The following is a 226,259-nucleotide window of genomic DNA, read 5'->3' as shown; positions in this document are numbered from 1 at the left end:
AGCCTGCGTTCGCGGCACTTTCTCTGCTTACAGCGCCCGCAGTGGTGAGCAGGCTGAAGAAACCCCTTGGCGGCGCCCCCACGCGCCGACGGGGTTGAGAAAGAGCACCACACATGGAAAGCTATTACCTCGACTGGGCCAACCTGCTGCTGCGCTGGGTCCACGTCATCACCGCCATTGCCTGGATCGGCGCCTCCTTCTACTTCGTGATGCTGGACAACAGTCTCGAAAAGCCGCAGGACCCCGAATCGCTCGACAAGGGCGTGGGCGGCGAGCAGTGGGCCGTGCACGGCGGCGGCTTCTACAACATGCAGAAGTACGCGCTGGCGCCCAAGAAGCTGCCGGACCACCTGCACTGGTCATATTGGGAGAGCTACAGCACCTGGCTCACGGGCTTTGCGCTCTTCACCATGTCGTACCTGTGGAACGCCAGCACGTACCTGATCGACAAGACCAAGATGGACTGGCAGCCCGGCGCCGCCATCGGCGTGGCGCTGGCTTTCTTCGTCGTGTTCTGGATGGTGTACGACGGCATCTGCCAGATCTTCGGCCGCCGCAAGAACGGCGACACCATCGTCGGCGTGCTGATCGCCGTCTTCATCGTGTTCGCGACCTGGCTTGCCTGCCAGTGGTTCGCGGGCCGCGCGGCCTTTCTGCTGGTGGGCGCCATGATGGCCACGACGATGAGCGGCAACGTGTTCTTCTGGATCATTCCGGGCCAGCGCAAGAACGTGCAGGCCCTGCGCGAAGGCCGGTCGGTCGATCCGGTGCACGGGCAGCGCGGCAAGCAGCGCAGCGTGCACAACACCTACTTCACGCTGCCGGTGCTGTTCGCGATGCTCAGCAACCACTACAGCTTTACCTACACGCACCAGTACAACTGGATCGTGCTGCTGCTGATCATGCTCGGCGGCGCGGCCATCCGTCAGTTCTTCGTGGTGCGGCACCGCTTCAAGCTCGGCAACGCGGGCAACCCGCTGCCCTATGCGCTGATCGGCATCGTGGTCCTGGGGCTCACCATCGTCTGGATGAAACCCGGACCGGTGGCCGCGCCCGCCGCCTCGGCGGCCGCACCGGCGGTGGCGTTCAAGGACGTGCAGAAGGTGCTCGAGCAGCGCTGCTTCATGTGCCATGGTGCGGCCGTGCAGATGAAGAACGTGCGCGTCGACACGCCCGACCAGGTGGCGGCGCATGCGCAGGCCATCTACCAGCAGGTGGTGGTGAGCAGGATCATGCCGATGAACAACTCGACCGGCATCACCGAAGAAGAGCGCGCACTGATCGGCCGGTGGTTCCAGGCCGGCGCCAAGACGAACTAGACGCAGGAATAGACCGCGATCAAGAGAGCGGGCCGCCGTTCGCCGCACAATCGCCGGATGGAGACAACGCAAGCCATGACCGCATCGACCTCGTCCATCGGGCCCGTGCCCGATCCGCGCGAAGCACCGCGCGCCTTTCTCGAGCACCTCTACCGCGTGGCGGTGGACCGCGCGCTGCCGCTGTCCACGCTGGGCGCCCACCTGCCGCCGCCGCCCAAGGGCCGCACGCTGGTGCTCGGCGCCGGCAAGGCCGGCGGCTCAATGGTGCAGGCGCTCGAAGCCCTCTGGCCGGCCGACGCGCCGCTGTCGGGCCTGGTCGTCACGCGCTACGACCACATTCCGGCTCGGCCCGAAGGCGTGCCGCAGCGCATCGAACTCGTCGAAGCCGCGCATCCGGTGCCCGATGCGGCTGGGCAGCAGGCCGCCGAGCGCATCCTCGCGTTGGCCCAGGGGCTGACGGCCGACGACCTCGTGCTGTGCCTGATCTCGGGCGGCGGCTCGTCGCTGCTGGTCTTGCCCGCCGAAGGCCTCACGCTGGCCGACAAGCAGCGCATCAACAAGCAGCTGCTCGACAGCGGTGCCGGCATCGGCGAGATGAACTGCGTGCGCAAGCACCTGTCGCGTATCAAGGGGGGCAGGCTGGCCGCGGCCTGCGCGCCGGCGCGCGTGGTGACGCTCACCATCAGCGACGTGCCGGGCGACGACGCGGCCGTTATTGCGAGCGGCCCCACGGTGCCGGATGCGACCACCTGCGCCGATGCACTCGCCATTCTTGACCGCTACGGCATCGAGGTGCCGGCGCCGGTGCGCGCGCAACTCGAAAGCGGCGCGCTCGAAACCCCGAAGCCGGGCGACGCCGTGTTCAAGGGCCATGAAGTCCACATGATCGCCACGCCGCAGCAATCACTAGAAGCAGCGGCAAGGGTGGCACGCGAGGCCGGCATCGAAGCGCACATCCTCAGCGACGAGATCGAAGGCGAATCGCGCGAAGTCGGCAAGGTGCATGCCGCATTGGCACGCGCCGTGTCGCACCGCGGCCAGCCATTTGCGCGGCCCTGCGTCATTCTTTCGGGCGGCGAAACCACCGTCACCATCCGCCCGCGCCAGCCCGGCCAGGCCAAGGGCCGCGGCGGCCGGGCCGGCGAGCTTTGCATGGGGCTGGCCGGCGCACTGATGGGCCAGCCGCAGGTGTGGGCGCTGGCCGCCGACACCGACGGCATCGACGGCGTGGAAGACAACGCTGGCGCCTTCGTAACGCCCGACACGCTGGCGCGCGCTGCCGCGGCCGGCAGGAAGCTGTCGGACCACCTCGACCGCAACGACGCGTATGGCTATTTCGACGCCATCGGCGACCTGTTCGTGACCGGGCCCACGAACACCAACGTCAACGACTTTCGCGCGCTCCTGATCCTGTAGCGACGGGAGGGGGGCCGGTTCCCCGGCTCCGGCGGGCTTTGTGAAGTCGGGTTAACCTATGCACCCGGCGGCGGCAAATTGCCGCCGCTGTCGCAAGGCGCACCTTTCGGGGTGCCGCGCCGCGCATCCAGATTTCCCCCTTTTTCACCATCATCCAGTCCTCGAAGGAAAAGTTCGCCATGACCGCCACCTACACCGACACCCGCCTGCTGATCGACAACGAATGGGTCGACGCCACCGGCGGCAAGACGCTGGACGTCGTGAACCCGGCCACCGGCAAGGCCATCGGCAAGGTGGCGCATGCCAGCATCGCCGACCTCGATCGCGCCCTGGCCGCCGCCCAGCGCGGCTTTGAAAAGTGGCGCAACACCCCCGCCAACGAGCGCGCCGCCGTGATGCGCCGCGCCGCCGGCCTGATCCGCGAACGCGCCCCGGAAATCGCCAAGCTGCTCACGCAGGAACAAGGCAAGCCGCTGGCCGAAGCCAAGGGCGAAACGCTGGCCGCGGCCGACATCATCGAATGGTTCGCCGACGAAGGCCGCCGCGTCTACGGCCGCATCGTCCCCTCGCGCAACCTGGCCGCGCAGCAACTGGTGATCAAGGAGCCGCTGGGCCCCGTCGCCGCGTTCACGCCGTGGAACTTCCCCATCAACCAGATCGTGCGCAAGCTCGGCGCGGCGCTGGCCACCGGCTGCTCGTTCCTGGTGAAGGCGCCCGAAGAAACCCCGGCATCCCCCGCCGCGCTGCTGCAGGCTTTCGTCGATGCCGGCATTCCGCCCGGCACCGTGGGCCTGGTGTTCGGCAACCCGGCCGAGATTTCGAACTACCTGATCTCGCACCCGATCATCCGCAAGGTCACCTTCACGGGCTCCACACCGGTCGGCAAGCAACTGGCTGCGCTGGCCGGCTCGCACATGAAGCGCGTCACCATGGAGCTGGGCGGCCACGCACCGGTCATCGTGGCCGAAGACGCCGACGTGGCGCTGGCCGTGAAGGCTGCGGGCGCCGCCAAGTTCCGCAACGCGGGCCAGGTCTGCATCTCGCCCACCCGCTTCCTGGTGCACAACAGCCTGCGCGAGGAGTTCGCGCGCACGCTGGTCAAGTACACCGAAGGCCTGAAGCTCGGCGACGGCCTGGCCGAAGGCACGACCCTCGGCCCGCTCGCCAATGCGCGCCGCCTCACGGCCATGGCCCACGTGCTGGACGATGCGCGCAAGAAGGGCGCCACCGTGGCCGCCGGCGGCGAGCGTATCGGCGACACGGGCAATTTCTTCGCGCCCACGGTGCTGACCGACGTGCCGCTCGATGCCGACGTGTTCAACAACGAGCCCTTCGGCCCCATCGCGGCGATCCGCGGCTTCGACACGCTCGAAGAAGCCATCGCCGAAGCCAACCGCCTGCCGTTCGGCCTGGCAGGCTACGCTTTCACCAAGTCGATCAAGAACGCGCACCTGTTGAGCCAGAAACTCGAACTCGGCATGCTGTGGATCAACCAGCCCGCCGCACCCTCGCCGGAAATGCCGTTCGGCGGCGTGAAGGATTCGGGCTACGGCTCCGAAGGCGGCCCCGAGGCGCTCGAGGCTTACCTGAACACCAAGGCTGTTTCGATCATGAGCGTCTGAGCGGCTCGTTCAGTCCGCTTGGTTTCTGGAAAGGCGGCATCGCTTCGGCGGTGCCGCTTTTTTTATGCCGTTGTTCAGGGCGGCGCTCCCGCCGACGGGGTACCTTTCTCCGCGAATGTCCCCCGGCCTGCGGCCTCCTCCTTTATTTCGCTGCGCAAGGCACCCCATCGACGGGATCGTTGCTCGGGGCGGTGTTTGATCGAGCGGAATAAGCACAGCGCCCAGTGGGCACAGGGCGCCGGGTGCTCCCCGCAGCGAAATAAAGGAGGAGCCGAAGGCGGGGGACATTCGCGGAGGGGAGTACCCGGTGGCCTGTGCACGCGCCCTGAACAAAAGACCCCTGAACAAAAGGAACAAGAACACTCGCTCGTCACTGCCACCCATACCGCCGCGCATACCAGCCCTTGACCGTTTGCGTCAGAGCGGCATAACCGGCCAGCATCGCCGCCAGCCACGGAAAGTAGGCCAGCGGAAGCGCCTGCAGCCGGAAGTAGTGCGCGAGCCGCCCCATCGGCAGCCAGATACCGGCCACGGCAATGGCAGCGCCCATCGCCAGCAGAGGCCAGGCCGCGCGGCTCTGCAGGAACGGGATCTTTCGCGTGCGGATCAGGTGCACGATCAGCGTCTGCGACAGCAGGCCTTCGATGAACCAGCCCGACTGGAACAAGGTCTGGTTCGCCACCGTGTTGGCTGAGAACGCGAACCACATCACGGCGTAGGTCATGATGTCGAACACCGAACTCAGCGGCCCGAAGAACACCATGAAGCGGCCCAGGTCGGCCGGGTTCCAGCTCTGCGGCTTGCGCAGGAACTCCGGGTCGACGTTGTCGAACGGAATCGCGATCTGCGACACGTCGTACAGCAGGTTCTGCACCAGCAGGTGCAGCGGCAACATCGGAAGAAAGGGCAGGAACGCGCTCGCCACCAGCACCGAGAACACGTTGCCGAAGTTCGAGCTCGCCGTGAGCTTGATGTACTTCAGCATGTTGGCGAACGTGCGACGGCCCTCGACCACGCCTTGCTCCAGCACCATCAGGCTCTTCTCCAGCAGGATGATGTCGGCCGACTCCTTGGCCACGTCCACCGCGCCGTCCACCGAGATGCCGATGTCCGCGGCGCGCAGCGCCGGTGCATCGTTGATGCCGTCGCCCATGAAGCCCACCACGTGCCCGTTGGCATGCAGCGCGTGCACGATGCGTTCCTTGTGCGCGGGCGTGAGCTTGGCGAACACCTGGTGTCGCTCGACCAGCGCGCGCAGTTCGTCATCGCGCAGGTCCTCGATCTCGCGGCCGAGCACGATATGGCCGGCTTCGATGCCCACGTCGCCGCAGACCTTGCGCGTGACCAGTTCGTTGTCGCCCGTCAGCACCTTCACCGCCACGCCGTGGTCAGCCAGCGCGCGCAACGCGGGGGCGGTGGATTCCTTCGGCGGATCGAGAAACGCCACGTACCCCAGCAGCGTGAGCCCTGATTCGTCGGCCACGCCGTAGGCGGGCTTGCGCGCTTCCGCCTTCAGCGCCTGGCTGGCCACCGCCACCACGCGCAGCCCCTGCGCGTTCAGCTCCGACGCCACGCGATGGATGCGCGCGAGCAGCTCGGCATCGAGCGCCAGCACCTCGGCGCCTCGCTCGACGAAAGTGCATACCGACAGGATCTCTTCCAGCGCACCCTTGCAGATCAGCAGGTGCTCGCTGCCGCCGTTCTCCACCACCACCGACATGCGGCGGCGAGAAAAGTCGAAGGGCACTTCATCGATCTTGCGCCAGGCCGTCTGCAGCGGCGTCCCGGGCTGCATCTCGGCGTGATTCAGCACGGCCTTGTCCAGAAGATTCTTCAGGCCCGTCTGGTGAAAGCTGTTCAGGTAGGCGAGCTGCAGCACGTGGTCCGACACTTCACCCCACGCGTTGGTGTGGCGCTCCAGCACGATGCGGTCCTGCGTCAGCGTGCCGGTCTTGTCGGTGCACAGCACGTCCATGGCGCCGAAGTTGTGAATGGCCTCGAGCCGCTTCACGATCACCTTCCGGCGCGACATCACCACTGCGCCCTTGGCGAGCGTCGCGGTCACGATCATCGGCAGCATCTCGGGCGTGAGGCCGACCGCGATCGACAGCGCGAACAGCGCCGCCTCCCACCAGTCGCCCTTGGCCACGCCGTTGATCACCAGCACCAGCGGCGCCATCACCAGCATGAAGCGGATCAGCACCCAGCTCACGCGGTTGATGCCGGCCTGGAACGCGCTGGTGCCGTTGTCGGCGGCCGTCACGCGCTGCGCGAGAGCACCGAAGAAGGTGCGGTCTCCGGTGTGCACGATGAGCGCGGTGGCGGTGCCGCTGATCACGTTGGTGCCCATGAAAAGCAGGTTCTCGCGCTCGAGGACACCGGCTTCAGGGCCGCCGCGGTCGATGGAGAACTTCTCCACGGGCATGGCTTCGCCGGTGAGGGCGGACTGGCTGATGAACAGATCCTTGGCACCCAGCAGGCGGCAGTCGGCCGGGATCATGTCGCCGGCCGAGAGCGCGATCACGTCGCCCGGCACCAGGTCGCGCATCGGTACTTCGACACGCCGCGCGCCCGCGGCTGCGTCGGGCTCGGGCCGCAGCACGGTAGCGGTGTTGCTCACCATCGCCTTGAGCCGCTCGGCTGCCTTGTTGGAGCGCGACTCCTGAAGAAAGCGCAGCACGGTCGACAGCACCACCATGCTGCCGATCACGAGTGTGGCCTTCATGTCCTCGGTCACGTACGAGGTCAGCGCCAGCACGGTCAGCAGCAGGTTGAACGGATTGCGGTAGCACTGCCACAGATGCGTCCACCACGGCAGCGGCTGCTCGTGGCGCACCTCGTTGCTGCCGAGGCGCTTGCGCAGCACCTGTGCCTGGGTTTCGCCAAGGCCCTGCGGCGAACTGTCGAGCCTTGAGAGCAGCTCGCCGGCATTGGTGTGGGATGCGGCGGCCAGTGCCTTGGCGATATCGGCCGGCATGGCGGCCGAGGCCACGCCCACCGGCTTGGAGCCCAGCAGCGTCTGCCAGCGCTCGAAATGATGCAGCATGCGGCGGCTGCGCAGAAAGCTCTCGAAAAAGGACTTCAGGACGTTCTTCACTTTTTTTCCTTCGCGGCGCGGGCCGCGAAGGGAAGAACCTCCCGCCTCCATCAATCAGGCGTGGGAATCCCCTTGCGGCGCAGTGCGCTGCATTTCGTTGTTATCGATCGGTCGGAACATGGGCGGCGCGCAGGGGCGCCAATGAGAAGCGGGTTCCATGAGGCCTCCTTGTTTCTTGGTTGCCTAGCGGTGCGGGGTGGGGCGACGCGTCAGCGTTGCGTGGTGCGGGAGGGTTGCTCGAGCAGCAGGAAGAAGCTGCGGATGCGCCGCGTGGTCCAGAGCGCGGCCGCGCGGTCCAGCATCTCGTTCTCGACGTCTTGCTTGGTGGCCGCGGCGCGCGCGGGCACGTGCGCCGACGGGCGAACGGATTCCTGCACCGGCTGCTGCTGTTGCTGCTGCTGACGAGATTGGATTTGACGCATGGCAAGGCTCCTTCGCGATGAAGGGCCTCGTGCACGGACACACGCAAGCTGACTGAATAAGTCAGTGACGGAGAACGACGGGATTCGGGAGGGGAGAACCGCTTTGCCTGAATGGCGAACGGGTCACGCTGCGTGCACGGCGGCCGCAGCGCAAAAGAGCCTGCGCTAGAGGGCCGGGTGTGTCACGCCTGCCGAGGCACGCGTCTTGTCACTGATCCAACTGGCACTGTCCACGCACGGGGCTCCGAAGTAAAGATGCAGGATTGTTGCACTGCGTCATGAGGGCCGTCAACCCTTTGGCTCGGCATTGCGCAGGGCTTTGGCGCGGTGCTCAACAAGACACCTCGCGATGGGCCGCGAAGCTCAGTAGCACTGGAACAGAACGCCAGATTCCGCAGGTGCCTTGCCGAGCCAGCGCGGCGTTGCGCGCTTGGCGCTGCAATAGTCGGCGGCCTGGGTGTAGCTGGGGGCACGCAAGGCCCCATCGCGGAACGGCACCACCTCGTTGGGGGGTGACGAGCAGCCGGTGGCAAGCAGGGCAAGGGGAAGAAGAGTGCGCCAGTTCATCGGTTCATTCTAAGACCGGGGCCTATTCGCAGAGCGCACGAATGGATGGCGGAATCGGCACCGCGCGGATGCCGCCGCCCTCGCGCTTCGCGGCAAAGATGCGCACCTCTTCGCATTCGAGGATCAGATCCTCGCCGCGCGCCACGCGGTAGGTCTGCACGAAGCTCTTGTCGCGCCACTCGGTGATGCGCACCGCAATCTGCAGCGTGTCGCCGTAGCTCGCGGCCTTGACGAAGCGCGTGTGCGTGTCGACCAGCGGCGTGCCGATGACGCCCAGCATCTGCGCCGTTTCTTCCCAGCGCGGCACGCCGCATTCTGCGAAGAAGTGGCGCGAGGCCGCATCGATCCAGCGAAAGAAGTTGGGAAACCAGACGATGCCGGCGGGGTCGCAGTCGCCGAACTCGACGCGTGCGGTGTAGATGATTTCCTTGCTGCTGCTCATGGGCTCATTTTCGTCGGCAATCGGTGCGCGAAGCGCGCGCTCAGTCCGCACTGATCTTGCGGTCGCGGATCACCGCACCGAAGCGCTGCGAATCGGCCGCGGCGCGCTGGTGGAACTCGGCCGGCGAGCCCGGCACCGCTTCGCCGCCGAGCGAGGCGATGCGCTCCTTCACGGCCGGCAGCGCAAGCGCGCGGTTGATCTGCGCATTCAGCTGCGCCACGACTTCCGGCGGCGTGCCCGCGGGCGCGTAGAAGCCGAACACGGTGTCGGCATCGAAGCCGCGCAAACCCGCTTCGTCGAGCGTGGGCACGTCCGGGAACTGAGGCGAGCGACGCGGACTTCCCACCGCCAGCAGCCGGAGCTTGCCGGCACGCACCTGCTGCAGGCCGATGCCGGGATCGAAGGCGTAGTCGATCTGGCCCGCCAGAAGGTCTTGAAGCGCGGGCGCGGCGCCGCGGTAGGGCACGTGCAGCGCGAAGACGCCAGCCTGGCTCTTGAACATTTCGCCTGCCAGGTGCGGCGAGCTGCCGTTGCCCGGCGAGCCGTACGAGAGCTTGCCCGGATTGGCCTTGAGGTAGGCGATGAACTCGCGCACGTTGGTGGGCGGCAGCGAGGGCTTGGTCACCAGGAACACCAGCACGCGCGCGGCCGCCGCCACGGGCACCAGATCCTTCGACGGGTCGAAGCTCATGCGCGCATACAGGTGCGGATTCACCGACACCATGCCGCCCGAACTCATGAGCAGCGTGTAGCCGTCGGCCGGCGCGCGCGCGGCCGCCTCGCCGCCGACGTTGCCGTTGGCGCCGGCGCGGTTTTCGATCACCACCGGTTGCTTGAGCGCCTCCTGCAGCGGCTGCGAGACTGCGCGCGCGATCTGGTCCGCGGCGCCGCCGGGCGGGAAGTTGACGATCACCTTGATCGGCTTGGAGGGCCAGGTGTCGGCATGGGTCTGTGCGTGCGTGCAGGCCAGCAGCGCGCAGGCGGCGGTGAACAGCAGGCGTCGTCGCCAGGGAAGGGCGTGGTGGGGCATGGGGTCGTGTCTCCTTGGTTGTTATGAATTCAGGATAGGGTGGTGGTGGGCGGCCGCTTCATCCAGCGTATCGGCTGAGCCTGCACCGGCCGCGGCGCGGCGCCGTGACTCACCAGCGCGGCATCGAGCGCCTTGCCGCCTTCGTCCGCCAGGGCCGCTTCGCGCGCCGCGGCAATCGCGTCGGCGCGCGTGGGCGCCGGCAGGGCCGCGCCGCCCGCGAGCTCGTCGATCATGTGCAGCAGGTTGTGCTTGCCGCGTTCGTTGGTGCTGCCGTAGCCCTTGATGAGCCGCCCGCACAGCGCCAACTCGCGGCCCAGCGTCCAGGCTTCGCGCGTGCCGCTCTCCACAGCCGCGAGCCAGCGTTCGATCAACGCCTGCTCCTCGGCAAAGCGCTGGCCGCGGCGGCGCAGCCATTTGAATGAAGACAGGAGCCGCAGCGACGCCATGCCGAACACCGAGTGGCTGCCCACCTTGAGCGGCAGCGCCCAGGGCTCCCTGCCTCCTGCCTGGCGCCGCCGGTCCCAGGCCTGCACGCGGCGTGCCAAGGCTGGCGGCAGCAGCGCGGCGAACTCGGCGGTGCCGGGCTTGAAGTGGTCGTAGACCTTCACGATGTCTTCGTCGGCCGCGCGCACCTCGTGCCGCACGCGTTGCGCACGACTGGCGCGGCCCTTGAGCGCGGCCACGCGCACGATGTCGTCGAAGGCCATCCACAGCGCGAGCCAGCGCGCGGTCTCGCGGGTGACGGCAAAGCCTTGTGCGCCTGCGGGATCGGCGGCGCGCTCGGCATCGAGCACCTTGGCCAGCCGCACGGCATAAAGCTCGGCGTAAGCGGCGTCCTGGTAGTCGAGCACGCGCGCATGGCCGAGCGCGAGCATGTCGTGCACGGCGGGCGGAAAGCGCCGCGCCAGGTCATCGGGCAGGGCGCGCGGCGGTGGCGGCGCATCGCTGGTGTCGCCGGCCATCACGCTGCTCACGAAGGCGGCCTGTGCGCGCGGCGCGTTCACCGCATCGAAGGCGGCGGCAAATCCGCGCAGGCTCGCGGCCGCTATCTTGCCCAGCTTTTGCGGCGCGCTCGCGTCGCCGCCGCGCACCACGTGCTCGTAGGCGGCGCGCGGGAACGGAAACAGGCCGCTGCCCGCAATGGCGCCGAGCATCACGGCGCTGACCACCGTGCCGGCCTCGCGCGCTACGGCGTTCATGTCGAACACATGGTGTTCGCGGCTGAAGGCCTTGACCACGTCGAGCAGTTGCTGCGCATCGGCGCGGCCGTCGCCGGGCTGCATGCGCTCGGCCGTGGTGAAGATGCGCGCCGACGAGCTGATGACCAGCGTGCGCATCGGCGCGCTCATGCCGTTGCCGATCTGCCGCGCGGTCTCGAGCAGCTCCGACGACACGATGGCGTCCAGCGCGCCAGGCACCGGGCTCAGGCTGAATACCGGACGCCTGCCGTCGAGCTGGGCGAGCGGCACCGGGAACACTTCGATGTAGTAGGTGGTGGCGCCGGTGCGCTGCGCCACGCCGGGAATCGACGTGCTCTGCGCGGCATAGCCGGCATGGCGGGCGATGTCGACCAGCCATTCGGTGAGCACGCCGCCGCCTTCGCCGCCAAGGGCGCAGACGAGGAGGGTGAGGGGACGGTTGCGTTCCATGTCGTCGCCCTTCATGCGGGTTGCAGGGCTCGCACGAACGCGCCGCGCAACGAATGCAGCAGGCGCTCGTGCCACTTCGGGTTCTGCACCACCTCGGCGCGATAGAAGCTCGGGCACAGCGTGGCCGCGTGCGCGTTCTCGCCGCACAGGCCGCAGCCCACGCAGCCGTCGATCACCGTGGCCACGGGATCGACCTTGAGCGGATCGGGGTTGTCCTTGAGCGTGAGCGTGGGGCAGCCCGAGAGGCGGATGCAGGCGTGGTCGCCGTTGCACACGTCTTCGTCCACTCCGTACTTCACGCGCACCACGCGCTCGCCTTTCTTCAAGAGGCTTGCAATCCAGGGCTTGATGCGGCGCTGGCGCTCGAGCTGGCATTCGCCTTCGGCAATCACCACCTTCAGGCCGTTGAAGTCGCTGGTGAGCGCTTCGGTCAGGGTCTTGCGCATGCGCTCCACGTCGTAGGTGGTCACGGTGCGCATCCATTTCACGCCCAGGCCGGTGAGCGTGGCCTCGATGGTCTGGTTCTTGTCGACCAGGCTCTGCTGCTTGTCGACGGCGCGCTCCTTCGTTTCGTCGTCGGGCGTCGAGATGATGTCCTGCGTGCCGGTGGCCGAGGTGTAGCCGTTCTTGAAGATCAGCAGCACCGCGTCGTCGTCGTTGAAGAGCGCGCTCTGCACGCCCGTGAGCAGGCCGTTGTGCCAGAAGCCGCCGTCGCCCATGATCGACAGCGTGCGGCGGTTCATCATCGGCGCCACGCCCGCGCGGCTTGCCAGGCTCATGCCGTAGCCGAGGATCGAGTGGCCCATCGAAAAGGGCTCGAAGGTGCCGAAGGCATGGCAGCCGATGTCGGCCGCGATGTGCACCGACCCGGTCTCCTGCTGCGCGAGCTTCAGCGCCGAGAACACCGGCCGTTCGGGGCAACCGATGCAGAAGCTCGGCGGCCGGTTGGGCAAGGGCACGGAGAGCTGGCGCGCCACCGCCTCGCGGCGTTCGCGGTTGCCGGCCAGCCAGGCCTTCGCGGACGACAAGGCTTCGCCGGCCTCGATGTACTTTGCCGCGAACGTGCCGATGCCGCCCGAGAGAACCTCGACGCCGTATTCGCCGGCTGCAGGCAGCATGTCCTTGCCGTGCAGCGGCGTCTGGATGTCGCGCCGGCGCAGCAGGGTGGCAATGTCCTGCTCGATGTATTCGGGCTGGCCTTCTTCCACCACCAGCACCGCGCGCTTGCCCACGCAGAAGGCGGCCACCTGTTCGGGCACCAGCGGGTAGGTCACGTTCAGCACCAGGATCGGAATGTCCGTTTCGCCGAACGCATCGGCGAGGCCCTGCTGCTGCAGGCTGCGGACGAGCGCGTTGTAGAGCCCGCCCTGCACCACGATGCCGAGGTCGGCATGGCTGCCGCCCGGGATCAACTCGTTGAGCCCGTGTTCGACGATGTAGCGCCGCGCCGCCGGAATGCGTTCGTCGCCCTTGAGTTTTTCGTGGCGAAAGGTGACGGGCGGATGCGCGAGCCGCATGTAGTCGAAGCCCGCGGGCTCGCTCATCAAGGCGCGGGTCGACACCGCGGGCGCGATGTTGTCCTTGCACTCGAAGCTGCCGCGCACGTGACAGGTGCGGATGCGCAGCTCCATGAGGCAGGGCATGTTCGAAGCCTCCGAGAGCCGAAAGCCGTGTTCGACCATGCGCACCATCACGCCCAGGTCGGGCCGCGGATCGAGCAGGCACATGCTCGACTTGAGCGCATAGGCATGCGTGCGCTCCTGGATCACGCTGGCGCCTTCGCCGTAGTCCTCGCCCACCACCACCAGCACGCCGCCGGTGACACCGGGCGACGACAGGTTGGAGAGCGCATCGGCCGCTACGTTGGTGCCGACGATTGACTTCCAGGTGACCGCGCCGCGCAGCGGATAGTGAATGGACGCGCCGAGCATCGCCGCGGCCGAGGCCTCGTTGGAGCAGGCTTCCACGTGCACGCCGAGTTCGTCCATGTAGGCCTTGCCCTGGACCATCACGTCGAGCAGGTGCGACACCGGCGCGCCCTGGTAGCCGCCCACATAGGCCACGCCGGATTGCAACAGGCCCTTGGTGATGGCGAGGATGCCCTCGCCGTGGAAGGTGTCGCCGGCGCCGAGGCGCAGCAACTCGACTTCCTTGCTGAATGAAACTTCCATCGTGTCTCTTTTCTTTTGGGGGTTGCGCAGTGTGGTCGCCGCGCCGCCATACATCAATAAAATAAGCAAGCTATGCGACATAAACGCCATGCATATTGAAAAGCTGGACCTCAACCTGCTGCGGCTCTTCGATGCGGTCTTCCGGGCCCGCAGCGTGAGCCGTGCGGCCGATGCCCTGGGGCTCACGCAGCCGGCGGCCAGCCACGGCCTCACGCGGCTGCGCCTCTTGCTGGGCGATGCGCTCTTCACGCGCACCCCCGGCGGCGTGGCGCCCACGCCGCGGGCCGAGCGGCTGGCGGTGCCGGTGCAGGCGGCGCTGGCCATGCTGCAGCAGGCGCTGGCGGAGCCCGAGCGCTTCGACCCGGCGACGTCGCGCAAGCTGTTTCGCATCCACATGAGCGACATCGGCGAGGGCCGCTTCCTGCCGGCGCTGATGGCGCGGCTGCGCGAGCTGGCGCCGAGCGTGCGGGTGGAGACCATGCCACTGGCCACCGGCGACATTGCCGCGGCGCTCGACAGCGGCCGGGTCGACTTCGCCTTCGGTTTCCTGCCCAAGGTGAAGGACACGCAGCGCGCCCAGTTGCTGAAAGACCGCTACATCGTGCTGCTGCGCAAGGGCCATCCCTTCGCCAAGCGGCGGCGCAGCGGGCAGGCGCTGCTCGAGGCATTGCAGGAGCTCGACTACGTGGCGGTGCGCACGCATGCCGACACGCTGCGCATCCTGCAGCTGCTGAACCTCGAAGACCGAGTGCGCCTCACGACCGAGCACTTCATGGTGTTGCCGGCCATCGTGCGTGCCACCGATCTTGCCGTGGTGATGCCGCGCAACATTGCGCGCGGCTTTGCCGAAGAGGGCGGCTACGCCATCGTCGAGCCGTCGTTTCCGCTGCGCGACTTCACCGTATCGCTGCACTGGAGCAAGCGCTTCGAGGCCGATCCGGCCAACCACTGGCTGCGCCAGGTGATCACGGCGCTGTTCTCGGAACGTCGAACTGGCGGCCCGTGAAGTCGACCTGCTCGCCCCGCAGATCGACCACGTCTATCCAAGTCCGAGCATTACGGCCTTCGCGATCCGAAGGCCACGGAGGTCGGCGGGCTATGTGGCCGGATTCTGGAAGCGAAAGTGGGAGCGAAAGGCGATCAGGAATGTCAACAAATATCAGCGCGCGAGATTCGTTTCGAAAGTGCCCATATTCCACGCTGCCAGTCCTAACCATGGCCCGGGACTTGCTCTCGCTCTTCAGGGTTTCTCCCTAGGTCGCATACCCGCGCCGACATACGCAATATGGTTCACGCGGTATGTGGGCCGGGGCGCAACCGGCTAACGTCCGGGCATGGCCGGGAAAACCGGTCACCCACGAGCCAAAAAGCATGAGTACAGAGCGCAACAACATCCAACCGATCCGCTTCTTCCATCGCGGCAAGATCGTCGACGTCAGCGGTGTCCATCCGACCCGATCGGTGCTCGACTGGCTGCGCGAGGACGCGCACTGCACCGGCACCAAGGAAGGCTGCAACGAGGGTGACTGCGGCGCCTGCACGGTCGTGATCGGAGAGCTGGCTACCGATGCCAATGCCCCCGGCGTCATCGGCGGCCTGCAGTTGCAGACGGTCAACGCCTGCATCCAGTTCTTGCCGACCCTGCATGGCAAGGCGCTCTTCACGGTCGAAGACCTCAAGGACCAGTGCCCCGCCAACGCGCCCGCCGCCACCGAAGTGCAGGGGCAGGACAAGCGTCCGCATCCCGTGCACCGGCTGCACCCGGTGCAGCAAGCCATGGTCGACTGCCATGGCTCGCAGTGCGGCTTCTGCACTCCCGGATTCGTGATGTCGCTGTGGTCCGCGTACGAGCACCACCAGGCCGAGGGCACCCAGCCTACGCGGCAGCAGCTGGCCGACGAGCTTTCCGGCAACCTGTGCCGCTGCACCGGCTACCGGCCGATTCTGGATGCGGGCCAGCGCATGTTCGACCTGCCGGCGGTGCGGCTCGATACAGAGCCCGTGGTGGCCGCGCTCACGGCATTGCGCGGCAACGACGGCTTCGACTACGCCGCGCCGCTCGGCGCCCGCGTCGACCATTTCCATGCCCCCAAGACACTGGCACAGCTTGCGGCGCTGCGCGAGCAGAAACCCGGTGCCCAACTGCTCTCGGGCTCGACCGACGTCGGCCTGTGGGTCAACAAGCAGTTTCGCGATCTGGGCGACATCATCTACGTGGGCGACGTGGCTGAAATGAAGACCATCGAAGTCCGCCAGAACGACACAGGCGGCGAGCTCTACATCGGCGCGGGCGCCTCGCTCGAATCGGCCTTCGAAGCCCTGGTGCAGCGCGTGCCCAGCCTGGAAGACGTGTGGCTGCGCTTTGCCTCTCCTCCCATCCGCCATGCCGGCACCATGGGCGGCAACGTGGCCAACGGTTCGCCCATCGGCGATTCGCCACCGGTGCTGATGTCGCTCGACGCCGAGATCGAACTGCGCCGCGGCAATGCCGTGCGCCGCATGCCGTTGCCCGATTTCTACATCGACTACATGAAGAACCAGCTGCAGCCCGGCGAGTTCGTGCAGGGGCTGGCGGTTCCGCTCGCGGCCATGCAGCGCCAGGTGCGCGCCTACAAGATCAGCAAACGCTTCGACTGCGACATCTCGGCACTGTGCGCCGGCTTTGCGGTCGAACTGGAGCCCGGCAGCGACACCGTCAAGGCCGTGCGCCTCGCCTTCGGTGGCATGGCCGCCATCGTGAAGCGCGCCGCCAACGCCGAGGCCGCGCTCGTCGGCAAGCCATGGACCCAGGCCAGCGTGAACGCCGCCAGGCTGGCGCTCGCGCAAGACTTCCAGCCGCTGTCGGATATGCGCGCCTCGGCCGGCTACCGCCTGCAAGTGGCGCAGAACCTGATCCAGCGGCTCTGGCTCGAAACCCGCACCGAAGGCGCGCTGTCGCTTGAAGAGACCAGCGTGTGGAGCGCGATGCCTCATTCAACGACGATCAAGGCCGACAAGGCCGCGGAAGGGGTCTGATCATGAACAAACCCATCGACGCCCGCCTGCTGCAGCCCTCCGAGGCCTTTGCCGACTACCTCAAGAACACCGCCGCCCGCATCGACCAGGGCGCCGAAACCCTGGCGCACGACCAGGGCGCGCGCGTCGGCATCAGCCGGCCGCACGAGTCGGCGCACCTGCACGTGGCCGGCGAAGCCACCTACATCGACGACATTCCCGAAATTGCCGGCACGCTGCATTGCGCGCTGGGCCTGTCGCCCGCGGCCAACGGGCGCGTGACGGCGCTGTCGCTCGATGCCATCCGCGCGATGCCGGGCGTAGTCTCGGTGCTTACCGCCGACGACATTCCGGGCAGCAACGATTGCGGCTCGATCGTGCATGACGACCCGATCCTGCTTTCGCTGAAGGACGGCGGCCAGATCCGCTACCTGGGCCAGCCGGTGTTCGCCGTGATCGCAGAAACGCGCGAGGCCGCGCGCCGTGCGGCCGCCAAGGCCAAGGACGTCATCGCCGTCGAGGCGCAGCCGCCCGTGCTCACGCCGCAGGACGCGCATGCGCGCGGCCAGTACGTGGTGCCGCCGATGCACATCGTGCGCAGCGGCGGCGCGGCCAACGAAGGCGACGAGGCCGCCGTGCGCGCCGCCATCGCCGCGGCGCCGCACCGCCACACCGCCACGCTCGACGTCGGCGGGCAGGAGCAGTTCTATCTCGAAGGCCAGATCAGCTACGCCATTCCGAAGGAGGGCGGCGCGCTGCACATCCATTGCTCCACGCAGCACCCGAGCGAGATGCAGCACCTGGTGGCGCACGCTCTGCACCTGCAGTCGAACGAGGTGCACGTCGAATGCCGGCGCATGGGCGGCGGCTTCGGCGGCAAGGAATCGCAGTCGGCGCTCTTTGCCTGCGTGGCCGCGGTGGCGGCCAGCAAGCTGCGCCGTCCGGTGAAGCTCAGGCTCGACCGCGACGACGACTTCATGATCACCGGCCGGCGCCACTGCTTCTGGTACGAGTACGAAGTGGGCTACGACGACGAGGGCCGCATCCTCGGTGCCGAGATCGTCATGGTCTCGCGTGCCGGCCACTCGGCCGACCTGTCGGGCCCGGTGATGACCCGGGCGCTGTGCCACTTCGACAACACCTACTGGCTGCCCAACGTGGCCATGCACGGCTACTCGGGCAAGACCAACACGCAGAGCAACACGGCCTTCCGCGGCTTTGGCGGCCCGCAGGGCGCCATCGCCATCGAGAACATCATGGACTCGGTCGCGCGCACACTGGGCCGCGATCCGCTCGACGTGCGGCGCATCAACTTCTACGGCAAGGCCGAGAACAACGTCACGCCGTACCGCCAGACCGTGACCGACAACATCGTGCACGAACTGGTGGCCGACCTCGAAGCCAGCAGCGACTACCGCGCGCGGCGCGAAGAGATCGCCGCCTTCAACACGAAGAGCACGGTGCTCAAACGCGGCCTGGCGCTGGCGCCGCTCAAGTTCGGCATCTCGTTCAACGTGAAGCACTTCAACCAGGCCGGCGCGCTGGTGCACGTGTACACCGACGGTTCGATCCTCGTGAACCACGGCGGTACCGAAATGGGTCAGGGCCTCAACACCAAGGTGGCGCAGGTGGTGGCGCATGAACTGGGCGTGAGCTTCGAGCGCGTGCGCGTCACTGCCACCGACACCACCAAGGTGGCCAACACCTCGGCCACGGCCGCATCGACCGGCGCCGACCTGAACGGCAAGGCCGCGCAGGATGCCGCACGCCAGATCCGCGAGCGCCTGGCCGAGAGCGCAGCAGAACGCCACGGCGGCAAGGCGAGCGAGGTGCGCTTTGCCAACGACAAGGTCGATGTCAACGGCCGCTCGCTGGCCTTCAGCACCGTGGTGGGTGAGGCGTATCTCGACCGCAAGCAGCTGTGGTCCGACGGCTTCTACGCCACGCCTGGCCTCAGCTGGGACAAGGACAAGATGCAGGGCCGCCCGTTCTACTACTACGCCTATGGCGCGGCGGTGAGCGAGGTGATCGTCGACACGCTCACCGGCGAATGGAAGCTCTTGCGCGCCGACATCCTGCACGACGCGGGCAAGTCGCTGAACCCGGCCGTGGACATCGGCCAGGTCGAAGGCGCCTTCATCCAGGGCATGGGCTGGCTCACCACCGAAGAGCTGGTGTGGCATCCGAAAAGCGGCATGCTCACCACGCACGCGCCCAGCACCTACAAGATTCCGACCGCCAACGACTGCCCGCCGGTGTTCAACGTGCGCCTGTTCGAAGGCCAGAACTTCGAGGACTCGATCCACCGCAGCAAGGCCGTCGGCGAGCCGCCGCTCCTGCTGCCGTTCTCGGTGTTCTTCGCGATCCGCGACGCGGTGTCGGCGGTCGGCGGCCACAGGGTCGATCCGCCGCTTCAGGCGCCGGCCACGAGCGAGTCGATTCTTCGCGCGATCACCGCCGTCCAGTCTGCATAGCCACTCGTAGACTTTGGCGCATGTCCAAAGTCCTCCCAATGCCCTACGTCCTGATCCCCTTCGCGAAACACCGCGGAACCGGCTTTGCCGCGCCGGGGTTGCGGACCACTGCCGTGGGGGAGCGCCATGCGTGACCAGGCCCTTTTCGACAAGATCGATCTTCATCTCATCCGGGTGCTTCACACCGTGCTGACCGACCGCAGCGTCTCGCGCGCCGCCATTCGCCTGGGCATGTACCAGCCGGCCGTTTCGGCCGCACTGAAGCGCCTGCGCGAGCTGTCGGGCGACCCTCTGCTGGTGCGCTCGGGCTCCGGCATGGTGCCGACCGATGCGGGGCTGCGGATGATCGAGCCCGCCGCCAGCATCCTGCGCGCGGCCGAGATGCTGTTCTCCGATGCGCGCGGCTTCGAGCCGCAGTCGGCGGCCACCACCTTTCGCATTGCCGCGAGCGACTACCTGGACCCGCTCTTCCTGCCGATGCTGGTGGCGCACGTGAAGCGCGAGGCACCGCTGTGCCAGATCGAGATCCACGCGCTCTCTCCCGACTCGGACTACCACGGCCATCTGGCGCTCGGGCAGGTCGACCTGGTGATCGGCAACTGGCAGAAGCCCCCGGAAGACCTGCACATGGCGCGGCTCTTTGGCGACGAGGTGGTGTCGCTGGTGAACCAGGACCATCCGGCGGTGCGCCGCGGCTGGGACCTGGAAACCTGGCTCGCGGCCGAGCACATTGCGCCCACGCCCATGCACCCCGGGGGGCGCGGCATCATCGACCAGATGCTCGACGAGCTCGGGCGGCAGCGCAACATCACGGCGCGCTGCGCGCACTTCAGCCTCATTCCCGACATGGTGGCCTCGAGCCTCCTGGTGCTGACCACCGGGCGCCAGTACTGCGAGCGCTTCGCGGCGCGGCTGCCGGTGAAGATTCTCGATTGCCCGGTGGCGCTGCCGCGCCTCATGTACTACCAGCTCTGGCACGAGCGCACCCATTCGTCGAGCTCCGCACGCTGGCTGCGCGAATGCATCAAGGGCGTGGCGGCATCGCTGCGGCCCGCGCCTTCGACGCACGTTGCGCGGGCTTCGCTGACTGAATTTCCCGATCCGCCCTGAAGCCTTCGGCCGCGCTGGCGGCGTGGCCGAAGCAACGATGAAGAACCGCCGCATAAAACAGCTGGAGACAAGCGACATGAACAGGTTTGAAGAGGTGCCCAAGGTCACCGATCCCCGTGCCTCGGGGAGCACCGAGGCCGCGCGCCCGCGCACCGCGCCGCAGAGCGCGAACTGGCTTGAACGCATGTTCAAGCTGACAGAGCACAACACCACGGTGCGCACCGAAGTCATCGCGGGGCTCACCACCTTCCTGACGATGGCCTACATCATCTTCGTGAACCCGTCGATCCTCGGCGACGCGGGCATGCCGAAGGGCTCGGTCTTCGTGGCCACCTGCCTGATCGCCGCGGTGGGCACGCTGATCATGGGCCTGTATGCCAACTACCCGATCGCCATGGCGCCGGGCATGGGGCTCAACGCCTACTTCGCCTACGTGGTGGTGCTGGGCATGGGCTACACATGGCAGGTGGCGCTGGGCGCGGTGTTCATCTCGGGCTGCCTGTTCCTCATCGTCACGGTCACGGGGTTGCGGGAGCTTTTCATACAAGGCATACCGCAGTCGCTGCGAACGGCGATCACCGTGGGCATCGGCATGTTCCTCGCGCTCATCGCGCTCAAGAGCGCGGGCGTGGTGGCGGCATCGCCGGCCACCTTTGTCACGCTGGGCGATTTGCATTCGGCGCCGGTGGTGCTGGCGACGCTGGGCTTCCTCGTCATTGTGGTGCTCGACCGGCTCAAGGTGCGCGGCGCCATCCTGATCGGCATCATGCTGGTGACCGTGCTGTCGTTCTTCTTCGGCGGCAACAAGTTTCAAGGCGTGTTCGACGCGCCGCCATCCATCGCGCCCACCTTCATGCAGCTTGACATCCTGGGCGCACTCAAGGGCGGCATCCTGAACGTGGTGCTGGTGTTCTTCCTGGTCGAGATGTTCGACGCGACCGGCACGCTGATGGGCGTGGCCAAGCGCGCCGGCCTGCTCGTGCCCGGCAAGATGGAGCGCATGAACAAGGCGCTCTTGGCCGACAGCGGCGCCATCTTCGCGGGCTCGCTGCTCGGTACCTCGAGCACCACCGCCTACGTGGAAAGCGCGGCCGGCGTGCAGGCCGGCGGGCGCACCGGCCTCACGGCCGTGGTGGTGGCGGCGCTCTTCCTCGCGTGCCTCATGATCTCGCCGCTGGCGGGCTCGGTGCCGGCCTATGCCACCGCACCGGCGCTGCTCTTCGTAGGCTGCCTGATGCTGCGCGATCTGGTCGATCTCGAATGGGAAGACACGACCGAAGTGATCCCGGCCGTCGTGACCGCGTTGGCCATGCCTTTCACCTATTCGATCGCCAACGGCCTGGCCTTCGGCTTCATCACCTACGCGGTGCTCAAGCTCTTCACCGGGCGGGCACGGGAAGTGCATGCAATGGTCTGGGTGATCGCGGCGATCTTCCTGTTCAAGTTTGCCTATGTAGGAGGACATTGAGCACGGCCGCGAGCGCCGATCGTCGCGGGCACGCTATTAGACTTGTAGCCATGTTTTCCGCTTGTTGCTGTTGAACGAGAAAACCCCACTGAACCCGGCATGACAACTCCCAGACTCCAGCTTGCGAACATCACCAAGCGCTACCCCGCGGTGGTGGCGAACAGCGACATTTCGCTGGCCGTCGCGCCCGGCGAGATTCACGCCGTGCTCGGCGAGAACGGCGCCGGCAAATCGACCCTGATGAAGATCATCTACGGCTCGGTCAAGCCCGATGAAGGCACGGTCACTTTCGATGGCCAGGCGGTGGCGCTGCGCAACCCGCAGCAGGCGAGGGCACTGGGCATCAGCATGGTGTTCCAGCACTTCAGCCTGTTCGACACGCTCACCGTGGCCGAGAACGTGTGGCTGGGCCTGGACAAGTCGCTGCAGCTGGCCGAAGTGGCGCGCAGCATCACGGCCAAGGCGAGCGAATACGGCCTGGACATCGATCCCTCGCGGCCGGTGCACACGCTGTCGGTGGGCGAGATGCAGCGGGTCGAGATCATCCGCGCGCTGCTCACCAACCCCAAGCTGCTGATCCTCGACGAACCGACCTCGGTGCTCACGCCGCAGGCGGTGATCAAGCTCTTCAGCGTGCTCAACAAGCTGGCTTCGGAAGGCTGCAGCATCCTCTACATCAGCCACAAGCTGCACGAGATTCGCGAGCTGTGCACGGCCTGCACGGTGCTGCGCGGCGGCAAGGTCACGGGCGTGTGCAATCCGCAGAACGAAAGCAACGAATCGCTCTCGCGCCTGATGATCGGCAGCGAGCCGCCGCCCTTGCAGCACCGGCCGGTGCATGCGGGCGCAGTGGCGCTGCGCGTCAACGCTCTCACGCTGGCGCGCGAAGACCAGTTCGGCGTCGACCTCGACGGCATCTCGTTCGAGGTGCGTGCCGGCGAGGTGGTCGGCATTGCGGGCGTGTCGGGCAATGGCCAGAAGGAACTGCTCTACACGCTCTCGGGCGAGGACGTGCGGGCCGAAGCGGCCATGGTGCAGGTGTTCGACAAGCCGGTTGGCCGGCTGCGGCCGCGCGCGCGGCGCGCCATGGGCCTGCACTTCGTGCCCGAGGAGCGGCTGGGCCGCGGCGCGGTGCCCACGCTGGGGCTCGCGCACAACCTGCTGCTCACGCGCAGCAACGCCGTGGGCAAGGGCGGGTGGATCCGCACGGCGATGCTCGAGAAGCATGCCAAGGCGATCATCACGCGCTTCAACGTCAAGGCCGGCGGGCCCGGCGCGGCGGCGCGTTCGCTCTCGGGCGGCAACCTGCAAAAGTACATCGTCGGCCGCGAGATCGACGCCAACCCCAAGCTCTTCATCGTCTCGCAGCCCACCTGGGGCGTGGACGTGGGCGCGGCCGCACTGATTCGCGGCGAGATCCTCGCGCTGCGCGACGCCGGCTGCGCGGTGCTGGTGGTCAGCGAGGAGCTCGACGAGCTGTTCGACATCAGCGACCGCCTGCACGTGATTGCCAAGGGCCGCCTGTCGCCCTCGATCGACCGTGCGGCCGCCACGCTGCCGCAGATCGGCGAATGGATGAGCGGTCTTTGGGAAGGACAGAAGAACAAGAAGGAGGCGGCCCATGCTTAAGCTCGAACCCCGTCCGGAGCTTTCGCGCTTCTGGACCTTTGCCTCGCCGATTCTTGCGCTGCTCATCACGGTGCTGATCGGCGTGGCGCTGTTCGCCGCGCTCGGCAAGGACCCGGTCAAGGGCCTGCTGGTGTTCTTCTACGAGCCCATCAAGAGCGGCTACGCGATCGGCGAGCTGACGATCAAGGCGACGCCGCTGCTCATCATCGCGCTCGGGCTGGCGGTGTGCTTCCGCTCCAACGTCTGGAACATCGGCGCCGAGGGCCAGTTCGTGTTCGGCGCCATCGCCGCGGGCGGTGTCGCGTTGCTGGCCGACAAGACCACCGGCTCGTGGATCGTGGTGGCCATCCTGGTCGCGGGCACGGTCGGCGGCATGGTGTGGGCCGGCATCGTGGCCTTCCTGCGCGACAGGTTCAATGCCAACGAAATTCTGGTGAGCCTGATGCTGGTGTACGTGGCCACGCTGCTGCTCGGCTACATGGTCTTCGGCCCCTGGAAGGATCCGCACGGCTACAACTTTCCGCAGTCCAAGACCTTCGAGGCGGTGACGCAGATCCCGCGGCTCTTCAAGGGTTCGCGCGTGAGCATCGGGCTGATCATCGCGCTGTTGGGCGTCGGCGCGCTCTGGGTGTTTTTGTTCCGCACGCGGGCGGGTTTCGCGCAGCAGGTCGGCGGGCTCGCACCCGCGGCCGCGCGCTATGCGGGCTTCTCGGCGCGGCGCGCCATCTGGATCGCGTTGCTCACTTCGGGCGGCGCGGCAGGCCTGGCCGGCGCGCTCGAAGTGGCGGGCCCGCTGGGCCAACTCACGCCGTACGTGCCGGCGGGCTACGGCTTTGCGGCCATCATCGTGGCCTTCGTCGGCCGGTTGCATCCGGTGGGCATGGTGTTCTCGGCCATCCTCATGAGCATGTTCTACATCGGCGGCGAGCTTGCGCAGTCGCGCCTCGGCCTGCCCAAGTCGCTCACAGGGGTGTTCCAGGGGCTGCTGCTCTTCACGCTGCTGGCCTGCGACACGCTCATCGCCTATCGCATCCGGGGCAAGGCGGCCCTCAAGGCACCCACGGCCGGAGGGGCGACGTCTTCGCTGCAGGCCAGCACGCCGATCACAGCGCCTGCTGCTGCGCGTTCGACCGAAGGAGCGCTCTAGGATGAAAACCCGTTCTTCAATTCGATGCGTTGCGCGTTCGGGGCCTTGTTCAGGGCACGACCACGCCGACGGCGTGCTCTGCTCCGCGAATGTCCCCCGGCCTTCGGCCTCCTCCTTTATTTCGCTGCGCAGAGCACCCCATCGACGTGGTCGTTGTTCAGAGCAGTGGTTGATCGAACGGAACAATCGCAGCGCCCAGTGTGCGCAGGGCGCCGGGTGCTCCCCGCAGCGAAATAAAGGAGGAGGCGAAGCCGGGGGACATTCGCGGAGGGGAGTACCCGGTGGCCTGTGCACGCGCCCTGAACAAGAGCATCAAACAATCAACCCGCAACGGAGCCACTGACATGGACAGCTACGCACTCCTGCTCGGCTCCACCCTGAGCGCCGGCACCGTGCTCGCGATTGCGGCACTGGGCCTGTTGATCAACGAGAAGGCCGGCATCGTCAACCTCGGGGCCGAGGGCATGATGCTCTGCGCCGCCATCGCAGGCTTTGCGACGGTGGTCACCACGCGCAACCCCTGGCTCGGCTTCCTGGCCGGCATGGCGGCGGGCGCGTTGCTTGCGGCCTTCTTCGGCGTGCTGGTGATCTGGCTCAATACCAACCAATACGCCACTGGCCTGGCGCTCAGCCTTTTCGGCGTCGGCTTCTCGGCGTTCCTGGGCATCAACTTCGTGCAGGCCAAGCTGCCCGAGAGCGTGTCTTACGCAGTGCCGGTGCTCAGCGACATTCCGCTCATCGGGCCGGCGCTCTTTCGCCATCACCCGATGGTCTATTTTGCTGTGGTGCTGACCGTCGGCCTCATCTGGTTTCTCTACCGCACACGCGCCGGGCTGGTGCTGCGTTCGGTCGGCGAATCGCCTGAGTCGGCGCATGCGCTCGGCTACCCGGTGCGGCGCATCCGCTTCCTCGCGGTGATCGTCGGCGGCGCGCTGTGCGGGCTGGCGGGCGCGTACCTGTCGACCGTCTATACGCCGCTGTGGGTCGAGGGCATGGTGGCGGGCCGCGGCTGGATCGCGCTGGCGCTCACCACCTTTGCCACCTGGCGGCCGATCCGCGTGTTGCTGGGCGCCTACCTGTTCGGCGGCGTCTCGATGCTCGGTTTTCATCTGCAGAGCAGCGGCGTCGACGTGCCGCCGCAGTTTCTCAGCATGCTGCAGTACATCGCGCCCATCGTCGTGTTGGCGCTGATTTCGCGGAATCCTGCCTTCATTCGCATCAACATGCCGGCCTCGATAGGAAAGCCGTTCTACCCCGGCTCATAATCTTGCTTCTCGATTTCCGCCAACCTGTCCTTTTTGAGGATTTTCGACAATGAATGATCTGAACAAGCGCTCCCTGCTCAAGCTGGCCGCCCTCACGGCGGTCGCTTCGGCGGCCCTGATCGGCTGCGGCAAGAAAGAGGAAGCCGCTGCACCGGCCGCGACCCCCGCACCGGCGCCGGCACCCACGGCCGCCGCACCGGCACCGGCTGCGCCGCTCAACATCGCATTCGCCTACATCGGCCCGGTCGGAGACGGCGGCTGGACCTTCGCGCACGACAACGGCCGCAAGGCGCTCGAGAAGGAATTCGGCGACAAGATCAAGACCACCTTCGTCGAGAGCGTGCCCGAGGGCGCCGACGCCGAGCGCGTGTTCCGCGACATGGTCGGCCAAGGCAACAAGCTGATCTTCGGTACCACCTTCGGCTACATGGAGCCGATGCTCAAGGTGGCCACCGACAGCAAGGACGTGAAGTTCGAGCATGCCACCGGCTACAAGACGGCCGAGAACATGCGCACCTACGACAGCCGCACCTATGAAGGCGCCTACATGGCCGGCGTCATCGCCGGTGCCATGACCAAGACCAACACGCTCGGCGTGGTGGGCTCGGTGCCCATCCCCGAGGTGCTGCGCAACATCAACAGCTTCACGCTCGGCGCGCAGTCGGTCAACCCGAAGATCACCACCAAGGTGGTGTGGGTGAATGAATGGTTCAGCCCGCCGAAGGAAACCGAAGCCGCCACCGCGCTCATCAACGGCGGCGCCGACGTGCTGTTCCAGAACACCGACTCGCCCGCCGTGCTCAAGACCGCACAGGAAAAAGGCAAGCGCGCCTTCGGCTGGGATTCCGACATGACGGCCTACGGCCCCAAGGCTCACCTGGCCTCGGCCACCATCAACTGGGCGCCGTACTACATCAAGGCCACCAAGGACGCGCTCGAAGGCAAGTGGGCCACCGGCCAGAGCTGGTGGGGCGTGAAGGAAGGTGCCATCGACATCGTCTCGGTCGCCGAAGATGTGCCGGCCGAAACCAAAGCCAAGGTCGAGGAAGTGAAAAAGGGCTTGAAGGACGGTAGCTTCGTGATCTGGAAGGGCCCGATCCTGGGCCAGGACGGCAAGGAAGTGGTCGCCAAGGATGCCGTGGCCGACGACAAGTTCCTGTCGGGCGTGAACTTCTACGTCAAGGGCGTGGAAGGCAAGGTGCCGGGCGACAAGAAGTAATCGCTGCGCGCATTGCGCACGTGTAAATAATGGGTCGCCCGCGGGCGACCCTTTTTTTTGAATGACCCATCTCGACGCATCCAATCTCGCGCTGATCGACGACTGCACCCAAGCCTCGATCCAACTCCTGGAACGCAACCTCACGCCGCATGGCATTCTGGCCGCCAGCCGGACCGAGGCGGCCGTGGCGCGACGCTACACGCGCATCTTCGGGCGCGATGCCGCCATCTGCGTGATGGCGATGTGCGGCAGCGGTGTGGCCGCGCTGGAGCAGGGCGCCGTGGCCAGCCTCGATGCGCTCGCGGCGCAGCAAGCGCCCAACGGGCAGATTCCCAAATACGTCGACCCCGAAGGGCAGGACGCCGACTTCTGGTACCTGGGCTGCATCGACGCCACGCTGTGGTGGCTGATTGCGGTGGACCACGTGCGGCGCCATGGCAAGGTCGGCGCCTCGCATTGGAGTGGCGAGGTGGAGCGCGCCATCGGCTGGCTGCTGGCGCAGGAGCACCAGCACTTCCGGCTCTTGCAGCAGAACGAAGCCAGCGACTGGGCCGACATCATGCCGCGCTCGGGCTACGTGCTGTACACCAACGCGCTCTGGTATGAGGTGAAGCGCCGCTTCGAGCTAGCCCACGCCGAAGCTACCGAGCATCACTTCAACCATCTCTTTCACCCTTACCAGCAGGACCTGCCCGAGTACCACCGCGCGCGGCTGCTGCGGCACTATGCGCGCCGCGGGCGAACGGATCCGGGCCTGTATCTCAGCTTCGTCAATCTTTCCTTTGTCGGCAACGAGGGGGACGTGTTCGGCAACGTGCTGGCCATACAGAGCGGCCTGGCCGATTCCGCGATGGCCAACCGCATCGTCAAGACCATTGCCGCGGCACGCGCGTGCGATCCGTACCCGGTGCGCGTGGTGCTGCATCCGCTGACGCGCGAGCATGAGCTGTGGCGTCCCTACATGGCACGCCACCAGCAGAACGTCGTGCACCAGTACCACAACGGCGGCATCTGGCCTTTCGTCGGCGGCTTCTGGGTCATGGCGCTCGCCCGCCTGGGCCTGCATGACATGGCCTGGCCCGAACTCGCGCGCCTTGCGCACGTGAACGAACTCGGCGGCTGGCGTTTCACCGAGTGGTTTCATGGCCGCACGCTGGCGCCGATGGGCATGGCGGGCCAGAGCTGGAATGCCGCGACCTTTCTGCTGGCCCGGCGTGCGCTGCTGGGCACTGCGGCGGCCTGGTGACGGTCAGGAAAAATTCCGAAAATCGCCTCAGGCCATCCGATCCAGCAGGCTGTACCAGGCCACTCCTCCAGCTACATAAAACCGCTGCAGGCCATGCAGCGGTATCGGCTGGATGGGCGTCACCGGATATGGAAAATCCGCCCCCGCATCGACGAGCCGCGCGGCCAGGTGCTTGCCCATGCTGGTGGCCAGTGCGATGCCGCGCCCGTTGTAGCCGAGCGCAATAGTCACTCCCGGCGCCGGCGTGTGCACGTGGGGCATGAAGTCGCGGGTGACCGCGATGCGGCCGGCCCAGCGGTACTCGTAGCGCAGCGGCCCTAGTTGGGGAAAAAGCAATTCGAGCGAGCGTTCCAGGTGCGCGAAGTCCGCCGGGCCGGACGGATCGGCAAAGTGGCCGCGGCCGCCCATCAGCAGGCGGCCCTCTGCGTCCTTGCGGAAGTACAGCAGCAGGCGTTGCGAGGTCGAGGCGGTTTCGCCGTGCGGCAGGATCGCGTCGGCGGCAGTGCCTTCGAGCGGTGTCGTGGCCACGATGAAGCTGTTGGCGGCGAGCACGGTGCGCGACAGCCCCGGCCACAACGGCCCCGTGTAGCCATTGGTGGCGAGCACCACCTGGTCGGCGATGACGGTGGCGCCGGTCGAGGTGCTGGCGTGCCATTGCGTGCCCCGGCGCTCCAGCGCGGTCACCTGTGTGCCGCCGTGCACCGCGGCCCCGAAGCCTTGCGCGGCCCGCACCAGGCCGTGGGTGTAGGCCAGGGGCTGGATGCCGCCGGCCCGGGGGTCGAGCCAGCCGCCTGCGAAGGCCTCGGTGCCCAGGCGTGCGCTGACGGCCGCGTGGTCGAGCATCTCGGTGTTCACGCCGCGCGTGGCCCATTGGGCGGCGCGTGCGTGCAGGCCCGCCACGTGCTTTGGCGAGTAGGCGACCTGCAGCCAGCCGTTGCGCACCGGCTGGCAGTCGATGCCGTGCCTCGCGATCAGGTCGAACACCACGTCGGCCGAGCGGGAGACGGCGTCGATCAACGGCGCCGCCCGCTCGACGCCGTAGATGCGGGCCAGGTCCTCGGGGTCATGCTTCAGCGTGGGGTTGACCTGCCCGCCGTTGCGCCCGGAGGCGCCCCAGCCGGGCTCGTGCGCCTCGAGCACGCAAACCTGCACACCCGCCTCGGCCAGGTGCAACGCGGTCGACAGGCCGGTGAAGCCGCCACCGACGACCAGTACGTCGACCCTGCGCGATTCGGTCAAGGGCGGCGTTGGCGGCGCGGGCGGCGCGGTGGCTGCCCACAGCGACGCGGGCAGCGCGTGCGCTGCGCTCATTGGGTAACCTCCGTGCTACGCACTGCGGTGCGAGCTTGCTTGGGGCGGCCCGGCGCGGCGCTCATGGCCGGACCTCGACAGGTGCCGCCGAGGGATGCAGCACGCGACGCAGGAAATCCTGTGTGCGCGGCTGGCGCGGCGCGCCCAGCACTTGCGCGGCCGGGCCTTCTTCCACGATGCTGCCGCTGTGCAGGAAGCACACGCGGTCGGCCACTTCGCGCGCGAAGCCCATCTCGTGCGTGACCACGATCATGGTCATGCCTTCGTCGGCCAGGGCGCGCATCACGCCGAGTACGTCGCCGACCAGTTCGGGATCGAGCGCCGATGTGGGTTCGTCGAACAGCATGGCTTCGGGCTTCATGGCCAGCGCGCGCGCAATGGCCACGCGCTGCTGCTGGCCGCCCGAGAGCTGGGCTGGATAGGCCTGCGCCTTTTCGGCAAGCCCCACCTTGGCAAGCAGCGCAAGCGCTTCCTCGCGCGCCTGCGCGGGCTTGTGGCCCAGCACGTAGACCGGGCCCTCCATCACGTTCTCCAGTACGGTGCGATGCGGGAACAGGTTGAAGCGCTGGAACACCATGCCCATGCGGCTGCGCAGCCGGTGAATGCTCTTGTCGTTGCGGTCGACGCGTTCGTCAAATGCGCGCACCTCTCCGCCTTCGTACGATTCCAGCCCGTTGATGCAGCGAAGCACCGTGGACTTGCCCGAACCCGAGGGGCCGATCAGGCACACCACCTCGCCGGCATCGACATGCAGGCTCACGCCCTGCAGCACGCGATGCGTACCGAAGCGCTTCTCCAGTCCGTCGACGCGGATCATGGGTGTTTCCTTCCGGCGCCGAAGCGCTTTTCGAGCCGCCGCAGCCCGTAGACCAGCGGCAGGCTCATCAGCAGGTAGAGCAGGGCGACCAGTGTGTAGACCGTCATGTTCTGGAACGTCGACGAAGCAATGAGCTGGCCGGCGCGCGTCATCTCGGCCACCGTGATGGTCGAGACGAGCGAGGAGTCCTTGAGCATCATCACCAGCGTGTTGCCGTACGGCGGCAGCGCGATGCGAAAGGCCTGGGGCAGGATCACGCGCCGCATGATCAGCGCCGAGCGCATGCCCATGGCCTGGGCGGCCTCGCGCTGGCCCGCGTCCACGGCCTCGATGCCGCCGCGGAAGTTCTCGGCCTGGTAGGCCGAGTAGGCAATGCCAAGGCCGATGACGCCGGCCTGGAAGGCCGTGAGCTGCACCCCGAACTCCGGCAGCACAAAGTAGATGTAGAAGAGCTGCACGATGATGGGCAGGCCCCGGATCAGGTTGATGATCACCGTGCCCGTCCACGAGAGCGCGCGCACCGGCGAGAGCTTCATCAATGCGAGCCCGAGGCCGAGCACGCTGCTGAGCAGGAACGAGAGCACGGTGACCTGCACCGTGACGACGGCGCCCTGCAGGAGGATCGGCAGGAAATCCTGCGCGTTCTGGAGGAAAGAAGCGGCCATGGGTGCGATGCGTCAGATGCCCCACTTCTGCACGATCCTGGCGAGCGTGCCGTCGGCCTTGATCGCGGCGATGGACTTGTTGAGGCGGGCCAGCGTCTCGGCATCCCCCTTGCGCACCACCAGGCACACGTCGCCCACGTTCACGGGCTTGTAGCTCTCGACCAGCTTCACGCCGGGAAAATTGTTCTGCCGCAGCTGGTAGGCAATGATGGGCTGGTCGCCCAGGCCGGCCTTGATGCGACCCAGCGAGAGGTCGCGCGTCATGTCGGCCACCGAGTCGTAGCTGCGCACCTCCTTGAAGATGCCTTTCTTGGTGAGCATGTCCAGGAACACGGTGCCGACCTGCGCGCCGACCACCTCGCCCTTGAGCTCGTCGAGCGAGACGTACGCGCGCGTGTCGTCGCTCTTCACGATCAGGCCCTCGCCATAGGAGTAGACCGGGTCGCTGAAGTCGACCACCTCCTGGCGCGCCGCCGTCTTCAGCATGGCGGCCGAGACGATGTCGATCTTGCGGGCGGTGAGCGAGGGGATGAGTGCCGAGAACACCGTCTGCTGCACGTTGACGCCGAAGCCGCCAGCCTTGCCGACGGCAGTGACGGTGTCGACCATCATCCCCTGGATGGTGTTGGTCTTCACATCCAGGAAGGTGAACGGTACGCCCGTGGCCGTGGCGCCCACGTTGTAAGTGGCGGGCGCGGCGCCCTGCGCGCCGGCCAGCGAGGCGGCGCCCGCGACACAGAGGCCCAGGGCAAAGCGGTGAAGGTGGCGAACGATGCGATTCATGGAAGCACTCCTCGAAGAAGGTGGAAAGAGCGAAAGGAGAAAAGGAAGAAATGGCTCGGCGGACGATGCAACATGCATGCCAATAATCGATTCTTTTGAATCTCATATCAATAAATAGAAACCATTAGGCGAGTTGATCGTATCGATATTCGATATTTCAGGCCGATATGGGTATACTCCGCAGCCATGGACGCCACACCCGAAGCCGCCCCCGGCGAAAGCCCCAGCCTGCTTTTCAACCAGTCGCTGGAGAAGGGCCTGGCCGTGCTGCAGGCCTTCAGCGCCCGCCGGCGCACCATGACGCTGGCCGACGTGGCTGCGGCCACCGACATCACCAAGAGTTCGGCGCAGCGCATGGTCTTCACGCTGGAAAAGCTGGGCTACGTGCGCAAGCACCCGCAGACGCGGCGTTACCAGCTCACGCCGCGGGTGATGGAAATCGGCTTCAACTACCTGGCGGCCAACCCGCTGATCGACGTTGCCAATCCGTTCCTGTCGGAACTGACCAAGGTCACCACGGAAACCTCCTGCCTGACCGAGCCCGACGGCCTCGACATGGTCTATGTCGCGCGCTTTGTCAGTGCGCAGTTCGTGCCGGTCCACATGCCGATCGGCAGCCGCATTCCCATGTATTGCACCGCTTCCGGGCGCGCCTACCTGAGCGCGCTGCCCGAGGATGAGGCGCGGGCGCTGATCGAGGCCTCCGACCGCGTGGCGCATACCGCCCACACCCGCACCGGTGTCGACCAGATCCTCGAGGCCTTGCGCCAGGCGAGGCTGCAGGGGTTTGCCACCAACGCCGAGGAACTGTTCCTCGGCGACATGACGATTGCGGCGCCCGTGGTGGGCAGCCAGGGCCGGCCCGTCGCGTCGGTGCACGTCGTGGCGCCGACCAGCCGCTGGACCATGGAGGAGGCCGTGCGCAAGCTGGCGCCAACGCTGCTGCTGTGCGCTCGCTCGCTCACCAGTTCGGCGCGCGGGATCGATTGAACGTATACGGTTTGGCGCATCCCGCACGGGGCGGGTGCGCTTATGCTGTGCGCAATCACAACGTCGACTTCCCACCATGACCGATTCCCGCCCCCTCTTCGACAAGAGCTTCGGCAAGATCTCCGCCGACCGCCTGCCCGAGCTGCTGCGCGCCATGCCCAAGGCCGAGCTGCACATGCACATCGAAGGCTCGCTGGAGCCCGAGCTGATCTTCGCGCTCGCGCAGCGCAACGGCGTGGCCATTCCGTATGCGAGCGTCGAAGACCTGCGCAAGGCCTACGCCTTCACCAACCTGCAGAGCTTCCTGGACATCTACTACGCCGGCGCCAGCGTGCTGCTGAAGGAGCAGGACTTCTACGACATGGCCTGGGCCTACCTGGAGCGCGCCGCGGCCGACAACGTGGTGCGCACCGAGATGTTCTTCGACCCGCAGACGCACACGGCGCGCGGCGTGCCGATGGAGGTCGTGGTCAACGGCCTGCACCGTGCGTGCGCCGATGCAGAGCCGAAGCTCGGCGTGAGCGCGGCGCTCATCCTGTGCTTCCTGCGCCACCTGAGTGAAGAAGAAGCCTTCGAAACGCTGGAGCAGGCGCTGCCCTTCCGCGACAAATTCATCGGCGTGGGGCTCGACTCGAGCGAGGTCGGCCATCCGCCCGAGAAGTTTGCGCGCGTGTTCGCGCGCTGCCGCGAGCTTGGCTTTCACCTCGTCGCGCACGCGGGCGAAGAGGGCCCGCCGGCTTACGTGTGGAGCGCGCTCGACGTGCTCAAGGTCGAGCGCGTTGACCACGGCGTGCAGAGCGCGAAAGATCCGGCGCTGATGAAGCGGCTCGCGCAAGACCGCATTCCGCTCACCGTGTGCCCGCTGTCGAACCTCAAGCTCTGCGTGTTTCCCGACCTGGCGCAGCACAACCTCGGCGCGCTGCTGGACGCGGGGCTGGTGGCCACCGTTAATTCGGACGACCCGGCCTACTTCGGCGGCTACATGAACCAGAACTTCACGCAGACCTTCGCGGCCACCGGGCTCGGCGTGCAGCAGGCGTGGCAGCTTGCGGCCAACAGCTTCGAAGGCAGCTTCATCGACGCGGCCGCCAAGCGCGCCTACGTCGACCGGCTCAACGCCGTCTTCGCAAGCTTCTGATCGGCAGCGCCGGGCCTGGGCACCAGCAACGGCATTGCCACCAGCGCGCATGCGCTGGCTGCGAGCCACACCAGCGGCCAGCCCTGCAGCGCGAGCAGGTGCGGGATGGAGAAGGGCGTGACAAAGCACACCAGGAACACGCTGGTGTTCGCCATGCCCAGTGCCGTGCCCGCGCGGGCCGCACCGGCCAGCGTGGCGAGTTCGGTGTAGGCCACGCCGTGCCATGCCGACACGCAGACACCGCTGGCCGCCAGCAGCGCCACCAGCGCAATGCGCAGTGTCGATGAGTCGACGGTGTGCGTGCCTGCGCCCAGTGCCAGCACCAGCAGCGCGAGCCCAGCGAACAGCAGCACGCTGAGTGCGCTGCAGGCGCGCAGGTAGGCAGGGCGGTTGCGCCGACGGTCGGTCCAGCGGCCGCTCCAGACGCGCATCACCATGGCGCCGACCTGCACGAACACCATCGTGGCCGTGATGGTTGCGAGGCCCGCATGGCCGAAGTCATGCAGGAACACCGTGCCGAAGGACAGCACCGCGAACTGCGGCGCGCAAAGAATGCCGATGCCGGCCACGATGCGCCAGACGCGCGCATCGCGCAGCGGGCCGCTGCCCTTCGGCGCGCCTGATGTCTCCGCGGCCTTGGCGCGCGGCGCAACCGGCGGCTCATGCACCCAGGCCCAGCTCATTGCCGCGCTCAGTGCGCACAGCAGCGCCAGCAAGCCGTAGAGCGCGGCAAAGCCGAAATGCAGCGCCACGAAGGGCAGCACCAGCGCGCCGATGCCGCCGCCCAATGGCACGGCCGTCTGCCGGATGCTCATCGCAAGCCCGCGCTCGCCCGCTTCGAACCACGTCATGACCGCGCGGCCGCTCGCGCCGTTGACACTGCCGCCGAGCAACCCGACGAGCAGCAGCCCGCCGCAAAGCCAGCCCAGACCCGGAATGTGCTGTGCGCTCGGCGCCGCCCAGAGCGCCATCGCCACCAGCGCGGCCGCGGTGGTGCCGAGGCCTGTGAGCAGTACCGGCCTGTCTCCCCAGCGGTCGGTCAAGAGGCCCCATGGCAGCTCGCTCACCGCGATGCCCAGGCCCATGAGGCCGAGCACCAGGCCCAGCGTGGCGTTGTCGAGCTGGTAGCCGGTGCGCATCAGCACCGCGGTCATTGGAATGCCGCTGAAGGCCACGGAGAAGGCCGCATTGGCGGCGACACCCGCGGCCAGCACTTTCCAGCGGTGGCGGCGTGGATACGAAGGGGAGGGGATCGAATGCGTCATGTCGAGGCGCAGTCTCCGCCGTTGCAAAGGTTTTGAAAATCAGAAAATAATGAGCTGATCGTTCGATAAAACAGGACGATCGAGGAAGGAAGAAATCCATGTCCCAGGTGATGTTCGATCTCGACGTGCTGCGCAGTTTTTCCACCGGCATCGCGCTTGGCAGCTATGCGCGGGCGGCCGACAAGCTGGGCCGCTCGACGTCGGCCGTGAGTGCGCAGCTCAAGAAACTCGAGGCACAGGCCGGCACCGTGCTGTTCCGCAAGGCCGGCCGCGGGCTGGAGCTCACCGATGCGGGCGAGACGCTGCTCGCCTATGCGCACCGCATGCTCGAACTCAACGAGGAAGCCGGCGCCGCGATGCGCGGTGCCGACCTGCAAGGCTGGGTTCGCCTCGGCCTGCAGGAAGACTTCGGCGAGACGCTGCTGCCTGCCGTGCTCGGCCGCTTTTCGCGCGCGCATCCCAAGGTGCGCATCGAGGCCTGCGTGGCGCGCAGCGCCGAACTGCGCGAGCGGCTCGAACTCCGGCAACTCGACCTTGCCCTGGTGTGGGACACCGGCGAGCAGATGACGCCGCACGGCGAGCGCGTGGCGCGCCTGCCGTTGCAATGGATCGGCCCACGGGCGCCCGATGCGCTCGACGCGGCGTGGTGGAAGGAGCGCGAGCGCCGGCCCGGCGCGCGCAAGAGCAAGGAGCCCCTGCCGCTGGTGTTGCTCGATGCACCGTGCCCGCTGCGCGAAATCGTCACCGCTGCGCTCGACCGTGCCGGCACGCCGTGGCGCCATGCGTTCACCAGCGCCAGCCTTGCCGCGCTATGGGCCGCCACATCGGCCGGCCTCGGGCTCTCGGTGCGCACGCCCTTCGGCCTGCCCGCGCACGTGCGCGCCATTGACCGCACGGCGGTCGGCCTTCCGGCGCTGCCGCAGATGTCGCTCATGCTCTATCGCGCACAGGCGGCGGCCGAGGCGCCGGTGGCCCGGCTGGCCACGCTGCTGCTCGAGGCGGTGCGACAGCATGTGCATGTGCAGGCGGACCCGGCGCACTAAAATCCGCACCCCGCAGCCGGGCGTCCCGGCCGGCTGCGGGTTTTTTGCTTTTCCGGGGCCATGTAGAGGACCACCATGTACAAAAACCTCGCGGGCCGCGCCGTTCTGGCGTGGATGGCCGCTTGCTTTTTATCTCCCGCCTTTTCGCAAACGCAGGCGCCGAAAGAGCCGCTGAAGATCGGCTTCGTCTACGTCGCGCCGGTGACCGACGCCGGCTGGGTGCGCCAGCACGAAGAAGGCCGCAAGGCCGTGGAAGCGGCGCTGGCCGGCAAGGTGAAGACCACCTTCGTCGAGAACGTGCCCGAAGGCGCCGACGCCGAGCGCGTGATTCGCGATCTTGCGCAGCAGGGCAACCGCCTGATCTTCACGCCGAGCTTCGGCTACATGGAGCCGACGCTCAAGGTGGCGCGCGACTTTCCCGATGTGAAGTTCGAATCGGTCACCGGCTACAAGGCCGCGGCCAATGTGGCAACCGCGAACGCGCGCTACTACGAGGGCCGCTATCTCGCGGGCATTGCGGCGGGCCGCATGACGAAGACGAACATTGCGGGCTATGTGGCGGGCTTTCCGATTCCCGAGGTGCTGCAGGGCATCAACGCGTTCACGCTCGGCATGCGCTCGGTGAATCCGAATGCCAAGGTGATCGTGGTGTGGCTCAACGAGTGGTTCGATCCGCCGAAGGAACGCGATGCCGCCATGGCGCTGTTCAACCAGAACGCCGACGTGGTCGCCTTCCACACCGGCTCCACCGCCGTGATGGCCGCGGCGCAGGAGCGCGGAAAGATGGCCGTCGCCTACCACTCCGACATGCGCAAGGTCGCGCCCGACGCGCAGATCGTCGCCGTCACGCACCAGTGGGGTGGCTACTACACGCAGCGCGCGCAGGCCCTGCTCGACGGAAGCTGGAAGAGCGGCAATGTCTGGGGCGGCGTGAAGGACGGAATGATCCGCGTCGGCGACTTCGGCAGCAAGGTGCCCAAGGCCGTGCAGCAAGAGGTGCTGGCGCGACAGCAGGACATTGCGTCGGGCAAGCTGCAGCCGTTCCGCGCGGTGGCCGGCGACGTGCGCGACAACGAAGGCCGTGTCGTCATTGCCAAGGGCGCGCAGCTGGACGACGAGCAGATCCTGAAGATGAACTGGCTCGCCGAAGGCGTGCAGGGGCGCGTCGGGCGATAGCTAGCCCAGTCTTTCGACGACCAGGTCGACAAAGGTGCGCAGCTTGGCGCTGGGACGGGCTTCGGGCAGTCGCATGATGTGCACCTGGCGCGTCGGCAGCTCCCAGTCGGGCAGCAGTTGAACCACCTGGCCCGAAGCCAGCGCGGGGCCGAGCAACGCATCGGCCTGCACGATCACACCCACGCCCGCCATCGCAGCTGCCAGCAACGCCTGCCCGTTGTTGGTGGAGTACGGGCCGCGGACCGCCACATGCACCGTCTCGCCGCCCTGCGTGAAGCGCCATGAATGGTTCGGGCCCCAGGCGGCAAAGCCCAGCAGCGGAAAGGCTTCGAGTTCCGACGGATGCCGGGGCCGGCCATGGCGCGCGACCCACGCCGGGCTTGCAACCGCGAACATGCGCGCCAATGCGAGCGGCCGGGCAATAAGCCGTTCGTCGACCGCCGCGCCCGATCGCACGCCGCAGTCGAAGCCCTCTTCGGCAAGATCGACCACGCGGTCGTTGAGACTCAGATCCACCTTCACCTGCGGATAGGCGGCGATGTACTCGGCAATGACGGGTGTGAGCCGATGCGCGCCATAGGCCACGGGCGCCGTCACGCGCAGCACGCCCTGCGGCATGGCCCGCAGCGATTCCGCCACGCCGTCGGCCGTGTGCACGCTCGCGAGCACGTCGCGGCAGCGCTCCAGGTAGGCGGCGCCGATCTCGGTCAGCGCGTGGCGCCGCGTGGTGCGTTCGAGCAGGCGGGCGCCAAGCTGCTCTTCGAGCGCGCGGATGTGCTTTCCCACCATCACGGCCGAAAGATCGAGCGCCTCGGCAGCGGCGGCAAAGCTCCCCGCGTCCACCGTTGCGACGAACACCTCCATGGCGCGCAGCTTGTCCATATTGAGAACCCATAGTTTCGAATTGCCGAACCAGATGGCAATTTATCAAACTATCGATTCGCAAAACAATGAGCCTTCTCATTCATTTTTAGCGAGGTTTGCATGAAGGTTCTTGTTGTGGGCGCGACCGGCGCCGTAGGCAGCGCGGTGGCGCAGGCGCTGGCCGAGCGCGGGCATGAGGTGGTCCGCGCGGGCCGCACGCGCGGCGACCGGCAGGTCGACATCACGAGCGATGCGAGCGTCGAAGCGCTGTATGCCGCGGTGGGGCGTGTCGATGCGATCGTGTCGGCGGCTGGGGGCCTGTTCTTCGGGCCGCTGGTCGAAATGCGGCCGGCCGATTTCAACATCGGCCTGCAGGACAAGCTGCTCGGCCAGGTGCGCCTCGCGCTGCTGGGCCAGCGCGTTCTGGCAGATGGCGGCTCGATCACGCTGACCACGGGCGTAGCGGCCGACGATCCGGTTCGCGGGGGAGCCAATGCGGCGGCCGTGAATGCGGCGGTCGAGGGTTTCGTGAAAGGCGCAGCAGTCGAGCTGACGCGGGGCCTGCGCATCAACGCGGTCAGCCCGACGCTGCTGACCGAATCGTTGGAAGCGTATGGCGCGCTCTTTCCGGGCGTCGAAACCGTACCGGCCGCGCGCGTGGCGCTGGCCTATGTGCGCAGCGTCGAAGGCCCATTGACGGGCCGCGTGTTTCGCGTGTGGCAATGAGCAGGCGCACGCGACTGGCGGGCGCGCTGCTCGCGCTCGCCACGGCGGTGGCAAGCGCCGCACCTCCCGCCGTACAGGTGCTGCCCGAGGACTGCGGCCGTGCCGCTCGCGTGCCCTTCGACATCCAGTCGCGCGCCTTGCCGCCGGATTGAAGTGGGGACGGCATATAGCACTCATACGCGCATGGAAATTGCGGCGCCCCGGGGCTGGTTTACCCTCCGCAGCAACGATGAAAAAAGCCTACCGCGCCTCCCTCCTGCGATTCGACGACGCCGGCCTGCCGGTTTTCGATGAAGACGGCCTGTTGGTCGTCGGCCCCGACAATGCCGGCCGCCAGCGCGTGCTCGATGCCGGCAGCCATGCCGCCGTGTCGCCGCGCCACCCCGATGCCGATGTGACGCATCTGCCCGGGCGCATCCTCGCGCCGGGCTTCGTGGACATGCACATCCACTTTCCGCAGACCGACATCATCGGCGCGCCGTCGCCCGGGCTCCTGCCCTGGCTCGAGAACTACACCTTCCCCGCGGAAGCAAAGTTTGCCGACCCGGCGCATTCGAACGAAGTGGCCGACGTGTTCTTCGACGAGTTGCTGCGCAATGGCGTGACCACCTCGCTCACCTTCGCGACTTCGCACGTCGCGTCGGTCGATGCCTTTTTCGAGGGCGCGCAGCGCCGGGGCCTGCGCATGATCAGCGGCAAGGTGCTGCAGGACCGCAACTCGCCCGACGGCGTGCGCGACCAGACCGAGCAGAGCCTCATCGACTCCGAGGCGCTGATCCGCAAGTGGCACAACGTCGATCGCCTGGGCTACGCCATCACCCCGCGCTTCGCGCCCGCGAGCACCGATGCCCAGATGCGCGGCGCAGGCGAGCTGGCCGCGAAGTACGCCGACACGTGGATCCAGTCGCATGTGGCGGAGAACCGTGACGAGGTGGCGTGGGTGCGCGAGCTCTATCCAAAAGCGCGTTCTTACCTCGACGTGTATGCCGGCTTCGGCCTCATGCGCGAACGCGCCGTGTACGCGCATTGCATCTACCTGGACGACACCGACCGCGCGCTGCTGCGCGACACGAAGACCGCCGCCGCCGTGAGCCCGACCAGCAACCTGTTTTTGGGCAGTGGCTTCTTCGACTTCGACGCGGCCGACCGCGTCGGCTACCCGTACGGCCTGGCCAGCGACGTGGGCGGCGGCACCAGCTTCAGCCCCTTCCACACGATGATGGCGGCCTACTACGTCGGCCGGGAGGGCCAGACCAAGACCGGCCTGAGCATCGCCCCTTCGCAACTCTGGTGGCGCCACACCGGCGGCGCGGCGCGCGCGCTGGGGCTCGAAGGCGTGGTCGGCAACCTGCAGCCCGGCTGCGAGGCCGACTTTCTGGTGCTCGATCCGGCGGCCACGCCGCTGCTGGCGCGCAAGACCGCGCTGGCAAGCAACCTCGAGGAACTGCTCTTCTCGATGATCGTGCTTGGCGACGACCGGCTGGTCGAGCGCACGGTGATTTCGCAGGCGGGCTGAGCGCTAGACGCGCCGTTCGCTCATGCCACAATCGCCGACCTAGCGGCGCCGCGCTGCCCCTTCGGGAAACACCGCGGAACCGGCTTTGCCGGGCCGCTGGTGTTGCCCCTTGAGGGGTTGGCGAAGCGACACGAAGTGCGCGAAGACTGGGGTGTTTTTAATGTCTATCAAGAGCGACAAATGGATTCGGCGCATGGCCGAAGAGACCGGCATGATCGAGCCCTTCGAGCCCGGCCAGGTGCGCGAGGCCGCCGGCCACAAGATCATCAGCTACGGCACCTCGAGCTACGGCTACGACATCCGTTGCGCGCCTGAATTCAAGGTTTTCACCAACATCCACAGCACCGTGGTCGACCCGAAGAACTTCGACGAGAAGAGCTTCGTCGACATGCACGGCGACTACTGCATCATTCCGCCCAACAGCTTTGCGCTGGCCCGCACGGTCGAGTACTTTCGCATCCCGCGCAACGTGCTCACCATCTGCCTTGGCAAGAGCACCTATGCGCGCTGCGGCATCATCGTCAACGTAACCCCGTTCGAGCCCGAATGGGAAGGCTACGTGACGCTCGAATTCAGCAACACCACGCCGCTGCCCGCCAAGATCTATGCGGGCGAGGGCTGCGCGCAGGTGCTGTTCTTCGAGAGCGACGAGGTCTGCGAGACCAGCTACAAGGACCGCGGCGGCAAGTACCAGGGCCAACGCGGCGTCACGCTTCCCAAGACCTGAGGTACCCCTCAGGGAGCCGGTTGCCGACGGCGTCCCCGCAGGCATGCAAATGCCTGTTTTGCTTACAAGGCATCGGCACGGACAAAGTACCATCCAGCGACGCTCCGGCACACTTCTGCAAGGCCGGCAAGGAGACCGCGATGAGATGGGAAGGCAACGAACAATCCGACAACGTCGAAGACCGCCGCAGCAGTGGCGGCGGTGGCGGTTTCATCGGCGGGCGAAGCATCGGCATCGGCACCATCGCCGTCGCGCTGGTCGCGGGCTGGATCTTCGGCATCAATCCGCTGACCGTGCTCAGCCTGTTGAGCGGCGGCGGTGGCGAACAGGTCCAGGTGCAGCAGCAACAGGGGCCCGCACCCAAGCCTCCGTCGAGCGACCGCGAGGCGGCCTTCGTCTCGACCGTGCTCAAGAACACCGAAGTGGTCTGGACGAATATCTTCCGGCAGAACGGCGGCGCCTACCAACCACCCCGGCTGGTGCTGTTCCGCGGCGCCACACCCACGGCCTGCGGCACTGGCCAGGCGGCGATGGGGCCGTTCTACTGCCCCGGCGACAAGAAGGTCTACATCGACCTCGGCTTCTACGACACGCTGAAGAACCAGCTCGGTGCGCCCGGCGAATTCGCGCAGGCCTACGTGATTGCGCACGAGGTCGGCCACCACGTGCAGGACGAGCTCGGCGTCACCGCCAAGGTGGACGGCATGCGCGGCCGCCTGAGCCAGTCGCAGAACAACGCGCTGAGCGTTCGCGTCGAGCTGCAGGCCGACTGCTTTGCCGGCATCTGGGCGCACCATTCGCAAGAGTCGAAGAAGTGGCTCGACCCGGGCGACATCGAGGCCGCGATGAACGCCGCGCAGAAGATCGGCGACGACGCATTGCAGCGTTCCGCGGGCCGCGCCGTGGTGCCCGACAGCTTCACCCACGGGTCCAGCGCGCAGCGCCAACGGTGGTTCGGCGCCGGCTATCAGAGCGGCGACGTCAAGTCGTGCGACACTTTCAATGCCCGCAATCTTTGAGCATCTGGTTCTGGAAGGCTGATGTTTGCTGGCTGGCTTGCTATTAATTAAATAGCAATGCCGGCGGCGCGGACGTTGTCACGCCGCCGTCACTGCCATTTTTTGCGGCAGTGCGACAATAGAGGGCTTAATGACAAGCTCCTTCTCCAATCTATCGCTGGCGGAACCGCTGGCGCGCGCCGTGGCCGAAATGGGCTACGAGACCATGACTCCCATCCAGGAGCAGGCCATTCCGGTCGTGCTTTCGGGGCAGGACGTGATGGGCGCAGCGCAGACCGGCACCGGCAAGACCGCGGCTTTTTCGCTGCCCTTGCTGCAGCGCATGCTCAAGCACGAGAACTCGTCCACGTCGCCCGCGCGGCACCCGGTGCGTGCACTGGTGTTGCTGCCCACGCGCGAACTGGCCGACCAGGTGGCCCAGCAGGTCAAGCTGTACGCCAAGTACACCAACCTGCGCAGCACCGTGGTGTTCGGCGGCATCGACATGAAGCCGCAGACCCTCGAGCTCAAGAAGGGCGTCGAAGTGCTGGTGGCCACGCCGGGCCGGCTGCTCGACCACATCGAAGCCAAGAACGCGGTGCTCAACCAGGTGGAGTACGTGGTGCTCGACGAGGCCGACCGCATGCTGGACATCGGCTTTCTGCCCGACCTGCAGCGCATCCTGAGCTACTTGCCCAAGCAGCGCACCACGCTGTTGTTCTCGGCCACCTTCTCGCCCGAGATCAAGCGGCTGGCTGGCAGCTACCTGCAGAACCCCGTCACCATCGAGGTGGCGCGGCCGAATGAAACGGCGTCCACCGTCGAGCAGCACTTCTACAGCGTGGCCGACGACGACAAGCGCCGTGCGCTCAAGCAGATCGTCAAGCAGCGCGGCATCACGCAGGCCTTCGTGTTCGTCAACAGCAAGCTCGGTTGCGCGCGCCTCGCACGCTCGCTGGAGCGCGACGGTCTGCGTACCACCGCACTGCATGGCGACAAGAGCCAGGACGAACGCCTGAAGGCGCTCGCCTCGTTCAAGGCCGGCGAAGTCGACCTGCTGGTGTGTACCGACGTTGCGGCCCGCGGCCTCGACATCAAGGACGTGCCGGCGGTCTTCAACTTCGACATTCCGTTCAACGCCGAAGACTACGTGCACCGCATCGGCCGCACCGGCCGCGCAGGCGCGTCGGGCCTGGCCGTGAGCTTTGCCAGCGGCGGCAACGATGCGCGCCTGGTGGCCGACATCGAGAAGCTGATCAAGAAGAAGATCGAGCTCGAACCCGTCGAGTTCGAGGAAGACAATCCTCGCGGCCGCATCAACGACGGCCGCCGCCATTGGCGCGAAGAAGGCGAGGCCGGCGACGCACGCGACGTGCTCGACCAGCCGCGCGAACGCAGCAGCATCGGCGCCGATGCGCGCCGCGGCGGCGGGCGACCGCACCGCGCGCCGTCAGCACCGCGCGATCCGTTTTTCGACAAGCCCTACGAACCGGGCCAGGCCGACGCCACCCCCGCCTGGGAAGCCGCCGCCAAGGCAGCACCCGCGCGCGGCATCTCAAGCAACATCAAGACCAAGCGCAAGGTCGCGGCCCTCTTCAAGAGCGCTGAAACGAATTGATCGAAAGCCCCTTTTTTGGGGCTTTGTCATTTTCGTGGAACACCGCGGAACCAGCTTTGCCGGGCCGGTGACCGGCCGCTGCAGGCCGCGCAGTCCGACGGTGGCGCAGCCCGCTGCCGCGCTCTCAGATCACGTTGAAATGGTGCGTGCCGTCGCGTCCCAGTTGCGCGACGAGGCCGTACTCCCAGTCGAGGTAGGCCTGCATGGCTTCCGGCGGCGCATCGGTGCCTTCGTAGGGCCGGCGGTAGCGGTCGGTGCGCGGCGTCGCGAGCCGAGTCTCGCCCGATTCGGCTTCGAGGCCCGCCGCAAACCACGCCGCGTTGCCGCCAGCCAGCACCAGCACTTCCACGTCGCTCTGGCCGCGCGCGTCGAGCAGTTGGCGCAGGTCTGCCGCGGCATAGCGTGCGAGCAGGCTGCTGCCGCAGGTCAGCACATAGCGCCGCGCCGGCGGAATGGCCGTGCCGACGGCCTCTGCCAGCTGCGCGCGAATGGCATACCAGGCGCCGGGAATGTGCCGCTTCACATAGTTGGCGCTGGTGGTCACGTCGATCACGGCCGTTGCTGCCGGCTGCTTCAGCAAGGCCGCGAGGTCATTGGGCGAGATCTCGCGAATGGCCACCGCGGCCAGCGGATAGGCGGGCGGCGGCGCCCCTTTTTCCGTGAAGGCCGAAGCGCCTGGCACTGCGTCCGGCACATAGACTTCCCACCCCATCTGCGCGAGCCACGACGCACTCATCGAAGCACGCACGCCATCGTCGTCAGCCAACACGATGCGCGCGCCGCGCACCGGCACCTGGTGATCGGTTTCCTGCACCAGCTGGCCGCCCGGCGCGCTCGCGAAGCCGGGCAGGTGGCCTGCCTCGTATTCCTCGGGCGTGCGCACGTCGAAGCGGTACACCGTGCGTCCCGGTGCTTCGAGCGTATGCAGCGCATCGAGCGCGATGCGGCGCACGCCGGCCTTGTCTGCCACGCGCCGCGCGTCGGCCTGCGCCTCTGCGCGGTGCGCATCGGACATGCTGGCCGGTGCCTTCCGGTCCGCGCCATGGTCGAGCACCTGTCCCGCGAGCTTCCAGCCGATGGTGCCGTTGCGCAGCGCCGCCACCGGATTCGGAATGCCCGCATTCACTAGCGATTGCGTGCCGATGATGCTGCGCGTTCGGCCCGCGCAATTGACGATCACCTGCGTGGCGGGATCGGGTGCCAGCTCTCGTACGCGCAGCACCAGTTCCGCGCCGGGCACGCTGGTGGCCGATGGAATGCTCATCGTGCGGTATTCGTCGAAGCGCCGTGCGTCCAGCACCACCACGTTGGCCTTGCCATCGATCAGCGCCTTCACCTCGGGTGCGGAAAGCGATGGCGTGTGGCGCTCGTGCTCGACCAGTTCGCCGAAGGACTTGCTTGGCACGTTCACGTCGCGGAACAACTCGCCCCCGGCCGCGCGCCAGCCTTCGAGGCCGCCTTCGAGCAGGTGCAGGTTCGTGTAGCCCAGTGACGCCAGCGTGCGCGCGGCCAGCGGCGCCAGGTCGGCGGCGCCATGCGCGCCGTACAGCACGATGAAGGTGTCCAGCCGCGGAATGCGTCGCCAGGCTTCGATCTCGATGCGCGAGAGCGGCAGGTTCGCGGCCCACAGCGGATGCTCCTGCGCGAAGGGGTCTTCCTCGCGCACGTCGAGCAGCGCGGTTTCTTCGCGCGCGAGCAGGCGCGCGCGCACGGCGGCAAAGGGCGCAAGGGGAAAGGCGGAGGCAGAGGCAGGGGTCGTCATGCGGAGGTCGTCGATCTCAGTTCGGCGGAGCGGTCCCACAGGTTGGGAGGAAGCGTGTTGGAGTAACCCGAGACAAAGGGCTTGCGTCCGCCCTCGGCCGGGTAAGTATGCCGCCGCACGGCGCCGATGTTGGCGCCGTACACGTGGATGCTGATCGACACGCGATCGGCATGCGCGTTGTGCACGCGGTGCAGGTCGCCCAAGGTCGGCGACACGGCTTCCACGTCGCCGGCGTCGAGCCGCACCGCGGCACCTTGCGGCCGTGCCAGGCCATCGGGCCCGAGGGCGTAGCCCTGGCTGTACTCCGCGCCGCGCAGCATGCCGATCAGCCCCCACACCGTGTGGTCGTGCACCGGCGTCGCTTGCCCCGGTCCCCAGACAAAGCTCACGACCGAAAAACGCTCGGTGCTGTCGGCGTGCAGCAGAAACTGCTGGTAGCGCGCCGGGTCGGGTTGGGCAAAGGCGTCGGGCAGCCAGTCGTCCTGCGCCACCAGCGCGCGAAGCAGTGTGCCGCCTTCGGAAAGAATGCGCGGCTCGTCCGGGCCGCCGTCGAGCAGGCGGCCGAATGCGCCGACGAACTCGCGCAGCGGCGCAATGCCAGAGACTCCGCTCACGCCGGACGTTTCCAGACCTGCGCGTCGGTGATGGCGCGCACGTCCACGCGCACCGGCAGGATGCCGTCGCGCGCCGACCGGTCGGCCACGGCCTGCAAGGCGACGATGTCGGCTTCGGACACCGGACGGCCGGTGACCGAGGCCCGCGCGGTGATGATCCGGGCCGATTCGATCGGCAGGCGCGTGAGCTGGCTGTAGGCTTGCGCATAGGCCTCGGGATTGGCCAGCGCCCATTCGCCGGCACGCGCCAGCCGGTCGAGAAACTGCACGATGGCCGCGCGCTTGGCCGGGTCGGCCAGCGAGGGCTCGCTCGCGGTGATGAAGCCCAGCGCCGTGTTGATGCCGCGCCCGTCGCGCAAGATGCGCCCGCCCTGCTGCAGCGCAATCGTGTAGTAGGGGTCGAAGACGGCCCAGGCATCGATCTGCTTCGAAGCGAAGGCCGCGGCCGCATCGGTCGGCAGCACGAACTTCACCGTGACCTCGTCGCGCCGCACGCCGGCTTCTTCGAGTGCGCCATACAGCTGGTACTGCGAGATGCTGCCGCGCGCGGACGACACGATCACCGTCTTGCCGCGCAGGTCGGCCACCTTCTGCAGCGGCGAATCGGGCTGCACCACGATGCCGAGTGCATCGGCCTTGCCCACGCGCGTGGCGACGATCTTGAGTGGCGTCCGGCCGACGGCCGCGGCCAGCACCGGCAGGTCACCGGCCACCGCCGTGTCGACCGCCGCGCTGCGTTGCGCTTCGAACAGCGGTGCCGCGCCCTGGAAGTTGGCCCAGCGGTAGGCGAAAGGCGCGCCTTCGAGCGCCTTCGAGGCTTCGAACAGCGCGCGCAGGCCGCCGGCCTGGTCGCCGAGCACCAGCGTCGTCTGCGGCTGCGCCCATGCGCGCAGCGGGCCGGCGGCCGTGAGCGAGAGTGCCGCGGCTTGCTTGAGCCAGCTGCGGCGCGAGGCCTTGGAGGCCTTGGAGAAGAGCAGGTCGGTCATGCGGTGGCTCCCGAGGGCAGCAATGCACGCGCGCCCGCTGCGACCAGGATCGCGTCGTTCTGAGGCGTGTGGATGCGGCTGCACAGCACGTCGCGGTAGTGCCGCTCCAGCGGGTTCTGCCGCGTGAGGCCGTGGTTGCCGCTCAGTTGCAGAGCCAGCTCGACCGCGCGGATCGCGTTGCTCGTCACGGTGTACTTGAGCAGGCCGCTTTCAGTGGCCGGCTGCGCGCGGCCTTCGTCCACGGCATGGGTGGCATCGTCGAGCAGCACGCGGTTGGTGCGCAGCAGGGCGGCGATTTCTCCCACGTGCTCCTGCACGCGCGGCAGGCTTGCGAGCGGCGCGCCCAGGCTGCCGGGCGCGCGCTGGTTCAAGAAGCCCGCGAGCCAGTCGCGCGCGGCCTGCGCCACCGCGTCGTAGAGGCTGCCGAGCAGCACCGTCATCCAGGCCTGCTGCGTGGCATGGGCGTCGATGTCGGTCTGGCTGCCGGCATCGGGCGCCCAGTCGGTCGGGGCACGCAGGTCGACCGCATGGTCGAGCTCGATCGCCACGTTCTCGAACACCACCTCGTGGCTGCCCGAGGCGCGCAGGCCCAGGTGGTCCCAGCTTGCGATCACGCGCACGCCGGGTGCATTGCGTGGCACCAGGAACACGCCGGTGCGCGGCGCGGGTTCGTCCGTGCGGCCCCACACGGCGAGCCACGAGAGGCCTTCGATGCCGGTCGTGTAGAGCTTGTGGCCGTCGATCTTCCAGCCGCCGCCTTCGCGGCGTGCGACCGTCGCGGGCAGCCCGCCGCGCGCGGGCGAGCCGAGCGCGGGCTCCACGCGCAGCGCGTTGATGAGTGCGCCGCGATCCACCGCGTCTCGCAACACGCGCTCGCGCAGATGCGGCGGCCAGCGGCTGTCGCTGCGTGCGAGCGCGTGGTGCTGCAGATAGGTCATCGTCAGGATCAGCGCGGTGGCCGGTTCGCCGCGCGCCACGGCCGCAATCACGCGCCGCGCCGTCGCCAGCGAGGCGCCCCCGCCGCCGTACGCCGCGGGCGCCACCAGGCCGATGAGGCCGTGCGACTGCAGCGCCTCGAAGTTCGGGCGCGGAAAGGCGCCGCTGCGGTCGTGGTCGCCCGCGGTGGCGGCGAACTGTGCCGACAGCCGCGCCAGCAATGCGGCGTCCACCGTGGCAGGGGCGGGATCTTCGGGCGTGGCCGGCGGGCGGCGCAAGGGGAGTGCACTCATGGTCCGGCACGTTAGCGGCGACCGGCCGCGACGAAAACGACGCATCCCGCATATGCAAACTCGTTTTTCTGCGTTCGCTTTCAGCGCCGGCCTCGGTACGGTCCGGGCCATGAAATCTGATTTATCAATGGACCGGCGCCGCCTGCTCCAGGCCGCCGCAGCGTGGAGCACGATCGCTGCGGCAGGCGGAACGCAGGCCGCAACGCCCGCACGCGATCTTTCGGGCGTGACCCTGCGCGTGGGCACCTACAAGGGGCTCTGGCGGCCGCTGCTGCAGGCTTCCGGCCAGGCCAACACGCCCTACAAGATCGACTGGCGCGAGCTCAACAACGGCGTGCTGCATATCGAAGCCATCAACGGCGACGCGCTCGACCTGGGTTCGGGCAGCGAGATACCGCCGGTGTTTGCGGCGCGCCAGAAGTCGAGCGTGAAGCTGGTGGCCGTGACGCACGAAGACCTGAACAACCAGGCCACGCTGGCGCGCAAGGATTCGCCGATCCGCAGCATTGCCGACTTCAAGGGCAAGCGCGTGGGCTATGTGCGCGCCACCACCTCGCACTACTACCTGGCCAAGCAACTGGCCGAGGCGGGGCTCTCGTTCAGCGACATCCAGGCCGTGAGCCTTACGCCCTCGGACGGCCTTTCGGCGTTTGCGCGCGGCGACCTCGACGCCTGGGCCATCTATGGCTACAACGGCCAGCTTGCGCGCACGCAGTACGGCGCGCGCACCATCAAGACCGGCGTGGGTTATCTCTCGGGCAACTTCCCCATCTACGCCAACCCGCGCGCGCTGGACGACGCGCTGCGCCGCGCGGCATTGAGCGACCTGCTGCAGCGCCTGCAGCGCGCCTTTGCATGGATCAACGGCAACTTCCTGGCGTATGCGCGCGCGCAATCGGGCGAGACGCGCGTACCTGTAGGCGACCTGGTCGAGCTCTTCAACGGCCGCAGCGGCGACTACAGCCTGGGCCCTGTCACCGACGCCGTGGTGCGCAGCCACCAGGAGGTGGCCGACACCTTTCTGAAGATCGGCGTGCTCGACGGCCCGGCCGACGTCAAGCCCTTGTGGGACCGCAGCTTCGAAAACGTACTGCGTCTGCCCGCCGCCTGAACAACCCCGCATTCAATCCTGAAAAAACACGAGGACACCATGAGCCAGAACGACGTTGAATTCATCGGCATGATCCAGGGCCAGAAGGTCTCGGAAATCCATGCCCCCAGGGGCCCGGCCATCGACCGCGACTATGTGCGTGCCTTTGCCCAGGCGCACGAGAACGCGGGCTTCGACCGCGTGCTGGTGCCGCACCATTCCACCGGGCCCGACGCCACGCTGACGGTGGCCTACGCGGCCTCGGTCACCGAGCGTATCCACTACATGCTTGCGCACCGCCCCGGCTTCGTTGCGCCCACGCTGGCCGCGCGGCAGTTCGCCTCGCTCGACCAGTTCAGTGGCGGCCGGCTCGGTGTGCACTACATCTCAGGCGGCTCCGACGATGAACAGCGGCGCGATGGCGACTGGCTCGACCATGACCAGCGCTATGCCCGCACCGACGAATACCTGGAGGTGCTGCACAAGGTGTGGACCGGCGAGAAGCCCTTCGACCACGAAGGCGCGCACTACCGCTTCCAGAATGCGTTCTCGGAAGTGAAGCCGGTGCAGACGCGCAACGGCAAGCCGCATGTGCCGGTGTATTTTGGCGGTGCGTCGGAAGCGGCGATTCCCGTGGCCGGCAAGTACGCCGACGTGTATGCGCTGTGGGGCGAATCGCTCGACCAGGCGCGCGAGCTCACGACCCGCGTGCGCGCCGAAGCCGCCAAGCATGGGCGCAGCGTGCGCTTCTCGGTGTCGTTCCGCCCGATCCTCGCGGAGACCGAAGACGCCGCATGGGCGCGCGCCGAACGCATCCTGGCCGAGACCAAGCGCCTGCGCGTGGTGCAGGGCTACAACCGCGGCGGCCCGCAGCAGAGCGAAGGCGCCAAGCGCCTGCTGGCCGCGGCGGAGAAGGGCTCACGGCTCGACAAGCGGCTGTGGACGGCCATTGCGCAGGAAATCGGCGGGCGGTCCAACAGCACCGCATTGGTCGGCACGCCCGAGCAGGTGGCCGATGCGCTGCTCGACTACTACGACCTGGGCGTGACCACGTTCCTGATTCGCGGCTTCGATCCGCTGGAGGACGCGACGGACTATGGGCGCGAGTTGATTCCGCGCACGCGCGAACTGGTGGCGCAGCGCGTGGCCTCGGTCCGCAAGGCCGCCTGAGTTAGGTCTTTCTCCCTCCCCCTCTGGGGGAGGGCAGGGGTGGGGGCTGACGGCCTTCGCGACGCCGCGGCCGTTCGAGCGCCGCCTGCCCCCATCCCAGCCTTCCCCCGGAGGGGGAAGGAGCAATAACCAATACCCAGGAAATTTTTCATGAGTGCCGTCCTTTCCATCGACCGCAACGCAGCCCAACCGCTCAAGCTCAACCCGAACCCGCAGCAGAAATACTGGTTCGATCCGATCCCGCCACGCACCAGCGTGCAGGCCGAACGCCGCCATCGGCAGGAGCGCCTCGCGGGCGCCTTCCGCCTGTTCGCACGCTTCGGTTTTGCCCAGGGCCTCGCGGGCCACATCACCGCGCGCGACCCGGAGCTGGCCGATCACTTCTGGGTCAATCCGCTGGGCATCCATTTCTCACGCATCAAGGTCTCCGATCTGCTGCTGGTCAATTCGAAGGGCGAAACTGTGATTGGCGACCGGCCGCTCAACAAGGCGGCCTTCGCCATCCACGCGGCAATCCACGAGCACAACCCGAAGATCGTTGCCGCCGCGCACACGCACTCGACCTACGGCAAGGCCTGGTCCACGCTGGGCCGCAAGCTCGACGCCCTTACGCAGGACAGCTGCGTGTTCCACGAAGACGTGGCGCTCTTCGACGACTTCACCGGCATGGTGGTCGACACCAGCGAGGGCGACCGCATCGCGCGCGCACTGGGCGACAGGAAGGGCGCGATTCTCAAGAACCACGGCATCCTGACCGCGGGCCCGACGGTGGAAGCTGCCGCCTGGTGGTATATCGCGCTGGACAACGCCTGCCACACGCAGTTGCTGGCCGAGGCCGCCGGCAAGCCGCAGCCCATCGACGAGGCGACGGCACGCCACACGCACAGCCAGATCGGCGGCCCGGAGGGGGCCATCCATTCTTTCGACAGCCTCTATGAAGGCTTGGTCGAAGCGGAGCCCGAACTGCTGCTCTAAAGAAAAACTACCGGAGTTCTCGATGACCGTATCTCTTTCACGCCGCGGTGTCCTGCGCGCGGGCGGCGCCGCCGCCGTGGTCGCCTCGGGCGGCCTGATCGCCTCGCAGGCGTTTTCGCAGCAGGCCCGCAAGCTCACCTTCGCATGGAACGCCGCCGCGTTCTGCCTCTCGCCCGTCGTCGTTGCGCAGGAGCGCGGCTACTTCGAGCGCAACGGACTCCAGGTGGACCTGATCAACTACACCGGCTCCACCGACCAGCTGCTGGAGTCGCTGGCCACAGCCAAGGCCGATGCGGCGGTGGGCATGATCCACCGCTGGCTCAAGCCGCTGGAGTCGGGCTTCGACGTGAAGATCGTCGGCAGCTCGCACGGCGGCTGCGTGCGGCTGGTGGGCGCCAAGGCGGCGGGTGCCACCAGCATCGCGAGCCTCAAGGGCAAGATCATCGGCGTATCGGACATCGCGAGCCCGGGCAAGAACTTCTTCTCGATCCTGCTGGCCAAGAACGGCGTCGATGCCGACAAGGACGTGACCTGGCGCCAGTACCCGGCTGACCTGCTCGACATCGCCGTGCAGAAGGGCGAGATCCACGCCATTGCCGATGGCGACCCGAACGTCTACCTGATCGAGAAGCGCAACAAGGGCGCCTTCGTGGAGATTGCGAGCAACCTCTCGGGCGAATACAAGGACAAGGTCTGCTGCATCGTCGGCGCGCGCGGCGAGCTCGTGCGCAAGGACAAGCCGACCGTGGCGGCGCTGGTGCGCGCCATTGCGCAAGCCTCCGACTACGTGGCCGAGAACCCGAACGAGTCGGCGAAGCTCTTTGCCAAGTATTCGCCCAAGGTGCCCGTGGAAGACCTGCGCGCGCTGCTCGGCACGCTCACGCACAGCCACCATCCGCTCGGCAAGAACCTGCGCGACGAGGTGGAGTTCTATGCGCGCGATTTCCGCGGCGTCGGCGTGCTCAAGAAGACCACCGATCCGGTGCGCTTTGCCGAGCACGTCTCTTTCGATCCGCTGGCATGAGCACGCCCGACCCCGCATTGGGCTTCGATTCCCTCCCCTTCCGGGGGAGGGCCAGGGTGGGGGCCGTGGCGCCCGCACGCGCACCGGCCACCGCTGCGTCACCGTTTCGAAAGCACCCAGCCGTTCCCCCATGGCGCAGCGGCTTTGCCGCCACCGTTGCATGGCTCGCACTCGGCCTCCTGACGATCTACTGGCCGAACCAGGCCGTGGGCTTCAGCGACTGGGCCTACACCGACGAGTTCGGCATCGCCGCAATCGTGGCGGGTGCGCTGCTGCTGGCCGTCGCATTGCTCGGGCCGCGTGCCGGCCGCGTCGCACGGGCGCTGCGGCCCGCCGGACCCTGGCTCGTCGCGCTGCCGCTGCTCTTCGCCGCCTGGGAGGTTGCGACCGCCAAGCTCGCATGGCTCCCCACGCCTTTCTTCGCGCCGCCGCAAAGCCTCGTCGAAACCTACGTCGACGATTGGCGCCGCCTTGGCGAGAGCCTGCTGCACTCGGCGCGGTTGCTCGCACACGGCTTCGTGCTGGGCGCGCTCGCGGGCTTTCTCACGGGCGTGACCATCGGCTGGTCGCGCATCGCGGGCTACTGGGTGCATCCGGTGCTGCGCTTCCTGGGGCCGGTGCCGGCTTCGGCGCTGCTGCCGCTGGCGTTCTTCTTCTTTCCGTCGAGCTATGCGGCCGCGGTGTTCCTGATTGCGCTGGCCACGGGCTTCCCGGTCGCGGTGCTCACCTGGTCCGGCGTGGCAGGCGTCAACCGCAACTACTACGACGTGGCGCGCACCATGGGCGCGAGCGAGCGTTTCCTGGTGCTGCGGGTGGCCATTCCGGCCGCCTTGCCGCAGGTGTTCGTGGGCCTCTTCATGGGTCTGGGTGCGGCGTTCTCGGTGCTGGTCACGGCCGAGATGATGGGCGTGAAGGCCGGGCTCGGCTTCTATCTTTCGTGGGCGCAGGGATGGGCTTCGTACTCGAACATGTACGCCGCACTGATCGTGATGGCCGTGCTGTGCTCGGGCCTGATCACGCTGCTCTTCAAGGTGCGCGACCGCGTGCTGTCGTGGCAGAAAGGAACCGTCAAATGGTAGCCGCCGCCGTTGTTGCCGAAACGGGCGTGCGCCAGGCTGGCGCGCACATCGACATCCGCGGCGTGAGCCACTGGTTCGATGTGCCGGCGGGGCCGCTGCAGGTGCTCGACGACATCGACCTCACGGTGAAGCCGGGCGAGTTCGTCGCGCTGCTGGGGCCGAGCGGCTGCGGCAAGTCGACCTTGCTGCGCCTGGTGGCCGGGCTCGAGCCCGCCACGGCCGGCCGCATCACGCAGGACGATGCGCCGATTACGCGGCCCGATCCGTCGCGCATCGTCGTGTTCCAGGACCCGACGCTCTACCCGTGGCGCAGCGTGTGGGACAACGTGGCGCTGGGCCTGCAGGCGCGCGGCGTGCTCAAGGCGCAGCGCGGGCGTGTCGACGAGGCCCTCAAGCTCGTGGGCCTCACCGACTTTGCAAAAGCCTTTCCGCACCAGCTCTCCGGCGGCATGGCGCAGCGCGTGGCATTGGCGCGCGCACTGGTCAACGATCCGCAGTTGCTGGTGCTCGACGAGCCGCTCGGCAAGCTCGATTCGCTCACGCGCATCGCGATGCAGAGCGAACTGGTCAACCTGTGGCAGCGCGCGGGCTTCTCGGCACTGCTGGTCACGCACGACGTGGAAGAGGCGCTGTTCCTCGCCAACCGCGTGATCGTGCTGAGCGACCGGCCGGCGCGCATCGCGGCGGAGATCGTGGTTGACCTGCCGTACCCGCGGCATCGCGGCCATGCGCGGCTCGCCGAGCTTCGCCACGAGGCGTTGCGGCACCTGGGGCTCGACGCCACGTGGTGACATGAACAGCACGCCGCAGGCCGATTGGCTCAACCTGCTGATCGGCCTGCTTCAGGGCGCCCAACTGCAGCTGCTGCGCGTGCTCGATGCGCTCGGGCTCGCGGCGCACGTGCATGGCCAGCCGGCCTGGCCGTGGGCGCGCCGGCTGTCGGGCGAGAACCTGCTGATCGACCTGGGGCAGGCGCGCAGCCTGGCGTGGACGCTGGTGTTCGTCGCCGTGGCGGTGCTCGTGTTGCTGCTCGCGCTGTTCTGGCGGCGTCCGCGCTTCTACTTTCTCGCGCTGGTGCCGATGCTGCTGATCGCAGCGCCCTGGCCCGAGTCGCACGTGGTGCTGGTGCCTGCGACGCCCACGAGTTTCCAGTCCTCGCCGAGCGGCTTCACGGCCGCCTCCATCGCCAGGGGCCGCGCGCTCTACGAACAGAACTGCGTGGCCTGCCACGGCGCGGACGGCAAGGGCGAAGGGCCGCTCGCGGCCTCGCTGGCGGTGTGGCCGCCGAACCTCAATGGCCCCTTGCTCTGGCGACGTGCCGACGGCGACTTGCTCTGGCGCATTCTTCATGGCACGCGCGATGCGCGGCAGGGCGGCCAACCCACCATGCCCGGCTTCGGCGAAAAGCTCGGCGAGACCGACGCCTGGGCCTTGATCGACTACATGAAGGCGCTGGGCGCGGGCCAGAGCCTGCGCGCGCTCGGCAGCTGGCCGCAGCCCATCGGCCTGCCCGACATGGCGGTGCGCTGCGGTTCGCAGCCGCCGCGCCGGCTCGCGAGTTGGCACGGACAGCGCGTGCGCATCGTGGCGGGCGATGCAATGCCAACCGAAGACCCGAGGCTCGTGACCGTGCGGTTGCTGCCGCCTTCGGGCGCTGTTGCAACAAGCGCAGATTGCGTGGCCGATTCGGCCGCCGCATGGGAAGCGCTGGCGCTGATCGCCGGCACCGATCCGCTGGCCGGCACGCAGCTGATTGCCGACCGCGACGGCTGGCTGCGCGCGCGCGCGGAGCCTGGCAAGGCCGGCTGGTCCGACGACGACCTGCTGTGCCGCAGCAGCGAACGCGCGGCGGAGCAGGGCGGCGCAGCTCTACCGGCCGACGGCCTGGGCGCGCTGATCGCGCGCATGGACGCCGAGCCCGTGCGCTTCGTCAAGGGCGGTTTCATCCACTGACTTTCTTTTTTCTTTCTTTCCTCGACCGAACACGGAGAACCCATGAACCCATTGCAACCCGGCCGCTCGCGCCGGCAGCTCCTCGCGCACGGCCTTGCCGCCGCCACGGCGGTGGCCTTGCCCGCTTTCTCATTGCAGGCCCGCGCACAGGGCCGCCCGGTGCTCAAGGCCGGCGACCAGAAGGGCGGGCTGCGCGCGCTGCTCGAAGCGGCAGGCGGACTCGAAGGCCTGGGCTACGACATCCAGTGGTCTGAATTTCCGGCGGCCGCACCGCTGGCCGAGGCGCTCAACGCAGCGGCGGTCGATTCCGGTCCCATCGGCGATGCGCCGCTGATCTTTGCGCTGGCCGCCGGCACGCGCGTCAAGGCCATCGGCGCGAACCGTTCAGATTCCTACGGCACGGCAGTGCTGGTGCGGCCCGACTCACCGCTCAAGACCGCCGCCGATCTCAAGGGCAAGAGCATCGCGACCAACCGCGGCTCCATCGGCCATTACGTCACGCTCAAGGCCATCACCGCGGCCGGCCTCAAGCCCGAGGAGGTGAACATCCGCTTTCTTGCGCCGGCCGACGCCAAGCTCGCGCTCACGCAAGGCTCGGTCGACGCGTGGGCCACCTGGGAGCCGTACACCGCGCTGGCCGAGGTCAGCCACCACGCGCGCGTGCTCGTCAGCGGGCGCGGGCTGCTGCCCGGGCTCAGCTACCTTGCGGCCACCGATGCGGCCATTGCCGCCAAGCGGCCGGTGCTGCAGGATTTTCTGCAGCGCGTGGTGAAGGCGCAGCTCTGGTCGTACCGCAACGTCGACGCCTACTCGGCCGCGCTCGCGCGCATCATCGGCATTCCGCCCGAGGCGGCCAAGCTGCAGTTCGAGCGCCGCCAGCAGAAGTGGGTGCCCATCGACGCGCAGGTCGTTGCCGACCAGCAGGGCACGGCGGACTTCTACCGCCAGGTCGGCCTCATCAAGCAACCGCTCGACGTGAAGGGCACCTTCGATACGGGCTTTGGCGTCGTGGCGCAGGGTTGATTGATCACGCGCGGCCTTCGGCTGGACCGCTTCCGCCTGCCGCGCACCTGAAGCCGTTCAGCCCGGCTGGCCGGGCTTTTGCGCCTGCTCGCACTTCACCTGGATCAGTTCGCGATCGTCCAGCGTGGCGCCGATGCGCACCGCGCTGAGGCAGCCGCCCCAGACGCAGCCCGTATCGGTGGAAAGCAGGTCGGGCCGCGAAAGCCAGCCCAGCGTGGACCAGTGGCCGAAGGCCACGGTGGCCTTCGCGGTCTTTCGGCCGGGCACGTCGAACCAGGGCATGAAGCCTTCGGGGCCGGGCCGCATGCCGTCCTTGCTCTCGAACTCCATCACCCCTTCGGCCGTGCAGAAGCGCATGCGCGTCAGCGCGTTCACGATGGCGCGCAGCCGCGCGCTGCCGGTGAGCGTGTCGCTCCACTGCGCCGGCTCGTTGCCGTACATGCCGAGCAAGAACTCGCCCAGCGCCGGGCCGCGCAGCACCGATTCGACCTCGGCCGCCAGCACCAGCGTGTCGCCCACCGTCCACTGCGGCAGCACGCCGGCGTGCACCATGAGCAGGTCGCCGCCGCCAATCTGCATGTGCAGCGCCATGTGCTGCTGGCGCACCCATTCGAGCATGGCTTCGCTGTCGGGCGCCTCCAGCAGGCCGGCCAGCGTGTCCTTGCGGCCGGACTTGCGCGCACCGTGCGCCACGCCCAGAAGATGCAGGTCGTGGTTGCCGAGCAGGCTCAGCGCCGAGGCGCCGAAGCCCTGCACGCGTCGCAGCACGGCGGCCGAGTCGGGCCCGCGGTTGACCAGGTCGCCGAGCAGGACGATGGTGTCGCGGCTGGGGGAGAAACCGATCTTGTCGAGCAGTTGCTGGAGGGCGGCGTCGCAGCCCTGGATGTCGCCGATCAAGTAAAGTGCCATGTCCTCATTTTCACCCCCCGTTCATGGATGTTCTCCTGCTGGCCTTGCTGACCACGCTCAACGCGTTGTTCGCGATGTCCGAAATGGCCCTTTCAACCAGCCGGCGCGCGCGCCTGGCAGCGCTGGCCGAGACAGGAGACTTGGGCGCGGAAGCCGCGCTCAAGCTGATGGAGGAGCCCACCCATTTCCTCTCGACCGTGCAGATCGGCATCACCTCGATCGGCATGCTCAGCGGTATCGTGGGAGAGGCCGCCTTCGCGGCGCCGCTCGCCGTGTGGATGGAGCACCTGGGCATGGGCCGCGGCACGGCCAGCGTGGCTTCCACCGCCGTGGTGGTGACCGGCATCACCTTCTTCACCATCATCTTCGGCGAGCTGGTGCCCAAGCGCATCGGCCAGCTCTATCCGGAGCCGGTGGCGCGCTGGGTGTCGCGCCCGATGCGGGGGCTCGCCAAAGGCGCCAAGCCCTTCGTGTGGCTGCTCGCGAGCGCCACGGCCGCGGTGCTGAAGCTGCTGCGCATCGACGCCAATGCCGCGCGCTCCATGACCGAGGAAGAAATTTCGGCCAGCCTCGAAGAGGGCGTGGATGCCGGCGTGATCGAGCAGCACGAACACCAGATGGTGCGCAACGTGTTCCACCTGGACGACCGCCGGCTGTCGTCGCTGATGGTCCCGCGCGCCGACATCGAATGGCTCGACGCCTCGGACACCGTGGCAGAGGCGCTGCAGAAAGTGGCGGATGCGGGTGCGCTCAACATCGTGCATTCGTGGTACCCCGTGTGCCGCAATTCGCTGGACGACGTGGTGGGCGTCATCAGCGTGGCGCACCTGCTGCGCCTGGGCACCGGCCATGACGGCGTGCTCGGCCAGGAGGCCGCGCCGGCCGTGTTCGTGCCCGAGACGCTCACCGGCATGGAGCTGCTCGAGCAGTTCCGCGAGCGTGGCGGCCGCCTCGTGTTCGTGGTCGACGAGTACGGCGTGGTGCAGGGCCTCATGACCCCGCGCGACATGCTCGAGGCCATCACCGGCGAACTGCAGGCCGGTACCCTGACCGACGCCTGGGCGCGCGAGCGGCCCGACGGCGTGTGGGAGCTCGACGGGCTGATGCCCGTCTCCGAATTGCGCGCGCGGCTCGGCATTCGCGAGCTGCCCGATGAAGAGCGCGGGCGCTACAACACCGTTGCGGGCTTGCTGATGGCTGTGTCGGGCCACCTGCCCGGGACCGGCGAGGTCATCGACTGCGCCGGCTGGCATTTCGAGATCGCCGCACTCGAGGGACGCCGCATCGACCGGGTGCTGGCCGCGCCCGACAAGACGGCGTCCAGGAACGACTAGGCCCGCCATGCTCTCACTGCTCGCCCTCAGCTGCCCGCAATGCTCGGCGCCGTTGCCGCGCGCCGCGCGCTGGCGCACCGTCAACTGCAACTATTGCGGCGCCACCATCACGCGTGGCGAGGAAACGGTCGAGCGCGAGAGTTTTCGCGCAGCGCTGCGCCGGGCGAATGCCGACCACGGCGACACCGGGCGCACGCTGCAATGGCGCGGCGCGCGCTACCGCGTGCTGGCACCGCTGGCCATCGGCGAGCACAGCGAAGTGCTGCTGGCCGAGCGGCTCGGTGCGCTGCCGGAGCGCGTCACGGTCAAGCTGGCACGCGAATCCGCGGACGGCGCCGTGCTGCTGCGCGAAGCCGCGGTGCTGCAGGGCTTGCAGTCGCTCGCCATGCCGGGCGCTTCGTATTTCACGCGCCGCCTGCCGCAGCCGGTGGGCACGGGCCTGGCCGAAGGGCTTGCAGACGGTGCCCGCCAGGCGCTGGTGCTGCGCCACCCGCCCGGTTTCTGGGGCAGCCTGCACAACGTGCAACAGGCCAACCCGCGGGGCATCGATGCGCGGCATGCCGTGTGGCTCTGGCGTCGCATGCTCGAAGTGCTGGCCTTCGTGCACGACGCGGGCTGGACCCATCGCGACCTGTCGCCCGCGCACTCACTCGTGCATCCGCGCGACCATGGCGTGCTGATCGTCGGCTGGTCGCGGGCGCAGCAGGCATCCGGGCCGGCCCATGCCGCCGCCGCGGCACGCGACCTGATGCAAAGCGCCTGGACCGTGCGCGCCGTGCTGCACGGCGGCAAGCCCGATGACAGCCCCGGTTTTGGCGACCGCACGCCCGCGCCGTTCGCCGCCTTGCTGCGCCGGTGCAGCGAAGACGCCGCCGAATGCCAGCGGCTGGGCGCGCGCGGCATCGAGCAGGCGTTGTCCGCCGCATCGCGCGAAGCCTTCGGCACGCCGCAGTTCGTTCATTTCGACCCGGCGCCCGGCGCCTGAAAACAACCATCGGAAAACAGAGGAGCACGCACCCATGGGCTACGGAAACTACTCGCACGCCGCTCACACGGCACTCATTGCCGACCGCGCCGCCAAGCCCGGCTCCGAGGTGTTCACCCAGACCGCCACGCACCCGCTGATGAATCCGCACGGGCTCAAGGTGCGCGAGTCGCGCGACAACGCCGACCACCCCAACTCGCTGGGCATTGCATTCGCGCTCGACGTCACGGGCTCGATGGGCGACATCCCGCAGATCCTCGCCCGCCGCGAGCTGCCCACCTTCATGAAGCTCCTGACCGATTGCGGCGTGGCCGATCCGCAGCTCATGTTCATGGCCATCGGCGACGCGAATTCCGACCAGGCTTCGCTGCAGGTGGGCCAGTTCGAATCGACCGCGCCGCTCATGGACCAGTGGCTGACCTGGAGTTATCTCGAAGGCGGGGGCGGGGGCAGCGGCGAAGAAAGCTACGAGCTGGCCTTCTACGTGATGGCGCAGCACACCGACATGGACTGCTGGGTGAAGCGCAAGAAGCGCGGCTACCTGTTCGTGACCGGCGACGAGCTGCCGTATCCCGCCGTCTCGCGCCGACAGGTCGAGGGACTCATCGGCGAAAAGCTCGACGAGGACATTCCGATCGAGGAAGTCATTGCTGCCGCGGCCGAAACCTGCCACCTGTTCTTCCTTATTCCCGACGCGCAGCGCCGCCGCCGCTGCGAGCCGCGCTGGCGCGAACTGCTCGGCGATCACGTGATCTGCATGGACTCGCCCGACGACGCCTGCGCGGTGGCTGCCGGCATCGTGGCGCTCACCGAGAAGGCCGTGCCTCATCTCGACGGGCTTGCCAAGGTGATGGCCGCCACCGGCATGGAGAAGCAGCGCGTCGCCGGTGTGCTGCATGCGCTCGACGGCTATGCCGCGCTGCTCGATCCCCAGGCACCGCGGCGCGCGCCGCCCGCCACCGTGGCCTCTGCACCGCGTTCCTCGTGGTGGAAGCGGCTCTTCGGTTGACGCCCGTGTGAGCTCGCCGGCACATCCGACGCGCTACGTCTCGCTGCTCGGCCTGGGCTTTGGCGACTGCGGCAAGGGCCGCTTCACCGACCACCTCTGCGGCGAGCTGCAGGCCCACACCGTGGTGCGCTTCAACGGCGGCGCGCAGGCCGGCCACAACGTGGTGCTGTCCGATGGCCGCCACCACACCTTTTCGCAGTTCGGCGCCGGCAGCTTTCACGCCGGGGTGGCGACCGTGCTCGCGAGCCCGATGGTGGTGCACCCGACCGCGCTGCGCGTCGAGGAAGAAGCGCTGCGCCGCGTGGGGGTGAACGACGCGTTCGCGCGGCTGCTGATCGATGCGCGCTGCCGCGTCACCACGCCGTTCCACCAGGCCGCGGGCCGCCTGCGCGAATGGGCGAGGGGAGCGGCGGCGCATGGCAGCTGCGGCGTGGGCGTCGGCGAAACGGTGCGGCAGGCGCTGGCCGCGCCCGGCACGGCCCTGCACTACGGCGACATGCGGCACCCCGTACGGGCACTCGAAAAGCTCGAAGCCCTGCGCATCGCGCTGCAGCGCGAGTTTGCAGAAGCGGCACCTCCCCATGCCGAGGCCGCGCAGGAACTGGCCCTGCTCGGCGACGCGACGCTTGCGCAGCGCTGGCTCGACGCGGCGGCGCCGTGCTTGCGCCTGTCGCCACCCGCGAGTGTCGACGCCATCGGCCAGCGCCTGGCGCGCCCCGGCACCGTGCTGTTCGAAGGCGCGCAGGGCGTGCTGCTCGACGAGTGGCGCGGCTTTCATCCGCACACCACCTGGAGCACCATCTCCACCGCCGCCGTCGAAGCCGTGCTGCGCGATGTCGGCATCGATGCGCCCGTGCAGCACCTGGGCGTGCTGCGCAGCTACATCACGCGCCACGGCCCCGGGCCGCTGCCCACGCACGACCGCGCGCTCGACGCGCGGCTGGCCGAACCGCACAACGCCGACGAAGGCTGGCAAGGCGCGTTTCGCCGCGGCCATCCCGATGCGATGCTGCTGCGCTATGCGCTCGCGGCGGCCGGTCCGCTGCATGGGCTGGTGGCAAGCCATCTCGATGCGGTGGAGGGCGCGGGCCTGCGCTGGTGCGCGAGCTATCGCACTGCCGACGGCGCCAGCCTCGCGTCGCTGCCATTGGCCGACGACGCGACGGACCTCGAGCAGCAGCACCGGTTGACGCAGTTGCTGCAAGGCGCGCAGCCGCTTTACGAGCCTGGCGGCATCGCCACCCCCGAGGCATGGATCGAAAGAGTCGAAGCCTTGAGCGGCCAGCGCGTGCGCTACGGCGCATTCGGGCCTGCGCGCGGCGCGGTGCGGTCCTTGCAACCACCCTCAAGCAGAATCAAAAACCATCACCACGATCGACAGCCCACATGAACCCGACCGAAGACATCTACACCGAGCCCAACGCCGATCCCGACACGCTCGCCAACCTCGGCCCGCTGCGCGCCATGGCCGGTATCTGGGAGGGCAGCCGCGGGGTGGACGTCAAGCCCAAGCGCGAAGGCCCGAAGACGCAGGTCTACGTCGAGCGCTACGAGCTGCAGCCGATCGATCCGCAGACCAACGGCCCCCAGCTGCTGTATGGCTTGCGCTACCACACCTACATCCACAAGCCCGGCCTCACCAAGATGTACCACGACCAGGTGGGCTACTGGCTCTGGGAGCCCGCCACCGAGACCGTGCTGCACACGCTGGCCATTCCGCGCGGACAGGTGGCCATGGCCAGCGGCCATGCCAAGGCCGGGGACACGCGCTTTAGCCTCAGCGCCGAGCGCGGCAGCCTGGTGAACGGCATCGTGTCCAACCCCTTCATCGAGCACGCCTTCACCACGCTGGCGTGGAACATCACCGTGACCATCAATGCCGACGGCACCTGGTCGTACGACCAGGACACGGTGATGCAGATCCAGGGACAGGCCGAGCCGTTCCATCACACCGACCGCAACACGCTGACGCGTGTCGGGGCGCCGGGGCTCAACCCCCTGGCGATGCCCGATGCGCCGGCAGCCGTGATTTCGCAGCCAAGGTAGTAGAGCCAGAGCCGGAGGCGCGCCTCACCAGCGCACCTTCAGGCCCACGCTGGCATTCAGCCCGCTCTTCACGCGCGCCCCGCCGCCCGAAGCCCACAGCTTGCCCACCTCCCCGTAGAGGCTCATGCCCGGCGTCAGCCGCAGCGTGGCGCCCGCGGCCAGCTCGGTGCTGGTGCCACCGGTGCGTGTGGCAATGTCGGTGAAGCCCGCCGGACCGATGAAGCGGGTGACGTCCGTGCCGCTGCTGCTGCGATAGAGGTTCAGCCGCGCATAGGGTTGGAGCGGGCCGGCGCCGGTGGTCATCTCGCCCTTGATGCGGACGCCGGCGCGCACCAGCCAGCCGCTGTGGCTGTCCTGCTGCACCAGGGCGCCGACGATGCTGGCATCGTCCAGGCTCACGCGCTGGTGCACCAGCTGCAGCTGGGGCTCGACGATCCAGTCCGGCGTGATGCGGAAGCCCTGGCCTACCTCGATGGAGGCCAGCAGGCTGTCGCCCTTGCCCGAACCGGCGGAGCCCAGCGCGGTCGATGCGGTGTAGCGGTGGCGCCCGGCCTGCAGCACGCCGTCCAGGTACAGGCCGCTGTCGTTCTTCCAGGTGGCGTAGGCGCCGAGGTACTGGCTTCGCAGCTCGTTGGAGCCGACCGCGTAGTTCGGCAGGCCGCGCGCGAAGCCGTTCACGTCCATGTGGCCTTCGAGCTCACCCACGTAGAGGCCCACGTGCCAACTGGGGTTGGCCCACAGGTCGGCGCCGGCCTGGAAGCCCGTGAGACGCCCTTCGCTGCGCGGGCTCACGGTGCCGGCTTGGCCGATGGTGCGGTCCATGCGGATGATGCGGGCCCAGGCCTGCCGGTAGCCTTGGCCGTTTGTTGCGGTGATGGCGCCGGCCGTATCGTCGCCGACTCGCTGATGCAGGTTGCCCACCATGGCCAGGTTGGCCTGGCGGAACTGCTCGGGCAGTGCGGCATACAGCGGCACTTCGACGCGGTAGGTGGGCACTGTCACGCCTCCTGCGGTCGATGGCGAGCCGCCGTCGTCGCTCAGCGGGTCGCCTTCCGTCGGCGGTGGCGCGGGGGGCGCGGGTGGTGCCGGAGGTGCAGGTGGGGCAGGTGGCGCTGGGGGCGCCGGCGGGGCCGGTGGTGGGGGAGGTGGCGGTGGTGGCGGCGGAGGAGGCGCGACGATGATGCCGGAGCGCAGATACCAGTTCTCGCCCGCGCCAGCGGCGTTGGCGGCGTGCAGGCGGTACTCGTAGGCACCGGCGTCCACATGGCCGCCCGTGAGGGTGAAGGCGCTGCGGGTGGTCTGAGCGGTGGTCGTCGCCCCGTTGATCGCAGTCACCACCTCGATGCCGCTGCCGGTGGTCAGCGCACCCAGGCCGCCCAGGTTGGTGACCTGAATGAAGGTCGAGCCGCTGGCAATGGCCGTGCAGCCGCTGAGGATCAACCGGTCGCTCAAGCTGCTGCTCGTGCCAAGGGCCGTGCCCAGACGCAGCGTGCCGCCGTTGCCCACCCAGGGGCCTTGCACCGTGAGGGTGGCGCCGGGCGCGCTGCTCAGCAGCGAGACGGTGCCGCCGTTGGCCATCGATGCGATGGTCTGGTTGTGGCCGGCCAGGTCGAGCGTGGCGCCCGGGGCGACCGTGTAGGCGCTGGCGCGGCTGAAGGTATTGGCCACGCCGGCGCGCAAGGTGCCCTCGGCGACGTTGGTGGCGCCCCTGTACGTGTTGGCTCCGCTGAGGGTCAGGGTGCCCGTGCCGTCTTTCACCAGGCCACCGCGGCCCGAGATCGGGCCCGACCAGCCCATGCCGTGGCCGTTGGTGTCGATAGTGCCCGTGCCGTCCAGCCGCAAGGCATTGGCCAGGCTCAGGCCATCGGCTCCAGCGATGATGCTGGCGGTGGCCCCACTGTCGATGGTGATGGCGCCCACGAGCGTCGAGCTCGCGTTCACGGTCAGGCTGCTGCTGCCGCCGGTGAACTTCACGGCCGAAGCACGCGTGACGCCGTTGCCGCCCAGGCCGCCCGCAATGGTGCCGTTGTTGGTGATGGCCAGGTTGGCACCCATCACGCCCTCACCACCGGCGCCGTTGGCACCGCTGGCGCCGCCGTTGCTGTTGGCCCCGCCGATGCCGCCGGTTCCACCGGCAATGGTGCCGCCGTTGATGAGCGTTGCGCCGGCCCCGGTGGACCGGAGCCCGATGCCACCGTCTCCGCCGCCGCCGGGCGCGCCGGTGCCGCCCGCACCTCCGCCGCCGGCACCGCCCGCGCCACCGGCGCCGCCGGTGATCTGGCCGGAGTTGTCGACGGTCACGGTGCTGCCAGCCAGCGTGACCCCGTGCCCGCCGGCACCGCCGCCGCCGCCCGCGGCGTTGAAGCGTGCCGGCAGCAGCTCGGAGCCGCCGGCTCCGCCGACGCCACCGGTGATGTTGCCGCTGTTGCCGAAGGTGAATCCCGGCGTCGTCGACCGCATGAAGAACCCGCTGCCTCCGCTGCCGCCGCCACCGCCTTGCGAATACGCGTCGCCACCCTTGCCGCCCGCGCCGCCCGTGGAGTTGCCGAAGGCGTGGTAGTCGCCCAGAGGGCCGACCAGCATGGAACCATAGCCTCCGGCGCCGCCGCCGCCGGCTGCCCAGAACCCATTGCCGCCCGCGCCGCCGCGGCCTCCCGTGAAGCTCCCGAAGGTGGCGGTGGTGCTGGAACTCATCGCCAGGCCGTAGTACCCGCCGCCGCCTCCGCCGCCATATCCGTTGCCGGCGCCGAAGCCGCCGGTATGCGATGCGCCCGCGGCGCCGTCGGCGCCCGGCGAGGCTCCCGCCGCACCACCCGCGCCCGCGGTGGCCCCAGCGAAGGAGCCGATGTCGGCGGCGGAACCCGCCGCCACGCCGGCGTCGGTCGACGATCCGCCGTTGCCCCCGCGCGCGCCCAGATTGACGTCGTTGAGGGCGCCGGCGCCGCCACCGCCGTCGCTGCCGCCGGCCCCGCCATGCAGTGCGGTGCTGACGGGCTGGCCGCCCGCGCCGCCGGCGGCCAGTGCCGCCGAGGCACTCAGGTAGAGCACCGCGATGGCAATGGCATGCAGGCTGACCAGCGCGGCCGTGCGCTGGCCGGTGCCGGTGCTGGCCGAGCGTGCGTGGCCGCGCGAAATTTCGGGTGCAGCCACCCAGGCGCCACGTGAGGGATTCCAGAGCGTCCGGAAGATTCTGTTCATGGTTTCACCTTTGCCGATCTGTTACGCCTTCAGGCCGCGCGCCGTGCTGCAAGCAGCAGGAGCAAACAAACGACCACCACAAGCGAAGCAAGCAGAGCGAACTCCATGAACGACATGCCCGCCTCGTCATGCAGCAGGTTCGTCAGGTTTCGTGGCTGCAGGTTGAGCGGTTCCATGCGTGTCTCCCAGTGACGGTGGCCGACCGGCGCCGCTCGGTCCCTGCATTGGGCCCAGGCACTTCGCCGATGGAGTCACTGTAGAAATTGCGCAGCCCGCGCACATGAGCGGTGCGCCCCTTCCCGGGCGAGACAAGCGCCCCGCCGCTATTGCAACGAGGCGTGACAAATCGCCTGTGTCCTACTGGCTCCGGCGCGCGCAGCCCCTAGGATTGGGGGATGAGCAAACTGATCCTTGCCTGCCTCGGCGTGGCCGCGTGGTGGGCCGCCGCCGCTGCAATGGCCGAACCCGTGAAGGTGCCCCTCGACAGCGACGAGAAGGGCACCATCTACGTGGCGCCCAACGTCAACTCCACCGAAACCTCGGCCTACACCAAGGGCGCCACAGTCGGCGTGCAGCGGCCCGACGGCAGCGGCACCTATATAGGCACCGACACCACCACGCCCCGGCCCACCTACTCGCTGGGCGCGAGCACGGGCGGCAACGTGTCGCTCACGGGCGGCGTGCTGTCAGATGGCAAGAACAACAACGGCGTGAAGGCCGGTGTGACCATCAAGTACTGAGAGCCGCGCCGCTCAGACGAAGGTGCCGTACACGATGAATCCGTCGTGGCTGGCAACCTTGTCGTAGAGCCTGCGCCCGGCCGCGTTGGTCACGTGCGTCTGCCAGTACAGGCGGTGCGCGCCCACGCCCTTCACGTGCGCGCACACACCCTCGATCAACTGGCGCCCCACGCCCTGGCCCCGCTCCGAAGGCAGCGTGAACAGATCCTGCAGGTAGCAGTTCGGCTCGATGCGCGTCGTGCTTCGATGAAAGAGGTAGTGCGTCAGGCCCACCAGCTGGCCGTCGCGCTCGGCCACCAGCGCATGCACCGGTTCGTAGGGATCGAAGAAGCGCTGCCAGGTGACCTGGGTGATCTCGTCGGGCAGCGCGGTGGGACCTTCGCGCTTGTAGAAGGCGTTGTAGCCGTCCCACAGCGGCTTCCATGCCGCGTAGTCGTCTCGCGTCGGAGGGCGAATCAGGAGAGAAGCAGAAGAAGAGGTCGTCATGCGTCGGTTGCGTGCACGTTGGAAAGCGTGCAATTGCAACACGACACGGCCCCGCCATGGGCAATCGTCATGACTGGCGCACCAGCCTGTCCGTTCGATCTGTCGGCGCGGTGGCTGGTGCGGTGGCCGGTGGGGTGGCCGCCGGAGCGGCGCTTGTTGGTGCCCTGGACAGGGCGCATGCCGCCGCTTCCACGCGTGGCATCGGCGGGAACACCGGCGGCTCGTTGGCCGGGCCCATCGACTGCTCGAGAAAGTCGAGCATCGTGCGCATGGCCGCGCTGTTGTGGCGGCGCTGCGAGTAGGCCGCATACAGCCAGTGGTCGTGCGGCATGTGCTCGCGCAGCACCGGCACCAGCGCGCCGCGCTCCAGGTGCGACTGCGCCAGCGGCTCCGGCACATAAGCCACGCCCGCGCCGCGCAGCGCCAGCTCGATGAGCGCAACCGCGTCGTTGGCCTCCATGCGGCTGTGCACCGGCACGTCGACGGCCTTGCCGTCGGTCTCGAAGGGCAGGTGGGTGGTGGGCTTGGCCGAATAGCTCAGCACGTCGTGGCGGGCCAGGTCTTCGGGCACCCGGGGAATGCCGCGCCGGGCCCAGTAGGTGGGGCTTGCGCAGACCACCATGTCGAACGGCACCAGCCGGCGCACGATCAGGTTCATGTCGTCGATGCGCCCGCCCGTCAGGTGAATGTCGATGCCTTCCTCGATCAGGTCGATCTCGCTGTTGGTGAACACCAGGCTCACGTACACGTCGGGATAGAGCTTGATGAATTCGGCGATCACGTCGGACAGCCAGCCGGCAATGAGCCCGTGCGGCGCGCTCATGCGCAGCCGCCCGCGCGGGTGCGAGGCATGGGCCTGCAGGTCGTTCAGCGTGGCCTCCGCCATGTTTACCAGCTCGGCGCTGCGGTCGAGCAGCACCTGGCCGGCATCCGTCAGGCTCAGCGAACGCGTGGAGCGGTTGAGCAGGCGCACGCCGCTGCGCTCTTCCAGCTCGGCCACGTAGCGGCTGACGGTGGCTTTCGACATGCCGAGCGAGATGGCTGCGCGGGAGAAGCTGCGCCGGAACGCCACTTCGCGGAATGTTTTGATGAGATCGAGGCCGTCCATGGTGTCTGCATTGTTCCAGTTTCCCGGAAAGGACCGCTGCCCTGGGGCTATAAAGACCGCGTCCGCGCCGGTGCGGATTAAAGTAGGCCATGGCCGATTCGCTGCTGCTGCTCACGCTGAACGCCGGGTCGTCGTCGATCAAGGTGGCGCTGTTCGATGCGAGCAGCGGCGACAACGGCGGCGCGCTGCCCGCCGCCCGATGGTCGGGCGAGGCCGATGGTCTGGGCGCGGGGCTCAAGGCACGGTTGCGCGTGCGCGACGCAGAAGGCCGCACGCTGCACGACGCCGCGCTGGAAGGTGACCAGCGGTCGCACCAGGGCGCCCTGGCCGCGCTGCTCGACTGGCATGTGCGGCAGGGCGACGGGGCGCGCATTGCCGCGGTCGGGCACCGCATCGTGCATGGCGGCGTGAACTTCGTCGAGCCCGTGCGCGTCGATGAAGCGGTATTGAACGAACTGGCAACGCTCGAGCCCCTCGCGCCCTTGCACCAGCCGCACAACCTTGCAGGCGTGCGCGCGGCGATGCACGCCTTTGGCGGCGTGCCGCAGGTGCTTTGCTTCGACACTGCCTTTCATGCGGCGCAGCCCGACGTGAACCGCCGCTTTGCGCTGCCGCGCGCGCTGCACGACGCGGGCGTGCGGCGCTACGGCTTTCATGGCCTGTCCTACGAATCGATCGTGGCGCAGTTCGCGCAACTCGCGCCGCAGCTCGCGCGGCAACGCGTGATCGTCGCGCACCTGGGCAACGGGGCTTCGATGTGCGCCATGGCGCAGGGCCGTTCGGTCGCGACGACGATGAGCTTTTCTCCGCTCGACGGCCTCACCATGGGCACGCGCTGCGGCCGGCTCGACGCGGCCGTCGTGCTGTACCTGATGCGCTCGCGAGGCATGTCGGCCGACGCGGTCGAGAAGCTGCTGTTCCGCGAATCAGGGCTGCTGGGGCTTTCAGGCGTGTCCAGCGACATGCGCGAACTCGAAGCCTCGAAGCTGCCCGCTGCCGCGGAAGCCATCACGCATTTTGTTGAGCAGGCGGTGCAGCACATGGGCAGCCTTGCTGCGGCGCTGCGCGGTGTCGATGCCATCGTGTTCACCGGCGGCATCGGCGAGAACGCCGCCGCGCTTCGCAAGCGCATTCTCGAAGAGTGCGGCTGGCTCGGTATCGATGTCGATGCGCGGGCCAATTCTGCGGGCGCCCTGCGGCTGACCACGCCGCAGAGCCGTGTCAGCGCCTGGGTGTTCAAGACTGATGAAGAGGCGGTGATTGCGCGGCACACGCGCTTCACGATGTAGGTTCGAGAACGACGTTCTTCGCAAGCCCTTCGTGAGGCCGTGTCTGCACCAGCCAGTTCGAAGCGACCAGCGCAAGAAGCGCGGCCGCCGCAGCGCAGCCGAACACGGATTGCAGGCCGTGCCCCAGCGCCGTCGTGACGGCGTCCGCCGCTCCACCCTGTGCCAGGGCGCCCACCGTGGCAAGCTCCTGCTTGACCAGGTGCGTGAGCAGCGCGGCCAGCAGTGCCACGCCCGCCGCGCCGCCAAGGCTGCGCAGCATGATGGGTGCCGCCGTGGCAATGCCCATGTGCTGCGCCGGCGACACGCGCTGCGCCACCACCGTGACGATGGGAAAGAGCAGCCCGAGCCCGAGTCCCAGGGGCAGCAGCGCGGCCGACAGCGCCAGGGCTTCACCGGGAAGCCAGCGCAGCGCGCCCACCATCAGGCCGAAGGACAGCAACATCAGCACGCAGGCCACACGCGCCACCGAGACGGCGGGCCTCTGCGCACGCAGCAGCTTGCCGCTGGTCACGGCCGCCACGGTGATGCCTGCCATCAAGGGCAGCAAGTGCCAGGCAGAACCGGTGGGCGACAGGTGCAGGCCGATCTGCAGATACTGCGGCAGGAACACCACGGCGGCGTAGAGCGCAACGCCGCTGGCCATCCCGATGAAGCTGACCGCCGCATAGGCCGGGCGGGCGAACAGCGACAGCGGCAGCAAGGGGTGCGCGGCGCGATGTTGCCGCCAGATGAAAGCCAGCGTGAACTTGGCCCCCAGCCCCAACAGAAGCCAAAGCGAAACGCGCTCGGGCAGGTTCAGATTGCCATGCTGGGTGGCGAGCAACAACAAGACAAGAGCAGCCGTGAGAAGCACCGCGCCGAGCCAGTCGATGCGCATGCGCTGTTGTCCCTCCGCAGCCGGTGCTTGGGCCGCCATCGGCTTCGATGGCAGGGTCGATGCCAGCACGCCCCAGGCCAGCGCGGCCGGCGGCACGTTCATCCAGAAAGCCCAATGCCACGACAGGTGCTCCACCAGCGCGCCACCCAGCAGCGGGCCGAACATGGTCGAGACCCCGTATGCCGCGCCGAGCAGCGCCTGGTAGCGACCGCGCTGGTCGGGCCCGAACAGGTCGGGAACCATCAGCATGGTGAGCGTCATGAGGCCTCCGCCGCCTGCGCCTTGCAGGGCGCGCGCAAGCACCAGTTGCTGTACATCCTGGCTCGCCCCGCAAGCCAGTGAACCGGCCAGGAACAAGCCGATGGCCAACAGCAGCATCGGCTTCTTGCCCAGCACATCCGCCAGGCGCCCGTACAGCGCAATGACCACCGTCGCGGCCAGCAGATAGGCCGAGAACACCCATGCCAGCGGCCAGCCTCCCTTGAGCTCGCGAGAAATGACGGGCAGCGCGGTGGACAGGATGGTCTGGTCGAGCGCCGCGAGGATCAGCGTCAGCACGAGCATGGCGAATGGCAGAAGGGGCGAAGACGTACGTGAAGCTTTCATGGAACCGTTTCGATCAAGGCAAGGGGCGCCAGTGTCGGAAGCGGCAATGATTTTGTACAGTGCAATGTATTGAACATATGATTTCGTATGGCGAACACATACGACCTCAACCTGTTGACCGCGCTCGATGCGTTGCTGTCCACCGGCAGCGTGACGGCGGCTGCCGCGCGAATGAACCTGAGCACGCCCGCCATGAGCCACACCCTGGCGCGCATCCGCGAGTCGTTTGGCGACCCGATCCTCGTGCGGGCCGGCCGCAAGCTCGTGCCGACGCCGCGCGCCCTGGCGTTGGCCGAGCCTGTGCGCGCCTTGCTCGCACAGGCGCAGGCATTGCGCGCACCTGCAGGCGCGGAAAGCCTGGTTGGCCTGCGACGTCGCTTCGTCGTGCGGGCGCCCGAAGGCATTGCGGTGGTGTTCGGGGCCAGCCTGTCGCAGGCGCTGGAGGCCGAGATGCCGCTGGCCTCGCTCCAGTTTCTCCCCGAAACCCATGCGGACCCCGGCGCATTGCGCGAAGGGCGTATCGACCTGGATGTGGGGAGCTTTCGAGGCACCGATCCCGAAACCGAAACCCAGGTGCTGTCGGAGCAAACACTGGTGGGCGCGGTACACGCCGGGCATCCGCTGCAGAAGGGCTTGAAGAAAACGCCCATGACGGCAGAGCGGTATGCAGCCGCGCGCCACGTCGGCGTCACGCCGCGCCAAGGCGAGCCTTCGCCGGTGGACACGGCCCTGGCCCAGTTGGGCTTGCAGCGCCAGGTGGCGTTGCTTGTGCCGAGCACCTTCTCGGCGCTGATCGCCGCCTCGCGTACCGATCTGGTGGCCAGTGTTCCCGAACGCACCGCACGGGGCATGGCCGCTTCGCTCGGCCTGGCGGTTTTCGAGTTGCCGGTTGCGGTGCAGTCCGAACCCCTGCGCATGGCCTGGCACCCGCGCCACCGCGCCGATCCGGCGCATCAATGGTTGCGCGAGCGCATCCGGCAGGTGCTCAATGACCGGCAATGGATCGTGCCTTCGGTCGCGTCGCTGACGGGGAGTGCGAAGAAGGGTGTGGTGTGAGCCCGCGTGCGGCTTCAGGCCTGGAAGTTCAACCGAAGCCCCGGTGTAGGCCAATCGTCGATGGCAATCAGCCGTCCGCTGCCCGACAGCGTGATGTAGGCCGTGCGCATGTCGCGCCCGCCAAAGCAGATGTTGGTGGTGTAGCGGTCGGGCAGCGGCACGTGCTCGCAGGTGCTGCCGTCGGGCGCGACGATGGTGATGCCGCCGTGCAGCAGCGTGGCCACGCACAGGTTGCCCAGCGCATCGGCCGCCATCGAGTCGAAGCGCTGGTAGTGCCCGCCCGGCGATGCGCACAGCATGCGGCCGCCGTGCGGTGAAGGCCAGCCCTCCTTGCGCACGCGCCCCGGTGCCGTGATGTCGAAGGCCCAGAGCCGCGCGCCTTCGGTTTCTGCGTAGTAGAGCGTGCAGCCGTCGGGCGACAGCGCGATGCCGTTGGGCGTCGTCACCGGCCGCGCAATGGCATGCGCGCCGCTGCCGTCGCTGTGGCCATAGAACACGCCGCCGCGGTCCATGTCGCGTTCGCGCGTCTTGCCCAGGTCGGTGAAGTAGAAGCCGCCTTGCGCGTCGAACACGATGTCGTTGGGCCCGCACAGCGCGCCGCCGTCGGCTGCGTCGTAGAGCCGCTCGGCGCCGCCCGTGGCCAGGTTCACGCGCTCGATGCGCCCGCCCGAATAGTCATCGGCCTGGCCCACCGGCCGGTGGCAGCCGTCGGCCTCGGTGTGCCAGCGAAAGCCGCCGTTGTTGCACACGTAGACCGCGCCATCGGGCCCCAGGGCCGCGCCGTTCGGCCCGCCGCCCAGGTCGGCCACCACCTGCACCAGGCTGTCGTGCCGCACGCGCGTGAGCGTGCCGCGGGCAATCTCGACCAGCAGCACGGAGCCGTCGTCCATGGCAACGGGCCCTTCGGGAAACTGCAGGCCGGTGGCGAGTTCGCGGATTTGCATCAACCAATCAATCGATCAATCAATCAATCGCCACTGCAACCGCTGCGCTCGAGCACCGGCAACAGCTGTGGGCCAAGCGATTTGAGCAGCTGAGTCGGCAGCGCGCTGGTGAAGCGGTAGCGCGCGGCATAGGGTTCGTTGACGTAGGCCATGACGGTGCCGAAGTAGCGATCGCCGATCATGAAGACGAAAGTGGCCGAGCGGCTGATCTTGCGCTCCGCCCGACCGCTGCCGTGGCCGTTGCGGTGGTCGCCCGTGCCGGTCTTGCCGCCAATTTCGATGATGCGGCCGTTCGCATCCACCAGAGAGCCCTTCAGGCGCCGCGCCGTGCCGTCCTGCACCACCTCGAAGAGCGCGCGCCGCACCGATGCGGCCACCTCGCTCGGCAGCACCCTTTCTGCGCTCGCGTTGCGTTGCTCAAGGCGCGTTTCATAAGGCGTTTCGCGCGCAAAGTGCAGGGCGCCGACACGTTGCGTCGGCCGCCGTACGCCGTCGTTGGCGATGATGCCCATCAGCTCGGCCAGGGCGCGCGGCCGGTCACCCGAGGCGCCGATGGCGCTGGCGTACGAAGGCGTCAGCGATTCGAACGGGTAGCCCAGCCGCTGCCACGAGCGATGGATTTCGGCGAAGGCGTCGATCTCGACCAGCTCGCGCAAGCGCTTGTCCTGCGCGCTCTTGTGGCGCGTCTTGAAGAGCCAGGCGTACACCTCCTGGCGTTCGCTCGCGCTGGCGTCCAGCACGTCGGTCAACGTGGCTCCGGGGTGGCTCTTCAAATAGCCGACGAGCCACAGTTCGAGCGGATGCACACGCGCCACGTAGCCGCGATCGGCAAGCGACAAGCCGGAGTAAGTGGTGCGCATTGCCCGCAATGCGCGAGGCGATGCGGCGCCGCGGCCCGTGCGCTGCACGAGCAGCTCTTCGAGCCGTGCATCGCTGGCATCGGGGTCGATGGTGAACAGCGCGCTGGCGATGCGCGGCGCCGACGGCCGGAGACTGCGCAGCAGCCGCGCCTCGGCGTCGGCAGGCTGCAGGCGCTGGTACTTGCGATAGAAGCGGATCAGGTAGGCCGAGCCTTCGCGGTCGGCAAAGCGCGCCAGCAGCTCGCGCCGGCGCGGATCGGAAGGGTCTTGCAGCATGCTCTCGGCATCCGACGCGCCGCCGAACATGCGGTGCCGCACCAGGTCGCGCATCAAGCGAATGAACACCAGGTTGATCGAGTGCTTGAAACCTTCGCGCACCGTCATGAATTCGTTGTTGCGCGAGCGCTCGAAATTCTCGAACTGGTGCAGGCCGCCGCCGGTGAAGAAGGCCTCGCCCGGGTTGGCCGAATACTTGCGCTCCATGGCCGCCTCGAGCATGGGCGTGAGACGGCGATCCTTGGTGCGCTGCAGGTATTGCCGCGCCCATGCGCCCAGCGGGTCGCGCGGGCTGGTTTTCAGAGCCGACAGTTGGGCCGGGCTCAGCTCGCCCCAGCGGCCGTGCAACTCGGCAACCAGCTCCAGGTAGCTCACCAGCGTGCGCAGCTTGGCGGTGGAGCCAAGGTCCAGCCGCGCGCCCTGGTTCACGTCAAAGGGCTGGTCGATGTTGTCGGCCTGAACGCGCAGCAGGTTGGCCTGCGCGCCGCGCTCGAACAGCGTGAAGCTGTAGATCAGCGGAGCAGGGTCGGCACCCGGGTCGAGCAGGTGGTGCCCGTACAACCCCGCCGACTTGGCCGCGGCGGGCGCCTGCAGGCTGGTGAGCACCCGCGCCGCGAGTGCCTGCGCCTGGCTGTCGAGGCTGGTTTCGGCCTCCATGTCGAGGCGCTCCAGGTCATACGCGCGCGGCACGTTGAGCAGGGTGGAGATGTGGGTGCGCAGCGCGGTCGCGGCCTTGCGCTGCACAAAGTCGGGCCGGGGCGTGGCCGGCAGTGGAGGCCGCAGGTGCAAGGGCACGGCCAGCGCCGCATCGCGCAGCACCGGAGAAATCAAGCCCGCCTCGGCCATCAGACGAAGGTAGCTGTCGGTCAGCCGCGACAGGCCCGTGCCGTCGCCCAGCAGATGCTGCGACGGGCGGCGCTGCGCAATCATCAGCGACAGGGCCTGCTTGAAGGCCTCGGCCTGGCGCTGGAGCGCCTCGGGCGTGGGCGCGGCCCCTTCGGCGTTGTCGACCAGCAGGCGGTTCACCTCGCTGAAATCGCGTCCGTACCAGGTCCACAGCCCGTCGCCCAGGCCGTGCACCTCGCCCATGCCCGGGCGCGCGGCCAGCGGCACGGTGTCGAGGTAGTCGACCACGATCTGGCGGCGCCGGGCCAGCGTGTCCTCGCCGTCCTGGTAGGCACGCACCGAGGCCGACGCCATCTGGCGCAGCTTTTCGCGGACCGACACGGTGCGGCCGTGCGGCGAATGGCGGTACTTCTCGATCTGGGTGGCCAGCGTGCTGCCACCCGTCGCCGACCGGCTGGGGCTGAGCACCCGCAGCGCCTGCTCGGCCGCGGCCTTGGCAAAGCGTTCCGGGTCGATGGCGGGGTTGCGCTGCGCCGGCTCCGCGTCGAGCAGGTGGCGGTCTTCCACGAACAGCAAGGCGCTGACCAGCAGCGGCGGCACCTCTTCGAAGCGCTCGTACGCACGGCTGGGCACCCGCGTGTGCAGCAGCGTCGTATTGCGGCAGTCGCGCACCGTCAGGCCGGCCTGGTTTTTCTCGCGGTACGGGATAAAAAGCCCGTGCTCCTGAAGCTCGAGCAGCCGCGGCGACATGCGCGCCTGGCGGGTGATGACGTAGCCCTCGGGCTGCAGGCGCTGGATGAAGGCGGGCAGATCGTGGTAGCCCATCCGCTCGTCATACGGCCCGGTCTGGGGAAAGCGGACGGCATCGCTGGCACCCGCCTCGACGGTGTAGCCCGCACCCTTGGCAAAGTCGCGCCACAGCGCCGATTGCCATCGGGAAGTCTTCAGCTCGTGGATCACCGCGTACGCGGCAAGCGCACCCAGCACGGCGAGCCCGCCGCCAATCCAGAAGACCTTTTTGAACCTTGTCATGCTGCCTCGCACAGTCTTGAAACGGGGGTTCGTCCATGGAGATGATGCGCTTTCCGCGGCGACTTGGCGCGTGCGCTTTGTGGTCTTCTGTTTCGGAGAACTACCTATGGTGGATTACCGCCACATTGGCATACAAGGTGTAGTTCTTTTGTTTCAGATGCGCAACGGGCGGGCTTTCTCGGCCCAACGCCTTGATGAGGCGTTCGCGACCGGCCTTGGCCAGCATTGGGGACGATCAGCAACCGGCCGGCCGTTGCAAATTCTTAAGCCGAATCCGTGACGATGATCACGATGTCGTAGGCGTAGAATGTACGCCAATGGCGTACTCTGTCGAGCATGCTCACCGTCGCTGAAACCCCAATCTTCCAAAAGCTATGGCCGAACTATTGGACAGAGGAAGAGCGAGGCGAGTTTGCGGCCTACATCTCCGCGAACCCTGATGCCGGAGATCCGGTCCAGAAGTCGGGCGGGGTGCGAAAGGTGCGCTGGAGCCGGGCCGGTTCGGGCAAGAGTGGCGGCGTGCGAGTTGTGTACTTCAACCGCAAGAAGCCCGGTGAGCTCGTCTTGTTGTTGATCTACGCCAAAGCGAACCTCGATTCGATCTCTGGCGAAACCCTGAAGGAGTTGCGTAATGCCGCAGAAAAAGCCAATGAGTGATGCCGAACTGGCCGCCTTCGAAGCGAGCCAGGACTTCGAGGCTTTGCTTGTGCAGTCGGCACGCGAAATGGGCGCCGGAAAGACGCGCAAGGTCTACACGCCGGTTGTTGCCGCGCGGGAGAATGCGGGTCTGTCGCAAGCAGGCTTTGCCGAACTGCTCGGCGTGTCAGTGCGTACGCTGCAGCAGTGGGAGCAAGGCCGCCGCGAACCGACCGGCGCAGCGAAGACGTTGATTGCTATTGCCGAGAAGATGCCTGAGGCACTTAGGGCGGTTGATCCGGATTACAAGGTGCCGCGACCAGTGCATGGCCGAACGAAGACCAAGCAGGTCAAGGCCTGAGCATCGGCAACCGGTAGTAGTGAACGGATCAGAAGCGCTTCGCTCTGAGCCTCATCAAGTCGGCTATCGATTGGACTGAGGTGACGTACGCGCGGGCGCTCTCAACACTCGGCTTGAACTTCTCGTGCACAGCTTCATTGCCAAGCGCCAACAACTCCTTAATGGTTCGCCTCATGCGTGCAGTGATGTAGCGCTCCTTCTCCAGCCGCTCGATCACCGCGTCCAACGGCATGATTAGGCCCGGGACTTGCCCAGTGGCTTTGACGAACTGTTCGTTCAAGATGCGTTCGAGGTATGAACGACCGAGGCTGAATCCTGCGCTTGGGTTCCCATAAAGCAGGAGGGCGTTCACTATCGGCTGCTCGTCCAACGTGGTGAACGGATCGTCTGCTTGTTCAACGTTGGGGAGCACGGGAAGTTCAGGAGTAGGTGCGATCAGTTCTTCAACTGCAATCTCTTTCGTCTCAGCAGCGACTGTTTCGAGCTTGCGGTTGAACTTCGCCTCCATGCCAAGACCCTTCCATTCTTCGAGCTTGTCGACGAGGGCGGTCAGTCTTTCCTTGAAGAAGATGACGATGAACACCACAACAGCGGGCCAAGCAAGAGCTTTAACAAGCTCGGCGATGAAGGTGAGAGCGTCCATCGGCGGAGTGTAACCATGGCAATTCGCCGATCAGACCGCCACGGCAGCGGCTTGACTTGAATCCATCGGCCTCTACGAAAGCCGAGGCGATTCAGAAGTACGACTTCTTCAACTGCAAAGAAAAAGCCTCCGCAAGGGAGGCTTTGAAGAAAGCGAAAATTCGCTCTCTGGTGATCTTGCTAGTACCTCGCTAGAGGTTAGTGATCGCTATCGCGTTTTACCGCTTAATTCTGGTGCCGGAGAGATGAATCGAACACCCGACCTTCTCATTACGAATGAGCTGCTCTACCGACTGAGCTACACCGGCTAAGCCCGCGATTATAGCAAGACCTTCAGGCCTTTTCGGCGTGGTACTGGGTCAAACGCTCGACTTCGTTACGCGAACCCAACATCACGCTCACTCGCTCATGCAGTTTGGTGGGCTGCAGGTCGAGGATGCGCTGCTTGCCGTTGGTGGCGGCGCCGCCGGCCTGCTCGACGAGCCAGCTCATGGGGTTGGCCTCGTACATCAGGCGCAGCTTGCCGGCCTTTTCGGGCTCGCGCTTGTCCCACGGGTACATGAAGACGCCGCCGCGCATCAGGATGCGGTGCACGTCGGCCACCATGCTGGCAATCCAGCGCATGTTGAAGTCCTTGCCGCGCGGGCCGTCCTTGCCGGCCAGGCATTCTTCGATGTAGCGCGTCATGGGCTCGTCCCAGTGGCGCATGTTGCTCATGTTGATGGCAAATTCTTTGGTGTCGGCCGGAATCTGGATGTCTTCCTGCGTGAGCACAAAGCTGCCTTGCTCGCGGTCGAGCGTGAACATGGCCACGCCGTTGCCCACGGTGAGCACCAGGGTGGTCTGCGGGCCGTAGATGCAGTAGCCGGCGGCCACTTGCTGGGTGCCGGGCTGCAGAAAGTCGGCTTCCTGCACGCCGGGGGTGTCGTCGGGCTTCTTCAGCACGCTGAAGATGGTGCCAATGCTCACGTTCACGTCGATGTTGCTGCTGCCGTCTAGCGGGTCGAACATGAGCAGGTATTCGCCCTGCGGGTAGCGGTTGGGCACCACGTAGATGCTGTCCATTTCCTCGCTGGCCATGGCCGCGAGGTGGCCGCCCCATTCGTTGGCCTCAATCAGCACTTCGTTGGCGATGATGTCCAGCTTCTTCTGGATCTCGCCCTGCACGTTCTCGCTTTCGGCGGTGCCGAGCACGCCGCCCAGCGCGCCCTTGTTGACGGCCTGGCTGATGCTCTTGCAGGCGCGGGCCACGACCTCGAGCAAGAGGCGCAGCTGGCCGGGAATGAGGCCGTCGGCGCGCTGCTGTTCGACGAGGTAGCGGGTGAGGGAGATCTTTTGTTGTTGAGCCATGTGCTTTGTATGTTCCTTGGTTAGTTACCGGCCAGGGCGCGGGTAACGACTTCGTGGGTGTCCTTGCTCAGGTCGGGCTTGGCGGCCACGCGGGCAATGGCTTCGCGCGCGGCGCTGCGGTAGGGCTCGGCCAGCTTGCTCCAGCGGTCGAGCGCGCGGGCAAGGCGGGCGGCCACCTGGGGGTTGATGGCGTCCAGCTCTATGACGCGCTCGCTCCAGAACACGTAGCCGGCGGCGTCGGGGCGGTGAAACGCGCCGGGGTTCGCGCTGCAATAGCTGAAGATCACGCTGCGGGCGCGGTTGGGGTTCTTGATGGAGAAGTCGGGGTGCTTCATCAGCTGCTTCACCAGCGGCAAGATGTCGCCGCCGCGGTCGGGCGCGCCCGCCTGCAGCGAGAACCACTTGTCGATGACCAGCGCTTCATCCTTGAAGATGGCGTGGAAGCGCGCGAGCGCCTGTGCGGCCAGGGTGTGGCCCGACGACACCAGCGCGTTGAGCGCGTTGAAGCGGTCGGTCATGTTGCCGGCGTCCTTGAAGCGCTGCAGCGTCTTGCCGGGCCACACGGTGTCGCCCGATGAGCGCCCCGCCAGGCACAAGAAGTTGAGCGCCATGCCCGCCAGCGCGCGGCGGCCCGACGAGGTGGGGTCGGGCGTGTAGGCGCCGGTGTCGTGGTTTTCTTCGTAGACCTGTTGCCAGTCGGAGAAGAGGGCGGTGGCCAGCTGGGCGCGCATGGCATCGCGCACCAGGTGCACGCGCTGCGGGTCCACCACGTCGAGCTGCTCGGCAATGTAGGTTTCCGAAGGCAGCGTGAGCACCAGCTCCTTGAAGGCGGCGTCGAGCTTGGGGTTGCGCAGCACGCTGCGCATGGCGTCAAGGTAGGCGTCGTTCAGCACCGGGGTGGTGTCGGTTGCAAGCGCCGCAATGCCCTGCAGCGCGGCGCGCAGGCCCAGGCGCTGGCCGGCTTCCCAGCGGTTGAACGGGTCGGGGTCGTTGGCCAGCAGGGTGAGCAGCTGGGCGTCGGTGTATTCAAAGTCAAGAATCACCGGCGCGCTGAAGCCGCGCAAGATGGAAGGCACGGGCTCGGCGTCCAGGCCCACAAAGGTGATCTGCTCGCCGGCGCGCGAGAGCACCAGCGTGCGGGTGCCGTGCGTGATCTGCTCTTCGCCCTCGATCTGCATCGGCAGTTCGCGCCCGCTGGCGTCGAGCAGGCCCATGTTCAGCGGAATGACGAAGGGTTCCTTGGTCGGCTGGCCGGGGGTGGGCGGGCAGCTTTGCACAATGCTCAGGGTGTAGCTGCGGTTCTGCGCGTCGTACACGCCGTGGGCGGCAAGGCGCGGCGTGCCGGCCTGGCTGTACCAGCGCTTGAACTGCGGCAGCAGGCGGGCCAGTTCCGAATCGGGGTTGGCGTCTGCAATGGCCTGCGCAAAATCGTCGCAGGTCACGGCCTGGCCGTCGTGGCGTTCGAAGTAAAGGGTAATGCCCTTTTCAAAGCCCTTGCGGCCGACCAGCGTCTGCATCATGCGCACTACCTCGGCACCCTTTTCATAGATGGTGACGGTGTAGAAGTTGCTGATCTCGATGTAGCTGTCGGGCCGCACCGGGTGGGCCATGGGGCCCGCGTCTTCAGGGAACTGGGCGGTGCGCAGCACGCGCACGTCTTCGATGCGCTTCACGGCGCGGGCCGAGGCATCGGCGCAAAGGTCCTGGCTGAACTCCTGGTCGCGGAAGACGGTGAGGCCTTCTTTCAGCGAGAGCTGGAACCAGTCGCGGCAGGTCACGCGGTCGCCGCTCCAGTTGTGAAAGTATTCATGGCCGACCACGCTTTCGATGTTGCTGTAGTCGGCGTCGGTGGCGGTGGCCTGGTTGGCCAGAACGTACTTCGTGTTGAAGATGTTCAGGCCCTTGTTCTCCATGGCGCCCATGTTGAAGTCGCTGGTGGCAACAATCATGAAGCGGTCCAGGTCCAGCGGCAGGCCAAAGCGCACTTCGTCCCACAGCACGGAGTTGACCAGCGAGTTCATCGCATGCTCGGTCTTGTCGAGGTCGCCCGCGCGCACGTACACCTGCAGCAAATGCTCCTTGCCGTTGCGCGCGGTAATGCGCTGCTCGCGCGCCACCAGCTTGCCGGCCACCAGCGCGAACAGGTAGCAGGGCTTCCTGAAGGGGTCGACCCACTTGGCAAAGTGGCGGCCTTCGGGCAGCTCGCCTTGCTCGACCAGGTTGCCGTTCGACAGCAGCACCGGGTAGGCGGCCTTGTTGGCGCGCAGGGTCACGGTGTACATCGCCATCACGTCCGGACGGTCGAGAAAATACGTGATGCGGCGGAAGCCTTCGGCCTCGCACTGCGTGAAGAAGGTGTCTTCGCTCACGAACAGGCCCATCAGCTTGGTGTTCTTGATGGGGCAGCAGGTGGTGAAGATCTCCAGCTCGAAGGCATCGGGCAACCCGTCGATCACGAGCTGGTCGCCTTCCATGCGGAAGGATGCGCCCTGGCCGTTGACCAGCACGCGCGCCAGGTTCAGCTCGTCGCCGTCCAGGCGCAGGGGCTGGGCCGGCGCGTCGGGGTTGCGGCGCAGTTGCATGCGGTTGAGCACGCGGGTCTTGGCGGGGTCCAGGTCGAAGGTCAGGTCGACGGTGTCGATCCAGAAGGCCGGAGCGGCATAGTCTTCGCGGCGAATGGCAATCGGTTGCCCTTGGGCGTCACGCTGCAGCAGCATCGAGTGTCTCCAGAAAGTTCGAATGGGCGAGTTCGTCGTAGTCGCGAACCGCGGCAATCACATGGGGGCCGGCAAGCTCGGCGGCGGAATGGGTGCTGCACACGGCCACGGCACGCATGCCGCCGCGGCGTGCGGCCTCGATACCGAAGGGCGCATCTTCAAACACGATGCAGCGCTCGGGCGCCACGCCAATGCGGCGCGCAGCCTCCAGAAAAATCTCGGGCGTGGGCTTGCCGGCAAAGCCTTCGTCCCCGCCCACAATGGCCAGCGGCAATGGGTCCATCTTCAGGCGCGACATCGCAAACTCGATGTTGTGCTTGTCGCCCGCCGTGCCCACGGCCACCTTCAGGCCGCGCACCACGGCGGCCTTGGCAAAGGCTGTGAAGCCGGCCACTTCGGTGAAGTTGTCGTGAAAGAGGGCACGGTAGATTTCTTCTTTCTCGTGCACCAGGGTTTGGCACTCGGCGTCGGAAAGCTCGCGCTCGAACAGCTCGCGCATGCACTCGGTGCCGGTGCGGCCCGTGGTGCGCGCAAGAATGTCGGTCACATCGAGCTTCAGCCCGTGGCGCGCCACAAATTCCACCCACGAGCGCGCATGCCAGGGCATGGAATCGATCATGGTGCCGTCCATGTCGAAGATGAAGGCTTCGACCTTGTCGTGGGTCAGGCTCATCGATTACACGCCTTGCTTCAGCGAGGCTTCGATGAACACGTCCAGGTCGCCGTCGAGCACCTTTTGCGTGGCCGAGACTTCGACGTTGGTGCGCAGGTCCTTGATGCGGCTGTTGTCCAGCACGTAGCTTCGAATCTGGTGGCCCCAGCCCACGTCGGTCTTGCTGTCTTCGAGCTTTTGCTGCTCTTCCTGGCGCTTGCGCATCTCGTGGTCGTACAGGCGCGAACGCAGGCGCTTCCACGCCACGTCGCGGTTGCTGTGCTGGCTGCGGCCGTCCTGGCACTGCACCACGATGCCGGTGGGGATGTGCGTCAAACGCACGGCCGAGTCGGTCTTGTTGATGTGCTGGCCGCCTGCGCCCGATGCGCGGAAGGTGTCGGTGCGCACGTCGGACGGGTTGATCTCGATCTCGATGGAGTCGTCGATTTCCGGATACACGAAGATCGAAGCAAAGCTGGTGTGGCGGCCGCCCGACGAGTCGAACGGTGACTTGCGCACCAGGCGGTGCACGCCGGTTTCGGTGCGCAAGAGGCCAAAGGCGTAGTCGCCTTCCACCTTGATGGTTGCGCCCTTGATGCCGGCGGTGTCGCCCGGTGTTTCGTCTTCGATCTGCGTCTTGAAGCCCTTGCGCTCGGCGTACTTCAGGTACTGGCGCAGCAGCATGCTGGCCCAGTCGCAGGCCTCGGTGCCGCCCGCGCCGGCCTGGATGTCGACAAAGGCGTTGAGCGGGTCGGCCGGGTTGTTGAACATCCGGCGGAATTCGAGCTGCTTGATGTCGGCTTCGAGCGCGGCGGCGTCATCGGCAATGGACTGCAAGCCGTCCATGTCGCCTTCTTCCTTCGACATCTCGTACAGCTCGGAGTTGTCTGACAGGCCGCTGGTGAGGCGGTCGAGCGTCACGACCACGTCGTCGAGCGATTTCTTCTCGCGGCCCAGCTCCTGGGCCTTCTTCGGGTCGTTCCAGACGTTGGGATCTTCGAGCGATGCGTTGACCGTCCTCAGACGTTCGGATTTGGCATCGTAGTCAAAGATACCTCCGTAAATCGGCCGTCCGGGCGCTCAGGTCCGCGAGGGTTGCGCCGATTTGGTTGATTTGTTCTGCGTCCATGGGGTGTCCTGACTGTGTTCGGGGGAAACCGGACATTTTCTCATGGACCGATGACCCGCCTGGGAAGGCCCCTGTATTGCTCCTTCCCCCTTTGGGGGAAGGCTGGGATGGGGGCGGCTCCCGTATTTGGCGTGGCTCACTCCAGAACCGCTGTTGCCGCCTCGGGGTACAGGTTGGGGAAGAGGATGCTCAGCGACTCGAGCGGAAAACCGATGTTCAGGTCCGAGCGATGGCTGTCGCTCTTCAGAAGTCCATCCTTGATGAATCGCGAGATCACTTTTCGGGCCGTGCGCTCTTCCAGCCCCGTCATCCGAATGAATTCGCCGCGCGAGACTGCGCCGACCGCGGCAATCGTATGCAGGGGGAGCAGCGCCTCCTCGCGGTATTCCGTCATGCCGCTTGTGGAACCGCGTACCAGCAAATAGGCGCGAATACGGTCTTTGAGCTTTGACAGGTCAAGCATCGAGGCCATGAAATTGACCTTGTCTTCGCACAATTCCAGAAAGTAGCGGCACCACTCCCAGAGCATTTTTTCGCTGAGGTTTCCGCGGCCGTCGAGGGCTCCTTGCCTTGCGCTGTCTGCGTTGTCCAGCATTTCGTAGTAACGATCTCGATGGCGAGCCAAGCCGCGGTTGACAGACCAGAGGCCGCCACTGATCAAGTGCAAGGCGCAATGGGTCTGAAGCCGGACCGCGCGCCCGTTGCCGTCTTCAAATGGATGCGTCCAGGCCATTCGGTGATGTGCGGCTGCGACGGTGTACAACACCGCATCGACACCCTTGAGGCTGCTGTAGACCTCGTCCATTCTCTTCAGGAATTGCGGGATCGATTGCCACGCCGGCGGCTGGTGCCGGCCCACCGCAACGTCATGCGTGCGAAGGGCTCCCGGAGTGATGATCCGGCCGTCGTCGGTGCGGCGATCTGGTTCGGGGAGTCGGCTGTAGAGGCTTTCATGCGCCTTTTTGAGGAAGCTGCTGCTCAACGTACCCGCTTCGGTGCCGACAATCTCTTCCAATTGCCGCTCGGCCTCGATGTGCGCCAGCGCGACACGCTGACGCTTGGCAACATCCGGCTGGTCGGAAAAGTCTTGCCTGAGCGCGCGCTCGATGTTCATGGGATGCGTGCTTTGTCCCTCGATGCGGTTCGAGTAGTACGAGTTCATCGACCGAACAATCTCACGCAGCGCTGCCCGGGCTTGCGGACTCGCGGAGCCTTTCAGTTGTGCTGACTTCTCGAATATCCGGCGCGTGACTTCGCTCAGTTCGCCGAGCTTTTGCGTTGGCAGCAACGGTTCGAACTGATGAGGCTGGTCGTAGACCAGCAAAGGCTTGGACTCTAGGGGCATGAATTCCGGTTGAAATTCTGCTCAGCTTATTGGAATAATCATTATTAATCAATGGGTTATAGGAATTAGATGGGGTCCTAGATTCCGGTTTGGATTCTGGTTCCTTGCCGCGAGACCGTAGCTGCGTCAGGGCACCAAAAGAAAAATGCCCCCTTGCGCGCGGCGCGGGCGCGCAGGGGGCAAGGGTCAACGTCGCGCGATCAGAACGCCGGAACCAGCGAGCCCTTGAACTGCGTCTCGATGAAGCTCTTCACCTCCGCCGACTGGTACGCCGCCACCAGGCGCTTGGCCCAGGGCTTGTCCTTGTCGGCGCGGCGCACGGCAATCAGGTTGGCATAAGGGCTCTTGGCCGATTCCTTGATGACCGCGTCCTTGTTGAGCGAAAGCCCGGCCTTCTCGGCGTAGTCGTTGTTGATGGCGGCAATGACCAGGTCGTCGAGCGAGCGCGGCAGTTGCGCGGCGTCGAGCGGCACGAGCTTGAGCTTCTTGGGGTTGCTCACCACGTCGAGCGGCGTGGCGGTGTTGTTCTTCACGGCCTCGGGTTTCAAGGTGATGAGGCCGGCCGACTGCAGCAGCAGCAGCGCGCGGTTGCCGTTCGACGGGTCGTTCTGGATACCGACCGAGGCGCCGTCGGGCAACTGCTCGATCGCCTTGATCTTGTGCGAGTAGAAGCCCAGCGGCGCGGTGATGGTCAGGCCCACGGGCACGATGTCGAAGCCGCGCGCCTTGTTCTGGTTGTCGAGAAAGGGCTGGTGCTGGAAGGCATTGGCGTCCAGGTCGCCCGAGGCCAGCGCCGCGTTGGGCAGCTGGTAGTCGTTGAACACCACCAGCTGGATGTTCAGGCCGTCTTTCGCGGCTACCTTCTTCACCACTTCGAACACCTGCTCGGCGCTGCCGACGGAGACGCCGACCTTGACGGTGTTCTTGTCTTGCGCGAGCGCGGCGCCGCTGCCGGCAAAAAGGGCAGCGGCCAGCGTTGCAAGGGCGAGGGTGCGGCGGCGGAAATTGGTGTGCATGTTGTGGCGCGAAATCAAAAAAATGAAGGCGCGAATGTGGCATTGCCCGGCGCACTTGGGAACGAACGAATGCGCATATCGATATGGCATCGCTCGACCATGCGTTCGCGGTCTTATGTGATTTATCGAATAAGCACGCGACGATTTGTTCGTTCCTTTTCGGCGCCTTTGTTTTCATACTCGGCCCCTTTTTGCGAACCTTCGCGGTCGGCTCCACGCCCGCCGCTGCCTTTTTTATGAGCAATCCTTCCTCCGGCGCGGGCCGCCGCGGCAACGCAGAGCCCGTGATCCGTCTTCAATCGGTGCAGAAATCATTTGCCCTGCCCAACGGCGAGGTGTTCGACGCCGTGCAGTCGCTCTCGCTCGACATCCACCAGGGCGACGTGTTCGGCCTGATCGGCAAGAGCGGCGCGGGCAAGTCGACGCTGCTGCGCCTCATCAACCTGCTGGAGCGGCCCGATGCGGGCAAGGTCTTCGTCGGCGGGCGCGACCTCACCACGCTCTCGCGCCGCGAGCTGCGCGACACGCGGCAGAACATCGGCATGATCTTCCAGCAGTTCAACTTGCTGCAGAACGCCACGGTGTTCGACAACGTGGCTTTCCCGCTGAAGATCCACGGCCGCCATTCCCGCGCCGAGATCGATGCGCGGGTGCGCGAATGCCTCGCCCTGGTGGGCCTGGCCGAGAAGATCGACACCTACCCGGCGCAGCTCTCGGGCGGCCAGAAGCAGCGCGTGGCCATTGCGCGCGCGCTGGCGCCGCGGCCGCAGGTGCTGCTGTGCGACGAGCCCACCTCGGCGCTCGACACCGAAACCACGCGCGCGCTGCTCGAAACGCTGCGCGACATCAACCAGAAGATCGGCGTGACGATCGTCATCGTGACGCACGAGCTCTCGGTGGTCGAGGTGCTGTGCCGCAACGTGGCCATTTTGGAGAAGGGCCGGCTGGTAGAGCAGTTCGCGGTCGATGCGCCGAGTGAAGATCGAAAGACGGCATTGGGCCGCGAGATCGACGAGCTGGTGCGGCGCCGCGAACGCGAGGCGCGCGAACCCATCGAGCCGCGCCCGCCGTCGTTGCAGCGCAGCCCAGAGGAGGTGGCCTATGTTTGAGAACATCGCGCCCATCCTCCCCGAGCTCTGGACCGCCACCGGCCAGACCTTCCTGATGCTGGCCATCGGCCTCTCGGCCGCGGTGCTCATCGGCGGGCCGCTGGGCATTCTGCTGTTCCTCTTGGGGCCGGGCCAGTCGCTCGAAAACAAGCCGGCGTTCCTGGTGCTCAACTGGATCGTGAACACCGTGCGCTCGTTTCCTTTCATCATCCTGCTGGTGGCGCTGGTGCCGTTCACGCGTGTGATTGCGGGCACCTCCATCGGGCCGCTGGCGGCCGCGGTGCCGCTGTCGTTCGCGGCCATTCCGTACTTTGCGCGGCTGGTCGACCAGTGCCTGCGCGAAGTGCCGCGCGGCGTGATCGAGGCGGCGCACGCCATGGGCGCGTCGGAGCTGCAGATCGTCTGGCGCGTGCTGGTGGTCGAGGCGCGCTCGGGCTTGGTGCTGGCGCTCACGGTGCTGGCGGTGAGCTTTCTCTCCTACTCGGCCATTGCCGGCGTGGTGGGCGGCGGCGGCATCGGCGACCTGGCCATCCGCTACGGCTACTACCGCTTCCAGACCGACGTGATGGTGCTCACCGTGGCGCTGCTCGTGGTGCTGGTACAGATCCTGCAATTCGTGGGCAACACCACGGCGCGCAGGCTGGACAAGCGTTGAATTTTTGTTCCCTTTCTTTTTTTGATCTCATGAAAACCGCACTGCTGCGCCGCTCCGTCCTCGCCCTGTCTCTGGTTGCCCTGTCGTTCGGCGGGCTTTCGCTGGCACAGGCGCAAGAAGCCAAGAAGAACCTCGTCATCGGCGGCACCGCCGGCTCCAACATCGACCAGCTCAAGGCCGGCATCGTGCCCATCCTGGAGAAGAAGGGCTACAAGGTGAAGCTGGTCGAATTCAACGACTACGTGCAGCCCAACCTCGCGCTCGCGCAGGGCTCGCTCGACGCCAACTTTTTCCAGCATCAGGTCTACCTGAAGAAGTTCTCGGCCGACCAGAAGCTCGACCTGGCCGAATTGGTGCAAGGCCCCATCGCGCCGCTGGGCGTGTACTCGACCAAGCGCAAGACGCTGGCCGAAGTGAAAGAGGGCGACCGCTTCACGCTGCCCAATGACCCGAGCAACCTGGCCCGCGCGCTGGTGCTGCTGGAGCAGAACAAGCTCATCACCATCAAGCCCGGCGTCGATCCGCTGCGCGCTTCTGAAAAAGACGTGGCCGAGAACCCGAAGAAGCTCAAGTTCATTCCACTTGAAGCCGCGCAGCTGCCGCGCTCGCTGGGCGACACCGAATACGCCATCGTCAACGGCAACTTCGCGATCTCGTCAGGCCTGAAGCTCAACGAGGCCGTGGCGCTCGAGAAGACGCCCGACCACTACCTCAATGTGGTGGCCGTGAAGAGCGCCGACAAGAACACTGCCTGGGCCAAGGACATTGTGGAGGCCTACCATTCGAAGGACTTCAAGGCCGTGGTCGACACCAAGTTCCAGGGCTATGCCAAGCCCAGTTTCCTGCAATAACTCTCAAGCAAAAGGACGCCCATGCCCGTGCTCGCTGTTTTCGACGCCGAAGGAAATTGGCGAGACACGCATGTGTGCGACGGCTGGATCAACGAGCACCTGGCTCGGCAGGGCGTGGCCTGGGGCCGCGAAGCCGCGCCGCAAGGGCAACAGGTGCTCGACCGCGCGGCGCTTGTCTACCTGCCCACGCAAGACGGCTATCTGGGTCTGCTGTTCGAAGCCGGGGAATGGGTGGCGCTGCCGGCCGGCAAGCCGCATTTCTTCGATGCCGGCGAGGCGGAGTCGTTCGATGGATTGCCCGCCGCGCTGCCGCTGTTCGAGGCCTTCGTCGAACAAGTGCTGTCCCTCACGGGCAACGACGCCGACGACGACGCGTGAAAGCAATACCCAGAGCCTTCTGACTTTCTCCCTCCCCTCCCGGGGGAGGGGAGGGGTGGGGGCACGACGGCGTTCAAAACAGGGCCGTCGCTGAATACGGGAGCCGCCCCCATCCCAGCCTTCCCCCAGAAGGGGAAGGAGCAATACCGAGGCCTTCTGACTTTCTCCTCTCCCTCCCGTGGGCTGGTTGAGGTGCCTGCGCCTCAGTGTTTCGCCTCGTTCTTGAGAAAGTCGACAAAAGCCCGCAGCGGCGCCGGCATGTGCGTGCGGCTCGGGTAATAGAGAAACGGGCCTGAGAAGCTCTGCCACCAGTCTTCGAGCACCGGTACCAGCGTGCCCCTGTCGAGCGACGGGCGCAGGTACTCGTCGAAGGTGTAGATGAGCCCAAGGCCCGATTCGGCCGCATGCAATTCGAGATCGATCATCGACGCCACCAGCGGCCCGCTCGGCGTGATGCGGACGGTCTTTCCCTTGCGCACGAAGCCCCAGGCCGCGAGCACGCCGCTCGCAAAGCGATGGCCGATGCAGGCGTGCTGCAGCAGGTCGGTCGGGTGCCTGGGCGTGCCGTGCGCCGCCAGGTAGCCCGGCGACGCGGCGGCCACGAAGCGCTGCACGCGGGGGCCGAGCGGCACTGCGATCATGTCCCTTGCAATGCTCTCGTCGTAGCGAATGCCGGCATCGAAACCGGCCGCGAGCACGTCGATGAAGGTGTCGTTGGTCGTCACCTCCAGCGTGATGCCGGGGTGCGCCGCCAGGAAGCGGGCGGCCAGCGGCGGCAGCACGCGCTGCGTCACGATCGTCGGCACGTTGAGCCGCAGCGTGCCGGTGGGGCTGTCGCGAAAGCTGTTGAGTGTGTCGAGCGCGCCCGAGATGTCGTCGAGCGCGGGCGCAATGCGCTCCAGCAGCCGCTGGCCGGCCTCGGTGGGCGTCACGCTGCGCGTGGTGCGGTTCAGGAGCCGCACGCCCAGCTGCGCCTCGAGCCGGCGCATGGCCTCGCTGAGCGAGGAGGGCGACACGCCGCGCAGCGCGGCGGCGCCGCGAAAGCTGCGTGCCCGCGTCACTGCCATGAAGGCGCCGAGGTCCGAAAGGTCAGGGTCGGTCATGAAAGCGGATTGTGCGGTTTTTTGCACAGCTCGTGCGGTGATGGGTGGATTATCGAACGAGGTGCTTTCTTCCAGACTACAGCCATGCCGCTCGCAACCGCATGCGGACCTCAACGAAAGGAAGCTGAAATGAACACACGTCAACTCGGGGCCGCGGGCCCGAAAGTCTCCGCCATCGGCCTCGGCTGCATGGGCATGTCGGCGCTGTACGGCCCCTCGGACCGTGCCGAAAGCATCGCCACCATTCATGCCGCCATGGACGCGGGCATCACGCTGCTCGACACCGGCGACTTCTACGGCAGCGGCCACAACGAAATGCTGATCGGCGAAGCGCTCAGGGGCCTCAAGGGCTCGCAGCGCGACGCGGCCCTGGTCAGCGTGAAGTTCGGTGCCCTGCGCGATCCGGCTGGTGGTTGGAGCGGCTACGACGCGCGGCCCGAGGCAATGAAGAACTTCCTGGTCTATTCGCTGCAGCGGCTGGGTGTGGACCACATCGATATTTACCGCCCGGCGCGGCTCGACCCGAACGTGCCGATCGAAGACACCGTGGGCGCCATTGCCGACATGGTGAAGGCCGGCTACGTGCGGCACATCGGGCTCTCGGAAGTGGGCTCGCACACTATTCGCAAGGCGGCGGCCGTGCACCCGATTGCCGACCTGCAGATCGAGTATTCGCTGATCTCGCGCGGCATCGAGGACGACATTCTTGCGACCTGCCGCGAGCTGGGCATCGGCATCACGGCCTACGGCGTGCTGTCGCGTGGGCTGATCAGCGGGCATTGGAAGAAAGAGGGCGCAGGTGCTGCGGACTTCCGTACGCACAGCCCGCGCTTCCAGGGCGAGAACGTCGAGCGCAACCTGGCGTTGGTCGATGCGCTGCGCAAGATCGCGGACGCCAAGGGCGTGACGGTCGCGCAGATTGCCATTGCATGGGTGGCGGCGCAGGGCGAGGACATCGTGCCGCTGGTGGGCGCGCGGCAGCGCACGCGGCTGGACGAAGCGCTGGGCTCGCTCGGCGTTGCCTTGAGCGCGGACGATCTCGCAGCCATCGAACGTGCAGTGCCGAAGGGCGCCGCGGCCGGTGAGCGCTACGCCGCCGCGCAGATGGCGCATCTGGACAGCGAGGCGAGCCACGCCTGATCGGTCAGCCGGGCATGGCGGCATTCTTTTTTGTAGGATGCGCCATGACCCAGCACATCGGAATCGTCGGATGCTCCGCCGAAGGCGCGGCGCTCTGCTACCAGACCATCTGCGTGGAGGGCGCCCAACTGCTGGGCCCGCATGCGCACCCCGAAGTCTCGATGCACACGCCCTCGCTCGCGGACTACATGGCGCACATCTACCGCAACGACTGGCGCGGCGTGGGCGAGGTGATGCTCGCGTCGGCCAACAAGCTCGCGAAGATCGGCGCGAGCTTTCTGGTCTGCCCCGACAACACCATTCACCAGGCGCTGCCCTTCATCGAGGCACGCTCGCCGCTGCCGTGGCTGCACATCGCGCAGTGCGTGGCCGACGAGGCCGTGCAGCGCGGTTTCCGGCGCCTGGCCATCACCGGCACGCGATGGCTGGTCGAGAGCGAGGTCTATCCCGAAAAGCTTTCGGCCAAGGGGCTCGAATACGTTCGGCCCACCGTGGAAGAACGCGAAGAGATCAACCGCATCATCATGGACGAGCTGGTCTGCGGTGTCTTCACGCCTGGTGCCGTCACCGCGTTCCGCCGCGTCATCCAGCGCATGAAGGACGAGGACGGCTGCGATGCGGTCGTGCTCGGCTGCACCGAGATTCCGCTCATCATGAACGACGTGAACTCGCCGCTGCCGACACTCGATTCGACGCGGCTCCTGGCACGCGCGGCGCTGCAGCGCACGGTGCAGGGCCGCGCCGGGGCTGAAGGCCCCTGAGGCTCAGCCCGCCAGGAACTGCTCGATCAGCCCGGCCACACGCTGCGGCTGGTCGTGGTGCAGCATGTGGCCCGCGTCGTCGAGCCGCTCGATGCGCACCGAAGGCACGGACTGGAGGCGCTGGTGGAACTCGTCCAGCGTGTAGCGGTTCTTCCACCAGCCGTGCAGGCTGTCGTCCGAGGCCTCGATCATCAGCGTGGGCGCCGAGATCCGCGCATAGAGCGCGAGGGTTTCATCGACGCGGAAGATGTTGGCGTTGATGATCTTGTGCGCGGGGTCGCCCAGGATCTGCCAGCGCTCGCTGCCGTCGGCCTGCGCGTGCGGTGCCGACCAGTGGCTGGCGAGCCAATTGGCCTTGTCGGGCGTGAGGCGCGGGTTGGTCTTCATGAGCCGGCGCGCCACGCCGTCCACGGCGGAGTAGCCGGCCAGCGCCATCTCGCCGCGGTGCAGGCGCTTGAGCTCGTCGATCCATTGGCCGTAGCGCGCGGGCGCTTCCTCGGGTTTGCGCGCCGGCATGCCGAAGCCTTCGAGGTTGACGAGACGGCGGATGCGCTCGGGCCTTGCACCCGCGTAGTGCATGGCGACGTTGCCGCCCATGCTGTGGCCGACCAGGTCGACCGGCCGCGCCGCATCGCCTTCGCCCGCGTAGTGGTCGAACAGCCATTCGAGATCGGCAAGGTAGTCGGGCAGCCAGTAGTTGTCGACCCCGCCGCCCTCGGTGAGGCCGAAGCCGCGCCAGTCGGGCGCGACGATGAAGCGCTCTTCGGCCAGCGCATCGACCACGAACTGCCAGGAGGCGGCCACGTCCATCCAGCCGTGCACCAGCACCAGCGGCGGCCGCGCGGCCGAGGGCTCGCCCCAGAGGCGCACGTGGTAGCTGAGGTTGCGCACGGGCACGAATTCGCTGCGCGAGGGACGAAGAGCTTGGTACATGGGCGTCGATGATAAGGAGCCCGGCGCCGGCGCGCAGTCCGGCACAGGACAGCTGGCGCCCGGCTTTTTGGCCCGTGGCCAGCGCATTGCCGGGGAGGGCGGTAGCATCCCGCGCATGAAAAAAATCCAACTCGGCCAGAGCGACCTGCACGTCACCCCGATCTGCCTGGGCACCATGACCTTCGGCGAACAGGTGGACGAACCCACTTCCCATGCCATCCTGAGCCGCTCGCTCGAGCGCGGCGTCGATTTCATCGACACGGCCGAGATGTACTCGGTGCCCACGCGGCAGGAGACCTTCAGCGTCACCGAAACCATCATCGGCAACTGGTTTGCGGCCAACCCCGGAGCGCGCCAGAAGATCACGCTCGCCACCAAGGTGGCCGGCCCGTCGCGCGGCATGCCCTGGGTGCGCGCAGGCAGCGGCATGACGCCCGAGGACATCGAGGCCTCGTGCAATGCGAGCCTGAGGCGCCTGAAGACCGACGTCATCGATCTGTACCAGATCCACTGGCCCGAGCGCCACGTGCCGGCCTTCGGCAGCATCTATTACGACCCCGCCAAGGAAAGCTCGAAGACGCCCATCCACGACCAGCTCGAGGCACTCGGCAAGCTGGTGAAGGCCGGCAAGGTGCGCGCCATCGGCCTCTCGAACGAGACGCCCTACGGCGTGCACGAGTTCGTGCGGCTGGCCGAGCAGCATGGCCTGCCGCGGGTGGCCACGGTGCAGAACGTCTACAACCTGGCGAGCCGCGGCCTGGAGAACGGGCTCGATGAGACCATGCATCGGCTGGGCGTGTCGCTGCTGGCGTATTCGCCGCTGGCCTTCGGCCTCTTGACCGGCAAGTACGACCAGAGCGGCATCGAGGGGCCGGAGGCGCCGAAGGGTGCGCGCATTTCGAGCTACGAGTCGGTGCGCAAGCAACGCTGGGGCCGCCCCGACGCGCTGAAGGCCGCGCGCCTTTACAACCAGCTCGCGCGCGACAACGGCCTGACGCCGGTGCAGCTCGCTCTAGGCTTCTGCTACACCAAGTGGCAGGTGGCAAGCACGATCATCGGCGTGACCACGCTGGCGCAGCTCGACGAAGACATCGACGCCTTCGGCATCACGCTCACTCCCGAGGTGCTGGCCGAGATCGACAGGATCCGGTGGGAGATCCGGGATCCGGCGGCGTGATCAAAAAAGCTCACGTTTCAGAAACCCCCGCCACGCAGCTGCTGCGCGCGAGCAAGGTCGCGTTCACCGAGCATCCTTACGAATACCTGGAGCACGGCGGCGCGCAGCACAGTGCCGAGGTGTTGGGCTTCGACCCTTTCACCGTCGTGAAGACGCTGGTGATGCAGGACCAGGACGCCAGGCCGCTCATCGTGCTGATGCACGGCAATCGCACCGTGTCGACCAAGAATCTGGCGCGGCAGATCGGCGCCAAATCGGTGGAGCCCTGCAAGCCCGAGGTGGCGCAGCGCCACAGCGGCTACATGGTGGGCGGCACCTCGCCCTTCGGCACGCGGCGCCAGATGCCGGTCTACATCGAGTCGACCATCCTCGAGCTGCCCAGGATCGCGATCAACGGCGGGCGGCGCGGCTACCTGGTGGGCATCGACCCGCAGGTGTGCGTCACCTTGCTGGCGGCCAAGCCAGTGCAGTGCGCGCTGGCAGAATAGCCGGCCCGCCGGCGTGAGACCGGCGGCAAGCCTCTCTGTCCGAATCAGCGAATAAGAACATCCATCCTTCGTGGAGCGCCGCCTTGAGCTTTCATCTGCCTTCCCTCCTGGCCATCGTGGCCTCGTACCTGATCGGCTCGCTGTCCTTCGCGGTCATCGTGAGCAAGTCGCTCGGCATGGCCGACCCGCGCAGCTACGGCAGCGGCAACCCGGGTGCGACCAACGTGCTGCGCTCGGGCAACAAGGGCGCGGCGCTGGCCACCTTGCTGCTCGATGCGCTCAAGGGCTGGCTGCCGGTGTTCCTGATCCGCCACTTTGGCGCGCAATGGGGGCTGGGCGAGGGCGTGGCCGCGCTGGCGGGCCTCGCGGCCTTCCTGGGCCATCTGTACCCGGTGTTCTTCGGCTTCCAGGGCGGCAAGGGCGTGGCCACCGCGGCGGGCGTGCTGGTGGGCATTGCGCCCTGGCTGGGGCTGGCCACCGGCGCTACCTGGCTGATCATTGCGGTGTTCTTCCGCTATTCGTCGCTGTCGTCGCTGGTGGCGGCCTTCTTTGCGCCGGCTTATTACCTTCTGGGCGGCAACATTGCATGGCCGCTCGACCGCACGGTGCTGATTGCGATCATCATCATGAGCCTGCTGCTGATCTGGCGGCACCGCGAAAACATCCGCCGGCTCGCGGCCGGCACGGAGTCGAAACTCGGCTCGAAGAAAAAGGCTTGAAGACCATGGCATCCATCACCCGCTACCACGTCGGCCCGCGCCTCTCTGAAACGGCCGTGCACAACGGCACCATCTACCTCGCGGGCCAGGTGCCCGACGACACCACGCAGGACATCCGCGGCCAGACCACGCAGGTGCTGGACATGGTCGACCGCCTGCTGGCCGAAGCGGGCAGCGACAAGTCGCGCATCCTCATGACGCAGATCTTTCTGGCCGACATCAACGACATCACGGCCATGAACGAGGTCTGGGATGCGTGGATTCCCGCCGGCAACACGCCGCCGCGCGCGACGGTGCAGGCCAAGATGGCCAATGCGGCCTACAAGATCGAGATCGTGGTCACGGCAGCGCAGGCCTGACGCCGGCGCTCAGTAGCGTTTTTCAAGGACCATCTGGTCCGCGTCGCGGCGCATCGAAAAGCGATTGATGAAGCTGTTGCCCAAGAGCACGAAGGGCATGGGCTGGGGCGAGACGATGGCGTCGATGTCGTACACCTCGACGTCGCCCACGCGCACCGACTGGAGCCGGAGCTTGTAGCCGCTGGCCACGCCGTTGGCGGTGCTCATCTGCACGCGCTGGCCCTTGCTGTAGTCCAGCCCGATGCGCTGCGCATCGGCGGCCGACATCGCGACCGACGTGGCGCCGGTGTCGAGCATGAAGGTGACGGGGCGGCCGTTGATGGCGCCTTGCGTCATGAAGTGGCCGCGGCTGTCGGCCGGCAGCACGATCCGGCTGCCGCCGCCCGTGCCCCCTCCGCCGCCAATGCTTACCGGCGTGTCCATGCGCAGGTTGAGGCGCTTGCCTTCGAGCTCGACCACTGCCAGTTCGGCCTGCAAAGACACGAGTTTGACGCCCTGGAAGGTCTCCCCGACGGCCACGGTCTTGGGCGGCGCGCCGTCCACGATCAGGATGGCCCGGCTGCCGATGGTGCCGGTCAGCATGACCGAGCTCGCTGCATGCGCGCCCGCAGCGGCAGCCAGCAGCTGCACCGCGACGACGAGGGATTTCATCCGCGGCTCAGTCGCGGAAGTTGTTGAACGACAGCGGCATGTCGGGCACGTCTTTCTTGATGAGTGCCATGGCGGCCTGCAGGTCGTCGCGCTTGGCGCCGGTGATGCGCACCGCGTCGCCCTGGATGGCGGCCTGCACCTTGAGCTTGCTGTCCTTGATGATGCGGGTGATCTTCTTGGCCTGCTCGGATTCGATGCCGCTCTTGACCTTGATGACCTGCTTGACCTTGTCCCCGCCGATTTTCTGAACGTCGCCCTTGTCGAGAAAGCGCACGTCGACGCTGCGCTTGGTGAGCTTGGCGCGAAGAATGTCTTCCACCTGGACGAGCTGGAACTCGGCATCGCCGATCATGGTGATTTCCTTGTCCTTGAGCTCGACGGCGGCGGCCGTGCCCTTGAAATCGAAACGCGTCGCGATTTCCTTGGCGGTGTTTTCGACCGCGTTCTTCACTTCGGGCAGATTCGGTTCGCAGACGGTATCGAAAGACGGCATTGGGCTCCTCCTGGATTCGCGGGTGCTGGATGCGACAATTCTCCCATGATCGTGGAGAACAACGTCCCGCTGCAGCCGTACAACAGCTTCGGCATCGTCGCGCGCGCGCAGAACCTGGTGCGCATCGCCAGCGAGGGGGACGTGGCCGAACTGCGGGCGGACCCCCGCTGGCGCGACGCGCCCCGTTTCGTACTGGGCGGGGGCAGCAACATCGTGCTCACGGGCGACGTGAAGCCGCTGGTGCTGAAGGTCGAGATCAAGGGCCTGCGGCTGGTCGAAGAAACCCCGCGCGCCTGGATCGTGGAGGCCGGCGCGGGTGAAGTCTGGCACGACGCCATCCAATGGATGCTCGCAAACGGCTACCCGGGGCTCGAGAACCTGGCGCTCATTCCGGGCACGGTGGGCGGCGCGCCGGTGCAGAACATCGGCGCCTACGGGGTCGAGCTGCAAGACCGTTTCGATTCGCTCGACGCCATCGACCTGGACTCCGGGCGCAGCTTCACGCTGGACGCCGCGCAATGCGCCTTCGGCTACCGCGACTCGGTGTTCAAGCACGTGCGCAGCGGGCCGAACGATTTCGGGCTCTCGGGCCGGGCGCTGATCACCCGCGTGCGCTTTCGCCTGCCCAAGCCGTGGAAGGCGGTGGTCGGCTACCTCGACCTCGAACGCAAGATGGAGGAGGCCGGCAACTTCACGCCCAGCGCCACCGACGTGTTCGACTGGGTCGTCGCCATTCGCCGCGCCAAGCTGCCCGACTGGCGGGTGCTCGGCAATGCCGGCAGCTTCTTCAAGAACCCGACCGTCACGCCGGAGCAGTGCGCCGACATCATCGCGCGCGACCCGAAGATCGTGCATTACCCCATGGCGGACGGCAGCATCAAGCTGGCGGCCGGCTGGCTCATCGACGCCTGCGGCTGGAAGGGCAAGTCGGTCGGCAATGCCGGCGTCTACGAAAAGCAGGCGCTGGTGCTGGTGAACCGGGGCGGGCTCGAAAACCCGGTGACGGGCGGCGAGGTGATGACGCTGGCCAAGGCCATCCAGACGAGCGTGTACGAGCGCTTCGGCATCCGGCTGGAGCCGGAGCCGGTGGTCGTCTGATGGACCTCGACTTCCTGCACCTGAACTACCGGCGGCGCATTGCCGCGCTGATCTGGGTTCGCCGCGCGGTGGTGGTCGGAGCGTTGGTCTCGGTGTTCTTCATCTTCCGCCATGGCGGCTGGCTGGTGCTGGTGCCATTGATTCTTGGCGCGTGGGCCCTGGCGGCCACGCTGGGCTTCATGGAAACCAGCCTGCGCCGCCAGTTCATCCGCGAGGCCCGGATGCCGCCGTTCCTACCAGAACTGGTGCAAGGCGGCCTTTGGCGGCATGCTTCACCACAGCCCGGCCGAAGTGCTGGGCAAGGACCCGAAGCGCAACGACGGCCTGCGCCGCAGCTGGTATTGGGCCTGCAAGGAAGAAAGCATCGATCCGCGCAAGCCGGCGCGCCTGCCGCTTTTGTTTGCGCTCGACGTGAAGTTCGGCATTCCGGGCGGCTTCGACTACGTGCCCGACTGCAAGGCCGTCGATCGGCACAACGGCTCCGGCGCCCATTGCGGCACCAGCTTTGGCGATTCGTCGTCATCGGATGGCGGCAGCTCCGGCGATGCCACCGGCTTCGGCGGCAGCGAATCGAGCGGCAGCGGTGACGGCGGCAGCGGGGGAGGGGATTCCTCCGGCGGTTGCGGTGGCGGGTGCGGAGGAGGCGGCGGCGACTGATCGATAGACAGGCACGCACGACGCACAAATGAAAACGGGCCCGCGAGGGCCCGTTTGTCATTGCAAGAAGCGCGTCGGCTTACTTGCTCTCGTCGTCGTTCGAGAGCCGCGGCACCGAGGTGCCCTGGCCCGGCGACAGCAGCCCGGTACGGGTGTAGATCGCGAGCTTCTCGCGCGTGTCGACGATGTCGAGATTGCGCATGGTCAGCTGGCCGATGCGGTCCAGCGGCGTGAACGCGCCGGCCACCTTTTCCATGCTCAGGCGCTCGGGCTGGTAGGTGAGGTTGGGCGAGACGGTGTTGAGAATCGAGTAGTCGTTGCCGCGGCGCAGCTCGACGGTCACTTCGCCGGTGATGGCGCGCGCCACCCAGCGCTGAGCCGTCTCGCGCAGCATGATGGCCTGCGGGTCGAACCAGCGGCCCTGGTAGAGCAGTCGGCCGAGCTTGCGGCCGTTGTCGCGGTACTGCTCGATGGTGTCCTCGTTGTGGATGCCGGTCACCAGGCGCTCGTAGGCGATGAACAGCAGCGCGAGGCCGGGCGCCTCGTAGATGCCGCGGCTCTTGGCCTCGATGATGCGGTTCTCGATCTGGTCGCTCATGCCCAGGCCGTGGCGGCCGCCGATGCGGTTGGCTTCCAGGATCAGGTCGACGAGGTTGGCGTGCTCGACGCCGTTGAGGGCCACCGGGCGGCCTTCCTCGAAGCGCACGCTGACGGTCTCGCGCTTGACCTCGACTTCGTCTTTCCAGAACGCAACGCCCATGATCGGCTGCACGATTTGCATGCCGCTGTCGAGGTTCTCCAGGTCCTTGGCCTCGTGCGTGGCGCCAAGCATGTTGGAGTCGGTGCTGTAGGCCTTCTCGGCCGACATCTTGTAGCCGAAGCCGGCTTTGGTCATGAATGCCGACATCTCGGCGCGGCCGCCGAGCTCGTCGATGAACAGCTGGTCGAGCCAGGGCTTGTAAATCTTGAGAGCAGGGTTGGTGAGCAAGCCGTAGCGGTAGAAGCGCTCGATGTCGTTGCCCTTGTAGGTGCTGCCGTCGCCCCAGATGTGGACGTCGTCTTCCTTCATGGCCGACACCAGCATGGTGCCCGTCACCGCGCGGCCGAGCGGCGTGGTGTTGAAGTAGGTGACGCCGGCGGTCGTGACGTGGAAGGCGCCGGCCTGCAGCGCGGCAATGCCTTCATTGGCGAGCTGCGCGCGGCAGTCGATCAGGCGGGCGTTCTCGGCGCCGTAGAGCATCGCCTTGCGCGGGATCTCGTCGTAGTCGGGCTCGTCGGGCTGGCCGAGGTTGGCGGTGTAGGCGTAGGGAATCGCGCCCTTCAGCTTCATCCAGTGCAGTGCCGCACTGGTGTCCAGGCCGCCCGAAAAGGCAATGCCGACCTTCTGGCCGGCGGGAACGTTTTGGAGAATGGTCGACATGCGGGTGTCCGGTTGGCGGTTCAGGGGTCAGCCGAAGTGGCAGATGTAGCTGTAGGGCTCGCCGGTCACCCGGATCTGGAAGCTCGAATTGCCCGGCACGTTGAACTTCTGTCCTGCGCCCGAGGCAATCCACTCGGTGGTTCCCGACAGTTGGTATTCGCAGCTGCCGGCGGTGCCTTCCATGATTTCAGGCGCGCCGGTCTTGAAAGTCAGGGTGGACGGCAGGATCACGCCGACCGATTTTTTCGTGCCGTCGGCCAACGTGAGGCTGTGGCTCACGCACTTGCCGTCGAAATACACATTGGCCTTGGTCGCCACTGCGGCGCTGTTGAGAGTGTCGGTAGTCGTCGTCATTGGAAGGCGCCGGCGCATGCGCGGTCGGCTTGTCGAGGACGCGCCACCGCGGCGGCGCACCCCTTGGGGGTTGGAAAAGTCCTCGATTTTAGGGCTTGGCCGGTATTGCCAGCCCGGCCGCCGTATCGCGCGGTTCAGCGCCAGTGGCGATAGCCGTATCCACGATAGCCGCCCCAGCCCCTGGAGTACCCCAGGTTCAGCGAAATGCCGACCGGCGGATAGACGTAGGGCTGCGGGTAGACGTAGGTCGGCTGCGCGTAGATGGGGGCCGGGTACACCGGCGCCGGCTGTGCGTAGATCGGCGCCGGCTGCGCATAGACCGGTGCCGGCGGCGCGTTGGAAACCACCACGCCGGGCTCGGGCACCACGTTGTCCCAGGCCGATCCGCCCGGTTGTGCGTATTGCGGGGGCTGCTGGTACTGGTACTGCTGCTGGCCGCTGTCGGCTTCGACCGGGTAAGGCTGCAACTGGGGCTGGGGCGCGACCGGTGCCGTCGTCACGCCGTAGGCGCCGGCCTGGATCGGGATGGTGGCGCCCGGCCGGCTGTTCATGCGCGTGGTGTATTGGCGGCCGCCGTACTCGTAGGTCACGTTGTAACTGGGGCTGCTGCCGGTGGTCTCGTAGACGGGGGTGGCGGAAATCACCCTCGCCCATGCTTCCTGGGCCTGGGCCACGCCGGCGGCGCCTGCCGTCAGCAGGCCGGCCACGGAAAGGCCCGAGAGGGCGCGAAAGACTTGTCGGTTCATGGTGTTCTCTCCTGCAGATCGGGGTTGGAGGCCGGCCGGCGAGACGGGTTCCGGGGTTTACACGGCATTCACAGCAGCCCAGGCTTCGGCGTCGAACCCTGTCGTAACGCCGGTTTTGGCCCCCCAGTTGACCACCGGCCGCTTGATGAGGCTGGGGTTGGCCAGCAATGCGGCGCGGGCGGAAACGGCATCGACCACCGCGTTGCGTTCGGCTTCGCCCAACTTGCGCCAGGTGGTGCCGCGGCGGTTGACCAAGGCCTCCCAGCCCGGCTTCTTGAGCCACTGGTCGAGCTCGGCTTCGGGCACGCCCTGCTTCTTGAAGTCATGGAAGGTGTAGGCGACGCCATGGTCGTCGAGCCAGGTGCGGGCGCGCTTGACGGTGTCGCAGTTCGGAATGCCGTAGAGGGTTGTCATGGATGCCAATGATGCCGATAAAACGTGGGGCGCCCCGCGCTTTCCGGGTCGGCGACAATGCCGGCCTCCATGGAAACCCTTAACGACTGGCTCGCGCGCGCCGAGCAACTCCATCCGAAGAACATCGAGCTCGGCCTCGAGCGCGCCAGAGAGATGGCGGCCCGCATGGGCCTGCGCTTCGACTGCCCGGTCATCACCGTGGCCGGCACCAATGGCAAGGGCTCGACCTGCGCCATGCTCGAATCGATCCTCACGCATGCGGGCTACCGCACGGCGGTTTTCACGTCGCCGCACCTGGTGCGCTTCGAGGAGCGGCTGCGGCTCTCGGGCGAAGCGGTCGATGCTTCGAAATTAATAGCAAACTTCGAGGCGGTAGAAGTGGCCCGGGGCGACATGCCCCTGACGTACTTCGAGTTCACCACCCTCGGCATCCTGCGCTGCATGATCGAAGAGAAGCCTGACGTGGCCATTCTCGAGGTCGGGCTCGGCGGCCGGCTCGACGCGGTCAACATCATCGACACCGATTGCGCGGTCATCACCAGCATCGACCTCGACCACATGGACTACCTCGGGTCCGACCGCGAGAGCATCGGCTTCGAGAAGGCCGGCATCCTGCGCCCGGGCAAGCCCGCCATCGTGAGCGACCCGATGCCGCCGCAAAGCGTGATCGACCACGCGGCGGCCATTGGCGCCGACCTCTGGCGCTTCGGGCACGACTTCAACGTCTCGGGCGACAAGCAGCAGTGGGGTTGGTCGGGCCGCGGCCGGCGCTACAGCGGGCTGGCCTATCCGGCCCTGCGCGGCGCCAACCAGCTGCTCAATGCCGCGGGCGTGCTTGCGGCGCTCGAAGCGCTGCGGCCGCAACTGCCCATCACCGCGCAGGCCGTGCGCACGGGGCTCGCCATGGTCGAGCTGCCCGGCCGCTTCCAGATCGTTCCGGGCGAGCCCGCGCTGGTGCTCGACGTGGCGCACAACGCCCATGCGGTCGCGGCGCTGGCCGAGAACCTCGACGCGATGGGCTTCTATCCCACCACGCACGGCGTGTTCGGCGTCATGGCCGACAAGGACCTGGCCCCGATCCTCGCGCGCATCGGCCCGATGATCGACCGCTGGTACTTCACCGATCTGCCGACGCCGCGCGCCGCCAAGGCCGGCGATCTGCTTGCGAGCTGGCAGGCGCAAAACAAGCGCGCCGACGCCTCCGCAAGCGTGCATTCCGGGCCGATGGAAGCGCTCCGCGCAGCCATCGAGCACGCAGACCCCGCTGATAGAATCGTGGTCTTCGGATCGTTCTTCACCGTGGGTGGCGTGCTGGAGCACGGCACTCCCCGGCTGCAAGCCAAACACCTGCTGCCCGGCGGCTGATCGCCGGCCCGTCCGCACCATCTGGCACCACCTCGCTGCACTCCTTCAGGGATCGAACTTCATGGCGTTTTTCAAGTTCCGCACGCGCGGCCCGCAAGGCAACGAAGGACGCGGCGCACCGGCTGCCGTCCCTGCGGAAAGTGTCGAAACCATGCGCCGCCGCGCGCGGCACCGGTTGGTGGGCGCGGCCGTTCTGGTGCTGCTTGGCGTCATCGGATTTCCGTTGCTGTTCGACACCCAGCCGCGTCCGGTCTCGGTCGACATTCCCATCGAGATTCCCGACCGCAACAAGGTCAAGCCATTGCCGGTGCCTGCAACGCCCGCGCCCGCCGCGCCCACCACCGGCGCGGCCGACAGCGGCGCCCGCGTGGCGGCGGCGCCCCCGTCCGCGTCGAGCGGCGGCATGATCACCGAGACCGCCGACGGCACCGAGATTCCACCCGGCAAGCCAGCCGCCAGCACGCCTCCGGCCGAAACCCGGCCCACGGCCGAAGCCAAGCCGGAACGCAAGCCCGAGCCAAAGCCGGAACACAAACCAGAACCCAAGCCCGAACCGAAGCCAAAGCCCGAGGCCAAGCCGGAAGCCAAACCCGAACCCAAGCCCGCGGCGCCCAAGCCGGCTGCGGCCGAGGACGGCAACCGCGCGCGCGCCCTGCTCGAAGGCAAGCCCTCCAACACCAGCACCACCAAGCCCGCCACCGAAGACGGCGGCCGCTTCGTTGTGCAGGTCGGTGCCTTTGCCGATGCCGACAAGGCGCGCGAAGTGCGGCAGAAGCTCGAGAAGGCGGGCCTCAAGACCTATGTGAACGTGGCCAAGACGTCCGACGGCGAGCAGCGCACGCGTGTGCGTGTCGGCCCGTTCAGCTCGCGCGCCGAGGCGGACAAGGCCGCGGAGAAGGTCAAGGGCTTGTCTTTGTCGGCCGCCATCCTCACGTTGTAGTAGCCATCGCCCGTTGCCGTGGCCCTGCTCGATTGGATCGCCGTCGCGCTCATCGTCGTGTCGATGCTGTTCGGCCTCTGGCGGGGCCTGGTGTTCGAAGTGATTTCGCTGGCGGGTTGGGTGGCTGCATTCATTGCCGCCCAGTGGCTGGCGTCGAGCGTGGCCGCATGGCTGCCCTTCGGCGACCCGCAGGCCACCTGGCGCTATCCGCTGGCCTTTGTGCTGGTGTTCGTGGCGGTGGCGTTCGGCGTGGGCCTGGTGGCGGCGCTGACGCGAAAGCTGATTGCGGCTGTCGGCCTCAGGCCGGTGGACCGGATATTGGGTGGGGCCTTCGGAGCGGCGCGGGGTGCGGTTGCACTGCTCGTTCTGGCGGTCATTGTTCATTTGCTGGCGTTGAGCGACAGTGCCTGGTGGCACGAATCGCGCAGCGCCATTGTTCTCGATGCGGCATTGCAGGGCCTGAAACCCGCGTTGCCTGAAAAGTTGGCAAGCTACCTGCCCTGAGAGGAATCGTTCATGTGTGGAATCGTCGGCGTTGTCAGCAACGCACCCGTCAATCAGCTGCTCTATGACGCCTTGCTGCTGCTGCAGCACCGCGGCCAGGACGCGGCCGGCATCGTCACCCTGCTTGAACGCAAGTTCTTCATGCACAAGGCCAAGGGCATGGTGCGCGACGTGTTCCGCACGCGCAACATGCGCGCGCTGCCTGGCAGCGTGGGTCTGGGCCAGGTGCGCTATCCGACGGCGGGCAACGCCTACAGCGAAGAAGAGGCGCAGCCCTTCTACGTCAACGCGCCCTTCGGCATCGTGCTGGTGCACAACGGCAACCTGACCAACGCGCATGCGCTGCGTTCGGAGCTGTTCTCCACCGACCACCGCCACACCAACACCGAGAGCGACTCCGAAGTGCTGCTCAACGTGCTTGCGCACGAGCTCGAGCGCGCATCGCGCGGCGTGCCACTGAACCCGGCCGAGGTGTTTGCCGCGGTCAAGAGCATGCACAAGCGCCTGCGCGGCTCGTATGCCGTGGTGGCGCTGATCGCCGGCCACGGCCTGCTTGCCTTCCGCGATCCGTACGGCATCCGTCCGCTGTCGATGGGCCGCAGCGCCGACGGCACCGTCATGGTGGCCAGCGAATCGGTCGCGCTCGAAGGCTCGGGCCATGTGTTCGAGCGCAACATCGATCCGGGCGAAGCCGTGTTCATCGACCTGCAGGGCAACGTGCACTCCATGCAGTGCGCCGAGGCGCCCACGCTCAACCCCTGCATCTTCGAATTCGTGTACCTGGCGCGTCCGGACTCGGTGCTCGACGGCATCTCGGTGTACCAGGCGCGGCTCAACCTGGGCGAGACGCTGGCCAAGCGCGTGGTGTCCACCGTGCCGCCGAACCAGATCGACGTGATCATCCCGATTCCCGAATCGAGCCGCCCGAGCGCCACGCAGCTCGCGCACCTGCTCGGCGTGCCCTACCGCGAGGGCTTCGTGAAGAACCGCTACGTGGGCCGGACCTTCATCATGCCGGGGCAGGGCGTGCGCAAGAAGTCGGTGCGCCAGAAGCTCAACGTGATTGCCAGCGAGTTCAAGGGCCGCAACGTGCTCCTGGTCGACGACTCGATCGTGCGTGGCACCACCAGCCGTGAAATCGTGCAGATGGCACGCGATGCCGGCGCACGCAAGGTCTACCTCGCCAGCGCCGCGCCGCCGGTGCGCTATCCCAACGTCTACGGCATCGACATGCCCACCAAGGACGAACTGGTGGCACACGACCGCACCGTCGAGCAGATCCGCGAGCTGATCGGTTGTGATGCACTCATCTATCAAGACGTCGATGCCATGAAGCGCGCCATCGGCTCGCTCAACCCCAAGCTCAACGGTTTCGATGCCTCCTGCTTCGACGGCGTGTACGTGACCGGCGACATCGACACCGAAGCGATCTCGCGCATGAACGGCAACCGTCCCCGCATCGAAGAGACCGAAGAAGATTCTTCGCGCCTCGCGCTTCCCAATCACAGCGAGTGAGAGCTGAATTGACTGCCGACGAACGAACCCTGCCGCCCGGACTGCATCGCGACACGCTCGCGCTGCGCACCGGCCTGGCGCCGAGCCAGCATGGCGAGCACTCCGAAGCGCTGTTCCTGACCAGCGGCTTCGTGCAGCCCGACGCCGAAACGTCGGCACGCCGCTTTGCCGGTACCGAAGCGGGCTTTACCTATTCGCGCACTTCCAATCCCACGGTCACCAGCTTCGAGCAGCGCCTTGCGGCAATGGAAGGCACCGAGGCCGCGATCGGCGCTTCCACCGGCATGGGCGCGATCCTCATGATGTGCATGGGCCTGCTGAAGGCGGGCGACCATGTGATCTGCTCGCGCTCGGTGTTCGGCTCCACGCTCAACCTGTTCGGCAAGGAGTTCGCCAAGTTCGGCGTCGAGACCACATTCGTCTCGCAGACCGACGTGGCTGAATGGCGCGCGGCCATGAAGCCCAACACCAAGCTGCTGTTCGCCGAAACGCCCACCAATCCGCTCACCGAGGTGTGCGACATCCGCGCGCTGGCCGACCTGGCGCACGGCGGCGGCGCGCTGCTCGCGGTGGACAACTGCTTTTGCACGCCCGCGCTGCAGCGCCCGGCCGAACTGGGCGCCGACCTCATCATTCATTCCGGTACCAAGTACCTCGACGGCCAGGGCCGCGTGATGGCCGGCGCGATCTGCGGTCCGTCGAAGCTCATCGTCGATGTGTTTGGCCCGGTGGTGCGCACCGCCGGCATGGCGCTGTCGCCGTTCAATGCATGGGTCGTGCTCAAGGGCCTCGAAACGCTCGGCATCCGCATGCAGGCGCAGTGCGCCAATGCGCTGGCCGTGGCCCAGTGGCTTGAAACGCAGCCCGGCATTGCGCGCGTCTACTACCCGGGCCTTGCCTCGCACGCGCAGCACGACCTGGCCATGCGCCAGCAGTCGGGGCAGGGCGGGGCGGTGGTGTCGTTCGACGTGGTCGGCAACGATCCCGAGACGGCGCGCGCCAATGCCTTCCACGTGATCAACAGCACGCGCGTGGTGAGCATTGCCACCAACCTGGGCGACACCAAGACCATCATCACCCACCCCGGCACCACGTCGCACGGCCGCCTGACCGAAGTGCAGCGCCAGGCCGCCGGCATCGGCCAGGGGCTCATTCGCGTCGCAGTCGGCCTCGAGTACATCGACGACATCAAGGCCGACTTGCTTCGCGGCCTTGGCACCCTGAAATTCTGATCGATTCCATGACCGGCAAAGTTCGCACCCGCATCGCTCCGTCTCCCACCGGCTTTCTTCACCTGGGCACGGCCCGCACCGCGCTCTACTCGTGGGCCTACGCACGCCACCATGGCGGAGAGTTCGTGCTGCGCATCGAGGACACCGACGTGGCCCGCTCCACGCAGGACTCGACCGACCAGATCCTTGCGTCGATGCACTGGCTCGGCCTCGACTACGACGAAGGCCCGATCTATCAAATGCAGCGCCTCGAGCGCTACCGCGAAGTCATTGCGCAAATGCTCGCGGCCGGCACGGCCTACTACTGCTACTGCACGCCGGCCGAGCTCGACGAAATGCGCGAAGCCCAGCGCGCCCGCGGCGAAAAGACCTTGTATGACCGCCGCTGGCGCCCCGAGCCCGGCAAGGTGCTGCCGCCCGTGCCCGAAGGCGTGCCGCCCGTGGTGCGTTTCTGCAACCCGCCCGAAGGCGACGTGACGTGGAACGACCTCGTCAAGGGCGAGATCACCATCAACAACCGCGAGATCGACGACCTCATCATCCTGCGGCCCGACGGTGTGCCCACCTACAACTTCGCCGTGGTGGTCGACGACTGGGACATGGCCATCACGCATGTGTTCCGCGGCGACGAGCACATCAACAACACGCCGTGGCAGATCAACATCTTTCGCGCGCTGGGCGCGCCGCTGCCTGCGTTCGGCCATGTGCCGGTGATCCTGGGCGACGACGGGCAGAAGCTCTCCAAGCGCCGCGGCGCCGTGAGCGTCACCGCCTATGAAGAGAACGGCTACCTGCCCGAAGCCATGCTCAACTATCTTGCGCGCCTCGGCTGGAGCCATGGCGACGACGAGCTCTTCACGCGCGAGCAGATGGTGAGCTGGTTCGACGGTTCGCACCTGTCGAAGAGCCCCGCCCAGTGGGACGCCGCCAAGCTGTCGTGGGTCAATGCGCAATACATCAAGGCCAAGCCTGATGATGAGCTCGCACCGCTCGTGGCCGCGCAGTTGAAGAAGCGCGGTATCGACGCCGACGATCGCCTCCCCGCGATCTGCGCGCTGTTCAAGGACCGTTGCGAGACCACGGTTGCATTGGCCGACTGGGCCGCAGCGTTCTATGCCGACGTGACCGTGAGCGAAGCCGATCGCGCGCAGCACATCACCGACGCGGTGAAGCCCGTCATCGCCACGCTGGCCGAAAAGCTCGCGAGCGTGAACTGGGAAAAAACTTCGATTGCTGCCGGCATCAAGGAAGTTTTGGCCGCACATTCTGTGAAAATGCCTGTGTTGGCCATGCCGGTTCGCGTCCTCGTGATGGGAACTGCGCAGACACCATCCCTCGATTCAGTGCTCGCAATTTTTTCTCGCGAAAAAGTCATCGAGCGTTTGAAAAGAGCCTGATTTTTCAGGCTATAATTTGAGGCTCGACACCCACACGGGGGTATAGCTCAGCTGGGAGAGCGCTTGCATGGCATGCAAGAGGTCATCGGTTCGATCCCGTTTACCTCCACCATCAAAGTGTCGAGAAGAGAAGAAGTGCTGATCGCAGCACGGTTCCTAAGGTTTTGACCCTATCGTCTAGAGGCCTAGGACACCACCCTTTCACGGTGGCTACCGGGGTTCGAATCCCCGTAGGGTCGCCAGTTTCGCGCAAGTGAAGCAGGCACAAGTCGTCAGCACTTGGCTCCGCAAGGAGTGAACGTTGTCTACCAGGAGTGGTAGTTCAGTTGGTTAGAATACCGGCCTGTCACGCCGGGGGTCGCGGGTTCGAGTCCCGTCCACTCCGCCAGTTCCGACAAGGGTTAGCAGATTAACGTCTGCTAACCCTTTTGTCTTTTCGGGGCTCGCATTCGAGCCCTGCCGCACTCACTCACTCCCCTTTGCGCTCTTCGATGCTGCGCGCGAGAAACTGCCAAAGCCGCTCGTCCTCGCTGAACGCCACGTTGAAGCGCAGCCACCCCGTGGGGCGCGGAATCACCAGAAACAACTGCCCCGGGCCGAGCATGATGCCCTCCATGGCGGCAATCCGCGACAGGTCCGCGGCATCGGTGATGTCCGGATGCCGCGCCCACAGGTACAAGCCCGCTGCGGGCTCATGAAAAATCTCGAAGCCCTGGGCTTCCAAGCGCCTTGCCACGTTCGAATGCGCCTGCGCGAGCCGTTCCCGCAGCGACTTCAGGTGCTTGCGCCAGCGCCCGTCGGTCACCGCGCCAAAGACCAGCCGCTCGGTGATGTCCGACGAGGTGAGCCCCGAGACCATCTTCAGCTGGGCCAGGTCTTCCATCAGCCCGGGCTGCGCCACCACATAGCCGACCCGCAGGTTCGGTGAGATGGTCTTGGAAAAACTGCCGACGTAGACCACCTGGCGCAACTGGCTGAGGCTCGCGAGCGAGGGTCGCGACGAGGCGTCCATGTCGGCGTAGATGTCGTTCTCGACCAACGCGAACTGATGCTCCTGCGCAAGCTGGAGCAGGCGCACGAGCTGCGGCATCGACGCCAGCGAGCACGTGGGGCTCTGCAGCCGCGGTTGCGTGAAGAAGGCCTTGGGCCGGTGCAGCGCTAGCAGCGCCTCCAGCGCGGGCAGGTCGTAGCCGGTGGGCGTGCGCGGCACGCCGATGATGTGCACGCCCAGAAAGCGCAGCATGAACATCAGGTTGGGATAGCCGGGATCGTCCACCAGCACCTCGTCGCCGGGCTTCAGCAACTGGCGCGCCACCAGGTCGAGCGCCTGGCTCGAGCCCTGGGTGAGCAGCACCTGGCCGGCCTCGACCGCGATCTGCCGCTCGCAGAGCGAATCGGCCACCGCCATGCGCAGCGCCATGTGCCCGAAGGGCAGACCGTAGCCGCCGATGTCGGTGCCGCCCGCGGCAAGGCTGCGCAGGCTGCGGCGCATGCCGTCCTCGAACAGCCAGTCGTGCGGCAGCCATCCGCAGCCCGGCTTGAGCGGCAGGTTGCGGTTCTCGAAGATCTGCCGCAGATACCAGCGCGCATCGAAGCGCGGGTCGGGTTGCGGCGCCGTCGAGCCGCTGCCGGGGGAGTTGTCGTCGCTTCGCCGCTTGACGAAGAAGCCGGCGTTGGCCCGCGACACCAAAAGGCCTTGCGCCACCAGCCGGTCGTAGGCCTCGACCACGGTGAAGACGCTGACGCCATGGGCCGCGGCAAAGGCCCGGATGGAGGGCAGCTTGCTGTCGGGCCTCAGTTTTTGGGCGCCGATCAGCCCGCGGAGTCCCTCCACGATCTGACTCACGAGCGGAGTCGGCTGTTCGGGGTGAAGAATGAGCATCGCGAGTATCCCGGCAGGCCGATCTGCACCATATTGAGGAAAGTATGTACAGGATACAAGACCAGCACAGTCCGCAAAATCATCGCATTCGTTGTACATGGTCGGCGCTGGAGCTGAAACCTAAAGTGCCTGCTTCTTCATTCAGGCACAGGTCGAATCCATGCAGCGCGAACCCCATCTCAGCAACGCCGCCCTCATGGCCCGCCGCAGCGCGGCAGTGGCACGCGGTGTAGGCCAGGCCCACGAAATTTTTGTCAGCCGCGCCGCCAACGCCGAGATGTGGGACGTCGAGGGCCGCCGCTACATCGACTTTGCCGGCGGCATCGCGGTCCTGAACACTGGCCACTGCCACCCGGAGATCAGCGCCGCCGTCAAGGCGCAGGTCGATCTCTATTCGCACACCTGCTTCCAGGTGATGGCGTACGAACCCTACGTGGAACTTGCCGAGCGCCTGAACGCGCTGGCGCCAGGCGAATTCGCAAAGAAATCGATCTTCCTGAGCACCGGCGCCGAGGCGGTCGAAAACGCGGTGAAGATTGCCCGCGCCTACACGCGCCGGCCGGGCGTCATTGCCTTTACGGGCGGTTACCACGGCCGAACGATGATGACGCTGGGCCTGACCGGCAAGGTCGCACCCTACAAAGTCGGCTTCGGCCCGTTCCCGGGCGAGGTGTTCCATGCGTTGTATCCGAATGCGCTGCACGGCGTGAGCGTGGACGACGCCTTGCACTCGGTCGAGCTGCTGTTCAAGAACGACATCGAGCCCGAGCGCGTGGCGGCCTTCATCCTGGAGCCGGTGCAGGGGGAGGGTGGCTTCTACGTGGCGCCCCACGACTTCGTCGAAGGCCTGCGCGCGCTGGCGGACCGCCACGGCATCCTCATCATTGCCGACGAAGTGCAGACCGGCGCCGGCCGCACCGGCACCTGGTTTGCCAGCGAGCAATGGCCCGTGGCGCCCGACCTGATCACCACCGCCAAGTCGATGGCGGGCGGTTTCCCGATCTCCGGCGTGGTGGGTCGCGCCGAGGTGATGGACGCTCCCGCGCCCGGCGGACTGGGCGGCACCTATGCCGGCAGCCCCATCGGCTGCGCCGCCGCGCTCGCGGTGCTCAAGGTGTTCGACGACGAGCAATTGCTGGCGCGCAGCCGGGCGCTGGGCGAGCGGCTCACGGGTGGCCTGCGCCGCATCGCGGCCAGCGAGCCCGCCATTGGCGACGTGCGCGGGCTCGGCGCCATGGTGGCCATCGAGCTGTTCGAAGAGGGCGACACCGCCCGGCCCGATGCCGCGCTGACCCGAAAGGTGGTGGCGGAAGCCGCGCGGCGCGGGTTAATCCTGCTGTCATGCGGCACCTACGGCAATGTAATTCGCGTGCTGGTGCCGCTGACGGCATCCGACTTGCTTGTGGACGAAGGCCTGGCGCTTCTCGCGGACAGCTTCGCCGCGCTGCGCTGAACGGTCCCTTTTCTTGAGCCCCTCCATGACGACAGCAGAACCCTTGGTGCGCTTCCAGCGCGTCCAGAAAACCTACGACGGTGAACACCTGGTGGTGCGCCAGCTCGACCTGGACATCCACCGCGGCGAGTTTCTCAGCCTGCTCGGGCCCTCGGGGTCGGGCAAGACCACCACGCTGATGATGCTGGCCGGCTTCGAGTCGCCCACCTCCGGCGAGATATTGCTCGAAGGCAAGCCGATCACCGGCACCCCGCCGCACAAGCGCCACTTCGGCATGGTGTTCCAGAACTATGCGCTGTTTCCGCACCTGAGCGTGGGCCAGAACGTGGCCTATCCGCTCACCGTGCGCAAGGTGTCCAAGGACGAGCAGCAGCGCCGCGTGCAGCGCGCGCTCGACATGGTGCAGCTGCGCGGCATGACCGACCGCCTGCCCGGCCAGCTCTCGGGCGGCCAACAGCAGCGCGTGGCGCTGGCGCGCGCGCTGGTGTTCGAGCCGCAACTGGTGCTCATGGACGAGCCGCTCGGCGCGCTCGACAAGCAACTGCGCGAGCACATGCAGATCGAGCTCAAGGACCTGCATCGCCAGCTCGGCGTGACCTTCGTCTACGTGACGCACGACCAGGGCGAGGCGCTCACCATGAGCGACCGGGTGGCTGTGTTCAACGAAGGCGTGATCCAGCAGCTGGACACCGTCGGCCGGCTCTACGAGACACCGTCCAACCGTTTCGTGGCCGGTTTCGTCGGCGACAACACCGTGCTCAAGGGGCAACTGAGCCGGGGCGGCAAGCATGCCGAAATGACGCTGCCCGATGGCCGCGTGCTGCACGGGCTCAACGTCAGCGGCGCGGCCGCGGGCGCTGCCGTCGAGGCCTGCATCCGCCCCGAGCGCGTGGTGCTGCACCACCGGCCGGAAGCGCAGGGCGCCAACATGCTCGCCGCCGTGGTGGCGCGCGTCATCTATTTCGGCGACCACCTGCGGCTGCTGTGCAGCGTGGGCGGCGGCCAGGCCGAGGCCACCGTGAAGCTGCCGCTGACCGGCGCGGGCGGCATCGCCACGCCGCAGGCCGGCGACTCGGTGGCGCTCGAATTTCCCGTTGCGCATGCGCGCATGTATGCCCTCTGAACCCAGTCCCGTTTCTCGTTTCCGTTCATCACCCAGGAAGATACCCGCCATGAAAAAGACTCTCCTTGCCTGCACCGTTGCGGCCAGCTTCGCACTGCCTGCCTTCGCGCAGCAGCAGCTCACCGTGGTCAACTTCGGTGGCGCCAACGCCAACGCGCAGAAGAAGGCCTACTACGAGCCCTACGAGAAGACCGGCACCAAGATCATTCCGGTCGAATACAACGGTGAGCAGGCCAAGATCAAGGCCATGGTCGAGACCAAGAAGGTCACCTGGGACGTGGTCGAGGTCGAATCGCCGGACGCCGCGCGCGGCTGCGACGAAGGCCTGTTCGAGAAGCTCGACTATTCGAAGATCGGCAACAAGGCCGACTTCCTGCCGGCCGCGGTCACCGATTGCGGCGTGGGCCTGTTCGTGTGGTCGACCGTCATGGCCTACAACGGCGAAAAGCTCAAGACCGCGCCCACCAGCTGGGCCGACTTCTGGGACGTGAAGAAGATCCCGGGCAAGCGCGGCATGCGCAAGGGCGCGCGCTACAACCTCGAGTTCGCGCTCATGGCCGATGGCGTGAAGCCGGCCGATGTCTACAAGGTGCTTGCCACCAAGGAAGGCGCCGACCGCGCGTTCAAGAAGCTCACCGAACTCAAGCCCAACATCCAGTGGTGGGAAGCAGGCGCACAGCCGCCGCAGTTCCTCGTGGCCGGCGACGTGGTGCTGACCACCGTGTACAACGGCCGCATCGACGCGGCCAACCGCGAAGGCCGCGACCTCAAGATCTACTGGCCGGGCGGCATCTACGACCTCGACTACCTGGTGATCCCGAAGGGCGCACCGAACAAGGAGGCTTCGCTGAAGTACATCCAGTTCGCGATGCAGCCGGCCAACCAGACGGTCTACGCCCAGAACATCGCCTACGGCCCCACCAACACCAAGGCCCTGGCTGCGCTCAGCCCCAAGGTGCTGGCCGACCTGCCGACCTCGGCGGCCAATGCCAAGGATGCGCTGCAGTTCAACGTCGGTTTCTGGGCTGACCAGGGCGAGGCGCTCGAGAAGCGCTTCGCATCCTGGGCCACGCAGTAAGCAGGCAAGAGGCCATGCAAGCGGCAATGTCTGTCCCCCCCGTCTTGGCAGAAGCGGCGCCGCCCGGCGAGCTCCGGCGTGCACTGGCGCGCGCCGAGTCGCGCCGCAAGTGGCGCGCCTTTGCGCTCACGGTGCCGCTGCTGGTCTTCCTGCTGCTGACGCTGCTGGTGCCCATCGTGGCCCTGTTGCAGCGCGCGGTCGAGAATCCCGAGGTGGCCAACGCGCTGCCGCGCACCGTGCGTGCGCTCGATGGCTGGGACCGCAAGGAGGCGCCCGCGCCCGCGGCCTATGCCGCCATCGCGGCCGACCTTGGCCAACTGCCCGACAGCTCCGATGCGGGCGCCCTGGCGCGCCGCCTCAACACTGAGATCGCGGGCGCCCGCTCGCTTGTGATGGGCGCCTTCAGGGCGCTGCCGATTGCTGGCACGCCGGAAGAAATCAAGACGCGCATGCTGGAGCTCGATCCGCGCTGGGGCGAGGCGCCGTTCTGGCAGGCCATCGCCAAGAACGGTTCGCGCTGGACGCCCGACTACCTGCTCGCCTCGGTCGACCTGCGGCGCGACGTCGCGGGCGAGGTGGAGCGCATGCCCGCCGACCAGCGCGCCTTTGCCGGCATCCTGCTGCGCACCTTCAACATCAGCGCCGTGGTCACCTTCTTCTGCCTGCTGCTGGCCTATCCGCTGGCCTGGTGGCTGTCGACGCTGCCGGCGCGCAAGGCCAACGTGCTGATGATCCTGGTGCTCGTGCCGTTCTGGACTTCCATCCTGGTGCGCGTGGCGGCGTGGATCGTGTTGCTGCAGTCCGAAGGCCTGGTCAACCGCGGCCTCATGGGCATCGGCCTCATCGATCATCCGCTGGCGCTGCTGTTCAACCGCACCGGCGTGATCATCGCCATGGTGCACATCCTGCTGCCCTTCATGATCCTGCCGCTCTACAGCGTCATGAAGAGCGTGCCGCCCACCTACCTGCGCGCCGCAGTCTCGCTGGGCAGCTCGCCGCTGGCGGCCTTCTTCCGGGTGTACGTGCCGCAGACCTATCCCGGCATCGGCGCCGGTGCGCTGCTGGTGTTCATCCTGGCCATCGGCTATTACGTGACGCCCGCGCTGCTCGGCGGCGCGGACGACCAGATGCTGAGCTACTACATCGCGCGCTACACCAACGTGGAAATCAACTGGGGCATGGCCTGTGCGCTGGGCGCCGTGCTGCTCGTCGCCACGCTGGTGCTGTATGCCGTGTACCGCCGCATCGGCAAGGCCGAGCTGAGCCTCGGCTGAACGGCAAGGAAGAAAGAAAAGCATGCTGAAGCTTCCCCAATTCCCTGCCTATGCCACCTTTGCCGACAAGCTCGGCTGGTGGCTGGTGCGCGCCGGCTGTGTCGCGGTGCTGGCCTTCTTGCTGGCACCCATCCTGGTGGTGATTCCGCTGTCGTTTTCCGACAGTTCCTTTTTGGCCTACCCGATCCCGGGCTGGTCGCTCAAGTGGTATCGCCACCTGTTCGAATCGCCCGAGTGGGCACGCGCGGCGCGCAACAGCTTCATAGTCGCGCCGGCCGCCACGGTGCTGGCCACCGTGCTGGGCACGCTGGCCGCGGTGGGCCTGTCGCGCACGAACTTCGCGTTCAAGGGCTTGCTCATGAGCGTGCTGATTTCGCCGATGGTGGTGCCCATCGTGGTGGTGGGTGTTGCCACGTACCTCTACTTCGCGCCCGTCGGGCTGGCCGACACCTACTTCGGCCTGATCGTGGTGCATGCGGCACTGGGCGCACCTTTTGTGCTGACCACGGTGCTCGCCACCCTGGCCGGCTTCAACCACAACCTGGTGCGCGCGTCGCTGAGCCTGGGCGAGACACCGTTCAGGACCTTCATGCGCATCACGCTGCCGGTCATTGCGCCGGGCGTGATCTCGGGTGCGCTGTTTGCCTTTGCCACGTCGTTCGACGAAGTGGTGGTCACGCTGTTCCTCGCAGGGCCCGACCAGGTGACCTTGCCGCGCCAGATGTTCACCGGCATTCGCGAGAACATCTCTCCCACCATCGCCGCGGTGGCGACCCTGCTCATCATCTTCACCACCACGCTGCTGCTCGTGCTCGAATGGCTGCGCGGCCGTCGGCGCTGAACCACCAGCACGCCATGCCCGCCACCAGACCCAACCAGCCGCTCGGCGGCAACGCGATGCCGCGCTTCGCCGGCCCCGGCACGATGATGCGGCTGCCCGTTGCAACGTCCGCAGAGGGGCTGGATGCGGCATTCATCGGCGTGCCGCTGGACATCGGCACCTCCAACCGCCCGGGCGCGCGTTTCGGGCCGCGCCAGATACGCGCCGAATCGGCATTGCTCAGGCCCTACAACATGGCGACCGGCGCGGCGCCGTTCGATCGGCTCAACGTGGCCGACCTGGGCGACGTGCCCATCAACACCTATTCGCTCGAAAAGTCGGTCGACATCATCTCGGCCTTCTACGACACCGTGCTGGCCGCCGGCTGTGCACCGCTCACACTGGGCGGCGACCACACCATTGCGCTGCCCATCCTGCGCGCTCTGGCGCGCCGGCATGGGCCGGTCGCGCTGGTGCATGTCGACGCGCATGCGGACGTGAACGACGACATGTTCGGCGAGCGCATCGCTCATGGCACGCCATTCCGCCGCGCCGTTGAAGAGGGCCTGCTGGCCTGCGACAAGGTCTGGCAGATCGGCCTGCGCGGCACCGGCTATGCGGCCGATGATTTCGACTGGCCGCGCGAACAGGGCTTCACCGTGGTGCAGGCCCACGAGGTCTGGTACCAGTCGCTGGCCCCGCTGATGGCAGAGGTGCGCGAGCGCATCGGCCCGACACATCCGGTCTACATCAGCTTCGACATCGACGGCATTGACCCCTCGTTCGCCGGTGGCACGGGCACGCCCGAGATCGGCGGCCTCACCGTGCCACAGGCACTGGAGATCGTGCGCGGCTGCCGCGGCCTGAACGTGGTGGGCGCCGACCTGGTGGAAGTCAGCCCACCCTACGACCCCAGCGGAAACACCGCGCTGCTCGGCGCCAATCTTCTCTACGAGATGCTTTGCGTGCTGCCCGGCGTGCCCTACCGCTGATGCATGCGGCTGGCTGTCGGCCAGCCTGATTTTCCCGAGACAACAGAACGCCATGACCATGAAGACATCCCCCCTCGCATTGCTGAACGACCCGACCCTGCTCAAGACCGATGCGCTGATCGCCGGCGAATGGGTCAAGGGCGCGAGCCGATTCGATGTGAACGACCCGGCCACGGGTCAGAAGCTGGCCGACGTCGCCAACCTCGTGCGCGCGGACGCGGCCCTGGCGATTGCTGCCGCCAACAAGGCGCTCGCGGCCTGGCGCGGCAAGACCGGCAAGGAGCGCAGCATCGTCTTGCGCAAGTGGTTCGACCTGCTGATCGCCAACACCGAAGACCTGGGCCGCCTGATGACCGCGGAGCAAGGCAAGCCCTTTGCCGAGGCCAAGGGCGAGGTGGCCTACGGCGCAAGCTTCATCGAATGGTTTGCCGAAGAAGCCAAGCGCGTGAACGGCGAGGTGCTGCCGCAGTTCGACAACAACCGGCGCCTGCTGGTGATGAAGCAGGCCATCGGCGTGTGCGCCGCCATCACGCCGTGGAATTTTCCGCTGGCCATGATCACGCGCAAGGTTGCGCCGGCATTGGCTGCGGGCTGCACGGTCGTCATCAAGCCGGCAGAGCTCACGCCGCTCACCGCACTGGCCGCGGCCGAGCTGGCGGTGCGCGCGGGCATTCCGCCCGGCGTGCTCAACGTGCTCACGGCCGACAGCCAGAACAGCATCGCGATCGGCAAGGAGCTGTGCGAGAGCGACGTCGTGCGCCACCTGAGCTTCACCGGCTCCACCGAAGTCGGCCGCATCTTGATGAGCCAGTGCGCGCCAACGGTCAAGAAGCTGTCGCTCGAGCTCGGCGGCAACGCGCCCTTCCTGGTGTTCGACGATGCTGACGTGGATTCGGCCGTCGAAGGCGCCATGGCCAGCAAATACCGCAACGCGGGCCAGACCTGCGTGTGCGCGAACCGGCTGTACGTGCAAGACGGCATCTACGACAGCTTCGTCGAAAAATTCGCGGCCAAGGTCAAGGCGCTCAAGGTCGGCAACGGTTTCGATGAAGGCGTGATGCAAGGCCCGCTGATCGAGGATGCGGCCATCGACAAGGTGCAGCGGCACGTCGACGATGCCGTCGCCAAGGGCGGCAAGGTGCTGGCGGGCGGACGCAAGATCGGCGGCCAGTTCTTCGAACCCACCGTGATCGCCGAGGCCACGCCCGACATGCTCTGCGCGCGCGAGGAAACCTTCGGCCCCTTTGCACCCGTGTTCCGCTTCAAGACCGAGCAGGACGCCATCGATGCGGCCAACAACACCGAGTTTGGGCTGGCCAGCTACTTCTACACCCGCGACGTGGGCCGCATCTTTCGCGTGGCCGAGGCGCTGGAGTACGGCATGGTCGGCATCAATGCCGGCGTGATCGCCACCGAGCACGTGCCCTTCGGCGGCGTCAAGCAGTCGGGCCTGGGCCGCGAGGGCTCGCACCACGGCATGGACGACTACGTCGAGATCAAGTACCTCTGCCTGGGCGACATCCAGAAATAACGGCGCCGCAAGTGCGCATTAGTCCGCGCTTGTTGGCCCGATTGCCTTTGAATCTGACAAATTCTCGCAAAACTCTCTCGCGCAAGGGGAGGGGACGGCAGTATTCGCTGCAAAGGAGCCCCTCATGAAAATCCGACCGATTGCCGCCTGCCTATTGACGCTTGCCACCTGTTGCACTGCGGCTTCCGCTCAAGACGTGGACCCCGGGGCGCTGGTGAAAGCCGCGCAAGCCACTGTCCAGCAAATCGACGAGGGGCGTGCCGCGGCCGTGTGGGATGGCATGTCCGCCGCGGTCAAGCAGCGCGTCTCGCGCAAGGACTTTGCAGAGGCCATCGCGCGCTCGCGCCAATCCCTGGGTACCCCGGGTGTTCGCTACTGGGTCACCGTCTCGCGCCAGCAGGCAGCAGGCAGCAGGCACGGCGTCCATTCCGGCAGGGATGTACAGCAGCGTCGAGTTCGAGTCGTTGGTGGGGGGAAGCAAGACCGTGCGCGAGCTGGTGTCGTTCCGCTTCGATGAGGACAACACCTGGCGTGCGAGCGGCTACACCGTGCGCAACGACGCCCGCTAGAGGTCTGCGCGGTTTCGACTCCCTCCCCCGCTTGCGGGAGAGGGCTGGGGTGAGGGTGCGGCCACCATCCTTCAGGCAAGGCTGCTCGCATCCGCCTCGACGGCCTCGAAACAATAGCCTTGGCCGTAGACGGCAGCGAGCCGGTAGCCGCTCTCCGGCCGCAGCCGGAGCGCCGTGCGCACGCGCGAGACGTGCGTGTCCAAAGAGCGCGACACCTGATCGGACCCCATCGGGCTGCTGATGCCCCAGATCGACTCCAGCAGATACCGCCGCGAGAGCACGCGCCCCATGTTGCGGAACAGCAGGAGCGCAAGGTTGTATTGCTTCTGCGTCAGCACCACCGGCGTACCGTCCACCTCCAGGCGCTGGCGCGCCGGAACGAAGTGGTAGCGGCCCCAGGTCTGGTCATCGGTCGGCTGTTGCGCGTAGGCGCGCCGCATCAGCGCCCGCACTCGCGCGGCGAGTTCACCCACCCGGATCGGGCTCACGATGATGTCGTCCGCGCCGGCGGCCAGCCCCTCCACGATGTCCTCTTCCTCATACCGCTGGGTCATCAGGAGTATCGGCACGCGGTCTTTCAGCGTGGTGCGGGCCCACCGCGCAAACTCCGGTCCCGTGGTGTCCGCCAATTGCCAGTCCAGCACCAGCAGATCGAAGGTTTCTCGCTGCAGCTCGCGCTGCAGTGCGCTGCCCCTGGTGAAAGCCTGGCAGTCATGCCCAAGGGATCGAAGAATGCTGGTGATGAGGGCAAGCTCCTCGCCATCGGCGTCCAGTACGGCAATTCGCATCACCTGCCCCTCGGGGATCCGACCGCTGTGGCTGCGAGCACCGCGCTGCCGCAGCCTCCCAGCGTCAGCCAGAACGTGCCCGCGAACTCGGCGCACCAGGCTTTCAACACATTGTTTTTCATCAAGGACCTCCGATCAGAATGGGTCGTCGAGCGGACCAGTGGGCACCCCACTGCGCGCTGAACCGTGATCCTGCTTGGAAGTCTTCGATGACGAGAGAATCTGGCGAGAGTTCGTCAGAATTGAGTGCAAAGGACATGGCCGGAGTGGCATTACTTCACACTGCAGCCGGGTAATTTGCCGCCGGCGCACCCGGTTGGAGGCCGATTCGAGCTATTCAGCCCCCGAGCCAGCGCGCCCTCTTGCGGGCAGGCCCTTCAAGTCACGTCGTCTGCCCGGCGATGAACTCGTAACCCACGTCCTGCCTGAGCGGCGGCGTCTTGCCGGCAAGTCTTGCGAGGATCTGTTCGGCGGCCAGTTCGCCGATGTGATGGCGCGGTGACTTGACTGTCGTCAGCCGCAGCGGCAGGGCTTCGCCGATTTCCAGTCCGTTGAATCCTGCCAGCGCCAGCCGGCCGGGAACATCGATGCCCGTGGCCATGCAGTGCATCAGCCCGCCCACGGCCATGTCGTCGTTCGAGAAATAAACGGCATCCAGGTCTGGATGCGACTGGAGCAGTTGCGCAAGGCCCGCGCGGCCCAGCAGCAGCGACGACGACTGGGGCGCCGTGAATTCACCCTGCAGTTGCAGCCCGCGTTCCGCAAGGCCCTGCTCGAAGCCTTCCTTGCGCTTGGCGCCGCGCAAGTCGCGGCTGAGGTCGCCCCCCACATAGCCGATCCGGCGCCGCCCCATGTCGGCAAAGAACCGCCCCGTGTCGCGGCCGGCCTCCCGGTTCGAGAAACCCACCGCCATGTCGATCGACTCGCCGTCGATGTCCATCAGTTCGACCACCGGGCTGCGCACCTCGCGCAGGATCTGCCGCGCGCGCGGCGTGTGTTCGAGGCCCGCCAGGATCCAGCCCGAGGGCCGCCAGGACTGCATGGCCGCAATGACCTCTTCCTCCTTCGCGAGGTCGTAGTCCGAGACGCCGATCACCGCCTGGTAGCCCGCCGCTCCAAGGCGCTCGTTGGCACCCCGCAGAACCTCCGGAAAAACGATGTTGCTCAGCGACGGGACGATCACCGCGATCAGCCGGCTCTTCGCCGTGGCCAGCGCGCCCGCCAGGCGGTTGGGTACGTAGCCCAGCGTGGCAATGGCGGCCTGCACCTTGGCTCGGGTCTGGTCGGAAACGTTGGCATGGTCGTGCAGCACCCGCGAAACAGTCATCCCGCTGACGCCCGCCAGGCGCGCCACTTCCTCCAGCGTGATGGAGGGCGTGGTTTCGGGTTGCTCGTTCATTTGTCGGTTGCTTTCTTGTTCTGTCGCCTGCGGCTGCGCGCAAGCCAAGCATAGCGGCCGGCCCGCGCACGCTACGTAAGCCAAAAGATTTCAATAGATGCAGGGTTTTCCCTAAGTTGTTTGCGCTAACAATAACAGAAGATAGCGACTGTTAGCGCAAACAACTGAATGTTAGCGTAAACAAAACAAATGTAGACCCAGATAACCAGGAGCCCTCATGAACACCTCGTCAGTCTCATTGACAACGCCGGCCGGGGAGGGCGACGTCCTCGCGGCCGAAACCGGCCACAGCTATTCAAAAGTGTTTTGGCGCATCGTCGTCATGAAAAAAGCCATCACCTCCTGGCTGCCCGGGCTCGCGCGTTGCGCCTGCCTCTTGCTGCTCCCATGCCTGCTGGCCCTGGGCGCCAACGCCGCCGATTTTCCCAAGCCCCGCGAGGGCCACTGGGTGGCGCGGGACTTCCGCTTCGAAAGCGGCGAGACGCTGCCCGAGCTGCGCCTGGCCTACACCACCGTGGGCGATCCGGCCGGCGAGCCCGTGCTCATCCTGCACGGCACCACCGGCTCCGCCGCCAGCCTGCTCACGCCTGATTTCGCCGGCGAGCTCTTCGGCCCCGGCCAGCCGCTGGACGCCGCAAAGCACTTCATCATCCTGCCCGACGCAATCGGTACCGGTGCCTCGTCCAAGCCCTCCGATGGGCTGCGCACCGCGTTTCCGCGCTACAACTACAACGACATGGTCGCGGCCCAGTATCGGCTGCTGACCGAGCACCTTGGCATCCGCCACCTGAGGCTGGTGCTGGGCAACTCCATGGGTGGCATGCAGACCTGGATCTGGGCCCAGAAGTACCCCGGCTTCATGGATGCCGCCACCCCCATGGCGTCGCTGCCCACCGAGATGTCCGGTCGCAACTGGATGATGCGGCGCCTCGTCATCGATTCCATCCGCGGCGATCCCGCCTGGAAGAACGGCCAGTACACCGAGCAGCCGCCCAGCCTGCGCTTTGCCTCCGTCTTCTTTGCCATTGGCACCAACGGAGGCGACCAGGGCCTGTTCAAGCTCGCGCCCTCGCGCGAAAAGGCCGATGCCGTGCTCGACCAGCGCCTGAAGGCGCCGTTTCGCGGCGACGCCAACGACCACCTCTACCAGTGGGAAGCCTCGCGCGACTACAACCCCGCGCCCGGCCTCGAGAAGATCGAAGCCGCGCTCCTGGCCATCAACTCGGCCGACGACGAGCGCAACCCGCCGGCCCTTGGCGTGCTGCAGCGCGAGATCCAGCGCGTCAAGAAGGGCAGCGCCCTCTTGATCCCCGCGAGCGCCGACACCGTGGGCCACGGCACCACCGCCCGGGCCAGGTTCTGGAAGCGCGAATTCGAGGCGTGGCTGCAGGCCGTGCCCCGCGCCCCGCGCTGAACAGAACAAAAAAAGCCAACTCCCCCAACCCCTCCAGGCCCACACCATCATGCGCATAGCTGTCCTTGAAGACGAGCCGGCCCAGATGAGCCATCTGGTCGACATGCTCGAGAACCATCTGCTCAACAAGGTCGACGAGCCCGTGTCATGCGTGCCGTTCTACAGCGGCGAAGCCTTGCGGGACGCCCTGCGTACCGAAAGCTTCGATCTGCTGGTGCTCGACTGGAACGTGCCCGACCTCGATGGCCTGCAGCTGCTGGCCTGGCTGCGCAGGCAGAGGGAAAGCACCGTTCCCGTCGTGATGTTGAGCGCGCGCAACTCCGAGCGAGACGCGGTGCGCGCGCTCGATGCCGGCGCCGACGACTACATCATCAAGCCCTTTCGCCCGCTCGAGCTGGCCGCGCGCCTGCGCCGCCTCGTGGCACCCGCGCAGTCCACGGCCAAGGGCGCGCAGGAGCGATTCGGCAGCTGGCTGTTCGATCGCAGCGTCTCGAGCGTGCAGTTTCAGCTGGCGGCCGGCGAGCACGCGCGATGGGTGTCGCTGAGCGACAGCGAGTTTCACATGGCGCTTGCGCTGTTTCGCAACCTTGGCAGGCCCGTCTCACGCGCCCACCTGCTGGAGCGCGTCGGCCGCGAGGGCGAACCAGCGAGCCGCGCGCTCGACAGCCAGATCTACCGGCTGCGCACCAAGCTGCGCCTGAACATCGAGAGCGGGCTTCGGCTCCACACCGTCTATGGCCAGGGCTATCGGCTGGAGTTTTGTGAGTACGGTGCGGCCGAACAGGAACGGGGCAGGGTGCAGGGGGTGTATGGCCAGCAGGCGGCTTGAGAGGCCAGTTTTCACTGATTCGTGGTGTTTCAGCGTTTGCTGAAATGCCCGCTTTGTCTGAAAAGCGTTTGGCCGGCCCCATGCGTGAACAAATTCGCGGAACCGCCCCGCCCGCGGATTCAATTCTCGCGAACTCTCGCAAGACGGCTTCGCCGCGCGGCCTTGGTGGGCAACATATTCAGCACTAAGTCTTACATCGCCGCGTGGCGCCGCAAAAAAAGCGCACACGCGCGGGGCTTGGTGCCAGCCCACAGGAGTCACACCATGTCAGCCAGCAATCAGCAGCCGCAGCAGCAGCAGCCGCTCCATCAACGCGTGGGAGTGCTCGATCCCGTGTTTCGCACCCGGGAGCACATGCGCCGCACCATCCGCGCGTTCGGCCATGCGCCCCTTGTCTTCGAAGACCTGCAGGAACTGCTGTTCATGCCCGCCGCCTCGCTCCGCTGCTCGGCCATGTGCATCGGCCTGCCGCGAAGGCGTGCCGATCTGACCAAGTGGATCAGCGGCGCAAGAAACGCCGTCGGCCCCGGCGTGCCGCTGCTCTTTCTCACGCGTGAGAATCTCTTGAAGCCGCTCCAGTCGCTCGGCTGCGACGAGCGCGACCTGATGGTTGCCGCGCCTTCGTCGTTCTCCGACGTCTACGTTGGCCTCGAAGACTGCATGACGCGGCACGCAATGCCCCCCACCGGCCCCGGCCTCACATGGGGCGACTATCGCTTCATGCCGTCCCTCAAAACCGTCCTGGTCGAGGGAGACGAAATCAGACTCTCCCCGCTCGAATTCGAGCTTGCGCTCGAGTTCTTTCACAACATCGACCAGGTGCTGACGCGCCAGTGGCTGACTGGCATGGCCTCGGGCCTCGCGCCCAGCGCGTCGGGCCGATGGCTCAACGCCTGCATTACGCGGCTGCGCGAAAAGCTCCACCTTGGCGGCGCTCGCGGCTGCGAATGGCGGCTTATTCACATTCGCGGACAAGGCTACAAGCTCAGCCGAAGCGGCCCTGTGGTCGCCAAAAAAGGCCGCAGGTACTGAAGACCTCGCAGGTACTTCAAAGCGGCACGCAAAACAGCCGCCATCCAAGCTCTCCCCCTCTTGAGCGAACGGCATCGAGCCGCCGCCGTCGCCCCTCGAACGGCAGCGCGCGCCTGCCTTCGGCAGGGCGCCATCCAGAAGGCCCTCGCAGCGCGGCGCAAAGCCTTTCGCAAGCTGTTCTGGTCGGTCAGATTCTTAAGCCGAACAGCCTAAATGTGTGCATTAAGTCCGCCTTTTTGAACACGATTTAGCTCAATTCTGACGGAATCTCGCGCAATTCTCACGGCCCCCTGGCCCCCTCGGCACGATCCATTTCGCACGCACAAGAGCACGCCGGGTCACCAAAGTTCCCGCCGCCGCCGCTGCTGTTTGCTCGTGGGGCCTCAAGCCCTTTCAGCTATCGATCCGCACGGAGAGGAAAGAGGAACCGCATGACAACAAGACACCAGATTCTGATGAGCAGCGCAGGCACCGCCAGGGCCTTTGCGCTGAATGGGCAACTGCAACAGCAACAGCAACAACAACGCCTGGGGGGAGCCTCTTTGGGCTTCACCGGCGCTTCTTCGATCAACGGCACCGCCAACTAACGCAAGGGGGCAGAGAATGAACAAGACATACCGGTCAATGTGGAATGCAGCCTTGGGCGCATTCGTCGCGGCTCCGGAAACGGCGCGCGCATGCGGCAAGAAGGCGGGCGGCAGCGTCGTCCAGGCGGAACCGTCGTCGATGGGCGGCCGCGATCATCAGCAACAGCAGGGCGAGGGCGGGGCGTCCAGAGCGGGCCGGCTGCTTGTCCGCGCGACCTGGGCGGCATTGGCCGTTTCCGCGGCGTTCACAGCGCCGGCGCAGGCCAATACGGAGATAGGTGGCGGCGGCAGCGTCGGTCCCGGCAACGGAACCGTGTCCATCGGGGCAGGAGAATGTGGCGCCTATGCAGGCTACACCTCGGTTTCAATCGGTTGCGGCGCGCAGTCATTCAACGCTGGCGCTGTCGCGATCGGGGCAAGCGCACTGGCTGTATATAGCCAATCCATCGCGATTGGTAACGGTGCTCAATCGTGGGGAGGCGCGGCCTTGTCCATCGGCGCGGGTTCTCAATCTCAAGATTCTGCGACCGCAGTGGGCTATCAAGCCGGCGCTGTCGGCAGCGGCTCCGTCGCAGTCGGGCGGTCGTCGTACGCTTATGGAGGTTCGTCTGTCGCAGTTGGCTACGGTGCCGCTGCAAACACCGCCGGGACAGCGGTCGGCCTGGCGGCCAACGCGGCCGGAAATGCGTCATCAGCCTTCGGCTTCCAGTCGCAGGCACAAGCAGAGGGTACGACGGCGATGGGTTATCTTGCCATTGCCTCTGGGTATCACGCGATTGCGTCCGGGTATTTTTCGACGGCGAGCGGTGCGAATTCTATTGCGTTCGGTGCCGGTGCTTTGGCGCAGGCCGAAAAGGCCGTCGCTTTGGGGAACGGGTCGTATTCAATCGGAGTTGGAAGCACGGCGCTGGGGTACGCATCCCAAGCAACCGGGAACGGTGCCATCGGCATTGGCAATAACGCGCAGGCTTCGGGTACTTCGGGCTCCATCGCGATTGGCGAGAACACCGTTTCCAGCGGTCCCGACGCCGTCGCCATCGGCACCGGTGCCAGCTCCACCGCCGCGGGGGTGAAGGGTGTTGCGCTGGGCAGCGGCTCGGTGGCCAACACAGCGCCCGGCGTGGCGGGCTACGTGCCCGTTGGCGCAAGCGCGGCACATACGGCGCGCATCATGGCTACGAACAGCACCCTGCTGGGCGCGGTCTCGGTGGGCGACGTGGGCAACTACCGCCAGATCGTCAACGTGGCAGCCGGCACGGAGGACAGCGACGCGGTCAACGTGGCCCAGCTGAACGGCGCTGTACAAGCCGCCATCGGCAATCCGGTGCATTACTACAGCGTCAATGACGATGGCGTGCAGCAGGCCAACTTCGACAACACCGGTGCAACCGGCGGCAACGCCATTGCCGTGGGCACCGGCGCGTCAGCCGCTGATGCTCGCGCCATCGCCGTGGGTCAGAATGCGTCGGCGTCGGCTGTGGATGCCATCGCAATGGGTGGCGGCGCGGTGTCCAGCGGTCAAGGTTCGACGGCAATCGGCGCCAATTCAAGCGCATCTGCCTCCCTAGCGTATGCGATTGGAAATGGTGCGATCGCATCGAGTGGCAATGCGTATGCGATTGGGAATGATGCAACGGCTTCTGGCCAGCAGTCGATTGCGGTGGGCGGTCTCTCCATTGCCTCCGGCTTCAATTCCGCCGCCTTTGGGACTTTTGCGGAAGGAACTGCCACCAATTCCACTGCGCTGGGTGTCAGTGCGCGCGCCAGCGGACACAGCGCCGTGGCGGCAGGCGCTTATGCAAATGCCTCCGGTGAACTTGCAGTAGCGGTTGGCATGGCGTCGGCTGTGGGTGAAAGCTCGGTCGCCATCGGTGCATTCGCCAACGCGGCTCAGCTGGGTGACGTCGCCATCGGCCTGGACGCAACCGCCACGGGCGTGGCGGGCACCGGCTCGGCCGTGTCCATCGGCAATGGCAACGTCGCAACCGGCGCGGGCGCGGTCGCCATTGGCGACCCCAACACCTCCACCGGCTCTGGCGCGGTCACCACGGGCCTGGACAACACGGCCACGGGCAACGGCGCCACCGCCATCGGCAACACCAACATGGTGGGCGGCGGTGGGCAGGCGGTCAGCACGCCGGGCACGGCGGCGCAGGGCGCTGTCGGCATCGGCTACCAGAACACGGTCGTGGGCCAGGGAGCCGTCGGCATCGGCGACCGCAACACGGTCACCGGCTCGGGTGCTGTCGCCTTGGGCCGCCAGAACACCGCGACGGGCGTGGGTTCAGTCGCAATCGGCCAGACGGCGAGCGCCACTGGCACTTCTTCGGTGGCGGTCGGCACGCTGGCCAGCGCATCGAGTGTGAATGCGGCAGCGTTTGGCCAGGGAGCAACGGCCAGCGTGAGCGACAGCCTTGCGCTGGGCTCCAATGCATCGGCGAGCGTGAATGCCGGCGACGTGGCGTTGGGCTCGGGCTCGACGACGGCTACGGTGGTGGGTACCCCCAGCGCCGTCATTGCCGGCACCACGTACAACTTCGCGGGCACGACACCGGCTTCGACGGTGTCGGTCGGCTCGCCGGGCTTTGAACGCACCATCACCAATGTGGCAGCGGGCCAGATCAGCGGCACCAGCACCGACGCCATCAACGGCAGCCAGCTGTTCGCGACCAACACGGCGATCGACGCGGTGAACGCGACGGCCAACCTGGGCTGGAACACGACGACGGCGGCCACGGGCACCGGCACGGTGAGCGGCACCAGCGTGGCCACCGTGGCGCCCGGCGCCACGGTGACGACGACGGCGGGCAACAACATTGCCATCACGCAGAGCGGCACGGACCTGACCGTTGCCACCAGCATGACGCCGACCTTCACCAGCGTGACGACCACCGACCTGACGGCCACGGGCACCACCACCATCGGGGGCAGCTTGACGGTGAACCCGGGCACCACGGTGAACATGGGCGGCAACACCATCACCAACGTGGCGGCAGGCGTCAACCCGACCGACGCAGCCAACGTGAGCCAGCTCACCACGCTGGCCAACACGCCGATGACCTTCACGGGCAACACCGGCACGGTGGACCGCAAGCTGGGCGAGACGCTCGCCATCACCGGCCTGGGCACCACGGCCGGCACCTACAGCGGCGCCAACCTGAAGAGCGCCGTGGTGGGCAACGAGGTGCAGCTGCAGATGACCGACACGCCGGTATTCACCAGCGTGACCACGGGCAACAGCCTGCTGGACACCAACGGCCTGACCATCACGGGCGGACCGAGCGTGACCACCACGGGCATCAATGCAGGGGGTCTGCCCATCACCAGCGTGGCACCCGGCGTGGCCGGTACGGACGCGGTGAACGTCAACCAGCTGACCACGGTGAGCAACGTGGCCAACCTGGGCTGGAACGTGACGACGGCGGCCACGGGCACCGGCACGGTGAGCGGCACCACGGTGCAGAACATCGCACCGGGCGCCACGGCCACCTACACGGCAGGCGACAACATCGCCCTCACGCAGAACGGTGCGGAAGTGCAGATCGCGACCTCCGACACGCCCACCTTCACCAGCGTGACCACCACCAACCTGACGGCCACCGGCCCGACGGTGCTCAGCGGCGGCACGACCATCAGCAACAGCCTGACGGTGAGCCCAGGCACCACGGTGAACATGGGCGGCAACACCATCACCAACGTGGCGGCGGGCGTCAACCCGACCGACGTGGCCAACGTGAGCCAGATCACCACGCTGGCCAACACGCCGATGACCTTCACGGGCAACACCGGCACGGTGGACCGCAAGCTGGGCGAGACGCTCGCCATCACCGGCCTGGGCACCACGGCCGGCACCTACAGCGGCGCCAACCTGAAGAGCGCCGTGGTGGGCAACGAGGTGCAGCTGCAGATGACCGACGCGCCGGTGTTCACCAGCGTGACGACCACCAACCTGACGGCCACCGGCCCGACGGTGCTCAGCGGCGGCACCACCATCGGCGGCAGCCTGACGCTGAACCCGGCCACCACGGTCGACATGGGCGGCAATGTCATCACCAACGTGGCACCCGGCGCGGCCGGTACCGACGCGGTGAACCTGAACCAGCTCAACGCGGTGAACGCCACCGCCAACCTGGGCTGGAACGTGACGACGGCGGCCACCGGCACGGGCACGGCCACGGGCACCACGGTGCAGAACATCGCGCCAGGGGGCACGGCCACCTACACGGCAGGCAACAACATCGCCATCACGCAGAACGGTGCGGAAGTGCAGATTGCCACCTCGGCAACGCCGACCTTCACCAGCGTGACCACCACCAACCTGACGGCCACCGGCCCGACCACGCTGACCGGCGGCACCACCATCGGCGGCAGCTTGACGGTGAATCCTGGCACCACGGTGAACATGGGCGGCAACACCATCACCAACGTGGCGGCGGGCGTCAACCCGACCGACGTGGCCAACGTGAGCCAGATCACCACGCTGGCCAACACGCCGATGACCTTCACCGGCAACACCGGCACGGTGGACCGCCTGCTGGGCGAGACCCTGGCCGTCACCGGCCTGGGCACCACGGCCGGCACCTACAGCGGCGCCAACCTGAAGAGCGCCGTGGTGGGCAACGAGGTGCAGCTGCAGATGACCGACACGCCGGTGTTCACGAGCGTGACCACGGGCAACAGCCTGCTGGACACCAACGGCCTGACCATCACGGGCGGGCCGAGCGTGACGACTGCGGGCATCAATGCCAACAACACCGTCATCACCAACGTGGCACCCGGCGTGGCTGGCACGGATGGGGTGAACGTGAACCAGCTCAATGCGGTGAACACCACCGCCAACCTGGGCTGGAACGTGACCACGGCAGCGACGGGTACCGGCACGGTGAGCGGCACCACGGTGCAGAACATTGCGCCGGGCGGCACGGCCACCTACACGGCGGGCAACAACGTCGCCATCACGCAGAACGGGGCGGAAGTGCAGATCGCGACCTCCGACACGCCCACCTTCACCAGCGTGACCACCACCAACCTGACGGCCACCGGCCCGACCACGCTGACCGGCGGCACCACCATCGGCGGCAGCTTGACGGTGAATCCTGGCACCACGGTGAACATGGGCGGCAACACCATCACCAACGTGGCGGCGGGCGTCAACCCGACCGACGTGGCCAACGTGAGCCAGATCACCACGCTGGCCAACACGCCGATGACCTTCACGGGCAACACCGGCACGGTGGACCGCAAGCTGGGCGAGACGCTCGCCATCACCGGCCTGGGCACCACGGCCGGCACCTACAGCGGCGCCAACCTGAAGAGCGCCGTGGTGGGCAACGAGGTGCAGCTGCAGATGACCGACACGCCGGTGTTCACGAGCGTGACCACGGGCAACAGCCTGCTGGACACCAACGGCCTGACCATCACGGGCGGGCCGAGCGTGACGACTGCGGGCCTCAACGCCAACAACACCGTCATCACCAGCGTTGCACCCGGCGTGGCCGGCACCGACGCGGTGAACGTGAACCAGCTGACCACGGTGAGCAACGTGGCCAACATGGGCTGGAACACGACGACGGCGGCCACTGGCACCGGTACGGTGAGCGGCACCAGCGTGGCCAACGTGGCGCCCGGCGCCACAGTGACGACGACGGCGGGCGACAACATTGCCATCACGCAGAACGGCACCAACCTGACCATTGCCACCAACCCGGATCTGGTGGCCACCAGCGTGACCACCGGCAACAGCGTGCTCAACACCAACGGCCTGACCATCACGGGCGGACCGAGCGTGACGACCGCGGGCATCGACGCCGCGGGCACCACCATCAGCAACGTGGCACCCGGCGCCTTGGGCACCGATGCGGTGAACCTGAACCAGCTCAATGCGGTGAGCACCGTGGCCAATGCGGGCTGGAACCTGCAGGCCGATGGCGACACGGCCACCAACGTGGCACCCGGCGGCACGGTGGAGTTCGTGAGCGGGCAGAACATTGCCCTGGTGCACAGCGGCAACACCATCACGGTGGCGACCACGCCGGATCTGGTGGCCGACAGCCTGACGATCAGCGGCGGGCCGACCATCAACAGCACCGGCATCACGATGAACGCCGGCAACACGCTGAACATGGGCGGCAACACCATCACCAACGTGGGCGCAGGTGTCAATCTGACCGATGCGGTGAACCTGAGCCAGTTGAACACGGCTACCTCCACGGCGGCCAACATGTGGATCACCGGTGCGCCGGCCACCTACGTGGCGCCCGTGGCCTCGGCTACCAACGCCACCGCGGTGGGCTCGGGCTCCACGGCCAGCGGCATCAACAGCGTGGCAGTGGGCACCGGTGCCACCGCAACCACGGCCAACAGCGTGGCCCTGGGCAACGACAGCACCACGGGCACCGCGACCGCGGTGACTGGCACGACGATCGGCGGCACCAGCTACACCTTTGCGGGCGCTGCGCCCACGGGCGTGGTGAGCGTGGGCAGCGCGGGTGCCGAGCGCCAGATCACCAACGTGGCGGCCGGGCAGCTGAACGCCACCAGCACCGATGCGGTGAACGGCAGCCAGCTCTACGCCACCAACACCGCCATCTCGAACCTGGGCACAACCGTCAACGCGGCAAGAACCCACTACTACAGCGTGAACGACGGCGGCGTGCAGCAGGCCAACTACAACAACGACGGTGCCACGGGTACGAACTCGCTGGCAAGCGGCGTGGGGGCCAGCGCCTCCGGCCCGGGCGGCGTGGCGGTGGGCCTCAACTCGGTGGCGACCGGGGGCAACAGCGTTGCGATCGGTGCGGCCTCGGTGGTCTCCAGCGTGGGCGGCGTGGCACTGGGCGCCGGCTCCACGGCGGACCGTCCGGGCATGAGCGGACGTCGCGAAGCCTTCTCGAACGTGTCGGTGTCTTCCACGCAGGGCGCGGTGTCGGTCGGCAGCTCGGGCAACGAGCGGCAGATCACCAACGTGGCCGGCGGTATCGAGGCGACCGACGCGGTGAACGTGCGGCAGTTGCAGGCGGTGAAGGACGGCGGCATCAACTACAGCACCAATGCGGACGGCACCACCAACTACAACCAGGTCATTCTGGGCAACGGGCAGGCACCCAACGGAACCGTCATCTCGAACGTGGCGCCTGGGGTCGTGGGCACCGATGCCGTGAACGTGAACCAGCTCAGCGGGGCAATCGGTGGCGTGAACAACCGCATCAACGCCTTGGGCGACCAGGTGAACAAGATAGGCCGCAATGCCTACGCCGGCGTGGCCGCCGCCATGGCCGTGCAGATGCCGGGCCAGTCGTTGCCGGGCAAGACGGTGATGCGCGTGGGCTACGGCGTCTTCAAGGGCGAGAGCGCCGTGGGTATCAGCTTCCGCCGCACCTCCGACAACAACGCCTGGAGCCTGACGGGCGGCGTGGGCATGAGCCGCGCCGGCGCGGCGGCCACGGTGGGTGCCGAGTGGGTCTTCGACTGATTCAAGGAACAACGATCATGGAAAAACAACTGCAACAACGCGCCACGGCGCTGGTGATGACGCTGGTCAGCCTGCCGCCCCTGCTTGCCCTTCTGTGCGTGCTCGTGCTGAGCGGGTGCGCCAGCCCGGGTTATCCCATCGCGCCGCAAGCCCAGGCAAGCGCCGCCAAGGAGATGCCGCCACCGCCAAAGGCCGAGGACTTTCCCAAGCTGGACGCGGCCAAGTGGAAGCAGGGCGCTTTCCCGAGCCTGGAGGCGCTGCGAATGATGCGCACGGGCATGGGCAAGGACCAGGTTCGCGACCTGCTCGGCTCGCCGCATTTCAGCGAGGGCCTGGCGGGTGTCAAGGAGTGGAACTACATCTTCCACTTTCGCACCGGGAAAGGCCCGGAGTTCACCACGTGCCAATACATGGTGCGCTACGACGGCGACAGGCTGACCCAGGGCATGTACTGGAAGGACCCGAACTGCGCAATGCTGCTCGATCCGCCGCAGGTCAAGCCCATTCCCGTGGCTGCGCCCGTGGTGACGCCGCCGCAGAAGGTAACGCTTGGCGCCGATGGCCTGTTCCGCTTTGGCGGCGGCAGCCTGAACGACCTGGCGCCCGAAGGCCGCGCCAAGATCGAGCGGCTGGCCGCCGACATCAAGCGCAACTTCAAGCGCGTGCATTCCATTGCAGTGACGGGCCATACCGACCGCCTGGGCAGCGCGGGCTCGAACGAAGCGCTGTCGCTGGCGCGGGCCAACACCGTGCGTGATCTGCTGGCACAACAGGGCATCGAGCGCAACGCCATCCGCACCGCGGGCATGGGTGCCCGGCAGCCGGTGGCGCAGTGCCCGGGCACCGCGAAGACCCCGGCGCTGGTGAGCTGCCTGCAGCCCAATCGCCGCGTCGACATCGAGGTGGCCGGCGAGCAGTAGGCAGTAGGTACGGAAAGTGCGGGGGCATCCATCGAATGCCACTTAGGCATCGAATGCCGCCCCCGCACTTCCAGCCTTAATGCACAATGTAACTTTAGTAATAAATAATATCTTCTTGGCATCCACGCCGGACCCCCATGCGTATTGCTGTCCTGGAAGACGAGCCCGCCCAGATGAGCCTTCTGGTCGACATGCTCGAGCATCGCTTGCTCATCATCGAGGAGCCGGTGTCGTGCGTGCCTTTCAGCAGTGGCGAAGCCTTGCGGGATGCGCTGCGCACCGAAAGCTTCGACTTGCTGGTGCTGGACTGGAACGTGCCCGACCTGAACGGTGTGGAGCTGCTGGCCTGGCTGCGCAAGCAGCGGGAAAGCACGGTTCCGGTGGTGATGCTGAGTTCGCGCCACTCCGAGCGCGACGTGGCAAGCGCCCTTGGCACGGGCGCCGACGACTACGTGGTGAAGCCCTTTCGCCCGCTGGAGCTGGCCGCGCGCATCCAGCGCCTTTTGAAGTCGAGGCATCTCGCGGCGGCAAGCGCGCTGGAGCGCTTTGGCAGCTGGGTGTTCGACCGTATCTCGTCGACCGTGCGTATTGGCGCGGCGGGTGCGGAGCCGGCGCGCCGCGTGGTGCTGAGCGACAGCGAGTTCCGCATGGCGCTGGCGCTGTTTCGCAACCTTGGCCGGCCGGTGTCGCGCGTGCATCTGCTGGAGTGCGTGGGGCGCGAGGGCGAAACGCCCGGCCGCGCGCTCGACAGCCAGATCTACCGGCTCCGAATCAAGCTGCGCCTGAACGTGGCGCACGGGCTTCAGTTGCACACGGTTTATGGGCACGGCTATCGCCTGGAGGCATCATCGAATGGCAATGAGCACACGGCCGGCGAGCCGGTCTAGGCAGGCATTGGCAAACAACAGACTCGCATTGCTTGCCGTGCTGTCGCTCACGGTGCTGTCAGGGGCTGCGCGGGCACAGCCCACGCACGTGGTGCGGCCCGGCGAAACGCTGTGGGACATCTCGCGCCAGCACATGAATACGCCGCTGCGCTGGCCCGAACTGCAACGCGGCAATGCCGTGCCGGTACCCGAGCATCTGAAACCTGGGCAGGTGCTGCTCCTCAGCGGCGGCACTGCTGCCGTCGCGGCGGTGGTGGAGCTGTCAGGCAGCGCATGGCTCAAAAGAGGCAACGATGCGCCGCGCGCGCTGGCGCAAGGCGCTGCGGTAAGGGCCAACGACGTGGTGGTGACCGATCGCGGCGCTTTCCTGAGCCTGGGGCTGGGCGATGGCAGCCGTCTGGTGATGCCTTCGAGCAGTGCGGTTCAGGTGCTGGTGGCCAATGGCCGCGTCACGCAGCTGCAGTTGCTGGACGGGCGCGTCGAGGCGCATGTCGAGAAGCAGCGCGGCCGTGAATTCGAGATTCGCAACCGCACGGCGGCACTGGGCGTGCGCGGCACGCACTTTCGCGCGCGCAACGAAGAAGGCGTGATCTCGGCGGAAGTTATCGAAGGAGAGGTGGCCGTGTCCAGCGCGAATCGGCCGGCCCTGCTGCTCGCTGCGGCACGCGGCGCCTTGCTGGAGGGCCCGGGTGCGCTGCAGGCGCAAACCTTGTTGCCACCGCCAGAGAACGCGCGCCAGGGGCAGGGGAGCACGCAGGCCGCGGTGGTGCCGGTGGCGGGCGCGGTCGGCTATCGCATGCAGTTGGCGCGCGATGAGCGCTTTCTGCAGTTGGCCTACGAGGAGCGTTCGCAGCAAGGCGAGTTTGCCTTGCCCGCGGATCTGCAGACCGGCTTCTACCACCTGCGGCTCACGGCTTTCGATGCACGGCAGCTCGAGGGCATGCCGGGCGACAGCATCGTCTATGTCGGCGTGCGTGCCGCCCCGGCCGGTGTGCGTCGCATGGACGACGGCCGCTACGAAATCAGCTGGCCGGCGCGACCGGGCCAGCGCTATGCCTTCGAGCTGGCGCGCACGCCGGCCTTTGCGCCTGCGCTGGTGAGCGAGCCGGTGCTGTATGGAGGCGGCGCGCTGGTGGGCCCGCTCGACGTGCCGGGTCGCTATCACTGGCGCAGCCGCGAGATCACGACGCCCGGCGCCGAGGCGGCGGTCTTCGAGGGCAGCTTCGACGTTCCCGCCCCGCCACCGACAAACCGCTGAACCGTGCGGCGCCGTTTCCGTGTCGAATGGCTGCTGATGATGGCGCTGCTGCCTCCGGCGCTGTGGTGGCTGCAGCGCTCGCCCGGCCTGGCGCAAATTGACCTCGCTGCTTACGACCATGTGATGAGCCGGGCGCGGGCCACCCCGTCGCCGGACATTCTGGTGGTGGGGATCGATCAACGCAGCATCAACGCGCTGGGCCCCTGGCCCTGGCCGCGCAGCGTGCATGCGCGGCTGCTGGAGCGGCTTGCACCCATGGAGCCCAAGGGCGTGCTGCTCGACCTGTTCCTGGACATGCCGTCGGAAGACCCGGAGGAAGACCGTTTGCTGGCGCAGGCCATGACGCGGGTTCCGGTGTATTTGCCGCTGAGCTATACGGGGCAGCTCGATGGGGCACTTGACGATACACCCGGCTTTCGGGAGCCCTTGCCAGAGTTTGCGCGCCGCGCCAAGGCGCTCGGCCACGTCAACATCACACGCGATGCCGATGGCGTTGCACGCCGGATGTTCTTGCGCGAAGGCCTGCGCGGGCATCTGCACGACTATCTGGGCTGGATTCTGGCGAGCGGCCATCCGGCAAGCGATGTTGTCATCGCGCCCTCCAGGCAGCGCGCGGACGGCTGGCAGATGCAAGGCGAGTTCGGTATTCCGCTGGCGGGGCCTGTGGGCAGCTGGCGCACTGTGCCCTTTGTGAGCGTGCTGCGAGGCGATGTGCCGTCGGAGCTTCTGCGCCACAAGGTAATCCTGATCGGAGCGGTGGGCAGTTCACGGCTGGAAGACGAATTGCCGGTGACCGGCGCCGGAGCGATGACCTCGCTTCCAAGCATCGAGCTGCATGCCAATGCGATCGACGCCCTGCGCCAGGGAACCACAGTGCGCTTTGCCGACGGAGCATGGCTGGCGGCGTGGATCGCCGTTCCCATCTGGCTGGCGCTGGCGCTCTTTCGCCGATTTGCCCGCAAGGCGTGGACCGTGGCGCTTGCGCTGATCACGGTGTGCGTGGGGTTCAGCCTTGGCATGTTCGCGGCGGCGCACCTGTGGCTGCCGCCCTCGGCGCCGGTGCTGGGCATCGTCGTGGGCTACATGCTGTGGAGCTGGCGGCGGCTGGACGCGCTGTTTCGCTTTTTCGACCAGCGCGCCGCGGCGCTCAACGCGGTGCCCAGCGGTGCCTTCGACCCGGAGCGCCGGGCGCCCGTGCAGGCCTGGGACGACGTGCATGCCCATGCCCTCATGCTCGACGACGCCATCGACCGCGTCGGGCAGATCCGCACGCTGCTCAGCACGAGCCTGTGGCAGATGCCCGTGGCGCTGCTCGTGTGCCGCGGCGACGGCACGATCACCACCAGCAATGCCGCCGCTCGTGCGCTGCTGAGCGCGCAGGCGGCCGGGAGCGACGAAGCGGATGATCCGCTGCGAGGCCGCGCCGTGGTGGACATGCTTGCGGATACCCGGTGCGACGGGCTGACCGACCCTCTCGGCGCCGGCGCCAAGGAGTGGGCGGAAGGCATCGACGTGGAGCGCACGACGCTCGATGGGAAGGTATTGCGCGTTCGGGCCGCAACGCTGCACCAGCAGGACTCCGTCTCCACGCGCTGGCTGGTGGTATTGCACGACCTCACGGCCGAGCGGCGCGCCGAGCAGGAGCGCGAGCAGTGGCTGAGCTTCATGTCGCACGACATGCGCACGCCGCAGGTCAACATCCTGAGCCTGCTCGATCTGCGCGCCCACGGTGCCGACTGGCTCGAACAGCCGCTGTTGACGGAGAGCCTGCGCCGCGAGGCCGAGAGGTCGCTGCGGCTCGCCGACGACTTCGTCGATCTCCTGAAGGCCCGCATGCACAGCTATCGGTTCGTGGAGATGCCGGCAGGGGCCATTGCGCTGGACGCTGTCGACCAGGTGTGGGCCCACGCGGCGCAGCGCGGCGTCAAGCTCTCTGCCGAGGTGCCGACGGAAGAAGACGTCGAGCTGTGGACGGATGCACCGCTGCTCACGCGCGCCGTGGTCAACCTGCTGAACAACGCCATCCGCTACAGCCCTTCGGGCGCGTCGATCCGGCTTTGCGTGTCGGCGGGCGGCGAGGCAGCGCCGCACCGGGTGTTGATTGCCGTGTCCGATGAAGGCGCGGGCATGTCGCCGGAGGTCATGGAGGCATTGCTGCACCAGGACACGGAAGGCGTGATGCCGGCCCTGGACGGCGACATGGATGCCACGGCATCGAGCGGGTTTGCCGCGCGTTCGCATGGCGTGGGCCTGGCCATCGTGCGCGCCGTGGTCGATCGCCACGGCGGACGCCTCGACGGCCACAGCGCCCCCGGCGTGGGCACCACCTTCGTGATGGACTTGCCGCGCCACTTTCCCGCCGACCGAACCTGAGCCTGGCGGGGTTTCAGTCGCGCGACCATTGGGTTGGTCATCTGAAACCAAAGTACTCTGACCTGATAACTAAATCACACTTCCCTGCGTCAATTCGTCTCAATTCTCGCTAAACCTCGCAAGAGATCACCTCGCTCGTTTGTCGCCCGACACCATCGCGTTTGTCAGGCCTACGAAAGTTCTACGGCGGTATTGCCGGGACAAGGTCAACCCAGACCCCAACAGACGAGGTGAACATGCAGAGAACATATTGGTCAATTTCACGCACAACCCGCGGCAAGTTGCCGCCCCTCGGCCGCTGCGCGGTGGGTACTGCACTGCTGTTGCTGTCCGCATCCGCCGCGCAGGCGCAGGTCAAGATCGGTGACAACCCCATCACCATCAATCCGGGTTCCCTGCTGGAACTCGAAAGTACCAACCGCGGCGCTCTACTCCCCCGCATCGCGCTGACCGATCGCAACACCTGGGGCCTGAACGGCAACCAGCCAGTCGAAGGCATGGTGGTCTACAACAGCACCGCGACGACGGGCGTCAACGGCCTGCAGGCAGGCTTGGCGGTGTGGAAGAACGGCCAATGGATCAGCGTGGACGAGACGCCGTACTTCCACACCAACTCCAACCTGGTCGGCAATTCGACCTTGGCGAATTCGGGTGCCACTGGTGCCAACTCCATCGCTGTTGGCCCCAATGCGGTGGCCTCCGCCGCCAACACGTTGGCGGTGGGCATGGGCGCCACAGCAGCTACTACAAGCAGTGTTGCCCTGGGCGTCAATGCCAATGCGAGCAATGGTGGCATGGTGGCTATAGGCGCTGGCGCCCAGTCCCTTGCCCAGAACACGATCGCCATTGGCGGAACGGCGAGCGCCCGGCTGGGCATCGCCATTGGCTTTGCGTCCAACTCTGCCGGTAACGGTGCCGTCGCCATCGGCGATGCAACGACTTCCAGTGCGTTCTCCACGGTGGCACTTGGCCAGAGTGCAGTGGCCACGAATGACTACGCCGTCAGCATTGGGCGCCGGGCGAATGCGAGCAACGTACGAGCCACTTCCCTCGGCGCCAACTCGGTGGCATCGGGCATCGCGGCAACATCCGTCGGGTCGATGGCTACGGCCACCGGCAACTATTCAACGGCAACCGGCGGCCGGGTCTACATGCTCAACGGTGCTCCGCTGGACACCACCTATACCCCAAACGCGACCTTTGCGACTGCGCCCGACAGCTTCGTAGACACACAGGCAACGGGTGTACTGGCGACGGCCAATGGGTCAGGTGCGAGAGCCACTGCGGACCAGAGCTTGGCGCTGGGTGCGTTGAGCCAGGCGAGCCAGGCCGGCGCAGTGGCATTGGGCGCGGGTTCCATTTCCGACCGTGCGATAGCCCCCACAACGGGCACCATTCCAGCCGGCAACTCCGTCATCACCTACAACACCACCGACAGGACGCTCCTTGGTGCGGTTTCCGTCGGCAATGCCACCAGCTACCGCCAGATCACCAATGTGGCCGATGGGACGGAGGCGCAGGATGCCGTCACGATCCGGCAGTTGTCCAGCGCGCTGCAATCCTTTGCCGTCACCCCCACCCTGTATTTCCACGCGAACTCCAGCGCCGCGGATTCGCTGGCCATCGGCGCGGAGTCGGTGGCTGTGGGTCCTCAGACGGTGGTCAATGGCAATAACGGCGTGGGCATCGGCAACGGCGCCGTGGTGCAGCAGAGCGCGACCGGCGGCATTGCCATCGGACAGGCTGCCACGTCGCACATGGCGGACTCCATTGCGTTGGGCACTCAGTCTTCGGCCGCCGCCGTTCAGGGCGTGGCCATCGGTGCGGGAACCAGCGTCACACAAGCCGGGGGTGTCGCCCTCGGCGCCGGAGCGATCGCTTCAACAGCCGCAGGCGTGGCAGGCTATGTTCCGCCTAGCGCCACGGACTCGCAGCGTATAGCCATCGGAGCAACCACCAGCACGCTCGCGGCGGTGTCGGTCGGCGACGCGGCCAACGGCCAGTACCGCCAGATCACGGGTGTGGCAGCCGGCACGGCCGACAGCGACGCCGCCAACGTGAGCCAGCTGAAGGCCGTGCAGGGCGCGGTGGCCGTGATCGACCAGTCGACGGTCAAGTACGACACCAATGCCGACGGCACGACCAACTACAACAGCGTGACCATGGGCGGCAACAACTCGACCGGCCCGGTGACGATCAGCAACGTGGCGCCCGGAGTTGCCGGCACCGATGCGGTCAACGTGAACCAGTTGAACAGCGGCATCGCCGCGGCAACCGCGTACACCGACGCGCGGGTGAACGGCCTGCAGAACAGCATCGAACGCAATACCAAGATGCTGTCGGGCGGCATCGCCGCATCGGCCGCCATGGCGGTGGTCACGCCTGTCGAGCCGGGCCGCTATCACGTGAGCGGCGCGGTCGCCGGCTACAACGGCCAGGCCGGGATAGGCATCAACCTGCTCAAGCGTTCCGACAATGGACAGACCACTTTGCATGGAGGCATCGGCTGGGGCTCTGGCGGGGGCAAGGCGATCGTTCGCGTTGGTTTCGGTTTTTCGTTCGATTGATCGAACAGTCAGGAGCAATCGCATGAAACAAGCAATTCAATTCTTCGTGTCGGCTGTTGTGCTGGCAGTCACCGTCGGCTGCGCATCGACAACCGGCTCTCCGGCTGCCCCGGCCGAGCATTCGGTGAACTTTCCCGACATGGGCAGGGCCTGGCTCAAGAACGGCACGTTCGTCGACGTCGAGCAGCTGCGCCGCATCGGTCCTGGCATGAGCAAGAACCAGGTTCGCGAACTCATCAGCTATCCGCATTTCAGCGAGGGCCTGTTCGGTCCGCGCGAGTGGAACTACATCTTCAACTTTCGCACGGGCAAGGGACACGAGTTCATCACCTGCCAGTACATGGTGCATTTCGACAAGGACATGAAAAGCCAGGACTTCCACTGGAAGGGCGCGGACTGCGAGGCGATGTTGAAGCCGCCTGCTCCTGTGGCAATGGCGCCCGCACCCGCGCCCGCTCCCGTCATGCCAAAGCGCGTCACCTTGAGCGCGGATGCCCTTTTCGCGTTCGACCGGTCGAACACCGGTGACATGCTGCCCAAGGGTCGCGCCGAACTCGATGAGCTTGCCCGGGCCCTGCATCGGCAAGGGGTGGAAGTTCAAAGCCTGCAGATCACCGGCCACGCAGATCGGCTTGGCAGTCAGGCCTACAACCAGGAGCTGGCGCTTCGCCGTGCAAGCACGGTACGCGACTACCTGAAGGCAGCGGGTCTTCGGGTGCCCATGCAGGTCGGCTCGAGCGGTGCACGCGAGCCCGTGACCATCAATTGCAAGGGCACGGTCCGCACGCCCGAATTGATTGCATGCCTGCAGCCGGATCGCCGGGTGGTGGTGGACATCACTGGCCAGGCGCCATCGAAGTGATGCACGGCAAACAAGAAATTCTTCTGCAGAGAGCAATAAATCACAGGCTGATTGCACCATTGTTTTTTGGCGAACGCGTGGCGGCTACGCTTGCCGCTTCATGGCCGCATCGGCCTATTCAAGGGAGTAGATAAATGAGTTTGCTGTGGTTTCTCGTTGTGGGTCTGGTTGCTGGCTGGCTGGCCGGCATGCTCGTCAAGGGCGGCGGCTTCGGCCTCATCGGCGATCTTGTCGTTGGTGTGCTCGGCGCTGTCTTCGGAGGCTTCATGTTCAGCACGTTCGGCGTCTCCAGTGGCGGCGGTCTGGTCGGCAGCCTCGTCGTGGCAACCGCGGGCGCCATCGTGCTGCTGATCATCGTTCGCCTCGTCAAGCGCGCATAGCGCGGGCGCTGCGCAACTCAATCGGAGGACCTATGAAAATCAAACTGGCTTCGCTGGCAATGGCCGCGGTGCTCGTCGCGGGTTGCGCGACCGAGCAAGGAACCCATACGGCTGTGGGCACAGGCGCAGGTGCTGTCGTCGGTGCGGGTGTGGGCAATCTGATGGGCCACAACAAGAAGAGCACGGCCATCGGTGCGGCAGTCGGTGCCGCGGTGGGCGCGGGCGTGGGCTACAACTGGGGAGCGATCCGCAACAAGTTGTCCGGCCAGACGGCAGGCACTGGCACGCAGATCACCGAGCAGCCGGACGGCTCGCTGAAGGTCAATATTCCCAGCCAGGTGACTTTCGATAGCGACAGCGCCACCATCAAGCCTTCGTTTCGAAGCGTGCTCGACGGCGTAGCCCAAACCATCTCCCAAGAGCCTGGCATCAACGCCCAAGTGGTCGGGCATACCGACAGCACTGGCAACCCGGACCACAACATGACGCTGTCGCAGCGTCGGGCACAAAGCGTGGGAAGCTATCTGGCAGACCGCGGCGTAGCCAAAACACGCCTCTCTGCCGAGGGACGAGGCCAGACCCAGCAAGTGGCAAGCAATGCGACGGAAGAGGGACGCATGCAGAACCGGCGTGTCGAAATCTTCTTGAAGCCAGTGGCGCGATAAATCACAGCCAGGTCACGCGGTGCGGTTGACGCCGCACCAGCGTGCCATGAACACCGCCAGCACGGCGGTCACCTGCATCAGGCTGTCAATGGAAACCCACTCGTCGATGCCGTGGATGCTGGAGCCCGTGGGGCCGTAGCAAACGGCAGGGGTCTGTCCATAGATGTTGAAGAACTTCGCGTCGGTGGTGCCCGTGAAGGCTCCGGGCTCCAGCGGCTCGCCGACGATGTCCTGGTAGCACTTAGAGAGCTCGGTCACGATCGGCGAATCGAGGTCGAGATCGAAGCCGTCGGCCTGGAAGCCTTCGTAGATCAGCCTGTAGCTGAGGCTCTCGCGGGCCGGATGCGCGGCATAGGCCGAAGCCAGCGCGGCTTCGACCTCGGCCTTGGCCCGGGCCACGTTCATGTCAGGATAAAAGCCGATGCGTATGTCGCTGCGGCAGGCCGAGGGCACCGACGATGCCCATTCGCCGCCCTGGATCTTTCCCAGATTGAAGTTGACCGGATGGGCGTGGTGCGCATAGCTGCGGTAGCGGTTGGCAGGCTCGTTCCAGCGCTGCTCGAGCTTCTTGAGTTCCGAAAAAAGATAGAGCGAAAAATCGATGGCGCCCACACCAGTCTGGGCTACCGAGGCATGCACCGGCTTGCCCAGCACTTCGAGCGCGAACCACAGCACGCCCATCTGGCAGGTCATCACGCCACCGAGCGGCTCCGGAATGATGGCCGCGTCGGCGCGGTAACCCTCGACCAGGCAGGCGAGCGCGCCGTTGCCTGTGCACTCTTCTTCCACCACCGACTGGAAGTACACCGGCGATGCCGGCGCCAGTCCCAGTGACTGCAGCGCCGCATAGGCCATGGTGTAGGCGGCAATGCCCGCCTTCATGTCGGCCGAGCCACGGCCGTAGAGCCGGTCTCCCTCGATCGTCGGCTCAAAAGGCGGATGCTTCCAGAGCACTTCGGCACCGGTCGGCACCACGTCGATGTGGCCGTTGAAGATCAGCGAGCGTCCCTTCTGCGGCCCGTCGGGCTGATGAATGCCGACGACGTTGGTGCGCCCCTGGTAGGGAACGATGGAGGGAGAGTAGCCCGGATGCTGCCGGATCTTTTGTTCGTCGATCTCGAACTGGTGGACGCGCAGACCCAGGCTCGCGAAGGTTTCGGCCATGAAGGCCTGCGCGCCTTGTTCATGCCCCAGCAGCGAAGGGTGCGCGACGAGCTCTTCGAGCATTCGAACCGCCCGCCCGCGCAACGCATGGGCGGCCTCCACGATGGCGGCTTCGCTGATCGGGGCTTCAGTGGAATGGGGCATGGCGTCCAGAGCGCGGGCTCAGGCAGTTGAGAGAGAGGGGCTCATTCTTCCATCCTGCAGGGCCGCGCGCCGCGGCGGCGCCTAGAAGTCCAGCTTGGCGCTCAGGCTGAAGGTGCGCGGGTCGCCGGGCTTGATGTAGTTGTCGTACTGGTATTCCCAGTAGCGCCTGTTCGTGAGGTTGTTCACCGCCACGCGGAACGTGGTGTCATGGCCGTTGATGCGCGTGGCGTAGCTCGCACCGATGTTGGCGATGGCGTAGCCCGGAAGCCTCAGCTGGTTGGACGCATTCAGCATGGTGCTGCCGGTGTACTTGGCGTCGGCCGAGAGCTTGAGGCCCGGCACCTGCGGCACCGCATAAGACACCTGCGCCGTGGCCACGAAATTGGGCGCGCCCGCCACGCGGTTGCCGATGTTGTCGCTGCCGCGCCTGTACGAAGCGTCGAGGAACATCAGGTTGGCGCCGACTTGCCACTGCGATCCCAGGCGCGTGGAGGCGCCCAGTTCCAGGCCCTGGTAGATCGACTGGCCGTCCTGCACCAGCGCGTTGGCGCTGTCGGCGTATTCGGCACCGCGCTCGATGCGGAACAGCGCGGCCGTGGCGCTCCAGCGCTCGCGGCCGGTCTTGATGCCCAACTCGTACTGCTTGCTCTTGAGCGGCTTGAGCAGCTCGCCGTTGTTCGCGTAAAGGCTGCTGACGGAGCTGCCTTGTTCGAGCGATTCGACATAGCTCGTGTAGAGCGTGGTGTCGGCCGCGGGCTTGAACATCAGCGCCAGCGTCGGCGTCACCACGCCTTTCTTGGCGTACTCCGAAGTCTTGATGCCGTCGGTGCCGTAGCCGCTCTGTTCGTAGTTGGTGCTGCGCAGGCCTGCCAGCACCGACCAGCGGTCCGACAGCTTCAAGGTGTCGCTCGCGAAGATCGCGCGCTGCGTGATGTCGCTGTTGCGGTAGAGCGTGAGGTCGGTCGTGCTGGCGTAGGCATTGGTGTTCTGCCCGAAGATGCTGCCGGTGCCGATCCACTGGTAGATGCTGTTGCTGCTGTAGTCGTTCACCTGCTTTTGCCACGACGCGCCGAGCGTCAGCTGGTGCTCGATCGACCCCGTGCGCAGCTTGCCCTCGGCCATGGCCTGCCACTGGTCGAAGCGATGGCCTTCGCGCGTGTCGGAGCGGTAGTCGTCGTAGTTGCCGCTGGCATCCTGCAGATAAAGAATGCCTTCGTTGCGGCTGCGCTTGGAGGTGCTGTGGCTGTAGCTGGTGCTAAGGGTCCAGTCGGGTGTCAGCTTGTACTGGAGCCCGGTCGAGTAGAGCTGCAGATCGGTGGTGAGGTGCTGCCCCGGGCCCAGGAGCCGCTGATCGTCGCCGCGCACGGCGGTGGGCAGGCGGCTGCCCGTATAGGCGCTGGTGGAGATCGATGGGGTCTGGTCGGTGGACTTGCGCTTCTGGTACAGCGCGTCGAAGTTCCAGGTCAGGTCGCGCGCCAGCCTGGCGTCGAGCGCCAGCGACACCGAATCGCGGCGGATGCCGCCGTCGTTGAAGGTCTTGCCTTCTTCATGCGTGGCGTTGAGCCGGTAGCCGAACCGGTCGTCGGGGCCAAAGCGTCCGCCCAGGTCGACATGCTCGCTCCACACGCTGTTCGACTTGTAGCCCACGTCGATGCTTCGCACCGGCTGGTCCGTCGGCCTTTTGGTCACGTAGTTGACGATGCCACCCGGCGATCCGAAGCCGTACATGAAGCCGGTCGATCCCTTGAGCAGTTCGATCTGCTCGAAGTGCTCGTAGGGCAGGGTGATGGCGTAGCTCAGAAAGGGCTTGCCGTCCATCCGGTAGCCGTTCTGCCAGTCCAGCGGCAGGCCCCGCACGGTGATGTAGCTGGCCCAGCTGCTGTAGGCGCCGCTGTTGTCCGACACCGACGCGTCGAGCGCGAACACGTCGCCCAGCTTGGACACCTGGCGCTCCGCCAGGTCTTCGCTCTTGACCACCGTGGTGGAGAAGGGCGTCTCGAGCTGGCTGCGTGCGCCGAGGGCGCCGCTGCTCACCTTGGCGCCGAGATGCTGAGGCGTTTCTTCCGCGGCAGTGGCGGTGACCGTTGGCAGGGCGGCCGCCTTGTCGGTGGCTTCCTGGGCATAGGCGCGGCTGCCTTGCGCGGCGGCGCACAGCACCAGCAGCGTGGCGCCGGTGCCGAGGCTGAGGGTTGTTTTCCGGAAAGGAGGGAGGCAGGAGGTTCCTGGTGCAGGGCGGGCGCCGGCGGGGGGCGTGCCCTTGAGTCTTGAGGTCGACAACACGTGCTATCTCTAAAAGTAAATAGCAATCATTATCAATTAAGAATTGAGAGAGATCTTGCAGAACTTTCGGTTTGCCCGGTTTTTGCCCGCAAGTCAGCAGTGCGGCGCCGCGCTCGGCGTCGCCTGCCGCGTTCAGCCCAGCGCGACGGCTTCGACCTCGACCTTGAAGCCGAAGTGCAGCGGCCCCGTGGGCACGATGGCGCGTGAGGGCCGGGCATCGCCGGCCCACTCGGCATAGATCGCATTGAAGGCGGGCCAGTTTTCGATGGCATCGAGATAGACGCGCACCTGCACCAGCCGATCGATGCCGCTCCCCGCCGCCAGCAGGGCCGCCTTCACGTTGTCGAGCACCTGGCGCGTCTGCTGCTCGAAGGAGGCCTCGGCCAGCCGGGTGCCATCGGCCGTGATGGGCAATTGCCCGGAGACGAAAACGAAGCCGTTCGCCACGGTGGCGTGGCTGTAGTGCCCGCCCGGTTTGGCAAGGCCCGCCGGTGCAATGGGTTGAATACTTGTGCTCATGGTTTCTCTTACCAGCCGTGCAGCCGGCTCCAGGTGGCCAGCGTTCCGTCTTGCGCGAGCGCGTGGTACTCGGGAAACTGCGCGCCCGTGGCGCAGGCGTGGTTGGGCAGGATGCGAAGCTGCGTGCCGATCGGAAAGCGCGCCGCAATATCGGGGTCGGGCGTGCCTTCGCGCGAGAGGATGCCGTGCTCCTGGTTGGCGCCGCTCAGCACGTAGCCGTCGAGCACCGCTCCGTCGATGCCGCAGACCTGGCCGTAGCCGTAATCGCGCTTCTGTTTCTGCGTGCCGCGGTCGCGGCTCATCGCCATCCAGCCCGCATCGACGATGGCCCATCCCTTGTCGGCCTGGTGGCCGATGACCGTGGTCAGCACGCTGAGCGCGATGTCCGACGTGTCGCAGACGCCGATGTTCTTCATCACCAGGTCGAACAGCACGTAGACGCCGGCGCGCACCTCGGTCACGCCGTCCAGTTGCTCTGCCGACAGCGCGGTGGGTGTGGAGCCGACGCTGACCACGGGGCAGGGCAGGCCGGCCGCGCGCAGGCGCTCGGCCGCGTGCACGCAGCCTGCGCGTTCCTGCTCCGCCATGGCGGCCAGCGCTTCGGGTGTATCGAGGTCATAGCTGGAGCCCGCGTGCGTGAGCACGCCGCCGAGCCGCATGCCGGCCGCATGCAAGGTGCGTGCGACCTCGAGCAGCGCCGCTTCGTCGGGCTTGATGCCGGAGCGGTGGCCGTCGGTGTCGATCTCGATCCAGACTTCGAACGCCTCTCCATGCGCGCGGCCGAACTCGGCGATGACGGCGGCCGAGGCCGCGCTGTCGGTGATGATCTTCAGGTCGCAGCCCTTGCGCCGCAAGGCAAGCGCCTGCGGCAGACGATGCTGCGCCATGCCGACGGCGTACAGGATGTCCGTGATGCCGTCGGCAAAGAATTGCTCGGCTTCCTTGAGCGTGGAAACGGTGATGCCCTGTGCGCCCGCGGCAAGCTGCGCGCGCACGACCGGCGTGCACTTGGTGGTCTTCACGTGCGGGCGAAAGCGCTTGGAGAGCGCGTTCATGCGCGCCTGCATGCGATCGATGTTGTGCTGCATGCGCGGCAGGTCGACGAGGGCGGCCGGCGTGTCGAGCGCCATGAGGTGCGATGGTGTGTGCATGCGCCGTACTGTAGAGATTCGAGCGGTTTGCGTGGTTTAGTGAAACTGCATCAATCGTTAAGCACAGCTGAATGTTGGTGCCCACGCGCCAGGGGCCGCACGGCGCGCGCGCAGGCTCTCCCCCGGCTCTTCGAGGAGTCGCTCGGGAAGCTGCCGGCACTGCAGCGCTCAGGCAAGCACCGTTCTGCGTCGGCCCGTGGCCGGGCGGAGTTCTTCGAGGGCGCGACTTCGCGTAGGCCGATTTCGCAAGCCGGTTCTCAAAGGACTTTCCGGAACTAGCATGGGTCGAACAGGTCGCCGAGCGGCGTGAGTGAAAGCACTCGGCTTTTTGTCGTTTACTTGCAAAGGAGAGAGCGCCATGCGATCCATTCATTTCCGCAGCCTTGCTCTCGCGTGTGCCGTCGCAGTCGGTGGCATCGCGGTCGTGGGCTGCACCACCACTCGGCCCCAGGACCAGGCCAGCAGCGCATCGTCGCGCGCTTCGATCGATGCCCAGGTCGATGCCGCGTTGTCCAAGCTGTACGACTCCGCCAGGGGCTCGCGCGAACTGGTTGCATCGTCGAAGGGCGTGCTGGTGTTTCCCGCCGTGGTCGGGGCCAGCATGGGCATAGGCGCCGAGTACGGCCGCGGCGCGCTGCGCGCGGGTGGACGCACGCAGGCCTACTACAGCACCACTGCGGGCTCGATCGGCTTCCAGGCTGGCGCGCAGTCGAAAGCTGTGATCTACGTGTTCACCACGCAGGCTGCGCTCGACAAGTTCCGCAGCAGCAAGGGCTGGACGGCCGGCGCCGATGCCACGGTGGCCGCCGCAACCTTTGGCGCCAACGGCAGCATCGACACCAACACGATCCAGCAGCCCGTGGTCGGCTTCGTGCTGACCAATGTCGGCCTCGAAGCCGGCGTCTCGATCTCGGGCGCGAAGATCAGCGAGATCCGGCTGTAGCCGCCAATCGAACTGGCCGGCGGGTCAGTTCACGAGCTGCGCTTCCAGCTCGGCGACCTGCCTGCGCAGGGCGTCGTTCTCGGCCGTCAGTTCGGCCACGCGCTGCTCCAGCAACTGGACGGCGTCGGCCTGCTTTGCGGGCTGATCGGCCGGATTCGATTCAGCGGATTCGGCCGACGACTCTTCGCGGGGCTTTCGCCTGGCTTCGCGAACGCGCTTGGCGGCCTGCTTGAGTTCATCCTTGCCCGCGTTGGCCGCGAAGACCTGCTCTTCGGCGGGCAGGCTGGCCACGGCCGCGGCCGTGTTGATGGAGATCACGCCGGACTTCACGGCCGCCACCAGTTCGGGCGCGGCCTGCTTCTGGATCTTCTCGATCATCACCACCTGGTTGCTGCTCAGGCGCGCGGCGCGGGCAATGGCTTCGCGGCTGCTCAGAGGCGCGGGCGGGGGCAGGGCAGGGGCGTTGTCCGCGGATGGTCCGGCTGCGGGCGGGTCGGCATCGAATGGCGCGTCGTTGTCGTCCGATGGCGCCGTGTCGGCCAATGCGCGTGCGCGGCGCTCGTCGACGATGTCCTTCTTTCGGAGCGCGAGCACGCCGCGCAAGAAATCGGAAATGCTGCGCCGGCCCAGGTGCTGGTCGATCATCCAGAGGTGCACGTCCTCGATCGTCTTGAAGCGTGTGTTCTGCACCGTCTGGAACGGCAGGCCGTGCTTCTGGCAGATGCCGTAGCGGTTGTGGCCGTCCACCAGCACGTCGCCCCACAGCACCAGCGCGTCGCGGCAGCCTTCGGTGAGGATGCTGCGTTCCAGCGCCTCATGCTCCTCCGGAGTCAATGGATCGATATAGGCTTTGAGTTCTTCGTTGACGACGATGTTCATGGGCAAGGGAGGGAGCGGGAAAGGGAGCGGGGAAGGGGGCGGAATTCTAGATGCGCGCGCGTCGCCATCATCTTTCTGTCATGCGGCCGCCCCACCATCGGCGAACGTTTGGTTGCTTGAATTCCTCACGCCGGCTGTCTCGCTTTGGCGTGCTCAAACGTCTACTGGGTATGGAGCATGAAGGGGTTGGGAAATGGGGCTTTTTTGTATCCACAAGTAGTAATAATTCTCATTTGTATTGAGCACTTCAGGAGTACCGCCTTCATGTTCACAGGTCTGCACCTTTGCCGACATTCTTCCGGGCGGCCTCTGCCCCGCTTCGCATGATGAGAGAACCCATCGACGTGGCGCTGCATCTGTCCGAACCCACGCTCGCGGAAGTCTTCATCGCGAACCGTCCGCAGCTGCTGCGCGTGGCGCGAAGAATCGTCCGCACCGCGGAGCTTGCCGACGATGTGATGCAGGACGCGTACCTCAAGATTGCCGACGGCCCCTGCGTGCGCAAGGCCGACCGGCCCATCGGCTATTGCTGCCAGGTCGTGCGCAATGTGGCGCTCGACTGCTGCCGTCGCCACACGGTCGAGGCCAGCTACCGCACCTTTGATATCGACGTCGAGACACTGGACGTGGCCGGCCCTCCGGCGCCGGACCGCCTGATGCGCGAGCGCCAGGCGATCCATGCGATCGACAAGGTGCTGGCGGCGTTGCCCGCGCGAACGCGGCTGGTGTTCGAGCTCTACCGGCTCGAAGGCCTCACGCAGCGCGAGATTGCGCTGCGCCTGGGTTGCGCACTCGGCTTGGTGAACGGGCTCATCGCCGAAGCGGCGCAAGCCATCAAGGAATGCGGCCGCCTGCTTGTGGATGATTGAGCGCGGCTGCACGCGTGCGGGATTGGTGTAAGGTGAAAGCCTTAGCGCTGGCGCATCGTGCGGCCGCGCAATGCCACACACCCTTCACGCATGACACAAGAACAGGACGACCCTATCTGGAGCGCCGCATGGCAATGGGTGCAGCGCGAGTACGACCGCGAGAACTTCGATGCGGCCGCGCGCGACGAGATGACGGCCTGGCTCGTTGCCGATCCCGCGCATCGCAAGGCCTACGACAAGGCAGCCCGCCTGTGGCTGTTGGCCGGCCTGGTGCCGCCTTCCAGCGCGGAGTGAACAGATCCCGTCCTGAAACGTCTTGTTGAGCAGGAGCGAAGAGATGGCCCACCGGGCCTCTGGCTCGCTCTTTCTGTTCAACCGCATAAGGACGTATCCATGTCGACGAGCTGCTTCGATCGCGAAGACGAGACCTTCATTGTTCTGGTCAACCACGAAGACCAGTATTCCATCTGGCCCCACTGGAAGGCCGTGCCCAAGGGTTGGACCGCGGTCGACGGCGTGAAGGGCGACAAGAAGACTGTGCTCGCCCACGTCGAAGAGGCGTGGACCGACATGCGGCCCCGCTCGCTGCGCGAGTGGATGGCGCAGCAGGAAAAAAATCCGACGAACACGCAAGCCGCGGCCGGTTGACGCGCGTGGAGACGAGCGTCTCGCTGCTGTGCCTGCCGTGCGCGGGCGCCAGCGCCACGATGTACCTGCGCTGGCGCCGCCTGCTGCCGCGCTGGATTCGCGTCGTGCCCGTGGAACTGCCGGGCCGCGGCGGCCGGCTGGCCGAAAGCCCGGTTCAGGATTTCGACAGCCTCGTGGCGCAGCTCTGCGTGGAGCAGGCCGAGGCCATGCGCGGCGAGTTCGCGATCTTCGGCCACAGCATGGGTGCATTGCTTGCTTACGGCATGACGTGCCGATTGCGGTCGATGGGGCGTGCATTGCCTGTTGCCCTGCTTGCTTCGGGCAGCGCCGCGCCGTCTCGGCGTGATCCCGATCGCTTCGCGGACAAGACCGACGACGCTTCGCTGATCGCCGACTTGCGCAAGCAGGGTGGAACGCCGGAAGAAGTGTTTGCAAGCGCCGAGTTGATGCGCATCACGCTCGACGTGCTCGGCGCCGACTACCGCGTTTGCGAAGGCTTTCGACACGCGGGCGAGGCGCCGCTGCCGATGCCGGTGCACGTCTTCGCGGGGCGCGACGATGAGATCGAAGCCGAGCGCATCTACGCGTGGTCGGCCGAGGCGGGTGGTGCCTTTTCGCTCGACTGGTTCAGCGGCGGGCACTTCTTCCTCCGCCAGCAGGAAACGGCATTTCTGGCGGCGCTCTCGCAGCGCCTCGGAAAGGTCGTCGCACGGGATCGCCATGCATCTCACGCCCTGGCCTGATCCGCTGCCCGCGGGCATCGAGGTGTATCGCCTCGACTTCGACCTGACCGTTGAGGCACCGGCGGCGCGGCGGGTGCTGACGCCCGACGAGCTTGCAAAGGCCGACAGGTTTGCAAGAACCGCCGACCGCGTGCGCTTCACCGCGACACGTGCCGCGCTTCGCAATCTGCTTGCATCGCGCGTGGGCTGCGAGCCCGCCGAGGTGCCGCTTGTGGCGAGCCCGCACGGCAAGCCGCTCATCGAGCGTGCAGGCGGTGGCGCGCCGCAGTTCAACGTCTCGCACTCCGGGTCGCATGCACTCATCGCGCTGGGCGATGCACGGAGCGTGACCGAGATCGGCATCGACATCGAAGCGTGCAAGGCCGATGTCGACGTCGAGGCCATCTCCTCGCTGGCATTCACCGCCCGCGAATGCGGCGAAGTGCGCGATGCCGCCAATCGCCTGCATGCGCTCTACACCCGCTGGGTGGGCAAGGAAGCGGTGCTCAAAGCCATCGGCGTCGGCGTGGCCGGGCACCTGAAGTCGATCGGCATCCGGCCCGGCACGAACGGGCGCTTCGCCCTCGAATGCGCCGTTCCCGAATGGACGAATTTTCAAGCCGTGGCGCTCAGGGCGCCCACCGGCTACGCAGCCGCGCTCGCTTGGCGCGCAAAGGAAGAAACGACATGACCGAGATGCCGCAAAAGGCAAACCTGCAGCCGAAGAATTTTGTCGCCCATCTGCGCGCGCTGGCACGCACGCGGACTGACGACATCTGGCTCACCGTGGCCGGCACGGTGAACGGTGAATACCACGAAGACCCGATCAGCTACGGCGTCTTCGAGCGCCGCGTGCGCGCCCTTGCGGCCCGGTTGCAGCAGCAGTTTGCCAAGGGGGAGCGCGCGCTCATCATGCTCGACAACGGCGACCACTATGCGGTCTGCATGCTGGCCTGCTTCTACAGCGGCGTGATCGCGGTGCCGGTGTTCCCGCCCGAGTCCATGCGGCCGCAGCACCTGGCGCGGCTCACTGGCATTGCCACCGATTCAGAGGCGCACTGCGTGCTGACCTCCGCCGCCATTTCGCGCGCGATGAATGCGGGCGCGGGCCAGTTCGGAGGCGCCGAGATCATCGCCGTCGATGCGGTGGATGCGGCGCTTGCCGATGAATGGACGCCGTTCGATCCCACCGACGACGACATCGCGTTCCTGCAGTACACCTCGGGTTCGACCTCTGCGCCCAAGGGCGTGATGGTGACGCACGGCAACCTGGTCGCCAACGAAGCGGCCATGACGCACGGCATGGGCGTGAGGCCCGAAGACAAGTTCGTCTGCTGGGCGCCGCTCTATCACGACATGGGCCTGATCGGCGGGCTGCTGCTGCCGCTCTACAACAGCATTCCGCTGGTGCTCACTTCGCCGGGCTACTTTCTCGAGCGCCCGGTGCGCTGGCTCGAGCTGATCTCGCGCCATCGTGCCACCCACAGCGGCGGGCCCGATTTTTCCTTCCGCCTCTGTCTCGAGCGAGTGAACGATGCGCGGCTGGCGCAGCTTGACCTGTCGAGCTGGCGCGTGGCCTACACGGGCGCGGAGCCCGTGCGCGAAGACACCGAAACCGAATTCATCGCGCGCTTTGCTGCCGCGGGCTTCGACGCGCGAGCCGCCTACCCCTGCTACGGCCTGGCCGAGGGCACCCTGTTCGTCACCGGCGGCATGCGCGGCGACGGCATGACGGCGCGCACCTTCTCCACCGACGGCCTGGCCCGCGGCACCGGCACGCCGGCCGACGAGGGCACGATGCTGGTCGGCTGCGGCGTCGCGGCCCCAGGGCATCGGGTCGAGATCGTCGACGTCGAGTCGCTGCTGCCGGCGGCATCCGGAAAGATCGGTGAAATCTGGACCTGCGGCCCGAGCATCTGCCTCGGCTACTGGGGCAAGGAGCGCGAGACCCGCGAGACCTTCGTCCTGCGCGACGGCCAGCGCTGGCTGCGAACCGGCGACCTCGGCTTCATGCACGAAGGCCAGCTCTACGTCACGGGGCGGATCAAGGACCTGATCATCGTCCGCGGCCACAACATCTACCCGCAGGACATCGAGCGGCTCATCGAGGCCGAGGTCGACGCGGTGCGCAAGAGCCGTGTGGCGGTCTTTGCGGTGCAGGGTGCCGGCGGCGAAGGCATCGGCGTCGCGGCCGAGGTGTCGCGCAGCATGCAGAAGCTGGTGCCGCCGGAGGTGCTGGTCGATGCGCTCGGCGCCGCCGTGAGCGAGATGTTCGGCGAGCCGCTGTCGGTCGTGCTGCTGCTCAACCCCGGCGGCCTCCCCAAGACGACCAGCGGCAAGCTGCAGCGCAGCGCCTGCCGCGCAGGCTGGATCGACGGGACTGCCGACGCGTATGCGATCTACCAGCACGGTGCCTTCGTGCGGGGCGGGCCCAGCGAGGCAGCGCCCGAGGCGCCGCTGGACGAGGTCGAGCAGGTCCTCGCCGACATCTGGCGCGAGGTCTGGAAACATGGCGACGACGACCGCGCGCTGGCTCGCGATGCCCACTTCTTCAACCGTGGTGGCAGTTCCCTTACGGCCACGCAGGCGGCCGCGCGCATCTCGGCGCATTGGCAGATCGACTTTCCGGCGCGGATGCTGTTCGAGCAGCCGCGCCTGCAGGCTTGCGCAGCGGCCATCCGGCAACTGCAGGCGCAAGGCGTGCGCCCGCAGCGTGCACCGATTCCCGTGCTCTCGGCAGAGCGCCGGCTGTTGCCGATGCCGCTCTCCCACGCGCAGGAGCGCCAGTGGTTTCTCTGGCGGGTCGATCCGCACAGTGCGGCCTATCACATGAGTGGCGCGCTTCGACTCACGGGAGCGTTGAACGCAGATGCCTTGCGCGCCGCGCTCGATGGCCTCGTCACGCGCCACGAATCGCTGCGCACGGTATTCAGCGCTGCCGCCGATGGCCATGCGGAGCAATGGGTCAAGCCCTCGGGCTCCGTGCCGCTGGCGATGATCGACTTGCGCGGGGAGCGCGAGGAGCAACTGACAGAAGCAACACGGCGCCTCAAGGCCGAGCCCTTCGATCTGACGCAGGGTCCGCTGTTGCGTGCCGCGCTGATCCGCACCGCCGACGAGACCCATGTGCTCGCCGTGGTGATGCACCACATCATTTCCGACGGCGCCTCGATGCAGTTGCTGATCGACGAACTGGCCGCCGGCTACGCCGCACATCTGGGTGGAGAAGCCAGGCGACTGCCTGCGCCGCGCATCCAGTACGCCGACTACGCGCTCTGGCAGCGCGAGTGGCTTGCGGCCGGCGAGGGCGAGCGGCAGCTGGCCTGGTGGCGCGCGCACCTCGGTGACACGCACGCAGCGCTGGATTTGCGCACCGACCATCCGCGCAAGGCACAGGCCGGCTACAGCGCCGCGCGCCATGCCTTCGAGCTGCCTGCCAACCTGCTCGACAAGCTGCGCGGCATGGCGGACACCCAGGGCGCGACGCTCTTCATGGCGCTGCTCGCAGGCTTCCAGTCGCTGCTGCACCGCCACACGGGGCAGGAAGACATACGCATCGGCGCGCCGATTGCCAACCGCAACCGCGTGGAGGTCGAGGGCGTGGTCGGGCTCTTCGTCAACACCCTGGTGCTGCGCAACCCGATCCACGGCCGCCTGAGTGCATCGCGTGTACTGGCGCAGGCGCGCGAGGCGGTGCTGGGCGCGCAGGCGAACCAGGACCTGCCTTTCGAGCAGTTGGTGCAGGCACTGCAACCCGAACGCAGCCTGAGCCGCACGCCCCTGTTCCAGGTCATGTTCAACCATCTGTTCGAGGACTACCGCGCATTCGCGCAGCTGCCCGGTATCGCGGCACAGGACCACGCACTGCCCGATCTCGCGGCGCAGTTCGAGCTCACGCTCGAAGCGCGCGAGAGGCCCGACGGCCATCTGTCGCTCGCGGTGATCTATGCGGCCGAGCTGTTCGAGCAGGACACCATCGAGCGGATGGCCGGCCACTACGTCGCCATCCTGCAGGCGCTGGCCGATCGTCCTGACCAGCCGGTGGGCGACATCGAACTCCTCGGCGCATCCGAGCAGGCGCAACTCACTGCATGGAGCGTGAACGCGCAGCGGGAGCCGCAGCACGAGCCCGTGCATCGCCTGATCGAGCGGCAGGCCCGGCTGCAGCCGAATGCCACCGCGCTGCTCTTCGGCGACGAGGAACTGAGCTTCAGCGAACTCAACCGCCGCGCCAACCGCCTGGCCCACCGCCTGATCGCCCTGGGCGTCAAGCCCGATGCACTGGTGGGCATCGCGATGGAGCGCTCGGTCGAACTGGTGGTGGCCATCCTCGGCATCCTCAAGGCCGGCGGCGCCTACCTGCCGTTGGACCCGGACTACCCCGCCGAGCGCCTGGCCTACATGGTGCAGGACAGTGGCCTTCAGCTGCTGCTGGCCCACCGCGCCACGCGCGCCTGCCTGCACGACCGCAGCCGCCTGACCACGCTGGAAATCGACAGCCTCGACTTCGGCAACGAGCCCGACGCCGATCCCCAGGTCGCGTTGCACGGCGAGAACCTCGCCTACGTGATCTACACCTCGGGCTCCACCGGCCAGCCCAAGGGCGCCGCCATCCGGCACGACGCGCTGCACAGCTGCATGGCCTGGATGCAGCGCACCTACGGCCTCACCCGCGACGACACCGTGCTGCACAAGGCCCCGTTCGGCTTCGACGTCTCGGTGTGGGAGCTGTTCTGGCCAATGACCGCGGGCGTGCGGCTGGTGGTGGCCAACCCTGGCGACCACCGCGACCCGGCCCGGCTGGTCGACCTCATCCAGCGCCACCAGGTCACCACCCTCAACTTCGTGCCCTCCATGCTGCAGGCCTTTCTTGCGCACGAAGGCATCGACGCCAGCACGCGGCTGCGCCACATCATCTGTGGCGGCGAGGCGATGCCGGCCGAAACGCAGAAGGAGACGCTGCAACGCCTGCGCGGTGCCACGCTGCAGAACCTCTACGGCCCGACCGAAACCACGATCCACGTCACGCGCTGGACCTGCCGCCTGTATCCCGATGACAGTGGCCAGAGTCTCGTGCCCATCGGCCAGCCGATCAGCCACACCAGCGCCCATGTGCTGGATGCCGAGCTGAACCGGGTGCCCCCGGGGGTCGCGGGCGAGCTGTACCTGGGCGGCGTGAGCCTGGCCCGCGGCTACCTGAACCGGCCGGGCCTGAGCGCCGAGCGCTTCGTGGCCGATCCGTTCGACGGCAAGGGAGGCAGGCTGTATCGCACCGGCGACCTGGTGCGCTGGAACACCGAGGGCCAGATCGAGTACCTGGGCCGCATCGACCACCAGGTGAAGATCCGCGGCCTGCGCATCGAGTTGGGCGAGATCGAGGCGCAACTGCTCGCGCAGCCCGAAGTGCGCGAGGCGGTAGTGGTGGCGAAGGACGGTCCGGCCGGCGCACGCCTGGTGGCCTACCTTGCGGCGCATGCGGGCCAGGCCATCGACACTGCGGTGCTGAAGGAACGTCTGGCACAGGTGCTGCCCGACTACATGGTGCCGCGCGCCTTCGCCGTGCTCGACGGCCTGCCGCTGAACGCCAATGGCAAGGTGGACCGCAAGGCGCTGCCGGAGCTCGTCTTCGCCAGCGAGCTTGCCTACGAAACACCGCAGGGCCACGTGGCGCAGACGGTGGCCGCGGTGTGGGCCGAGGTGCTGCAGGTCGAACAGGTCGGGCAGCACGACAACTTCTTCGATCTCGGCGGCCACTCGCTGCTGCTGATCCGCGCGCACCGCCTGCTGGAAGACCGGCTGCAGGCCACGATCCCCGTGGTCAACCTCTTCAAGTACCCCACCATCGAATCGCTGGCCCAGTGGATCGAGCAGGCGCCGGCCGGTGCCGCGTCGTCTGCCGCAGCTGGCGACGACCGGGCATTGCGCCAGCGCGCCGCCATGCTTCAACGCCGCAAGACAGCAGAGAGAGTCAACTGATGTCCAACTCCCAAGAGTTCTCCGAACCGACCGGCATCGAGATCGCCATCGTCGGCATGGCCGGGCGCTTTCCCGGCGCCGATGACGTGGACGCTTTCTGGCGCAACGTGCGTGATGGCGTGGAGTCGGTCTCGCGCTTCACCGACGACGAACTGCGCGCGCGCGGCGTGCCGCAGAGCTTGCTGGACGATCCCGAGTACGTGAAGGCCGGCGTGACGTTCGACGGCTTCGACCAGTTCGACGCCGGCTTCTTCGGCTACACGCCGCGCGAGGCCGAGACCCTCGATCCGCAGCAGCGCGTCTTCCTGGAGTGCGCCTGGGCTTCGCTCGAACACGCCGGCTGCGACGTCGCGCGCTGGCCCGGCAAGGTCGGCGTCTATGCGGGCGAGGGCACCAACCTGTACCTGATCCGCAACCTGCTGCCATCCTTCGGCCTCGGCGCGGAGAGCGGCATTGCCGACCTGCTCGGGCTGATGAACGGCAACTCCGGCGGCTCGCTGTGCACCCGCGTCGCCTACAAGCTCGACCTGCGCGGCCCCGCGGTCACCGTGCAGACGGCATGCTCGACGTCGCTGGTCGCGGTGCACACCGCGTGCCAGGCGCTGCTGGGCCACGACTGCGACATGGCCCTGGCGGGCGGCGTGTGGCTCAACCTGCTGCAAGAGGGCGGCTATCGCTACCAGGCCGGCGCCATCCTGTCGCCCGACGGTCATTGCCGCGCCTTCGACGCCAAGGCCGCGGGCACGCTCATCGGCAGCGGCGCCGGCGTGGTCGTGCTCAAGCGCCTGGACGATGCGCTGCGCGACGGCGACGCCATCCATGCGGTGATCAAGGGCTCGGCCGCCAACAACGACGGTGCCGCCAAGGTGGGCTTCACCGCGCCCAGCGTGGATGGGCAGGCCGAAGTCATCCGCGCGGCGCAGCTCATCGCGGGCGTGGCGGCGGACACCATCGGCTACGTGGAGGCGCACGGCACCGGCACCACGCTCGGCGACCCGATCGAGATCGCCGCGCTGACCCAGGCCTTTCGCGCCGATACCGAGCGGCGCGGCTTCTGCGCCATCGGCTCCGTGAAGACCAACATCGGCCACCTCGACGCGGCCGCCGGCGTGGCGGGGCTCATCAAGGCGACGATGGCGCTCAAGCACCGCGTGCTGCCGCCAAGCCTGCATTTCGAACAGCCCAATCCGCAGATCGATTTCGCGGCGAGCCCGTTCTATGTGAATACCGAAGCGCGCGCGTGGGCCGAGGGGCGCATGCCGCGGCGTGCGGGCGTGAGCTCTTTCGGCATCGGCGGCACCAACGTGCACGTCGTGCTCGAAGAAGCACCGGCCGTTGCAAATGCGGCGACGGCGCCGGGATGGCAGGTCTTGCCCGTCTCGGCCAAGAGCGAAGCTGCCTTGGCGCAAGGGCGCACACAGCTCGCGGCGCATCTGCAGGCACGGCCCGCACAGCCGCTGCAAGACGTGGCCCACACGCTGCAAACCGGGCGCCGCGCCTTTGCATGGCGCAGCGCCGTGGTGGCGAACGATCCGGAGATGGCCGCACAGATGTTGTCGGCTCCCGCCGCCGCACCGCGCAAGGCACCGCTCTCAGCGCCCGAGGTGGTCTTTCTGTTTCCGGGCAGCGGCAGCCAGCATGCCTTCATGGGCGCGGCGCTCTACCGCGAACGCGCCGTGTTCCGCGAGGCGCTCGATCGCTGCATCGCCTTGCTGCGCGCGCAAAGCGGCATCGACCTGCACCCGCTGCTGTTTCCAGCCGCCGGCGAAGAGGCGCTGGCGAACGAGCGCCTGTTCCACATCGAGGTCGCGCAGCCGGCGCTCTTTGCTGTCGAGTATGCGATGGCGCAATGGTGGCTGCACAGCAGTGTGAAGCCCGCGCTGATGATGGGTCACAGCCTCGGCGAATACGTCGCCGCCTGCGTGGCGGGCGTCTTTTCGCTGGAAGACGCGCTACGCATCGTCGCGCAGCGCGCGCGCCTCGTGCAGGCGCTGCCGGCCGGCGCGATGCTCGCGGTGCCGCTGCCTGAATCCGAGCTCGCGCCTTTCCTTGCGGCAGGCTGCGACCTCGCGGCGGTGAACGGCGAGCAGCTCTGCGTGCTGGCCGGCACGCCCGAAGCCATCGCGCATGCCGAGGAAGCATTGCGCGCGCGCCAGCATCTGCCGCGTCGCCTGCATGTCGCCGTGGCCTTCCATTCGCGGCTGGTCGATCCGGCGGTGGCCGCGCTGGAGCAACTGGTCGCTTCGGTGCCGCGTCACGCGCCGCGCATTCCTTTCATTTCGAACCTGACCGGTGAACCGATCACCGCGCAGGAGGCGACCAGCCCCGCGTACTGGGGCCGGCACTTGCGCAATACCGTGCGCTTCGCCGATGGGCTGCGCCACATCTTCAGCAAGCCCGGGCGCGTGGTGCTCGAAGTCGGCCCCGGCGAGATGCTGACAGGGCTGGCGCGACAGCATCCGGGCAGCAGCTCAGCCGCCGGCCTGTGGGCCAGCCAGGCGCATGCACAGCAGACCGCGCGCAACAGCCAGCAGTTGGCGAATGCCGTCGCGGGCCTGTGGACCGCCGGCATCGACATCGACTGGACCGCATGCCACGAAGGCGGCGAGAGGCGCCGCGTGCCGCTGCCCACCTATGCCTTCCAGCGCCAGCGCTTCTGGGTCGAGGCCGGGGCCGCCGTACGGCCCTCGTCGCCGGCTGCGGCCGCCGATCTTTTCTATGCGCCGAACTGGCAGCGAAGCACGCCGTTGTTGCCGCCCGCCGCAGAGCAAGCCGACCGCACGGGCTGCACGCTGATCCTGGGCGACGCCGATAGCTTCACCGACCGCTTGGCCCGCACGCTGCGGGATCGCGGCGAACAGGTGGTGCTGGCACTGCGAGGCTCGCGCTTTGCGCGCACTGCGCCGCGGCAATACACGATTCGACAAGGCGAACGCGCCGACCACGAAGCCCTGCTGCGGGAAGTGGAAGCCGAAGCGGGCGCTGTCCATCGGATTCATCATCTGTGGAGCCTCGACGGCGGCCGGTCCGCGCCGCCGCCGCATGCAGGCGTCTTCGAAGCCGGTTACTTCAGCCTGCTCGCGCTCGTGCATGCGCTCGACGCCTTGGGTGGATCGGGCCGCGCGCCAATGGCGCTGACCATCGTCACCGACGGCCTCGAGGACGTTTCAGGCACCGAGGTGCTGGCACCCGAGAAGGCAACGCTGCTCGGCATCGCCAAGGTCGTGGGCCAGGAATATCCGTCGATCGCCTGCCGCGTCGTCGACGTGGTGCTGCCCGCGCCGGAAAGCGCGGCGGAAAGCGACCTGGCACGCCGGGTCGCCGACGAGGCCGCATCCGCACACGATGATTTCGTGGTCGCCTACCGCGGGCCGCATCGCTGGACCAAGAACTACGAGCCATTGCCGATGCAACGCGCCACGCAGCGGCTCCGCGAGGGCGGCGTGTACCTCATCACCGGCGGCATGGGCGGCGTCGGCCTGGCGCTGGCGCGGCATCTGAGCCGCGCATGGAAGGCCCGGCTGGTGCTGCTCGGCCGCACGCCATTGCCTGCGCGCGTCGACTGGGAGCGCATCGCCGCCTCGACCGACGAACCCGCGGCATTGCGCCGCAAGCTGCGCCAACTGATCGAACTCGAAACCGCCGGCGCGCAAGTGCTCACGGTGACGGCGGACGTGACCGACCCCGCCCAGCTGCGCGAAGCCCTGGCGGCGGCGCATGCGCGCTTCGGCGCGGTCAACGGCGTGGTCCACGCTGTGATGGACCCGGGGCTCGGCATGATCGTGCAGCGCACCTGGGCTCAGGTGGAGGCAGCCTTCGCGCCCAAGGTGGCGGGCACGCGCGCATTGCTCGACGCACTGCGCGGCGAGCCGTTGGACTTCGTGCTCTTCTGTTCCTCCATCGCCACGCTCGTCGGCGGCCTGAGCCGCAGCGACTATGCCGCCGCCAATGCCTTTCTCGATGCACTGGCAACGGCCCACCGCCGCACGTCGGCGCTGCCGGTGTTCTCGGTGAACTGGGACGCCTGGCGCGACGTCGGCGCCGCGGCCGACATGAACCTGCCCGAAGGCGTCGGCCTCGACGAGCGCACCGGCGTGCTCGCCTTCGAGCGCATCGTCAACGGCCCCGACCTGCCTCAGACGGTGGTTTCCGTGTCGCCGCTGGCGCCGCGCCTGCGCCCGCTCGGCAATCTGCTCGACGCGGTGGAAGCCCAAGACACCGCGCCGTCGGCCGAAGCCCGCACCAGCCATGCACGTCCCGCGCTGCCCACACCGTATGCCGCACCCGAAGGCGAACTGGAAGAAGGGCTGGCCGCGCTGTGGACCGAAGCCCTCGGCATCGCGCCCGTGGGCGCACACGACAACCTGTTCGAGCTGGGCGGCGATTCGCTGCTGGCCATCCGCCTGCTGTCCCGTGTGCGCAAGGCCTACGGCGTAGAGCTGCAACCGGCCGATTTCTTCAAGGCACCGACGGTGGCCGAGCTGGCCGCGTTGGTCGAGCTGCGGCTGATCGAGGAGATCGAGCGCGAAGCCCCGGCCACCGACGACCCGCATCCGCCAGCGGATCGCATCACTGCGAGTTTTTCATCATGAGCGAAACATCCCCTCTTTCCGAACGGCGCGCGAAGCTGTCGCCCGAGCAGCTGAGCCTGCTGCAGCGCCGCTTGAAACCGGGCGGCAACGCGGCGCCCGCGCGCGAGGCCATCGTGCGCAGCCACATCGACGGCCCCGTGCCCGTGTCCTTCGCGCAGCAGGGCCAGTGGTTCCTGTGGCAGCTGAACCCTGCGAACACGGCTTACCACGTTGGTGGTGGACTTGGTTTTTCGGGGCCGCTCGATGTAACGGCGCTGCAGGATGCGATGCAGTCGCTCGCCAGGCGCCATGAAGCCTTGCGCACCGTGTTCGGCCCCGGCCCCGAAGGCCTGCCGGAGCAGCGCGTCCAGGCGGAAGTCCGCATCGACATTCCCTTCGTCGATCTCAGCGTGCTCGATGCGGCCGCGCGCGAATCCCGCTACGGCGACGCGGTGGACCAGGTCTGCCGCACCGCCTTCGACCTGACGGCCGGCCCCTTGCTGCGCTGCGCCTTGCTCAAGATGGCCGATGGCGAGCACCAGTTGCTGCTCATGATGCACCACATCATTTCCGATGCATGGTCGGTCGAGCTCATGCTGGACGAGCTCGCGCAGGCTTATGCCGCGCGAACGCAGGGCGCACAGAGCGCGCAGCCGGGGCCGGAGATCGGCTATGTCGACTTCACGCTGTGGCAGCGCAAGTGGCTTGCCGACGGCGAAGGCGAGCGGCAGCTCGGCTACTGGCGCGAGCGTCTCGGTGGCAGCCAGCCGGTGCTCTCCCTGACTACCGACCAGCCGCGTTCCGCCGAGGCCCACTACAGCGCGGCGCAGCATTCGCTCGACATTCCCATGGGTCTTGCGCAGGAACTGAAGCAGCTGTCGCGTGCGCAGGGCGGCACCTTGTTCATGACGCTGCTCGCGGCCTTCCATGCCCTGCTGTTCCGCTACACCGGCCAGAACGAGATTCGCGTCGGCGTGCCTGTTGCGGGCCGCAGTCGTCCGGAAACCGCGGGCGTCATCGGCATCTTCATCAACACGCTCGTGCTCGATGCGCGCCTGCACGCGCAGACGAGCCTGGCCGAATTGCTCGCGCAAGTCCGCGACACCGCCATCGAGGCCCAGGCGCACCAGGACCTGCCGTTCGAACGCCTCGTGCAGACGCTGCGCGCGGAGCACGGGCACGCGGCCGCGCCGCTGTTCCAGGTGATGTTCAACCACCTGGGGCAGGGCGACCGCCCGCTGCGCGGCTGGCCCGGTCTGCAGGTGCGGCGCATCGATCTGGAGGAGCGCGCGGCGCCCTTCGAGCTGACGCTGGAAACCATCGAACGCGAAGACGGCGGCATCCGGGCCAACTTCCGCTATGCGGCCGAGCTGTTCGAGCCGGAGACTGTCGAACGCATGGCCGGCCACTACAAGCGCGTGCTCGAAGCGCTGGTGAAACTGCCGGTTTCGAAGCTCGGCGAACTGGATCTGTTGGGCGATGCGGAGCGCGCCCGGCTCGCGCAATGGGGCGTCAACACCCATCGCCGCGGCGAAGCGCAATGCGTGCATCGCCTGATCGAGCAACAGGCGGCCGAGTGTCCGAATGCCACTGCGCTGATCTTCGACGCGGAAGTCTTGAGCTACGGCGAACTCGACCGCCGGGCCAACCAATTGGCGCATCGCCTGATCGAGCAGGGTGTGCGCCCCGAGGTGAAGGTCGGCGTCGCGCTGGAGCGCAGCATCGAGCTGGTGGTCGGCCTCTTGGCCATTCTGAAGGCGGGCGGCGCTTATGTGCCGCTCGACCCGGAATACCCCGCGGACCGCATCGCCTACATGGTGGAAGACAGCGGGCTCGCGCTGGTGTTGACGCAGGAGCGCCTCAAGGAACGCCTGCCGCTGCAGACCGGCGTGCCGATGCTCACGCTCGACACGCTGGACCTCGGCGGCTATCTGGAAAGCAACCCGGCGGTGGCGCTCGACAGCGAGAACCTCGCCTACGTGATCTACACCTCGGGTTCGACCGGCAAGCCCAAGGGCGCAGCCAACCGACATGGTTCGCTCTACAACCGCCTGGTGTGGATGCAGCAGTCTTACAAGCTCGGCGAGGCGGACACCGTGCTGCAGAAGACGCCGTTCAGCTTCGACGTGTCGGTGTGGGAGTTCTTCTGGCCGCTGATGTTCGGCGCCCGGCTGGCCGTGGCCAACCCCGGCGACCACCGAGAACCGGCGCACCTTGCGCAGCTGATCCGCACGCATCAAGTGAGCACGCTGCACTTCGTGCCCTCGATGCTCCAGGCCTTTCTGGCGCACCCGGGCATCGAGGCGTGCACCAGCCTGCGGCGGATCGTCTGCAGCGGCGAGGCACTGCCGGCCGAAGCGCAGAACGAGGTGTTCAGGCGGCTGCCGCAGGCCGCGCTCTACAACCTGTATGGCCCCACCGAGGCGGCCATCGACGTGACGCACTGGAGCTGCCGCGACGACGGACGCACGCAGGTGCCGATCGGGCGGCCGATCGACGACACGCAAACCTATGTGCTCGACGCCGAGCTGAACCTGATGCCGCCGGGCGCCGCGGGCGAGCTATACCTGGGCGGTGCGGGGCTCGCGCGGGGCTACGTGCAGCGCGCGGCGTTGACCGCCGAGCGCTTCGTGGCCGATCCGTTCGACGGCGACGGCGACGGCGGTGGCAGGCTGTACCGCACCGGCGACCTGGTGCGCTGGAACAGCGAAGGCCAGCTCGACTACCTGGGCCGCATCGATCACCAGGTGAAGATCCGCGGCTTTCGCATCGAGCTGGGCGAGATCGAGGCGCAGCTGCTCGCGCAGCCCGAAGTGCGCGAGGCCGTCGTCGTTGCGAGCCAGGGCGCGGGCGGCGCGCGGCTCGTGGCCTATGTTTCGGCGCAGGCCGGTGAGGCCATCGACACCGCGCGCCTGCGCGAACGCCTCGGCCGGGCGCTGCCCGACTACATGGTGCCCAGTCTCTTCATGGTGCTGGAGACTCTGCCGCTGAACGCCAACGGCAAGGTCGACCGCAAGGCGCTGCCCGAACCCGAGCGCGCGAACGCCCAGGCCTACGAGGCGCCGCAGGGCGCCGTGGAAGAAGCGCTTGCTGCGGTGTGGGCCGAGGTGCTCGGCGTGCCGGGCGTGGGCCGCCACGACAACTTCTTCGAGCTCGGCGGGCATTCGCTCATGTCCGTGCAGGTGGTCGCGCGGGTGCAGGGCGCGATGCACGCGGACCTGACCGTCAGCGACATTTTCAGGCAGCCGGTTCTCTTGGACATGGCCCGACTCATTGCAGGTGCCGGCGAAAGGAAACCCGTGGCCCAGTCTCTCTCCGACATCGACGCCTTCATGGACAGCCTGGAGATCGCTTGATGGAATTCACGGCAGCCACCCATGACCAGATCGGCAAGCGCTTCTCGCGCCTGAACCCGGCGCAGCGCCGGGCGGTGTACCAGAAGATCCGCGCCGAAGGGCTGACGATCGGGCAGTTTCCGATTCTCCAACGCGACGAGGCGGCGCGCGTCGCCTGCCCGCCCTCGTATGCCCAGATGCGCCAGTGGTTCCTCTGGCAGCTGGAGCCGGGCAGTTCGGCGTATCACATCTCGGGTGCGCTCCGGCTTGAGGGCGCGCTGAACCGCGATGCGCTGCAGGTCAGTTTCGACGCCCTGGTCGAACGCCATGAGTCGCTGCGCACGGTGTTCCGCGCGAACGCCGAAGGCCTGGTCGAGCAGGTGGTGCAGCAGCGCGCGGGGCTGGACATTCCGCTCATCGACCTTGGCGCGCTCGCGGATGGAGAGCGCGATGCGCGGGCGCAGCAAGAAGCCCGGCGCATCGCCGAGACGCCCTTCGACCTGACGGCCGATCCGCTGCTCCGGGTGGCGCTGATCCGGCTTGAGGAAAACGCGCACCTGCTCGTGGTCGTGATGCATCACATCGTGTCCGACGGCTGGTCGCTGCAGATCCTCGTGGACGAGTTCACGGCGCACTACCGCGCGCGGGCCAACGGGCAGCCGTCGCGGCTTGCGCCTTTGCCCATTCAGTACGCCGACTACGCCGTCTGGCAGCGGCACTGGCTGGAGGCCGGCGAGAAAGAGCGGCAACTCGGCTACTGGAAGGCGCACCTCGGCACCGAACACCCGGTGCTGCAATTGCCGACGGACCGCCCGCGGCGCACCGATGGCCGATACCGCGCCGCCCGCCATGACGTGGCCCTGCCGCAGAAGGTGGTGGATGCACTGCACAAGCGCGCGCAGGCCCAGGGCGCCACGCTCTTCATGGTGCTGCTCACGGGGCTGCAGGTGCTGCTGCACCGCCACACCGCGCAGCAGGACATCCGCATCGGCGTGCCGGTTGCCAACCGCCATCGCGTGGAGGCCGAAAAGGTCATCGGCTTCTTCGTCAACACCCAGGTCCTGCGCAACGTGCTGACCAGCCGCACCAGCCTGCTGCAGGCGCTGGAAGCCACGCGCGATGCGGCGCTGGGCGCGCAGTCGCACCAGGACCTGCCTTTCGAACAGCTGGTGGAGGCCCTGCAGCCCGAGCGCAGCCTTGGCACGGCGCCGTTGTTCCAGGTGATGTTCAACCACCAGCGGCGCGACCATCGCGCGCTGCAGAACCTGCCCGGCCTGACCTTGCAGGACCACGAGCTGGGCGGGCAGGCCGCGCAGTTCGAACTCACGCTGAGCATCATCGAAGACGCCCAGGGCCATGTGCAGGCCAGCTTTCACTATGCAGAGGAGCTGTTCGACGCGGAGACCATGGCGCAGATGGCGGGGCACTACCTGGCGGTGCTGGGCGCGCTGGCCGACAGTCCGGCGCAGGCGGTCGGCGACGTCGACCTGCTTGCGCCCGCCGAGAAAGAACGGCTCGCGCAATGGGGCGTCAACGCCCCGGACGAGCAGGGCAGCGAGCCCGTGCATCGCCTGATGGAGCGGCAGGCGCACGAGCGCCCCGAGGCCACGGCGCTGCTGTTTGGCGACGAGACGTTGACTTACGCCGAACTCGACCGCCGCGCCAACCGCCTGGCCCATCGGCTGATCGCGCTCGGCGTGAGGCCGGACACGCGCGTCGGCATCGCGGTGGAGCGGTCTTTCGACGTGGTGGTCGGCCTGCTCGGCATCCTGAAGGCCGGCGGCGCCTACGTGCCGCTGGACCCGGAGTACCCCGCGGACCGGCTGGCCTACATGGTTGCGGACAGCGGCATCGACCTGCTCGTGACGCAAAGCCACGTGAAGGCGCGCATCCCCTGCGGCGACCACGTGCGCGTGCTGCAGCTCGACACGCTGGACCTGTCCGCCGAGCCAGTGCATTCGCCCCACGTTCCGGTGCATGGCGACAACCTGGCCTACATCATCTACACCTCGGGCTCGACCGGCATGCCCAAGGGCGTGATGGTGTCGCACGGACCCTTTGCCGCACATTGCGTGGAAACGGCCGTGCTGTACGAGATGGGGCCGCACTCCTGCGAGCTGCACTTTCTCTCGTTCTCCTTCGACGGTGCGCACGAACGCCTCTTCACGGCCCTGTGCTGCGGCGCCTCGCTGCTGCTGCGCGATGCATCGCTGTGGACCGCCGAGCAGACGCTGGACGCGATGACGCGCCACCGCGTGACCAATGCCGGCTTTCCTCCGGCCTACCTGCGGCAGCTCGCAGACTGGGCACGCGACACCGGCCGTTGCCCGCCGGTGCAGCTGTATTCGTTCGGCGGCGAAGCGATGTCGCGCGAAGGCTTCGACGCGGTGCGCCGCCATCTGAAGCCCCAGCTGCTGATCAACGGCTACGGCCCTACCGAAGCGGTGGTTACGCCGATGCTGTGGAAGGTCGATGGCGCGGCGAGTTTCGAAGAAGGCTACGCGCCCATCGGCCGGCCCGTGGGCGACCGCAGCGCGCGCGTGCTCGATGCCGACCTCAACCTCGTGCCGCGCAACGTCGCGGGCGAGCTGTACCTCGGCGGCGCCGGTCTGGCGCGCGGCTACCTGCGCCGCGCCGCGCTCACGGCCGAGCGTTTCGTGGCGGATCCCTTCGACGCGGACGGCGGGCGGTTGTACCGGACGGGCGACTGGGTGCGCTGGCGCGACGACGGCCAGCTCGAATACCTGGGTCGCATCGACCACCAGGTGAAGGTCCGCGGGTTCCGCATCGAGCTGGGCGAGATCGAGGCCCAGCTGCTGGCCCAGCCTGAAGTGCGTGAAGCCGTGGTGATCGCTCGCCACGGGCCGGCCGGCGCACGGCTTGCAGCCTATGTGTCGCTGAAGGCGGGGCAATCCGTCGATGTGGCGGCACTGAAGGATCGGCTCGCTCGGGCGCTGCCCGACTACATGGTGCCTTCGGCCATCGTGGTGCTCGGCGCGCTACCGCTGAGCCCGAACGGCAAGGTCGACCGGCAGGCCCTGCCGGAGCCCGAACTCCTGCAGGACGAGAAGGCGTACGAAGCGCCGCAGGGCGAGGCCGAACAGGCCATCGCGAAGGTCTGGACCGGCGTGCTCGGCCTGGAACGCGTAGGCCGGAACGACAACTTCTTCGAACTGGGTGGCGATTCCATCCTGAGCCTGCAGATCGTGGCGCGGCTGCGCCTCGCGGGCTGGAAGGTGAGCCCCAAGCAGATCTTCGAGCGCCAGACCGTGGCCCAGCTCGCGGGCGCGGCCGAACCGGTGGGCGATGCGAAGCGCACGGCTGCCGGCGATGCCGAGGGCGAGGCGCCGCTGCTGCCGTTCCAGCATGCCTTCTTCGAAATGCAGATGCCGGTGCGCAACCACTGGAACCAGGCGGTGCTGCTGAAGTGCCGCGAGCCTTTGCAGCTGCCGGCCTTCGGGCAGGCATTGCAGGCCGTGGTGCGGCACCACGACAGCCTGGGCCTGCGCTACAGCCAGGATGACCAAGGCACATGGCACCAGCACTACACCGCGATGCCGGACAGCGAACTCGCCGAACTGCTGTGGGTGCGCAAGGCCCGCGATGCGGCGCAGCTTGAAGCGCTCTGCGACGAAGCGCAGCGCAGTCTCGATCTTGCGCGCGGACCGCTGCTGCGCGCGCTCGCGGTCGAACTGCCGGGCGGCGAATCGCGGCTGCTGCTGGCCATTCACCACATGGTTGTCGATGGCGTGTCGTGGCGCATCCTGCTGGAAGACCTGCAGGACGCCTACCGCCACCGCCTTGCGGGGCAGCCCATCGTGCTGCCCGCCAAGAGCAGCAGCTACAAGGATTGGACCGTCGCACTGCAGGGCTACGCCCAGCGCCATGCCGAAGGGATCGGCCATTGGCAAGCGCTGGCGGACGTGCCCGCGAGCCTGCCGTGTGCCCACCCCGACGCATCGAACACCGTCGCCGACCAGCAGACCGTCGAGCTTCGGCTGGACAAGGCGACGACGCAGGCGCTGCTGAAGGACGCACCCGCGGCCTATCGCACGCAGGCCAACGACCTGCTGTTGACCGCGCTGGGCCGTGCGCTGTGCGCATGGGCGGGCCACGCCAAGGTGCTGGTCGATCTGGAGGGGCATGGCCGCGAAGACCTGTTCGACCACATCGACCTGTCGCGCACCGTGGGCTGGTTCACCACGTTGTTCCCGGTCGCGCTCGATCCGCTGGGAGAACCGAGCGAAGCCATCAAGCGCGTGAAGGAAAGCCTGCGCCGCATTCCCGACAAGGGGCTGGGACACGGTGTGCTCAAGCACCTCGTCAGCGCTGCGCAGCAACAGGCGCTGCGCGCGTTGCCCCGTGCACAGGTGGTCTTCAACTACCTCGGCCAGTTCGACGCCGGTTTCGACGAGCGTGCGCAATGGGTGCTGGCCCAGGAACCGAGCGGTGCGCCGGTGGATGCAGGCGCACCGCTGACGCACGAGTTCGCGGTCAACGGCCAGGTCCACGAAGGCGTGCTCGAACTGCGCGTGAGCTACAGCCAGGCGCGCCACGACCGCGGTGCAGTGGAAGGCTGGGTGCAGCGCTTCCAGCAGGAGCTCGAAGCGCTGGTGGCGCATTGCACCAGCGGCGCAGAGGGCGTGACGCCGTCGGACTTTCCGCTGGCGCGCATCGGCCCGCAGCAGCTCGATGCCTTGCCGGTTCCGGCAGCGAACCTGGCGGACCTGTACCCGCTTTCGCCGATGCAGGCCGGCATGCTGTTCCACAGCCTGTATGCGCCTGGAGGCAGCGCCTACGTGAACCAGTTGCGCGTCGACATCGACGGGCTCGACGTCGCGCGCTTCAAGGCCGCATGGCGCGCGCTGCTGGAGCGGCACGAGGTGCTGCGCACCGGTTTCCTGGTGGGTGAGCCCGCCCTCCAATGGGTGGCCCGGAAGATCGAGTTGCCGATGGCCGAGCACGACTGGCGGAACCGTGGCGACGTGGCCCGCGCGCTCGATGACCTGGCGCAGGCACAGCTCGCGCAAGGCTTCGATCTGGCCCAGCCGCCGCTGATGCGGCTCGTGCTGGTGCATACGCCAGGCGGCAAGCACCACTTCGTCTGGACCATGCACCACCTGCTGCTGGACGGCTGGAGCACCTCGCAGCTGATGGGCGAGATGCTGCGGCACTATGCCGGCGAAGCTCTTGCATCCCAGGGCGGACGCTACGCGGACTACATCGCGTGGCTGCAGCAGCGCGACGGCGAGGCCGACGAGCGCTACTGGCGCGAACAGCTGGGCGGCGTCGAAGGCCCCACATGGCTCGCCAACACCCTGCCCAAGCCGCGCGATGCGCAGGCAGGTCATGGCGGCATGCAGCGCTTTGAGATTGGAGCGCAGCGCACGCGCGCGCTGATGGAAGCGGCGAAGCGCGAACGCGTGACCCTCAACACGCTGGTGCAGGCCGCATGGGCCTTGCTGCTGGCGCGCCACACGGGGCAGCGCACGGTGAGCTTCGGCGCCACCGTGGCGGGCAGGCCGATCGAGCTGCCCGGTGCGCAGCAGATGCTGGGCCTTTTCATCAACACGCTGCCGGTGATCGCCACGCTGCAGCCGGCGCAGCGCGTGGGCGATTGGCTGCGCGCGCTGCAGGCCCGGAACCTCGGTGCGCAGGCGCACGAGCACACGCCGCTCTACGAGATTCAGCGTTGGGCGGGGCAGGGCGGCCAAGACCTGTTCGACAGCATCGTGGTGTTCGAGAACTATCCGCTGGACCAGGCGCTGACGCGGGGCGCGCCGGACCGGTTGCGCTTCGGCGAGGTATGGAACCGCGAAGAGACGAACTACCCGATGACGCTGTCGGTGAACCAGGGCGAGACGCTGGTGCTGAGCTACAGCCATGCACGCAGCCAGTTCGATGAAGCGATGGTTCGGACGCTGGCCGACCGGATGGAGACGCTGCTCGAAGCGCTTGCGCATGCACCAGGTGCGCGGGTGGGCGATATCGGCCTGCAGGATGAAAACGATTCATCACAACTCGAATCAGTGAAAGACCTGCACGCCGGCGACACCGAGTTGCCCGTGCATCGCTGGTTCGAACGGCAGGCCGCACTGCATGCGAATGCAACGGCGGTGGTCTTCGGCAATGAAAGCCTGAGCTACGCCGAACTCGACGCGCGCGCCAACCGGCTCGCGCACCGGCTGATCAGCCTTGGCGTGGGGCCGGAGGTGAAGGTGGGCATCGCGGTGGAACGCTCCATCGAGATGGTGGTGGGCCTGCTCGGCATCCTGAAGGCCGGTGGTGCCTACGTGCCGCTCGACCCCGAGTACCCCGCCGATCGCCTGGCCTACATGATCGCGGACAGCGGCATCCGCCTGCTGCTGACGCAAAGCCATGTGACGCCGAAGCTTCCGCTGCAGGACGACGTGCGCGTGCTGGCGCTCGACACGGCCGACCTGAGCGCGGAGCCCTCGCATGCGCCCGAGGTGGCGGTGCATGCCGACCACCTGGTCTACGTCATCTACACCTCGGGCTCCACCGGCCGCCCCAAGGGAACGCAGCTGACCCACCGCAACGTGACGCGGCTGCTCGACTCGACGCAGCCCTGGTTCGGCTTCGGTGCGCAGGACGTGTGGACGAACTTCCACTCCTATGCCTTCGATTTCTCGGTGTGGGAAATCTTCGGTGCACTGTGCACCGGCGGCAAGCTGGTGGTCGTGCCGTTCTGGGTCAGCCGTTCGCCCGGCGATTTCGTGGCGCTGCTGCGCGAGCAGCGAGTCACCGTGCTGAACCAGACGCCATCGGCCTTCCGTCAATTGATGCACAGCGCGGCGCTGGCCGCGGGCGACCGCCTGCCGCTGCGCTGCGTGATCTTCGGCGGCGAGGCGCTCGAACCCGAGAGCCTGCGCCCATGGATCGATCGCTTCGGCGACCAGCAGCCGCAGCTGGTCAACATGTACGGCATCACCGAAACGACGGTGCACGTGACCTACCGGCCGATCGTGCGCGCCGACCTCGACGAACAGAGCAGCCCGGTGGGCGCCTGCATTCCGGACCTCGGCCTGTGGGTGCTCGACAGCGACCTCAATCCGCTGCCCGTTGGCGTGGCGGGCGAGCTTCATGTCTCGGGCGCGGGCCTGGCGCGTGGCTACCTGAACCGGGCCGGCCTGAGCGCGGAGCGCTTCGTCGCCGCCCCCTTCGGCACGGTGGGTGGGCGGCTCTATCGCACCGGCGACCTCGTGCGCTGGCGCGGCGACGGCCAGCTCGACTACCTCGGGCGCATCGACCACCAGGTGAAGATTCGCGGCTTCCGCATCGAGCTTGGCGAGATCGAGGCGCAGCTGCTTGCGCAGCCCGAGGTGCGCGAAGCGGTCGTGCTGGCGAAGGAGGGTGCGGGCGGTACGCGGCTCGTGGCCTATGTGTCCGCGCGGGCGGGGCAGACGGCGGATGCCGTGGTGCTGCGCGAGCGGCTGCTGCAGAAGCTGCCGGACTACATGGTGCCGGCGGCCTTGATGGTGCTCGATGCCGTGCCCTTGAATTCGAACGGCAAGGTCGACCGCAAGGCGCTGCCCGACCCGGAGCTGGCGAGCGGCAGTGCGTATGCGCCGCCCGTTGGAGAGGTGGAGGGCGCGCTCGCCGCCATCTGGGCCGAGGTGCTCGAGGTGGAGCGCGTCGGGCGCAACGACAACTTCTTCGAGCTGGGCGGCCACTCGCTGAGCCTCTTGGCCGTGCAGACCAAGGTGCAGAAGCAGTTCGCGGTGCAGCTGCCGCTCAAGCGCTATTTTGAAAACCCGACGCTGGCCGCCATGGCCGGCGTCGTGCAGGACGAGGTGGGCACAGCGGCGGCGGGAGGGTCCGAAGACCTCGCGCAGATGGCCGCGCTGCTCGACCTTCTGGAGGATTGATGGAGATCGACAAGCACAGCATTGCGGATCGCTTTGCGCGCCTGCCCCCGGAAAAGCAGAAGGCGTTTCTCGGCCTGCTGCAAAAGCAGGGCGTGGACTTTGCCAAGCTGCCCATCGTGGCCCTGCCGGCCGGAACCCGGGCCGAGCTTTCCTATGCGCAGATGCGCCAGTGGTTTCTTTGGCAACTGGACCCGAAGAGCACGGCGTACCACATCTCCGGTGCGCTGAAGCTGCACGGGACGCTGGACGTCGAGGCGCTGAAGACAAGTTTTGCCGCGCTGCTCGAACGCCATGCCTCGCTGCGCACGGTGTTCCAGCCGGATGCACAGGGGCTGTGCGAACAGATCGTGCGGGACCATGTCGATCTCGAGATTCCGGTGATCGATCTGGTCGGTGCGCAGGGCGATGTGGAAGCGCATGCGCGCGAAGAAGCCCGCCGCCTGAGCGCGACGCCCTTCGATCTCACGACGGGTCCGCTGATGCGGGTCGGCGTGATCCGGCTCGCGCCGCAGGTGCACGTGCTCGTGCTGGTGATGCATCACATCATTGCCGACGGCGCCTCGCTGCATCTTCTGGTGGGCGAGTTCGTCGCGCAGTACCGTGCGCGAGTGCACGGCGAAGGGTTGGAGCTGCCGCCGCTGCCGATTCGCTACGCGGACTACGCGGCATGGCAACGCAACTGGCTGGAGGCGGGCGAGAAAGATACGCAGCTCGCCTACTGGACCGAACGCCTCGGCACCGGCAACCCGGTGCTGCAACTGGCAACGGACCACAGCCGGCGGCCGAGTGGGCACTACACGGCAGCGAGGCACGGCGTCGATCTTGCGCTGGAGCTGGTGCAGGGCCTCCACAAGCGCGCACGCGCCCAGGGCGCGACGCTCTTCACGGTGCTGCTGGCGGCGTTCCAGGCGCTGCTGCATCGATACACCGGGCAGCAGGACATCCGCGTCGGCGTGTCGGTGGCCAGCCGCCATCGGGCGGAGACGGAGGGCGTCATCGGGCTCTTCGTCAACACGCAGGTCATGCGCAGCGCGGTCGAAAGCCGCATGAGTCTGGCCAAAGTGCTGGCGCAGGCGAAGGAGGCCGCGATGGGCGCGCAGGCGCACCAGGATCTTCCGTTCGAACAACTGGTGGAGGCGCTGCAGCCCGAGCGCAGCCTGAGCGTGAGCCCGCTGTTCCAGGTGATGTTCAGCCACGAGCGGACCGACTCCCGCACGCTGAAGCAGTTGCCCGGCCTTGAACTGGAAGAGTATCCACTCGCGGCGCCGGTGGCTCAGTTCGAACTGGTGTTGAGCACCAGCGAGGATGCGGACGGGCGGCTGCACACAAGCTTCATCTATGCCTCGGAGCTGTTCGAGCCCGCCACCATCGAACGCATGACCGCGCACTACGTCGCGATGCTCGGTGCGCTGGCCGGCGACGACGGGCACGCGGTGGGCGACGTCGAGCTGATGGACGCGCCCGAGCAGGCGCAACTCACTGCATGGAGCGTGAACACGCAGCGCGAGCCAGGGGCCGAGCCCGTGCACCGCCTGATCGAGCGGCAGGCCCGACTGCAGCCGGACTCCACCGCGCTGCTCTTCGGCGACGAGGAACTGAGCTTTAGCGAACTCAACCGCCGCGCCAACCGCCTGGCCCACCGCTTGATCGCGCTCGGCGTCAAGCCCGACACGCTGGTGGGCATCGCGATGGAGCGCTCGGTCGAACTGGTGGTGGCCATCCTCGGCGTGCTCAAGGCCGGCGGCGCCTACCTGCCGCTGGACCCGGAATACCCGTCCGAACGCCTGGCCTACATGGTGCAGGACAGCGGCCTTCAGCTGCTGCTGGCCCACCGCGCCACGCGCGCCTGCCTGCACGACCGCAGCCGCCTGACCACGCTGGAAATCGACAGCCTCGACTTCGGCAACGAGCCCGATGCCGATCCGCAAGTCCCACTGCACGGCGAGAACCTCGCCTACGTGATCTACACCTCGGGCTCCACCGGCCAGCCCAAGGGCGCCGCCATCCGCCACCATGCCCTGCACAGCTGCATGGCCTGGATGCAGCGCACCTACGGCCTCACCCGCGACGACACCGTGCTGCACAAGGCCCCGTTCGGCTTCGACGTGTCGGTGTGGGAGCTGTTCTGGCCGATGACCGCGGGCGCGCGGCTGGTGGTGGCCAACCCTGGCGACCACCGCGACCCGGCCCGGCTGGTGGACCTCATCCAGCGCCACCAGGTCACCACCCTCAACTTCGTGCCCTCGATGCTGCAGGCCTTCCTTGCGCACGAAGGCATCGAGGCCAGCACGCGGCTGCGCCACATCATCTGCGGCGGCGAGGCGATGCCGGCCGAGACGCAGAAAGAGACACTGCAGCGCCTCAGTGGTGCGACGCTGCAGAACCTCTACGGGCCGACCGAGACCACCATCCACGTCACGCGCTGGACCTGCCGGGATGATGGCCAGAGCCTCGTGCCCATCGGCCAGCCGATCAGCCACACCAGCGCCCATGTGCTGGATGCCGAGCTGAACCGGGTGCCCCCGGGGGTCGCGGGCGAGCTGTACCTGGGCGGCGTGAGCCTGGCCCGCGGCTACCTGAACCGGCCGGGCCTGAGCGCCGAGCGCTTCGTGGCCGATCCGTTCGACCACCAAGGCGGCCGGCTCTACCGCACCGGCGATCTGGTGCGCTGGAATGCCGAGGGGCAGATCGAGTACCTGGGCCGCATCGACCACCAGGTGAAGATCCGCGGCCTGCGCATCGAACTGGGCGAGATCGAGGCGCAACTGCTCGCGCAGCCCGAGGTGCGAGAAGCCGTCGTCGTGGCGAAGGACGGCCCGGCGGGCGCACGGCTGGTGGCCTACATCGCGGCGCATGCGGGCCAGGCCATCGACACCGCGGTGCTCAAGGAGCGCCTTGCCCAGGTGCTGCCCGACTACATGGTGCCGCGCGCCTTCGCCGTGCTCGACGGCCTGCCGCTGAACGCCAATGGCAAGGTGGATCGCAAGGCGCTGCCGGAGCCGGAAGGGCTGGGCAGCGAACGCGCCCACGAGGCACCAGAAGGCGATGTCGAAGAGGCATTGGCCGGAATCTGGCGCGAGGTGCTGGGCGTGGCGCGCGTGGGGCGCAACGACAACTTCTTCGAGCTGGGCGGCGATTCCCTCCTGAGCCTCAAGCTGATCGCGCTCGTCCGCAAGCAGCTGCCCGGCGGCAGCCACCTGAGCCTGGCCGATGTGATGCAGGCCGGCAACCTTCGCGAGCTGGCCGCGCGCGTGCAACAACGGGCCGACAGCGCGAACGATGCGGTGTGCCTGCATGCGGGCGGTGCGGGCGTGCCGCTGTTCTGCCTTCCGGGCCTGATCGTCAACTCGCGCGAGTTCCAGCCGCTGGCGCGCGCGGTGCAGGGCGACCGGCCGGTGTATGCCTTCGTGAGCCACGTCTACACGCGCAAGCGCTGGCGCGGCTTTGCCATTCGCGAGCTTGCGGCCGAATATGCGGACTTCATCGTCGCAACCGCCACCGGCGGCCGCTGCGCACTGCTGGGCTGGTCGCTGGGCGGCGACCTGGCTTTCGAGGTGGCGCGGCAGCTGCAGGGGCGCATCGAGATCGTGTTCTTCGGCGCGGTCGATGTGTTCGAGTCGGAGCCGATGGTTCCGGCGGGCACGTTGGCGCCGGCGCAGCGCCTGCAGGCCGACGAGGTGCTGGCCGCATGGCTTGCCAAGTCGGACATGGCGGCGCAATGGAAAGAGCTGTTCGCCCGCATGACCGAGGCCGAGCAGACCTGGGTGGCCGAGCAACTGCTGGCTCCCGCCTGGGTGTCGCCGCTCGACGGTGCGGGCGACGAGGCCTACGAGTACCTGCTGTGGGCCACGCTCGACAGCCGCGTGCAGTCGGCGCGCTACCAGGAGGCCAGGACGGACTTGCCGGTGCAGGTGTTCCATGCCGAGCGCTCGCTGGAGGCGCCGGGTGCCCTGCGCCGCTGGCCCGACCGCGCGCGCGTGCTCTCGACCGAGGTGGTTGCGCGCACCGGGCACCTGGACATCATCCGCGACGCGCAGTTCGGCGCCACCGTGAAGCGCCGCCTGCTGGCGCTCGATCCCGCCTAGCGCGGCAACGCCGCGGCCTCACGCAAAAAAAAGGCCGGATGCCCGCGAGGGCATCCGGCCTTTGCTCTGGAGCGCCGGGCTTACCAGCGATAGGTGGCCGTCGCCACCGCCGTGCGCTGCGTGCCCAGGTAGCAATAGCCGTAGGCGCAGTTGGCGATGTAGGTCTTGTTGGTCAGGTTGCGCAGGTTCAGTGCCAGAGTCCAGCGGTCGATGTCGTAGCCGATCATGGCGTCGAGCAGCGTGTACGACGGCACCTTGGCCGGCGCCACGATTTCCCCGTCGCCATGGGTCGAGCCGTTGAAGCGCGCACCCACGCCCACCTTCAGGCCGTTGCTGAAGCGGTAGTCCGCCCACACCGACAGGCGATTGCGCGGCACCGACGTTGCCTGCTTGCCGATTTCCGCGACCCTGCTGCTGGCCGTGACGATGGCGCGCGGCGTGTAGGCATAGGAGGCCGTGAGATTCAGGCGCGGCATGAGTTCGGTGGTGGCCTCGAGTTCGAGGCCGCGCACCGAGATCTCGCCGGTCTGCTTCGGCATGAACGTCGCGTCGTAGGTGATGTAGTTCTTGCGGCGCAGGTCGAAGATGGCCGCGCTGTAGAGCGACTTGCCGCCCGGCGGCTGGTAGCGGATGCCGGCCTCGTACTGGCGGCCGCTTTCCGGCTTGAAGGGCGTCTTCGTCGTCGGATCGATGGCGCCGGTCGGCGCGAACGATTCCGCGTAGCTCAGGTAGGGTGCCAGGCCGTTCGGTGCCAGGTAGACCAGGCCCGCGCGCTTGGTGAACTTGTTCTCGGAAATGCGTTGCGTCGTGCCGTCGAACCGGCTGTAGGCGCTGCTCTGGGCCGTGTCGTAGCGGCCGCCGAGCGTGAGCGACCAGCGGTCGCCCCACTTGATCTGGTCCTGCAGGTAGATGCCGGTCTGCGCCAGGCGGCTCACGCCGTTGACGTAGGGGCTGGGGGTGTCGATGGCGCTGCCGTACACGGGTGCGTAGATGTCGAGCAGCGGCGCGCCGGAGACGCTGCTGTAGGTGTACTGGTCGATGCGGGTGCGCTGGTAGTCCAGGCCCAACAGCACCTTGTGCTGCCAGTCGCCCGAACGCAGGTCGGCCTGCAACTGGTTGTCCATGGTGAGGGACGTCGTGCTTTCCTGGCTGCCGAAGACGCCGCGGTTCAGGTACTGGTAGTTGATCGGGTTCACCGCATTGGCGGCGTCCATGGTGGCGAAGCTCGGCGACTGCAGGGTCCGGTAGTCGACCTCGAGCTTGCCGTAGCGCAGCTTCTGACGCACGGTGAAGGTGTCGTTGAAGCGATGCTCGAGCTGGTAGCCGATCATCTTCTGGTCTTGGTTGAAGTGATCGAAGCTCGGGTCGGCGACGTTCAGGTCGCTGGGAATGAAGGTGCCGATGCGCGTCGGCGTCAGCGAACCCTCGACGGGGCGGATGCGGCTGTAGGCGCCCGCGCGGTTCTTCTGGTACTGGGCCAGCAGCGTGAAGGTGGTGTCGCTCGATGGCTTCCAGGTGATCGAAGGCGCGATGTAGGTGCGGTCGTCGCGCGAGCTGCCGCCGGGCAGCTGGGCATCGCGCAGCACGCCGGTGATGCGGTAGAGCACCTTGCCTTCCGCATCGAGCGCGCCCGAGAAGTCGCCGGCCACCTGGCGGCGGGCATCGTTGCCGTACTGCAGCTGGATTTCGCGCAGGGGTTCCGCCGTGGGCAGCTTGCTCGCGATGTTGACCACGCCGCCCGGGCTTGCCATGCCGTAGAGCACCGAGGCCGGTCCGCGCAGTACTTCGATGCGCTCGGTGCCGTAGTTCTCGGTCTTCCAGACGCCCCAGGTGCCGTTGTTGCGCAGCGGCATGCCGTCCAGGTAGAAGCCCGGCGCATAGCCGTCGAAGCCGCGGATCGTGATCCAGTCGTAGCGCGAATCGGCGCCGAAGGGCGCGATGCTGACGCCGGGCGTGTAGCCGAGCGCCTCCTTGACGTTGGTGGCGCCGATGGCGTCCATGCGGTCGGCCGTGATGACCGAGATCGACTGCGGCGTCTCCACGATCGGCGTGTCGGTCTTGCTGCCGGCCATGCTGCGCTTGGCGAGGTAGCCGTTGACGTGGCCGGTGGCGGATTCTTCCGTGGTGGCGTTCACGGTGATCGCGGGCAGGCTCGGGTCGGCGGCACGCGGCTGCTGTCCCGTGGCTTGCGCCGAGGCGCTCACGCTGCAAAGTGAAAAGGCTGTGCCGAAAGCCGCGGCAAGCGCGGTATTCAACAGACGTTGACGGGGCAGGGGACGCATAAGGTTGATGACTCCAGGGTGCTTGAATACGACGTGTTCACGTTTCGGCGCCCAAGGCGGCCGATTCCGGCGCCTTGGTGCTTCCATACATGAGACGTTTGACTTAAAAAAAAGGAGACAGCGGGCTGTCTCCTTTCTTTTTGCCTACCCTCCCCGGGGGCAGCTCTTGCCTACGCGCGGACCGGCTGGCGCTCGCGGAGGGCGCTGTTTGCGGCATTGGCCGCCGTCGGCGTGCCCGCTGGAATCGTCTTGAGCAGCGCATTGCCGATCTCGCCCGTGCGCACCGAGGTGACCGACAGCAGCGTGTCGCTCAGCCCGTGCGAGGACTCGCAGGCGCCCTGCAGGAAGATGGCGGGATGGAAGTCCGGCGTGCTGCCCAGGCGGTAGTGGCGATCGACCGAGAAATCTCCCAGGTACGGAGCGAGCGGCGTCAGCAGCGCCTTGTGCTGTTCGCGCGCATACCCGGTGGCCAGCACCACGGCGTCGTAGCGCGAGGTGCTGTCGCGGCCGGTGTCCTGGTCCGACAGGGTGAGGTGGACGCCGTCGACCGTGGCATGCACGCCGCGGATCTCGTGCCGGCGCAGGAAGCGCATGCGGTTCTCGCCGCGCACCTTCTGTTCGTAGAACATCTTGAAGATCTGCTGGATCAGGTCGAGGTCGGCCACCGCGTAGTTGGTGTGGCCGAACTCGTCGATCAGCGCGGCGCGCTCGTCCTCGGCCTGGCTGTAGATGTAGTCGGTGAACTCGACGTTGAACACCTCGTTCACGAAGGGGCTGTCGTCGGACGGACGGATCGAGCGGGCCCGCATGATCAGGTCGACCTGCGGCGCGTGCGGCCGGCCCTGCAGGTCCATGAAGATCTCGGCCGCGCTCTGGCCGGCGCCGACGATGGCGATTCTTGCGGCATCGGGCAGGCGGGCCATGTCCCGCAGGTAGCTGCTCGAATGGAACACGCGCGGGTCGTCCCTGAGCGGCCCGAAGCCCTCCGGAATGTTGGGCATGCCGCCGATGCTGACGACCAGGTTGCGTGTGAGCCGCTCGGTCACGTGGCCGGCGCCGTCGCGAGAGCGCACGCGCAGCAATGAGACTTCGCCGCCATGCGTTTCTTTTTCGGGCAGCACCTCGAAGACTTCCTCGCCGTAGACGCAGGCATCCTCGAACTGGGCCGCGGCCCAGCCCAGGTAGTCGTTGAACTCGTGGCGGCTGGGGAAGAAGGTCTTCAGGTTGATGAAGTCCTGCAGGCGCTTCTTCTCGTGCAGGTAGTTGATGAAGGTGAAGCGGCTGGTCGGGTTGCGCAGCGTCGCCAGGTCCTTCATGAACGAGATCTGCATGTGCGCCTGGTCCAGCATCATGTCCTTGTGCCAGGCGAAGCCGGCCTGCTTCTCGATGAACATCGCATCGACGCGGCGGCCGTCGCGGCGTTTCTCGTCCAGCGCAATGGCCAGCGCGATGTTCGAAGGGCCGAAGCCGATGCCGATGAGGTCGTGAATCACCATGGCGGTTTTTCCTTTACGCAGAGTGTTGGGCAGGCGTGGCGGCGCCGTCGCTGCGGGGCAGCCACAGGGCGTCGGTGAAATAGCGTTCGCGCAGCATCACCACGAGCAGCGCGCGCTTGTGCGGCAGGTCGAACTCCTTCACCTTGGCGTAGCCGGACTTGTCGAGGTTTCGGATCTGCTGCAGGTGGTCGATGCGCGGCTCGCCCACGGCACGCTGGGTGCGCGGGTCGCACAAAAAGATGTAGTGCGAGATCGAGGTGAGCCATGCGGTGGCGAAGGCCTTGCCGCGGAATGCGGGCTCGCCGATCAGCACGTGCCAGCCGCGGTCGTGGTCGGCCACGTCGTAGAAGGGCGCGATGCGGCTCTCCTTGGCCCAGTACATCTCGAAGTAGCCGAAGGGCTCGTCGTCGAGGCAGGCGATCATCGAATACATGTGCGGGTCGCGGTCGATGGCCGAAAGGTACTGGCGGTGCTTGTCGAGGTCGCCTTCTTCCTCCCAGATCACGGCCACGTCGGGGTCGTTCATCCAGCGGTTGAACATCGCGAGGTCGGCCTCGAAGTCGAAGCTGCGAAACGAAAAGGTCTTGCCGAGCCACGGAATGAAGCGCTGGTAGAGCACGCCGCGCGGCTTGGGCGGGCGCACGGGGTGGCGCTTGCCGTTGCTCAGCGCGTACTGCAGCGCCATGGGCGCATGCACGGTGGGCAGCCACAGCGAGGGCTGCTGCCACAGCATGTCGCGGCAGGCGAGGGCCTTGCCGCCTTCGGCCGGCAGCAGCACGCCGGCCTGAATGAGCACCGCGGCCGGTTGGCTCGGGGCGACCGTGAGGCTCTTGCTCGTCGGTTGGTATTCGAACGCGCCTTCGAGCGCCGCCAGCAGATGGGACGTGGAGGCATCGCTGCCGTCCACCCAGTCGAGCGTGCTGCCCTGGCCGACTTTCCAGAGCGAGCGCGTGCTGTCCTGCGTGTTGCGCACGCTGAGCATCTCGCCCTCGCGCGTGATCGCGTGCGGCATGCCGTCCGCATAGGAAACATGGGGGGTGGACGTCATGCGATTCTTTCGGTGAGCGGTTGCCGCTGCTCTGCAAGCAGGGCCAGGCCCTCGTGCAGGGCGGGGAAGAGGCTGTGGTTGAAGTTGTTCCAGCGCAGCTCGAGGATGGTGTCCTCGGGGTCGATGGTGGTGCGCAGCGCGTCGTGGATCACCTCGCCGGAGTCGATGCCGTTGTCGACGTAGTGCAGCGAGGCGCCCGTTTTGAACAGCGGCGCGACGGCCACGCTTTCCATCGTTGCCCAGTTGACGATCTTGCGGCCCTGCGCGCCGTGCAGCGCATCGAGCGTGGCGTAGGCGCCGCGGCGTTCGTAGGGAGACTCGATGCGGGTGATGCCCGGATGGATGTTGACGATCCTGCGGTGGAACGGTGCGCCGGGCCGCACCAGCTCGTCCAGGATCACCAGCAGCCCGTCGAGCACGACGATGTCGGCCTGCAGCGTCAGCAGCTTGTCGAGCAGCGTGCGCTCGAAGCGGTTCTTGCCGGCCACGCGGTCGGCCGCATCGAGCGGCAGACGCCGGTATTCGGAGGGCACCGAATGGAAGATGTCGGTGAGCGTCTTGCCCTGCGTCTTGAGCCCGCCCGGAAAGATCCATTTCTTGCCGGGCTGGCACGAGAAGCCGTAATCCTGCAGCGCGGCCTGGTCGCGCGGCGAGCGCGGGTCGTCGTCGATGACGATGCCTTCGAGCGAATAGGCATCGCCCAGCGGGGTTTCGTCGAGCGCCCTGGCCAGGTACTCGAGCGGGGACGCCATGTAGCGCTGCTCCCCCTTGTACGCAATGTGCTGGCCGGCCTTGTCGGCCGCGGCGTTTCTCAGAGACAGGATGTAGACGAGCTTGGCCTTGGACATAGGTGTGGAATGGATGGATAGATGGAAGACGGAATGGCCCGCAATCTGTTCACCCGAGGCCGCGATGCGCCGGCGCCAGCGGGCATGCGTTGCAGTGGTGCTCGTGCGGCAGCAGGTAGTTGAGGCAGCACTCCCGGTGCAGCTTGACGGGCGCATTGCGCTGGCGGCCGTGCAGCGGGTTGGTGCGAAGATCGCGCGGCCATATCGCGCTGTGCAGCAGCAGTTGCCGATCCTCTGCGATCGACGGCGCGCCGCCTGTTGCGGCCAGCGCCACGTCGAACACCGGTTCCATGAGCCGCACGGTGTTGCTCCAGAGAATCTTGGGCGCGAGCCGCGTGAGGCCGCAAAGGGCCGCAAAGAGTGGGGCGAGGTGCTGCCACAGCAGCGGTTCATAGCGCTCCGCGGCATCGGCCCCTGGTTGCGGCCGGCCCAAATGCCGGATATGAAAGCCGACCGGGCCGCCGTGCGCATCCAGCCGCACCCAGGTGTGTTCCGCCGCAATGGGAAACACATGCCGCAGCATGCTGGCCGCGGCCATCACCGGGGGCAGCAGCATCGCGATGTATTCGAGGCTCCACGCGGATGCGACGGGGCGCCAATCGGCGCCGCTGACACCTCGGTAGCGCGCATTGCGTTGCAGCACGTCGGCAAGCAGCGCGGGGGATTGCGCGAGTTCAGCCACGCGCACCGCACCGGCGGGCACCGTGTCCGCGCATTGCAGCTTCTCGCCATGCACGGCCAGTTCGCCCTGGAACAAGGGCTCCAGCAGCGGGATCATGGGTCGGCGTTCGGCGGGGTCATCCTTTCAAGACGGATTCGCGCGGCCGCTGTTCATCCGGCGCCGCGCTGAACATTGCCGCGTCTGGGCCGTCTAGGCAGTAGGTGGCACGAAGCCATTGGAGCCGTGCCACAGAGGCATGGTCGTTCCCCAGCTGTCGCCCCCGGGCGGAAAGAGCCTTTGCATGACAACTACCACCACAGGCAACGGCGCCGAAATCGGGCGCCTGCTGAAACCATTTCTTCCATGGATCGTGCTGTCCGCGGTCACGGGCGTCGGCGCCGGTGCCGCCACGGTCGCGCTGCTCGGCACCATCAACCGGGTGCTGAACCAGCCGGGCGGTCTGGCGGGTGGGCTGCTTCTGACCTTCATCGGCCTGTGCGGCGTGGCGCTGTTCGGGCGCATGGCGTCGGACGTGTCGACCAACTTCGTCGGCCAGCGCCTGGTGGCCCAGGTGCGAAAGAGCCTGGCGCAGAAGATTCTCGCGGCACCCATCGATGCGCTGGAGCGCTATCGCACGCACCGCCTGATGCCGGTGCTCTCGCAAGATGTGGACATGATCAGCGACGTGGCCTTCGCGCTGTCGGGAATGCTGATCTCGCTCGCCGTGGCGCTGGGTTGCCTCGGCTACCTCGCGTATCTTTCGCCGCCGCTGTTCGGGCTGATGCTGGTGGCGCTGGTGATCGGCATCACGGCGCAGTTGATGGCGCAGATCCGCGGCGAAGCCGGCTTCTGGAAGGCGCGCGAGCAGGAAGACCAGTTGCACAAGGCCTACCGCGCCATCAGCGAAGGCGCGAAGGAGCTGCGCATGCACCGCACGCGCCGCACGCGCATGTTCTCCGGCCAGATCGAGCGCATCGTCGACACCATCCGCGTCGTCAACGGGCGTGCGATCAACACCTATGTGATCGCAACGGCCTTCGGCTCGGCGCTGTTCTTCCTGCTGATCGCGCTGATCCTGGGCTGGGCCGCGTTCCAGCCGACCGAGCCCGCGGTGCTCAGTGGCTTCGTGCTGGTGCTGCTGTTCCTCAAGGGGCCGCTGGATCAGATCGCGCTGCTGCTGCCCGGCGTGGGCCGCGCCAAGGTCGCGTTCCAGCGCATCGGCGACCTGTCGGCGCGCTTTGCCACGCCGGAGCCCCACCTGCACCTGGAGCGCGCGTCCAACGGCGTGATCCTGAAGAACGAGATCGGCATGCGCGGCGTGCGCTATGCCTTCGATGCGCCCGAGGGCGGCGAGGCCTTCACGCTGGGGCCGATCGATTTGAAGCTGCGCCGCGGCGAGATGGTGTTCGTAGTGGGCGACAACGGCTCCGGCAAGACCACGCTGATCAAGCTGCTGCTGGGCCTCTATGCGCCGCAGGCGGGCGAAGTGCTGATCGACGATTCGGTCGTGAAGCCCGAGGGCCGCGACGACTACCGCCAGCTCTTCACCACGGTGTTCTCGGACTTCTACCTGTTCGAAGATCTGGTGGCGGGCGAAGAGAGCGAGGGCGGTGCGGGCATGGAGGTGCTGCCCGAAACGGCCCTGCCTTATCTCGAACGGCTGGAGATCGCCCACAAGGTGAGCCTGAAGAACGGCGCGTTCAGCACCACCGACCTCTCGACCGGCCAGCGCAAGCGGCTGGCGCTGGTGCACGCGTACCTCGAAGGCCGCCCGGTTCTGGTGTTCGACGAGTGGGCCGCCGACCAGGACCCGACCTTCCGCCACCTCTTCTACACCGAGCTCTTGCCCGAGCTGCGCGCCAAGGGACACCTGCTGGTGGTGATCTCGCACGACGACCGCTACTTTCACCTGGCCGACCGCGTCATCACGATGCATGCGGGCAAGATCGCGGAAGACAGGGTGCGTGAATCGTGCGAAAGCCTCGCCGCGTGAAGGAGGGGAATGGAAGACAAGACCCACAAGAGCCGGCCGCCCGATCGCCCTGCCTTCAACATTGCGTGGACGCTCTTCTGCACGCTGCATGACGAGCCGTCGCCCGAGCGGGCAGAGCAACTCGTGCGCTGGCTCGGCGTCGATCCGGGGAACATCTGCGCGCTGGACGACGTGCTGACCCTCTGGGCGCTGACCGGCGCCGCACTCATGAAGCCTGCGCTGGAGGAGGCGCGGCATGAAGAGAAGCGCCTGCAGTGAAGGGTTGCCGCGCTACTTCCGCAAGTCGCGCAGCTCGGCTGCGATGCCGCCAAGGGCATCCCAGCGCCGCCGCGCTTCCAGCGCGGCGGCCGCATGTTCGGCCGACCTGCTGCGCCACCGGGCCAAGGCCAGGCGCGCGGCAACCGCGGCGTCGTGCGGTGCGCTTTCGCTCTCGACAATCAGCGCGAGCGCGCGTTCGATGAGCTTTTCGTCCGGCGCGCTTGCCACGATGCGCCGCTCAGGCGAAGTCTTCGGCCAGCTTCGCGTCGAAGCCCGTGCGGTTGGAGACGGTCGTCTGTTCGATCAATTCCGAGCGAAGCCGGGCGAACACGCGCGAGCAGTCGATGGCCGCGCGCAGCAAATGCTTGGCCACGGCCATCTCGGTGATGTTCAGTTGCTGGGCGATCTCGGCGCGCGTGTGTCCGTAGGCGCGAAACAGCAGGAACACTTCGCGCCGGCGGGGTGGCAGCGTCTCCAGCGTCTCGACCACGCGTGCCAGCACCTGCTGCTGCGACGCGATGAATTCGCAGGACGGCACCGTCTGGCGCGAGCCGACGCTGAAATGCGTGCTGACCCAGTCCTGCGCCACCTTGCGCCGGCGGGCGTCGTCCACGCACAGGTTGCGCGCCACGCGAAACAGCAGAGCGCGCGGCGACTCGATGCCGCCGCCCGGCGTTCCGTCCGATGCCGCATCGATGCGGATGTCGTCGTTCATCTTGAGCGCGTGCGCATACACCCGCTCGAAGCTCGACTGCGCGATGTCCGCCGCGTAGTGGGGGTCCCGCAGGTCGCGCGTCAGCTGGCGGCGCAAGTCCGCATAGTGAGCCACAAGTTCCTGGACGAGGTCGCGCATCCGATCGCCTTCTCGCAAGTTTTCGCAGTGGTGATTCCCGGGCCGGTCACCGGCGCAATCTGCGGGATGACTCGGAACATTGAATAAGAATTATTCTTATTGAAGTGTAACCTTAACCGCGCCTGAAGGAGGCGGGAAAGGGTGCGGGAAGCACCAGCACGTGCCCTGAAAAAGACACTCGGCCGGAAAATGAGTAGTTCTGTTTTCGGCTGGGCGGCGGCGTCTTCCAGCCGAAGAAGTTCGGCCGGAGATCAGCCCCGCTTGGGGATGCCCAGGCCCTTCACGACGGCGGGCCGCGCCACGAAGGCTTCGAGCGTGCGCGCCACGTTCTTGAAGTTGTTGAAGCCCACCAGGTCGCCCGCTTCGTAGAAGCCGATCAGGTTGCGCACCCACGGGAAGATGGCGATGTCGGCGATGGTGTAGCTGTCGCCCGTCACCCAGTTGCGGCCTTCGAGTTGCTTGTCGAGCACGCCCAGCAGCCGCTTCGCTTCGGCGACGTAGCGGTCGCGCGGACGCTTGTCCTCGTAGTCCTTGCCGGCAAACTTGTTGAAGAAGCCGAGCTGGCCGAACATCGGGCCGATGCCGCCCATCTGGAACATCAGCCACTGGATGGTTTCGTAGCGGCCCGCGGCATCCTGCGGAATGAAGCGGCCGGTCTTGTCGGCCAGGTAGAGAAGAATGGCGCCCGACTCGAACAGCGCGAGCGGCTTGCCGCCGGGCCCATCGGGATCGAGGATGGCGGGAATCTTGTTGTTCGGGCTGAGCGACAGAAACTCCGGCGACATCTGGTCGTGGGTCTCGAAGCTCACCAGGTGCGGCTCGTAGGGCAGGCCGGTTTCTTCCAGCATGATCGACACCTTCACCCCGTTGGGCGTGGGCAGCGAATACAGCTGCAGCCGGTCAGGGTGGAGTGCGGGCCATTTCTGGGTGATGGGGAAGCGGGACAGGTCGGTCATGGGCGGTTCATGAAAAGCGGAGTTGGGGCGCCGCGCCCGCCGATCTTCAGATGCCGAGCCAGGTCATCAAGGCTGTCTCGGCTTCGGGCGAGGGTGCGACGAAGCCAGTGTAGGTCGATGTGGCGAGTGCGCGCTTGCCGGCATCGCTTTGTGCCAGCCCCAGCAGGGCTTCGCGCGCGGCGCTTGCCGTGGCGGCATCGAGCTTGCGCGACGCCACCCATTGCTTGATGGGAACCGCGCGCGACTCCGCGCACACGTTGCCGCCGCCGTCCTTCCAGGTCTTGATCACGCCCGATGCCGCGGTGGCGCCATAGGCCGCAAAGCCGTTCTGCACATAGAACGGAACCGCGTCCTGGTAGCGCGTGTTGGTGAGCTTGAGCGCGGCCGGCTGCAGGCCGTGCTCGCGCAGCATGGCCCGCGTGATCACCGAGGTGATCGAATCCGCGTCGGGCATCACCAGGCCCTTGCCGGCAATGCCCTTCCAGTCGGAAATGGGCTGCGGCTCCTTGCACAGCAGCGACACCTTGTATGCGGTGAAGCCGCTGGTCCAGGCCAGTGCCTGGTAGCGGCCGCTCTTGACTGCCTCGAGCGCCACGTGGGCCGGGTGGATGAACGCGATGTCGACCTGCTGCTCCTTCAGGGCTTCGCGCGCACCGTTGTACGTTATGAACACCTTGATGGTCACGGGCTGCTTCAGCGCCTTGCTCAGCACCTCGGCAATGGGCTCGAAGCGCGGCGCGATCTGGCTTTCGGTGACGTGGTAGCTCACGCCTTCCGTCACACCGATGACCAGCGCGTGGGCCGGTGCGCCCGCGGCGAGCAGCAGCGCCGCCGAGGCGGCAAGGCCAAGCGCGTGCGGCTTCCGGGTGCGGCGCGCACTGGCGGCGCACCCATCGAGTTTGTCGGAGCGGGGTGGGGCTGGGATGTACATCAAAAGATCATAGGGGGCCATGGCGCGGCCGCCGATGATCGCAAGCACCTATGCGCACCGCTCCCGGCGCATGGCAGGGCCGCCGTGCCGCCAGAGATTCAGAACCTTGCCTTGATGAAGGCCGACGGCCCGTTCAACTTGACCTTGACGCGGGTTTCCGCCGTACTGGTTTCACGCGCCATGTCGATGTGGGTGGCGCCATAGGCCAGCACCACGCCGACGTTCTTCACCGGAAACCACTCCACGCCGGCGGAGGCGTTGTAGATGCTGCCGTGGAAGCGGCCACCGCCCTTGCGAACGCCGGAGAAATCGGCAAAAAGGCGCAAGTCGGGACTGATGGCATGCCGCACGCCGACCTCGAGCAGTGGCGCAACGGCGTTGTCGCTCGAGTCTTCGTTCAATGTGCGAATGCGTCCGTTCACCGCGACGTTGGCGTTGGTGGCGACGCCGATGTTGTAGTAGGCCGCGCCCGCACCCAGGCCGAACACCGTGTTGCCCGAACCGAGCCACCACTTGTACGAGAGCTTCGCGAAGTCGAGCTTCACGTTGAGGTTGGCGTTGCCCACCGCGCTGACCGTGCCGAAGCCGCCGAAGGATTCGTTGCCCCCGGCCTGGCCGAAGTAGTCGCGTTTGTAGCGGTAGTAGTCGAACGAGAGGCCGTGGCTGTCGCCGATCAGCAGGTCGGCCGTGACGCGCGGCATGGTCACGCGGCCGGGCTCGAGGTCGCGCGTGCGCAGCGCACCGTACGGCGAGCTGACTGTCGCATTGAATTTAGGATCGGCGCTATAGGCTCCCACCGAAAAGCTGAAACGATCGAGCGCGGGCGATGGTTCGGCGAAGGCCAATGCGGGCGCAAAGAGAAACCCGACACCGGCCAGTGCGCCCAGCTTCGTCAACCGTGCGGGGCTGGCGAGCGGGCGGGAGCGGAGCAACAGCATGAGGAGGTCCTTAAGAGAGAAGAGAGAGGACAAAAAAGCCTCGGGCTCGACACGCAATTTTTATGCGCGCAAAGCGCCAGGCGGCGGCTCCCTTTTGATGACCGACAAGTTATAGCGCAGCTTTAAAACGCCCATGCGTCGATTTGCCGCTTCGCGTGTAAGACGATGTTGAAGCATGCGTTGGCAAGCCTGAAAAAGTATTCAAGCTAAGCTTTGAAGATGCGCAAACATCTTTCCGCGACCACCGGTCCGCAGCGTCTTCTCTATGCCGGCGTGGCGGGCATCGTGGTTGCGGCCATCCCGTGGCCGCTCGACGGCATGGCACGCGGACTTGCGGGCTGGTGCACCAACTGCGTGGTGTTTCTCGTGCTCACGTGGTGGCTGGCCGATACTTTCGATGCACAGCAAACCCGCAAGCGCGCGCAGTCGCTCGATCAACCCAACGTGGTGATATTGGTGTCGATGCTGGTGGTCATTGGTGCGAGCGTGGTGGCCATTGCGATGCTGCTTCAGCAGGTCAAGCTGATGAGCGGCCCCGCACGCACGGGGCATATTGCGCTGGGGCTGGTGGCGCTTGTGGGCTCGTGGCTCATGATGCACACGATCTACGCCTTTCATTACGCGCACCGCTACTACATCGACCAGCGCGACGGCTCGCCCGACGGCGGGCTGGATTTTCCGGGCAAGCAGGAGCCGGACTATTTCGACTTTCTCTACTACGCCTACGTGGTCGGCATGACCACGCAGGTGTCCGACGTGCAGGCCACTTCGCGGGAGATGCGCCGCATCACGCTGGTGCACAGCGTGCTGGCCTTCGCCTTCAACATGCTGGTGCTCGCGCTGTCCGTCAACGTGGTCGCGGGGGCGATGTAGCGGCCGGCGAGCCCGCGCCGGGCCAGAGCTTCACGAGGCCGGTGGACAGCGCCACGCCGCAGACGATGACGGCCGCGCAGATCAGCATCCATTGCGTGATGTTCTCGCCAAGGAACACCGCGCCGTAGAACACCGCGAACACCGGCACCAGGAAGGTCACGGTCAGTGCGCGCGCCGGCCCCGCATTGGCAATGAGCCGGAAGAAGAGGATGTACGCGAGGCCCGTGCACGCCACGCCCAGCGCCAGCAGCGCCAGCCATGCGCGCACGCTGGGCATCTGCGTGGGCCAGAACCACAGCGCGGGCAGCGCGAGGAACAGCGTGGCGCCGATCTGGCTGCCGGTGGCGGTGGCCAATGCGGGCACACCGCCCAGGTAGCGCCGCGTGGCGCTGGCCGCCACGCCGTAGCTCGCGCATGCGCCCAGGCAGGCCAGCACGGCCCACAGCGCGGCGTTGCCGCCCGCATCGGCGTGCAGGCCCGCACTGCGGCTTGCCAGCATGGCCACGCCCGCAAAGCCGATGACGAGGCCGACGATGCGCGAGCCGTCGGGCCGGTCGCGAAACCAGGCCCATGCCACCAGCGCGCCGAACATCGGCACCGTGGCGTTGATCACCGCCGCCAGGCCACTATTGATGGTCAGGAGCGCGAAGCAGAAGAGCGCGAACGGAATGCCGGAATTCAGCACGCCGATGGCCATCGACGCCTTCCAGTGCTGCCCCAGAGCAGCGCCGTGCCCGCGCAGGAACAGGAGCGGCAGCAAGAACAGCGTGGCCACCGCCACGCGCACCGCGGCCGCCGGCAAGGCGCCGAACTCGGCCGCGCCGATGCGCATGAAGAGAAAGGATGCGCCCCAGAGGGCGCCCAGCAGCACGAGGTCTAGGAGCCACGCTTTGGGCTTGGTCGAAGGCGTGGTGGCGGGAGTGTTGTCTTTCGTTGTCGTGTTCATACGTTCTCGATGGTGCGCATTGCCTTGGAGGCTGGCTCTACTTCGATTCCAGTTCCAGGAGCGCGGTCTTGCGATGAAGCCCGCCAGCGTAACCGGTCAGCGACCCGTCGGCGCCCAGCACGCGGTGGCAGGGCACGATCACGCTGATCGGGTTGCGCCCCACGGCCGCGCCCACCGCGCGCACCGCGGCCGGGTTGCCCACGTTGGCGCTCAGCGCTCCGTAGGTCATGGTCTTGCCCGACGGTATGGCGAGCAGCGCCTGCCACACGCTCTGCTGGAACGCGGTGCCGTGCGAGAGGTCGAGCTTCACGTCGAAGGTGTCGCGCTTGCCGGCGAAGTAATCGCGCAGCTGTGCGCCGGCCTCGACCAGCGCGGGATGGTCGTCGCGGGTCTCCCAGCCCGTGGTGTCGGGCCAGTGGCGTTGCTGGTCGAACCAGACGCCCGCCAGGCCTTCGTCGGTGGCCGCCATCGTGATGCCGCCGAGCGGCGTTTCGATGTGCGATGTGTAGATGACTTTGCTCTTGAACTTCATGACATTTCAGGCGGAGGCGCCTGCCGTTGTGAGGTTGTTGAAAGATGGCTCTGCGGCGGACGAGGCCGCGGCCACGGTGGGCGACGGCGCATGCCACGCACGCAGCACCGCATAGCTGCGCCAGGGCCGCCACGCCTGCGATGCCTCGCTGGCCGCGCGCGCGGTGGTCACGCCCAGTGCCTTCTGCAGCGCGACGTCGCCCGCGGGAAACGCGTCGGGCCAGCGCAGCGCGCGCATCGCGATGTATTGCGCCGTCCAGGCACCGATGCCGGGGAGCTCCTGCAGCGCGGCAATGGTCGAGGGCACGTCGGCACCCGCATGCAATGCCAGCTTGCCGGAGGCGACCTCGCGGGCAATCGCCTGCAATGCCGCCTGCCGCTGTCGCACGATGCCGAGCTGCCCGAGCGCATCGCCGCTTGCCGCGGCGAGTACGGCGGGCGTGGGAAACAACCGGTCCAGGCCGTCGATGGGCGTGGCCATGGGCTCGCCGAATGCCTCGACCAGCCGCGAGCCCAGCGTGCGCGCCGCGGCCACCGTGATCTGCTGGCCCAGCACCGCGCGCACCGCAAGCTCGAAGCCATCGACCGTGCCGGGCACGCGCAGCCCGTCGCCATGCGGAAAGGACTCGTGCAGCGCGGCGTTGATGGCCATCGGTTCGGCGTCGAGGTCGAGCATGGCGCGTGCGCGGCTGATCACGATCGGCAGCACCGCGGCCAGCGAATCGCTCACCGAGAGCAGCATCTGCTCGCGCTCCATGTCGAAGCGCAGCTGCAGCCAGCCGGAGTGCGTCTGTCCGCCTTGCTGCACGCGCAGCGTGCGGGCCAGGCGAACGAAGGTGGGCGTGCTGCCCTTGGTGGGCGTCTTGCCGTCGGCCGTGCTTGCCACCTCGACACCACGCAGTGCGCGCCGTGCAAAGAAGCCGAGCATCGCGTCCGCGTCATACGGTGGGCGAAAGCCCAGGCGTACTTCGATGGCCTTGCCTTCGCCGCCTTCTGCACCGCCGGCGCGCCGCAGCGCACTGGGGTTGAGGCCGTAGTGCTCCACGAAGGCCGCGTTGAAGCGGCGCACGCTCGCAAAGCCGCTGGCCAGTGCGACCTGCGTCATCGGCAGCCGCGTGTCGGCAATCAATTGCTTGGCGGCCAGCAGGCGCCGCGTCTGCAAATATTGCAAGGGGGACACGCCGAACTGCGCTTCGAAGATGCGCCGCAGATGCCGGTCGCTCACGCCGAGCCGCGCCGCGATCTGCGCTGCGCCGGGACCTTCTTCGGCCCAGGCATCGGGTTCGTCGATGAGCCGCGCGGCCTGCAATGCAAGGATGCGCGAGGCGTCTTCGGTCGACCAGCTTGCCGCGCGGGGCGCCAGTTCGGGACGGCAGCGCAGGCAAGGGCGAAAGCCCTCGGCCTCGGCCTGTGCCGCATGGCGAAAGAACCTGCAGTTCTCGCGCCGCGGCAGCTTCACTCGGCAGACCGGCCGGCAATAGATGCCGGTAGAGGTCACCGCGGTGAAGAATGAGCCGTCGAAGCGCGCGTCGTGCGTCTTCATCGCCAGGTAGCAGGCGTCGCTCTCGAGCGCTTCGGTGGAGGCATGAGGGGTAGGCATGGGCAAATGATACGGTTTCGAGTCGTTTCAACTGGCCGTTTTCGGACATGTGGGCACCGGAACGCTTGCCTACAATGGCCCGGTCTCCAGAACCAACAGGGAATGCCACTTCATGCAACTCAGCGCATCGATTTTCAAGGCCTATGACATCCGGGGCGTGGTGCCCGTCACGCTCGATGCAGAGGTCGCGGAAGCGCTCGGCCGGGCTTTCGGCAGCGCCGCCCGTGCGGCCGGTGAAAAGACCGTGGCCGTGGGCCGCGACGGCCGCCTGTCCGGCCCCGCGCTCGTCGAGGCATTGATCAGCGGCCTGGTCGCCACCGGCGTCGAGGTGATCGACGTGGGGGCGGTGACCACGCCCATGCTCTACTTTGCGGCCCACACGCTGTGCTCGAGCGGCATCCAGGTCACGGGCAGCCACAACCCCAAGGACTACAACGGCTTCAAGATGGTGCTGGCGGGGCGCGCCATCTACGGCGACGAGATCCAGGGTCTGCGCAAGGTGATGGAAGAAGGCACCGCGAAGCTTGCACCCGGCGGCAGCGTGCGCAAGGTCGACGTGACCGAGGCCTACACGCAGCGCATCGTCGGCGACATCAAGCTGGCGCGTCCGCTCAAGATCGTGGTCGATTCGGGCAACGGCATTGCGGGCGCCACGGCACCGGCCATCTTCCGCGCCATCGGCTGCGAGGTGACCGAGCTGTTCAGCGAGGTCGACGGCGACTTTCCCAACCACCACCCCGATCCGAGCAAGCTCGAGAACCTCAAGGACCTGATGGCTGCGCTGGCCACGGGCGATGCCGAACTGGGCCTGGCCTTCGACGGCGACGGCGACCGCCTGGGCATCGTCACGAAAGACGGCCAGAACATCTTTCCCGACCGTCAGATGCAGCTCTTTGCGCAGGACGTGCTCTCGCGCGTGCCCGGCGGCACCATCGTGTACGACGTCAAGTGCTCGCAGCGCCTGGCGCCGGCCATCGAGGCCGCGGGTGGCAAGCCGATGATCTTCAAGACCGGCCATTCGCTCATCAAGGCCAAGATGAAGGAAATCGATTCGCCGCTCGGCGGCGAGATGAGCGGCCACATCTTCTTCAAGGAGCGCTGGTACGGCTTCGACGACGGCACCTATGCGGGCTGCCGCCTGCTCGAGATATTGAGCAAGACGCCGAACGCGAGCGACACGCTCAACGCACTGCCCACGAGCTTCTCGACACCTGAACTCAACGTGAAGTGCGCCGAAGGCGAACCGCACGCGGTGGTCGACAAGCTGGTTGCCGGCGCGAGCTTTGCGGCACCCGCCGTGGTCTCGACCATCGATGGCCTGCGCGTCGACTGGCCGGACGGCTTCGGGCTCATTCGCGCTTCCAACACCACGCCGGTGCTGGTGCTGCGCTTCGAGGGCCAGACCGATGCGGCCCTGAAGCGCATCGAAGCCGAAATGCTCGCACTCCTTCGAACCGTCAAAGCCGACGCGACGCTGGCCGAAGCGTCGCACTGAGCCCCGTGCGTTCGCTGCTGCTGCGCCTCTACGGCGCCTTCACCACCGCCGTGCAACCGCTGGTTCGCCGCAAGCTGCGGCGCCGCGCGGAAGCCGAGCCCGGCTACGCCGTGGCCGTCGAGGAGCGCTTCGGCCACTACGACGATGCCATCACCGGCGAAGGCCAGTGCTGGGTGCACGCGGTTTCGCTCGGCGAAACGCGCGCGGCCGCCATCTTGATTGCGGAGTTGCGGCGGCAGTATCCGGGCATCCCGATCCTGCTCACGCATGGCACCGCCACGGGCCGCGAAGAGGGCGCCAAGCTGCTCGAACCCGGCGATACGCAGGTCTGGCAGCCGTGGGACACGCCGGGTGCCGTGGCGCGGTTTCTCGACCGCTTCCAGCCGCGCATCGGCGTGCTGATGGAAACCGAAGTCTGGCCCGAGATGGCCGCGGCCTGCGCCGAGCGCCGCATTCCGCTGGTGCTGGCCAATGCGCGCCTCAACGAAAAATCGCTGGCCGCGGCCGAACGCCTCGGCTGGCTCGCACGGCCCGCGTACTCGGCGCTCGCTGCCGTTTGGGCGCAGACCGAAGCCGATGCGCACCGGCTGGTGTCGCTCGGCGCCAAGGTGGCCGGCATCTATGGCAACCTCAAGTTCGACGCCTCGCCCGATGCGCGCCAGCTCTCCACCGCCGTGGCGTTGCGCGAGCGCCTGCCGCGGCCGATGGTGGTGCTCGCGAGCTCGCGCGACGGCGAGGAGCGCATGCTGCTCGACGTGCTCAAGCGCTTTGGCGCCACCTCGCCCGTGCCGCCCGAGCAGGGCGCCGTTCGTTCGATTGCCAAGCGCGTGCACGACGTGCAATGGATGATCGTGCCGCGCCATCCGCAGCGCTTCGATGAAGTGGCCGCGCTGATCGAATCGCAGGGCTTTGCGGTGGCACGCCGCAGCGCCGCGGGCGAGCCGGCCGACGCCGAGATCTGGCTCGGCGATTCGCTCGGCGAAATGGCCCTTTACTACGGCCTGGCCGATGTCGCGCTGCTCGGCGGAAGCTTCGAGCCGCTGGGCGGACAGAACCTCATCGAGCCCGCCGCATGCGGTTGCCCGGTGGTCATGGGTCCATCGACCTTCAACTTTGCCGAGGCGGCGCAGCTGTCGCTCGCGGCCGGTGCCTCCCTGCGCGTCGAGAACATGGAGCAGGCCGTGACCGCGGCGCTCAAGCTGGTCGAGAACCCCGAGCGCCGCGCCTTCATGGCGGAGGCCGCATTGGCTTTCTCGTCGTCCAACCGCGGCGCGGCCGAACGTACGGCGACGGCGGTGCTGGCCATTGCGCAGGCCGCGGACCCCGTGGTGACCGAAGCCGCGCCCCTCGAAGAAGAGTCGAGGGCGGAGCCCACGCTCGAATAATCTCGCCCCTGTGCCTGGGGCGAGCCAGATCCCTAGCGAACCGGCGGGTTCAGGATGACGGGCGGCGGCGGTGCCGAAGGCATGACCGGTGCCGGCGGGTTGAATGGCGGCACCGGCACCGGCGGCACGACCGGAATGCTGGGTGGCGTGACCGGCACGGCCTGCGGGCGCTCGCCGGCCGATGGCACTGGCGCAGGCGTGCTCCCGTTCTTCGCCAGCGTCGCATTGATCGCGTTCATGTCTTCAACGGTGAGTGTGCCGTTGGCCTGGCGCAGCTTCAGGTTGCCCAGCAGCACGTTGTAGCGCGCCTGCGCGAGATCGCGCTTGGTCTGGAACAGCTGGCTTTGCGAATTGAGCACGTCGATGTTGATGCGCACGCCCACCTGGTAGCCGAGCCGGTTGGCATCGAGCGCGCTCTGGCTCGAGGCCTCGGCCGCTTCGAGTGCCTTCACCTGGCCCGCGCCCGACACCAGCCCGAGGTAGGCCGCGCGCGTGGCCTGCGCCACGCTGCGGCGGGTGCCGTCGAGCACGCTGCGCGACTGGTCTTCGAGCGCGAGCGTTTCCTTGATGCGGTTCTCGGTGGCAAAGCCCGCGAACAGCGGCAGGTTGAACACCACGCCCACGGAGGCGGCGTTGATGCGCGTGCCCACGGTGCTGGTGGCGGTTCCCTGGGGGTTGCGCGTGATGTTGTAGCCCAGGTTGGCATCGAGCGTGGGCTTGTGGCCGGCCTCGGCCTTGCGTATTTCCAGGCCCGCCACGTCCAGGCCGAGCCGCGCCTGGCGGATGGCGGGATGCACTTCATCGGCCTGCGCGACCCAGGCTTCGATGTTGGCCGGCATGGCGGTGGGCAGCACCACGGGCTGGGACAGCGGCACCGGCACGCTGCCGGGGCGGCCGACCAGCTGGTCGAGCACCACCTTCTTCACCTGCAGGTCGTTCTCGGCTGCAATCTCCTGCGCAATGACGAGGTCGTAGCGGGCCTGCGCTTCGCGCGCGTCGGTGATGGTGGAAGTGCCGACCTCGAAGTTGCGCTTGGCCGATGCAAGCTGCTCGGCCACGGCCACCTTCTGCGCCCGCACCAGCGTCAGGCTGTCCTGGCTCGCGAGCACGTCGAAGTACGCCTGGCTCACGCGGACGATCAGGTCCTGCTCGGCCGTGGTGAGCACCGCCTCGGCGATCTCGGCCTGGCGCTTGCCCTGCTCGTAGGTGGCCCAGTTGGCGGGCCGGTAGAGCGGCTGCGTGGCGTTGACGCCGACGTTCTGCGTGGTGAAGTCGCGCGGCGTCGTCGTTCCGCGGCCGGCGCCGGTGAGGGTGTCGATGTCCAGGTTGTTGCGCGTTGCGCCGGCCGTGAGCCCCACGGCCGGAAGGATGCCGGCCTTGGCCTGCGCGGCACGCGCCACGGTCGCGTCGTACTGCGCGCGGGCGCCCTGGTAGGTTGCGTCGAAGCCGCGTGCGGAATCGTAGAGTTCGTTCAGTGTCTGGCCTTGGGCCGGCAGTGCGAGCAGGGTGGCAAAGAGACTTGCGAGCGCTGCGGAGAGAGGCAAAAGCCTGGGCCTGGAAGGCATTGAACGTCCTTGAAGAAAGAATCAGTAGCGCGGCACGGCGGGGTCGTGCTGTGCGGACCAGGCGTCGATGCCGCCGGCCACGTTGGCCAATTCGGCAAAGCCGTTCTGGCTCAGGAACGCCGCCACGCGCTGGCTGCGCGCGCCGTGATGGCACAGGCATGCAATGCGCTGGCCTTCGCCGAGCTCCGAAATGCGCGCCGGAATCTCGTTCATCGGGATCGCGACCAGCGTGAAACCCTGGGGGGCGACGCTCGCGGTCTGCAGCTCCCAGGGTTCGCGCACGTCGAGCAGCACGGGCGCCGCACCGGGGTTCTGCGCATACCAGGCGGCCAGGTCGGCGGGGCGGACTTGATCGATCATGCGGTGGTCCCGTTCAGAACGAGAAGCGCGAAGGCTCGGGGAAATTGAGCAGCCGCGGTGCCACGGTGTCCCACGGCTGGATGGTGTCCCACTTGCTTTCGCTGCTGCGGGTGACGAAGTGGGCGCGCATCATCGGTTCGTCGCCCACGATGGCGGCGAGCCGGCCGCCCACCTTGAGCGAGCCGAGCAGGTTCTGCGGAATGCGCGCCACGGAGCCGCTGAGCACGATCACGTCGAAGCTCGGGCCGCTCGGCAGCGGCACGGCGCCGTCGGCATTGCGCACTTCGACATTGGCCACGCCGTTCTGGCGCAGCGTTTCGGCCGCGCGGGCGGCCAGCACGGGATCGATCTCCAGCGACAGCACCTGGGCTGCGCGATGGGCGAGCAGAGCGGCCATGAAGCCCGATCCGGTGCCGATCTCGAGCACCGACTCGTGCTTTTGCACGTGCAGGTCCTGCAGCATGCGCGCCTCGACCTTGGGCGAGAGCATCACCTGGCCGGGAACGGAGCCGTCGGCCAGCGGAAGCTCCATGTCGAAGAAGGACAGCGCGCGATGCTCGGGCGGCGCGTAGTCTTCGCGCCGAATGCTGGCGAGGAGGTCGAGAATTTCCAGGTCGAGCACATCCCAGGGCCGGATCTGCTGCTCGATCATGTTGAAGCGCAAGCGCTCGAGGGTGGGGGTCGGGTTCATTGGGGGCTTTTCCTTGTGGGGCTCAGGACAAACCTTCAATTTTAGGTTGCCCGGCCCCGGCCCGCGGGATGCCTGCGATGCATTTGCTTGTCATGCTGCTGCTCCGGGCCGCCGTGTGAGGCCGTACAGCACTGTCTCGGCCTGCGTCGCAAGGAATTTTTCAGGGTCGAGCGCGGCTTCCCCGTCGACGCAGATCATGGCCGAGTGCTTCCACAGCATGAGGAAGATCATGGGCGCAAGCACGGCGTAGATGGCATGGTCGACGTCGACCGGCGCGAATTCGCCGCGGTCGATGCCGCGCTGCAGGATGCGCCGCAGCAGCGTGTGGCCGGGACGGACCACCTCCTGGCGGTAGAACTCGGCCAATTCGGGAAAATTGGCGCCTTCGCTCATCATGAGCTTGGTCAGGCCCGAAGCCTTGGTCATGCCGACCCGCTCCCACCAGATGCGCATGCAATAGCGCAGCATGTCGGCCGTGGTGCCCTCGAAGGCCTCGAACTCGTCGTTCCATTCGGAGAACCGGCCGCTGAGGTTCTCGACCACCACGGCCTTGAAGAGCTCTTCCTTGCTCGGAAAATAAAGGAAGAGGGTGCCCTTGGAGACCCCCGCGCGGGCCGCGACTTCCTCCGAGCGGGTGGCGGCAAAGCCTTTTTCGACGAACAGGTCGAGCGCAGCAGCCAGGAGTTCGCCGGGACGCGCCTCCTTGCGGCGCTCGCGTTTGGAGCGCACCGGGCAGAGCTTGTCGGCAAGGAAGCGGGGCGTGGGCATGAGATTAATGACTGACGGGTTAGTAATGTAGTGACCGGCATCCGGGCCGTCAAGCCGCGACAATATCGGGTTCGCCTTTTTCCCACCTGCCGGAGCAGCCCATGACTTCCTCACCGTCGCCAACCGAAACCATCGTGCTGGGCGGGGGCTGCTTCTGGTGCACCGAGGCCGTTTTCGACCGCGTGCAGGGCGTGGTGGACGTCGAATCGGGCTATTGCAACGGCCAGACCGTGAACCCGAGCTACGAGCAGGTCTGCACCGGCCGCACCGGGCATGCGGAAGTGGTGAAGGTCGAATTCGACCCCGCCGTCATCAGCCTGCGCGAAATTCTCGAGATCTTTTTCGTGGTGCACGACCCCACGACCCTGAACCGGCAGGGCAACGACGCCGGCACGCAATACCGCAGCGGCATCTACGTGACGACCGACGCGCAGAAGCAGGTGGCCCAAGAGGTCATCCGCGAGATCGAGGCGAGCAAGACCTATGGCTCGCCGATCGTGACCGAGGTGGCGCCGCTCGCCAACTACTCGACCGCCGAGGCCTACCACCAGGATTATTTCCTGAACAACCCGAACCAGGGCTACTGCGCCTTCGTGGTCGGCCCCAAGGTCGAGAAGTTCCAGAAGACCTTCGCGTCCCGCGTCAAGGCTTGATCGTTCACCAAGGCCCTGCTTTCCGTGCACATCGCCCTCAGCCCAATGCCGAACCGGTCGATCCTGTCGACCCGGGCGATCGCCATCGCGCTGGTGGTTGCGCTGTGGTTCGCGGGCACGCTGGGGCTCATGCACCGGTCGCTGCACGTGCCCGGCCTGGCGCACGCCCATGCAACGGCCCAGGCCACTGCCCAGGCCGTTCATGCGGAGGGCGCGCAGGAGCATGCGACCCGCGGCGGCATCGTCGGCCTGTTCGGCGACCACTCCGATGCCGAATGCCGGCTGTACGACCAGCTGTCGCACGGCTCGGGCGCGTTGGGCGTCCCCACGGTGGCGCTGCCGGTGCTGCTGCCGTCGGCCATTTTTGCCTATCTGCAGGGCGAAGCCATCGCCCGCTGGGTTGCGCTGTTCGACGCGCGCGGCCCGCCTTCCACTCGCTGAATCTTCCCTGTGTTCCGGTTGCTGCACCCGCCTTTGCGGGTAGCGGCAGATCGTCCCTTGATTCAACGAGTGCTCATTCATGATTCCCAATTTCCGTCGCAACGCCATCGGCGCTGCCGTTCTTTCGCTCGCTTCTTTTGCGAGCATGGCCCAGGCCCAGTCGACTCCGCAGGCGCAACCCGCCGAGGCGGCCGCAGCCACTCTTCCGGAGATCGCCGTCACCGGCAATCCGCTGGGCGCCAGCGAACTGATCGCGCCCACCACCACGCTGTCGGGCGACAAACTGTTGATGCGCTCCGAATCGACGCTGGGCGAAACGCTCAACAACCTGCCCGGCGTGAGCAGCAGCTACTTCGGCCCGAACGCGAGCCGGCCGATCATCCGTGGCCTCGACGGCGACCGCATCCGCATCCTGCAGAACGGCGGCGGCGCGCCCGATGCTTCGGCGCTGAGCTACGACCATGCCGTGCCGGTGGACGCGCTGGTCACCGACCGCATTGAAGTGCTGCGCGGGCCTTCGGCGCTGCAGTACGGCGGCAGCGCGGTGGGCGGCGTGGTCAACGTGATCGACAACCGCATTCCCACCGAGCCCATCAACGGCTTCGGCGGCCGCGCCGACCTGGGCTTTTCGACCGGCAGCAAGGAGAAGAACGGCGGCGTGGTGCTGGAGGGCGGCAACGACCGCTTCGCGCTGCACGTCGACGCGTTCAACCGCGACGCCAAGGATGTCTCGGTGCCCATCGACCTGGAATGCAGCAAGCCGGGGCGTCCCTGGCTGGCGCGCAAGATCTGCAACTCGGCCAACGAGGCGCACGGCGGCGCGGTGGGCGGCACGCTGTTCTTCGACCAGGGCTTTATCGGCGCCTCGGCCAGCACCTACCGCAGCAACTACGGCACCGTGGCCGAAGACGACGTGACCATCGGCATGAAGTCCGACCGCTATGCGATCGAAGGCGAGTGGCGGCCGGGCGGCATCATCAGCAGCGTTCACGTCAAGGCCAGCCACACCAACTACCGCCACGCCGAATTCGAAGGCGGCGAGGCCGGCACCACGTTCTCGAACATGAGCAACGACCTGCGCATCGAAGCCCGCCACCGCAAGATCGGCAACTTCGAAGGCCTGGTCGGCTTTGCGAGCGAAAGCAACCGCTTTGCCGCCGATGGCGAGGAGGCCTTTGCGCCGCACAGCCGCACGCGCTCCAACGCGCTGTTCATGTATGAAGAACTCGGCACGTCATGGGGCCGGTTGAGCTTTGGCGCGCGCACCGAGAAAGTCCGCGTCACGTCGCTGGGCTACCCCGACGATCCGACGGTGACGCGCTTTGCCATTGGCGAGCGCACGTTCAACCCGCACAGTGCGGCCATCGGCGCGCTGGTCAACCTGACGCCGCAGTGGCAGCTCACCTCGAACCTCGCCTACACCGAGCGGGCACCGAAGGACTACGAGCTGCTCGCCAACGGGCCGCACGTGGCAACGGCCGCCTGGGAGGTCGGCAATCCGGACCTGCAGAAAGAAAAGTCGACCGGCTTCGATGTCGGCGCGCAATGGAAGTCGGGCGCCAACACGGCCCGCGTCAACGCTTACGTCACGCGCTTTCGCAATTACATCGGCCTGACGGCTTCGGGCCGCACGCTCGATGAAGAAGGCCAGGTGGTCACCGACCCTGCGGCGACCGATACGCTAGCCGAGTACCTCTACAGCGGCGCGCGCGCGCGCTTCACCGGCATCGAGGCCAGCGGCAACCTGCGCCTCCTGGGCACCGAAGGCTTCGCACGCATGGCCGATGCCTCGACGCTCGACCTGGAATGGCGCGGCGACGTGGTGCGTGCGAAGAACCTCGACACCGGCGAGCCGCTGCCGCGCATCGCGCCGTTCCGCGCGGGCGCGACGCTGGCGTATGGCAACGGCCCATGGAGCGCGCGCTTCGGCTTCGACTACAACGCGGCGCAGCGCCACGTGCCGAGCGTCGGCGCGCGAGAGACCGATGCCTACACGCTGTGGAACGCCTCGATTTCCTACCGCATGAAGGTGCAACGCGCCAACCTCACCTGGTATGCGCGCGTCGACAACATCACGAACAAGCTGGCCTACAGCCCGACCTCGATCCTGACGACGACGGTGTACCCGAACGCGCCGCTGCCGGGGCGTTCGCTGAAGGTGGGCCTGCGCGTGACGTTCTAAGTCACCGGTACCGCTTCTTCCTTCCGCCTTCGCGAGCGGGAGGAAGGGGCAGGCAAGAGGCTATCCTCGGCGGGTGAATTCGTTCGTCATCTCTTCGCTGCTGCCCGTCGTTTTTCTCATTGCCGCGGGCTACCTGGCCGGCCGGCGCCGCTGGATCGGCGGCAACGCCGTCAAGGATCTTTCCAACCTGATCTTCCTCTTGCTGGCGCCCGCGCTGCTGTTTCGCGCCATGAGCACGGTGCACGTGCAAGAGCTGAGCCTGAAGCCGGTGGCGGCTTACTTCACTGCCTCGGGCCTGCTGTTCGCGGCTACGCTGGCGCTGCGAGGCTTCAACCGCACGGCGGCCGTCATTGCGCTGGCCAACACCTACAGCAACACCGTGATGATCGGCATCGTGCTGGTCGGCCTCGCCTATGGCGAGCAGGGCATGGTGGTGCTGCTCACGCTGATCTCGCTGCACTCGCTGGTGCTTCTGACCAGCGCCACGGTGGTGCTGGAGCTTGCAGTGGCGCGCGAGCATGCGGCGGAGAGCGGCCAGGCGAAGCGCCCCATGGCGCGCACCGTGCTGCGCGCGCTGCGCAACGCCATCATCCACCCGGTGCCGCTGCCGATCATCGCGGGGCTGCTGTTCGCGCAGACGGGGCTCACGATGCCCGAATCCATCGACAAGCCGATCATGCTGCTCGGGCAGGCCTTCGGCCCGGTGGCGCTCGTGATGGTGGGCATCACGCTTGCGCTGACGCCCATCGGCCGGCACTGGCGCGGCGCCATGGTGCAGTCGCTGGTGAAGAACCTGCTGCATCCGCTGCTGGTGGCCGGCATCGGCTGGCTGCTGGGCGTGCGCGGCATTCCGCTCACCGTGATGGTGGTGGCGGCGGCGCTGCCCATCGGCGCCAACGTCTTTCTCTTTTCGCAGCGCTACCGCACGGCCGAAGACTTGGTCACGGCCAGCGTCGCGATGTCGACGGTGCTCGCGCTGGCCACGCTGACCCTGGTCATGACCCTGGTGCAGTGGCTTCCCTGAATTTTTCATAAGTCTTTAGCGCTACCGAGGCGCCGACCGCGTGCGCGGCGGGCGCCTATGCCGTTCGGCAGGGTGGCCGTTTGGCGAGATGGCGAGCGGCGGCTGCCGCTCTACATTTGCCCGCTGATGATTTACCAGGCGCGGTCTTCGCCGTTTTCCGTCATGGCGCCGATCGCGATGGTGATCGCGCTGTGCAGTGCTGCCTTGCCGGCGGCGGCCGACACCGATACCAAGCCGTGCCGCACGCCCTGCCTTTCGGCCGCCGTGCCGCGCGAGTCGGCCCCAGTCCCGCCCGCAGCGGCGAAGCCAGCGGAGGCGGAGCCCAAGCCCGCACCTGCCGCGGCAACGCGGCCGAATGCCAGGCCGAAGCCGCAGGCTGTTGCCGTGGCAGTGCAGCCGCCGCCCCCGCCTGCACCGGAGGTAGAGAAAGCCGCTGCCGCCAAGCGGCCGCCGCTCTCCAGGCGCTGCAGCGAAATCAACATGCGCGCGGCGATCGGCGAGCCGCTTTCGGACGAAGACATGAAGATATTGAGGAGTCAATGCTGATGATGACGAACACCACCCGACCCCTTCGCACGGCGTTGCGCGTGCTGGCCCTGTGCATCGCCGTGCTTGCCGCTGCGTGCGCGCATCGTCCGGCCCCGGGCAATGCCATGCCCTTCGAGCAGGCCGTCAACCAGGCGGTGGACGATCTGATCGTGCAGACCCAGAAGCTGCCGGCCTTCCTGGCCAAGGTGGAGTCGACGATCAAGCAGAGCCGCATCGTGATCGACCCGCTGCTCGAGGGCTCGAGCGGCCAGCAGACCGAAGTCACGCGCGTGGCCGAGCAGCGCATCGTCCAGCGCATGCAGTCGCAGTTCAAGCAGTTCACCGTCACGCCGTTCAACAATGCCGAGATCGAGCGCGCGCAGTACGTGCTCAACGGCACGCTGGTGCGCGACAAGGACGCGGCCGACGGGCGCTATCGCCTGAACCTGGCGCTGACCGAAATCAAGAGCGGCGTGGTCATTGCGCAATCGGTGGCGCGCATCAGCGATGCAACGCTCGACACGCGGCCGACGGCGTTCTTTCGCGACAGCCCCGTGAACGGCAAGGACCGCGGCGTGGAAGGCTACATTCGCACCGCCGAAACACAGCCGGGCCAGGCGGCCGACGCGCTGTACCTGGAACGCCTGCCCACGTCGACGGTGCTGCAGGAAGCCACCGCGGCCTACGAGGCCGGCCGCATGAGCGAAGCGCTCAGCCGCTACGAAGCCGCCTCGCGCCGGTCCGATGGCCAGCAGCTGCGCATCTACAGCGGCCTGTATCTCACGCAGGCCCAACTCGGCCGCAGCGCGGACGCGGAGAAGACCTTCGGCACCCTCGCGCGACTGGGGCTGGAAACCAACAACCTGAGCGTGAAGTTCCTGTTCAAGCCCGGCTCGACCGACTTCCTGGCCGACCCGAAGATCAGCGCCGCCTACCCGATGTGGCTGCGGCAGATCGCGCGCCAGGCCGCGCAGATCGATTCATGTGTGGTGGTCACGGGCCACACGAGCCGCACCGGTTCGGAATCGGTCAACGAGCGCCTGTCGCTGCAGCGCGCGGTCAGCGTGAAGAGCCGTTTGGTGGGCGAGGCGCCGCCGCTGTCGAAGAAACTGCGCGAATCCGGCATGGGGTTCCGCGAGAACATCGTGGGCACGGGGGCCGACGACGCAAGCGATGCGCTCGACCGCCGCGTCGAGTTCAAAGTAGTGGGTTGCGAGGCTTGACGAAAATTCAGGGCGCGAGGCGTTCACGCACCCACGCGGCGTCTTCGAGCCGGTAGCGCAGCCGGTCGTGCAGCCGGCTCTTGCGGCCCTGCCAGAACTCCCAGCGATCCGGCACGAGGCGATAGCCGCCCCAGTGCGGCGGGCGCGGCGGCGAGAGCAGGTGCCTGGCGGCCGCCACGGCCGCGTTCTTGACCAGCACGTCGCGGCCGCTGATCACTTCGCTCTGCGGACTGGCCCAGGCGCCGATGCGTGAATCGAGCGGGCGGCTCGCAAAGTAGGCGTCGCTTTCCTCGGCGCTGGTCTTTTCCACGCGGCCCTCGATGCGCACCACGCGCTCGAGCTCGACCCAGTGGAACTGCAAGGCCGCATACGGATTGCCCGAGAGCTCGCGGCCCTTGCGGCTTTCATAGTTGGTGTACCAGACGATCCCGCGCGCGTCGCAGCCCTTGATGAGCACGATGCGGCTCGAAGGCCGCAGGTCGCTGGCCACGGTGCACAGGGTCATCGCGTTGGGCTCGGGCACCTGGGCGTCGATGGCTTCGCCGAGCCAGCGCTCGAATTGCTTCAGCGGGTCGTCGGCGCTGTGGGTTTCGCCGAGTTCGGCGCGCTCGTAGCTCTTGCGCAGCGCGGCCAACGTTTCGTTGGTGGGAGAAGAAGTCATGGCGGCATTGTTGCGCATGCACCACCGCCCGGCATTCCGGTCATTCCGCGGACATACTCGGCGCATGGCGGCAAAGGCGAATTCCCCCTTGGTGATCGTGCTGGCCTCGGGCCGCGGCGAGCGTTTCATCGCAGCCGGCGGCACCGGCTCCAAGCTGCAGGCGCCGCTCGCCGGCAAGCCGCTGCTCGAGCGCACGCTCGACGCCGTGCGCGCCAGCGACCTGCCATGGCGTCTCGAAGACGCCGGGCATCCGGGCATGGGCGATTCGATTGCCGCTGCGGTGCGCGCCACGCCCGATGCCGCGGGCTGGCTGATCCTGCCGGGCGACCTGCCGCTGGTGCGCCCCGAGACACTGCGCGTGGTGGCCGCGGCGCTCACAGGCCGTATCTGCGCGGCGCAGCCGCAATACAGGGGCGAGCGCGGGCATCCGGTCGGCTTCGGGCCGGGATGCCGGGCCCAGCTCGCGGCGCTGCGGGGAAACTTCGGCGCGGCATCGGTGCTGAAGGCGATGCGCGCCATCGATGCGGTGGCCGACCTGATGGTCGACGACGTCGGCATCGTGACCGACATCGACACGCCCGAGGCGCTGGCGCTCGCCGAGGCCCTGTGGCGGGAGCGCTCGGCGGGCGCTGGCTAGCCGTTCAGCGCCGCGCGATCACCGCGCAGGCGGTGCGCGGGCCGGAGTTGCCGGCCGGCTGGGTCGTGAAATCGTCGCGGTCGCGGTGCACCACGAGCGCGCGGCCCACCACGTTGTTGGCTGCGCCCTCGGTCAGCGAGATGCTGTGGTCGTCGACGCTGAAGCGTGCCACGCCGCTGGCGTCGGCCACCAGGCTCGGCAGTTCGCCGGCATGGCTGCCCGGTGCACCGAACTTGCCGTGCGTGCCGCCGGTGGGGTTGAAGTGGCCGCCAGACGCGTTGCCGTTGTCGCCGCAGTCGCCCTTTTCGTGGATGTGGAAACCGTGCTCGCTGCCCGGGGCCAGGCCGCGCACTTCGCCGGCCACGCGCACGCCGTGGTCCAGGGCGGTGAAGGTCACCGTGCCGCGCGTCGGGTTGGGCGAGATCGCCGCAGTCGGCATCAGCTCGGCGGCCGCGCGCGGCTTGCCGCCCATCATGCCGCCGCAGGCGGAGAGCAGGGCGCCGGCGAGAAGAGCGGTGCCGGTGGCGACGAAAAGGCGATGGTTCATGGTTTTTCCTTTTTGGAAGATGGGTTCGGAGACCCCGGAACATATACCGGACCCGGCGGCATACCGCAATCGGCGGCTGCCCCGGACAGCTTTTCTTGCCGCGCCTTCTGCGCCTCTTGCGCCTGCTGCTCTTGCTCCTGCTTCTCGTGCGCCAGCGCGACCAGCCGCGCCAGGGCCGCGTCGTGGATCGAATGCCGGCGCAGCTCCAGCAGGGTCTGGCGCGCGTAGTCGAGCGAGCTGCCGTAGCGGCCGACCGCGTGGGTGAAGATGTGGCGGTAGCGGTCGTCGCTGAGCTCGCCGGTGAAGTTGGGGCTGCGCCTCGACAGGGTGAAGGCCAGTGCGCGCACCGGACCCTCGGGCGTGTTGCAATTCAGCCACCTCGGGTCGTACACGCCGGTCGGCATCTCGCGCAGCCAGAGCCTGCGAAGCGTTTCGAGGCCGTGGGCCGAAGGCACCCGGAACACCATGCCGCGGCAGCTGCCGCCCGACAGCAGGCCGAAGACCAGGCCCGGCGTCTGGACGCTGCCGCGGTTGATGCGGCTCCACATCTTCAACGCCCGGTGCCAGCCGTGCACCCAGGCGGGCCGCCGCTCGACAAAGTCGAACTCGGGGCGCCAGATGAGCGAGCCGTAGCCGAAGAGCCACAAGTCTTCGCGGCCACCCCAATCGGCAATGGCCTGTTCGAGCATGGGCTGCGGGTCGCGCAACGGCCTGGGCATGGGGTCCAGCCCTGGCGGCCCCGGGTCTGGCGCAGGGCCCGAGGGGGCGGCGCCTACAATTTCGTGATCATGGTTCACCGCACCATTATTTACCGACCTCTTTCCTACGGAGTACGCCCCCTCATGAGTGACGACGACAGCCAGCAAAATTTCATCCTCGGATTTCTCCTGGCATTGATTGCGCTGGTGATCTTCTTCGTCGTGGGTATCGCGGTCTGGCACAAGGGGCATGCGGCGGCGCCGGCCACTGCCAAGCCTGCTGTGGCAGCTGCCGCAGCGGCTGCACCCGCAGCGCCCGCCCCCACCACCACGGTGGCCGAAGTGACCGAGACGGTGACGGTCGTGATTCCCGATGGCGCGAGCATCCGCGTGGCCAACGGCGTGGTGAACTTCTATTTCGCCACCGGCAGTGCCGATCTCGCACCCGGGGCGGCCGAGGCGCTGGCGGCCGTCATCAAGGGCGTGGAGAGCGGCCGCAAGGCGGTGGTCTCCGGCTTTCATGACACCACGGGCGATGCGGCCACCAACGAGCAGCTTGCCAAGAAACGCGCCGACACGGTCCGCGACGTGCTGGTAGGCCTGGGCGTGCCGGCCAGCAAGGTCGACCTGCAGAAGCCCGCGGTCACCGCGGGGTCGGGCAACAACGCCGAGGCGCGCCGCGTCGAGGTCAAGCTGGTCGACTGACGAGCCTCCCTCGTGCCGCTTGATTGGCGCAAACGGTAAATCCGTATCGCCGCGGTGGTGGATTTCCATCGGCCTCGTTCACGCTGTCTTGGTACTATTGACTTCCGAGTCGAAGGTCGCGAAAGCGACAGTGCCGACATGCCGGCCACGCGACCGAACACATCCCCATGAGCACACATCCCACCGTCCTTGACGTTACCGATCGCATTCGCGAACGCAGCCGGGGGCCGCGCAGCGCGTACCTCGAGCGCCTGACCGAAATCCGCAACCGCGACCGGGGTTCCGACCGCATGGGCTGCGCCAACGTGGCGCACGCCGTGGCCGGCATCCCGGCCAATGACAAGTTCAAGGTGGTGACCGAGCGCGCGCCCAACATCGGCATCGTCACCGCCTATAACGACATGCTCTCGGCCCATGCGCCGTACCAGGGCTACCCGGACATCATCAAGCAGGAGGCGCGCAGCCTCGGCGCCACCGCGCAGGTGGCCGGCGGCGTGCCGGCCATGTGCGACGGCGTGACGCAGGGCACGCCCGGCATGGAGCTGAGCCTCTTCAGCCGCGACGTGATCGCCATGAGCACCGCGGTGGCGCTCACGCACGACATGTTCGACGGCGCGCTGCTCCTGGGCGTGTGCGACAAGATCGTGCCGGGCCTCCTGATCGGCGCGCTGCACTTCGGGCACCTGCCGACGGTGTTCGTGCCCGCCGGCCCCATGCCCTCGGGCCTGTCGAACGGCGAAAAGTCCAAGGTGCGCGAGCAGGCGGCACAAGGCCTGGTGGGCCGGCAGGGCCTGCTCGACGCCGAGATGGCGGCCTATCACACGGTCGGCACCTGCACCTTCTACGGCACCGCCAACAGCAACCAGATGCTGCTCGAGGCCATGGGCCTGCACGTGCCCGGCACCGCCTTCATCCAGCCCGGCGACGCGATGCGCGAAACGCTCACGCGCGAGGCCGTCCGCACGGTGCTCAGCCGCGCCAGCGAGGCAAAATTCAATTGCCCTCCCATCGGCGAGATGGTCGACGAGCGCTGCATCGTCAACGCCATGGTGGCGTTGCTCGCCACCGGCGGTTCCACCAACCACCTGATCCACTGGGTGGCCGTGGCGCGTTCCGCGGGCATCGTGATCGACTGGGACGACTTCTCCCGCCTTTCCGACGTGATTCCGCTGCTGACGCGCGTCTACCCCAACGGCAGCGCCGACGTGAACGCCTTCCAGGCCGCGGGCGGTCCGGGCTTCGTGATCGGCGAATTGCTCGACGCCGGCCTGATGCATGCCGACGTGCTGACCGTGCGAGCCGGCGGCATCCGCGAATTTTCGAATGTGCCGTCCCTGGTGGACGACAACAAGCGCCTGGTCTGGAATTCCGCCGCTCCGTCGAAGGACGAAGCCGTCGCGCGGCCCGTCCAGAGCCCCTTCAGCGCTACCGGCGGCCTCAAGCTGCTCAACGGCAACCTGGGGCGCAGCGTGATCAAGGTGTCTTCGGTGCCGGACGACCGCCACGTGATCGAGGCGCCCGCGCGCGTGTTCGATTCGCAGGCCGCGCTGCACCAGGCCTTCACAGCCGGCGAGCTCGAGCGCGACGTGGTGTGCGTGGTGCGCTGGCAGGGCCCGCAGGCCAACGGCATGCCCGAGCTGCACAAGCTCACGCCGCCGCTCTCGGTGCTGCAGGGCAAGGGATTCCGCGTGGCGCTGGTCACCGACGGCCGCATGAGCGGCGCCTCGGGCAAGGTGCCGGCCGCCATCCATGTCTCGCCCGAAGCCGCCGCGGGCGGGCCGCTCGCCAAGGTGCGCGACGGCGACGTGATCCGCCTCGATGCCGTGGCGGGTACGCTGGCCGTGCTGGTGCCCGACGACGAATGGGCCGAGCGCGAGACCGCCACGCTCCCCGAGGCAAAGCGCATCGCGGACGGCCACGGCCTCGGCCGCGAACTGTTCGCCGGCATGCGGCGCAATGCATTGACTGCTGAAGAAGGAGCCTGCTCATGGCTGTAGAAAACAACAAACTCACCGCGCTCGACGTCATGCGCGATGCACCGGTCATCCCGGTCATCGTGCTGCACGACGTGAAACATGCCGTTCCGCTGGCGCGCGCGCTGGTGGCTGGCGGCATCCGCATGCTCGAAGTCACGCTGCGCACGCCGCAGGCGCTGGAATGCATCGAAGCCATTGCGCGGGACGTGCCCGATGCCGTGGCCGGCGCGGGCACCATCCGCAGCGCCGCCGATGCGCAGGCCTCGGCGCTCGCTGGCGCCAGGTTCGGCGTGAGCCCGGGCTACACGCGCGCGGTCGGCAAGGCCTGCCATGACCTCGGCCTGCCGCTGCTGCCGGGCGTGGCCACCGGCAGCGAGATCATGATGGCGCAGGAAGACGGCTACACCGAGCTCAAGTTCTTCCCGGCGCTGCAGGCGGGCGGCCTGCCCATGCTCAAGGCGTGGCAAGGGCCGTTCGGCGATGTCACCTTCTGCCCCACCGGCGGCATCCACGCGGGCAATGCGGCCGAGTTTCTCGCGCTCTCCAACGTGGCGTGCGTGGGCGGCTCCTGGATCGTGCCGACCGACGCGATCCAGGGCGGCAACTGGGCGCTGATCGAGCAACTGGCACGCGCGGCGAGCCAGCTGCCGCGCTGACCATGCGCGCGGATTTCGACGCGAGCGACCTGAAGGTCATCGCGTTCGACGTTTTCGGCACGGTGGTCGACTGGCACAGCGGCATTGCCGCCGAGGCCGAGCTTGCGTTGCCGGGCGTGGACGGCGCAACCTTTGCGCTGGCTTGGCGCGCGGGCTACCAGCCGGCCATGAAGGCGGTGATGGAACGCATTGCGGCAGGCGAGGGCGGCTTCACGCTGCTCGACGAGCTGCACCTCAGCATGCTCGAACAGGTGCTGCACGATTTCGGCATGGCCGAGCGGCTCGACACCGCCGCCAAGCGCCACCTGAGCCGCGCCTGGCACCGGCTGCCGGCCTGGCCCGATGCGGTCGAAGGGCTCACGCGCCTGAAAAAGAAGTTCACCATCTGCACGCTCTCCAACGGCAACATCGGCCTGCTCACCGAAATGGCCAAACGGGCCGGCCTGCCCTGGGATTGCGTGCTGTCGGCCGAGGTGTTCAAGGCCTACAAGCCCGACCCGCGCACCTATCTGGGCGTGGCGGGTGTGTTCGACGCAACGCCCGGGCAGGTCATGCTGGCTGCGGCGCACCACGACGACCTGGCCGCGGCGCGCGTGTGCGGCCTCAAGACCGCCTACATCGAGCGGCCCCGCGAATTCGGCCGCGCCCAGCCGAAAGACGTTTCGCCCAATCCCGAGAACAACCTGCACGCACGCGACATCAACCAGTTGGCCGACCTGCTGGGCTGCTGATGAGCGCGAGGATCACCGCGCTCTGGCCGCGCCCAGGGACTTCGCGGACTTGATCATCCCGCGCATCATCTGAGTGAGCGGGAATTCCACGAACCTGTAGACCATGTGCGAAGCCCAGAACGAGGCGACACAGACCGCGGCCGAAATGGCGAGAATTTGAGACGGTGAGGCGAGGCCGAGCGACTTCACCGCGATGGGAATGGCCACCAGGATGAACGGGTGGAAAAGATACAGGGAGTAGGAGCTGTCGCCAATGGCCAGGATCGTGCGGGCCTTGCCCCAGAGCGATCCGAGCAAGATGATTCCGACGAATATCATTGCGGAGGGGATCGCCAGTGCAAACCCTCTGAGCTCGCTGCTGCCGAAGCCTCGCGCAATTGCCAGGTAGGCAAGAAAAGCCCCGGCGGCGGTCAAGACAATCGACAAAGGAATGCTCTGCCGGAGCAGTCCCTTCTTGAATGCGACGCCAATGGCGACTCCGAACGCGAACTCTACAAACAATGAGAAATTCATTACCTTGTAGTCGATTCCGGAGAGTAGTCCAATGAACGATGCGGCGGCCAGTACCAGGCACGCGATGTAGGCGTTCTTTGGCTTTGCCACCGGAAGCGCGACCAGCGCCCACAGCCCGTAGAAGATGATTTCGTAGGTCAGCGTCCAGCCGTTGTTGACCAGGTACGGCGCGGAGGTCGGCCACAAAAAGAACGACGCGGCGACGTCCGTCGCTTCTTTCGCATTGCTGTTGATCAGCTTGGGCGCAATGATAAAAATGAGCAGCGCCAGCAGCGAGAGCCCCCAGTAAAGCGGAAAGACTCTCACGATCCGCTTTTCCATGAACTCCACGTGCGTCATCGTCTTGTTGGCGGTGACAAAGTAGATGATGAAGCCGCTGATCATGAAGAACACGTCCACCCCGATGATCCCGAAATCGAACAGGGGAATCGTGCCGCCAGACAGCGCATGTGCCTTTTGCGCCGCGTGATGGATGACGACCAGCAGAGCGGCAATGCCTCGTCCGGCCTGGATGGATTCGACGTACTGGGGCTGATCGACCGCAATGGATTGGGACTTCACGAGGCGCGATCCTGAGAAAGGGTGCCAACAAGGGCCGCTGGGGCCGCGGTGGGTGCGGCAGCTGGGGCGGCTGCTTGCTGCCTGCGCCTCAGGAGCTTGTCCTGGGCCAGTTCGCCTTTCTGCACCAGCGCCAGGGCGGAAAAAACGAGCGGGCTGACGATGGCGAAGTGCCGCGCAAATGAACCGAAATCAGGCTCGAACACGCCCTCGATAATGAGAAAAGACAGCGGTGCCAGCGCGACCTTGCTGGCCTGGATCAAGTTCTTATTGTCCGATTTCACGCCCTTGACGATGGCCTTCACCATCCATATGAAGGTGAAAGGCATGATCGAAATGAACGCCAGCTGGCTGATCGATCCAAAACGCAATAGCTCGAGGGGAAACGCCAGCCTGAAGAAGGTGATCGTTGCGTTGAGTGCCTGGAGCATGGCATTGTCGGAAGCAATAACGGCATCGATGACCGTCCGCGACCCTTCGGCGCCTACCTCTCGGTTCTCGTTGACCGCGGCCCGGGCAAAGTCCAGTGTTGCGCCCAATGCGATCTGGAACGTCAGTGAGAGCGCGATGTAAATCAAGACGATGAAGACGAACAACCGGAATACGGTGAGCTGATTTCTTATCAGTCTCAATCCGAGCCAGGTGGCGCTGACCAGCAGCCAGTATTTTCTGACCACCCAGCCGTAGATCGTCGAAGACAGGATCCACGTGAGACCGAACCAGCTTTGTTGTGCCGCCATGATCGAAAGGAGCACGACGCAGGCGGAGAGCATGTCCTTTGAAAGGACCGACAGGAAAATGGCCCTGATGAAACCCCATCCAAGCGATACGAGAAAGACGCCAAGGGATATCCGGCTGAATTGAAATATCGGGATCAGGGTGAGCGTGACGCTCAGCAGGGCACCCGCGATCGGGGCTGTCTTGGCACTCAGCCCCGCCGATTCCAGCAGGAACGCGCTGCAGGCGTAGGAGTTTCTTTCCTCCACCGAAGTCGAGGCAATCTGGCACGAGTCGGCTCCGAAGAAACTCAGCAGCGTTTCTTCGTCCGGGAAATTCTGTGCCGCCGTGTCGTGGTACGCAAACGGAATAGCTCCCACAATCAAAGCGGCAAATAAAAATATGATGAGCGATATTGCCGGATCAATGGCTTTGCCGCGAATGCTGAGAATGGTCAATTTCTGGCCGCTCGGTAGAAGCGCATATGTAGAAAATAGTTCAAAGGCACGCCGCCGGACGCTTCATCCGAATGGACGGCCTTGCCGAACTGTAAAGGTGCTTGATTGCGATTTGAGGTAACGGCGCGTGGGGCATTTAGCGCCACCGGCGTACCCAGAGAAAATACCAGCAAAGAATATGCCGATCGCCTGCGAAAAGGTGATCATTTGTATCTTCAATTCGCCGCACCTTCATTTTAAACGGCCCCCTCCCTGGGGCCGCTTTGTCCGGGCGAGGAGGCGGCCGCAGGCCGCAGCGGCCGGCTAGGAGGCGCGCAGGGCGTCGGCGCCGGACCCGGGCGTGCCCTGGGCCTTCGATTTGTCTTGTATCAACTCGACCTTGTAGCCATCGGGATCGGTCACGAAGGCGATCACCGTGGTGCCGCCTTTCACGGGCCCGGCTTCGCGCGTGACCTTGCCGCCGGCGGCCTTGATCTTCTCGCAGGCTGCATAGGCGTCAGGCACGCCAAGCGCGATGTGGCCGTAGGCGGTGCCGAGCTCGTAGCTTTCGGTGCCCCAGTTGTAGGTGAGCTCGATCTCGGCCTGGTCGGGGTTGCCGTTGCCGTAGCCGAGGAAGGCGAGGCTGTATTTGTACTCGGGGTTCTCCGAGATACGCAGCAGGTTCATGCCCAGCACCTGGGTGTAGAAGTCGATCGAACGCTGGAGGTTGCCGACGCGCAGCATGGTGTGGAGGAGTCGCATCTCGTGGTGTCTGTCGTGGTGGGAAAGAAGGCCGATTTTCGTTATTGCGCGAGCTCGAGCAAGTGCGCCTCGTGCTTGCGCAGAAACTCGCGCAGGTGCTGCGGATACTCCGGCACCACGGCGCTCTGTACGCTGGGCCGTGCCGCCAGCGCGCGCCGCCATGCGTCCACCTTCGGCAAGGCATCGAAGATGTGCGAGTTGCGGATCTCGTCGAACACTTCGAAGTAGCGAAAGATCGGTGCGAAGACAGCGTCCACCAGGCTGAAGTGGACGCCCGCGAAGAAGGGCCCCGCGCCCAGCGCGACTTCGATGCGCTCGAACTTGGCGGCCAGCGCTAGGCGTTTCTGTTCGAACACTTCCGCGTCGCGCGTGGTTTCATAGCCCCACAGGTCGCCGAGGATGGCCGAGCCAAATTCCATCCACGCACGGTGCTCGGCGCGGGTGAGCGGATCTTCGGGATGCAGGCGCGGCCCTGGCTGCGTTTCTTCGAGGTACTCGCAGATCACGTTGCTCTCGAACAGCACCGCTTCGCTGCGGTCGGGCCGCGCCAACCGCAGCAGCGGCACCTTGCCGAGCGGCGAGATCGCGACGAACCAATCGGGCTTGTTGGCAAGGTCGATCACGACGCGTTCGAACGGCACGTTCTTCTCGGCCAGGGCGATGGCCGCGCGCTGTACATAAGGGCACAGCAGGTGACTGACGAGGGTGAGTGGCTTGGACATGGCGATTGCGTTTGCTGAAGAAAAAGTGAAGGGAGTGCGCCGCGATTCTTGCGGCCTCGAACAACCTTTTCCCGAAAAGCCCATTCGCCAAATGGGCGCCTTGTGCTATTGAGCGGTATCCAGCCAGTGCGTGATCCGGCCCCCGTGCATCACCCCGACACGGTCGGCCATGGCATGGGCCTCGGCCTCGTTGTGGGTGACCAGGATGGCGGTCTGGCCGGCGCGCTTGAGGATGCCGCGTACCTCCGCCGTCAGGCGCTCGCGCGTGCCGCCGTCGAGGTTCGAAAACGGCTCGTCGAGCAACAGCAGCGCGGGCGACGGTGCCAGCGCGCGGGCCAGCGCAATGCGCTGCTGCTGGCCGCCCGACAACTCGTGCGGAAAGCGCTCGCCGGCATCGGCCAGGCCGACCAGCGCCAGCATTTCGGCCACGCGCGCCCGCTGCAGCGCACGGCTCGAATGGCGCAATCCGAAGGCCACGTTCTGGCCCGCCGACAGATGAGGAAACAGCGCGTATTCCTGGAACATCATGCCCACGCGCCGTTGCTCGGGCGGCAGGTGCACGTCTGTCGAAGAGAGCAGCACGTCGCCAAGCCGGATGGTGCCGGCGCGCAGCGGCTCGAAGCCCGCAATCGCGCGCAGCACCGTGGTCTTGCCGCACCCCGAAGGCCCGAAGAGGCATGCGATTTCACCCGCGGGCAGCGAGAGTGAGAAGTCGCTCACCACGGTGTGCAGGCCGCGCGGTGTTTCGTAGGCGAGCTGGATCGATTCGATGGAAAGAGGGGAACTCATGTCTTGTCCGGACCGGGCAGGGCCGATGGCGTGCCCAGTTGATTGCGCGCCAGCAGCATCACCGGCAGCAGGCCCACCGCGACGATGGCGAGTGCGGCAATGGCGCCTTCTTCATACGTGCCGCGGGCGGCCTCGGCATAGAGCCAGGTGGCCAGGGTGTCGAAATTGGCGGGCCGCAGCAGCAACGTGGCGGGCAGCTCCTTCATGGCGTCGACAAAGACCAGCAGCGCGCCGGTCGCAATCGCGGGCTGCAGAAGCGGCAGATGCACGCGCCGCAGCGTGCCGCCGCTGGTCTCGCCCAGCAGCCGCGAGGCCTGTTCGATGGCGGGCGGAATGCGCGCCAGCCCGGCTTCGATACCGCCGACCGGCATGGCGAGGAAACGGATCGCGCAGGCGATCACCAGCACGATGCCCGCACCCATGAGCGGCAGGCCCTGCAGGCCGAGCAGATTGGCCAGCGCCGCGTCGAACGCAAGCGCCGGCGTGAGCAGCCCGATGGCGAGCACCGTACCCGGCACCGCATAGCCCAGCGTGGCCGCGCGTGCCTGCCAGCGCGCGCGGTTGGGGCGCGAGCCCTGGCTGCGCGCCGCCCATGCGACCACCAATCCCGCGGCCACCGCCACCAGCGTCACGCCGGCGGCCAGGGCCAGCGTGTTGCCGAGGCTTGCGAGCAGGCCGTGCGATACGCCGCCGCCCTGGTGCAGCCGCTTGGCGCTCTCCCAGACCAGGTAGAGGGCCGGCGCCACGAAGCCGATCAGCACCGGCAGCGTGGCGATGGCGGTGGCGAGCCATGCGGCACCGCCGTGCAGGCGGCGCGGCTGCATGGCGCGCATGCGCTGCGCCGAACCGAAGCGCTGGTGCTGGCGGCCATTGCGTTCGAGCCAGACCAGCGCGACCACGACGAACAGCATGGCGCAGGCGATCTGCGCCGCGCCGGCCAGGTCGGAGCGTGTGATCCAAGTGGTGTAGACCGCGACCGTGAGCGTATTGATGCCCAGGAATTCCGAGGCGCCGATGTCGTTCAGCGTCTCGAGCAGCGCGAGGCTGAGGCCCACGGCAAGCGCCGGCCGTGCCAGCGGCAGCGCCACGCGAAAGAACGCGCCGCGCCGGCTTTCGCCCAAGGTGCGGGCGGCCTCCATCAGGTGCGCGGGCTGCGTCATGAACATGGCGCGCGCGGTCATGTAGACGTAGGGGTAGAGCACGAAGCCGAGCACGAAGATCGCGCCCGGCATCGAGCGCAGGTCGGGCAGGCGGAACTGTCGCGGGCTGTCGAAGCCCAGTGCCCAGCGGATCGCGCCCTGCACCGGGCCGATCGGGTGCAGCAGATCGAGGTAGGCAAAAGCGACGATGTAGGTCGGCATTGCGAGCGGCAGCAGCAGGGCCCAGTGCAGCACGCGCCGGCCCGGAAAGTCGCAGGCCGTGACCAGCCAGGCGCAGCCGGTGCCGATCACCAGCACCAGCGTTCCGACGCCCGCCAGCAGCACGGCCGTGTTGAGCGCGGCCCGCGGCAGCACGTGCGCGAACAGCGGCCCCCAGTGCCCCACGCCGGAGCCGAACGCCAGCCACGCCAGCGTGAGCACCGGCGCAAGCACGCCGACCGCGATCGCGAACGAGGCCGAGCGCCAGAGCGGGCCTGCCGCGTGCAGGCCCGGCAAATGGCGCCGCGCGATCAGCATTCAGGCACCGGGGACGCGTGCCCGGCCATGTCGATCACTGATCGAAGCCGACCTTGTCGACCAGGGCGCTGGCCTGCTTGCGGTACTTGGCAATCTCGGTGAGCGGCAGCGGATCGACCTTCAGCTCGCCGATGGTCTCGCCGATGATCGGGTCGAGCGCCACGCCCTTGCGCACCGGGTACTCGTAGTTGGCTTGCGCATAGAGAGACTGCGCCGGCTCCGACACCAGGAACTCGAGCAGCTTGACCGCATTGGCACGCTGCGGCGCGTTCTTGGCCACGGCCGCGCCGCTGATGTTGACGTGGGTGCCGCCGCTCTTGGCGCTGGCGAAGGTCGGGCGAACGACCTTGATCGCATCGCCCCACTTGCGCGCGTCGGTGCCTTCCTTGGAGCTCTTCATCTGGCCGACGTAGTAGGAATTGGCCAGGCCGACGTCGCAGATGCCACCGAGGATGTCGCGCGCCACGTCGCGGTCGCCGCCCGTGGCCTTGCGGGCCAGGTTGGCCTTGACGCCGCGCAGCCATTGTTCGGTCTTGGCCTCGCCGTCGTGCGCGATCATTGCCGCGACCAGCGCCGTGTTGTAGGGATGCTGGCCGGCGCGGATGCAGACCTTGCCCTTCCACTTCGGATTGGCCAGGTCTTCATAGCGGAAGCTGGTGAGCGGCTGGTTCTTGTCGGCGTAGAGCACGCGCGCGCGCAGCGAGAGCGCAAACCACTGCCCGTCGGTGCCGCGCAGGTTGGCGGGCACGGCCGATTCGAGCGCGGCCGACTTCACCGGCTGCGTCACGCCGCCATCGACCAGGTCCATCAGGTTGCCGATGTCCACCGTCATCAGCACGTCGGCTGGAGAGCGCGCGCCCTCGGCCTTGACGCGCTCCAGCAGGCCGTCCTTCACGAACACGGTGTTGACCTTGATGTTGCTCTGCGTGCTGAAGGCCGAGATCAGCGGCTGGATCAACGCGGGCTCGCGCGTCGTGTAGAGCGTGAGTTCGTCGTTGGCGGCATAGGCGGGCAGGGCGGCAGCGGCCAGCCAGGCGGCGGAGACGCCGATCAGTGCGCGGGCGGCGCGGCCTTGGACGCCGAAGCGGTCGGTCATGAAGGATCCTCCAGGTGCAGAGACGTGTTTTGAAAAAGCATCGCAGCCACGCGGCTGACGATGAGAATCATTATCACTGCCCTTTGGGTGGTTTTTTACGTCCTTGCACTTACACGGTGAAGGAATTCCGAACGACGGGATCGACGCTCAATCCACCCAGCGGCAAACCTGCTCCAGCGGCGCGCGCGCCGTACGGAAGCGATTGGCCGGATGCGAGGGGTCCTCGTAGCCGAATGCGATGCCGCACACCACCTGGCGGTCGTCCGGAATCTCGAACCAGCGATGCAGGAATTTCGAGCGGGAGGCCACGGCCGCCTGGGCGATGCTGGCCACGCCGAAGCTGCGGGCCGCCAGCACGAAGTTGTTGACGTAGGCGCCGCAGTCCACCGCGCCATACGTGCCGAGCAGCGCTTCTGTGGTGACGAGGGCCAGGTGCGGCGCGCCGAAGAACCTGAAGTTCTCCCGCGCCTGCCTTTCCGAAGCCTCGCGGTCGCCGCGCGCGATGCCGACGCTCTCGTACAGCTGGAACCCGCATTCGCGGCGGCGTTCGCGGTACACGCCGCGGTAGTCGGCGGGCGGCGCAATGTCGAACTGGGCATCGACCGCGGCTTCGTCCGAGTCGAAGGCCTGGCGCAGGCGCTCGGTGGCCGCGGCGCTGCTCACGATCACCTGCCATGGCTGCGAGTTGCACCACGACGCGGTGCGCTGCGCCAGCTGCAGGATGGCATCGATCGTTTGGCGCGGCACCGGATCGGCAAGGTAGCCCCGGCAGCTGTAGCGCTGGTCGAGAAGGGCCTTGAACGCCGGTGCGAGCGAGGGGTCGTGGGGAGTGGAAGACATGGCGGTGGCGGCTCAGCGTGGTGCGGGAACCTCGAACACCAGGCAAGTGGTGGTGGCGTGCGCGTACAGCGTGCCGTCGGGCCCGAAGAGCCGCGCCTCGGCGGTGGCAAGCTGCCGGCCGCAATGGATCACCTTGCCCTCGGCGCGAACCCGCTGTACCTTGGGCGTGAGGCCCTTCACGTAGTTCACGCTCAGCTCGGCGGTCGTGTAGGCGCGCCCCACCGGCATCATGGTGTGGACCGAGCAGCCCAGCGCGGAATCGAGCAAGGTGGCAACCCAGCCGCCGTGGATGGTGCCCAGGGGATTCAGGTGCTGCGCAAGCGGCCTGCCCTGGAATACGGCCCGGCCCGGGCTGACTTCCAGCAGGGCGAAGTCGAGGGTCTTGGCGATGGCGGCGTAGGGGATTTCGGCGCGCAGCATCGCTTCCATCGTTTCCAGCCCGGTCTTGCCGGCGATCTGCTCGGGGCGTGCCAGGCCAGGGCCCGGCCCCGCGTCCAGGCGTTGGACGACCTCGGCCTCCTGGGCGATCCAGGCGTCGATGGCATGGGGCTCGATCATGGAAAAAACTCCTTGATAGTTGTATGTACAATTATTGTAGCTACAATGAATGGCATGATCACCGCTCTGAAGCCTCTGCTGAGGCCCCAAGGATGTACCAATTTCCGCCTGCGCCGGCTCTCCAGGCTGGCGTCGCGCCTCTATGACACGCACGTCGCGCCCAGCGGGCTCAAGACCACGCAGTATTCACTGCTCTCGCATGTGCTGCATTTCGGGCCGCTGCGCCCGGTCGACCTGGCGCGCGAGATGAACGTCGACGCCTCCACGCTCACGCGCAATCTCAAGCCTCTGCTGGCGGCGGGCTTCCTCGTGCAGACCGAGGGCCCCGATGCGCGCAGCCGCATGCTGGCGATCACCGATGCAGGCCGCGAGAAGCGAGCCGAGGCGCAGCGCCTCTGGCACGGCGCGCAGCTGGCGCTCAACGACATCCTCGGCACGGAGCGCGTGCTGGCGCTGCATGCCCTTCTCGACGAGAGCCTGGAACTCCTGCAGCGCGCAGGGCTGGGCGATGGACAGCCGGAAGACCAAACAGGAGCCCGCGATGAATGAAACCTCTCTGCGGCGCCATGCGCTCTGGCTCGTGCTGCTGGCGGCCGCGGGCGCCTTCGCGCTCACGATGGGGGTGCGACAGACGATGGGCCTGTTCCTCTCGGCACTCAACACCTCGACCGCGCTCGGCATCGGCAGCATCAGCCTGGCGTTCGCATTCGGACAGCTCTGGTGGGGCCTCACGCAGCCCTTCGCGGGCGCCGTGGCCGACCGCATCGGCACCGGCCGCGTGGTGTTCCTCGGCGTGCTGCTGGTCGCCGTCGGCACCCTGATCACGCCGCTGATGACGAGCACGGCCGGCCTGATCTTCGCGATCGGCGTGCTGGCGGCCGGTGGCGCTGGCATGGCGGGTCCGTCGGTGCTGATGGCCGCGACCACGCGCCTGGTGCCGGCCGAGAAACGCGGCCTGGCCACCGGCATGGTCAACGCCGGCGGCTCCTTCGGACAGTTCGCGATGGCGCCGATCGCCGTCGGCCTGACGGCAGCCGTGGGCTGGGCCGGCGCCATGCAGTGGCTCGGCGTGCTGGTGCTGCTGGCGTTGCCGGCCGCATGGGTACTCAAGGGCAATTCGAACGCGATGGCTGCGGCCTCGGCGGCCGCATCGGGCACGAAGCCGCTGAGTGCGCGCCAGGCCATCGGCCAGGCGCTCGCGACACCGAGCTACCGCTACCTGAGCCTGGGCTTCCTGGTCTGCGGCTTCCACGTCGCCTTCCTCGCCACGCACCTGCCCGGTGTCGTCGCGGCCTGCGGGCTGCCGGCCGAAGTCGGCGGCTGGGCGCTCGCGATGATCGGGCTCTTCAACATCGTCGGCAGCCTTGCGATGGGCTGGGCGGTGGGGCGCTGGCGCATGAAGTCGCTGCTGTCTCTGGTCTATGCCACGCGCGGCATCGCCGTGCTGGTCTTCCTGCTGGCGCCGAAGACGACCGTGGTCATGCTGGTGTTCGCCGCCGTGATGGGCGTGACCTTCCTGTCGACCGTGCCGCCGACCGCCGGCCTCGTCGCCAAGATGTTCGGGCCGGCCAACATGGCGATGCTGTTCGGCATCGTGATGCTGGCGCACCAGGTCGGCGGCTTCCTGGGCGCGTACCTGGGCGGCTACGTTTTCCAGGCCACGGGCAACTACGACATCGTCTGGTACATCGACATCGCGCTCGCCGCGGGCGCGGCGCTGGTGCACCTGCCGATCCGCGAAGCGCGGCTGGCGCGCGCGAACCTGGCGGCGGCATGAGCCGTCAGGCCGCTCCCAAGGCGAATACCGCAGCGCCTAGCGCGGAGGTTACCCAGTGAGCCGAGACCTCGATCCGCGCACGCGCATGCTGCTGGAGGCGCCGATCGTGGCGACCCTGCTGCGCATGGCCGCGCCCAACGTGCTCGTGATGCTGGCGCAGGCCTCCGTCGGGCTCATCGAAACCTACTTCGTCGGCAAGCTGGGCACCCATGCGCTTGCCGGCATGGCACTGGTGTTCCCCATCGTCATGCTGATGCAGATGACTTCGGCGGGCGCCATGGGCGGCGGCATTGCCTCGTCGATCGCCCGTGCGCTGGGCGCGCGCCGCCGCGGCGATGCCGATGCGCTGGTGTGGCATGCGGTGGTCATCGCGATCGGCTTTGGCCTGTGCTTTTCCCTCGCGCTGCTGGCCGGCGGGCGATGGCTCTACGCGATCATGGGCGGCACCGGCGAAGCGCTCGACGCGGCCCTGACGTATTCGAACTGGGTGTTCGCGGGCGCGGTGCTGGTGTGGCTCTTCAATTCGCTCTCGGCCATCATCCGCGGCACCGGCAACATGGCGGTGCCGGCGAACGTGACGGTGGTGGGCGTGCTGTTTCTCATTCCCGCATCGCCGCTTTTGATCTTCGGCTGGGGACCGCTGCCGGGCATGGGCATTGCGGGCGGCGCGATGGCGCTGCTGCTGTACTACCTGCTGGGGTCAATCGCGCTCATCGTCTACCTGCGGTCGCCGCGCAGCCTGCTGCGTCCCACGCTCGCCGCGCTGAAGCTGCGCTGGCCGCTGTTCCGCGACATCCTGCGCGTCGGCCTGGTAGCCGCGGTCGCGACCGTGGCCACCAATCTGTCGATCGGCATTGCCACCGCATTGACCGGCCATTTCGGCTCGGGCGCATTGGCCGGCTACGGCACCGCGTCGAGGCTCGAATACCTGCTGGTGCCGCTGGTGTTCGGGCTGGGCGCACCGCTGGTCGCGATGGTCGGTACCTGCATGGGCGCCGGCCAGCGTGAACGCGCGCTGCGCGCCACCTGGGCCGGTGCGGCCATCGCATTCGTGCTCACCGAAAGCATTGGCCTGGCGGCCGCGCTGTTTCCGCGGCCCTGGCTGCTGCTGTTCGGCAGCGACCCCGCCATGCTCGACACCGGCGCGCACTATCTGCGCCTGGTGGGGCCGTTCTATGGCTTCTTCGGTGTCGGGCTGGTGCTGTATTTCGCCTCGCAAGGGGCAGGGCGCCTGCTGTGGCCGGTGATCGGCAACCTCACGCGTCTTTCCGTGGCGGGCATTGGCGGTTGGCTCGCCTTTCGCTGGGGCGGCGGGCTGACCGGCGTCTTTGCGGCGCAGGGCGTGGCGCTGGCGGTGTACGGCGTGGTCATCGCGGCGGCGATTGCCGGCGGTGCATGGTTCGGCCGCGTGGGCTGGCCGCGCACCACCGCCGGGCTATTGCGGCGCGTGGCGCAAGCCTGAACCAGACACAAAGCCTGCCGACAATTCGCCCGGCTGTGCGGCGGCATGTGCCGCCGCACAGGCCCGGGCCTCGTGCTCTGCTGGAAAATCAGTAGCGGTACGGATTCTCGGGCCGGCGGTCGTAGCGGTTGGGTACGCCGTCCCCGTCATAGTCCCTGCGGCCGTAGCGACGCTCTTCCCAGTGGCGATGCCGATGCTCGTAGCGGTGATGGTCGCTGTAGCGCGGGCCGTAGTAGTGGTGCGGCGGGGGTGGCGGCGCGTAGTAGTGATGGCGCGGCGGCGGCGGGGGTGCGGGCACCACATACACCTGGGTCTGGATGAAGCGGCCGCCGGTCTGTGCCTGGGCCGTTGCGCTGAGTGCCGCCAGCGACAGCAGGGCCGCGGCGCCGAATGCGAGAGTGAGCTTTTTCATGGCAACTCCAATGGAGTGGTTGGAAGCCCTATCGTCGTGGCTCCATGTGAACGCTGTGTAAGGCTTGGGCGAAATCGGGTGAAGACCTGTAAGCCGGTGCGCGGCCATTGCAAGACACGACAGCCATCCTAGGCGCCCCAATTCCGACGCGAAACCGGCCGAACGGACGTCAGCCGTGTGGCGGGGGCGGCAGCATGCGCCGAAGCGCCTCGAAGAACAGGTCGGATTGCTCGCGTTCGCCCTGGATCTGCACAGCGGCAAGTGCGGCCAGCTTCGCATCGACCGGAACCAGCGGTCGCCCGGTCGATTGCGCGATCACCTGGTGCAGGCTGGCGCGTTCCAGATAGTAGAGATCGTCGTAGGCATGTGCAATGGTGCCGCCCGCCACGATCACGCCGTGATTGGCCAGGAAAGCCACGTCCTTTCCTTCCATGGCGCGCGCGATGCGTTCACCCTCGGCATCGTCGAGCGCCAGGCCGTTGTAGACCGCGTCGATCGCAATGCGGTTCATGTAGCGCATTGCGTTCTGGCTCAGCGTGGGATCGAGGGCGCGATCGGCCGTGAGCGTGAGCGCGGTGGCGTAGGGCATGTGGCAGTGCAGCACGACCGCGTGGCCGGTCAGCCGGTGCACCGCGCCATGGATGAACAGCGCGGTCGGTTCCACCCGGTGGCGGCCGGCAAGCACTTCGCCGTGCACGTCGATCAGCACGATGTCGTCGGGGCCGATTTCGCTC

The 226,259-nt window shown here is 67.2% G+C and carries 190 protein-coding genes, 4 tRNA genes and 3 pseudogenes (1 of these 197 cut by a window edge); 114 read left to right on the top strand and 83 right to left on the bottom strand.

The features are described 5' to 3' along the window. Nucleotides 1–113: 113 nt before the first annotated feature. The 3 genes from ACJ7Z0_RS09410 to ACJ7Z0_RS09400 all read left to right on the top strand — a co-directional run bounded on the left by ACJ7Z0_RS09410 (nucleotide 114) and on the right by ACJ7Z0_RS09400 (nucleotide 4,357). Nucleotides 114–1,319, top strand: a complete 1,206-nt coding sequence (locus ACJ7Z0_RS09410; RefSeq protein WP_434789630.1) for a urate hydroxylase PuuD — start codon at nucleotides 114–116, stop codon at nucleotides 1,317–1,319. 75 nt (nucleotides 1,320–1,394) lie between these two features. After that, nucleotides 1,395–2,735, top strand: coding sequence for a glycerate kinase type-2 family protein (locus ACJ7Z0_RS09405; RefSeq protein WP_434789629.1), 1,341 nt, complete (start codon nucleotides 1,395–1,397; stop codon nucleotides 2,733–2,735). A gap of 179 nt (nucleotides 2,736–2,914) precedes the next feature. Further along, nucleotides 2,915–4,357: an NAD-dependent succinate-semialdehyde dehydrogenase gene (locus ACJ7Z0_RS09400; protein WP_307573501.1), complete on the top strand. Its 1,443-nt coding sequence runs from the start codon at nucleotides 2,915–2,917 to the stop codon at nucleotides 4,355–4,357. Nucleotides 4,358–4,727: 370 nt separating this feature from the next. Here ACJ7Z0_RS09400 and mgtA read toward each other — a convergent pair whose 3' ends face one another. The 7 genes from mgtA to ACJ7Z0_RS09365 all read right to left on the bottom strand — a co-directional run bounded on the left by mgtA (nucleotide 4,728) and on the right by ACJ7Z0_RS09365 (nucleotide 13,735). Continuing rightward, nucleotides 4,728–7,454 carry a magnesium-translocating P-type ATPase gene (mgtA, locus tag ACJ7Z0_RS09395; protein WP_434789628.1) on the bottom strand — a complete coding sequence of 909 codons (2,727 nt, stop codon included), beginning with the start codon at nucleotides 7,452–7,454 and terminating at the stop codon, nucleotides 4,728–4,730. A gap of 209 nt (nucleotides 7,455–7,663) precedes the next feature. Continuing rightward, nucleotides 7,664–7,876 (bottom strand): hypothetical protein, encoded by a 213-nt coding sequence (locus ACJ7Z0_RS09390; RefSeq protein WP_434789627.1) that lies wholly within the window; start codon nucleotides 7,874–7,876, stop codon nucleotides 7,664–7,666. A gap of 363 nt (nucleotides 7,877–8,239) precedes the next feature. Then, nucleotides 8,240–8,443, bottom strand: a complete 204-nt coding sequence (locus tag ACJ7Z0_RS09385; RefSeq protein WP_434789626.1) for a hypothetical protein — start codon at nucleotides 8,441–8,443, stop codon at nucleotides 8,240–8,242. A gap of 22 nt (nucleotides 8,444–8,465) precedes the next feature. Further along, nucleotides 8,466–8,885: an acyl-CoA thioesterase gene (locus ACJ7Z0_RS09380; RefSeq protein ID WP_434789625.1), complete on the bottom strand. Its 420-nt coding sequence runs from the start codon at nucleotides 8,883–8,885 to the stop codon at nucleotides 8,466–8,468. A gap of 40 nt (nucleotides 8,886–8,925) precedes the next feature. Beyond that, complete coding sequence (locus ACJ7Z0_RS09375) at nucleotides 8,926–9,915, bottom strand: Bug family tripartite tricarboxylate transporter substrate binding protein (protein WP_434789624.1); 990 nt, start codon at nucleotides 9,913–9,915, stop codon at nucleotides 8,926–8,928. Nucleotides 9,916–9,944: 29 nt separating this feature from the next. After that, complete coding sequence (locus ACJ7Z0_RS09370; RefSeq protein ID WP_434792637.1) at nucleotides 9,945–11,564, bottom strand: indolepyruvate oxidoreductase subunit beta family protein; 1,620 nt, start codon at nucleotides 11,562–11,564, stop codon at nucleotides 9,945–9,947. A gap of 11 nt (nucleotides 11,565–11,575) precedes the next feature. Continuing rightward, nucleotides 11,576–13,735 carry a thiamine pyrophosphate-dependent enzyme gene (locus tag ACJ7Z0_RS09365; RefSeq protein ID WP_434789623.1) on the bottom strand — a complete coding sequence of 720 codons (2,160 nt, stop codon included), beginning with the start codon at nucleotides 13,733–13,735 and terminating at the stop codon, nucleotides 11,576–11,578. 88 nt (nucleotides 13,736–13,823) lie between these two features. Between ACJ7Z0_RS09365 and ACJ7Z0_RS09360 the strand changes: the two genes are divergently transcribed. The 10 genes from ACJ7Z0_RS09360 to ACJ7Z0_RS09315 all read left to right on the top strand — a co-directional run bounded on the left by ACJ7Z0_RS09360 (nucleotide 13,824) and on the right by ACJ7Z0_RS09315 (nucleotide 28,287). Further along, nucleotides 13,824–14,741 (top strand): LysR family transcriptional regulator, encoded by a 918-nt coding sequence (locus ACJ7Z0_RS09360; RefSeq protein ID WP_434789622.1) that lies wholly within the window; start codon nucleotides 13,824–13,826, stop codon nucleotides 14,739–14,741. A gap of 365 nt (nucleotides 14,742–15,106) precedes the next feature. Next, a complete protein-coding gene (gene xdhA, locus ACJ7Z0_RS09355) occupies nucleotides 15,107–16,750 on the top strand; it encodes a xanthine dehydrogenase small subunit (protein ID WP_434789621.1) in 1,644 nt (547 codons plus the stop codon). Between the two features lie 2 nt (nucleotides 16,751–16,752). After that, the gene (gene xdhB / locus ACJ7Z0_RS09350) at nucleotides 16,753–19,203 is read left to right on the top strand and encodes a xanthine dehydrogenase molybdopterin binding subunit (RefSeq protein WP_434789620.1); all 2,451 of its coding nucleotides are present in this window, start codon (nucleotides 16,753–16,755) and stop codon (nucleotides 19,201–19,203) included. A gap of 126 nt (nucleotides 19,204–19,329) precedes the next feature. Further along, nucleotides 19,330–20,313 (top strand): LysR family transcriptional regulator, encoded by a 984-nt coding sequence (locus ACJ7Z0_RS09345; RefSeq protein ID WP_431128891.1) that lies wholly within the window; start codon nucleotides 19,330–19,332, stop codon nucleotides 20,311–20,313. Nucleotides 20,314–20,389: 76 nt separating this feature from the next. Then, nucleotides 20,390–21,781 carry an NCS2 family permease gene (locus ACJ7Z0_RS09340; RefSeq protein ID WP_431128894.1) on the top strand — a complete coding sequence of 464 codons (1,392 nt, stop codon included), beginning with the start codon at nucleotides 20,390–20,392 and terminating at the stop codon, nucleotides 21,779–21,781. A gap of 99 nt (nucleotides 21,782–21,880) precedes the next feature. Continuing rightward, on the top strand, nucleotides 21,881–23,410 hold the full coding sequence (locus ACJ7Z0_RS09335; protein ID WP_434789619.1) for an ABC transporter ATP-binding protein: 1,530 nt from the start codon (nucleotides 21,881–21,883) through the stop codon (nucleotides 23,408–23,410). Next, the gene (locus tag ACJ7Z0_RS09330; protein ID WP_434789618.1) at nucleotides 23,403–24,557 is read left to right on the top strand and encodes an ABC transporter permease; all 1,155 of its coding nucleotides are present in this window, start codon (nucleotides 23,403–23,405) and stop codon (nucleotides 24,555–24,557) included. Before ACJ7Z0_RS09335 ends, ACJ7Z0_RS09330 begins: the two co-directional genes overlap by 8 nt. Nucleotides 24,558–24,901: 344 nt before the next feature. Then, nucleotides 24,902–25,822 carry an ABC transporter permease gene (locus tag ACJ7Z0_RS09325; protein WP_431128903.1) on the top strand — a complete coding sequence of 307 codons (921 nt, stop codon included), beginning with the start codon at nucleotides 24,902–24,904 and terminating at the stop codon, nucleotides 25,820–25,822. 49 nt (nucleotides 25,823–25,871) lie between these two features. After that, entirely contained in the window at nucleotides 25,872–27,041 is a 1,170-nt protein-coding gene (locus tag ACJ7Z0_RS09320; RefSeq protein WP_434789617.1) for a BMP family ABC transporter substrate-binding protein, read from the top strand. 61 nt (nucleotides 27,042–27,102) lie between these two features. Then, nucleotides 27,103–28,287: an amylo-alpha-1,6-glucosidase gene (locus ACJ7Z0_RS09315; protein WP_434789616.1), complete on the top strand. Its 1,185-nt coding sequence runs from the start codon at nucleotides 27,103–27,105 to the stop codon at nucleotides 28,285–28,287. A 27-nt stretch (nucleotides 28,288–28,314) separates the two neighbouring features. Here ACJ7Z0_RS09315 and ACJ7Z0_RS09310 read toward each other — a convergent pair whose 3' ends face one another. The 4 genes from ACJ7Z0_RS09310 to ACJ7Z0_RS09295 form a co-directional block, all read right to left on the bottom strand. After that, nucleotides 28,315–29,598: an NAD(P)/FAD-dependent oxidoreductase gene (locus tag ACJ7Z0_RS09310; protein WP_434789615.1), complete on the bottom strand. Its 1,284-nt coding sequence runs from the start codon at nucleotides 29,596–29,598 to the stop codon at nucleotides 28,315–28,317. 61 nt (nucleotides 29,599–29,659) lie between these two features. Beyond that, nucleotides 29,660–30,415 (bottom strand): amino acid ABC transporter ATP-binding protein, encoded by a 756-nt coding sequence (locus ACJ7Z0_RS09305; RefSeq protein ID WP_434789614.1) that lies wholly within the window; start codon nucleotides 30,413–30,415, stop codon nucleotides 29,660–29,662. Further along, entirely contained in the window at nucleotides 30,412–31,080 is a 669-nt protein-coding gene (gene ehuD / locus ACJ7Z0_RS09300; RefSeq protein WP_434789613.1) for an ectoine/hydroxyectoine ABC transporter permease subunit EhuD, read from the bottom strand. Before ehuD ends, ACJ7Z0_RS09305 begins: the two co-directional genes overlap by 4 nt. Nucleotides 31,081–31,092: 12 nt before the next feature. Beyond that, entirely contained in the window at nucleotides 31,093–31,863 is a 771-nt protein-coding gene (locus ACJ7Z0_RS09295; protein ID WP_369655121.1) for an ABC transporter substrate-binding protein, read from the bottom strand. 186 nt (nucleotides 31,864–32,049) lie between these two features. Here ACJ7Z0_RS09295 and ACJ7Z0_RS09290 point away from each other — a divergent pair, with 186 nt between their 5' ends. Both ACJ7Z0_RS09290 and ACJ7Z0_RS09285 read left to right on the top strand, forming a co-directional pair. Beyond that, complete coding sequence (locus ACJ7Z0_RS09290) at nucleotides 32,050–32,853, top strand: IclR family transcriptional regulator (RefSeq protein WP_434789612.1); 804 nt, start codon at nucleotides 32,050–32,052, stop codon at nucleotides 32,851–32,853. Between the two features lie 76 nt (nucleotides 32,854–32,929). Beyond that, nucleotides 32,930–33,991, top strand: a complete 1,062-nt coding sequence (locus ACJ7Z0_RS09285; RefSeq protein WP_434789611.1) for an adenosine deaminase — start codon at nucleotides 32,930–32,932, stop codon at nucleotides 33,989–33,991. Here ACJ7Z0_RS09285 and ACJ7Z0_RS09280 read toward each other — a convergent pair. Further along, a complete protein-coding gene (locus ACJ7Z0_RS09280; protein WP_434789610.1) occupies nucleotides 33,952–35,256 on the bottom strand; it encodes an MFS transporter in 1,305 nt (434 codons plus the stop codon). The two genes, ACJ7Z0_RS09285 and ACJ7Z0_RS09280, sit on opposite strands and share 40 nt — an antisense overlap. A 98-nt stretch (nucleotides 35,257–35,354) precedes the next feature. Here ACJ7Z0_RS09280 and ACJ7Z0_RS09275 point away from each other — a divergent pair, with 98 nt between their 5' ends. Next, entirely contained in the window at nucleotides 35,355–36,299 is a 945-nt protein-coding gene (locus tag ACJ7Z0_RS09275) for a LysR substrate-binding domain-containing protein (RefSeq protein WP_434789609.1), read from the top strand. Nucleotides 36,300–36,374: 75 nt separating this feature from the next. After that, a complete protein-coding gene (locus ACJ7Z0_RS09270; protein ID WP_434789608.1) occupies nucleotides 36,375–37,475 on the top strand; it encodes a BMP family ABC transporter substrate-binding protein in 1,101 nt (366 codons plus the stop codon). Here ACJ7Z0_RS09270 and ACJ7Z0_RS09265 read toward each other — a convergent pair whose 3' ends face one another. Continuing rightward, on the bottom strand, nucleotides 37,476–38,357 hold the full coding sequence (locus tag ACJ7Z0_RS09265) for a LysR family transcriptional regulator (RefSeq protein WP_434789607.1): 882 nt from the start codon (nucleotides 38,355–38,357) through the stop codon (nucleotides 37,476–37,478). A 102-nt stretch (nucleotides 38,358–38,459) separates the two neighbouring features. On the opposite strand from ACJ7Z0_RS09265, the gene ACJ7Z0_RS09260 reads away from it, so the two are divergent. From ACJ7Z0_RS09260 to ACJ7Z0_RS09235, 6 genes are all read left to right on the top strand, one after another. Further along, nucleotides 38,460–39,065: a short chain dehydrogenase gene (locus ACJ7Z0_RS09260; protein ID WP_434789606.1), complete on the top strand. Its 606-nt coding sequence runs from the start codon at nucleotides 38,460–38,462 to the stop codon at nucleotides 39,063–39,065. Beyond that, nucleotides 39,062–39,217 carry a hypothetical protein gene (locus tag ACJ7Z0_RS09255; RefSeq protein ID WP_434789605.1) on the top strand — a complete coding sequence of 52 codons (156 nt, stop codon included), beginning with the start codon at nucleotides 39,062–39,064 and terminating at the stop codon, nucleotides 39,215–39,217. Before ACJ7Z0_RS09260 ends, ACJ7Z0_RS09255 begins: the two co-directional genes overlap by 4 nt. A 77-nt stretch (nucleotides 39,218–39,294) precedes the next feature. Beyond that, the gene (gene guaD, locus ACJ7Z0_RS09250) at nucleotides 39,295–40,581 is read left to right on the top strand and encodes a guanine deaminase (RefSeq protein WP_434789604.1); all 1,287 of its coding nucleotides are present in this window, start codon (nucleotides 39,295–39,297) and stop codon (nucleotides 40,579–40,581) included. 160 nt (nucleotides 40,582–40,741) lie between these two features. After that, entirely contained in the window at nucleotides 40,742–41,308 is a 567-nt protein-coding gene (gene dcd, locus ACJ7Z0_RS09245) for a dCTP deaminase (protein ID WP_434789603.1), read from the top strand. Between the two features lie 140 nt (nucleotides 41,309–41,448). Next, nucleotides 41,449–42,327 carry a KPN_02809 family neutral zinc metallopeptidase gene (gene ypfJ / locus ACJ7Z0_RS09240; protein ID WP_434789602.1) on the top strand — a complete coding sequence of 293 codons (879 nt, stop codon included), beginning with the start codon at nucleotides 41,449–41,451 and terminating at the stop codon, nucleotides 42,325–42,327. Nucleotides 42,328–42,457: 130 nt separating this feature from the next. Next, on the top strand, nucleotides 42,458–43,924 hold the full coding sequence (locus ACJ7Z0_RS09235) for a DEAD/DEAH box helicase (protein WP_434789601.1): 1,467 nt from the start codon (nucleotides 42,458–42,460) through the stop codon (nucleotides 43,922–43,924). Between the two features lie 124 nt (nucleotides 43,925–44,048). On the opposite strand, the gene ACJ7Z0_RS09230 is transcribed toward ACJ7Z0_RS09235, so the two are convergent. From ACJ7Z0_RS09230 to ACJ7Z0_RS09215, 4 genes are read right to left on the bottom strand one after another with little or no spacing between them, the layout of a single operon-like run. Further along, the gene (locus tag ACJ7Z0_RS09230) at nucleotides 44,049–45,686 is read right to left on the bottom strand and encodes a rhodanese-related sulfurtransferase (protein WP_434789600.1); all 1,638 of its coding nucleotides are present in this window, start codon (nucleotides 45,684–45,686) and stop codon (nucleotides 44,049–44,051) included. Further along, nucleotides 45,683–46,300, bottom strand: a complete 618-nt coding sequence (locus ACJ7Z0_RS09225; protein WP_434789599.1) for a cysteine dioxygenase family protein — start codon at nucleotides 46,298–46,300, stop codon at nucleotides 45,683–45,685. Before ACJ7Z0_RS09225 ends, ACJ7Z0_RS09230 begins: the two co-directional genes overlap by 4 nt. Beyond that, nucleotides 46,297–47,286, bottom strand: a complete 990-nt coding sequence (locus ACJ7Z0_RS09220; RefSeq protein ID WP_434789598.1) for an ABC transporter substrate-binding protein — start codon at nucleotides 47,284–47,286, stop codon at nucleotides 46,297–46,299. Before ACJ7Z0_RS09220 ends, ACJ7Z0_RS09225 begins: the two co-directional genes overlap by 4 nt. Next, nucleotides 47,283–48,515, bottom strand: a complete 1,233-nt coding sequence (locus ACJ7Z0_RS09215; RefSeq protein ID WP_434789597.1) for an acyl-CoA dehydrogenase family protein — start codon at nucleotides 48,513–48,515, stop codon at nucleotides 47,283–47,285. Before ACJ7Z0_RS09215 ends, ACJ7Z0_RS09220 begins: the two co-directional genes overlap by 4 nt. A 109-nt stretch (nucleotides 48,516–48,624) precedes the next feature. Between ACJ7Z0_RS09215 and ACJ7Z0_RS09210 the strand changes: the two genes are divergently transcribed. The 8 genes from ACJ7Z0_RS09210 (at nucleotide 48,625) to ACJ7Z0_RS09175 (ending at nucleotide 56,829) form a co-directional block, all read left to right on the top strand. Then, entirely contained in the window at nucleotides 48,625–49,626 is a 1,002-nt protein-coding gene (locus ACJ7Z0_RS09210; protein ID WP_434789596.1) for an ABC transporter substrate-binding protein, read from the top strand. 39 nt (nucleotides 49,627–49,665) lie between these two features. Next, nucleotides 49,666–50,775, top strand: coding sequence for an LLM class flavin-dependent oxidoreductase (locus tag ACJ7Z0_RS09205; RefSeq protein ID WP_434789595.1), 1,110 nt, complete (start codon nucleotides 49,666–49,668; stop codon nucleotides 50,773–50,775). Between the two features lie 150 nt (nucleotides 50,776–50,925). Then, on the top strand, nucleotides 50,926–51,750 hold the full coding sequence (locus ACJ7Z0_RS09200; RefSeq protein ID WP_434789594.1) for a class II aldolase/adducin family protein: 825 nt from the start codon (nucleotides 50,926–50,928) through the stop codon (nucleotides 51,748–51,750). Nucleotides 51,751–51,772: 22 nt separating this feature from the next. Beyond that, on the top strand, nucleotides 51,773–52,774 hold the full coding sequence (locus ACJ7Z0_RS09195; RefSeq protein ID WP_434789593.1) for an ABC transporter substrate-binding protein: 1,002 nt from the start codon (nucleotides 51,773–51,775) through the stop codon (nucleotides 52,772–52,774). Beyond that, nucleotides 52,771–53,853: an ABC transporter permease gene (locus ACJ7Z0_RS09190; RefSeq protein ID WP_434789592.1), complete on the top strand. Its 1,083-nt coding sequence runs from the start codon at nucleotides 52,771–52,773 to the stop codon at nucleotides 53,851–53,853. Before ACJ7Z0_RS09195 ends, ACJ7Z0_RS09190 begins: the two co-directional genes overlap by 4 nt. Further along, complete coding sequence (locus ACJ7Z0_RS09185) at nucleotides 53,847–54,644, top strand: ABC transporter ATP-binding protein (RefSeq protein WP_434789591.1); 798 nt, start codon at nucleotides 53,847–53,849, stop codon at nucleotides 54,642–54,644. The genes ACJ7Z0_RS09190 and ACJ7Z0_RS09185 overlap by 7 nt, the downstream gene beginning before the upstream one ends. 1 nt (nucleotide 54,645) lies before the next feature. Next, a complete protein-coding gene (locus ACJ7Z0_RS09180; protein ID WP_434789590.1) occupies nucleotides 54,646–55,806 on the top strand; it encodes a c-type cytochrome in 1,161 nt (386 codons plus the stop codon). A 42-nt stretch (nucleotides 55,807–55,848) separates the two neighbouring features. Then, on the top strand, nucleotides 55,849–56,829 hold the full coding sequence (locus tag ACJ7Z0_RS09175; RefSeq protein WP_434789589.1) for an ABC transporter substrate-binding protein: 981 nt from the start codon (nucleotides 55,849–55,851) through the stop codon (nucleotides 56,827–56,829). A 57-nt stretch (nucleotides 56,830–56,886) separates the two neighbouring features. Here ACJ7Z0_RS09175 and ACJ7Z0_RS09170 read toward each other — a convergent pair whose 3' ends face one another. Continuing rightward, nucleotides 56,887–57,738, bottom strand: coding sequence for a symmetrical bis(5'-nucleosyl)-tetraphosphatase (locus ACJ7Z0_RS09170; protein WP_434789588.1), 852 nt, complete (start codon nucleotides 57,736–57,738; stop codon nucleotides 56,887–56,889). A gap of 23 nt (nucleotides 57,739–57,761) precedes the next feature. Between ACJ7Z0_RS09170 and ACJ7Z0_RS09165 the strand changes: the two genes are divergently transcribed. Genes ACJ7Z0_RS09165 through ACJ7Z0_RS09145 form a run of 5 tightly spaced genes read left to right on the top strand, consistent with a single transcriptional unit; the run spans nucleotide 57,762 to nucleotide 63,112 of the window. Next, nucleotides 57,762–59,072, top strand: a complete 1,311-nt coding sequence (locus ACJ7Z0_RS09165; RefSeq protein ID WP_434789587.1) for a hemolysin family protein — start codon at nucleotides 57,762–57,764, stop codon at nucleotides 59,070–59,072. A gap of 7 nt (nucleotides 59,073–59,079) precedes the next feature. Next, entirely contained in the window at nucleotides 59,080–60,057 is a 978-nt protein-coding gene (locus ACJ7Z0_RS09160; protein ID WP_434789586.1) for a serine/threonine-protein kinase, read from the top strand. 34 nt (nucleotides 60,058–60,091) lie between these two features. Beyond that, nucleotides 60,092–61,066 carry a VWA domain-containing protein gene (locus tag ACJ7Z0_RS09155; RefSeq protein ID WP_434789585.1) on the top strand — a complete coding sequence of 325 codons (975 nt, stop codon included), beginning with the start codon at nucleotides 60,092–60,094 and terminating at the stop codon, nucleotides 61,064–61,066. A gap of 7 nt (nucleotides 61,067–61,073) precedes the next feature. Continuing rightward, the gene (locus tag ACJ7Z0_RS09150) at nucleotides 61,074–62,456 is read left to right on the top strand and encodes an adenylosuccinate synthetase (RefSeq protein WP_434789584.1); all 1,383 of its coding nucleotides are present in this window, start codon (nucleotides 61,074–61,076) and stop codon (nucleotides 62,454–62,456) included. Continuing rightward, the gene (locus ACJ7Z0_RS09145; protein ID WP_434789583.1) at nucleotides 62,453–63,112 is read left to right on the top strand and encodes an FABP family protein; all 660 of its coding nucleotides are present in this window, start codon (nucleotides 62,453–62,455) and stop codon (nucleotides 63,110–63,112) included. The genes ACJ7Z0_RS09150 and ACJ7Z0_RS09145 overlap by 4 nt, the downstream gene beginning before the upstream one ends. 24 nt (nucleotides 63,113–63,136) lie before the next feature. Here the strand turns inward: ACJ7Z0_RS09145 and ACJ7Z0_RS09140 are convergent, their stop codons facing one another. Both ACJ7Z0_RS09140 and ACJ7Z0_RS09135 read right to left on the bottom strand, forming a co-directional pair. Continuing rightward, nucleotides 63,137–66,310 (bottom strand): autotransporter outer membrane beta-barrel domain-containing protein, encoded by a 3,174-nt coding sequence (locus ACJ7Z0_RS09140; RefSeq protein ID WP_434789582.1) that lies wholly within the window; start codon nucleotides 66,308–66,310, stop codon nucleotides 63,137–63,139. 29 nt (nucleotides 66,311–66,339) lie between these two features. Beyond that, the gene (locus ACJ7Z0_RS09135; protein WP_434789581.1) at nucleotides 66,340–66,486 is read right to left on the bottom strand and encodes a hypothetical protein; all 147 of its coding nucleotides are present in this window, start codon (nucleotides 66,484–66,486) and stop codon (nucleotides 66,340–66,342) included. A 219-nt stretch (nucleotides 66,487–66,705) separates the two neighbouring features. Between ACJ7Z0_RS09135 and ACJ7Z0_RS09130 the strand changes: the two genes are divergently transcribed. Continuing rightward, a complete protein-coding gene (locus ACJ7Z0_RS09130; RefSeq protein WP_434789580.1) occupies nucleotides 66,706–67,050 on the top strand; it encodes a hypothetical protein in 345 nt (114 codons plus the stop codon). Between the two features lie 12 nt (nucleotides 67,051–67,062). Here the strand turns inward: ACJ7Z0_RS09130 and ACJ7Z0_RS09125 are convergent, their stop codons facing one another. Together ACJ7Z0_RS09125 and ACJ7Z0_RS09120 are read right to left on the bottom strand one after the other, a co-directional pair. Next, the gene (locus tag ACJ7Z0_RS09125; RefSeq protein ID WP_434789579.1) at nucleotides 67,063–67,536 is read right to left on the bottom strand and encodes a GNAT family N-acetyltransferase; all 474 of its coding nucleotides are present in this window, start codon (nucleotides 67,534–67,536) and stop codon (nucleotides 67,063–67,065) included. A gap of 67 nt (nucleotides 67,537–67,603) precedes the next feature. Beyond that, nucleotides 67,604–68,644, bottom strand: coding sequence for a LysR family transcriptional regulator (locus tag ACJ7Z0_RS09120; protein WP_434789578.1), 1,041 nt, complete (start codon nucleotides 68,642–68,644; stop codon nucleotides 67,604–67,606). A gap of 89 nt (nucleotides 68,645–68,733) precedes the next feature. On the opposite strand from ACJ7Z0_RS09120, the gene ACJ7Z0_RS09115 reads away from it, so the two are divergent. Further along, nucleotides 68,734–69,933 carry an acetate/propionate family kinase gene (locus ACJ7Z0_RS09115; protein WP_434789577.1) on the top strand — a complete coding sequence of 400 codons (1,200 nt, stop codon included), beginning with the start codon at nucleotides 68,734–68,736 and terminating at the stop codon, nucleotides 69,931–69,933. On the opposite strand, the gene ACJ7Z0_RS09110 is transcribed toward ACJ7Z0_RS09115, so the two are convergent. Beyond that, nucleotides 69,923–71,416 carry an MFS transporter gene (locus ACJ7Z0_RS09110; RefSeq protein WP_434789576.1) on the bottom strand — a complete coding sequence of 498 codons (1,494 nt, stop codon included), beginning with the start codon at nucleotides 71,414–71,416 and terminating at the stop codon, nucleotides 69,923–69,925. The two genes, ACJ7Z0_RS09115 and ACJ7Z0_RS09110, sit on opposite strands and share 11 nt — an antisense overlap. A gap of 87 nt (nucleotides 71,417–71,503) precedes the next feature. On the opposite strand from ACJ7Z0_RS09110, the gene ACJ7Z0_RS09105 reads away from it, so the two are divergent. After that, nucleotides 71,504–72,472: a LysR family transcriptional regulator gene (locus ACJ7Z0_RS09105; protein ID WP_434789575.1), complete on the top strand. Its 969-nt coding sequence runs from the start codon at nucleotides 71,504–71,506 to the stop codon at nucleotides 72,470–72,472. A 14-nt stretch (nucleotides 72,473–72,486) separates the two neighbouring features. Here ACJ7Z0_RS09105 and ACJ7Z0_RS09100 read toward each other — a convergent pair whose 3' ends face one another. Further along, nucleotides 72,487–73,416 (bottom strand): SMP-30/gluconolactonase/LRE family protein, encoded by a 930-nt coding sequence (locus ACJ7Z0_RS09100; RefSeq protein WP_434789574.1) that lies wholly within the window; start codon nucleotides 73,414–73,416, stop codon nucleotides 72,487–72,489. A gap of 23 nt (nucleotides 73,417–73,439) precedes the next feature. Then, on the bottom strand, nucleotides 73,440–76,430 hold the full coding sequence (locus tag ACJ7Z0_RS09095; protein WP_434789573.1) for a transglycosylase domain-containing protein: 2,991 nt from the start codon (nucleotides 76,428–76,430) through the stop codon (nucleotides 73,440–73,442). A 336-nt stretch (nucleotides 76,431–76,766) separates the two neighbouring features. On the opposite strand from ACJ7Z0_RS09095, the gene ACJ7Z0_RS09090 reads away from it, so the two are divergent. Both ACJ7Z0_RS09090 and ACJ7Z0_RS09085 read left to right on the top strand, forming a co-directional pair. Continuing rightward, entirely contained in the window at nucleotides 76,767–77,087 is a 321-nt protein-coding gene (locus ACJ7Z0_RS09090; protein WP_434789572.1) for a type II toxin-antitoxin system RelE/ParE family toxin, read from the top strand. Beyond that, entirely contained in the window at nucleotides 77,062–77,427 is a 366-nt protein-coding gene (locus ACJ7Z0_RS09085) for a helix-turn-helix domain-containing protein (protein WP_434789571.1), read from the top strand. Before ACJ7Z0_RS09090 ends, ACJ7Z0_RS09085 begins: the two co-directional genes overlap by 26 nt. Before the next feature lie 28 nt (nucleotides 77,428–77,455). Here ACJ7Z0_RS09085 and ACJ7Z0_RS09080 read toward each other — a convergent pair whose 3' ends face one another. From ACJ7Z0_RS09080 to ACJ7Z0_RS09045, 8 genes are all read right to left on the bottom strand, one after another. After that, the gene (locus tag ACJ7Z0_RS09080) at nucleotides 77,456–78,070 is read right to left on the bottom strand and encodes a DUF4145 domain-containing protein (RefSeq protein WP_434789570.1); all 615 of its coding nucleotides are present in this window, start codon (nucleotides 78,068–78,070) and stop codon (nucleotides 77,456–77,458) included. 231 nt (nucleotides 78,071–78,301) lie between these two features. Continuing rightward, nucleotides 78,302–78,377 (bottom strand) — tRNA-Thr (locus tag ACJ7Z0_RS09075). 25 nt (nucleotides 78,378–78,402) lie between these two features. Continuing rightward, entirely contained in the window at nucleotides 78,403–79,419 is a 1,017-nt protein-coding gene (locus tag ACJ7Z0_RS09070) for a class 1 fructose-bisphosphatase (RefSeq protein ID WP_434789569.1), read from the bottom strand. Between the two features lie 20 nt (nucleotides 79,420–79,439). Beyond that, entirely contained in the window at nucleotides 79,440–82,136 is a 2,697-nt protein-coding gene (pepN, locus tag ACJ7Z0_RS09065; protein WP_434789568.1) for an aminopeptidase N, read from the bottom strand. Continuing rightward, nucleotides 82,120–82,809: an HAD family hydrolase gene (locus ACJ7Z0_RS09060; protein ID WP_434789567.1), complete on the bottom strand. Its 690-nt coding sequence runs from the start codon at nucleotides 82,807–82,809 to the stop codon at nucleotides 82,120–82,122. Before ACJ7Z0_RS09060 ends, pepN begins: the two co-directional genes overlap by 17 nt. 3 nt (nucleotides 82,810–82,812) lie before the next feature. After that, nucleotides 82,813–83,917, bottom strand: a protein-coding gene (gene prfB, locus ACJ7Z0_RS09055; RefSeq protein WP_307579388.1) for a peptide chain release factor 2 whose coding sequence is annotated in 2 segments (ribosomal slippage) — nucleotides 82,813–83,835 and nucleotides 83,837–83,917 — 1,104 coding nt in all. Because the reading frame shifts where the segments join, the coding sequence is not laid out codon by codon here. Between the two features lie 136 nt (nucleotides 83,918–84,053). Then, on the bottom strand, nucleotides 84,054–85,241 hold the full coding sequence (locus ACJ7Z0_RS09050; RefSeq protein WP_434789566.1) for a Fic family protein: 1,188 nt from the start codon (nucleotides 85,239–85,241) through the stop codon (nucleotides 84,054–84,056). Nucleotides 85,242–85,462: 221 nt separating this feature from the next. Next, entirely contained in the window at nucleotides 85,463–86,278 is an 816-nt protein-coding gene (locus ACJ7Z0_RS09045; protein ID WP_434789565.1) for a MetQ/NlpA family ABC transporter substrate-binding protein, read from the bottom strand. 236 nt (nucleotides 86,279–86,514) lie between these two features. Between ACJ7Z0_RS09045 and ACJ7Z0_RS09040 the strand changes: the two genes are divergently transcribed. From ACJ7Z0_RS09040 to ACJ7Z0_RS09025, 4 genes are read left to right on the top strand one after another with little or no spacing between them, the layout of a single operon-like run. Next, nucleotides 86,515–87,387 (top strand): methionine ABC transporter ATP-binding protein, encoded by an 873-nt coding sequence (locus ACJ7Z0_RS09040; protein WP_434789564.1) that lies wholly within the window; start codon nucleotides 86,515–86,517, stop codon nucleotides 87,385–87,387. Next, nucleotides 87,380–88,042 (top strand): methionine ABC transporter permease, encoded by a 663-nt coding sequence (locus tag ACJ7Z0_RS09035; protein ID WP_055803217.1) that lies wholly within the window; start codon nucleotides 87,380–87,382, stop codon nucleotides 88,040–88,042. Before ACJ7Z0_RS09040 ends, ACJ7Z0_RS09035 begins: the two co-directional genes overlap by 8 nt. A gap of 29 nt (nucleotides 88,043–88,071) precedes the next feature. Then, a complete protein-coding gene (locus tag ACJ7Z0_RS09030; protein WP_434789563.1) occupies nucleotides 88,072–88,893 on the top strand; it encodes a MetQ/NlpA family ABC transporter substrate-binding protein in 822 nt (273 codons plus the stop codon). A 21-nt stretch (nucleotides 88,894–88,914) separates the two neighbouring features. Beyond that, the gene (locus tag ACJ7Z0_RS09025) at nucleotides 88,915–89,271 is read left to right on the top strand and encodes a cupin domain-containing protein (protein ID WP_434789562.1); all 357 of its coding nucleotides are present in this window, start codon (nucleotides 88,915–88,917) and stop codon (nucleotides 89,269–89,271) included. Between the two features lie 203 nt (nucleotides 89,272–89,474). Here ACJ7Z0_RS09025 and ACJ7Z0_RS09020 read toward each other — a convergent pair whose 3' ends face one another. Beyond that, the gene (locus tag ACJ7Z0_RS09020) at nucleotides 89,475–90,374 is read right to left on the bottom strand and encodes a LysR family transcriptional regulator (RefSeq protein WP_434789561.1); all 900 of its coding nucleotides are present in this window, start codon (nucleotides 90,372–90,374) and stop codon (nucleotides 89,475–89,477) included. Between the two features lie 129 nt (nucleotides 90,375–90,503). Here ACJ7Z0_RS09020 and ACJ7Z0_RS09015 point away from each other — a divergent pair, with 129 nt between their 5' ends. Beyond that, nucleotides 90,504–91,514 (top strand): aldo/keto reductase, encoded by a 1,011-nt coding sequence (locus ACJ7Z0_RS09015; RefSeq protein WP_434789560.1) that lies wholly within the window; start codon nucleotides 90,504–90,506, stop codon nucleotides 91,512–91,514. Between the two features lie 44 nt (nucleotides 91,515–91,558). Next, nucleotides 91,559–92,275: an aspartate/glutamate racemase family protein gene (locus ACJ7Z0_RS09010; RefSeq protein WP_434789559.1), complete on the top strand. Its 717-nt coding sequence runs from the start codon at nucleotides 91,559–91,561 to the stop codon at nucleotides 92,273–92,275. A 3-nt stretch (nucleotides 92,276–92,278) separates the two neighbouring features. Here the strand turns inward: ACJ7Z0_RS09010 and ACJ7Z0_RS09005 are convergent, their stop codons facing one another. After that, nucleotides 92,279–93,208: an alpha/beta fold hydrolase gene (locus tag ACJ7Z0_RS09005; RefSeq protein ID WP_434789558.1), complete on the bottom strand. Its 930-nt coding sequence runs from the start codon at nucleotides 93,206–93,208 to the stop codon at nucleotides 92,279–92,281. A 115-nt stretch (nucleotides 93,209–93,323) separates the two neighbouring features. On the opposite strand from ACJ7Z0_RS09005, the gene ACJ7Z0_RS09000 reads away from it, so the two are divergent. The 4 genes from ACJ7Z0_RS09000 to ACJ7Z0_RS08985 all read left to right on the top strand — a co-directional run bounded on the left by ACJ7Z0_RS09000 (nucleotide 93,324) and on the right by ACJ7Z0_RS08985 (nucleotide 95,951). Next, nucleotides 93,324–94,385, top strand: a complete 1,062-nt coding sequence (locus ACJ7Z0_RS09000) for an aldo/keto reductase (protein ID WP_434789557.1) — start codon at nucleotides 93,324–93,326, stop codon at nucleotides 94,383–94,385. Then, nucleotides 94,382–94,873 carry an aminoacyl-tRNA deacylase gene (locus ACJ7Z0_RS08995; RefSeq protein ID WP_434789556.1) on the top strand — a complete coding sequence of 164 codons (492 nt, stop codon included), beginning with the start codon at nucleotides 94,382–94,384 and terminating at the stop codon, nucleotides 94,871–94,873. Before ACJ7Z0_RS09000 ends, ACJ7Z0_RS08995 begins: the two co-directional genes overlap by 4 nt. Nucleotides 94,874–94,956: 83 nt before the next feature. Next, complete coding sequence (gene plsY, locus ACJ7Z0_RS08990) at nucleotides 94,957–95,592, top strand: glycerol-3-phosphate 1-O-acyltransferase PlsY (RefSeq protein WP_093015637.1); 636 nt, start codon at nucleotides 94,957–94,959, stop codon at nucleotides 95,590–95,592. 5 nt (nucleotides 95,593–95,597) lie between these two features. Continuing rightward, the gene (locus ACJ7Z0_RS08985; protein WP_431129091.1) at nucleotides 95,598–95,951 is read left to right on the top strand and encodes a RidA family protein; all 354 of its coding nucleotides are present in this window, start codon (nucleotides 95,598–95,600) and stop codon (nucleotides 95,949–95,951) included. Between the two features lie 9 nt (nucleotides 95,952–95,960). On the opposite strand, the gene ACJ7Z0_RS08980 is transcribed toward ACJ7Z0_RS08985, so the two are convergent. Both ACJ7Z0_RS08980 and ACJ7Z0_RS08975 read right to left on the bottom strand, forming a co-directional pair. Next, nucleotides 95,961–96,602, bottom strand: a complete 642-nt coding sequence (locus tag ACJ7Z0_RS08980) for a retropepsin-like aspartic protease family protein (RefSeq protein WP_434789555.1) — start codon at nucleotides 96,600–96,602, stop codon at nucleotides 95,961–95,963. A gap of 7 nt (nucleotides 96,603–96,609) precedes the next feature. Next, a complete protein-coding gene (locus tag ACJ7Z0_RS08975; RefSeq protein ID WP_015866547.1) occupies nucleotides 96,610–97,095 on the bottom strand; it encodes a YajQ family cyclic di-GMP-binding protein in 486 nt (161 codons plus the stop codon). A 45-nt stretch (nucleotides 97,096–97,140) separates the two neighbouring features. Here ACJ7Z0_RS08975 and murB point away from each other — a divergent pair, with 45 nt between their 5' ends. Further along, complete coding sequence (gene murB / locus ACJ7Z0_RS08970) at nucleotides 97,141–98,193, top strand: UDP-N-acetylmuramate dehydrogenase (RefSeq protein ID WP_434789554.1); 1,053 nt, start codon at nucleotides 97,141–97,143, stop codon at nucleotides 98,191–98,193. A gap of 25 nt (nucleotides 98,194–98,218) precedes the next feature. On the opposite strand, the gene ACJ7Z0_RS08965 is transcribed toward murB, so the two are convergent. Next, a complete protein-coding gene (locus tag ACJ7Z0_RS08965) occupies nucleotides 98,219–98,374 on the bottom strand; it encodes a hypothetical protein (RefSeq protein ID WP_434789553.1) in 156 nt (51 codons plus the stop codon). An 86-nt stretch (nucleotides 98,375–98,460) separates the two neighbouring features. On the opposite strand from ACJ7Z0_RS08965, the gene ACJ7Z0_RS08960 reads away from it, so the two are divergent. After that, nucleotides 98,461–98,850 carry a UCP032817 domain-containing protein gene (locus ACJ7Z0_RS08960; protein ID WP_434789552.1) on the top strand — a complete coding sequence of 130 codons (390 nt, stop codon included), beginning with the start codon at nucleotides 98,461–98,463 and terminating at the stop codon, nucleotides 98,848–98,850. Between the two features lie 79 nt (nucleotides 98,851–98,929). Here ACJ7Z0_RS08960 and argG read toward each other — a convergent pair whose 3' ends face one another. From argG to ACJ7Z0_RS08940, 4 genes are all read right to left on the bottom strand, one after another. Further along, on the bottom strand, nucleotides 98,930–100,270 hold the full coding sequence (gene argG, locus ACJ7Z0_RS08955; protein ID WP_434789551.1) for an argininosuccinate synthase: 1,341 nt from the start codon (nucleotides 100,268–100,270) through the stop codon (nucleotides 98,930–98,932). Between the two features lie 27 nt (nucleotides 100,271–100,297). Further along, on the bottom strand, nucleotides 100,298–100,624 hold the full coding sequence (gene ppnP, locus ACJ7Z0_RS08950; protein ID WP_434789550.1) for a pyrimidine/purine nucleoside phosphorylase: 327 nt from the start codon (nucleotides 100,622–100,624) through the stop codon (nucleotides 100,298–100,300). Nucleotides 100,625–100,758: 134 nt separating this feature from the next. Continuing rightward, nucleotides 100,759–101,370 (bottom strand): hypothetical protein, encoded by a 612-nt coding sequence (locus tag ACJ7Z0_RS08945; protein ID WP_434789549.1) that lies wholly within the window; start codon nucleotides 101,368–101,370, stop codon nucleotides 100,759–100,761. Nucleotides 101,371–101,427: 57 nt separating this feature from the next. Continuing rightward, nucleotides 101,428–101,784, bottom strand: a complete 357-nt coding sequence (locus ACJ7Z0_RS08940; protein ID WP_434789548.1) for an ArsC family reductase — start codon at nucleotides 101,782–101,784, stop codon at nucleotides 101,428–101,430. A gap of 57 nt (nucleotides 101,785–101,841) precedes the next feature. Here ACJ7Z0_RS08940 and folC point away from each other — a divergent pair, with 57 nt between their 5' ends. The 9 genes from folC (at nucleotide 101,842) to ACJ7Z0_RS08895 (ending at nucleotide 109,125) form a co-directional block, all read left to right on the top strand. Continuing rightward, nucleotides 101,842–103,149: a bifunctional tetrahydrofolate synthase/dihydrofolate synthase gene (gene folC, locus ACJ7Z0_RS08935; protein WP_434789547.1), complete on the top strand. Its 1,308-nt coding sequence runs from the start codon at nucleotides 101,842–101,844 to the stop codon at nucleotides 103,147–103,149. A 61-nt stretch (nucleotides 103,150–103,210) separates the two neighbouring features. Next, on the top strand, nucleotides 103,211–104,089 hold the full coding sequence (locus ACJ7Z0_RS08930) for an SPOR domain-containing protein (protein WP_434789546.1): 879 nt from the start codon (nucleotides 103,211–103,213) through the stop codon (nucleotides 104,087–104,089). Nucleotides 104,090–104,107: 18 nt separating this feature from the next. Continuing rightward, entirely contained in the window at nucleotides 104,108–104,593 is a 486-nt protein-coding gene (locus ACJ7Z0_RS08925; RefSeq protein ID WP_434789545.1) for a CvpA family protein, read from the top strand. 12 nt (nucleotides 104,594–104,605) lie between these two features. Next, nucleotides 104,606–106,108 carry an amidophosphoribosyltransferase gene (purF, locus tag ACJ7Z0_RS08920; RefSeq protein ID WP_434789544.1) on the top strand — a complete coding sequence of 501 codons (1,503 nt, stop codon included), beginning with the start codon at nucleotides 104,606–104,608 and terminating at the stop codon, nucleotides 106,106–106,108. A gap of 8 nt (nucleotides 106,109–106,116) precedes the next feature. Next, the gene (locus tag ACJ7Z0_RS08915) at nucleotides 106,117–107,340 is read left to right on the top strand and encodes an O-succinylhomoserine sulfhydrylase (RefSeq protein ID WP_431129125.1); all 1,224 of its coding nucleotides are present in this window, start codon (nucleotides 106,117–106,119) and stop codon (nucleotides 107,338–107,340) included. 8 nt (nucleotides 107,341–107,348) lie between these two features. After that, complete coding sequence (gltX, locus tag ACJ7Z0_RS08910) at nucleotides 107,349–108,737, top strand: glutamate--tRNA ligase (protein ID WP_434789543.1); 1,389 nt, start codon at nucleotides 107,349–107,351, stop codon at nucleotides 108,735–108,737. 36 nt (nucleotides 108,738–108,773) lie between these two features. After that, nucleotides 108,774–108,849: transfer RNA gene (locus tag ACJ7Z0_RS08905), tRNA-Ala, on the top strand. A gap of 54 nt (nucleotides 108,850–108,903) precedes the next feature. Continuing rightward, a tRNA-Glu gene (locus ACJ7Z0_RS08900) sits at nucleotides 108,904–108,979 on the top strand. A gap of 69 nt (nucleotides 108,980–109,048) precedes the next feature. Beyond that, nucleotides 109,049–109,125: transfer RNA gene (locus ACJ7Z0_RS08895), tRNA-Asp, on the top strand. 81 nt (nucleotides 109,126–109,206) lie between these two features. Here ACJ7Z0_RS08895 and ACJ7Z0_RS08890 read toward each other — a convergent pair. Then, nucleotides 109,207–110,619 (bottom strand): aminotransferase-like domain-containing protein, encoded by a 1,413-nt coding sequence (locus ACJ7Z0_RS08890; RefSeq protein ID WP_431129131.1) that lies wholly within the window; start codon nucleotides 110,617–110,619, stop codon nucleotides 109,207–109,209. Between the two features lie 160 nt (nucleotides 110,620–110,779). Between ACJ7Z0_RS08890 and gabT the strand changes: the two genes are divergently transcribed. From gabT to ACJ7Z0_RS08845, 9 genes and pseudogenes are all read left to right on the top strand, one after another. Continuing rightward, nucleotides 110,780–112,072 (top strand): 4-aminobutyrate--2-oxoglutarate transaminase, encoded by a 1,293-nt coding sequence (gabT, locus tag ACJ7Z0_RS08885; protein WP_434789542.1) that lies wholly within the window; start codon nucleotides 110,780–110,782, stop codon nucleotides 112,070–112,072. Between the two features lie 25 nt (nucleotides 112,073–112,097). After that, the gene (locus ACJ7Z0_RS08880; protein WP_431129137.1) at nucleotides 112,098–113,195 is read left to right on the top strand and encodes an ABC transporter ATP-binding protein; all 1,098 of its coding nucleotides are present in this window, start codon (nucleotides 112,098–112,100) and stop codon (nucleotides 113,193–113,195) included. A gap of 49 nt (nucleotides 113,196–113,244) precedes the next feature. Next, nucleotides 113,245–114,273, top strand: coding sequence for an ABC transporter substrate-binding protein (locus ACJ7Z0_RS08875; protein WP_434789541.1), 1,029 nt, complete (start codon nucleotides 113,245–113,247; stop codon nucleotides 114,271–114,273). A 14-nt stretch (nucleotides 114,274–114,287) separates the two neighbouring features. After that, on the top strand, nucleotides 114,288–115,547 hold the full coding sequence (locus tag ACJ7Z0_RS08870; RefSeq protein ID WP_431129143.1) for an ABC transporter permease: 1,260 nt from the start codon (nucleotides 114,288–114,290) through the stop codon (nucleotides 115,545–115,547). A 22-nt stretch (nucleotides 115,548–115,569) separates the two neighbouring features. Then, the gene (locus ACJ7Z0_RS08865) at nucleotides 115,570–116,388 is read left to right on the top strand and encodes an ABC transporter permease (RefSeq protein ID WP_434789540.1); all 819 of its coding nucleotides are present in this window, start codon (nucleotides 115,570–115,572) and stop codon (nucleotides 116,386–116,388) included. A 14-nt stretch (nucleotides 116,389–116,402) separates the two neighbouring features. Continuing rightward, on the top strand, nucleotides 116,403–117,359 hold the full coding sequence (gene speB / locus ACJ7Z0_RS08860) for an agmatinase (protein WP_434789539.1): 957 nt from the start codon (nucleotides 116,403–116,405) through the stop codon (nucleotides 117,357–117,359). Nucleotides 117,360–117,411: 52 nt separating this feature from the next. Next, nucleotides 117,412–118,890, top strand: coding sequence for an NAD-dependent succinate-semialdehyde dehydrogenase (locus ACJ7Z0_RS08855; RefSeq protein ID WP_434789538.1), 1,479 nt, complete (start codon nucleotides 117,412–117,414; stop codon nucleotides 118,888–118,890). Nucleotides 118,891–119,014: 124 nt separating this feature from the next. Beyond that, nucleotides 119,015–119,278 (top strand): annotated as a pseudogene (locus ACJ7Z0_RS08850) (DUF4019 domain-containing protein); the annotation flags it as partial. After that, on the top strand, nucleotides 119,166–119,459 hold the full coding sequence (locus tag ACJ7Z0_RS08845; RefSeq protein ID WP_434792636.1) for a DUF4019 domain-containing protein: 294 nt from the start codon (nucleotides 119,166–119,168) through the stop codon (nucleotides 119,457–119,459). The pseudogene ACJ7Z0_RS08850 and the gene ACJ7Z0_RS08845, both read left to right, overlap by 113 nt. Before the next feature lie 71 nt (nucleotides 119,460–119,530). Here ACJ7Z0_RS08845 and ACJ7Z0_RS08840 read toward each other — a convergent pair whose 3' ends face one another. From ACJ7Z0_RS08840 to ACJ7Z0_RS08830, 3 genes and pseudogenes are all read right to left on the bottom strand, one after another. Continuing rightward, nucleotides 119,531–120,247: a response regulator transcription factor gene (locus tag ACJ7Z0_RS08840; protein WP_434789537.1), complete on the bottom strand. Its 717-nt coding sequence runs from the start codon at nucleotides 120,245–120,247 to the stop codon at nucleotides 119,531–119,533. 29 nt (nucleotides 120,248–120,276) lie between these two features. Next, nucleotides 120,277–120,369 (bottom strand): annotated as a pseudogene (locus ACJ7Z0_RS08835) (aquaporin); the annotation flags it as partial. Nucleotides 120,370–120,629: 260 nt separating this feature from the next. Further along, nucleotides 120,630–121,646 carry a LacI family DNA-binding transcriptional regulator gene (locus ACJ7Z0_RS08830; protein ID WP_431129165.1) on the bottom strand — a complete coding sequence of 339 codons (1,017 nt, stop codon included), beginning with the start codon at nucleotides 121,644–121,646 and terminating at the stop codon, nucleotides 120,630–120,632. 322 nt (nucleotides 121,647–121,968) lie between these two features. Here ACJ7Z0_RS08830 and ACJ7Z0_RS08825 point away from each other — a divergent pair, with 322 nt between their 5' ends. From ACJ7Z0_RS08825 to ACJ7Z0_RS08760, 14 genes and pseudogenes are all read left to right on the top strand, one after another. Next, nucleotides 121,969–123,060, top strand: coding sequence for an alpha/beta fold hydrolase (locus ACJ7Z0_RS08825; RefSeq protein ID WP_434792635.1), 1,092 nt, complete (start codon nucleotides 121,969–121,971; stop codon nucleotides 123,058–123,060). 49 nt (nucleotides 123,061–123,109) lie between these two features. After that, nucleotides 123,110–123,889 (top strand): response regulator transcription factor, encoded by a 780-nt coding sequence (locus ACJ7Z0_RS08820; protein ID WP_434789536.1) that lies wholly within the window; start codon nucleotides 123,110–123,112, stop codon nucleotides 123,887–123,889. 264 nt (nucleotides 123,890–124,153) lie between these two features. Then, the gene (locus ACJ7Z0_RS08815) at nucleotides 124,154–124,921 is read left to right on the top strand and encodes a winged helix-turn-helix domain-containing protein (protein WP_434789535.1); all 768 of its coding nucleotides are present in this window, start codon (nucleotides 124,154–124,156) and stop codon (nucleotides 124,919–124,921) included. Between the two features lie 431 nt (nucleotides 124,922–125,352). Then, on the top strand, nucleotides 125,353–125,508 hold the full coding sequence (locus tag ACJ7Z0_RS08810; RefSeq protein ID WP_434789534.1) for a hypothetical protein: 156 nt from the start codon (nucleotides 125,353–125,355) through the stop codon (nucleotides 125,506–125,508). A 16-nt stretch (nucleotides 125,509–125,524) separates the two neighbouring features. Then, nucleotides 125,525–126,529 (top strand): annotated as a pseudogene (locus ACJ7Z0_RS08805) (ESPR-type extended signal peptide-containing protein); the annotation flags it as partial. A gap of 150 nt (nucleotides 126,530–126,679) precedes the next feature. Continuing rightward, entirely contained in the window at nucleotides 126,680–132,979 is a 6,300-nt protein-coding gene (locus tag ACJ7Z0_RS08800; protein ID WP_434792634.1) for a hypothetical protein, read from the top strand. Nucleotides 132,980–132,996: 17 nt separating this feature from the next. Then, entirely contained in the window at nucleotides 132,997–133,899 is a 903-nt protein-coding gene (locus ACJ7Z0_RS08795; RefSeq protein ID WP_434789533.1) for an OmpA family protein, read from the top strand. Nucleotides 133,900–134,036: 137 nt separating this feature from the next. Next, nucleotides 134,037–134,786, top strand: coding sequence for a response regulator transcription factor (locus tag ACJ7Z0_RS08790; protein ID WP_431129185.1), 750 nt, complete (start codon nucleotides 134,037–134,039; stop codon nucleotides 134,784–134,786). 7 nt (nucleotides 134,787–134,793) lie between these two features. Next, complete coding sequence (locus ACJ7Z0_RS08785) at nucleotides 134,794–136,044, top strand: FecR domain-containing protein (RefSeq protein WP_434789532.1); 1,251 nt, start codon at nucleotides 134,794–134,796, stop codon at nucleotides 136,042–136,044. A gap of 3 nt (nucleotides 136,045–136,047) precedes the next feature. Beyond that, nucleotides 136,048–138,417: a CHASE2 domain-containing protein gene (locus ACJ7Z0_RS08780; protein WP_434789531.1), complete on the top strand. Its 2,370-nt coding sequence runs from the start codon at nucleotides 136,048–136,050 to the stop codon at nucleotides 138,415–138,417. 236 nt (nucleotides 138,418–138,653) lie between these two features. Further along, nucleotides 138,654–140,984 (top strand): YadA family autotransporter adhesin, encoded by a 2,331-nt coding sequence (locus tag ACJ7Z0_RS08775; protein WP_434789530.1) that lies wholly within the window; start codon nucleotides 138,654–138,656, stop codon nucleotides 140,982–140,984. Between the two features lie 22 nt (nucleotides 140,985–141,006). Further along, nucleotides 141,007–141,846, top strand: coding sequence for an outer membrane protein assembly factor BamE (locus ACJ7Z0_RS08770; RefSeq protein ID WP_434789529.1), 840 nt, complete (start codon nucleotides 141,007–141,009; stop codon nucleotides 141,844–141,846). Nucleotides 141,847–141,980: 134 nt separating this feature from the next. After that, a complete protein-coding gene (locus tag ACJ7Z0_RS08765) occupies nucleotides 141,981–142,226 on the top strand; it encodes a GlsB/YeaQ/YmgE family stress response membrane protein (RefSeq protein WP_434789528.1) in 246 nt (81 codons plus the stop codon). A gap of 32 nt (nucleotides 142,227–142,258) precedes the next feature. After that, nucleotides 142,259–142,891 carry a YiaD family glycine zipper/OmpA-like lipoprotein gene (locus tag ACJ7Z0_RS08760; RefSeq protein ID WP_434789527.1) on the top strand — a complete coding sequence of 211 codons (633 nt, stop codon included), beginning with the start codon at nucleotides 142,259–142,261 and terminating at the stop codon, nucleotides 142,889–142,891. A 12-nt stretch (nucleotides 142,892–142,903) separates the two neighbouring features. Here ACJ7Z0_RS08760 and ACJ7Z0_RS08755 read toward each other — a convergent pair whose 3' ends face one another. From ACJ7Z0_RS08755 to ACJ7Z0_RS08740, 4 genes are all read right to left on the bottom strand, one after another. Beyond that, on the bottom strand, nucleotides 142,904–144,199 hold the full coding sequence (locus ACJ7Z0_RS08755) for an ArgE/DapE family deacylase (protein WP_434789526.1): 1,296 nt from the start codon (nucleotides 144,197–144,199) through the stop codon (nucleotides 142,904–142,906). Between the two features lie 81 nt (nucleotides 144,200–144,280). Further along, complete coding sequence (locus ACJ7Z0_RS08750) at nucleotides 144,281–146,479, bottom strand: TonB-dependent siderophore receptor (protein WP_434789525.1); 2,199 nt, start codon at nucleotides 146,477–146,479, stop codon at nucleotides 144,281–144,283. A gap of 132 nt (nucleotides 146,480–146,611) precedes the next feature. After that, nucleotides 146,612–146,998: a RidA family protein gene (locus ACJ7Z0_RS08745; protein ID WP_434789524.1), complete on the bottom strand. Its 387-nt coding sequence runs from the start codon at nucleotides 146,996–146,998 to the stop codon at nucleotides 146,612–146,614. An 8-nt stretch (nucleotides 146,999–147,006) separates the two neighbouring features. After that, nucleotides 147,007–148,149, bottom strand: coding sequence for a DSD1 family PLP-dependent enzyme (locus ACJ7Z0_RS08740; protein ID WP_434789523.1), 1,143 nt, complete (start codon nucleotides 148,147–148,149; stop codon nucleotides 147,007–147,009). Between the two features lie 358 nt (nucleotides 148,150–148,507). On the opposite strand from ACJ7Z0_RS08740, the gene ACJ7Z0_RS08735 reads away from it, so the two are divergent. Further along, a complete protein-coding gene (locus ACJ7Z0_RS08735) occupies nucleotides 148,508–149,092 on the top strand; it encodes a BPSL1445 family SYLF domain-containing lipoprotein (protein ID WP_434789522.1) in 585 nt (194 codons plus the stop codon). 24 nt (nucleotides 149,093–149,116) lie between these two features. Here ACJ7Z0_RS08735 and ACJ7Z0_RS08730 read toward each other — a convergent pair whose 3' ends face one another. Then, on the bottom strand, nucleotides 149,117–149,971 hold the full coding sequence (locus ACJ7Z0_RS08730) for a plasmid replication/partition related protein (RefSeq protein ID WP_434789521.1): 855 nt from the start codon (nucleotides 149,969–149,971) through the stop codon (nucleotides 149,117–149,119). A 323-nt stretch (nucleotides 149,972–150,294) separates the two neighbouring features. On the opposite strand from ACJ7Z0_RS08730, the gene ACJ7Z0_RS08725 reads away from it, so the two are divergent. The 10 genes from ACJ7Z0_RS08725 to ACJ7Z0_RS08680 all read left to right on the top strand — a co-directional run bounded on the left by ACJ7Z0_RS08725 (nucleotide 150,295) and on the right by ACJ7Z0_RS08680 (nucleotide 178,066). Then, nucleotides 150,295–150,840: a sigma-70 family RNA polymerase sigma factor gene (locus tag ACJ7Z0_RS08725; RefSeq protein WP_434789520.1), complete on the top strand. Its 546-nt coding sequence runs from the start codon at nucleotides 150,295–150,297 to the stop codon at nucleotides 150,838–150,840. A gap of 90 nt (nucleotides 150,841–150,930) precedes the next feature. After that, on the top strand, nucleotides 150,931–151,134 hold the full coding sequence (locus tag ACJ7Z0_RS08720; protein ID WP_431129225.1) for a DUF4880 domain-containing protein: 204 nt from the start codon (nucleotides 150,931–150,933) through the stop codon (nucleotides 151,132–151,134). Nucleotides 151,135–151,233: 99 nt separating this feature from the next. Further along, the gene (locus ACJ7Z0_RS08715) at nucleotides 151,234–151,488 is read left to right on the top strand and encodes an MbtH family protein (RefSeq protein WP_434789519.1); all 255 of its coding nucleotides are present in this window, start codon (nucleotides 151,234–151,236) and stop codon (nucleotides 151,486–151,488) included. 5 nt (nucleotides 151,489–151,493) lie between these two features. After that, the gene (locus ACJ7Z0_RS08710; protein ID WP_434789518.1) at nucleotides 151,494–152,231 is read left to right on the top strand and encodes a thioesterase II family protein; all 738 of its coding nucleotides are present in this window, start codon (nucleotides 151,494–151,496) and stop codon (nucleotides 152,229–152,231) included. Continuing rightward, on the top strand, nucleotides 152,209–152,901 hold the full coding sequence (locus ACJ7Z0_RS08705) for a 4'-phosphopantetheinyl transferase family protein (RefSeq protein ID WP_434789517.1): 693 nt from the start codon (nucleotides 152,209–152,211) through the stop codon (nucleotides 152,899–152,901). The genes ACJ7Z0_RS08710 and ACJ7Z0_RS08705 overlap by 23 nt, the downstream gene beginning before the upstream one ends. After that, on the top strand, nucleotides 152,898–158,186 hold the full coding sequence (locus ACJ7Z0_RS08700) for an amino acid adenylation domain-containing protein (protein WP_434789516.1): 5,289 nt from the start codon (nucleotides 152,898–152,900) through the stop codon (nucleotides 158,184–158,186). The genes ACJ7Z0_RS08705 and ACJ7Z0_RS08700 overlap by 4 nt, the downstream gene beginning before the upstream one ends. Beyond that, nucleotides 158,186–162,778, top strand: coding sequence for a type I polyketide synthase (locus tag ACJ7Z0_RS08695; protein WP_434789515.1), 4,593 nt, complete (start codon nucleotides 158,186–158,188; stop codon nucleotides 162,776–162,778). Before ACJ7Z0_RS08700 ends, ACJ7Z0_RS08695 begins: the two co-directional genes overlap by 1 nt. Beyond that, complete coding sequence (locus tag ACJ7Z0_RS08690) at nucleotides 162,775–166,113, top strand: amino acid adenylation domain-containing protein (RefSeq protein WP_434789514.1); 3,339 nt, start codon at nucleotides 162,775–162,777, stop codon at nucleotides 166,111–166,113. Before ACJ7Z0_RS08695 ends, ACJ7Z0_RS08690 begins: the two co-directional genes overlap by 4 nt. Beyond that, on the top strand, nucleotides 166,113–173,981 hold the full coding sequence (locus ACJ7Z0_RS08685) for an amino acid adenylation domain-containing protein (protein WP_434789513.1): 7,869 nt from the start codon (nucleotides 166,113–166,115) through the stop codon (nucleotides 173,979–173,981). The genes ACJ7Z0_RS08690 and ACJ7Z0_RS08685 overlap by 1 nt, the downstream gene beginning before the upstream one ends. Further along, on the top strand, nucleotides 173,981–178,066 hold the full coding sequence (locus ACJ7Z0_RS08680; RefSeq protein ID WP_434789512.1) for an amino acid adenylation domain-containing protein: 4,086 nt from the start codon (nucleotides 173,981–173,983) through the stop codon (nucleotides 178,064–178,066). Before ACJ7Z0_RS08685 ends, ACJ7Z0_RS08680 begins: the two co-directional genes overlap by 1 nt. 80 nt (nucleotides 178,067–178,146) lie before the next feature. Here ACJ7Z0_RS08680 and ACJ7Z0_RS08675 read toward each other — a convergent pair whose 3' ends face one another. From ACJ7Z0_RS08675 to fhuF, 5 genes are all read right to left on the bottom strand, one after another. Beyond that, the gene (locus ACJ7Z0_RS08675) at nucleotides 178,147–180,348 is read right to left on the bottom strand and encodes a TonB-dependent siderophore receptor (protein WP_434789511.1); all 2,202 of its coding nucleotides are present in this window, start codon (nucleotides 180,346–180,348) and stop codon (nucleotides 178,147–178,149) included. A 170-nt stretch (nucleotides 180,349–180,518) separates the two neighbouring features. Next, a complete protein-coding gene (locus tag ACJ7Z0_RS08670; protein WP_434789510.1) occupies nucleotides 180,519–181,844 on the bottom strand; it encodes a lysine N(6)-hydroxylase/L-ornithine N(5)-oxygenase family protein in 1,326 nt (441 codons plus the stop codon). 13 nt (nucleotides 181,845–181,857) lie between these two features. Beyond that, the gene (locus tag ACJ7Z0_RS08665; RefSeq protein ID WP_434789509.1) at nucleotides 181,858–182,892 is read right to left on the bottom strand and encodes a GNAT family N-acetyltransferase; all 1,035 of its coding nucleotides are present in this window, start codon (nucleotides 182,890–182,892) and stop codon (nucleotides 181,858–181,860) included. Continuing rightward, nucleotides 182,889–183,740 carry a formyltransferase family protein gene (locus ACJ7Z0_RS08660; RefSeq protein WP_434789508.1) on the bottom strand — a complete coding sequence of 284 codons (852 nt, stop codon included), beginning with the start codon at nucleotides 183,738–183,740 and terminating at the stop codon, nucleotides 182,889–182,891. The genes ACJ7Z0_RS08665 and ACJ7Z0_RS08660 overlap by 4 nt, the downstream gene beginning before the upstream one ends. Nucleotides 183,741–183,789: 49 nt before the next feature. Continuing rightward, on the bottom strand, nucleotides 183,790–184,518 hold the full coding sequence (gene fhuF, locus ACJ7Z0_RS08655; RefSeq protein WP_434789507.1) for a siderophore-iron reductase FhuF: 729 nt from the start codon (nucleotides 184,516–184,518) through the stop codon (nucleotides 183,790–183,792). Between the two features lie 184 nt (nucleotides 184,519–184,702). On the opposite strand from fhuF, the gene ACJ7Z0_RS08650 reads away from it, so the two are divergent. Next, nucleotides 184,703–186,394, top strand: a complete 1,692-nt coding sequence (locus tag ACJ7Z0_RS08650; protein ID WP_434789506.1) for a cyclic peptide export ABC transporter — start codon at nucleotides 184,703–184,705, stop codon at nucleotides 186,392–186,394. A gap of 9 nt (nucleotides 186,395–186,403) precedes the next feature. Then, nucleotides 186,404–186,652 carry a hypothetical protein gene (locus ACJ7Z0_RS08645; RefSeq protein ID WP_434789505.1) on the top strand — a complete coding sequence of 83 codons (249 nt, stop codon included), beginning with the start codon at nucleotides 186,404–186,406 and terminating at the stop codon, nucleotides 186,650–186,652. A gap of 12 nt (nucleotides 186,653–186,664) precedes the next feature. On the opposite strand, the gene ACJ7Z0_RS08640 is transcribed toward ACJ7Z0_RS08645, so the two are convergent. From ACJ7Z0_RS08640 to ACJ7Z0_RS08620, 5 genes are all read right to left on the bottom strand, one after another. Beyond that, entirely contained in the window at nucleotides 186,665–186,880 is a 216-nt protein-coding gene (locus tag ACJ7Z0_RS08640; protein WP_431129268.1) for an iron dicitrate transport regulator FecR, read from the bottom strand. A gap of 10 nt (nucleotides 186,881–186,890) precedes the next feature. Then, nucleotides 186,891–187,505 (bottom strand): RNA polymerase sigma factor, encoded by a 615-nt coding sequence (locus tag ACJ7Z0_RS08635; protein ID WP_434789504.1) that lies wholly within the window; start codon nucleotides 187,503–187,505, stop codon nucleotides 186,891–186,893. A gap of 251 nt (nucleotides 187,506–187,756) precedes the next feature. Further along, nucleotides 187,757–188,461, bottom strand: coding sequence for a glutathione S-transferase N-terminal domain-containing protein (locus ACJ7Z0_RS08630; RefSeq protein WP_434789503.1), 705 nt, complete (start codon nucleotides 188,459–188,461; stop codon nucleotides 187,757–187,759). 46 nt (nucleotides 188,462–188,507) lie between these two features. Then, a complete protein-coding gene (locus ACJ7Z0_RS08625) occupies nucleotides 188,508–189,392 on the bottom strand; it encodes a phosphate/phosphite/phosphonate ABC transporter substrate-binding protein (RefSeq protein ID WP_434789502.1) in 885 nt (294 codons plus the stop codon). 98 nt (nucleotides 189,393–189,490) lie between these two features. Continuing rightward, complete coding sequence (locus ACJ7Z0_RS08620; protein ID WP_431129280.1) at nucleotides 189,491–190,330, bottom strand: hypothetical protein; 840 nt, start codon at nucleotides 190,328–190,330, stop codon at nucleotides 189,491–189,493. A 219-nt stretch (nucleotides 190,331–190,549) separates the two neighbouring features. Between ACJ7Z0_RS08620 and ACJ7Z0_RS08615 the strand changes: the two genes are divergently transcribed. Then, complete coding sequence (locus tag ACJ7Z0_RS08615; protein WP_434789501.1) at nucleotides 190,550–191,203, top strand: DUF1345 domain-containing protein; 654 nt, start codon at nucleotides 190,550–190,552, stop codon at nucleotides 191,201–191,203. Here ACJ7Z0_RS08615 and ACJ7Z0_RS08610 read toward each other — a convergent pair. The 3 genes from ACJ7Z0_RS08610 to ACJ7Z0_RS08600 are packed head-to-tail and all read right to left on the bottom strand — an operon-like array spanning nucleotide 191,178 to nucleotide 194,280. After that, nucleotides 191,178–192,149 (bottom strand): DMT family transporter, encoded by a 972-nt coding sequence (locus ACJ7Z0_RS08610; protein ID WP_434789500.1) that lies wholly within the window; start codon nucleotides 192,147–192,149, stop codon nucleotides 191,178–191,180. The genes ACJ7Z0_RS08615 and ACJ7Z0_RS08610 overlap by 26 nt on opposite strands. A gap of 37 nt (nucleotides 192,150–192,186) precedes the next feature. Then, nucleotides 192,187–192,681: a methylated-DNA--[protein]-cysteine S-methyltransferase gene (locus ACJ7Z0_RS08605; RefSeq protein WP_434789499.1), complete on the bottom strand. Its 495-nt coding sequence runs from the start codon at nucleotides 192,679–192,681 to the stop codon at nucleotides 192,187–192,189. A 6-nt stretch (nucleotides 192,682–192,687) separates the two neighbouring features. After that, nucleotides 192,688–194,280 carry a DNA-3-methyladenine glycosylase 2 family protein gene (locus ACJ7Z0_RS08600; protein WP_434789498.1) on the bottom strand — a complete coding sequence of 531 codons (1,593 nt, stop codon included), beginning with the start codon at nucleotides 194,278–194,280 and terminating at the stop codon, nucleotides 192,688–192,690. A gap of 112 nt (nucleotides 194,281–194,392) precedes the next feature. Between ACJ7Z0_RS08600 and ACJ7Z0_RS08595 the strand changes: the two genes are divergently transcribed. Further along, nucleotides 194,393–195,775, top strand: coding sequence for a phosphomannomutase/phosphoglucomutase (locus ACJ7Z0_RS08595; RefSeq protein ID WP_434789497.1), 1,383 nt, complete (start codon nucleotides 194,393–194,395; stop codon nucleotides 195,773–195,775). 5 nt (nucleotides 195,776–195,780) lie between these two features. Then, nucleotides 195,781–197,160 carry a 3-deoxy-D-manno-octulosonic acid transferase gene (locus ACJ7Z0_RS08590; RefSeq protein ID WP_434789496.1) on the top strand — a complete coding sequence of 460 codons (1,380 nt, stop codon included), beginning with the start codon at nucleotides 195,781–195,783 and terminating at the stop codon, nucleotides 197,158–197,160. 32 nt (nucleotides 197,161–197,192) lie between these two features. Here the strand turns inward: ACJ7Z0_RS08590 and ACJ7Z0_RS08585 are convergent, their stop codons facing one another. The 4 genes from ACJ7Z0_RS08585 to ACJ7Z0_RS08570 all read right to left on the bottom strand — a co-directional run bounded on the left by ACJ7Z0_RS08585 (nucleotide 197,193) and on the right by ACJ7Z0_RS08570 (nucleotide 200,544). Beyond that, the gene (locus ACJ7Z0_RS08585; RefSeq protein WP_434789495.1) at nucleotides 197,193–198,725 is read right to left on the bottom strand and encodes a TolC family outer membrane protein; all 1,533 of its coding nucleotides are present in this window, start codon (nucleotides 198,723–198,725) and stop codon (nucleotides 197,193–197,195) included. A 21-nt stretch (nucleotides 198,726–198,746) separates the two neighbouring features. Beyond that, the gene (locus ACJ7Z0_RS08580) at nucleotides 198,747–199,085 is read right to left on the bottom strand and encodes a rhodanese-like domain-containing protein (RefSeq protein WP_093015838.1); all 339 of its coding nucleotides are present in this window, start codon (nucleotides 199,083–199,085) and stop codon (nucleotides 198,747–198,749) included. A gap of 13 nt (nucleotides 199,086–199,098) precedes the next feature. Further along, nucleotides 199,099–199,776, bottom strand: a complete 678-nt coding sequence (locus tag ACJ7Z0_RS08575; RefSeq protein WP_434789494.1) for a protein-L-isoaspartate O-methyltransferase family protein — start codon at nucleotides 199,774–199,776, stop codon at nucleotides 199,099–199,101. 90 nt (nucleotides 199,777–199,866) lie between these two features. Beyond that, on the bottom strand, nucleotides 199,867–200,544 hold the full coding sequence (locus tag ACJ7Z0_RS08570; protein ID WP_434789493.1) for a TetR/AcrR family transcriptional regulator: 678 nt from the start codon (nucleotides 200,542–200,544) through the stop codon (nucleotides 199,867–199,869). A gap of 101 nt (nucleotides 200,545–200,645) precedes the next feature. On the opposite strand from ACJ7Z0_RS08570, the gene msrA reads away from it, so the two are divergent. The 4 genes from msrA (at nucleotide 200,646) to ACJ7Z0_RS08550 (ending at nucleotide 204,844) form a co-directional block, all read left to right on the top strand. After that, on the top strand, nucleotides 200,646–201,197 hold the full coding sequence (gene msrA / locus ACJ7Z0_RS08565) for a peptide-methionine (S)-S-oxide reductase MsrA (protein WP_434789492.1): 552 nt from the start codon (nucleotides 200,646–200,648) through the stop codon (nucleotides 201,195–201,197). A 45-nt stretch (nucleotides 201,198–201,242) separates the two neighbouring features. Further along, nucleotides 201,243–201,638 (top strand): hypothetical protein, encoded by a 396-nt coding sequence (locus ACJ7Z0_RS08560; RefSeq protein WP_434789491.1) that lies wholly within the window; start codon nucleotides 201,243–201,245, stop codon nucleotides 201,636–201,638. Between the two features lie 79 nt (nucleotides 201,639–201,717). Next, a complete protein-coding gene (locus ACJ7Z0_RS08555; protein WP_434789490.1) occupies nucleotides 201,718–203,820 on the top strand; it encodes a TonB-dependent receptor in 2,103 nt (700 codons plus the stop codon). 73 nt (nucleotides 203,821–203,893) lie between these two features. After that, nucleotides 203,894–204,844 (top strand): AEC family transporter, encoded by a 951-nt coding sequence (locus tag ACJ7Z0_RS08550; RefSeq protein ID WP_434789489.1) that lies wholly within the window; start codon nucleotides 203,894–203,896, stop codon nucleotides 204,842–204,844. Between the two features lie 131 nt (nucleotides 204,845–204,975). Here ACJ7Z0_RS08550 and ACJ7Z0_RS08545 read toward each other — a convergent pair whose 3' ends face one another. After that, a complete protein-coding gene (locus tag ACJ7Z0_RS08545) occupies nucleotides 204,976–205,365 on the bottom strand; it encodes a hypothetical protein (protein ID WP_434789488.1) in 390 nt (129 codons plus the stop codon). Between the two features lie 24 nt (nucleotides 205,366–205,389). Between ACJ7Z0_RS08545 and ACJ7Z0_RS08540 the strand changes: the two genes are divergently transcribed. Continuing rightward, nucleotides 205,390–206,595: an OmpA family protein gene (locus tag ACJ7Z0_RS08540; RefSeq protein ID WP_434789487.1), complete on the top strand. Its 1,206-nt coding sequence runs from the start codon at nucleotides 205,390–205,392 to the stop codon at nucleotides 206,593–206,595. A 7-nt stretch (nucleotides 206,596–206,602) separates the two neighbouring features. Here ACJ7Z0_RS08540 and pdxH read toward each other — a convergent pair whose 3' ends face one another. Next, nucleotides 206,603–207,274: a pyridoxamine 5'-phosphate oxidase gene (gene pdxH / locus ACJ7Z0_RS08535; protein WP_434789486.1), complete on the bottom strand. Its 672-nt coding sequence runs from the start codon at nucleotides 207,272–207,274 to the stop codon at nucleotides 206,603–206,605. Between the two features lie 46 nt (nucleotides 207,275–207,320). On the opposite strand from pdxH, the gene ACJ7Z0_RS08530 reads away from it, so the two are divergent. After that, nucleotides 207,321–207,893, top strand: coding sequence for a nucleotidyltransferase family protein (locus ACJ7Z0_RS08530; protein ID WP_434789485.1), 573 nt, complete (start codon nucleotides 207,321–207,323; stop codon nucleotides 207,891–207,893). A 4-nt stretch (nucleotides 207,894–207,897) separates the two neighbouring features. Here the strand turns inward: ACJ7Z0_RS08530 and ACJ7Z0_RS08525 are convergent, their stop codons facing one another. Together ACJ7Z0_RS08525 and ACJ7Z0_RS08520 are read right to left on the bottom strand one after the other, a co-directional pair. Further along, nucleotides 207,898–208,440, bottom strand: a complete 543-nt coding sequence (locus ACJ7Z0_RS08525; RefSeq protein WP_434789484.1) for a superoxide dismutase family protein — start codon at nucleotides 208,438–208,440, stop codon at nucleotides 207,898–207,900. Further along, the gene (locus tag ACJ7Z0_RS08520) at nucleotides 208,437–209,159 is read right to left on the bottom strand and encodes a gamma-glutamylcyclotransferase (RefSeq protein WP_434789483.1); all 723 of its coding nucleotides are present in this window, start codon (nucleotides 209,157–209,159) and stop codon (nucleotides 208,437–208,439) included. Before ACJ7Z0_RS08520 ends, ACJ7Z0_RS08525 begins: the two co-directional genes overlap by 4 nt. Before the next feature lie 123 nt (nucleotides 209,160–209,282). On the opposite strand from ACJ7Z0_RS08520, the gene ACJ7Z0_RS08515 reads away from it, so the two are divergent. The 4 genes from ACJ7Z0_RS08515 to ACJ7Z0_RS08500 all read left to right on the top strand — a co-directional run bounded on the left by ACJ7Z0_RS08515 (nucleotide 209,283) and on the right by ACJ7Z0_RS08500 (nucleotide 213,206). Next, a complete protein-coding gene (locus ACJ7Z0_RS08515; protein ID WP_431129337.1) occupies nucleotides 209,283–209,843 on the top strand; it encodes an OmpA family protein in 561 nt (186 codons plus the stop codon). A gap of 167 nt (nucleotides 209,844–210,010) precedes the next feature. Continuing rightward, nucleotides 210,011–211,840 carry a phosphogluconate dehydratase gene (edd, locus tag ACJ7Z0_RS08510; protein WP_434789482.1) on the top strand — a complete coding sequence of 610 codons (1,830 nt, stop codon included), beginning with the start codon at nucleotides 210,011–210,013 and terminating at the stop codon, nucleotides 211,838–211,840. Further along, nucleotides 211,831–212,475 carry a bifunctional 4-hydroxy-2-oxoglutarate aldolase/2-dehydro-3-deoxy-phosphogluconate aldolase gene (gene eda, locus ACJ7Z0_RS08505; protein WP_434789481.1) on the top strand — a complete coding sequence of 215 codons (645 nt, stop codon included), beginning with the start codon at nucleotides 211,831–211,833 and terminating at the stop codon, nucleotides 212,473–212,475. Before edd ends, eda begins: the two co-directional genes overlap by 10 nt. A gap of 2 nt (nucleotides 212,476–212,477) precedes the next feature. Then, nucleotides 212,478–213,206, top strand: a complete 729-nt coding sequence (locus tag ACJ7Z0_RS08500) for a haloacid dehalogenase type II (protein WP_431129346.1) — start codon at nucleotides 212,478–212,480, stop codon at nucleotides 213,204–213,206. A 12-nt stretch (nucleotides 213,207–213,218) separates the two neighbouring features. Here ACJ7Z0_RS08500 and ACJ7Z0_RS08495 read toward each other — a convergent pair whose 3' ends face one another. From ACJ7Z0_RS08495 to ACJ7Z0_RS08455, 9 genes are all read right to left on the bottom strand, one after another. Then, complete coding sequence (locus tag ACJ7Z0_RS08495) at nucleotides 213,219–214,280, bottom strand: acyltransferase family protein (RefSeq protein WP_434789480.1); 1,062 nt, start codon at nucleotides 214,278–214,280, stop codon at nucleotides 213,219–213,221. Next, nucleotides 214,277–215,452: a hypothetical protein gene (locus ACJ7Z0_RS08490; protein ID WP_434789479.1), complete on the bottom strand. Its 1,176-nt coding sequence runs from the start codon at nucleotides 215,450–215,452 to the stop codon at nucleotides 214,277–214,279. Before ACJ7Z0_RS08490 ends, ACJ7Z0_RS08495 begins: the two co-directional genes overlap by 4 nt. 303 nt (nucleotides 215,453–215,755) lie before the next feature. Beyond that, nucleotides 215,756–216,193 (bottom strand): lactoylglutathione lyase, encoded by a 438-nt coding sequence (gloA, locus tag ACJ7Z0_RS08485; RefSeq protein WP_434789478.1) that lies wholly within the window; start codon nucleotides 216,191–216,193, stop codon nucleotides 215,756–215,758. 41 nt (nucleotides 216,194–216,234) lie between these two features. Further along, nucleotides 216,235–216,915 (bottom strand): glutathione S-transferase family protein, encoded by a 681-nt coding sequence (locus ACJ7Z0_RS08480; protein ID WP_434789477.1) that lies wholly within the window; start codon nucleotides 216,913–216,915, stop codon nucleotides 216,235–216,237. Between the two features lie 105 nt (nucleotides 216,916–217,020). Beyond that, nucleotides 217,021–217,704, bottom strand: coding sequence for an ABC transporter ATP-binding protein (locus ACJ7Z0_RS08475; RefSeq protein ID WP_434789476.1), 684 nt, complete (start codon nucleotides 217,702–217,704; stop codon nucleotides 217,021–217,023). Next, nucleotides 217,701–219,380, bottom strand: a complete 1,680-nt coding sequence (locus ACJ7Z0_RS08470) for an ABC transporter permease (RefSeq protein ID WP_434789475.1) — start codon at nucleotides 219,378–219,380, stop codon at nucleotides 217,701–217,703. Before ACJ7Z0_RS08470 ends, ACJ7Z0_RS08475 begins: the two co-directional genes overlap by 4 nt. Before the next feature lie 34 nt (nucleotides 219,381–219,414). Then, nucleotides 219,415–220,476 carry a Fe(3+) ABC transporter substrate-binding protein gene (locus tag ACJ7Z0_RS08465; RefSeq protein WP_431129364.1) on the bottom strand — a complete coding sequence of 354 codons (1,062 nt, stop codon included), beginning with the start codon at nucleotides 220,474–220,476 and terminating at the stop codon, nucleotides 219,415–219,417. 147 nt (nucleotides 220,477–220,623) lie between these two features. Beyond that, the gene (locus ACJ7Z0_RS08460) at nucleotides 220,624–221,316 is read right to left on the bottom strand and encodes a nitroreductase (RefSeq protein ID WP_434789474.1); all 693 of its coding nucleotides are present in this window, start codon (nucleotides 221,314–221,316) and stop codon (nucleotides 220,624–220,626) included. Between the two features lie 12 nt (nucleotides 221,317–221,328). Then, on the bottom strand, nucleotides 221,329–221,874 hold the full coding sequence (locus ACJ7Z0_RS08455; protein WP_434789473.1) for a PaaI family thioesterase: 546 nt from the start codon (nucleotides 221,872–221,874) through the stop codon (nucleotides 221,329–221,331). A gap of 54 nt (nucleotides 221,875–221,928) precedes the next feature. Between ACJ7Z0_RS08455 and ACJ7Z0_RS08450 the strand changes: the two genes are divergently transcribed. The 3 genes from ACJ7Z0_RS08450 to ACJ7Z0_RS08440 all read left to right on the top strand — a co-directional run bounded on the left by ACJ7Z0_RS08450 (nucleotide 221,929) and on the right by ACJ7Z0_RS08440 (nucleotide 225,113). Then, nucleotides 221,929–222,423, top strand: coding sequence for a MarR family winged helix-turn-helix transcriptional regulator (locus ACJ7Z0_RS08450; protein WP_434789472.1), 495 nt, complete (start codon nucleotides 221,929–221,931; stop codon nucleotides 222,421–222,423). Beyond that, the gene (locus ACJ7Z0_RS08445; protein WP_431129376.1) at nucleotides 222,416–223,651 is read left to right on the top strand and encodes an MFS transporter; all 1,236 of its coding nucleotides are present in this window, start codon (nucleotides 222,416–222,418) and stop codon (nucleotides 223,649–223,651) included. The genes ACJ7Z0_RS08450 and ACJ7Z0_RS08445 overlap by 8 nt, the downstream gene beginning before the upstream one ends. Nucleotides 223,652–223,736: 85 nt before the next feature. After that, complete coding sequence (locus tag ACJ7Z0_RS08440; RefSeq protein ID WP_434792633.1) at nucleotides 223,737–225,113, top strand: MATE family efflux transporter; 1,377 nt, start codon at nucleotides 223,737–223,739, stop codon at nucleotides 225,111–225,113. Nucleotides 225,114–225,201: 88 nt separating this feature from the next. Here the strand turns inward: ACJ7Z0_RS08440 and ACJ7Z0_RS08435 are convergent, their stop codons facing one another. Then, nucleotides 225,202–225,525, bottom strand: coding sequence for a hypothetical protein (locus ACJ7Z0_RS08435; RefSeq protein WP_434789471.1), 324 nt, complete (start codon nucleotides 225,523–225,525; stop codon nucleotides 225,202–225,204). Between the two features lie 169 nt (nucleotides 225,526–225,694). Beyond that, nucleotides 225,695–226,259, bottom strand: the 3' portion of a protein-coding gene (locus tag ACJ7Z0_RS08430) for an aldolase (RefSeq protein ID WP_434789470.1). The gene runs 176 nt beyond the window's last position; 565 of the gene's 741 nt are visible here — the last part of the coding sequence; its start codon lies off the right edge, out of view; it ends in the stop codon at nucleotides 225,695–225,697.

Origin of the sequence: Variovorax palleresanus (assembly GCF_051144945.1) — a bacterium.
GTDB classification, from domain to species: Bacteria; Pseudomonadota; Gammaproteobacteria; order Burkholderiales; family Burkholderiaceae_C; genus Variovorax; species Variovorax paradoxus_S.
Note: the sequence above shows the minus strand (reverse complement) of the source record. Positions and strands in the feature narration are given on the sequence as shown.

Coding starts and splice junctions, on each gene's coding strand:
- ACJ7Z0_RS09410 (WP_434789630.1), top strand. CDS start 114: ATGGAAAGCTATTACCTCGACTGGGCCAACCTGCTGCTGCGCTGGGTC.
- ACJ7Z0_RS09405 (WP_434789629.1), top strand. CDS start 1,395: ATGACCGCATCGACCTCGTCCATCGGGCCCGTGCCCGATCCGCGCGAA.
- ACJ7Z0_RS09400 (WP_307573501.1), top strand. CDS start 2,915: ATGACCGCCACCTACACCGACACCCGCCTGCTGATCGACAACGAATGG.
- ACJ7Z0_RS09390 (WP_434789627.1), bottom strand. CDS start 7,876: ATGCGTCAAATCCAATCTCGTCAGCAGCAGCAACAGCAGCAGCCGGTG.
- ACJ7Z0_RS09385 (WP_434789626.1), bottom strand. CDS start 8,443: ATGAACTGGCGCACTCTTCTTCCCCTTGCCCTGCTTGCCACCGGCTGC.
- ACJ7Z0_RS09380 (WP_434789625.1), bottom strand. CDS start 8,885: ATGAGCAGCAGCAAGGAAATCATCTACACCGCACGCGTCGAGTTCGGC.
- ACJ7Z0_RS09375 (WP_434789624.1), bottom strand. CDS start 9,915: ATGCCCCACCACGCCCTTCCCTGGCGACGACGCCTGCTGTTCACCGCC.
- ACJ7Z0_RS09370 (WP_434792637.1), bottom strand. CDS start 11,564: ATGGAACGCAACCGTCCCCTCACCCTCCTCGTCTGCGCCCTTGGCGGC.
- ACJ7Z0_RS09365 (WP_434789623.1), bottom strand. CDS start 13,735: ATGGAAGTTTCATTCAGCAAGGAAGTCGAGTTGCTGCGCCTCGGCGCC.
- ACJ7Z0_RS09360 (WP_434789622.1), top strand. CDS start 13,824: ATGCATATTGAAAAGCTGGACCTCAACCTGCTGCGGCTCTTCGATGCG.
- xdhA (WP_434789621.1), top strand. CDS start 15,107: ATGAGTACAGAGCGCAACAACATCCAACCGATCCGCTTCTTCCATCGC.
- xdhB (WP_434789620.1), top strand. CDS start 16,753: ATGAACAAACCCATCGACGCCCGCCTGCTGCAGCCCTCCGAGGCCTTT.
- ACJ7Z0_RS09345 (WP_431128891.1), top strand. CDS start 19,330: ATGCGTGACCAGGCCCTTTTCGACAAGATCGATCTTCATCTCATCCGG.
- ACJ7Z0_RS09340 (WP_431128894.1), top strand. CDS start 20,390: ATGAACAGGTTTGAAGAGGTGCCCAAGGTCACCGATCCCCGTGCCTCG.
- ACJ7Z0_RS09335 (WP_434789619.1), top strand. CDS start 21,881: ATGACAACTCCCAGACTCCAGCTTGCGAACATCACCAAGCGCTACCCC.
- ACJ7Z0_RS09330 (WP_434789618.1), top strand. CDS start 23,403: ATGCTTAAGCTCGAACCCCGTCCGGAGCTTTCGCGCTTCTGGACCTTT.
- ACJ7Z0_RS09325 (WP_431128903.1), top strand. CDS start 24,902: ATGGACAGCTACGCACTCCTGCTCGGCTCCACCCTGAGCGCCGGCACC.
- ACJ7Z0_RS09320 (WP_434789617.1), top strand. CDS start 25,872: ATGAATGATCTGAACAAGCGCTCCCTGCTCAAGCTGGCCGCCCTCACG.
- ACJ7Z0_RS09315 (WP_434789616.1), top strand. CDS start 27,103: ATGACCCATCTCGACGCATCCAATCTCGCGCTGATCGACGACTGCACC.
- ACJ7Z0_RS09310 (WP_434789615.1), bottom strand. CDS start 29,598: ATGAGCGCAGCGCACGCGCTGCCCGCGTCGCTGTGGGCAGCCACCGCG.
- ACJ7Z0_RS09305 (WP_434789614.1), bottom strand. CDS start 30,415: ATGATCCGCGTCGACGGACTGGAGAAGCGCTTCGGTACGCATCGCGTG.
- ehuD (WP_434789613.1), bottom strand. CDS start 31,080: ATGGCCGCTTCTTTCCTCCAGAACGCGCAGGATTTCCTGCCGATCCTC.
- ACJ7Z0_RS09295 (WP_369655121.1), bottom strand. CDS start 31,863: ATGAATCGCATCGTTCGCCACCTTCACCGCTTTGCCCTGGGCCTCTGT.
- ACJ7Z0_RS09290 (WP_434789612.1), top strand. CDS start 32,050: ATGGACGCCACACCCGAAGCCGCCCCCGGCGAAAGCCCCAGCCTGCTT.
- ACJ7Z0_RS09285 (WP_434789611.1), top strand. CDS start 32,930: ATGACCGATTCCCGCCCCCTCTTCGACAAGAGCTTCGGCAAGATCTCC.
- ACJ7Z0_RS09280 (WP_434789610.1), bottom strand. CDS start 35,256: ATGACGCATTCGATCCCCTCCCCTTCGTATCCACGCCGCCACCGCTGG.
- ACJ7Z0_RS09275 (WP_434789609.1), top strand. CDS start 35,355: ATGTCCCAGGTGATGTTCGATCTCGACGTGCTGCGCAGTTTTTCCACC.
- ACJ7Z0_RS09270 (WP_434789608.1), top strand. CDS start 36,375: ATGTACAAAAACCTCGCGGGCCGCGCCGTTCTGGCGTGGATGGCCGCT.
- ACJ7Z0_RS09265 (WP_434789607.1), bottom strand. CDS start 38,357: ATGGACAAGCTGCGCGCCATGGAGGTGTTCGTCGCAACGGTGGACGCG.
- ACJ7Z0_RS09260 (WP_434789606.1), top strand. CDS start 38,460: ATGAAGGTTCTTGTTGTGGGCGCGACCGGCGCCGTAGGCAGCGCGGTG.
- ACJ7Z0_RS09255 (WP_434789605.1), top strand. CDS start 39,062: ATGAGCAGGCGCACGCGACTGGCGGGCGCGCTGCTCGCGCTCGCCACG.
- guaD (WP_434789604.1), top strand. CDS start 39,295: ATGAAAAAAGCCTACCGCGCCTCCCTCCTGCGATTCGACGACGCCGGC.
- dcd (WP_434789603.1), top strand. CDS start 40,742: ATGTCTATCAAGAGCGACAAATGGATTCGGCGCATGGCCGAAGAGACC.
- ypfJ (WP_434789602.1), top strand. CDS start 41,449: ATGAGATGGGAAGGCAACGAACAATCCGACAACGTCGAAGACCGCCGC.
- ACJ7Z0_RS09235 (WP_434789601.1), top strand. CDS start 42,458: ATGACAAGCTCCTTCTCCAATCTATCGCTGGCGGAACCGCTGGCGCGC.
- ACJ7Z0_RS09230 (WP_434789600.1), bottom strand. CDS start 45,686: ATGACGACCCCTGCCTCTGCCTCCGCCTTTCCCCTTGCGCCCTTTGCC.
- ACJ7Z0_RS09220 (WP_434789598.1), bottom strand. CDS start 47,286: ATGACCGACCTGCTCTTCTCCAAGGCCTCCAAGGCCTCGCGCCGCAGC.
- ACJ7Z0_RS09215 (WP_434789597.1), bottom strand. CDS start 48,515: ATGAGTGCACTCCCCTTGCGCCGCCCGCCGGCCACGCCCGAAGATCCC.
- ACJ7Z0_RS09210 (WP_434789596.1), top strand. CDS start 48,625: ATGAAATCTGATTTATCAATGGACCGGCGCCGCCTGCTCCAGGCCGCC.
- ACJ7Z0_RS09205 (WP_434789595.1), top strand. CDS start 49,666: ATGAGCCAGAACGACGTTGAATTCATCGGCATGATCCAGGGCCAGAAG.
- ACJ7Z0_RS09200 (WP_434789594.1), top strand. CDS start 50,926: ATGAGTGCCGTCCTTTCCATCGACCGCAACGCAGCCCAACCGCTCAAG.
- ACJ7Z0_RS09195 (WP_434789593.1), top strand. CDS start 51,773: ATGACCGTATCTCTTTCACGCCGCGGTGTCCTGCGCGCGGGCGGCGCC.
- ACJ7Z0_RS09190 (WP_434789592.1), top strand. CDS start 52,771: ATGAGCACGCCCGACCCCGCATTGGGCTTCGATTCCCTCCCCTTCCGG.
- ACJ7Z0_RS09185 (WP_434789591.1), top strand. CDS start 53,847: ATGGTAGCCGCCGCCGTTGTTGCCGAAACGGGCGTGCGCCAGGCTGGC.
- ACJ7Z0_RS09180 (WP_434789590.1), top strand. CDS start 54,646: ATGAACAGCACGCCGCAGGCCGATTGGCTCAACCTGCTGATCGGCCTG.
- ACJ7Z0_RS09175 (WP_434789589.1), top strand. CDS start 55,849: ATGAACCCATTGCAACCCGGCCGCTCGCGCCGGCAGCTCCTCGCGCAC.
- ACJ7Z0_RS09170 (WP_434789588.1), bottom strand. CDS start 57,738: ATGGCACTTTACTTGATCGGCGACATCCAGGGCTGCGACGCCGCCCTC.
- ACJ7Z0_RS09165 (WP_434789587.1), top strand. CDS start 57,762: ATGGATGTTCTCCTGCTGGCCTTGCTGACCACGCTCAACGCGTTGTTC.
- ACJ7Z0_RS09160 (WP_434789586.1), top strand. CDS start 59,080: ATGCTCTCACTGCTCGCCCTCAGCTGCCCGCAATGCTCGGCGCCGTTG.
- ACJ7Z0_RS09155 (WP_434789585.1), top strand. CDS start 60,092: ATGGGCTACGGAAACTACTCGCACGCCGCTCACACGGCACTCATTGCC.
- ACJ7Z0_RS09145 (WP_434789583.1), top strand. CDS start 62,453: ATGAACCCGACCGAAGACATCTACACCGAGCCCAACGCCGATCCCGAC.
- ACJ7Z0_RS09140 (WP_434789582.1), bottom strand. CDS start 66,310: ATGAACAGAATCTTCCGGACGCTCTGGAATCCCTCACGTGGCGCCTGG.
- ACJ7Z0_RS09135 (WP_434789581.1), bottom strand. CDS start 66,486: ATGGAACCGCTCAACCTGCAGCCACGAAACCTGACGAACCTGCTGCAT.
- ACJ7Z0_RS09130 (WP_434789580.1), top strand. CDS start 66,706: ATGAGCAAACTGATCCTTGCCTGCCTCGGCGTGGCCGCGTGGTGGGCC.
- ACJ7Z0_RS09125 (WP_434789579.1), bottom strand. CDS start 67,536: ATGACGACCTCTTCTTCTGCTTCTCTCCTGATTCGCCCTCCGACGCGA.
- ACJ7Z0_RS09120 (WP_434789578.1), bottom strand. CDS start 68,644: ATGGACGGCCTCGATCTCATCAAAACATTCCGCGAAGTGGCGTTCCGG.
- ACJ7Z0_RS09115 (WP_434789577.1), top strand. CDS start 68,734: ATGGCCGATTCGCTGCTGCTGCTCACGCTGAACGCCGGGTCGTCGTCG.
- ACJ7Z0_RS09110 (WP_434789576.1), bottom strand. CDS start 71,416: ATGAAAGCTTCACGTACGTCTTCGCCCCTTCTGCCATTCGCCATGCTC.
- ACJ7Z0_RS09105 (WP_434789575.1), top strand. CDS start 71,504: ATGGCGAACACATACGACCTCAACCTGTTGACCGCGCTCGATGCGTTG.
- ACJ7Z0_RS09100 (WP_434789574.1), bottom strand. CDS start 73,416: ATGCAAATCCGCGAACTCGCCACCGGCCTGCAGTTTCCCGAAGGGCCC.
- ACJ7Z0_RS09095 (WP_434789573.1), bottom strand. CDS start 76,430: ATGACAAGGTTCAAAAAGGTCTTCTGGATTGGCGGCGGGCTCGCCGTG.
- ACJ7Z0_RS09090 (WP_434789572.1), top strand. CDS start 76,767: ATGCTCACCGTCGCTGAAACCCCAATCTTCCAAAAGCTATGGCCGAAC.
- ACJ7Z0_RS09085 (WP_434789571.1), top strand. CDS start 77,062: ATGCCGCAGAAAAAGCCAATGAGTGATGCCGAACTGGCCGCCTTCGAA.
- ACJ7Z0_RS09080 (WP_434789570.1), bottom strand. CDS start 78,070: ATGGACGCTCTCACCTTCATCGCCGAGCTTGTTAAAGCTCTTGCTTGG.
- ACJ7Z0_RS09070 (WP_434789569.1), bottom strand. CDS start 79,419: ATGGCTCAACAACAAAAGATCTCCCTCACCCGCTACCTCGTCGAACAG.
- pepN (WP_434789568.1), bottom strand. CDS start 82,136: ATGCTGCTGCAGCGTGACGCCCAAGGGCAACCGATTGCCATTCGCCGC.
- ACJ7Z0_RS09060 (WP_434789567.1), bottom strand. CDS start 82,809: ATGAGCCTGACCCACGACAAGGTCGAAGCCTTCATCTTCGACATGGAC.
- ACJ7Z0_RS09045 (WP_434789565.1), bottom strand. CDS start 86,278: ATGCACACCAATTTCCGCCGCCGCACCCTCGCCCTTGCAACGCTGGCC.
- ACJ7Z0_RS09040 (WP_434789564.1), top strand. CDS start 86,515: ATGAGCAATCCTTCCTCCGGCGCGGGCCGCCGCGGCAACGCAGAGCCC.
- ACJ7Z0_RS09035 (WP_055803217.1), top strand. CDS start 87,380: ATGTTTGAGAACATCGCGCCCATCCTCCCCGAGCTCTGGACCGCCACC.
- ACJ7Z0_RS09030 (WP_434789563.1), top strand. CDS start 88,072: ATGAAAACCGCACTGCTGCGCCGCTCCGTCCTCGCCCTGTCTCTGGTT.
- ACJ7Z0_RS09025 (WP_434789562.1), top strand. CDS start 88,915: ATGCCCGTGCTCGCTGTTTTCGACGCCGAAGGAAATTGGCGAGACACG.
- ACJ7Z0_RS09020 (WP_434789561.1), bottom strand. CDS start 90,374: ATGACCGACCCTGACCTTTCGGACCTCGGCGCCTTCATGGCAGTGACG.
- ACJ7Z0_RS09015 (WP_434789560.1), top strand. CDS start 90,504: ATGAACACACGTCAACTCGGGGCCGCGGGCCCGAAAGTCTCCGCCATC.
- ACJ7Z0_RS09010 (WP_434789559.1), top strand. CDS start 91,559: ATGACCCAGCACATCGGAATCGTCGGATGCTCCGCCGAAGGCGCGGCG.
- ACJ7Z0_RS09005 (WP_434789558.1), bottom strand. CDS start 93,208: ATGTACCAAGCTCTTCGTCCCTCGCGCAGCGAATTCGTGCCCGTGCGC.
- ACJ7Z0_RS09000 (WP_434789557.1), top strand. CDS start 93,324: ATGAAAAAAATCCAACTCGGCCAGAGCGACCTGCACGTCACCCCGATC.
- ACJ7Z0_RS08985 (WP_431129091.1), top strand. CDS start 95,598: ATGGCATCCATCACCCGCTACCACGTCGGCCCGCGCCTCTCTGAAACG.
- ACJ7Z0_RS08980 (WP_434789555.1), bottom strand. CDS start 96,602: ATGAAATCCCTCGTCGTCGCGGTGCAGCTGCTGGCTGCCGCTGCGGGC.
- ACJ7Z0_RS08975 (WP_015866547.1), bottom strand. CDS start 97,095: ATGCCGTCTTTCGATACCGTCTGCGAACCGAATCTGCCCGAAGTGAAG.
- murB (WP_434789554.1), top strand. CDS start 97,141: ATGATCGTGGAGAACAACGTCCCGCTGCAGCCGTACAACAGCTTCGGC.
- ACJ7Z0_RS08965 (WP_434789553.1), bottom strand. CDS start 98,374: ATGAAGCCCAGCGTGGCCGCCAGGGCCCACGCGCCAAGAATCAATGGC.
- ACJ7Z0_RS08960 (WP_434789552.1), top strand. CDS start 98,461: ATGCTTCACCACAGCCCGGCCGAAGTGCTGGGCAAGGACCCGAAGCGC.
- argG (WP_434789551.1), bottom strand. CDS start 100,270: ATGTCGACCATTCTCCAAAACGTTCCCGCCGGCCAGAAGGTCGGCATT.
- ppnP (WP_434789550.1), bottom strand. CDS start 100,624: ATGACGACGACTACCGACACTCTCAACAGCGCCGCAGTGGCGACCAAG.
- ACJ7Z0_RS08945 (WP_434789549.1), bottom strand. CDS start 101,370: ATGAACCGACAAGTCTTTCGCGCCCTCTCGGGCCTTTCCGTGGCCGGC.
- ACJ7Z0_RS08940 (WP_434789548.1), bottom strand. CDS start 101,784: ATGACAACCCTCTACGGCATTCCGAACTGCGACACCGTCAAGCGCGCC.
- folC (WP_434789547.1), top strand. CDS start 101,842: ATGCCGGCCTCCATGGAAACCCTTAACGACTGGCTCGCGCGCGCCGAG.
- ACJ7Z0_RS08930 (WP_434789546.1), top strand. CDS start 103,211: ATGGCGTTTTTCAAGTTCCGCACGCGCGGCCCGCAAGGCAACGAAGGA.
- purF (WP_434789544.1), top strand. CDS start 104,606: ATGTGTGGAATCGTCGGCGTTGTCAGCAACGCACCCGTCAATCAGCTG.
- gltX (WP_434789543.1), top strand. CDS start 107,349: ATGACCGGCAAAGTTCGCACCCGCATCGCTCCGTCTCCCACCGGCTTT.
- ACJ7Z0_RS08890 (WP_431129131.1), bottom strand. CDS start 110,619: ATGCTCATTCTTCACCCCGAACAGCCGACTCCGCTCGTGAGTCAGATC.
- gabT (WP_434789542.1), top strand. CDS start 110,780: ATGCAGCGCGAACCCCATCTCAGCAACGCCGCCCTCATGGCCCGCCGC.
- ACJ7Z0_RS08880 (WP_431129137.1), top strand. CDS start 112,098: ATGACGACAGCAGAACCCTTGGTGCGCTTCCAGCGCGTCCAGAAAACC.
- ACJ7Z0_RS08875 (WP_434789541.1), top strand. CDS start 113,245: ATGAAAAAGACTCTCCTTGCCTGCACCGTTGCGGCCAGCTTCGCACTG.
- ACJ7Z0_RS08870 (WP_431129143.1), top strand. CDS start 114,288: ATGCAAGCGGCAATGTCTGTCCCCCCCGTCTTGGCAGAAGCGGCGCCG.
- ACJ7Z0_RS08865 (WP_434789540.1), top strand. CDS start 115,570: ATGCTGAAGCTTCCCCAATTCCCTGCCTATGCCACCTTTGCCGACAAG.
- speB (WP_434789539.1), top strand. CDS start 116,403: ATGCCCGCCACCAGACCCAACCAGCCGCTCGGCGGCAACGCGATGCCG.
- ACJ7Z0_RS08855 (WP_434789538.1), top strand. CDS start 117,412: ATGACCATGAAGACATCCCCCCTCGCATTGCTGAACGACCCGACCCTG.
- ACJ7Z0_RS08845 (WP_434792636.1), top strand. CDS start 119,166: ATGGCATGTCCGCCGCGGTCAAGCAGCGCGTCTCGCGCAAGGACTTTG.
- ACJ7Z0_RS08840 (WP_434789537.1), bottom strand. CDS start 120,247: ATGCGAATTGCCGTACTGGACGCCGATGGCGAGGAGCTTGCCCTCATC.
- ACJ7Z0_RS08830 (WP_431129165.1), bottom strand. CDS start 121,646: ATGAACGAGCAACCCGAAACCACGCCCTCCATCACGCTGGAGGAAGTG.
- ACJ7Z0_RS08825 (WP_434792635.1), top strand. CDS start 121,969: ATGAAAAAAGCCATCACCTCCTGGCTGCCCGGGCTCGCGCGTTGCGCC.
- ACJ7Z0_RS08820 (WP_434789536.1), top strand. CDS start 123,110: ATGCGCATAGCTGTCCTTGAAGACGAGCCGGCCCAGATGAGCCATCTG.
- ACJ7Z0_RS08815 (WP_434789535.1), top strand. CDS start 124,154: ATGTCAGCCAGCAATCAGCAGCCGCAGCAGCAGCAGCCGCTCCATCAA.
- ACJ7Z0_RS08810 (WP_434789534.1), top strand. CDS start 125,353: ATGACAACAAGACACCAGATTCTGATGAGCAGCGCAGGCACCGCCAGG.
- ACJ7Z0_RS08800 (WP_434792634.1), top strand. CDS start 126,680: ATGGCTACGAACAGCACCCTGCTGGGCGCGGTCTCGGTGGGCGACGTG.
- ACJ7Z0_RS08795 (WP_434789533.1), top strand. CDS start 132,997: ATGGAAAAACAACTGCAACAACGCGCCACGGCGCTGGTGATGACGCTG.
- ACJ7Z0_RS08790 (WP_431129185.1), top strand. CDS start 134,037: ATGCGTATTGCTGTCCTGGAAGACGAGCCCGCCCAGATGAGCCTTCTG.
- ACJ7Z0_RS08775 (WP_434789530.1), top strand. CDS start 138,654: ATGCAGAGAACATATTGGTCAATTTCACGCACAACCCGCGGCAAGTTG.
- ACJ7Z0_RS08770 (WP_434789529.1), top strand. CDS start 141,007: ATGAAACAAGCAATTCAATTCTTCGTGTCGGCTGTTGTGCTGGCAGTC.
- ACJ7Z0_RS08765 (WP_434789528.1), top strand. CDS start 141,981: ATGAGTTTGCTGTGGTTTCTCGTTGTGGGTCTGGTTGCTGGCTGGCTG.
- ACJ7Z0_RS08760 (WP_434789527.1), top strand. CDS start 142,259: ATGAAAATCAAACTGGCTTCGCTGGCAATGGCCGCGGTGCTCGTCGCG.
- ACJ7Z0_RS08755 (WP_434789526.1), bottom strand. CDS start 144,199: ATGCCCCATTCCACTGAAGCCCCGATCAGCGAAGCCGCCATCGTGGAG.
- ACJ7Z0_RS08745 (WP_434789524.1), bottom strand. CDS start 146,998: ATGAGCACAAGTATTCAACCCATTGCACCGGCGGGCCTTGCCAAACCG.
- ACJ7Z0_RS08740 (WP_434789523.1), bottom strand. CDS start 148,149: ATGCACACACCATCGCACCTCATGGCGCTCGACACGCCGGCCGCCCTC.
- ACJ7Z0_RS08735 (WP_434789522.1), top strand. CDS start 148,508: ATGCGATCCATTCATTTCCGCAGCCTTGCTCTCGCGTGTGCCGTCGCA.
- ACJ7Z0_RS08730 (WP_434789521.1), bottom strand. CDS start 149,971: ATGAACATCGTCGTCAACGAAGAACTCAAAGCCTATATCGATCCATTG.
- ACJ7Z0_RS08725 (WP_434789520.1), top strand. CDS start 150,295: ATGATGAGAGAACCCATCGACGTGGCGCTGCATCTGTCCGAACCCACG.
- ACJ7Z0_RS08720 (WP_431129225.1), top strand. CDS start 150,931: ATGACACAAGAACAGGACGACCCTATCTGGAGCGCCGCATGGCAATGG.
- ACJ7Z0_RS08715 (WP_434789519.1), top strand. CDS start 151,234: ATGTCGACGAGCTGCTTCGATCGCGAAGACGAGACCTTCATTGTTCTG.
- ACJ7Z0_RS08705 (WP_434789517.1), top strand. CDS start 152,209: ATGCATCTCACGCCCTGGCCTGATCCGCTGCCCGCGGGCATCGAGGTG.
- ACJ7Z0_RS08700 (WP_434789516.1), top strand. CDS start 152,898: ATGACCGAGATGCCGCAAAAGGCAAACCTGCAGCCGAAGAATTTTGTC.
- ACJ7Z0_RS08695 (WP_434789515.1), top strand. CDS start 158,186: ATGTCCAACTCCCAAGAGTTCTCCGAACCGACCGGCATCGAGATCGCC.
- ACJ7Z0_RS08690 (WP_434789514.1), top strand. CDS start 162,775: ATGAGCGAAACATCCCCTCTTTCCGAACGGCGCGCGAAGCTGTCGCCC.
- ACJ7Z0_RS08685 (WP_434789513.1), top strand. CDS start 166,113: ATGGAATTCACGGCAGCCACCCATGACCAGATCGGCAAGCGCTTCTCG.
- ACJ7Z0_RS08680 (WP_434789512.1), top strand. CDS start 173,981: ATGGAGATCGACAAGCACAGCATTGCGGATCGCTTTGCGCGCCTGCCC.
- ACJ7Z0_RS08675 (WP_434789511.1), bottom strand. CDS start 180,348: ATGCGTCCCCTGCCCCGTCAACGTCTGTTGAATACCGCGCTTGCCGCG.
- ACJ7Z0_RS08670 (WP_434789510.1), bottom strand. CDS start 181,844: ATGGTGATTCACGACCTCATCGGCATCGGCTTCGGCCCTTCGAACATC.
- ACJ7Z0_RS08665 (WP_434789509.1), bottom strand. CDS start 182,892: ATGACGTCCACCCCCCATGTTTCCTATGCGGACGGCATGCCGCACGCG.
- ACJ7Z0_RS08660 (WP_434789508.1), bottom strand. CDS start 183,740: ATGTCCAAGGCCAAGCTCGTCTACATCCTGTCTCTGAGAAACGCCGCG.
- fhuF (WP_434789507.1), bottom strand. CDS start 184,518: ATGATCCCGCTGCTGGAGCCCTTGTTCCAGGGCGAACTGGCCGTGCAT.
- ACJ7Z0_RS08650 (WP_434789506.1), top strand. CDS start 184,703: ATGACAACTACCACCACAGGCAACGGCGCCGAAATCGGGCGCCTGCTG.
- ACJ7Z0_RS08645 (WP_434789505.1), top strand. CDS start 186,404: ATGGAAGACAAGACCCACAAGAGCCGGCCGCCCGATCGCCCTGCCTTC.
- ACJ7Z0_RS08635 (WP_434789504.1), bottom strand. CDS start 187,505: ATGCGCGACCTCGTCCAGGAACTTGTGGCTCACTATGCGGACTTGCGC.
- ACJ7Z0_RS08630 (WP_434789503.1), bottom strand. CDS start 188,461: ATGACCGACCTGTCCCGCTTCCCCATCACCCAGAAATGGCCCGCACTC.
- ACJ7Z0_RS08625 (WP_434789502.1), bottom strand. CDS start 189,392: ATGTACATCCCAGCCCCACCCCGCTCCGACAAACTCGATGGGTGCGCC.
- ACJ7Z0_RS08620 (WP_431129280.1), bottom strand. CDS start 190,330: ATGCTGTTGCTCCGCTCCCGCCCGCTCGCCAGCCCCGCACGGTTGACG.
- ACJ7Z0_RS08615 (WP_434789501.1), top strand. CDS start 190,550: ATGCGCAAACATCTTTCCGCGACCACCGGTCCGCAGCGTCTTCTCTAT.
- ACJ7Z0_RS08610 (WP_434789500.1), bottom strand. CDS start 192,149: ATGAACACGACAACGAAAGACAACACTCCCGCCACCACGCCTTCGACC.
- ACJ7Z0_RS08605 (WP_434789499.1), bottom strand. CDS start 192,681: ATGAAGTTCAAGAGCAAAGTCATCTACACATCGCACATCGAAACGCCG.
- ACJ7Z0_RS08600 (WP_434789498.1), bottom strand. CDS start 194,280: ATGCCTACCCCTCATGCCTCCACCGAAGCGCTCGAGAGCGACGCCTGC.
- ACJ7Z0_RS08595 (WP_434789497.1), top strand. CDS start 194,393: ATGCAACTCAGCGCATCGATTTTCAAGGCCTATGACATCCGGGGCGTG.
- ACJ7Z0_RS08585 (WP_434789495.1), bottom strand. CDS start 198,725: ATGCCTTCCAGGCCCAGGCTTTTGCCTCTCTCCGCAGCGCTCGCAAGT.
- ACJ7Z0_RS08580 (WP_093015838.1), bottom strand. CDS start 199,085: ATGATCGATCAAGTCCGCCCCGCCGACCTGGCCGCCTGGTATGCGCAG.
- ACJ7Z0_RS08575 (WP_434789494.1), bottom strand. CDS start 199,776: ATGAACCCGACCCCCACCCTCGAGCGCTTGCGCTTCAACATGATCGAG.
- ACJ7Z0_RS08570 (WP_434789493.1), bottom strand. CDS start 200,544: ATGCCCACGCCCCGCTTCCTTGCCGACAAGCTCTGCCCGGTGCGCTCC.
- msrA (WP_434789492.1), top strand. CDS start 200,646: ATGACTTCCTCACCGTCGCCAACCGAAACCATCGTGCTGGGCGGGGGC.
- ACJ7Z0_RS08560 (WP_434789491.1), top strand. CDS start 201,243: ATGCCGAACCGGTCGATCCTGTCGACCCGGGCGATCGCCATCGCGCTG.
- ACJ7Z0_RS08555 (WP_434789490.1), top strand. CDS start 201,718: ATGATTCCCAATTTCCGTCGCAACGCCATCGGCGCTGCCGTTCTTTCG.
- ACJ7Z0_RS08545 (WP_434789488.1), bottom strand. CDS start 205,365: ATGTCTTCGTCCGAAAGCGGCTCGCCGATCGCCGCGCGCATGTTGATT.
- ACJ7Z0_RS08540 (WP_434789487.1), top strand. CDS start 205,390: ATGATGACGAACACCACCCGACCCCTTCGCACGGCGTTGCGCGTGCTG.
- pdxH (WP_434789486.1), bottom strand. CDS start 207,274: ATGCGCAACAATGCCGCCATGACTTCTTCTCCCACCAACGAAACGTTG.
- ACJ7Z0_RS08530 (WP_434789485.1), top strand. CDS start 207,321: ATGGCGGCAAAGGCGAATTCCCCCTTGGTGATCGTGCTGGCCTCGGGC.
- ACJ7Z0_RS08525 (WP_434789484.1), bottom strand. CDS start 208,440: ATGAACCATCGCCTTTTCGTCGCCACCGGCACCGCTCTTCTCGCCGGC.
- ACJ7Z0_RS08520 (WP_434789483.1), bottom strand. CDS start 209,159: ATGCCCAGGCCGTTGCGCGACCCGCAGCCCATGCTCGAACAGGCCATT.
- ACJ7Z0_RS08515 (WP_431129337.1), top strand. CDS start 209,283: ATGAGTGACGACGACAGCCAGCAAAATTTCATCCTCGGATTTCTCCTG.
- edd (WP_434789482.1), top strand. CDS start 210,011: ATGAGCACACATCCCACCGTCCTTGACGTTACCGATCGCATTCGCGAA.
- eda (WP_434789481.1), top strand. CDS start 211,831: ATGGCTGTAGAAAACAACAAACTCACCGCGCTCGACGTCATGCGCGAT.
- ACJ7Z0_RS08500 (WP_431129346.1), top strand. CDS start 212,478: ATGCGCGCGGATTTCGACGCGAGCGACCTGAAGGTCATCGCGTTCGAC.
- gloA (WP_434789478.1), bottom strand. CDS start 216,193: ATGCGACTCCTCCACACCATGCTGCGCGTCGGCAACCTCCAGCGTTCG.
- ACJ7Z0_RS08480 (WP_434789477.1), bottom strand. CDS start 216,915: ATGTCCAAGCCACTCACCCTCGTCAGTCACCTGCTGTGCCCTTATGTA.
- ACJ7Z0_RS08475 (WP_434789476.1), bottom strand. CDS start 217,704: ATGAGTTCCCCTCTTTCCATCGAATCGATCCAGCTCGCCTACGAAACA.
- ACJ7Z0_RS08470 (WP_434789475.1), bottom strand. CDS start 219,380: ATGCTGATCGCGCGGCGCCATTTGCCGGGCCTGCACGCGGCAGGCCCG.
- ACJ7Z0_RS08465 (WP_431129364.1), bottom strand. CDS start 220,476: ATGACCGACCGCTTCGGCGTCCAAGGCCGCGCCGCCCGCGCACTGATC.
- ACJ7Z0_RS08460 (WP_434789474.1), bottom strand. CDS start 221,316: ATGTCTTCCACTCCCCACGACCCCTCGCTCGCACCGGCGTTCAAGGCC.
- ACJ7Z0_RS08455 (WP_434789473.1), bottom strand. CDS start 221,874: ATGATCGAGCCCCATGCCATCGACGCCTGGATCGCCCAGGAGGCCGAG.
- ACJ7Z0_RS08450 (WP_434789472.1), top strand. CDS start 221,929: ATGATCACCGCTCTGAAGCCTCTGCTGAGGCCCCAAGGATGTACCAAT.
- ACJ7Z0_RS08445 (WP_431129376.1), top strand. CDS start 222,416: ATGAATGAAACCTCTCTGCGGCGCCATGCGCTCTGGCTCGTGCTGCTG.
- ACJ7Z0_RS08440 (WP_434792633.1), top strand. CDS start 223,737: ATGCTGCTGGAGGCGCCGATCGTGGCGACCCTGCTGCGCATGGCCGCG.
- ACJ7Z0_RS08435 (WP_434789471.1), bottom strand. CDS start 225,525: ATGAAAAAGCTCACTCTCGCATTCGGCGCCGCGGCCCTGCTGTCGCTG.